Origin of the sequence: Halapricum desulfuricans, assembly GCF_017094465.1 — an archaeon.
GTDB lineage: Archaea > Halobacteriota > Halobacteria > Halobacteriales > Haloarculaceae > Halapricum.
Map to the genome: position 1 here is coordinate 168,052 of NZ_CP064791.1, position 227,520 is coordinate 395,571.

221 protein-coding genes, 7 tRNA genes, 1 other RNA gene and 1 pseudogene (2 of these 230 cut by a window edge) are annotated in these 227,520 nt (G+C 62.3%); 113 read left to right on the forward strand and 117 right to left on the reverse strand.

Going from position 1 to position 227,520, the window contains the following annotated elements; all coding sequences use genetic code 11:
* The 9 genes from HSEST_RS00850 to HSEST_RS00890 all read left to right on the forward strand — a co-directional run.
* On the forward strand, positions 1-2,370 hold the 3' portion of the coding sequence (locus HSEST_RS00850) for a DEAD/DEAH box helicase (RefSeq protein WP_229121680.1). It extends 2,334 nt beyond the left edge of the window; only the last 2,370 of its 4,704 coding nucleotides appear in the window; the start codon falls outside the window, past its left edge; the stop codon is at positions 2,368-2,370.
* Positions 2,371-2,469: 99 nt separating this feature from the next.
* On the forward strand, positions 2,470-3,351 hold the full coding sequence (locus tag HSEST_RS00855; RefSeq protein ID WP_229121681.1) for a hypothetical protein: 882 nt from the start codon (positions 2,470-2,472) through the stop codon (positions 3,349-3,351).
* The gene (locus HSEST_RS00860) at positions 3,348-4,196 is read left to right on the forward strand and encodes a hypothetical protein (protein WP_229121682.1); all 849 of its coding nucleotides are present in this window, start codon (positions 3,348-3,350) and stop codon (positions 4,194-4,196) included. The genes HSEST_RS00855 and HSEST_RS00860 overlap by 4 nt, the downstream gene beginning before the upstream one ends.
* Positions 4,193-7,078 carry an ATP-binding protein gene (locus tag HSEST_RS00865; protein WP_229121683.1) on the forward strand — a complete coding sequence of 962 codons (2,886 nt, stop codon included), beginning with the start codon at positions 4,193-4,195 and terminating at the stop codon, positions 7,076-7,078. The genes HSEST_RS00860 and HSEST_RS00865 overlap by 4 nt, the downstream gene beginning before the upstream one ends.
* Positions 7,068-7,757: a hypothetical protein gene (locus HSEST_RS00870; RefSeq protein ID WP_229121684.1), complete on the forward strand. Its 690-nt coding sequence runs from the start codon at positions 7,068-7,070 to the stop codon at positions 7,755-7,757. The genes HSEST_RS00865 and HSEST_RS00870 overlap by 11 nt, the downstream gene beginning before the upstream one ends.
* A gap of 88 nt (positions 7,758-7,845) precedes the next feature.
* Positions 7,846-9,048 (forward strand): hypothetical protein, encoded by a 1,203-nt coding sequence (locus tag HSEST_RS00875; protein WP_229121685.1) that lies wholly within the window; start codon positions 7,846-7,848, stop codon positions 9,046-9,048.
* Between the two features lie 3 nt (positions 9,049-9,051).
* On the forward strand, positions 9,052-9,750 hold the full coding sequence (locus HSEST_RS00880) for a hypothetical protein (protein WP_229121686.1): 699 nt from the start codon (positions 9,052-9,054) through the stop codon (positions 9,748-9,750).
* A 256-nt stretch (positions 9,751-10,006) separates the two neighbouring features.
* Entirely contained in the window at positions 10,007-11,806 is a 1,800-nt protein-coding gene (locus HSEST_RS00885; RefSeq protein WP_229121687.1) for a DUF262 domain-containing protein, read from the forward strand.
* A 58-nt stretch (positions 11,807-11,864) separates the two neighbouring features.
* Entirely contained in the window at positions 11,865-12,572 is a 708-nt protein-coding gene (locus HSEST_RS00890) for a GmrSD restriction endonuclease domain-containing protein (RefSeq protein ID WP_229121688.1), read from the forward strand.
* Positions 12,573-12,763: 191 nt separating this feature from the next.
* Here HSEST_RS00890 and HSEST_RS00895 read toward each other — a convergent pair whose 3' ends face one another.
* The 3 genes from HSEST_RS00895 to HSEST_RS00905 all read right to left on the reverse strand — a co-directional run bounded on the left by HSEST_RS00895 (position 12,764) and on the right by HSEST_RS00905 (position 20,592).
* The gene (locus HSEST_RS00895; protein ID WP_229121689.1) at positions 12,764-13,207 is read right to left on the reverse strand and encodes a phospholipase D-like domain-containing protein; all 444 of its coding nucleotides are present in this window, start codon (positions 13,205-13,207) and stop codon (positions 12,764-12,766) included.
* Complete coding sequence (locus tag HSEST_RS00900) at positions 13,179-17,315, reverse strand: DEAD/DEAH box helicase (protein ID WP_229121690.1); 4,137 nt, start codon at positions 17,313-17,315, stop codon at positions 13,179-13,181. The genes HSEST_RS00895 and HSEST_RS00900 overlap by 29 nt, the downstream gene beginning before the upstream one ends.
* 280 nt (positions 17,316-17,595) lie before the next feature.
* Positions 17,596-20,592 (reverse strand): DEAD/DEAH box helicase family protein, encoded by a 2,997-nt coding sequence (locus HSEST_RS00905; RefSeq protein ID WP_229121691.1) that lies wholly within the window; start codon positions 20,590-20,592, stop codon positions 17,596-17,598.
* Positions 20,593-20,886: 294 nt separating this feature from the next.
* On the opposite strand from HSEST_RS00905, the gene HSEST_RS00910 reads away from it, so the two are divergent.
* The 6 genes from HSEST_RS00910 to HSEST_RS00935 all read left to right on the forward strand — a co-directional run bounded on the left by HSEST_RS00910 (position 20,887) and on the right by HSEST_RS00935 (position 27,644).
* A complete protein-coding gene (locus tag HSEST_RS00910; RefSeq protein WP_229121692.1) occupies positions 20,887-22,299 on the forward strand; it encodes a DEAD/DEAH box helicase family protein in 1,413 nt (470 codons plus the stop codon).
* A gap of 91 nt (positions 22,300-22,390) precedes the next feature.
* Positions 22,391-22,549, forward strand: a complete 159-nt coding sequence (locus tag HSEST_RS00915) for a hypothetical protein (protein ID WP_229121693.1) — start codon at positions 22,391-22,393, stop codon at positions 22,547-22,549.
* Positions 22,549-24,579, forward strand: a complete 2,031-nt coding sequence (locus HSEST_RS00920; RefSeq protein ID WP_229121694.1) for an AAA family ATPase — start codon at positions 22,549-22,551, stop codon at positions 24,577-24,579. The genes HSEST_RS00915 and HSEST_RS00920 overlap by 1 nt, the downstream gene beginning before the upstream one ends.
* Positions 24,580-24,581: 2 nt before the next feature.
* Positions 24,582-25,064: a hypothetical protein gene (locus HSEST_RS00925; RefSeq protein ID WP_229121695.1), complete on the forward strand. Its 483-nt coding sequence runs from the start codon at positions 24,582-24,584 to the stop codon at positions 25,062-25,064.
* Positions 25,065-25,139: 75 nt separating this feature from the next.
* On the forward strand, positions 25,140-25,808 hold the full coding sequence (locus tag HSEST_RS00930) for a hypothetical protein (RefSeq protein WP_229121696.1): 669 nt from the start codon (positions 25,140-25,142) through the stop codon (positions 25,806-25,808).
* A gap of 150 nt (positions 25,809-25,958) precedes the next feature.
* A complete protein-coding gene (locus HSEST_RS00935) occupies positions 25,959-27,644 on the forward strand; it encodes a hypothetical protein (protein WP_229121697.1) in 1,686 nt (561 codons plus the stop codon).
* A 327-nt stretch (positions 27,645-27,971) separates the two neighbouring features.
* Here HSEST_RS00935 and HSEST_RS00940 read toward each other — a convergent pair.
* Together HSEST_RS00940 and HSEST_RS00945 are read right to left on the reverse strand one after the other, a co-directional pair.
* Positions 27,972-28,046, reverse strand: a tRNA-Ile gene (locus HSEST_RS00940).
* A 315-nt stretch (positions 28,047-28,361) separates the two neighbouring features.
* Positions 28,362-28,434: transfer RNA gene (locus HSEST_RS00945), tRNA-Asn, on the reverse strand.
* Between the two features lie 98 nt (positions 28,435-28,532).
* Between HSEST_RS00945 and cca the strand changes: the two genes are divergently transcribed.
* Positions 28,533-29,933, forward strand: a complete 1,401-nt coding sequence (cca, locus tag HSEST_RS00950) for a CCA tRNA nucleotidyltransferase (protein ID WP_229121698.1) — start codon at positions 28,533-28,535, stop codon at positions 29,931-29,933.
* Positions 29,934-29,944: 11 nt separating this feature from the next.
* On the opposite strand, the gene HSEST_RS00955 is transcribed toward cca, so the two are convergent.
* From HSEST_RS00955 to HSEST_RS00975, 5 genes are all read right to left on the reverse strand, one after another.
* A complete protein-coding gene (locus HSEST_RS00955; protein WP_229121699.1) occupies positions 29,945-30,970 on the reverse strand; it encodes a histone deacetylase family protein in 1,026 nt (341 codons plus the stop codon).
* Positions 30,967-31,404, reverse strand: a complete 438-nt coding sequence (locus tag HSEST_RS14570) for a histone family protein (RefSeq protein WP_229121700.1) — start codon at positions 31,402-31,404, stop codon at positions 30,967-30,969. Before HSEST_RS14570 ends, HSEST_RS00955 begins: the two co-directional genes overlap by 4 nt.
* Before the next feature lie 127 nt (positions 31,405-31,531).
* Complete coding sequence (locus tag HSEST_RS00965; protein ID WP_229121701.1) at positions 31,532-32,032, reverse strand: hypothetical protein; 501 nt, start codon at positions 32,030-32,032, stop codon at positions 31,532-31,534.
* Between the two features lie 4 nt (positions 32,033-32,036).
* A complete protein-coding gene (locus HSEST_RS00970) occupies positions 32,037-33,464 on the reverse strand; it encodes a single-stranded DNA binding protein (RefSeq protein ID WP_229121702.1) in 1,428 nt (475 codons plus the stop codon).
* A 73-nt stretch (positions 33,465-33,537) separates the two neighbouring features.
* The gene (locus tag HSEST_RS00975) at positions 33,538-33,996 is read right to left on the reverse strand and encodes a hypothetical protein (protein ID WP_229121703.1); all 459 of its coding nucleotides are present in this window, start codon (positions 33,994-33,996) and stop codon (positions 33,538-33,540) included.
* A gap of 136 nt (positions 33,997-34,132) precedes the next feature.
* Between HSEST_RS00975 and HSEST_RS00980 the strand changes: the two genes are divergently transcribed.
* Positions 34,133-34,205, forward strand: a tRNA-Arg gene (locus HSEST_RS00980).
* Positions 34,206-34,399: 194 nt separating this feature from the next.
* Complete coding sequence (locus HSEST_RS00985; protein WP_229121704.1) at positions 34,400-35,041, forward strand: DUF309 domain-containing protein; 642 nt, start codon at positions 34,400-34,402, stop codon at positions 35,039-35,041.
* Here HSEST_RS00985 and HSEST_RS00990 read toward each other — a convergent pair.
* From HSEST_RS00990 to HSEST_RS01010, 5 genes are all read right to left on the reverse strand, one after another.
* Complete coding sequence (locus tag HSEST_RS00990; protein WP_229121705.1) at positions 35,038-35,781, reverse strand: MBL fold metallo-hydrolase; 744 nt, start codon at positions 35,779-35,781, stop codon at positions 35,038-35,040. The two genes, HSEST_RS00985 and HSEST_RS00990, sit on opposite strands and share 4 nt — an antisense overlap.
* A 56-nt stretch (positions 35,782-35,837) precedes the next feature.
* Entirely contained in the window at positions 35,838-37,487 is a 1,650-nt protein-coding gene (gene ligA, locus HSEST_RS00995) for an ATP-dependent DNA ligase LigA (RefSeq protein WP_229121706.1), read from the reverse strand.
* A 57-nt stretch (positions 37,488-37,544) separates the two neighbouring features.
* Entirely contained in the window at positions 37,545-40,055 is a 2,511-nt protein-coding gene (locus HSEST_RS01000; RefSeq protein ID WP_229121707.1) for a type II secretion system F family protein, read from the reverse strand.
* A gap of 1 nt (position 40,056) precedes the next feature.
* Positions 40,057-41,688, reverse strand: coding sequence for a type II/IV secretion system ATPase subunit (locus HSEST_RS01005; protein WP_229121708.1), 1,632 nt, complete (start codon positions 41,686-41,688; stop codon positions 40,057-40,059).
* A 109-nt stretch (positions 41,689-41,797) separates the two neighbouring features.
* Entirely contained in the window at positions 41,798-42,373 is a 576-nt protein-coding gene (locus HSEST_RS01010; RefSeq protein WP_229121709.1) for a DUF7549 family protein, read from the reverse strand.
* A gap of 92 nt (positions 42,374-42,465) precedes the next feature.
* On the opposite strand from HSEST_RS01010, the gene HSEST_RS01015 reads away from it, so the two are divergent.
* On the forward strand, positions 42,466-42,885 hold the full coding sequence (locus HSEST_RS01015) for a DUF5793 family protein (RefSeq protein WP_229121710.1): 420 nt from the start codon (positions 42,466-42,468) through the stop codon (positions 42,883-42,885).
* Between the two features lie 19 nt (positions 42,886-42,904).
* On the opposite strand, the gene HSEST_RS01020 is transcribed toward HSEST_RS01015, so the two are convergent.
* Positions 42,905-43,657 carry an SIR2 family NAD-dependent protein deacylase gene (locus tag HSEST_RS01020; RefSeq protein WP_229121711.1) on the reverse strand — a complete coding sequence of 251 codons (753 nt, stop codon included), beginning with the start codon at positions 43,655-43,657 and terminating at the stop codon, positions 42,905-42,907.
* 142 nt (positions 43,658-43,799) lie between these two features.
* Here HSEST_RS01020 and sucC point away from each other — a divergent pair, with 142 nt between their 5' ends.
* From sucC to HSEST_RS01060, 8 genes are all read left to right on the forward strand, one after another.
* Entirely contained in the window at positions 43,800-44,993 is a 1,194-nt protein-coding gene (sucC, locus tag HSEST_RS01025; protein ID WP_229121712.1) for an ADP-forming succinate--CoA ligase subunit beta, read from the forward strand.
* Complete coding sequence (gene sucD, locus HSEST_RS01030) at positions 44,990-45,862, forward strand: succinate--CoA ligase subunit alpha (RefSeq protein ID WP_229121713.1); 873 nt, start codon at positions 44,990-44,992, stop codon at positions 45,860-45,862. The genes sucC and sucD overlap by 4 nt, the downstream gene beginning before the upstream one ends.
* A gap of 140 nt (positions 45,863-46,002) precedes the next feature.
* Positions 46,003-47,373, forward strand: coding sequence for a hybrid sensor histidine kinase/response regulator (locus tag HSEST_RS01035; RefSeq protein ID WP_229121714.1), 1,371 nt, complete (start codon positions 46,003-46,005; stop codon positions 47,371-47,373).
* 90 nt (positions 47,374-47,463) lie between these two features.
* Positions 47,464-48,381: an ABC transporter ATP-binding protein gene (locus HSEST_RS01040; RefSeq protein ID WP_229121715.1), complete on the forward strand. Its 918-nt coding sequence runs from the start codon at positions 47,464-47,466 to the stop codon at positions 48,379-48,381.
* 2 nt (positions 48,382-48,383) lie between these two features.
* Positions 48,384-50,279: an ABC transporter permease subunit gene (locus tag HSEST_RS01045; protein WP_229121716.1), complete on the forward strand. Its 1,896-nt coding sequence runs from the start codon at positions 48,384-48,386 to the stop codon at positions 50,277-50,279.
* Positions 50,272-51,321 (forward strand): ABC transporter permease, encoded by a 1,050-nt coding sequence (locus HSEST_RS01050; protein ID WP_229121717.1) that lies wholly within the window; start codon positions 50,272-50,274, stop codon positions 51,319-51,321. The genes HSEST_RS01045 and HSEST_RS01050 overlap by 8 nt, the downstream gene beginning before the upstream one ends.
* A gap of 115 nt (positions 51,322-51,436) precedes the next feature.
* Positions 51,437-51,592 carry a rubrerythrin-like domain-containing protein gene (locus HSEST_RS01055; RefSeq protein WP_229121718.1) on the forward strand — a complete coding sequence of 52 codons (156 nt, stop codon included), beginning with the start codon at positions 51,437-51,439 and terminating at the stop codon, positions 51,590-51,592.
* A gap of 42 nt (positions 51,593-51,634) precedes the next feature.
* Positions 51,635-52,612, forward strand: coding sequence for an aldo/keto reductase (locus tag HSEST_RS01060; RefSeq protein WP_229121719.1), 978 nt, complete (start codon positions 51,635-51,637; stop codon positions 52,610-52,612).
* Positions 52,613-52,617: 5 nt separating this feature from the next.
* Here HSEST_RS01060 and HSEST_RS01065 read toward each other — a convergent pair whose 3' ends face one another.
* Positions 52,618-53,448 carry an NAD+ synthase gene (locus HSEST_RS01065; RefSeq protein WP_229121720.1) on the reverse strand — a complete coding sequence of 277 codons (831 nt, stop codon included), beginning with the start codon at positions 53,446-53,448 and terminating at the stop codon, positions 52,618-52,620.
* Positions 53,449-53,687: 239 nt separating this feature from the next.
* Between HSEST_RS01065 and HSEST_RS01070 the strand changes: the two genes are divergently transcribed.
* Positions 53,688-53,758: transfer RNA gene (locus tag HSEST_RS01070), tRNA-Gly, on the forward strand.
* Between the two features lie 314 nt (positions 53,759-54,072).
* The gene (locus HSEST_RS01075; RefSeq protein WP_229121721.1) at positions 54,073-55,725 is read left to right on the forward strand and encodes a transcriptional regulator; all 1,653 of its coding nucleotides are present in this window, start codon (positions 54,073-54,075) and stop codon (positions 55,723-55,725) included.
* A gap of 507 nt (positions 55,726-56,232) precedes the next feature.
* Here the strand turns inward: HSEST_RS01075 and trpA are convergent.
* From trpA to trpC, 3 genes are read right to left on the reverse strand one after another with little or no spacing between them, the layout of a single operon-like run.
* Positions 56,233-57,063 carry a tryptophan synthase subunit alpha gene (gene trpA / locus HSEST_RS01080; RefSeq protein ID WP_229121722.1) on the reverse strand — a complete coding sequence of 277 codons (831 nt, stop codon included), beginning with the start codon at positions 57,061-57,063 and terminating at the stop codon, positions 56,233-56,235.
* Positions 57,060-58,343, reverse strand: a complete 1,284-nt coding sequence (gene trpB / locus HSEST_RS01085) for a tryptophan synthase subunit beta (RefSeq protein ID WP_229121723.1) — start codon at positions 58,341-58,343, stop codon at positions 57,060-57,062. The genes trpA and trpB overlap by 4 nt, the downstream gene beginning before the upstream one ends.
* A complete protein-coding gene (gene trpC, locus HSEST_RS01090) occupies positions 58,340-59,155 on the reverse strand; it encodes an indole-3-glycerol phosphate synthase (RefSeq protein ID WP_229121724.1) in 816 nt (271 codons plus the stop codon). Before trpC ends, trpB begins: the two co-directional genes overlap by 4 nt.
* 159 nt (positions 59,156-59,314) lie before the next feature.
* On the opposite strand from trpC, the gene HSEST_RS01095 reads away from it, so the two are divergent.
* On the forward strand, positions 59,315-59,635 hold the full coding sequence (locus HSEST_RS01095; protein ID WP_229121725.1) for a hypothetical protein: 321 nt from the start codon (positions 59,315-59,317) through the stop codon (positions 59,633-59,635).
* Positions 59,636-59,704: 69 nt separating this feature from the next.
* Here HSEST_RS01095 and HSEST_RS01100 read toward each other — a convergent pair whose 3' ends face one another.
* From HSEST_RS01100 to HSEST_RS01115, 4 genes are read right to left on the reverse strand one after another with little or no spacing between them, the layout of a single operon-like run.
* Positions 59,705-60,679 carry a deoxyhypusine synthase gene (locus HSEST_RS01100; protein ID WP_229121726.1) on the reverse strand — a complete coding sequence of 325 codons (975 nt, stop codon included), beginning with the start codon at positions 60,677-60,679 and terminating at the stop codon, positions 59,705-59,707.
* 60 nt (positions 60,680-60,739) lie between these two features.
* Positions 60,740-61,594, reverse strand: a complete 855-nt coding sequence (locus tag HSEST_RS01105; protein ID WP_229121727.1) for an ABC transporter ATP-binding protein — start codon at positions 61,592-61,594, stop codon at positions 60,740-60,742.
* 2 nt (positions 61,595-61,596) lie between these two features.
* Positions 61,597-62,718, reverse strand: coding sequence for a FecCD family ABC transporter permease (locus HSEST_RS01110; protein ID WP_229121728.1), 1,122 nt, complete (start codon positions 62,716-62,718; stop codon positions 61,597-61,599).
* A gap of 3 nt (positions 62,719-62,721) precedes the next feature.
* On the reverse strand, positions 62,722-63,831 hold the full coding sequence (locus HSEST_RS01115) for an ABC transporter substrate-binding protein (RefSeq protein WP_229121729.1): 1,110 nt from the start codon (positions 63,829-63,831) through the stop codon (positions 62,722-62,724).
* Positions 63,832-64,022: 191 nt separating this feature from the next.
* On the opposite strand from HSEST_RS01115, the gene hmgA reads away from it, so the two are divergent.
* On the forward strand, positions 64,023-65,234 hold the full coding sequence (hmgA, locus tag HSEST_RS01120) for a hydroxymethylglutaryl-CoA reductase (NADPH) (RefSeq protein WP_229121730.1): 1,212 nt from the start codon (positions 64,023-64,025) through the stop codon (positions 65,232-65,234).
* A 41-nt stretch (positions 65,235-65,275) separates the two neighbouring features.
* Here the strand turns inward: hmgA and HSEST_RS01125 are convergent, their stop codons facing one another.
* The 3 genes from HSEST_RS01125 to HSEST_RS01135 form a co-directional block, all read right to left on the reverse strand.
* Complete coding sequence (locus HSEST_RS01125; protein ID WP_229121731.1) at positions 65,276-65,500, reverse strand: hypothetical protein; 225 nt, start codon at positions 65,498-65,500, stop codon at positions 65,276-65,278.
* A gap of 127 nt (positions 65,501-65,627) precedes the next feature.
* Complete coding sequence (locus HSEST_RS01130) at positions 65,628-66,032, reverse strand: hypothetical protein (RefSeq protein WP_229121732.1); 405 nt, start codon at positions 66,030-66,032, stop codon at positions 65,628-65,630.
* Between the two features lie 110 nt (positions 66,033-66,142).
* On the reverse strand, positions 66,143-66,667 hold the full coding sequence (locus tag HSEST_RS01135; RefSeq protein ID WP_229121733.1) for a DUF5817 domain-containing protein: 525 nt from the start codon (positions 66,665-66,667) through the stop codon (positions 66,143-66,145).
* A gap of 264 nt (positions 66,668-66,931) precedes the next feature.
* Here HSEST_RS01135 and HSEST_RS01140 point away from each other — a divergent pair, with 264 nt between their 5' ends.
* Positions 66,932-68,083 carry an inorganic phosphate transporter gene (locus HSEST_RS01140; RefSeq protein ID WP_229122958.1) on the forward strand — a complete coding sequence of 384 codons (1,152 nt, stop codon included), beginning with the start codon at positions 66,932-66,934 and terminating at the stop codon, positions 68,081-68,083.
* A gap of 23 nt (positions 68,084-68,106) precedes the next feature.
* On the opposite strand, the gene HSEST_RS01145 is transcribed toward HSEST_RS01140, so the two are convergent.
* Genes HSEST_RS01145 through HSEST_RS01165 form a run of 5 tightly spaced genes read right to left on the reverse strand, consistent with a single transcriptional unit; the run spans position 68,107 to position 71,885 of the window.
* Complete coding sequence (locus HSEST_RS01145; RefSeq protein WP_229121734.1) at positions 68,107-68,535, reverse strand: universal stress protein; 429 nt, start codon at positions 68,533-68,535, stop codon at positions 68,107-68,109.
* Positions 68,536-68,560: 25 nt separating this feature from the next.
* Complete coding sequence (locus HSEST_RS01150; RefSeq protein ID WP_229121735.1) at positions 68,561-69,004, reverse strand: CBS domain-containing protein; 444 nt, start codon at positions 69,002-69,004, stop codon at positions 68,561-68,563.
* 31 nt (positions 69,005-69,035) lie between these two features.
* Positions 69,036-70,568 carry a PH domain-containing protein gene (locus HSEST_RS01155; RefSeq protein ID WP_229121736.1) on the reverse strand — a complete coding sequence of 511 codons (1,533 nt, stop codon included), beginning with the start codon at positions 70,566-70,568 and terminating at the stop codon, positions 69,036-69,038.
* A gap of 1 nt (position 70,569) precedes the next feature.
* Complete coding sequence (locus tag HSEST_RS01160; RefSeq protein ID WP_324254839.1) at positions 70,570-71,151, reverse strand: PH domain-containing protein; 582 nt, start codon at positions 71,149-71,151, stop codon at positions 70,570-70,572.
* A 26-nt stretch (positions 71,152-71,177) separates the two neighbouring features.
* On the reverse strand, positions 71,178-71,885 hold the full coding sequence (locus tag HSEST_RS01165) for a YqjF family protein (protein ID WP_229121737.1): 708 nt from the start codon (positions 71,883-71,885) through the stop codon (positions 71,178-71,180).
* 151 nt (positions 71,886-72,036) lie between these two features.
* Here HSEST_RS01165 and HSEST_RS01170 point away from each other — a divergent pair, with 151 nt between their 5' ends.
* The 6 genes from HSEST_RS01170 (at position 72,037) to queC (ending at position 75,582) form a co-directional block, all read left to right on the forward strand.
* Positions 72,037-72,696 (forward strand): DUF7114 family protein, encoded by a 660-nt coding sequence (locus HSEST_RS01170; RefSeq protein ID WP_229121738.1) that lies wholly within the window; start codon positions 72,037-72,039, stop codon positions 72,694-72,696.
* A 69-nt stretch (positions 72,697-72,765) separates the two neighbouring features.
* Positions 72,766-72,837: transfer RNA gene (locus HSEST_RS01175), tRNA-Thr, on the forward strand.
* Between the two features lie 160 nt (positions 72,838-72,997).
* Positions 72,998-73,462: a 6-pyruvoyl trahydropterin synthase family protein gene (locus tag HSEST_RS01180; protein WP_229121739.1), complete on the forward strand. Its 465-nt coding sequence runs from the start codon at positions 72,998-73,000 to the stop codon at positions 73,460-73,462.
* Positions 73,462-74,238 (forward strand): 7-carboxy-7-deazaguanine synthase QueE, encoded by a 777-nt coding sequence (locus HSEST_RS01185; protein WP_229121740.1) that lies wholly within the window; start codon positions 73,462-73,464, stop codon positions 74,236-74,238. Before HSEST_RS01180 ends, HSEST_RS01185 begins: the two co-directional genes overlap by 1 nt.
* Before the next feature lie 10 nt (positions 74,239-74,248).
* Positions 74,249-74,887 (forward strand): GTP cyclohydrolase I, encoded by a 639-nt coding sequence (gene folE, locus HSEST_RS01190; protein WP_229121741.1) that lies wholly within the window; start codon positions 74,249-74,251, stop codon positions 74,885-74,887.
* Positions 74,884-75,582, forward strand: a complete 699-nt coding sequence (queC, locus tag HSEST_RS01195) for a 7-cyano-7-deazaguanine synthase QueC (protein WP_229121742.1) — start codon at positions 74,884-74,886, stop codon at positions 75,580-75,582. Before folE ends, queC begins: the two co-directional genes overlap by 4 nt.
* 14 nt (positions 75,583-75,596) lie before the next feature.
* On the opposite strand, the gene HSEST_RS01200 is transcribed toward queC, so the two are convergent.
* Positions 75,597-76,256, reverse strand: a complete 660-nt coding sequence (locus HSEST_RS01200) for a metallophosphoesterase family protein (protein WP_229121743.1) — start codon at positions 76,254-76,256, stop codon at positions 75,597-75,599.
* Between the two features lie 208 nt (positions 76,257-76,464).
* On the opposite strand from HSEST_RS01200, the gene HSEST_RS01205 reads away from it, so the two are divergent.
* Positions 76,465-77,217: a TrmB family transcriptional regulator gene (locus HSEST_RS01205; RefSeq protein WP_229121744.1), complete on the forward strand. Its 753-nt coding sequence runs from the start codon at positions 76,465-76,467 to the stop codon at positions 77,215-77,217.
* Between the two features lie 13 nt (positions 77,218-77,230).
* On the opposite strand, the gene HSEST_RS01210 is transcribed toward HSEST_RS01205, so the two are convergent.
* The gene (locus HSEST_RS01210) at positions 77,231-77,878 is read right to left on the reverse strand and encodes a flavin reductase family protein (protein ID WP_229121745.1); all 648 of its coding nucleotides are present in this window, start codon (positions 77,876-77,878) and stop codon (positions 77,231-77,233) included.
* A 133-nt stretch (positions 77,879-78,011) separates the two neighbouring features.
* On the opposite strand from HSEST_RS01210, the gene HSEST_RS01215 reads away from it, so the two are divergent.
* The 4 genes from HSEST_RS01215 to HSEST_RS01230 all read left to right on the forward strand — a co-directional run bounded on the left by HSEST_RS01215 (position 78,012) and on the right by HSEST_RS01230 (position 82,763).
* Positions 78,012-78,932, forward strand: a complete 921-nt coding sequence (locus tag HSEST_RS01215; RefSeq protein WP_229121746.1) for a 2Fe-2S iron-sulfur cluster-binding protein — start codon at positions 78,012-78,014, stop codon at positions 78,930-78,932.
* Positions 78,933-79,176: 244 nt separating this feature from the next.
* On the forward strand, positions 79,177-80,199 hold the full coding sequence (gene nrfD / locus HSEST_RS01220; protein ID WP_229121747.1) for an NrfD/PsrC family molybdoenzyme membrane anchor subunit: 1,023 nt from the start codon (positions 79,177-79,179) through the stop codon (positions 80,197-80,199).
* A gap of 5 nt (positions 80,200-80,204) precedes the next feature.
* The gene (locus HSEST_RS01225) at positions 80,205-81,440 is read left to right on the forward strand and encodes a 4Fe-4S ferredoxin N-terminal domain-containing protein (RefSeq protein ID WP_229121748.1); all 1,236 of its coding nucleotides are present in this window, start codon (positions 80,205-80,207) and stop codon (positions 81,438-81,440) included.
* Between the two features lie 264 nt (positions 81,441-81,704).
* Positions 81,705-82,763 carry a hypothetical protein gene (locus HSEST_RS01230; protein WP_229121749.1) on the forward strand — a complete coding sequence of 353 codons (1,059 nt, stop codon included), beginning with the start codon at positions 81,705-81,707 and terminating at the stop codon, positions 82,761-82,763.
* Positions 82,764-82,855: 92 nt separating this feature from the next.
* Here HSEST_RS01230 and HSEST_RS01235 read toward each other — a convergent pair whose 3' ends face one another.
* The 9 genes from HSEST_RS01235 to HSEST_RS01275 all read right to left on the reverse strand — a co-directional run bounded on the left by HSEST_RS01235 (position 82,856) and on the right by HSEST_RS01275 (position 90,799).
* Positions 82,856-83,416: a CoxG family protein gene (locus HSEST_RS01235; protein WP_229121750.1), complete on the reverse strand. Its 561-nt coding sequence runs from the start codon at positions 83,414-83,416 to the stop codon at positions 82,856-82,858.
* Entirely contained in the window at positions 83,413-84,192 is a 780-nt protein-coding gene (locus tag HSEST_RS01240; RefSeq protein WP_229121751.1) for an ABC transporter permease, read from the reverse strand. Before HSEST_RS01240 ends, HSEST_RS01235 begins: the two co-directional genes overlap by 4 nt.
* A complete protein-coding gene (locus HSEST_RS01245; RefSeq protein ID WP_229121752.1) occupies positions 84,189-85,043 on the reverse strand; it encodes an ABC transporter ATP-binding protein in 855 nt (284 codons plus the stop codon). Before HSEST_RS01245 ends, HSEST_RS01240 begins: the two co-directional genes overlap by 4 nt.
* Before the next feature lie 38 nt (positions 85,044-85,081).
* The gene (locus HSEST_RS01250; RefSeq protein WP_229121753.1) at positions 85,082-86,269 is read right to left on the reverse strand and encodes an ABC transporter substrate-binding protein; all 1,188 of its coding nucleotides are present in this window, start codon (positions 86,267-86,269) and stop codon (positions 85,082-85,084) included.
* Between the two features lie 87 nt (positions 86,270-86,356).
* Complete coding sequence (locus HSEST_RS01255) at positions 86,357-87,127, reverse strand: ABC transporter permease (RefSeq protein ID WP_229121754.1); 771 nt, start codon at positions 87,125-87,127, stop codon at positions 86,357-86,359.
* Between the two features lie 26 nt (positions 87,128-87,153).
* Positions 87,154-88,587: a hypothetical protein gene (locus HSEST_RS01260; RefSeq protein ID WP_229121755.1), complete on the reverse strand. Its 1,434-nt coding sequence runs from the start codon at positions 88,585-88,587 to the stop codon at positions 87,154-87,156.
* Between the two features lie 83 nt (positions 88,588-88,670).
* Positions 88,671-89,042, reverse strand: a complete 372-nt coding sequence (locus HSEST_RS01265) for a helix-turn-helix domain-containing protein (RefSeq protein ID WP_229121756.1) — start codon at positions 89,040-89,042, stop codon at positions 88,671-88,673.
* A 208-nt stretch (positions 89,043-89,250) separates the two neighbouring features.
* Complete coding sequence (locus HSEST_RS01270) at positions 89,251-89,883, reverse strand: helix-turn-helix domain-containing protein (protein WP_229121757.1); 633 nt, start codon at positions 89,881-89,883, stop codon at positions 89,251-89,253.
* 223 nt (positions 89,884-90,106) lie between these two features.
* Positions 90,107-90,799, reverse strand: a complete 693-nt coding sequence (locus HSEST_RS01275) for an Sjogren's syndrome/scleroderma autoantigen 1 family protein (protein WP_229121758.1) — start codon at positions 90,797-90,799, stop codon at positions 90,107-90,109.
* 291 nt (positions 90,800-91,090) lie between these two features.
* Between HSEST_RS01275 and HSEST_RS01280 the strand changes: the two genes are divergently transcribed.
* Positions 91,091-92,629 (forward strand): uracil-xanthine permease family protein, encoded by a 1,539-nt coding sequence (locus tag HSEST_RS01280; protein ID WP_229121759.1) that lies wholly within the window; start codon positions 91,091-91,093, stop codon positions 92,627-92,629.
* A 100-nt stretch (positions 92,630-92,729) separates the two neighbouring features.
* A complete protein-coding gene (locus HSEST_RS01285) occupies positions 92,730-93,857 on the forward strand; it encodes an ORC1-type DNA replication protein (protein WP_229121760.1) in 1,128 nt (375 codons plus the stop codon).
* 153 nt (positions 93,858-94,010) lie between these two features.
* Here the strand turns inward: HSEST_RS01285 and HSEST_RS01290 are convergent, their stop codons facing one another.
* The gene (locus HSEST_RS01290) at positions 94,011-94,559 is read right to left on the reverse strand and encodes a hypothetical protein (protein ID WP_229121761.1); all 549 of its coding nucleotides are present in this window, start codon (positions 94,557-94,559) and stop codon (positions 94,011-94,013) included.
* A 255-nt stretch (positions 94,560-94,814) separates the two neighbouring features.
* Here HSEST_RS01290 and hjc point away from each other — a divergent pair, with 255 nt between their 5' ends.
* Positions 94,815-95,336 (forward strand): Holliday junction resolvase Hjc, encoded by a 522-nt coding sequence (gene hjc, locus HSEST_RS01295; RefSeq protein WP_229121762.1) that lies wholly within the window; start codon positions 94,815-94,817, stop codon positions 95,334-95,336.
* A gap of 10 nt (positions 95,337-95,346) precedes the next feature.
* On the opposite strand, the gene HSEST_RS01300 is transcribed toward hjc, so the two are convergent.
* The gene (locus HSEST_RS01300) at positions 95,347-95,973 is read right to left on the reverse strand and encodes an SWIM zinc finger family protein (protein ID WP_229121763.1); all 627 of its coding nucleotides are present in this window, start codon (positions 95,971-95,973) and stop codon (positions 95,347-95,349) included.
* A 155-nt stretch (positions 95,974-96,128) separates the two neighbouring features.
* Between HSEST_RS01300 and HSEST_RS01305 the strand changes: the two genes are divergently transcribed.
* Positions 96,129-96,668 carry a DUF7472 family protein gene (locus HSEST_RS01305; RefSeq protein WP_229121764.1) on the forward strand — a complete coding sequence of 180 codons (540 nt, stop codon included), beginning with the start codon at positions 96,129-96,131 and terminating at the stop codon, positions 96,666-96,668.
* On the opposite strand, the gene priL is transcribed toward HSEST_RS01305, so the two are convergent.
* The 10 genes from priL to HSEST_RS01350 form a co-directional block, all read right to left on the reverse strand.
* Positions 96,656-97,735 (reverse strand): DNA primase regulatory subunit PriL, encoded by a 1,080-nt coding sequence (gene priL / locus HSEST_RS01310; RefSeq protein ID WP_229121765.1) that lies wholly within the window; start codon positions 97,733-97,735, stop codon positions 96,656-96,658. The genes HSEST_RS01305 and priL overlap by 13 nt on opposite strands.
* A gap of 265 nt (positions 97,736-98,000) precedes the next feature.
* A complete protein-coding gene (locus tag HSEST_RS01315; protein WP_229121766.1) occupies positions 98,001-98,612 on the reverse strand; it encodes a DUF7139 domain-containing protein in 612 nt (203 codons plus the stop codon).
* Between the two features lie 79 nt (positions 98,613-98,691).
* Complete coding sequence (locus HSEST_RS01320; protein WP_229121767.1) at positions 98,692-99,309, reverse strand: HAD family hydrolase; 618 nt, start codon at positions 99,307-99,309, stop codon at positions 98,692-98,694.
* Complete coding sequence (locus HSEST_RS01325) at positions 99,306-99,728, reverse strand: RNA-binding domain-containing protein (protein WP_229121768.1); 423 nt, start codon at positions 99,726-99,728, stop codon at positions 99,306-99,308. Before HSEST_RS01325 ends, HSEST_RS01320 begins: the two co-directional genes overlap by 4 nt.
* Positions 99,725-100,294 (reverse strand): AAA family ATPase, encoded by a 570-nt coding sequence (locus tag HSEST_RS01330; RefSeq protein WP_229121769.1) that lies wholly within the window; start codon positions 100,292-100,294, stop codon positions 99,725-99,727. The genes HSEST_RS01325 and HSEST_RS01330 overlap by 4 nt, the downstream gene beginning before the upstream one ends.
* Positions 100,295-100,388: 94 nt before the next feature.
* Positions 100,389-100,934, reverse strand: a complete 546-nt coding sequence (locus HSEST_RS01335; RefSeq protein WP_229121770.1) for a hypothetical protein — start codon at positions 100,932-100,934, stop codon at positions 100,389-100,391.
* Between the two features lie 238 nt (positions 100,935-101,172).
* The gene (locus HSEST_RS01340) at positions 101,173-102,015 is read right to left on the reverse strand and encodes a polyprenyl synthetase family protein (RefSeq protein ID WP_229121771.1); all 843 of its coding nucleotides are present in this window, start codon (positions 102,013-102,015) and stop codon (positions 101,173-101,175) included.
* A 207-nt stretch (positions 102,016-102,222) separates the two neighbouring features.
* Positions 102,223-103,878, reverse strand: a complete 1,656-nt coding sequence (thsB, locus tag HSEST_RS01345; protein ID WP_229122960.1) for a thermosome subunit beta — start codon at positions 103,876-103,878, stop codon at positions 102,223-102,225.
* 280 nt (positions 103,879-104,158) lie between these two features.
* Positions 104,159-104,335 carry an HVO_0416 family zinc finger protein gene (locus HSEST_RS14575; protein ID WP_324254840.1) on the reverse strand — a complete coding sequence of 59 codons (177 nt, stop codon included), beginning with the start codon at positions 104,333-104,335 and terminating at the stop codon, positions 104,159-104,161.
* 428 nt (positions 104,336-104,763) lie between these two features.
* Positions 104,764-105,234, reverse strand: coding sequence for a GNAT family N-acetyltransferase (locus tag HSEST_RS01350; RefSeq protein ID WP_229121772.1), 471 nt, complete (start codon positions 105,232-105,234; stop codon positions 104,764-104,766).
* 189 nt (positions 105,235-105,423) lie between these two features.
* On the opposite strand from HSEST_RS01350, the gene serB reads away from it, so the two are divergent.
* On the forward strand, positions 105,424-106,056 hold the full coding sequence (gene serB, locus HSEST_RS01355; RefSeq protein WP_229121773.1) for a phosphoserine phosphatase SerB: 633 nt from the start codon (positions 105,424-105,426) through the stop codon (positions 106,054-106,056).
* A 138-nt stretch (positions 106,057-106,194) separates the two neighbouring features.
* Positions 106,195-107,874, forward strand: a complete 1,680-nt coding sequence (gene thsA, locus HSEST_RS01360) for a thermosome subunit alpha (RefSeq protein ID WP_229121774.1) — start codon at positions 106,195-106,197, stop codon at positions 107,872-107,874.
* Positions 107,875-107,984: 110 nt separating this feature from the next.
* Here thsA and HSEST_RS01365 read toward each other — a convergent pair whose 3' ends face one another.
* Positions 107,985-108,173, reverse strand: a complete 189-nt coding sequence (locus tag HSEST_RS01365) for a DUF7470 family protein (protein ID WP_229121775.1) — start codon at positions 108,171-108,173, stop codon at positions 107,985-107,987.
* Between the two features lie 60 nt (positions 108,174-108,233).
* On the reverse strand, positions 108,234-108,665 hold the full coding sequence (locus HSEST_RS01370) for an SCP2 sterol-binding domain-containing protein (RefSeq protein WP_229121776.1): 432 nt from the start codon (positions 108,663-108,665) through the stop codon (positions 108,234-108,236).
* Between the two features lie 135 nt (positions 108,666-108,800).
* Between HSEST_RS01370 and eif1A the strand changes: the two genes are divergently transcribed.
* The 5 genes from eif1A to HSEST_RS01395 all read left to right on the forward strand — a co-directional run bounded on the left by eif1A (position 108,801) and on the right by HSEST_RS01395 (position 112,226).
* Positions 108,801-109,088, forward strand: coding sequence for a translation initiation factor eIF-1A (gene eif1A / locus HSEST_RS01375; protein ID WP_229121777.1), 288 nt, complete (start codon positions 108,801-108,803; stop codon positions 109,086-109,088).
* A gap of 66 nt (positions 109,089-109,154) precedes the next feature.
* A complete protein-coding gene (htpX, locus tag HSEST_RS01380; protein ID WP_229121778.1) occupies positions 109,155-110,039 on the forward strand; it encodes a zinc metalloprotease HtpX in 885 nt (294 codons plus the stop codon).
* 60 nt (positions 110,040-110,099) lie between these two features.
* Positions 110,100-110,711, forward strand: coding sequence for a PspA-associated protein PspAB (pspAB, locus tag HSEST_RS01385; protein ID WP_229121779.1), 612 nt, complete (start codon positions 110,100-110,102; stop codon positions 110,709-110,711).
* Positions 110,712-110,842: 131 nt separating this feature from the next.
* Positions 110,843-111,892: a DNA repair and recombination protein RadA gene (gene radA / locus HSEST_RS01390; RefSeq protein WP_229121780.1), complete on the forward strand. Its 1,050-nt coding sequence runs from the start codon at positions 110,843-110,845 to the stop codon at positions 111,890-111,892.
* Between the two features lie 252 nt (positions 111,893-112,144).
* Positions 112,145-112,226: transfer RNA gene (locus HSEST_RS01395), tRNA-Ser, on the forward strand.
* A gap of 172 nt (positions 112,227-112,398) precedes the next feature.
* Here HSEST_RS01395 and HSEST_RS01400 read toward each other — a convergent pair.
* Positions 112,399-112,653, reverse strand: coding sequence for a DUF5789 family protein (locus HSEST_RS01400; RefSeq protein ID WP_229121781.1), 255 nt, complete (start codon positions 112,651-112,653; stop codon positions 112,399-112,401).
* Positions 112,654-112,808: 155 nt separating this feature from the next.
* Here HSEST_RS01400 and HSEST_RS01405 point away from each other — a divergent pair, with 155 nt between their 5' ends.
* The 4 genes from HSEST_RS01405 (at position 112,809) to HSEST_RS01420 (ending at position 115,984) form a co-directional block, all read left to right on the forward strand.
* Positions 112,809-114,011 (forward strand): inorganic phosphate transporter, encoded by a 1,203-nt coding sequence (locus HSEST_RS01405; RefSeq protein WP_229121782.1) that lies wholly within the window; start codon positions 112,809-112,811, stop codon positions 114,009-114,011.
* 82 nt (positions 114,012-114,093) lie between these two features.
* Positions 114,094-114,483: a ferredoxin Fer gene (fer, locus tag HSEST_RS01410; RefSeq protein ID WP_229121783.1), complete on the forward strand. Its 390-nt coding sequence runs from the start codon at positions 114,094-114,096 to the stop codon at positions 114,481-114,483.
* Between the two features lie 144 nt (positions 114,484-114,627).
* Entirely contained in the window at positions 114,628-114,828 is a 201-nt protein-coding gene (locus HSEST_RS01415; protein ID WP_229121784.1) for a cold-shock protein, read from the forward strand.
* A gap of 115 nt (positions 114,829-114,943) precedes the next feature.
* Positions 114,944-115,984, forward strand: coding sequence for an LEA type 2 family protein (locus tag HSEST_RS01420; RefSeq protein ID WP_229121785.1), 1,041 nt, complete (start codon positions 114,944-114,946; stop codon positions 115,982-115,984).
* Positions 115,985-116,000: 16 nt separating this feature from the next.
* Here HSEST_RS01420 and HSEST_RS01425 read toward each other — a convergent pair whose 3' ends face one another.
* Entirely contained in the window at positions 116,001-116,174 is a 174-nt protein-coding gene (locus HSEST_RS01425) for a hypothetical protein (RefSeq protein ID WP_229121786.1), read from the reverse strand.
* A gap of 117 nt (positions 116,175-116,291) precedes the next feature.
* On the opposite strand from HSEST_RS01425, the gene HSEST_RS01430 reads away from it, so the two are divergent.
* From HSEST_RS01430 to HSEST_RS01445, 4 genes are all read left to right on the forward strand, one after another.
* Positions 116,292-116,432 (forward strand): hypothetical protein, encoded by a 141-nt coding sequence (locus HSEST_RS01430; protein WP_229121787.1) that lies wholly within the window; start codon positions 116,292-116,294, stop codon positions 116,430-116,432.
* Positions 116,433-116,581: 149 nt separating this feature from the next.
* Complete coding sequence (locus HSEST_RS01435; RefSeq protein WP_229121788.1) at positions 116,582-117,850, forward strand: M48 family metallopeptidase; 1,269 nt, start codon at positions 116,582-116,584, stop codon at positions 117,848-117,850.
* Between the two features lie 41 nt (positions 117,851-117,891).
* Positions 117,892-119,724 (forward strand): LEA type 2 family protein, encoded by a 1,833-nt coding sequence (locus HSEST_RS01440; RefSeq protein ID WP_229121789.1) that lies wholly within the window; start codon positions 117,892-117,894, stop codon positions 119,722-119,724.
* A 51-nt stretch (positions 119,725-119,775) separates the two neighbouring features.
* A complete protein-coding gene (locus tag HSEST_RS01445; RefSeq protein WP_229121790.1) occupies positions 119,776-119,979 on the forward strand; it encodes a hypothetical protein in 204 nt (67 codons plus the stop codon).
* A gap of 275 nt (positions 119,980-120,254) precedes the next feature.
* Here the strand turns inward: HSEST_RS01445 and HSEST_RS01450 are convergent, their stop codons facing one another.
* Entirely contained in the window at positions 120,255-121,202 is a 948-nt protein-coding gene (locus HSEST_RS01450; protein ID WP_229121791.1) for a 1,4-dihydroxy-2-naphthoyl-CoA synthase, read from the reverse strand.
* Positions 121,203-121,295: 93 nt separating this feature from the next.
* On the opposite strand from HSEST_RS01450, the gene HSEST_RS01455 reads away from it, so the two are divergent.
* The gene (locus HSEST_RS01455) at positions 121,296-122,273 is read left to right on the forward strand and encodes a J domain-containing protein (protein WP_229121792.1); all 978 of its coding nucleotides are present in this window, start codon (positions 121,296-121,298) and stop codon (positions 122,271-122,273) included.
* Positions 122,274-122,298: 25 nt separating this feature from the next.
* Here HSEST_RS01455 and menD read toward each other — a convergent pair whose 3' ends face one another.
* The 4 genes from menD to HSEST_RS01475 all read right to left on the reverse strand — a co-directional run bounded on the left by menD (position 122,299) and on the right by HSEST_RS01475 (position 129,734).
* Positions 122,299-124,047, reverse strand: a complete 1,749-nt coding sequence (menD, locus tag HSEST_RS01460) for a 2-succinyl-5-enolpyruvyl-6-hydroxy-3-cyclohexene-1-carboxylic-acid synthase (RefSeq protein ID WP_229121793.1) — start codon at positions 124,045-124,047, stop codon at positions 122,299-122,301.
* 36 nt (positions 124,048-124,083) lie between these two features.
* Positions 124,084-125,430 carry an isochorismate synthase gene (locus HSEST_RS01465; RefSeq protein WP_229121794.1) on the reverse strand — a complete coding sequence of 449 codons (1,347 nt, stop codon included), beginning with the start codon at positions 125,428-125,430 and terminating at the stop codon, positions 124,084-124,086.
* Positions 125,431-125,492: 62 nt separating this feature from the next.
* Positions 125,493-126,701 carry an FG-GAP repeat protein gene (locus tag HSEST_RS01470; RefSeq protein WP_229121795.1) on the reverse strand — a complete coding sequence of 403 codons (1,209 nt, stop codon included), beginning with the start codon at positions 126,699-126,701 and terminating at the stop codon, positions 125,493-125,495.
* Between the two features lie 153 nt (positions 126,702-126,854).
* Complete coding sequence (locus tag HSEST_RS01475) at positions 126,855-129,734, reverse strand: DEAD/DEAH box helicase (protein WP_229121796.1); 2,880 nt, start codon at positions 129,732-129,734, stop codon at positions 126,855-126,857.
* 86 nt (positions 129,735-129,820) lie between these two features.
* Between HSEST_RS01475 and HSEST_RS01480 the strand changes: the two genes are divergently transcribed.
* Positions 129,821-131,536 carry a histidine kinase N-terminal 7TM domain-containing protein gene (locus tag HSEST_RS01480; RefSeq protein WP_229121797.1) on the forward strand — a complete coding sequence of 572 codons (1,716 nt, stop codon included), beginning with the start codon at positions 129,821-129,823 and terminating at the stop codon, positions 131,534-131,536.
* Positions 131,537-131,630: 94 nt separating this feature from the next.
* Here the strand turns inward: HSEST_RS01480 and HSEST_RS01485 are convergent, their stop codons facing one another.
* Complete coding sequence (locus tag HSEST_RS01485; protein ID WP_229121798.1) at positions 131,631-133,763, reverse strand: alpha-amylase family glycosyl hydrolase; 2,133 nt, start codon at positions 133,761-133,763, stop codon at positions 131,631-131,633.
* A 114-nt stretch (positions 133,764-133,877) separates the two neighbouring features.
* Between HSEST_RS01485 and HSEST_RS01490 the strand changes: the two genes are divergently transcribed.
* Positions 133,878-134,558 (forward strand): hypothetical protein, encoded by a 681-nt coding sequence (locus tag HSEST_RS01490; RefSeq protein WP_229121799.1) that lies wholly within the window; start codon positions 133,878-133,880, stop codon positions 134,556-134,558.
* Positions 134,559-134,571: 13 nt separating this feature from the next.
* On the opposite strand, the gene HSEST_RS01495 is transcribed toward HSEST_RS01490, so the two are convergent.
* Positions 134,572-135,432 (reverse strand): ZIP family metal transporter, encoded by an 861-nt coding sequence (locus HSEST_RS01495; RefSeq protein WP_229121800.1) that lies wholly within the window; start codon positions 135,430-135,432, stop codon positions 134,572-134,574.
* Positions 135,433-135,586: 154 nt separating this feature from the next.
* Between HSEST_RS01495 and HSEST_RS01500 the strand changes: the two genes are divergently transcribed.
* The 4 genes from HSEST_RS01500 (at position 135,587) to HSEST_RS01515 (ending at position 140,087) form a co-directional block, all read left to right on the forward strand.
* Positions 135,587-137,131 carry a phytoene desaturase family protein gene (locus tag HSEST_RS01500; RefSeq protein ID WP_229121801.1) on the forward strand — a complete coding sequence of 515 codons (1,545 nt, stop codon included), beginning with the start codon at positions 135,587-135,589 and terminating at the stop codon, positions 137,129-137,131.
* A gap of 8 nt (positions 137,132-137,139) precedes the next feature.
* Entirely contained in the window at positions 137,140-138,024 is an 885-nt protein-coding gene (locus HSEST_RS01505) for a prenyltransferase (RefSeq protein ID WP_229121802.1), read from the forward strand.
* Complete coding sequence (gene cruF / locus HSEST_RS01510) at positions 138,017-138,913, forward strand: bisanhydrobacterioruberin hydratase (RefSeq protein ID WP_229121803.1); 897 nt, start codon at positions 138,017-138,019, stop codon at positions 138,911-138,913. Before HSEST_RS01505 ends, cruF begins: the two co-directional genes overlap by 8 nt.
* 73 nt (positions 138,914-138,986) lie before the next feature.
* Positions 138,987-140,087 carry an NADH:flavin oxidoreductase/NADH oxidase gene (locus tag HSEST_RS01515; RefSeq protein ID WP_229121804.1) on the forward strand — a complete coding sequence of 367 codons (1,101 nt, stop codon included), beginning with the start codon at positions 138,987-138,989 and terminating at the stop codon, positions 140,085-140,087.
* A gap of 47 nt (positions 140,088-140,134) precedes the next feature.
* Here HSEST_RS01515 and HSEST_RS01520 read toward each other — a convergent pair whose 3' ends face one another.
* Positions 140,135-140,404, reverse strand: a complete 270-nt coding sequence (locus HSEST_RS01520) for a DUF7571 family protein (RefSeq protein WP_229121805.1) — start codon at positions 140,402-140,404, stop codon at positions 140,135-140,137.
* Between the two features lie 155 nt (positions 140,405-140,559).
* Here HSEST_RS01520 and HSEST_RS01525 point away from each other — a divergent pair, with 155 nt between their 5' ends.
* Both HSEST_RS01525 and HSEST_RS01530 read left to right on the forward strand, forming a co-directional pair.
* Positions 140,560-140,769: a cold-shock protein gene (locus HSEST_RS01525; protein ID WP_229121806.1), complete on the forward strand. Its 210-nt coding sequence runs from the start codon at positions 140,560-140,562 to the stop codon at positions 140,767-140,769.
* A 118-nt stretch (positions 140,770-140,887) separates the two neighbouring features.
* The gene (locus tag HSEST_RS01530) at positions 140,888-141,883 is read left to right on the forward strand and encodes a glycine cleavage T C-terminal barrel domain-containing protein (RefSeq protein WP_229121807.1); all 996 of its coding nucleotides are present in this window, start codon (positions 140,888-140,890) and stop codon (positions 141,881-141,883) included.
* 26 nt (positions 141,884-141,909) lie between these two features.
* On the opposite strand, the gene HSEST_RS01535 is transcribed toward HSEST_RS01530, so the two are convergent.
* The gene (locus HSEST_RS01535; RefSeq protein WP_229121808.1) at positions 141,910-142,995 is read right to left on the reverse strand and encodes a geranylgeranyl reductase family protein; all 1,086 of its coding nucleotides are present in this window, start codon (positions 142,993-142,995) and stop codon (positions 141,910-141,912) included.
* A gap of 250 nt (positions 142,996-143,245) precedes the next feature.
* Here HSEST_RS01535 and HSEST_RS01540 point away from each other — a divergent pair, with 250 nt between their 5' ends.
* Positions 143,246-145,456, forward strand: coding sequence for a hypothetical protein (locus tag HSEST_RS01540; RefSeq protein WP_229121809.1), 2,211 nt, complete (start codon positions 143,246-143,248; stop codon positions 145,454-145,456).
* 18 nt (positions 145,457-145,474) lie between these two features.
* Here HSEST_RS01540 and HSEST_RS01545 read toward each other — a convergent pair whose 3' ends face one another.
* The gene (locus HSEST_RS01545; protein ID WP_229121810.1) at positions 145,475-145,945 is read right to left on the reverse strand and encodes a DUF7384 family protein; all 471 of its coding nucleotides are present in this window, start codon (positions 145,943-145,945) and stop codon (positions 145,475-145,477) included.
* A gap of 393 nt (positions 145,946-146,338) precedes the next feature.
* Between HSEST_RS01545 and HSEST_RS01550 the strand changes: the two genes are divergently transcribed.
* The 4 genes from HSEST_RS01550 (at position 146,339) to HSEST_RS01565 (ending at position 150,274) form a co-directional block, all read left to right on the forward strand.
* Complete coding sequence (locus tag HSEST_RS01550; protein WP_229121811.1) at positions 146,339-147,325, forward strand: PLP-dependent cysteine synthase family protein; 987 nt, start codon at positions 146,339-146,341, stop codon at positions 147,323-147,325.
* Positions 147,322-148,503 (forward strand): cystathionine gamma-synthase, encoded by a 1,182-nt coding sequence (locus tag HSEST_RS01555; protein ID WP_229121812.1) that lies wholly within the window; start codon positions 147,322-147,324, stop codon positions 148,501-148,503. Before HSEST_RS01550 ends, HSEST_RS01555 begins: the two co-directional genes overlap by 4 nt.
* Before the next feature lie 81 nt (positions 148,504-148,584).
* A complete protein-coding gene (gene thiD, locus HSEST_RS01560; RefSeq protein ID WP_229121813.1) occupies positions 148,585-149,886 on the forward strand; it encodes a bifunctional hydroxymethylpyrimidine kinase/phosphomethylpyrimidine kinase in 1,302 nt (433 codons plus the stop codon).
* Positions 149,887-149,992: 106 nt separating this feature from the next.
* Entirely contained in the window at positions 149,993-150,274 is a 282-nt protein-coding gene (locus tag HSEST_RS01565; RefSeq protein ID WP_229121814.1) for a hypothetical protein, read from the forward strand.
* Between the two features lie 31 nt (positions 150,275-150,305).
* Here HSEST_RS01565 and HSEST_RS01570 read toward each other — a convergent pair whose 3' ends face one another.
* From HSEST_RS01570 to HSEST_RS01600, 8 genes and pseudogenes are all read right to left on the reverse strand, one after another.
* Positions 150,306-150,674, reverse strand: coding sequence for a ferredoxin (locus tag HSEST_RS01570; protein ID WP_229121815.1), 369 nt, complete (start codon positions 150,672-150,674; stop codon positions 150,306-150,308).
* Position 150,675: 1 nt separating this feature from the next.
* Entirely contained in the window at positions 150,676-151,731 is a 1,056-nt protein-coding gene (locus HSEST_RS01575) for an anthranilate phosphoribosyltransferase (RefSeq protein ID WP_229121816.1), read from the reverse strand.
* The gene (gene cobA, locus HSEST_RS01580) at positions 151,728-152,564 is read right to left on the reverse strand and encodes a uroporphyrinogen-III C-methyltransferase (RefSeq protein ID WP_229121817.1); all 837 of its coding nucleotides are present in this window, start codon (positions 152,562-152,564) and stop codon (positions 151,728-151,730) included. The genes HSEST_RS01575 and cobA overlap by 4 nt, the downstream gene beginning before the upstream one ends.
* Positions 152,564-152,995, reverse strand: a complete 432-nt coding sequence (locus HSEST_RS14625) for a hypothetical protein (RefSeq protein ID WP_418886536.1) — start codon at positions 152,993-152,995, stop codon at positions 152,564-152,566. The genes cobA and HSEST_RS14625 overlap by 1 nt, the downstream gene beginning before the upstream one ends.
* A pseudogene (locus HSEST_RS01585) lies at positions 152,978-154,102 on the reverse strand (CbiX/SirB N-terminal domain-containing protein); the annotation flags it as partial. The pseudogene HSEST_RS01585 and the gene HSEST_RS14625, both read right to left, overlap by 18 nt.
* Positions 154,099-154,431: a DUF6360 family protein gene (locus HSEST_RS01590; RefSeq protein ID WP_229121819.1), complete on the reverse strand. Its 333-nt coding sequence runs from the start codon at positions 154,429-154,431 to the stop codon at positions 154,099-154,101. The gene HSEST_RS01590 and the pseudogene HSEST_RS01585, both read right to left, overlap by 4 nt.
* A 1-nt stretch (position 154,432) precedes the next feature.
* Positions 154,433-156,208, reverse strand: coding sequence for a nitrite/sulfite reductase (locus HSEST_RS01595; RefSeq protein WP_229121820.1), 1,776 nt, complete (start codon positions 156,206-156,208; stop codon positions 154,433-154,435).
* A 99-nt stretch (positions 156,209-156,307) separates the two neighbouring features.
* Positions 156,308-156,637 (reverse strand): hypothetical protein, encoded by a 330-nt coding sequence (locus HSEST_RS01600; protein ID WP_229121821.1) that lies wholly within the window; start codon positions 156,635-156,637, stop codon positions 156,308-156,310.
* Between the two features lie 226 nt (positions 156,638-156,863).
* Here HSEST_RS01600 and HSEST_RS01605 point away from each other — a divergent pair, with 226 nt between their 5' ends.
* The 3 genes from HSEST_RS01605 to mutS all read left to right on the forward strand — a co-directional run bounded on the left by HSEST_RS01605 (position 156,864) and on the right by mutS (position 160,553).
* Complete coding sequence (locus tag HSEST_RS01605) at positions 156,864-157,019, forward strand: hypothetical protein (RefSeq protein WP_229121822.1); 156 nt, start codon at positions 156,864-156,866, stop codon at positions 157,017-157,019.
* A 16-nt stretch (positions 157,020-157,035) separates the two neighbouring features.
* Complete coding sequence (locus HSEST_RS01610; protein ID WP_229121823.1) at positions 157,036-157,713, forward strand: precorrin-2 dehydrogenase/sirohydrochlorin ferrochelatase family protein; 678 nt, start codon at positions 157,036-157,038, stop codon at positions 157,711-157,713.
* Between the two features lie 104 nt (positions 157,714-157,817).
* Positions 157,818-160,553: a DNA mismatch repair protein MutS gene (gene mutS / locus HSEST_RS01615; RefSeq protein ID WP_229121824.1), complete on the forward strand. Its 2,736-nt coding sequence runs from the start codon at positions 157,818-157,820 to the stop codon at positions 160,551-160,553.
* Between the two features lie 19 nt (positions 160,554-160,572).
* Here the strand turns inward: mutS and HSEST_RS01620 are convergent, their stop codons facing one another.
* Both HSEST_RS01620 and HSEST_RS01625 read right to left on the reverse strand, forming a co-directional pair.
* The gene (locus HSEST_RS01620) at positions 160,573-161,820 is read right to left on the reverse strand and encodes a hypothetical protein (protein ID WP_229121825.1); all 1,248 of its coding nucleotides are present in this window, start codon (positions 161,818-161,820) and stop codon (positions 160,573-160,575) included.
* A gap of 182 nt (positions 161,821-162,002) precedes the next feature.
* On the reverse strand, positions 162,003-162,839 hold the full coding sequence (locus HSEST_RS01625) for an aldo/keto reductase (RefSeq protein ID WP_229121826.1): 837 nt from the start codon (positions 162,837-162,839) through the stop codon (positions 162,003-162,005).
* 220 nt (positions 162,840-163,059) lie between these two features.
* Here HSEST_RS01625 and HSEST_RS01630 point away from each other — a divergent pair, with 220 nt between their 5' ends.
* Positions 163,060-163,218, forward strand: coding sequence for a DUF7559 family protein (locus tag HSEST_RS01630; RefSeq protein WP_229121827.1), 159 nt, complete (start codon positions 163,060-163,062; stop codon positions 163,216-163,218).
* 24 nt (positions 163,219-163,242) lie between these two features.
* Here HSEST_RS01630 and HSEST_RS01635 read toward each other — a convergent pair whose 3' ends face one another.
* Positions 163,243-163,758: a redoxin domain-containing protein gene (locus tag HSEST_RS01635; RefSeq protein ID WP_229121828.1), complete on the reverse strand. Its 516-nt coding sequence runs from the start codon at positions 163,756-163,758 to the stop codon at positions 163,243-163,245.
* A 3-nt stretch (positions 163,759-163,761) separates the two neighbouring features.
* Positions 163,762-164,034, reverse strand: a complete 273-nt coding sequence (locus tag HSEST_RS01640) for a glutaredoxin family protein (protein ID WP_229121829.1) — start codon at positions 164,032-164,034, stop codon at positions 163,762-163,764.
* A gap of 259 nt (positions 164,035-164,293) precedes the next feature.
* Between HSEST_RS01640 and HSEST_RS01645 the strand changes: the two genes are divergently transcribed.
* Positions 164,294-165,094: a hypothetical protein gene (locus tag HSEST_RS01645; RefSeq protein ID WP_229121830.1), complete on the forward strand. Its 801-nt coding sequence runs from the start codon at positions 164,294-164,296 to the stop codon at positions 165,092-165,094.
* Positions 165,095-165,256: 162 nt separating this feature from the next.
* On the opposite strand, the gene HSEST_RS01650 is transcribed toward HSEST_RS01645, so the two are convergent.
* Both HSEST_RS01650 and HSEST_RS01655 read right to left on the reverse strand, forming a co-directional pair.
* Positions 165,257-165,946, reverse strand: a complete 690-nt coding sequence (locus HSEST_RS01650; RefSeq protein WP_229121831.1) for a TVP38/TMEM64 family protein — start codon at positions 165,944-165,946, stop codon at positions 165,257-165,259.
* A 232-nt stretch (positions 165,947-166,178) separates the two neighbouring features.
* Complete coding sequence (locus HSEST_RS01655; RefSeq protein ID WP_229121832.1) at positions 166,179-166,907, reverse strand: DUF5518 domain-containing protein; 729 nt, start codon at positions 166,905-166,907, stop codon at positions 166,179-166,181.
* Positions 166,908-167,214: 307 nt separating this feature from the next.
* Between HSEST_RS01655 and HSEST_RS01660 the strand changes: the two genes are divergently transcribed.
* The 3 genes from HSEST_RS01660 (at position 167,215) to HSEST_RS01670 (ending at position 170,087) form a co-directional block, all read left to right on the forward strand.
* Positions 167,215-167,805, forward strand: coding sequence for a CPBP family intramembrane glutamic endopeptidase (locus HSEST_RS01660; RefSeq protein ID WP_229121833.1), 591 nt, complete (start codon positions 167,215-167,217; stop codon positions 167,803-167,805).
* A gap of 144 nt (positions 167,806-167,949) precedes the next feature.
* Complete coding sequence (locus tag HSEST_RS01665) at positions 167,950-169,206, forward strand: RNA-guided endonuclease InsQ/TnpB family protein (protein WP_229121834.1); 1,257 nt, start codon at positions 167,950-167,952, stop codon at positions 169,204-169,206.
* A gap of 344 nt (positions 169,207-169,550) precedes the next feature.
* Positions 169,551-170,087 (forward strand): hypothetical protein, encoded by a 537-nt coding sequence (locus HSEST_RS01670; RefSeq protein WP_229121835.1) that lies wholly within the window; start codon positions 169,551-169,553, stop codon positions 170,085-170,087.
* Between the two features lie 280 nt (positions 170,088-170,367).
* On the opposite strand, the gene HSEST_RS01675 is transcribed toward HSEST_RS01670, so the two are convergent.
* Entirely contained in the window at positions 170,368-171,120 is a 753-nt protein-coding gene (locus HSEST_RS01675) for a bacterio-opsin activator domain-containing protein (RefSeq protein WP_267491902.1), read from the reverse strand.
* Positions 171,121-171,221: 101 nt separating this feature from the next.
* Here HSEST_RS01675 and HSEST_RS01680 point away from each other — a divergent pair, with 101 nt between their 5' ends.
* On the forward strand, positions 171,222-171,491 hold the full coding sequence (locus tag HSEST_RS01680) for a HalOD1 output domain-containing protein (protein ID WP_229121837.1): 270 nt from the start codon (positions 171,222-171,224) through the stop codon (positions 171,489-171,491).
* 1,053 nt (positions 171,492-172,544) lie between these two features.
* Here the strand turns inward: HSEST_RS01680 and HSEST_RS01685 are convergent.
* Together HSEST_RS01685 and HSEST_RS01690 are read right to left on the reverse strand one after the other, a co-directional pair.
* Positions 172,545-173,489, reverse strand: coding sequence for a CPBP family intramembrane glutamic endopeptidase (locus tag HSEST_RS01685; protein ID WP_229121838.1), 945 nt, complete (start codon positions 173,487-173,489; stop codon positions 172,545-172,547).
* Between the two features lie 360 nt (positions 173,490-173,849).
* Positions 173,850-175,619, reverse strand: a complete 1,770-nt coding sequence (locus HSEST_RS01690; protein WP_229121839.1) for a transposase — start codon at positions 175,617-175,619, stop codon at positions 173,850-173,852.
* A 297-nt stretch (positions 175,620-175,916) separates the two neighbouring features.
* Here HSEST_RS01690 and HSEST_RS01695 point away from each other — a divergent pair, with 297 nt between their 5' ends.
* Positions 175,917-176,915 carry an Acg family FMN-binding oxidoreductase gene (locus tag HSEST_RS01695; RefSeq protein WP_229121840.1) on the forward strand — a complete coding sequence of 333 codons (999 nt, stop codon included), beginning with the start codon at positions 175,917-175,919 and terminating at the stop codon, positions 176,913-176,915.
* Between the two features lie 520 nt (positions 176,916-177,435).
* On the opposite strand, the gene HSEST_RS01700 is transcribed toward HSEST_RS01695, so the two are convergent.
* Positions 177,436-177,510: transfer RNA gene (locus HSEST_RS01700), tRNA-Arg, on the reverse strand.
* A 122-nt stretch (positions 177,511-177,632) separates the two neighbouring features.
* Between HSEST_RS01700 and HSEST_RS01705 the strand changes: the two genes are divergently transcribed.
* Positions 177,633-178,046 (forward strand): CoA-binding protein, encoded by a 414-nt coding sequence (locus HSEST_RS01705; RefSeq protein WP_229121841.1) that lies wholly within the window; start codon positions 177,633-177,635, stop codon positions 178,044-178,046.
* On the opposite strand, the gene HSEST_RS01710 is transcribed toward HSEST_RS01705, so the two are convergent.
* Entirely contained in the window at positions 178,043-178,390 is a 348-nt protein-coding gene (locus HSEST_RS01710) for a DUF5798 family protein (protein ID WP_229121842.1), read from the reverse strand. The genes HSEST_RS01705 and HSEST_RS01710 overlap by 4 nt on opposite strands.
* Before the next feature lie 86 nt (positions 178,391-178,476).
* Here HSEST_RS01710 and HSEST_RS01715 point away from each other — a divergent pair, with 86 nt between their 5' ends.
* Positions 178,477-178,902 (forward strand): DUF7548 family protein, encoded by a 426-nt coding sequence (locus tag HSEST_RS01715; protein ID WP_229121843.1) that lies wholly within the window; start codon positions 178,477-178,479, stop codon positions 178,900-178,902.
* A 19-nt stretch (positions 178,903-178,921) separates the two neighbouring features.
* An RNA gene (gene ffs / locus HSEST_RS01720) (signal recognition particle sRNA) lies at positions 178,922-179,230 on the forward strand.
* Between the two features lie 26 nt (positions 179,231-179,256).
* Here the strand turns inward: ffs and HSEST_RS01725 are convergent.
* The gene (locus tag HSEST_RS01725; protein WP_229121844.1) at positions 179,257-179,427 is read right to left on the reverse strand and encodes a hypothetical protein; all 171 of its coding nucleotides are present in this window, start codon (positions 179,425-179,427) and stop codon (positions 179,257-179,259) included.
* 81 nt (positions 179,428-179,508) lie between these two features.
* Between HSEST_RS01725 and HSEST_RS01730 the strand changes: the two genes are divergently transcribed.
* Positions 179,509-179,856: a DCC1-like thiol-disulfide oxidoreductase family protein gene (locus tag HSEST_RS01730; protein WP_229121845.1), complete on the forward strand. Its 348-nt coding sequence runs from the start codon at positions 179,509-179,511 to the stop codon at positions 179,854-179,856.
* Here HSEST_RS01730 and HSEST_RS01735 read toward each other — a convergent pair whose 3' ends face one another.
* The 4 genes from HSEST_RS01735 to HSEST_RS01750 form a co-directional block, all read right to left on the reverse strand.
* Positions 179,857-181,101: a sensor histidine kinase gene (locus tag HSEST_RS01735; protein ID WP_229121846.1), complete on the reverse strand. Its 1,245-nt coding sequence runs from the start codon at positions 181,099-181,101 to the stop codon at positions 179,857-179,859.
* A gap of 63 nt (positions 181,102-181,164) precedes the next feature.
* Complete coding sequence (locus HSEST_RS01740) at positions 181,165-182,046, reverse strand: mechanosensitive ion channel family protein (protein ID WP_229122961.1); 882 nt, start codon at positions 182,044-182,046, stop codon at positions 181,165-181,167.
* Positions 182,046-182,294 carry a YhbY family RNA-binding protein gene (locus HSEST_RS01745; RefSeq protein ID WP_229121847.1) on the reverse strand — a complete coding sequence of 83 codons (249 nt, stop codon included), beginning with the start codon at positions 182,292-182,294 and terminating at the stop codon, positions 182,046-182,048. Before HSEST_RS01745 ends, HSEST_RS01740 begins: the two co-directional genes overlap by 1 nt.
* 47 nt (positions 182,295-182,341) lie before the next feature.
* Complete coding sequence (locus HSEST_RS01750) at positions 182,342-182,629, reverse strand: ribonuclease P protein component 4 (RefSeq protein ID WP_229121848.1); 288 nt, start codon at positions 182,627-182,629, stop codon at positions 182,342-182,344.
* A 129-nt stretch (positions 182,630-182,758) separates the two neighbouring features.
* Here HSEST_RS01750 and HSEST_RS01755 point away from each other — a divergent pair, with 129 nt between their 5' ends.
* Positions 182,759-183,817, forward strand: a complete 1,059-nt coding sequence (locus HSEST_RS01755; RefSeq protein WP_229121849.1) for a glycosyltransferase family 4 protein — start codon at positions 182,759-182,761, stop codon at positions 183,815-183,817.
* A 26-nt stretch (positions 183,818-183,843) separates the two neighbouring features.
* Positions 183,844-184,977 (forward strand): glycosyltransferase, encoded by a 1,134-nt coding sequence (locus tag HSEST_RS01760; RefSeq protein WP_229121850.1) that lies wholly within the window; start codon positions 183,844-183,846, stop codon positions 184,975-184,977.
* 101 nt (positions 184,978-185,078) lie between these two features.
* On the opposite strand, the gene HSEST_RS01765 is transcribed toward HSEST_RS01760, so the two are convergent.
* Complete coding sequence (locus HSEST_RS01765) at positions 185,079-186,227, reverse strand: M48 family metallopeptidase (RefSeq protein ID WP_229121851.1); 1,149 nt, start codon at positions 186,225-186,227, stop codon at positions 185,079-185,081.
* Positions 186,228-186,380: 153 nt separating this feature from the next.
* Between HSEST_RS01765 and HSEST_RS01770 the strand changes: the two genes are divergently transcribed.
* Genes HSEST_RS01770 through HSEST_RS01785 form a run of 4 tightly spaced genes read left to right on the forward strand, consistent with a single transcriptional unit; the run spans position 186,381 to position 189,319 of the window.
* Positions 186,381-187,853 (forward strand): hypothetical protein, encoded by a 1,473-nt coding sequence (locus HSEST_RS01770; protein WP_229121852.1) that lies wholly within the window; start codon positions 186,381-186,383, stop codon positions 187,851-187,853.
* A 2-nt stretch (positions 187,854-187,855) separates the two neighbouring features.
* Positions 187,856-188,332 carry a hypothetical protein gene (locus HSEST_RS01775; protein ID WP_229121853.1) on the forward strand — a complete coding sequence of 159 codons (477 nt, stop codon included), beginning with the start codon at positions 187,856-187,858 and terminating at the stop codon, positions 188,330-188,332.
* Positions 188,333-188,350: 18 nt separating this feature from the next.
* Complete coding sequence (locus HSEST_RS01780; RefSeq protein ID WP_229121854.1) at positions 188,351-188,824, forward strand: hypothetical protein; 474 nt, start codon at positions 188,351-188,353, stop codon at positions 188,822-188,824.
* Between the two features lie 18 nt (positions 188,825-188,842).
* Entirely contained in the window at positions 188,843-189,319 is a 477-nt protein-coding gene (locus HSEST_RS01785) for a hypothetical protein (protein WP_229121855.1), read from the forward strand.
* Positions 189,320-189,335: 16 nt separating this feature from the next.
* Here the strand turns inward: HSEST_RS01785 and gatA are convergent, their stop codons facing one another.
* Positions 189,336-190,607 (reverse strand): Asp-tRNA(Asn)/Glu-tRNA(Gln) amidotransferase subunit GatA, encoded by a 1,272-nt coding sequence (gene gatA, locus HSEST_RS01790; RefSeq protein ID WP_229121856.1) that lies wholly within the window; start codon positions 190,605-190,607, stop codon positions 189,336-189,338.
* 1 nt (position 190,608) lies between these two features.
* On the reverse strand, positions 190,609-190,887 hold the full coding sequence (gene gatC, locus HSEST_RS01795; protein WP_229121857.1) for an Asp-tRNA(Asn)/Glu-tRNA(Gln) amidotransferase subunit GatC: 279 nt from the start codon (positions 190,885-190,887) through the stop codon (positions 190,609-190,611).
* A 267-nt stretch (positions 190,888-191,154) separates the two neighbouring features.
* On the opposite strand from gatC, the gene HSEST_RS01800 reads away from it, so the two are divergent.
* From HSEST_RS01800 to HSEST_RS01810, 3 genes are all read left to right on the forward strand, one after another.
* The gene (locus HSEST_RS01800) at positions 191,155-192,123 is read left to right on the forward strand and encodes a transcription initiation factor IIB (RefSeq protein ID WP_229121858.1); all 969 of its coding nucleotides are present in this window, start codon (positions 191,155-191,157) and stop codon (positions 192,121-192,123) included.
* 67 nt (positions 192,124-192,190) lie between these two features.
* Complete coding sequence (locus HSEST_RS01805; protein ID WP_229121859.1) at positions 192,191-192,670, forward strand: NUDIX hydrolase; 480 nt, start codon at positions 192,191-192,193, stop codon at positions 192,668-192,670.
* A 45-nt stretch (positions 192,671-192,715) separates the two neighbouring features.
* A complete protein-coding gene (locus HSEST_RS01810; RefSeq protein WP_229121860.1) occupies positions 192,716-194,902 on the forward strand; it encodes a PAS domain S-box protein in 2,187 nt (728 codons plus the stop codon).
* Between the two features lie 30 nt (positions 194,903-194,932).
* Here HSEST_RS01810 and HSEST_RS01815 read toward each other — a convergent pair whose 3' ends face one another.
* A complete protein-coding gene (locus HSEST_RS01815) occupies positions 194,933-195,112 on the reverse strand; it encodes a hypothetical protein (RefSeq protein WP_229121861.1) in 180 nt (59 codons plus the stop codon).
* Between the two features lie 315 nt (positions 195,113-195,427).
* Here HSEST_RS01815 and HSEST_RS01820 point away from each other — a divergent pair, with 315 nt between their 5' ends.
* Together HSEST_RS01820 and HSEST_RS01825 are read left to right on the forward strand one after the other, a co-directional pair.
* Positions 195,428-196,684 (forward strand): RNA-guided endonuclease InsQ/TnpB family protein, encoded by a 1,257-nt coding sequence (locus tag HSEST_RS01820; protein WP_229121862.1) that lies wholly within the window; start codon positions 195,428-195,430, stop codon positions 196,682-196,684.
* 157 nt (positions 196,685-196,841) lie between these two features.
* Positions 196,842-196,931: a PQQ-binding-like beta-propeller repeat protein gene (locus HSEST_RS01825; protein ID WP_229121863.1), complete on the forward strand. Its 90-nt coding sequence runs from the start codon at positions 196,842-196,844 to the stop codon at positions 196,929-196,931.
* Positions 196,932-197,172: 241 nt separating this feature from the next.
* Here HSEST_RS01825 and HSEST_RS01830 read toward each other — a convergent pair whose 3' ends face one another.
* The 9 genes from HSEST_RS01830 to HSEST_RS01870 form a co-directional block, all read right to left on the reverse strand.
* Entirely contained in the window at positions 197,173-197,637 is a 465-nt protein-coding gene (locus HSEST_RS01830) for a hypothetical protein (RefSeq protein ID WP_229121864.1), read from the reverse strand.
* A 587-nt stretch (positions 197,638-198,224) separates the two neighbouring features.
* Positions 198,225-199,289 (reverse strand): methionine synthase, encoded by a 1,065-nt coding sequence (locus HSEST_RS01835; RefSeq protein ID WP_229121865.1) that lies wholly within the window; start codon positions 199,287-199,289, stop codon positions 198,225-198,227.
* Positions 199,286-200,281: a 5-methyltetrahydropteroyltriglutamate--homocysteine methyltransferase gene (locus HSEST_RS01840; protein ID WP_229121866.1), complete on the reverse strand. Its 996-nt coding sequence runs from the start codon at positions 200,279-200,281 to the stop codon at positions 199,286-199,288. The genes HSEST_RS01835 and HSEST_RS01840 overlap by 4 nt, the downstream gene beginning before the upstream one ends.
* 59 nt (positions 200,282-200,340) lie before the next feature.
* On the reverse strand, positions 200,341-202,272 hold the full coding sequence (locus tag HSEST_RS01845; protein ID WP_229121867.1) for a restriction endonuclease: 1,932 nt from the start codon (positions 202,270-202,272) through the stop codon (positions 200,341-200,343).
* Between the two features lie 94 nt (positions 202,273-202,366).
* Positions 202,367-202,957 carry a HemK2/MTQ2 family protein methyltransferase gene (locus tag HSEST_RS01850; protein ID WP_229121868.1) on the reverse strand — a complete coding sequence of 197 codons (591 nt, stop codon included), beginning with the start codon at positions 202,955-202,957 and terminating at the stop codon, positions 202,367-202,369.
* Positions 202,954-204,114: a mechanosensitive ion channel family protein gene (locus HSEST_RS01855; protein WP_229121869.1), complete on the reverse strand. Its 1,161-nt coding sequence runs from the start codon at positions 204,112-204,114 to the stop codon at positions 202,954-202,956. Before HSEST_RS01855 ends, HSEST_RS01850 begins: the two co-directional genes overlap by 4 nt.
* Positions 204,111-204,956: a 16S ribosomal RNA methyltransferase A gene (locus HSEST_RS01860; protein WP_229121870.1), complete on the reverse strand. Its 846-nt coding sequence runs from the start codon at positions 204,954-204,956 to the stop codon at positions 204,111-204,113. Before HSEST_RS01860 ends, HSEST_RS01855 begins: the two co-directional genes overlap by 4 nt.
* 1 nt (position 204,957) lies before the next feature.
* Positions 204,958-205,527 (reverse strand): DUF655 domain-containing protein, encoded by a 570-nt coding sequence (locus HSEST_RS01865; RefSeq protein ID WP_229121871.1) that lies wholly within the window; start codon positions 205,525-205,527, stop codon positions 204,958-204,960.
* A gap of 49 nt (positions 205,528-205,576) precedes the next feature.
* Positions 205,577-206,584, reverse strand: a complete 1,008-nt coding sequence (locus HSEST_RS01870) for a succinylglutamate desuccinylase/aspartoacylase family protein (protein WP_229121872.1) — start codon at positions 206,582-206,584, stop codon at positions 205,577-205,579.
* A 157-nt stretch (positions 206,585-206,741) separates the two neighbouring features.
* Between HSEST_RS01870 and HSEST_RS01875 the strand changes: the two genes are divergently transcribed.
* Positions 206,742-208,082: a RimK/LysX family protein gene (locus HSEST_RS01875; RefSeq protein WP_229121873.1), complete on the forward strand. Its 1,341-nt coding sequence runs from the start codon at positions 206,742-206,744 to the stop codon at positions 208,080-208,082.
* Here HSEST_RS01875 and HSEST_RS01880 read toward each other — a convergent pair whose 3' ends face one another.
* The 4 genes from HSEST_RS01880 to HSEST_RS01895 all read right to left on the reverse strand — a co-directional run bounded on the left by HSEST_RS01880 (position 208,083) and on the right by HSEST_RS01895 (position 209,276).
* A complete protein-coding gene (locus HSEST_RS01880; protein ID WP_229121874.1) occupies positions 208,083-208,439 on the reverse strand; it encodes an RNA polymerase Rpb4 family protein in 357 nt (118 codons plus the stop codon). It lies immediately after the preceding gene.
* A gap of 3 nt (positions 208,440-208,442) precedes the next feature.
* Entirely contained in the window at positions 208,443-208,733 is a 291-nt protein-coding gene (locus HSEST_RS01885) for a 50S ribosomal protein L21e (RefSeq protein WP_229121875.1), read from the reverse strand.
* A gap of 94 nt (positions 208,734-208,827) precedes the next feature.
* On the reverse strand, positions 208,828-209,094 hold the full coding sequence (locus tag HSEST_RS01890) for an elongation factor 1-beta (protein ID WP_229121876.1): 267 nt from the start codon (positions 209,092-209,094) through the stop codon (positions 208,828-208,830).
* Between the two features lie 2 nt (positions 209,095-209,096).
* Positions 209,097-209,276 carry an HVO_2753 family zinc finger protein gene (locus HSEST_RS01895; RefSeq protein WP_229121877.1) on the reverse strand — a complete coding sequence of 60 codons (180 nt, stop codon included), beginning with the start codon at positions 209,274-209,276 and terminating at the stop codon, positions 209,097-209,099.
* A gap of 199 nt (positions 209,277-209,475) precedes the next feature.
* Here HSEST_RS01895 and HSEST_RS01900 point away from each other — a divergent pair, with 199 nt between their 5' ends.
* Together HSEST_RS01900 and HSEST_RS01905 are read left to right on the forward strand one after the other, a co-directional pair.
* Positions 209,476-209,919 carry a metal-dependent transcriptional regulator gene (locus HSEST_RS01900; RefSeq protein ID WP_229121878.1) on the forward strand — a complete coding sequence of 148 codons (444 nt, stop codon included), beginning with the start codon at positions 209,476-209,478 and terminating at the stop codon, positions 209,917-209,919.
* Between the two features lie 100 nt (positions 209,920-210,019).
* Entirely contained in the window at positions 210,020-210,439 is a 420-nt protein-coding gene (locus HSEST_RS01905; protein WP_229121879.1) for a hypothetical protein, read from the forward strand.
* 52 nt (positions 210,440-210,491) lie between these two features.
* On the opposite strand, the gene HSEST_RS01910 is transcribed toward HSEST_RS01905, so the two are convergent.
* Positions 210,492-211,832, reverse strand: a complete 1,341-nt coding sequence (locus tag HSEST_RS01910; RefSeq protein ID WP_229121880.1) for an RNA-guided endonuclease InsQ/TnpB family protein — start codon at positions 211,830-211,832, stop codon at positions 210,492-210,494.
* 42 nt (positions 211,833-211,874) lie between these two features.
* Between HSEST_RS01910 and HSEST_RS01915 the strand changes: the two genes are divergently transcribed.
* Positions 211,875-212,018 (forward strand): hypothetical protein, encoded by a 144-nt coding sequence (locus HSEST_RS01915; protein WP_229121881.1) that lies wholly within the window; start codon positions 211,875-211,877, stop codon positions 212,016-212,018.
* A gap of 235 nt (positions 212,019-212,253) precedes the next feature.
* A complete protein-coding gene (gene aroC, locus HSEST_RS01920) occupies positions 212,254-213,501 on the forward strand; it encodes a chorismate synthase (RefSeq protein ID WP_229121882.1) in 1,248 nt (415 codons plus the stop codon).
* On the opposite strand, the gene HSEST_RS01925 is transcribed toward aroC, so the two are convergent.
* Positions 213,498-214,529, reverse strand: coding sequence for a hypothetical protein (locus HSEST_RS01925; RefSeq protein ID WP_229121883.1), 1,032 nt, complete (start codon positions 214,527-214,529; stop codon positions 213,498-213,500). The two genes, aroC and HSEST_RS01925, sit on opposite strands and share 4 nt — an antisense overlap.
* Positions 214,530-214,623: 94 nt before the next feature.
* Complete coding sequence (locus HSEST_RS01930; protein WP_229121884.1) at positions 214,624-214,857, reverse strand: hypothetical protein; 234 nt, start codon at positions 214,855-214,857, stop codon at positions 214,624-214,626.
* Positions 214,858-214,948: 91 nt separating this feature from the next.
* Between HSEST_RS01930 and HSEST_RS01935 the strand changes: the two genes are divergently transcribed.
* The 3 genes from HSEST_RS01935 to HSEST_RS01945 all read left to right on the forward strand — a co-directional run bounded on the left by HSEST_RS01935 (position 214,949) and on the right by HSEST_RS01945 (position 219,318).
* Positions 214,949-215,578, forward strand: coding sequence for a uracil-DNA glycosylase (locus tag HSEST_RS01935; protein ID WP_229121885.1), 630 nt, complete (start codon positions 214,949-214,951; stop codon positions 215,576-215,578).
* A gap of 199 nt (positions 215,579-215,777) precedes the next feature.
* Positions 215,778-217,367: a phosphoglycerate dehydrogenase gene (serA, locus tag HSEST_RS01940; RefSeq protein WP_229121886.1), complete on the forward strand. Its 1,590-nt coding sequence runs from the start codon at positions 215,778-215,780 to the stop codon at positions 217,365-217,367.
* A gap of 106 nt (positions 217,368-217,473) precedes the next feature.
* Positions 217,474-219,318, forward strand: a complete 1,845-nt coding sequence (locus tag HSEST_RS01945; protein WP_229121887.1) for a PAS domain-containing sensor histidine kinase — start codon at positions 217,474-217,476, stop codon at positions 219,316-219,318.
* Here the strand turns inward: HSEST_RS01945 and HSEST_RS01950 are convergent.
* From HSEST_RS01950 to HSEST_RS01960, 3 genes are all read right to left on the reverse strand, one after another.
* Entirely contained in the window at positions 219,315-219,551 is a 237-nt protein-coding gene (locus HSEST_RS01950; protein WP_229121888.1) for a hypothetical protein, read from the reverse strand. The two genes, HSEST_RS01945 and HSEST_RS01950, sit on opposite strands and share 4 nt — an antisense overlap.
* 158 nt (positions 219,552-219,709) lie before the next feature.
* Entirely contained in the window at positions 219,710-220,975 is a 1,266-nt protein-coding gene (gene thrC, locus HSEST_RS01955; RefSeq protein ID WP_229121889.1) for a threonine synthase, read from the reverse strand.
* A gap of 66 nt (positions 220,976-221,041) precedes the next feature.
* The gene (locus tag HSEST_RS01960) at positions 221,042-222,274 is read right to left on the reverse strand and encodes a digeranylgeranylglycerophospholipid reductase (protein WP_229121890.1); all 1,233 of its coding nucleotides are present in this window, start codon (positions 222,272-222,274) and stop codon (positions 221,042-221,044) included.
* A gap of 129 nt (positions 222,275-222,403) precedes the next feature.
* Here HSEST_RS01960 and HSEST_RS01965 point away from each other — a divergent pair, with 129 nt between their 5' ends.
* The 4 genes from HSEST_RS01965 (at position 222,404) to HSEST_RS01980 (ending at position 226,682) form a co-directional block, all read left to right on the forward strand.
* Positions 222,404-223,393: an aldo/keto reductase gene (locus HSEST_RS01965; RefSeq protein WP_229121891.1), complete on the forward strand. Its 990-nt coding sequence runs from the start codon at positions 222,404-222,406 to the stop codon at positions 223,391-223,393.
* Positions 223,394-223,742: 349 nt separating this feature from the next.
* Entirely contained in the window at positions 223,743-224,540 is a 798-nt protein-coding gene (locus HSEST_RS01970) for a ParA family protein (RefSeq protein ID WP_229121892.1), read from the forward strand.
* Complete coding sequence (locus tag HSEST_RS01975) at positions 224,533-224,931, forward strand: hypothetical protein (protein ID WP_229121893.1); 399 nt, start codon at positions 224,533-224,535, stop codon at positions 224,929-224,931. The genes HSEST_RS01970 and HSEST_RS01975 overlap by 8 nt, the downstream gene beginning before the upstream one ends.
* A complete protein-coding gene (locus HSEST_RS01980; protein ID WP_229121894.1) occupies positions 224,928-226,682 on the forward strand; it encodes a histidine kinase N-terminal 7TM domain-containing protein in 1,755 nt (584 codons plus the stop codon). The genes HSEST_RS01975 and HSEST_RS01980 overlap by 4 nt, the downstream gene beginning before the upstream one ends.
* 100 nt (positions 226,683-226,782) lie before the next feature.
* On the opposite strand, the gene HSEST_RS01985 is transcribed toward HSEST_RS01980, so the two are convergent.
* Positions 226,783-227,520: the 3' portion of a UbiA family prenyltransferase gene (locus HSEST_RS01985; RefSeq protein ID WP_229121895.1), read on the reverse strand. Its footprint extends 150 nt past the window's final position; 738 of the gene's 888 nt are visible here — the last part of the coding sequence; the start codon falls outside the window, past its right edge; the stop codon is at positions 226,783-226,785.

A 227,520-nucleotide genomic window follows, 5' to 3' on the forward strand; every position in this document is an offset into this window, starting at 1 on the left:
ATCGGGAACCGTACGACGCTTTCGGAGTCTGCTATCGCCGACCATGTCGATGAATTCCTCCAGATTCTCCTGGATGACCGAGTAATAACGGAGCAATCTTGGGAGCGAATTCAGCAGGCAGTTTCTGAAGGCGATGTAGGTACAGAGCGTCAGGATAAGGTGTTCGACTACATCGAAGCTCAGCGAGCCCGCGTGAACGACTCTGGGGCGTTTACCAGATCATTCGATAGTGGCGTCTTTACTCGCATACCCAAGCAAGACGAGTCGTCACTCCGTCTCATTCCTCGTGTATCATACTGTACAGAGTGTTTCTCGACTCACCCGGTACCTGAGGGTCTGGAAGCCGATACGTGTCGGTCCTGTGGTGCAGCGGTGGAGACCTACGATCGGTACGAAATCAAGCCGGACGGCAGCTACGAAGGACAGGGATACGCGGATGTTGACTCCGACTGGCAGTGGCCAGTGGACCACTGGGCGTACGAACTCAACCGACCCCTCGAAGAAAGCGAGGATGGCACACCCGAGTTTGTCACTGTAGGGATCCACAAAGGGAACATCCCGCCGACGCTTCGTGGTGCGATTGAAGAGAGTTTCCGAAAAGACGATCCGGACGTCAATATCGTGAGTGCCACGCCAACGATGGAACTCGGTGTTGACATCGGAACTCTCGATACTGTCACGCAGGTCGGGATTCCTCCCAATCTGACCAACTACGTCCAGCGGAGCGGGCGAACGGGCCGAACACGCGGGAGTTCCTCACTCGTGATGACCGTCGTCCGTGGCGATCATCCCGTTGACAACCACTACTATGCGAACCTCGAGGGGTTCTTCCGGAACTTCGAGCCTGTTCGGGTCCCCGATCCCTTCGAGTTCGACGAGCTCCTGGCAGGCCACGTTATGACGACGGTGATCGCATATCTGGCCCGTAATCCCCACGAGTCGAATATCTTCAGTCAAATCTACGAGCTGGAGACGAAAAACACGGACCTGCAAAAGTACGTTAGCGAGGTTACCGAGCGTCTCAACATCCTTCGGGAATTCATTCTGGAGGAAAAACGATCGGAACTCACGAACTACATTCGCGAGGTATTCGGTGAAGAAGGTGTTCGTGTCTTCGAGCGGATATTCGTCGAAGACGGTAACTTGAGTCTCCAGCACCGTGCTGATTTCACCTTCCAGAAACTGACAGCGATGTCGGGTTCGACCGAGACGAACAAACGTCTCTCTGAGCGCCACAACCGGCTCGATTCGTGGCTCTCTCTGCTGGGCTATCTCGCAAATTACCGTGATTTCGGTCAGCAATTCCCGGTGAAGTTCTCCGGGAGACAGGATAGTATTGAATTCGAATCGAGCGGCCGCCTCTACGATATGTTCCCTGGCGAAGAGAACGCCCTAGGCTCTGTTCTCAGTCTTCACGGGACCCAGTACGTGGTCTCTGATGTTCATGGGACGACCACGCCGATCTCGGAAGTGGCAGTCTGCATCAACGAGGATTGTGACCGGCCGTTCCAGGCGTATCAGACCGATACTGAACACTGTCCTCACTGCGAGGAGCCCCTTGCAGAGACGAACATCCACGGTGTTGGATCAGTCGAATGTCGAACGACCCGCGGCGGTGAGGAAGGATATCACACTCGCGGGATCCTTTCGACGCACATTGCGCCAAGCGAAGGTGGTGACGAGGTCACCGTTGATGAACGTACGCTCTTCGGAGTCCAATGTCCCGTAGAGTACGGAGAATACGCCGTTACTGACTTCGTGTACGCGTTCGAGCGGGGACACTCCCGGAGCCCTGACCGGACTACGCTTCGCTCTGAGGCGCTCATCGAACGCGAGAAAGGCGGGTCGAGCGAAGGGCTCTCCTGGGAGGAGCGACTCGAAGACGTCTCGAAGGAGACCTACGCTCCGGTCGGCCAGCGATACCATACACAGGGCCTGAAGCTCAACCTGCCGCGGTCTGAGCTTGAGGAGCGTCTCTCTGAGGCTCTCCCAGACGAGACAGATTGGCCCCAGGCTATCGCGAGCTTCGAGCAGGCGCTCACGAAGGCCGTCGCGATCGTGGGCGAATTCGATCAGCAGGACTTCCGAATCAAAACAGTCCTGAAGCCCGAAACAGTGGAAGTCTATCTCGTCGATGGCCGGCAGGGTGGCAACGGCATTACCTGGCGCATTCGCCAGGAGCTGGAAGACGATCTACTTTCAGCCATTGCCGAGGTTGCTGCGTGTGAGCGGTGTGCTGACTTCTGCGAAGAATGTCTGCTTCTCTCGAGAACGCCGCCAGCGTATCTCGAGAACGACCTTCTGAACAAGTACACGCTTCGAGCATTCCTCGGTGATTCGACCATGGCTCTCACTGACGGAGGAGATTGATGATCACAGGATCTCATCTCGCCGAACGCATCAGTATGCCATCGGAGGCGAATTCGGAGCGAAGAGGGTGACATGAGTCTGGACTATCTTAGAACGCGAATGGACCAAAACGAGGTCGCGTTCATCTACGACGAGATCGGCGACCGTGGATTCGGGATGCTACGGTGTCTTCCGGTCATTCACTATCTCGGTGTTCACCACTTCACCTTCCCGAAGCGGTGGCGGCAACTCTCGTCACCCGCACAGTACGACTATCTTGATTACGAGTACGAACTCTTGGGTGAAATCGACCTTCGAGACGAGATGCTCTGTGCGATTACGAATCAGAACTACGAGACGCACACCGAGTTCACCATTCGCCCGCTGTTACACCGTTACGAATCGAGCGAGGCGACGTTCGTGGTCATTGCAGATCACCATGACTTCGATCCACAGGAGGGTCAGCGGATGCTCCGGATGCAGCCGTTCGTCTACGACATGGGATCGTATAGACAGGTATACAGTTATTTCGAGGATCACTACGAGGAGGTTGGTGTGGGATGCCCACTCATAGACACCGCGAACTTATTTATGCAAGATAACGCCAATCTTTATCGAATGGTGACAGGACAACAGCTCACTCGGACACGGGAGTTGTTCGAGGTTCTCCCTGACGCCCCGTACCTGCCGCTGTACGAAGCGTTCGTACAGATCTTTAGCCGGCGGCGTGAGCCGGGTGCCTCACCGCTTGATTCGTTTGCGGAGATCGAAGGGCTTGGTCGCTGGTTACGGCGTCGGCTGGAATGGGATCGTCAGAAAGCGCTGGAGGTAGCCCGGTCGCTCAACCGCCGGGTTGACGCTGATGAGAGTACGTTCGATAGCGCACAGCGCAGCCGTCATCCGATGATGGAAGAAGCAACGTCCGTAGCCAGGACCATCGACTCGACTGAAAGTGACGTGCACGAACGCTACATGCGGTGGCTAAGCAAGGTGGTACAATGAGTTCTTCAGAAGCTTACATCCTCAACGAAATTCAAAATCCGGCCGCGTTGCGGGTCGTTTTCGACTCGATCGCGGACGGGAATGAGACGAAAGAAGAGATTCAGGAAGACACGTGTCTCCCCGATGGATCGACCGAAGAAATTCTCGGTGGCCTCGTTCTTCTGCGACTAATCAGTCGTTCAGACTTCGGATACGAAGCGACTTCCTTGAGTTGGGACACTGGAGATCGCCACCGTGACTTCCAGCTGTCTGCACTGGAGAACCTCGCGAAGGAGGCAACCGCAGAGGACTGGGGGAAGCAAGCCGCGGTTCTCCTCAACTACGAATATCTAATTTCGCGCAACATCCAGGAGTTCGAGAACAACGAGAGAGCGCTCTACGAAGATATTGACTATTGGATCAAGAAAGAAACGGACTATCGACCGAAAGGTGACGGTGAGATCTACAAGCACAATGACGTCAAATTCGCGAACTGGACCCGTCTCGTGGAGTATCTCGGCCTCGTTCACAAGGTTTCTGGACGCCAGCACACGGTGTATCCAGACCCAGAACTGATCTTGGCGTCTATTCGACGTGCTACTGAAAACTATCCTGTACAAGGCGAGAAGGCAGATATCGAAGTTCGGGACTATCTCGAATGGCTGGATTCGAACCTGCTACGGATTGGCTACTCAACAGGAGGTACCGTTCCTGAGATCCTAACGCAGTGTCTGTTCTCGTTAGTTCGATCACGCCAGATCCGACTCGTCGAATACGGTGACGCAGGTTCCGTCACGTTCACACACCTGCCGAATCGTGCGCACTCCGGCATCGACCAAGAAGCGAACTCAATCAAACTACTATGAGCCAAGCGTTCACCTGTCCCCACCTAGATCATGTTGACGACGCAGAGTTTCAGCGACTGTTCAACAAAGTCGCCGCAGTACGAGCTGAAGATCCGGAGCTGTTCGATTTTACACATCGACAGATATCGGTATATCCCTCAGGTGCGGCAGATCAAGAGAATCCCCCTGTTATTACTGAGGACCAAATCCTTCAAAAGCTCAACACGCAGCGACACGGAAATCACGCTGTAATCATCGAGGGCGAAGTCGGCACTGGAAAGTCTGAGCTGTGTGCTTACCTCGTCCATCAACTTCGGGACCAGAATCGCCCAATCCTTCGAGTCGATAAAGACGACGACTTGATGACCATCCTTACGCAACGACTGCCTGACTTCCACGAGAAGCACTTTGGCGAGTCACTCCCACAAAAAGACAAATTCCAACAGCTCGAAGACAATATCGAAAATATCCCCCACGTGGTTGCGAGCCGGGCAACTTCGGGAGCAATGATACGCTTCACGAGCCAGGGGTTTGATGTCTCAGTCACGTCTGATGAAGAAGATGTAATCGTCGATATCGTTGAAGGTCGTCTTGAGAAACTCGTCAAGCGTGGGGAGTACGGCAAGCGGATGGACATCATATCAGAGCAACAATACGAACGTGAGGAATCCCTCGATGTCTTTGACGAATCACTCAGCACGACGGATGCCATCGATATCTGGAACGATGCTCTGTGGAATCAAATTCAGGACCTGTACGAGACACCCTCACTCTCGGAAATGCTGAAACTGGTCGGGCAACGTTTTGAAGATACGCGCCCGGTGGTAGTCTTCGAGGACTTCGGAATCGCATCCGTCGAAGCGAAGAAACTCAGGAATTACATTGAGCGGGATATCGATGAGGACAACTGGGACTTCATAATCGCCGGAACGCGGGATATCACCGAAGTCCTGCATACCCAGACTGCCGAGGATCGTTTCGAATTCTATCAGACGAACCGTCCTGACTCGAACAGCGTTCTGTTCTTGGATAAGGACTCAGCTGTTGATTTCATTCGACCCTATCTTGGCTACTTCAAACACTACGACGACAGCGTCAACTACGAACGCGACGAGGTAGGAAACCCTGTCCAGCTTCTGGACCCTGCGCCAAACAGCGAATGTTCCTCATGCAATCTCTGTTCAGACGAGTATCGCGACCTCTTCCCGTTCAACGAAACCTTCCTCAGGCGAATCTACGAGGGACTAGAAGAAAGCCAGCAATCTCCCCGGGAATACGTCTCAAAGGTCTTCGACATCCTCTACGAGTACTACGTCGGTGGGACTGCTGTTCCGTCGAGTTCGAATCAACTCGGTAGCGATGTCACCAATAGCGAAACCCCGGCAGATAAGGTATATGAGCATAAAGAAGAGTTTGCTGACTTTGCAAAGTGGTATGGTGAGAAGCAAAACGGCTATTATCAAATTGACTCTGCATTAGCCTTTGCGTTCGGTCTTATTCCAGAGAAGAAAATGGAAGCAGAGTATGATGCTGGTATTCAGGTCACACCTGAGATAATTAAAATACCCTCTGGAGATGGAAACGGAGGCACAACTCCCCCGAACCCTCCTGAAATAAAGACACGCGTAGAGCAAATCTTTGACGAGTGCCGAGGTGACGTTGATGACTGGATAGACGACCCGAAGAATAGTCGCTTCACGAAGACGAACAATTACATCCAAACCGCTGTGGAGGACCTCATCAGCCACATCACGGACGACTATACTATTTGGAATGATAGCGATCTAAGATACAATCTGAGCAGCCAGAAACCTCCATTCGTGTGGGAAAACTCGGTTGACGACCCACAACCGGATCAGATCGTGATAAATCCACGTGAATTCAGACGGTCGGAAATTAGGGACCTACTTCGCCACGGAATCGAAGCTGAAGAGAAGGCTGACACGTTCGATAGAGAGAAACAACTCGAAAACCATGGTAGCCAATTCACCGATTACGGTCAGCTATGGCGTAAAAACATTCGCTGGAACTTCATAGAGGACGACCCTCTGCTGTACAGGCAGTCGCATCAGGGTCGATACGACTTCGATGACTTCGTGATTGCTTCCTACGCATGGTTGGTCCTGCTCGATAACCCTTGGAAACCATTGACTCCGGATCGTATCAACGAGCGATATACGGACGAAGAAGAGTTATCCATCGACAATCATCTCGATTCACAGCTTGAATACTTCCTGAATCGGGACACGTACGTTGAAGTTACCGAGGTGTTCGACCACGTCGATGAACTCGAAGATCTGGTTGAGGCCCGCTTTGGGGTGACGACGAGTGCACTCGACGTTCGAAGCATTCGAGAGCGATTCAACCGTGCTACTCCATACGAGATTCTCGACGCATTGGCGAAGACCTACATCGACAAGGTCAACGGACGTGTTCGATTCGCGCCAAAGAATACGCTCCCAGATATCGCTAATGCTGTCTACAGTTGTTTCAACTCAGTGGACGACCTGGAAGAGGAAGATACAGCGCCTAACGTGAGTCGTCACGCTCTGCTGCGATTGCGCGAGACCGATATGGACCGAATCAACGAAATCGCCCGCGATCTGAAGACGTACAATACAGTCGAATCGAGCTTCAACACAGCACTTCAGCACTTCTCGGACCACGACCAGTCGGACATCCTCGAAGTCCGTAATGCGGCCAAATTCATGCGGAACGAACTCGAAGATGAGTTCGGCTCGCCGACTGACCAGAATCGCGTCCACGCTGAACTTGCAAATCTGAAACTCTTCGGCCATCCCGTATTCAGAGATCTCGATGCTCTCGAAGAAGAGTGGGCGACACCAGGTGAGAATGGGGCCGGGACACGATTCACGGAGGTGGCAGAGCACTATGTCCAGTAAACGTGATTTCTCTCCGATCCAGTCCGATCTCGAGCAGGTCTACGAACAGTACCAACAACAGCATCTCTACGAAGAACTCGACGATATTGCGGATCAGATGGAAGAGACGCTGCTCCAGTGTGTCATCGCCAACAATCTCTTCGAGCGCAGTCTATCGGTGAATCAGAAGGCCAAAGATACCGTAGAGGCAGCCCAGGCAGCTGTTCAGAATGACGATGTTCATCGGCTGGAGGACCTTCTTCCTGAGGTCGAAACTCGCGTTGACGAGGAAGAAACGCGCATCAACAACGAAATTCAGGAATCGCGGATCGAGATGCACGAGACGGTCAGAGCTATGCGGGGTCTGAACGAAGAGATCCAGGTGTATAACCAGGGGCGATTGAGAGGACTAGAAACGCTCCTTGACGACTGGAGTTGGAAGCAACACGTCTACACCGAGGAGAACAACTCGTATGAGGAGCGGTATAACGAGGCTGAAGAATTCGCAACCGATATGCGATCCGTATTCGACGACGCGAAGCAAGCAATCGGTGGCGAGTTCACCGGTCAAGAAATCGAATCGCTAGTAGATAATCTACTAAACGAGGGCGGCGTCTCGTTTACTGAGCTTTCGCCTGAACAAATACAGGCTCTCGCCGACTCCGAGATCAGCTCCTACCTCCATCTGTCACTTGGATAAGTCGGGTTACCTCTGTCGCACTAAGTTTATAAGGGATCAAGCCACCACTTACAATAAGACGACGCGACGTGGTCGCGTCACGGTTCCGATGGTATCGCTCACAAGTGAGGAAGAAGACGTTATTCAAGCAATAGCGGCGTGTCTGTCTATCGCGATCGCTGAGGATCCCGAACTCACTCCAGACGATCTCAATAAAACTCAAACGCAGAAACTGCTGTACTTGGCAATAGACGAGTTCGATCTCGACGTCACCTACAGCTGGTATTTAGCCGGCTCTCTCGTCGAGAGTAGCGCTGTTTCGCCGTCGAATCTGGAAACTCCAGACAGCCCCGCGACTCCCACAGAGCCGTCCGTTACCGATGACTCATCCTCCGAAGAGGATTCGACAGCGTCTTCTGTAGAGGCAGAGCCACCGGCGGAACCAGATGAAGAGGTCGCTCGTGAGTTCGATATCGAGAGAGAGGCAGATTCGTTCTTTCCGGAAGAGAGCACAGCCACCGAAACGGCAGATTCCGTTAGTCAACCTGACCCGGGGCCGTCGATCGAAGAGCCAGATCTCACGATGACATTCGACAGCGACGATATTGACCTTCCTGAGGAGGTCGAGGTCTCGGTATCCGACCTCGTTGCGTTTTTCAAAGAAACACTCTCGAACTATCCTCTTACGTCTACTGATCGCTTTTTACAACATTTCTACCACTACCACGCCCCAGCGAAATATCAGGAGCTGTACGAGAGCTGTCTCCATGTGCGCAGTTCTCTTCGAGGGGTCAGAGATTCTGTTCGCGACGTCGTCAAACAGGGCGGTGACGGGGCCAAGATCGACAAGTACAGCGACGAAGTTGGTTTACACCTCTCGGATCTGCATTTCGGATTATACGAGCGTGAGGAGCTCCGAGACACGCTGAACGCGGTCGTCCAGGGAACAGACATCATCGAAGACAGTCTAATGATGTTGGCCAGGATGGATCCGGACGAACTCCGTTCAGAACATATCGAAGCGATTGAAGAGTTACAGTCATTCTTCTACGAATGGGTCTGGAAGTATCCCGCGCTTCGTATTTCCCGAGAAACGGCTACGGGCCCTTCCGCAGAGAGGATCCGCGAGGCACGTGAAGCGACACTCGCCGAATTCGAATCGGGGTTTATGCAGAAGTCGGAGGAGGTACTCGCGAGATTAGATGATGTCGGACTCGTCCCCGAGTACGAAGACTATCCCGACTACAATCGCGACTCTCTCAATGAATCTATTTCAGACTTATATAGCGCCTACACGTTAGACTTCTCGTAACCAATGTCCCAGGGTCGAGCGGAAGATACTACTTCAGCAATCACCGCTGTCTTCTGCGATACGGGGATTTTCATCAATTACGTCAACCAGGAGTGGGAGCGCGACCATACAACCGAATTGCTCGAAAACCACTCTTGTGATATCGTCGTGAGCGAGACTGTGAAGGAAGAGTTCGAATCCGTAACTGATCGACGGGAAGACGTCTACATGGATCTGCTCGGTTTTATTCTGGAAGAGAAAGGCGATATCGAGGAATTTTCTCCGAGTACCACGCTCCAGGGCAACGATCATTCGCACATACAGGGCATCCAGTTTGAGCTCGCAAGTGAGGATCGTCGGGAGGTCGCTCGACGATTGCGACGATTCGGAAAGAAATTCTCCAAGCGTGCTGAGAAGGTTACTGACTCCCTGATTGATGAAGTGTTCTATGCTGCACCCCCTTTCATGCTCAGCTTCGATCTTCAGAAAGTCATCGAGAACGAGAACGATTCAGTCATCGTTGCGGAAGCAGCTGATTGGACAAATGAGGGCGGGTCTGGGTATTTTGCGACGCTAGATAAAGGCGATCTGCTCGAACTTTCGGACGCGATAAACGGGGTCATCCGTGAGGAATTCATTCCTGATGCAGTTCTCCACATTGTTTCTCCTGATATTATCAGCGGACCTTCGGCATCCGAATCGAAACCAGCAGATCAGAATTAAAGACTGGGATGAGGCCCCCATTATTTAAATATATTGAGATTATATCAGTATGATTGCAGAATCCATTGTAGCAACAGTATTTCGTTTGCTTTGTATGGGGTGCGAGAGGTTTGATAATAAATAAATCAATCGACGGCATTATCGAATTCTCACGATGTGATTTTCTGAATAAGAAATTAATTACCACCAGCAAATATAGTATGTGTTGAATATATTAGACTAAGCTATTTCACCACACCACTACGAAAGATGTCTTATGGATAACTCTAGTAATGTCCCGCTTTGTGGAGAGGAAATATTCATGTACCCTGGTGAGCCAGGGGGCATGGGGACGCTGGATTATACAGAAGATGACTACCGAGATGGTTACCCATCTCTGAAATTTGTCAGTCGTAAGCACCTACTAGATGCTCTTGAGGATGATTTAGAGACAAGAGACGTTGATCTGTTTGGAGAGCTTGAGGAAGCTCGGTTCAAAATCCCGGATTACCAACGACACTATTCATGGGATGGCGATGACCATCAACGGCTATGGTACAAACTCCTTCAGATTACACAACTAGAATATACTCCTGGTCCGAACCCGCCAGAGAACTTCTTCGGTACGATATATGTTGGTGAACTACAGGAACGGAAACGTTACGAAGTTATTGACGGTCAGCAGCGGTTAACCACCATCGCCATTGTTCTCGAATGTGTTCGACGCAAGCTCGAAGAAGTGATTCCAGATCTTTCGGGGGATATTGAGGAACTTTCAACACACATCAAAGAGGCATGGATTGAGAACCTCCTGCTTCGTCAACGTGGAATGAAAAAAGTACCGTTCCTTCAGGTGAGTAGTCATGACCGGGATTTCTTTGATCCCCTGTTCGGAGATCCTGAGTCGGGCTCTTCTAACGGAATTCATAAAGAACGTCTGGAAAAGGTATATAAACTGACGGGCTATGACGGGCGGAGAAAGTATGCCTCGACGCTTGAGGAGGTGATTGATACTCTAGAGATCCCCGACAGCGTCGTTGAGGACTTCGACAAAATCAGCGACGATGACGATCTCACTAACTCCTACATATATTTCGCTGAGTCACATCAACTCCTCGTAGACGCCTTCCAGTATTATGAAGAGTCCTTAGATGACTTCCTTGATAACGATGATCGATTCCCTACGAGTGAGCACGTAGCTCACGCACTCATCAACCTCACCTTGTTTGTTTTCAGATCTTTCCGTATCTCTGAAATCCTGTTCACGGGGGAGAACAAGGAATTGAGAGTCAACGTCTTTCAAGAGCTTAACGACGCTGGAAAGCCACTCACTACGAAGGATAAAATCAAAGCAAGAATTGTGAGTCTATTCCAACAGTCAGGCTCCTACTCTGTGGAAGACGAACTTGAAACATGGAGTGAAATCGTCGAACGGTTTGCCGACAAATCTGAGAGGGTGGAAGAATTCTTAGTTACATATGTACAAGCGACACGTAATCCGGACGGAGCGAAACATGCCCGTGACAATCTTCTGGACCTCTTTCGGCTCACTGATGTCGGTGGACATGAATTTACACCACAACTCACCTCGGATAGTGGGGGACATGAGTTCTTACAGGAACTTGACCGATATTCTAAGCGTTTTGTAGAGATCGAGGACCTCTCCCTGACAGGTGGGGCACACTCACTCGATGATGATATCCGTAAGAGGAGTGAAGAAATACTTCGACGCCTCACCAATCTGAATACTACTCAATGGATTCCGTTTGTTCTGTATTTATATGATGATGTTTCGTCGATACCGGGGAAGGGTGAATTCCTACAGAACGTGCTCGAGACGGTTGAATCGTTAATCTTCCGTGTCTCATTGAGCGAAGTTCGAACAACTGTTATTGAGTCAACATTTATGGAATCAGCAGCGGAATTCAGGGAAGCAAAAGAACGTGATGATATTGACGAACCGTATACCGCTGAAAGTGTTAGCAAGCTAGTCCTACGAAATGTCGAAGAGAATAGGAAACTCACTGGTGAGACTCTCGTCGATACGATTGTTCGGTCGAGAGGGTGGGGGGAATAAACGCACAAAGCAACTGTTCTTGAAACTCGTGGACGAGCATTTCAGTGGGGAAGACGGTATGACGCGTCGGGATATTGATGAGGATGTCTCTGTAGACATTGAACATGTTTTCCCTAGTGGATTCCTCAGAAGCGATTCGACCAACCCTTACGCATGGTTGTCAGACTTTTTCGCTGTCGATGGGAGTGAAATCTTGGGAACCGATTCGACAATCATCGATCAAATAGACACTCTTCAAGATTGCGATGCAGCAAGTATTTCTGAAGATGATGAAATCTATGACCGGATTCAACGGATCACCTCACACATTGAATCTGACTTCGTCAGAGATCTCGGAAATATGATTATCCTAGAAGGGGGTGTTAATCGGTCTATCCAGAATAGCCGATTCGCGATGAAACTCCGTGCGTATCACGAGAAGCATCCTGAAGATATCGAAAACGCCGTCAACGAGTTCTTCTCGACAGAGAATCCCGAACTCACTCAGCCTACTATTGATAATCTGCTTGACCTCGATATTCCATCGGGATACGATGACACTGATCCTACTCTGGATGATATTGAAGATGAATTCAACGGTTGGTGGAATCTTGATCGTATGGCGAGCCGCAAAGCCGAGATTGTTTCACTTATATTGATGTCTCTGACCTATGATATCGATGATCCGGAGTATCAAGATGAATTTAAAGAGGTGCTTGATCATCCGGAAACGCTAGAGGAAATGGTAGTTGACGATCTTCGGAAACGAACTGAGCAAGTTATGTGAATCATCCAAATACGATATATTCCGTGTAATCTTCCTCAAATGGCTCCAAAGTGTTAACTCTCCAGGATTTGGGAACAAGAAGTATACGCACACATATATAAAAATATTAATTATTTGATAGGTATGCAGTATAAGTCCTCTATCGATCACATCCACTCAAATCTATGCAACTGAAGGGTTCAATAACCCAATCACTGATAATCGAGTTCAACCTCTATGTACTGATCGACGTCGTCGTACTCGTTCTCGACGATTTGGCAGAGTTCCCTGTTCACGAACAAGCCACCGCGTGTGATGTTTGCCGAGCCGATATACACCGAATCTTCGCTCACGACCGCTTTGGCGTGTAAGTCAGGAACAGACCGGACGTCTACGCTCTCTGAGAGATGAGATTTGATGTAGTTATTGTGCTCTTGGTCCGATCGGATCAGTACCAGAACCTCTGTGTCTCCCTCCAAGGCTTCTATCGCCTTCGAGAGGTACATCTTCCGTTCGTCGAAGCGGTTGTTCACCGGGAGTACCACTTCGATATCACTGATCCAGGGTGAGACGAGTGCCACCCGATTACTGTGAAAGAGCGTGTACCCGATGTAGTAGTCGAGTGCTTCAGAAGGTAAGGAAAATGTTTGTGTCATTGAGTTCTGCTGCTGGTAATTGCTCGCGGTTGAATATTTGTTCTTTCGCTTCCGCTACTGGCGATTGTTCGATCAGGTGGTCGTACAGCCTTTCCAGAAGGACGTAGCTGAGTGAGTCTTCCTGGGCGTGCCCAGAGATACACTCCGAGAGATGGAGGTTTTCGACGCATCCGTCGATGTCTGGTGAGAAGAACAGCGACTTGATCGATTCAGCATGCGTATCGAGGTCGATGTCGAGCTCTTCTAACCTGTCTCTCGGGAGCTCCTCTTCACCTTCCATCTGGGCCGATGCGATTTCGTGTTTCACTCGATAGGGGACCAGGAGCGAGTCACTTCCGAGTGTCTGTCCAAGTTGATCGGCCCGATCAGCGGTTGACAGGAATTCCTGTGTAATCCGATCTTGGACATCACTATACGGAATATCTACGTGCTCGGAAACGATCGTACGAGCTTCGGATTCGTCTGGCGCTCGCTTTGGCGGGAGATCAGCCAGTACGTCGCTGTCTGCCCACAGGCGCTCGTTGATCACCTGTGGGTTGAATACCGTCCGATTCAGTGCTTCGAGGACGTTGCCGGGGTCAGCTTGCAGCTCTTCGTAGAAGAGATCGACAATACCCTGCCCGCCTTCCGTTCGCTCGAAGACGAACACTTCCTCTCGTACCGTGTCGATGCCGTAGAAGAGCATCGTCTGATTCACGCCGCTCACATCCGAGACGAGCTGCATCAGTAGGTGGGCTGCGGTGTGGTACCCGAGATATTCGAATTCCACCTCATCCAGATCCTTGTATTTCGAGATTTCGTTCCTCACATCTTCGTCAAGCGTTCGAAGGAACGACCCGACATCCAGCGAGACACCTCGGGTGTCGAGCGTGAAGCCGAGCGGACGTGACGGGCTCTCAATCTCGCGTTCGATCCGATCCTCGTCAGCCCACACGTAGCCAATTCCAGGACCCTTGTAGGTGGCAGGAGTGATATTCAGCGTGACTCCCTCTAGTAAGACATCTCCAGTCACGTTACAGAGGGAAAGTGCCCCTCTCTGGGATTCGACTTCTCGATCGCGTAGAACTGTCTTCACCTGCGGGTCTGAATGGATTTTCCCGTAAGCCCGGTCGTTGTGTTCGAGGCACGAATCGATATTTGAGATGATCTGCAAGCATTCCGGGCAGTAGCGAACGATATTGCTTGCCGTATCAGAGAGATCTGTGACCTCGTCCAGTGTGATCGACTCTGGCACAGCCATGTTTGGCTGGTCGTCGGTGGGCACACTGCTGAAGTCGAATTGTACCGTGGAATCAGAGTCCTCGGTACTGCTCTCTACGACCTCCGTATCGGGCATGAATAGCTGGCTCTTGCCCGTTTTCTGCTGATACTCGCTCCGATAGGGTGCATAGGAGTGGACGATGGAATCGATCGATTCTTCGCTTCCATCGAGGTCACTCTCGCCCCTGAAGACGGTCAGGTACTGACCGCTACTCTCGAAGTAGTTGGGCGGAACGTACCAGACCTCTCCAAGTGATCGGCCCTCTACGTTGAGGAAGCGCTCGAAGTAGTATGCCGCCCGAAGTAGGTTCTTGACGTACCAGACACTGAGGAACGGCTTGTTGTTGCGGTATTTCTCGTCAGAATCGAGATCCCGGTAGTCCTTGAGTTGCTCTACTGTCTGCTTGAGGTAGTACACCTGTCGTCGTTCCTGGCTCAACTGTTCGAGACGCTCGTCCCCGGCCAAGCCGGCAAGCATAGTGACCGCTTCCTGTAAATCGTCAATCTTCCCCAGTCCGACCTCCGATACGCCATCTTCGGCATGGCGGTCGGCAGATGCTCGCATACCCATCAAGTATGCTGCCTGCTGCGTGATGTCGGCAAGTATCTTGTTGTACCGCTCGACTCGCTCTTCTGCGGAGAGGCTTCGATAGTCGGTAACCTGCTCACGCGCTGCATCCAGCTCTTCTCGAACAATTTCGCGTTGTGAATGGTCATCGAGCTGGCCATGCTCTTCTAAGACTGTCTCATACTCCTCCAATTTCTCGAGGTACGTCTGGATTTGTTCGAGTACGCGCTCTTGGATATGAGACAGATACTCGTCGAACGCGTTCTCTCCACGAATTACTTCGTCACCTTGGATATCTACGTATTCCTCGATCTCCTCGAAATCCTCCGAGAGCGATCGATCCTTGGCGTCAAGCGCTGACTCGACAACTCGCACCGGTTCTTCCGAGAGGAGCGGCTGATCGAGGTGGCCCCCAATACCGAGTTCAGTAGAGAGGAACTCACCCGGTTCAGTAAGGAAGCGATAGAACTCCTCGCACTCCATTGCGTCGCGTACGAATTCTTCAAAGAAGGCGAGTTCCTCTTCTCGGGGCGATCGCATTCGGCGCTCTGCAATTCCGCTGGTGATCTGATAGAACTCCCCGAGCTGCTCGTGGATCCACTCTACTACTTTGTTGTCTGTTTTCAGTGGTGTACGGAGTTCGGAACCGAGGAACCGCTCCGCACGGTAGAACATATTGGCGTCGCCAGTGAAATTAGAGAGATAGACGAAGATATGAGAATCCATATCTTCTTCTCGAGCGGCTCGCCCCGTCCGCTGAATAAATGACGAGAGATCCTGTGGGGTCCGGTATTGTGACACGATGTTGATATCACCGACGTCGATCCCTACTTCGAGGAAAGACGTCGAAAGAAGGATGTCGCTTTGCCCAGCAGCTTCGGCATCGAAGCCGGCATCAGAATACACTGGCTCGAATCGAAGGTCGTTTTCGAGGAATTCATAGCCCATCTCATCGGCGACTACTTCCCAGTTTTCGTAGCCTTCGCCGGATCTGTGATATTCCCACAGCTTCCGCTTGTCGCTATGATCAGCATCCTCGAGCTGTGCGAGCTTCTGGTTTATCTGGCTGATACTGTCGATAAACGAGAGTATCTTTCCTCGTTTCCCGTCGCGCTGTTGGAGAAGAGAATGCCCAAGCATCATCGTCTGCTGAATCATCATCGGTGATGCTCCAGGGCCGTCGTCGGGCGAAATCATGAAATAATAGTGCTCCTGATCACCGTGCTCTTCTTTGTAGTCCGATTCCGGCGGCTCGATTGCCTCGATGCTATTTGCCGGGAGATCGAAGAGTTTCTTCGCAAAGCGAGACGGATTATCGATCGTCGCACTCGCGCCCAGCCACAGCAGTGGCTGCTCAGTGATTTCGTTGATATTCTCGATAATCTTCGCCGTGTGTGCTCCACGAAGGCCCGTATACAGGTGAACTTCGTCGAGCACGATCGAGTCAACCTCGTCGATTATATTGTAGTTGGGCTTGAGAGCAAACAGCTCGAGTGACTCAAGCGTAGTCAAGATGATGTCCGGCGTGTCCCGGGTAATCTCTTTTCGCGGTAGAACCAGCTCTCGGTCAGTGAAGCTGTGGTCCGGGTTATTTTCGCATTTGAGCGTATATTCTCGCGACGTCCCATAGAACTCGAACGAATGGATGTCCTCGTCGTCGCTGCACCAGCAGTTTGCGAGTTTGAATCTTGCAGTGCCGCCTGACCGGTCGAAGCAGGTCGAATTGTCCTCTACGTCCCCAATCTCGTAGGGCATTCCTCCGATGTAGACACCTACAGAGAGATTGGACGGTCCCTCTCCCCGCATCGTGTCGAGGTGCTGGAGGACACGCTGTAGCTGGTTCTGGAGCAACGCTCGCCGCGGATAGACAATTATCGTCGAGTCTTGTCTGTCGCTTCTGAGTAGTTGGTATAGCGGCCCGAGAAATGCTTCTGTCTTACCGAAACCGGTGGGAGCGGAGAATACACCCGCTTGCTGGTTCCCTGTCTGTCGCCGTTTCTGATCGAGCTGATCTACGGTTTTCCAACACTCGACCTGGAAATCAAGCGGATCGAAGCCGAAGATGTCGATAATATTCGAGACAAATTGGTTGTCACCGTCGTAAGGTGTTGTTTTCCGGCGATCTTGCTTGTCCGCCGTATATTTGATCGCTTCCGTGACGTACGGGCGATCGTCTGCGTCCTCATTGAATAGCTGCTTGTTTTCCAACAATCCCTTGACTACCGGCTCGACTGAATCGTCTATCCTCTCGGGGTTAGTGTTCCGATCAAAGAATTTCATTTATAGCACCGTGGGGGCCCAGGCGATGGATTATCTTGCTCTGGTCAGCCCTATCAATCTTGCTCTCATTATCGTCGTCTAACGGAATGGGGTCACAGACCAGTTCTATGATATGGTCGTTCTTTCTCAATCTCAAGATAGTCGCCCCTTCACCCGACAAACCGATGAAAACACCGGGGAGTCGGTACGATAATCCATTCGAAGAGTCAACTTCAGCTCCGTCTTGGGACGCATCAGAATGTTTGTCACCGGATAATAGGGTGTATCTTCGCTTCGGCGGTCATTCTGAACTCGACTCAGCTTGTTCATTGATCCGTGAAATCGCGCCTCTGGCTAATTTCTGTAACTCAGACTCGTTTATCACTTTGAGCCTCTCACTGTCCTCAGAGAGAGTCGTCTGATCCGCTGGTTGAGACTGCACGGTGACGACGATACATTTAGCGACCTGATCTTTTTCTTGCGAAGAGCTGAGTAGTTCGAGATCTACGTCATCAATTTCGTTCTGGTAGAAAACTTTGACTGGATGAACCAGGCCGGATTTTGTTGCCAGCATATCGAAATAGCTGGTTCCCGAGTCAGTTTGGAGATTTTCGTAGCCGAGCAAGTCGAAAATCTCCCGAACCAATCGTCGCAACACCTCATCCGATTCCCTATTCCGGAGGTACGATCGGAAATCCTTCTCCGAGTCGTGTACTTCTTCTCCGTAGAGTCTTGCTAAGGTCGGATACGTTTCCCTCGTACTTCGAGTCCGCGAGCGCTCTGAGACAGTGTCATCATCGGTTTCGGCTGTAGCATCGACACTATCTTTTCGTGACGAGCTCTTTGATTCTTGATCGACCGAACTGCGACTGCTGTTTGACGTAGTTTTGTTCTCACTCTCTTCCGGATCACTGTCACCGACATCGGCCTTGATGCGTGCTGCGAAAGATGGGCCAATGTCATCGATCGACGATAGCTCTGATTGAGTTGCGAAGCGTATGTCTTCGATAGTCTCATAGCCTGCTTCTCGAAGCGCAATTGCTCGTGACGAATTGACACCGCTAATCTCAGTGAGTTTCTCAGTATCAGCGTCTGTCCCTGAATTGGCGCTCGTTGGACTATCTAAGCTGTTCTCGCTCTTCGAATGCTCCCAGGCATACTCTTCCCACGAACCTAATATTTTGTCCGAGCCACGATTATCTGAGATTTCATCGTACAGTGCCCGCAAGTGATCGCTCTCGTTATCGTTTATTGTCCACTCGTATTGACCGGCCTCGTCAAGTTGTTCGATAAAGTCCGTACCCGTGTGTAACAGCTCATCGAACAACTTCTGGTCAACGGAGTCTGCTATCGAGAAGCCGGGTAACTTTTCGAATCGCGAGCCGAGTTCGCAGAACGAAGCTGCGTTCTCTATCAGCTTCTTTCCGTCTTCTCGGAATACCGCTGCATCTGGCGTTTTCGGTATTCCTACCACGTTGTAGAACATCGCGTGTTTTGGGTCATCAGAGCTTCGGAGAATCCGTCCGATTCGTTGGACGAGTTCCGGGTTGACACTCCCGGTCGCCATATTGATCGCGACTTCTGCGTTTTGCATATCGACTCCTTCTCCGAGAAGATCGCCGGTACCCAGAAGCACTGCCGATTCTCCCGGCTCATCGAATTGGTCAACTATATCCCGCTGTTCTGTACTCTCCTGCTTGCGTGAGACTACGTATATGTGCTCAGTATTCCCGAGTTTCTCCGTGAGTCGAGTCTCTAACTCTTTGACTTGTGCATTGCTATCTGCCAGGACGACGACCTTCTCAGTCTTTATGTGATCGAGAACGATGTCTACGATCGCATCAAGCGACGGGGAGAGGTTCCAGTACTTCGTGCGCCGAGAGAACAACCGCGTGGTCAGGTTCCGGAACGGCTCGTCTCGTTGCTTGAGCTCGTTCCCTTTGGTAGTATGTGAGAATGTCCTGAAATCCTGGTAGGTCTCCAGCCGGCGGTCTGTTTCGATATCCAATCCCCCTCTCTCTAACCGCCTCCGGATATCTTCGAAGGATTCCTCTGCCCGTTTGGAGGCCTTCTCTAAATCCGAACTATCTCCATCGAACGGCGCGTATCGAACTTCCCAGTCAAACGATGGGATAACCCCGTGCTCTCTGGCCTCAGTGATAGTATATCGCTTCAGCTGCGGACCGATTCCATTTGAGAGGCGATCCTGAATTTTCGAACTCTCGCTTCCGGCGTCATCGACCGACCCAGACATTGCGAGGACGTCGCAATCAAACGCTTCGAGTAGCGTCCCCCATTCACTTCCCGTCGCGTAGTGGTGAGCTTCATCGAGGAGGACAAGATCGTAATCTAACCACTCTTCGTTCACCAGAGATTGTGGTGTCCGGAAGTGAATTCGGCCCCAGGAGAGTTTAATATCGTCACTTCCGCTGGTCCGCTCTTCGGGGATATTCAGGTGGCGATCGAACTCTCTCCGCCACTGTTCCAGGATGAGGTCGTTGTGCGCTACGATAAGTACGTCTTCTCTGCCGCTGTTCGGCTCAAGGTTTGCTTCGATGAGGCCTCGATCAGACGGATGAAGGTCGCCATATTTGAGAGCGATCGCACCCAGCCCGAGGACCGTCTTCCCCGTTGCAGTGGCCATATCGACATACCCTCGGAAATCGTTCTGCTGCCAGGCCTGAAGTGCATCCTGTTGATGCTCCCAGAGCGTCGTCATCATCTGGGGCTCGTCCATCAGAGTGAGGAGCCCTTTACCAGCGTTCTGTTCGATATCCTCGAGTAACTGGTCGATGTTCGCTGCGATCGTTTCGTTTGCGAACATCCGCATCGTGATATCGGAGACGGTTCCGTTATCCTCGGGGAGGATTGACCGCACACTCTCTCCGACTTCTTTCGTCAGGAGTTTCTCGATGACTGCTACGATCGCTTGCTGGACGTTTTCCAGGCCTGCATCCTTGGTAACCTCGTAACCGAGTTCGTTCAACTGGTATGCAAACATTCCGAGCTGCTCATCGCTGATGTGCTCGCCGAGGATATCGGGTAAATCCGTGTATTCGCCAGTTGACTGCTCGAGTCCTCGCCGGTAATAGGATCCCACTTCTCGCCCGAAATTGTCCTTCGCCAGGCTGATATTGCTGATACTGATGTTCGCGCTGATATCCTTGGCCGTTTCGTCTATATAAGGCGCCCATTCGGTTTTCGGGCGCTTCATGAGAAAGTCGTCGTGAAACTCTTCACCTGGTGATTGAAGGTTCCGAGTCCGATCGTCGGCTAGTCTATCGATGTTGTTAGTCATCTTGAATGGGCGAACAGTGTACTATGTTACATAACCACACGACTTAGACCCTTCTGTGAGATTCAAATCGTGATAACGCAACATTTCTCGTTCCATGTGTGTAACATACTCCAATAAAAATGTGAATTGCCGCAGCAGGTCAATACCTCCAATGACTACTCTTCCGAACAAAGTAGTGACCGAGCGACCGTCGAACTCGTTTCTATCTGAAATTCACACACCCGTGATACCCGATAAGTCTCGACAAGAGCTACCGTACCTGCTTATTTGTGTTCAAATAATAGAGGTGACCACGTGACTGATTTCGAAATGCCAGATTGGATCGAAGCCCGTCCATATCAGCAAGAGGCGATCCAGCACTGGCTGGATGCGTCGGGTAACGGAATCTTACATATGGCGACGGGGACCGGCAAGACGATTACGTCGCTGATGGCTGCCACTCACGTTGCGTCTTCGCTGGACGGTGGATTCGTTCTCGTCGTCGCAGTACCGTATCAGCATCTCGTCGATCAGTGGGCGGATGATTTGTCCGAATTTGGGGCCAAGCCGATTCTCGCCTACGAGTCACGTCGGAACTGGCAGCCCCAACTGGAGCGCCAACTCTTGGAACTCAACCGAGGTCACCGGGAGACGTGTGTCGTCGTCACGACTCACCGCACCTTGTCCGGGGAGTCAGCGAGACGAACGCTTCGTCGCTCACGAGGCCAGATGATGCTGATCGCTGACGAAGTCCACCACTTAGGGTCTCCACAGCAACAGAAGGCGCTCATGGACGAGTTCGGCCTTCGTCTCGGTCTTTCTGCGACACCAGAACGCTGGTACGACGAAGAAGGAACAGAGGAACTCAACACCTATTTCGGAGGGCAAGTGTTCGATTACGGACTCCAGAAGGCGATCGAAGCCGGCGCTTTGTGCGAATATTACTACATCCCACATATCGTCGAACTCCAGGACGACGAGATGGAGGAGTACTTCCGTCTTACCGGAAAGATCGGTCGGCTCATGGCGAAGGAGGGTGGTGACCCAGACATTGCATTAGAAGGCAACGATGCATTACAGGCGGCCTTGTTCAAGCGGGCTCGACTCGTGGGCACAGCACGAGAGAAACTGGAACTGTTGGTTGACCTCCTCGAACAGGAGTCGGAACTGTCTCACACGCTCGTCTATTGCAGCGACGGATCGACTGGCGTCGATACAAAGCGGGAGCGCCACGTGGATGCTGTCACGGCTCGTCTTCGTTCTTCTTTCGACGTTCGAATCGAGCGGTTCACTGCCAGAGAAAATCAAGCCGAACGTGAAGAGCTACTGAATAGCTTTAAATCTGGAAAGATAGATATCCTGACTTCAATTCGGTGCTTGGACGAAGGAGTGGACGTCCCTGCGACGAAGCGGGCTCATATTCTCGCTAGTACGTCGAACCCACGCCAATACGTACAGCGCCGTGGTCGTATCCTCCGAAAGCACAAAGACAAGAAATACGCCGTTATTCACGACTATATTACCGTCCCTGACACCGAGATCCATCCGCAATCACTATCAGACGACCAATATCGTGCAGAGCGAACACTTATTCGGAAAGAACTGGAGCGGGTCTCTACATTCGCAGAAGCGGCCCGGAATCATCCTGACGCGGATGTAGATGGTGTTCCGACTACAGAGCGGTCACTACAGGAGATTAAACGTCGGTACGATCTCCTCACCGTCTGATCTGAAATCCTTACTCGGCTGTTCCATTCGAGAGCCGCTGTCACGTTGCGCCAAATCAACATATAAATAGATGCGGAAACCAGTACGAGTGATGACTGGTGTTTCGGACGAAGAGGTTTCCATTACGCGGGACAAGCTCGTCAAGGTCAGAGAACGCGTCCTTGAAGCCGAAAAGGAAAAACTGCATCTCGACCTTGCTCGGGGTATCAACGACGAAATTGAGCAGATAATCCGAGAAGAAATCAACTGATGCAACTCGATAGACTCGAGCTTGAGAACTTCCGGCAGTTCAGAGACGAGACGATCGCGTTTGCAACTGGAAGTGATCGGAACGTGACCGTCGTCCACGGGGCGAACGGGTCTGGAAAGACGACGCTTTTGAACGCATTTACGTGGTTGTTCTACGGAAACGTCGATTTCGACACGCGCCCTGACCGACTCGCCAGCGAAGGTGCGATGGCCAACGCTCAACCAGGCGACCGGATCACTGTGTCCGTTCAGCTGCAATTTGAACACGAGGGAGAAGCCTATATCGCTCAGCGCGAGGCCATCTACGAGAAGCGATCTGCGACTGACTTCGACGGTGAGATGATCGACAGTGAGGTGACTGTAAAGTACCGGAACAACGGGAGCTGGAAGCCCAGAAACAACCCCGAAAACACCCTTGATCAGATCATCCCTGAACGGCTGAGTGGGTTGTTTTTCTTCGACGGGGAGGATATCGACGAGCTAGCGGGTATCGACAACCAGGATCGGATTCAAGAGGCAATCCAGAACATCATGGGCCTCACCATCTTGGAGCGCGCAAATCGACATCTCGATACCGTCGCCGGGCGGTTTGAGGACGAAGTTGATGAATATGCCAGCGATGAACTCTCTGAACTCATCTCGGAAAAGCGGACTATCGAAGACGACATTGAGGAGTTCAAGCGGGACCGAGATGACACTCAGCGGCGGAAAGAGCGAATTGAGTCGGAGATTGAAGATCTCGAACAGAAACTCGAGCGGCTTGATGAGAGCGCAGCGTTGCAAGAGCGTCGAGAAGAATATCGTGAAGATCTCGCTGAAGTCGAAGACCGAATCGACTCGCTTGATGAAGATATAAAAACACAGATCAGCCAAAATGGCTTCGTCCCCTTGGCGATGCCCCTTCTCAAAGAAACAGCAACCGAGCTGGATCAGATGCGCGAAGAAGGAGTTATCCCATCTGAACTCAGTAATTCGTTCGTTGACTCGCTGCTCGACGCGGGGCAGTGTATCTGTGGGCGCCCGTTGGAGCCTGGAACCGACCACTACGACAAGGTCGCTTCGATGCGAGGTGATGCCGTTGCAGATGGCGTTGAGCAATCTGCAATCCGGATTATCGGGCACCTCAACGAGGTTTCTGACAAGGAGTCCGAATTCTTTGACTCGATTGACGAGATCATCGAACAACGAAAGGATCTTTACGACCGTCGAGACGAGCTGGAAGAACTCATAGACGAAGTCAGTTCGGAACTCCAGGGGATGAATCAGACTACCGAGTCTGGTCAGTCTATCGGCGAACTGGAAGCGAAGCGTGAACAAAAGGAGACAGAGCGTGAAGAGGCGATTAGCGAAATCGCCCGTATTGAAGAGCGGATTGAGCGCAAACAAGAGGAACTCGAATCACTCGAAGAACAAATAGATGAACAGCAGGACGAGCGGGAAGAGGCTCTCCTGGCTAAACGACGGCAGAAAGCCGCTGAACTGGTTCAAGACGAATTAGAAGGATCCTTCGAGGATCTCAAGGATCAAGTCCGGCAGTGGTCGAACAAAATGATCAAGCAGACGTTCGACGACATCGCGAGCAAAGATTTGACCGCTGAAATCACAGACGACTTCGAACTCAAAATCTGGCAGGACGTTGGTGACGAACGCGTCGAAGTAGACAAGTCAACTGGTGAGCGCCAGATTGCGAGTCTGGCATTCATCGGTAGCTTGGTCAATATCGCTCGTGAGAGATACGAGTCCGACTCTGATTCAGAGTACTTCACTGGCGGTATTTATCCGCTGGTAATGGACTCACCGTTCGGCGCCTTGGACAAGGATCATCGCCGGCAAGTGAGCAAGGTCATCCCCTCTCTCGCGAATCAGGTAGTCGTCTTTGCAACTGACTCCCAGTGGGAGGGCCCAGTCGAAGAAGAGATGCGCGACATCATTGGAGAACAGTATTGGCTTGACTTTGATTCTGGTGAAGGCGAAGGTGAATACCCACAGACTCGAATCGCGGCTGAACAGGCAAGCATACGAGGTGACTGATTATGGGACAGCCGATTATCCGTTACTGCAAGACTGAACTCTACGATCGCCTCGTTGACGAGCACGAGATCTTCGAGAACTACTACGACTTGCTCGTCTTCTTGGCCGTCGTAGGCTACCACGAGAACAAAATCAAGCGGAACAACTTCAAGGGGAGCTCGTCTGACGGTACGAAAGGCGAAGCAGGTCTTCGAAACGTCCACTCGAAGGAACTCTATCGGACTGTAATGGCGTGTCTCGCTTTTCACCACACCAGCGACCCCGAGGCGCTCGTTGATGCTGATACGCAAATGGAGACGCTTGCTAAGTATTCGGCCGGCGGTCTCGAAGTCATTGAACAGGAAATCAGTGACGTGGCTGGCGACCCTACGGACGCTATCCTGAACTATATCGAACGGAATCAGGGTGAGGATTCCGGGATCAGTGGTGAACTCGGGAAGATTGTCGAGAGCTTCGATGATCAGATGATGGGCTTTGAAGAATAGTCCTTCATTTTTCGGCGATCACATCCCGGGAACAACGATACACATTTAAACAATTTCGTCTCCCTCGTATAATCGATGGCAAGTGACCGCCCACCAGTACACGATGCTCTCACTGTCCTCGATAACAAGAACTTCTACCGAAACGAGGAGTGGTGGAAATCTGTCGTCCGATATCAGTACGAGGGTTCCGACCAATCAGAACTCGCAATCTATCTCTGGCACAAGGATGACGGTGAATGGACGCGGAAGAATAAGTACGTCATCAAGACACCGGACGCGTGGGCCACAGACAAAGCGATTGTCAACGCGATATTCTCGGAGTCACTGGCTGAGAGTGACGAAGAATTCCCCGTGAGTGACTACTATTCGGTGGGTACTGGCGAAACAGTATTCAAATCGGATGGGTGGTGGAAAGCGATCGTCTTGATCGACCAGAAGGGGTCATACGAAACGCAGGAGGTCATGGTCTATCTCTGGCAGGAAACTGATGACGGCTGGCGTCGCCGGCAAAAATATACGATCAAAGACGAAGACTCGTGGAAAGAAGAGGCGGGAGTCGTTGAATCGATGTTAGATATGGAAGCATCGTCTACCGATCGTGGTTCGGCATCGAAGGAGACTACCCAAGGAGCCAGCGGGTCGCAATCGAAGAGTCCTGGTACTACTACCTCTCTGCCAAAAGCGGATGAGTTCGAACAGCTTAGCCGGGAGATTGAAGATCATCTGAGCGTTCAGGGTAAGTAATCTGTATATATTCTACCCAATATTTGATGAATTAACTCTGGTGTCTTCTGTATCTTAGTTAACCTTTGATATACATTGAACGACCAACCAGTAGTAGAAGCCCAGCTGTGTCACGAAACGGTATTCCTGTTGTTGATGCTGTGATCCGATATGAATGAGGATAAAGCTGAAATCGACTTGATAGAGCCTCCTACCGTCGTTTCTGAAGTTGATAAGGATAAATTCCTGTTCTATCTCGCTGGTCAAGTACCAGTCGCAGTGAGTCAGTTTGCAGAGGACTGCACAGAAAGCGAGCCAGAAGTCAAAAACACTCTCAGCTCTCGCTTCCAGAACGAGATCAAGCTTGACCACACTGGTTTTCTCACGTTGACCGATGCAGCGAGGAGCAACATTCTGTCGTTCGCTAACCCACTCATCTCAGATGCTGTTGCTGCACAGAAGCGCGGGAAATCGATCGTAGAAGACGGGGACTACAAAGATGCGATAGAACACTACCGACATGCTGAATCACTATTTTCGGAAGCAGAAAGCCGTCTGGGAGCGGTTGGTGATGTTCCGGAGAAGTTGACTCGTCGCCTTGAGAGCGTCCGCGATACGCATGATAGTATCCAGAAGAAGGCAGTGAATGATGTTCTCACTCATCGGAAGTTCGTTGGTGAGCAACACGAAGAGAAAGGCGATGATGCGATGCACAACAATGAGTTTGCCGAAGCTGTGGATGAGTTCGAAGATGCCGTGGACGCCTTCAAGGAGGCGAAAGCAGCGGTTGAAAAATATCATTCGCAACTTCTCAGCCCTGATAGTTCGGGTCTTGATCAATCACCAATTGAGAGCCGGATCGACGGATTAAGGCGAAAACTCGAAGCGGCGAAAGACAGAGTTGAGATCGACCTGGATCCAGATACATCGTCGTCGCAGAAAGAGGACAAGGCACAATCAGAGAATACCGAATCGCAGTCGGGTACTGAAGAAGAGAGTACCGAACTTTCTAATGCCGAAGCCGTGGCTGATAACGATTCTGCGGTCCCTTCTGCCGACAATCAGTCCCGGGCTGAATTGATCTCAGAGTTGCAGGAGCTTGATCAAGAGTGGTCCAAGATAGACCGGAAATTGTTATACTCAATAAGTGATTATCACCCAGACGACTTCGAAGAAGAGTTCGGGAGTGTAGATGCAGCACTCATCGAAGCTGGAGTGATAGACGAGCCTGGTGAAGACAAAGAAAGCGATAATCACTCTGAAAGCACTTCGGCGGAGACAGACGATGAGTTCGAACAGGCTCTCGTTGATGCGGGAGTGATAGACGAGCCTGGTGAAGGTAAAGAGACCGAAACGACTTCACAGGAGTCGAATTCTACGGGTGATAGTCCCGATCCGGACGATTTCGCGGCAATTTCCGATATGCAGCCAAACAAGCGGTTCAGTGGGGAACTCGCAATTAAATTGGAAAGCGAATCGTATGCCGGCGCGAAGAAAGACGCAGCGTTTGAGGTAACCGACGCGTCCGGAGAAACTGTCCGGCTCGATTTCTGGTCGAAACACGGGCTGGACATTCCGGAGTCAACCGGAACGTGGTACGTGATGAAGGAGCTTCGATTGCAGCAATGGGAAAAAGACGGGGAAACGAATCGAAATCTCTCGAGCAGTCGTGATACGCAGTGGCGGCAGATTGGCAATGACGACTCAACGGGCTCCCGGAATAGCGAGGATGATCAAGCAAAAGCAACTGGGACGGCTTCACAGTCAGAATCAGCAACAGAAACTCAAGAAGCCTCTGATGAATCTGGTGGGATGCTTGGTTCGATCGTCTCCGAATTTGACGACGACCTCGTATAGCAGCCTACGTAGTGGTTCACGATATCTTAGATCTTGAGGCGCGCGCCAGATTCACTAGCTTCGAGAAGGGCCAACGATCGCCTGAAAATATAGCTTCCACTCACCTTGCTACACTCGTCATCTGTATTCAGCGTCCGTTTGTATGCTTCCTCGACATTTTCAACAGACCCGGCCATCACAGAAGGCACGACGACAGCGGCCCGCATCCATAGTATGGATGAACTCCAGAACCAACGAGTAATTCTGAACGCCCTCGAAATCAGAAAACAGCAGGTACAGACGCTGCGTGGCGCGAAACCGTTGGCTCATAATCGTGCATACTGTGGATGGGCCCTGCCGGATTTGAACCAGCGCTCAATCGGTTATGAGCCGATCGCTTTAACCGGACTAAGCTAAGGGCCCTCGCTCGCGTTTTCTCGATGGGGCGACTAAACTGTACCGTCTTCTGCCGTTGGCCCTTGGGAGTTCTGAACGAACACGCCGTCCCGAGATCTGTTCGCTGTGAGTTTGACCGAACGAGAAGCCCCGTCCCGAGAACTGCGAGCAGTTCTCGTGGGCCGAAAAATCGCTCCGCGATTTGACGCCGCCGCCAGGACTCGAACCGATGCAAGACGGTCCGGGTCGCTCGCTTACGCTCGCTTCCCGGACTGCGACTTCCGTGTCCGAGTCCTGCGAATCTCGTCCGCATCGCTCACCGTCTTGTTCGCGATAGAAGGACGCCGCCGCCAGGACTCGAACCTGGGACAACCACGTTAACAGCGTGGTGCTCTACCATCTGAGCTACGGCGGCCCGTTGTTACACTCTCAGGTAGTTGGAGTTATTTGATAGGGCTTTCGCTTCGCCAGTGCATCGACACGCTTTCACGTACTTGCCGGCATCCTTCTGCTATGAGCGACGAGTTCGACGCCGTCGTCTCGACGGTTCGCGAGCGGGTCGAGCCCGACCGCGAGGAACGCCGGCGACTCCGGGATGCCGTCGCGGAGCTGACCGACCGCATCGAAGCCGCAATCGAGGAACTGCCTGTCGAAGCGGACGTGATCCAGGTCGGCTCGACAGCCCGCGGGACCTGGATCGCCGGCGATCGCGACGTGGACCTGTTCGTGCGCTTCCCGCCGGATCTCCCTCGTGAACAGCTCGAGGAGTACGGACTCCAGGTTGGACACGAAGTCCTGCCCGGCGGTCGTGAGGAATACGCCGAACACCCGTACGTCGTCGGCGAGTTTGCGGGATTCGACGTCGATCTCGTCCCCTGCTACGACGTGTCCGGCGCGACCGCGATCCAGTCGGCGGTCGATCGCACGCCGTTTCACACCGAGTACCTGACCGAACGACTCGACGCCGATCTCGCCAGCGAGGTCCGGGTCTGCAAGCAGTTTCTCACTGGTATCGGCGTCTACGGTAGCGACCTGCGAACACGCGGGTTCTCGGGCTATCTGACCGAGCTGTTGATCCTCGAATACGGCGGTTTCCGGTCGTTCGTCGAGACTGCTGCGAACTGGCTCCCCCCTGTCGAGTTCGATCCCGAAGGTCACCGCGAGCGCGAGACGGCGTCGCCGTCCCGGGAGAGAGGCGGCGCTTCTGACCGCCCGTTCGACGATCCACTGGTGGTGATCGACCCAACCGATCCCGAGCGTAACGTGGCCGCGGTCTGCAGCGAAGAGAGTGTCGCCCGCCTCCAGCATTACGCCCGCGAACTGGTCGCCGACCCCCGAGTCGAGCTCTTTGAGCAGTCCGAGCCGGAACCTGTCGATCCCGACACCGTTCTCGACGCGTTCGAGCGGCGAGGGACCACGCCCGCGACAGTCGGCTTCGAAACCCCGGATCTCGTCGAGGACGACCTCTATCCGCAACTGGAGAAGACCAGGGGCGGTATCGTCGGGCTGCTCGAACGCCACGGGTTCGACATCCTCCGATCGACGACTATCGCTGACGAGGATCGAGCGGTCGTTCTCGCGGAGCTTGCGGTCGCCGAACGGCCGGCCATCCAGCGCCACGAGGGGCCACCGGTCCACGTCCGCGAACACGCCGAGAGCTTCTTCGAGCGATACGACGGGACGGCGGCTGCCGGACCGTTCCTCGATGGGGATCGCTACGTCGTCGAGCGCGAGCGCCAGTTCCGGACCGCCGCGGCGTTGCTCGAAAGCGACGAGCTCTTCGACGTGGGTCTCGGCACGACGATCGAGCGCCAGCTCCGGGAGTCGTATACCGTCCGCGTCGGCTCGGATGTCGCGGTGCTGGCCGAACGATTCGGCACCGAGCTGGCGCAGTATCTTGATCCGGCACCCTGACCACCCTCGAATCAGTCGTCGTCAGAATCGATCGACGGGAATCCCTGCTCTTTGAGGTTCGCGATGACCGAGCGCCCGTTGTCGTTGACCGACCACTCACGTGTGGGTGGTTCGTGACCGTCGAACACCTCGTGGACCATCTTGACGCCGTCCGAGAGTGTCTCCAGTCCGTAGCCCCCTTCGAGGACGAACCCCAGGCCTGCATCGATCTGCTCGGTCAGCTCCCACAGGAAGTCCGTCATCAGCCCGTACCCGTCTGTGGTGACGACCATGCGGGAGATCGGGTCGTGCTCGTGGGCGTCGAACCCGGCACTGACCAACAACAGATCGGGATCGAACGCTTCCAGCGACGGGCCGACTACTTCTTCGAGTGCGGCCATGTACTCGGCGTCGCCACAGCCGGCCGGGAACGGGGCGTTCAGCGTGGTCAACTCGGCGTCGCCCTCGCCGGTCTCGCCGATGCCGCCGGTGCCGGGGTACAGTCCCTCTTCGTGAAACGACACGTAGAACACGTCTTCGCGGTCGTAGAACATGTCTTGCGTGCCGTTACCGTGGTGGACGTCCCAGTCCAGGATCGCCACGCGATCGGCCAGATCCCGATCGATGACGTGCTGGGCGGCGACTGCGGCGTTGTTGATGAAGCAAAACCCCATCGCGTCGTCCTCGACGGCGTGGTGGCCCGGTGGTCGACCGAGCGCGAACGGCACTTCGTTGCCGCTGGTACTGTCGAGCGCCGCTTTCGCGGCCCACTGAGCCAGTCCCGCGCTCGCCATCACGGCGTCCCAGGTCGCCTCGACGGCGACGGTGTCGGCGTCCCAGTTGCCGCCTCCCTCCTCGCAGAACTCGTGTACGTCGCTGACGTAGTCGGCGTCGTGGACGGTCGACACGTCGGACTCGGTGGCCGAGTCGGGCGCGACGTATTCGACGTTGTCACACTCCGATAGCGTCTCTCGGATCGCCCGAAGGCGGTCGGGACTCTCCGGGTGGCGGGCGCCGGTGTCGTGTTCGAGGCAGATCTCGCGGTAGCCAAACCTCATTCAAAGTAGGGCCCGAGTTCGTCGTATAGTTCAATGTCCTCTCCCTTAACAGTACGCCGTCCGGCATGACGTGCCAGCATCGCCGCGGCCGCCGCGACGGTGTCGGCCTCCGCTTCGAGCAGGGACGCCAGTGCGATCCGCGCGTCCATCGACACGCGGTAGTCCTTGATGTCGAGCCGCGCGATCCGGTCGACGGGCGCGATCGGCAACTCCAGAGCGTCCGGGTCGGGGACGGTCTCGACGCCGAAGTCCTCCGGCATCAGGGTCTTTCGGCCGTCCCCCGTCGCGCGCTCGGCCGCCCCGACTGCACGCTCGGCACCCTGTTCCTGTATCCGGCGAGTTAGCGCTTCAGTCGCCTCGGAACTCACGCGCAGGTTCCCGGCGTTGCGACGGATGATCGTATCCACCGGGGCGAACGGTAGCTCGACGCTCATACGCCATGTCGGGGCCGATGCGGGCTTAAGGGTTTCCCGTCCGCGCTCCTCGCAGGTCGCCGACCCCTCTCTGCCGAGCGGTGCCACGCAGCCGTCCTATTGTCAACCCACCACAACGAACGAGTTGTCACGGTGACGTGACGTTGTCGAGAAACCACTCCGCCTGTCCTTCGGAATCGAATCTGTGGACGCGGACGCCGGAAACGGACGCCTCGTCGTACGGGCCGACGATATCGACCGTCGCTCCGATGTTCGTCGTTTCGACGTCGTCGAACGACCGTCGTTCCCAGCTGTCCCGGCCGGCCATCCGACCTTTGACAGTGAATTCGGCCGGATCGCTGTCCCACTCGCCGTAGATCAGTGCGCTGTTGATATCGTTCCATTCGAGGGCCTCGTCGCCTTCGTGACGGCTCCCGGCAACTTCGAAACCGGGCAGGCTGTACCTGTCGTCGTGGACGACCGTCCCGTTACGTTCGATCTGTATCTCCACGTCGGCGCTTCCCGGCCAGCCGTTGTTGGCGCGAACGAACCAGAGCCTGTGTTCTCGCCCCGTGATTCGGTCGATGCATCCCGAACCGCCGATCACTGCCGCCCCACCGACGGCTGTAAGAAACGAACGGCGGTTCATCGGTTTACAACAGTTCTTCAGCCTCGACCCGGTCGGCCCGGCGCTGGCCGCGCACGGTGACCTGCTGGCCGAGTTCGACGCGCTCGTCGGTCTCGACGCTGATCGTCTCCTCGCCGTCGTCGACGATCACCGGGTCGCCCGTCTGGACGACCGTCCCCGTCACTTCTATCTGCTCGCCGCCCGCGCTGTCGCTGTTGTCACCGCTGGCGCCCGCTGGCTCGCTTCCGTCGTCGTCCCCGCGGTCGTCCGCGAACGCGTCGAGGCCAGTCGACGATTCGCTGTTTGCACTCTCGCTGTCTCCGTTTCTCGCCGCTCCCGCACCGGACCCGTCCTCCAGTACGACCACCGTCGACCCCCATCCTGCCGAGGCCTCCAGATCGTCCTGCCAGCCGTCCTGGATCTCGGCGTCGGCGACGAACACCTCGTCGCCCGGCCCCAGGTCGGTGTCGGCTTTCTCGCCCCACAGCGCCACGCGGATGTCCCCGGTGTCGTCCTGGATCCGGACGTTTCGGACCTGCCCCTCGCTGCCGTCGTCCCGATCGAACGTCCGTTTCGGATCGACCGACCGGACGACTCCGCCCAGATCGACCGTCTGCTCGAGTTCGACGCCGTCGATCGGATCCGTCTCGGGACTGAAGTCGATGCTGTCGTCGACCTCCTCGACGGCGCCGCGGTCGCCGACGTGTAATTCGAGGCTCCCGTCGCGCTCGCGGACGTAGCCGTCGACGACCTCGACGGGCGTGCCGGCGTCCAACTGCTCGGCGCGGTCGGCCCGGTCGTCCCACAGCGTCACGCGGATTCGCCCGGACTCGTCGCCAAGCGTGAGGTTCGCGACCCGGCCCTCGCTGCCGTCGTCCCGATCGAACGTGCGGATCGATTCGGTCCCGAGGACGATCCCCTGGACGTTCACGTCTGATTGGCCCATCGACAGCGAGTCGATGTCGGTCCGCCCGTCGAGGTCGACGTCAATCTCGGCGTCGTCGTCCGGTTCGGCCTTCTCGACGCTGACCTCCAGCCCGTTGTAGCCGTCCTTCGGGCGGCCCTTGATCCGCAGGACCTGCCCCGCTTCGAGCGTGCCGTCGTCGATCGAGACGGCCTGTTCGTCCCAGAACGCCAGTCGCACCTGCCCCGTCTCGTCGGCGGCCTCGACGTTGATGACGTGGCCGTCCTCGTCCTCGCCATCGCGTTCGAACGTGCGCAGTTCCCCGATCGAGGTCACCTTCGCGAGGAACTTCACCTCGTCCATGCCGGTCTCGATGTCGGCGATGGCGTTGACCTCGTTCTCGCTGAGTTCGTGGGCGATCAGCATCGCGGCCGTCTCCTCGTCCGCGAGCCCCCCCATCTGTTCGACCTTCTCCTCGACGGCCTCCCGGAACTTTTCCTCGGAGACATCGGCTTCGAGATCCGCGTAGACGTCCTCGATCGCACCCATAGCTAGCCGTGATCACGGCTGGATCGCGTTTAAAGAATGCGGTCGCTACGTCCACCGGCTCCGAGAGTGTGTCTTAGCGATGGACGTCGGCGACGGTTTCCAGGTCGCCCTCGCCGTGCTCGACGACGATACGGTCCGGAAGCGTCCCCTCGAAACCGATGGTCGCCGTGTACTCGACACGTCCGAGACACTGCACACAAACGTCGCCCGTCGGTTTCGTCCCGACGGTTACCGTCACTGTACCCGTCCCGGTGGCGTCGTCCACAGCCGCGAGAGTCGCCTCCTGACAGGGGTTGGCGGCGCCGATCGCCCCGTCGACGGCGATCTCCGTTCTCTCCGTGTCGAAGGAGACGCTCGCCGTTTCGTCGGGCCCGCCACAGCCCGCCTCTGTCGTCGTGATCGATCGGGAGCCGACCGAGGCAGATTCCGTATCTGTCTCCGTCGGACCAGTGGCTCCGCTCGCACCGCCACAGCCGGCCAGGCCGATCGCCGCCGTGACCCCGAAGCTGGCCAGGAGCGTCCGTCTATCCATGGTTCGTGGTTCGTTGGCCACACAAAAACCCGTACCGGAGCGTCAAACGGTCCTTTGACTCTGTCGCTGGCACGCTGTGTCGTGGCGATGGTCGAACCGTAACCCCTTTAGTCGCCACCTGGGTATGAGTAGATGCGTCCGGGTAGGGTAGTGGACTATCCTCTTGGCTTGCGGAGCCAGGGACCGGAGTTCAAATCTCCGTCCGGACGTTTTCTATTCCACAAGACGACGAGCGACAGCGAGACGACCGCGTCGACGAAACTCCGCGAGGCGATCTGAGCAGACGAGAAAGACGCAGCGAAGCGGGTGTTTCTCGACGAGTTTAAATTCTCTTCCAAGCGTCTGCCACAAAACCGCGACCGGTCCACGAAAGCCCCATTGGCGTCGACATCGAACTCGGCGTATGGACGCACACCTCCGGGCGGGCATCGCGATCTACAACGCGGGCTACTATCACGCCGCCCACGACGCCTGGGAAGAGTACTGGATGGGGCTGTCAGAAGGCCCGGACAAGGACTTCCTGCAGGGGCTGATCCAGTTCACTGCGGCGGTCTATCACACGACCAACGACAACTGGCTCGGCGCGCGCAAACTCGCCGATACGTCCCAGGAGTATCTCGACGGCCTGGGCGATCGATATTGCGGCGTGGATCTCTCCACTGTCAGGTATCACCTCCGGGCGCTCGAACGCGACCCCGAACGCGTCGGCTCCGCACCGCCGCCGCAGGTCGAACACGACGGCCGCCCGGTCGGCCTCGACGACCTCGACTTCGAGGCGACCGGCGTCGCCGCGACGGTACTGGCCGAAGACCTCGAGTACGACGAGGGGGTCTTCGAACGCGGCGTCGAGTACGCCCGTCGCGATCTCGAGGACGGCAATCAGACGAGTCCGTTCGTGTCGCTCGTGTTGGATTTCGTCCGGGAGTCACAGGGCACCGGTGAGGGAGACTCGGATGTCGACCACCGGGACATCATCGCTCAGCGGCTCGGCGAACACGTCGATCGCCGCCGGAGTCGCGAGGCCGACGTCGATGGGCTGTTCTAGCTGTCCAGCGTCACCGCTATTTCGTCGTCCACCGCCGCGGCGAACGCCTCGGCGTCGGTCTCCAGCGCTTCGAAGGTATTGTAGTGGATCGGGACGACAAGCTCCGGCTTCAGTTCGTTCGCGAGCGCCGCAGCTTCCGTCCGATCCATCGTGAACGCCCCGCCGATCGGCGGCAGGAAGACGTCCACAGCAAGCGCGGCGTGGCCGTCGAGCACGTCCGTGTCGCCGGGCCAGCAGACCCGCGTTCCGTCGATCGCGAGCAGGTAGCCACAGCCACGCCCCTCCGGGTGGTACGGCGAGCCGTCGGGGCGGGTGTGTGGTCCGTTCGGTTCGTTGTACGCCGGCAGCGTCCAGATCGCGACGCCCGCGACGACGAGGTCGGATTCGTCGTCGACGGCCCGCAGCTCGTAGTCGAGATTGGCCAGTCGCGGAAGATCGCGTCGCGACCCCTGGAGATCCATTCCCTCGAAGGCGACGACCGTCGCGTCCTCGCTTGCGACCCGATCGATCCCGTCCGGATCGTAGTGGTGGGCGTGCGTGACACAGACGACGTCGCCGTCTTCCGGCCGGTAGTCCCGACTCGGCGGGTGGGCCACGCCGGGCGTGTCCGGCTCCCACTCGCCGGTGAGCACGCCGTAGCGGCCCGGATCGAGGTAGACGACCGTGCCGTCGGCCGCTTCGAGCCGCACCGTCGCGTATCCGAGCCACTCGATCGTGAGTCCGTCGTACGTGACTGTCATATTGTCCAGATCAGGCGGAATCGGCAAAAGTCCCGCGCCGGAGCCGCCCCGACACGCTACTGCTCGGCGGCCAGCCGTTCGACTCGTTCGAGGGTGTCTCCGTCCTCGGGTGTCTTGTCCTCGCGGACGCCCAGAAACCGGGGGAACCGCAGTGCGTAGCCTGATTCGTAGGTGCTGGATGTCTGCAACTCCTCGTAGCCGACCTCGAAGACGACCGCCGGGTCGAGATCGACCGCGACGCCGTCCTCGCTGCGGACGTGCGACTCGAGGCGCTCGGTCAGCGACTGGAGTTGCTCGTCGGTGATGCCGGTCGCGACGTTGCCGACCGGCGCGTAGCCGTCCGGCGTGCGCGCCGAGACCTCGAACGTCCCGAGCAGTTCGGCGCGCCGCCCCTCGCCCCACTCCGCACCTGTGACGACCAGATCCAGCGTCTCTACGTCGGGCTTGCGCTTGCGCCAGTGTTTACCGCGCCGACCCGGTGTGTACGCCGACTCGGGATCCTTGAGCATGATCCCCTCGTGGCCCGCCTCCAGCGTCTCGGCCTCGATCTCGGCGATCGCCTCGCCGTCCTCGGCGAGCCACCACTCCGAGACGCCCGTCGAAAGCAGCCGTTCGAGGCGCTCGCGACGCGCTTCGAGCGCGGCGTCCAGCAGGTCTTCCCCGTCCGCGTGCAGACAGTCGAACGCCCGCAGGCGTACTTCCACGTTCTCGCGGGCCTTCGCGACGTCGTGTTTCCGGCGAAAGCGCCGCAATACGTCCTGGAATGGAAGCATCTCGCCGTCCTCGTCGATCGCGACGACTTCCCCGTCGAGGATCGCCGGCGCGTCCAGTTCGCACTCGACGAAGGCGACGACCTCCGGCAGGGCGTCGGTCACCTCCTCCATGTTCCGCGAGAACAGCCGCGCCCGATCGCCGTCGTAATGGACCTGTACCCGCGCGCCGTCGTACTTGACTTCGACCGCGGCTTGCCCCCAGTCTTCGAGTGCGCCGGTGACCGTCCCGGTCTGGGCGAGCATCGCCTGGACCGGTCGCCCGATCTCGAGGTGTAACTCTTCGAGGCCGTCTTCGCCGTCCTCGCGTGCGACCGCCGCGACGAGCCCATAATCGTTGGTGACCTGCAGCGCGCGCTCGACCGCCTCGATCGGTGCGTCGAACGCTCCGGCGATGGCGTCTCTGACCGTCCCGCCCCCGACGCCGATCCGCATCTCCCCGAGGACGAGCCGGGCGAGATACCGCGCTTCCGTCGCGTTCGAACGGTTGAACAGCCCGAAGAGCAGGTCCGTCTTCGTGTCCTGGCTGCCGGCACCTTCGGCCGCGGCCAGCTCACGGAGGTCGCCGTCCACTTCGGCGACGGTCAGCCCGTCGTCGTCACCGCCGGTGAACGCGCCCAGCCCCTGCTGTCCGCCGAGGTCGTAACTGGCGGCGACGGTGCCGATCTCACCGCGGTCGGCGAGCCGGGCTTCCACGTCCGCCGCGGTGACGTTGTGCCCGGCCGCACGGGCGATCGCCTCGTAACATAGCGCGGGTCCGATGTCCAGCGTCCGGGAGTCGTGCGCGGGGAACACCCGTCCCTGTAGAAAACGGACGATACTCGGGAGGTCCGACCCGGCCACTGCGAGCAGGTTGCTGACCCGCTCGGTTATTTCGGTGTCGGCGCTCGCGGCCTCGATCTCGTGTGCCCGATCGGCGAACGCGGCGAAGTCCATCGCCCAACGGTTGCCCGCTCGCGACCCTAATACTGTCGTCCTGTCACGGCACGCGGATCAGCCGGTGGCTCCGACTGGGATGAGCGCTTCTGTCGTACCGCTCGTGTCGGTCCGGTTGTGGGTAACCGTCGCCTCCACGGCCACCTGGTAGCTGCCTGCCGGGTACGGCCGGTCAGTTTCGTTGCCCGCGTAGTCGAACTGGCGGTTGTCGTTCGTGTCCAGATGGGGGACGGCGACGATATCGAGTTCACTCCGATCGGGTGGGTTATCGAGCGTGACGACGACGTTGCGGTGGGTTCCCGGCGGCAGGTACTCCGTTCGGCCGATCACGTCGCCATCCCGGTCGTCGATGTGGACGACAACGAACCCGCCGTCGGACATCGAGACCGACTCGACGGTCATCTGCTCGCCGTCCGTCACGGGCTGGGTCCCGAAGTTGATCGACGCGACCGGCGACGACAGGAGCAGGAGGGCCACGTACGCGATGGCGAGCATCCCCGCCGCGTGTTTGGCGCCGTCTTTGAGCGTCCCCTCGCCGAGTTGCCCGGCGATGAACCCCGAGAACAGGGCCTGGACCAGTGCCGTGTGGAAGAAGACCAGCGCGTAGGCGGCCTTGTCGACCTCACCGAGGCGGGCGAACTGCTCGGCGTTGACTCCCAGCCGGTTGGGGCCCTCGGGCGTCTGGATCGATTCGGGCAGCGCGGGGATCAGCACCTCCTGGACGGCGATGATGATCACGAGAAAGACGAAAAACGAGATGTAGATGACGACCAGATAGGTAAACATCTGCTGGCGGCGCTGGCGTCGCATCCGCAGGTCCGACCGGGACTGGTCGGCGGCGATCCGCAGCACCGGTCCGAGCTTGCCACTGGCGTGCATTGCGTTGGTCAGCAGCGTCACGACCCGTGCGATCGAGGTCGTCCGGACGCGCCGCCCGAACCTGACCAGCGCGGCCTGCACGTTCGCGCCCATCTCCACGTCGCTCCAGATCCGGTCAACCTCGTCGCCGAGTGCGTCTAGGTCGCTGTCTCTGACCCGATCGAGGCTCTCGACGACGGACATTCCGGCCTCGTTGAGGCTCGCGAGCCGTTCGAGCAGATCGGGCGTCGCCGCCTCGATCCGGTCGATGCGCCGCTTGTACAGCTCGCGGACGACGGCGAAGGTCCCGAGGACGAACAGCCCGGCCTGGATGAGGATATCGTCGAGCACCCGCACGCTGATCCCGTCTCCGGCCAGCGCGGCGGGCACCCGGAGTCCGATCCAGACCAGCGCGATCGGGATAGTCAGATACAGCAACCGCGTCGGATGCCACATAATTGTCTGCAGCGGCGATCCGAACACCCCCTTGAGGCGACTGGCGCGGTCGTAGAGGCGCAGTTGTGCCAGATTCGACCGAACCGTCGGACTCACTCCTCCGTCAGCGCTCGCTGTCGGCGTCTCGGGGACGGTCTTGCTCCGGGACCGACTCGCGGTGTCCGGGGTACTCGTGCTCTCGTCGTCCGCCGCGAGCTGGGAGACGCCGCTCTCGCGGGCGATGCCGAGCTGTTCGAGTTTCTGCATCAGGAAGACCATGAACCCGGCGTTGGCCAGCGGGATGATCAGGTATCCGATCATCTTGATGAACAGTAGCGTGTCCGTCGTCGTGAGCCCGAACACGAGCAGGATCGTCACCAGAAAGAGCATCCCCGCGACCAGCACCGTCACGTACGCCTCGGCGATCGTCGCCAGCAACTCCAGGATCTCCTCTTGGCGCTCTTCTGCCTCTTCCTGGTAGCGTTCGTACTCTGACTGCAGGAAGCGAGGCAGGCTCCGGCCGCTCTGGAGGACGCTCGCGAGGTTCTCGGAGAAGGTCTTCCACTTCTCGCTGGGCGTCCGGTAGGCGATCCGCCGGATCGCCGAGATCACGTCCGTGTTGAACAGGTCCATCTGCCGGACGCCGACGTTGACCTCCGCGGCCGCGTCCCCGTAGATCCCCTGGTTCTCTCCGAGCGTGCGCATCACCGTCGGAAACGTCGTCCCGCCGCGGGAGAGGGCGTACATGAACGCGACTGTCCGCGGCAGCGCCTCGTTGATCCCGCGTCGGCGGACCTCGGCGTTGCTCTGTGGGATCTGCCAGCGGAAGACGTACGCGAGCGTCGCCGCGAGCGAGCCGACGGCGACCCCGCCGCCGACGTACAGCAGGCTCCGTGCGGTCGGCGAGAGCACGATCTCCAGGTTCGGGTCGCCGAACGCCTCGCCCATCACGGAGGGCAACTGTGCCAGCGTGGCCGCCACCGCCGGCAGCACCGCGAGTGTGCCGGCGACGAGATAGACGCCCAGCGTTCCGCCCGCTATCCCGGCGACGACGGTGTACAGGTACGTCCGCGTCGTGTAGATGCGGTATGTCTGATCGACGTGTGCGGCCTCCAGCGACCGCTTGCGCGCCGTCGAGTCGACGACGAACCGGTCGAACGCGAGCCGCGATATCCGGGAGACGAAGCCGCTCGCCCACGAACTGACGGTCACGAGCGAGAGAAGCCCCACGAGGACCGCGGCGATCCCGAGCGGGAGAAACTGGATCGGCTCCATATCACTCTGTCGTCGTGACCACGTCGCTCGCTTCGACTGTCTCCATGACGCGATCCTTGTCGGCGTAATACCGGTTGACCCACGAGGTGAACCGCCGGTAGTCGGTGATGCCCTCCTCCCAGAGATACGAGAGGACTGCCTTCCTGTCTTTGAGTTCGCTCAGCAACTCCGAACGAGTCCAGCCCCGATCCGCCTGGATCTCCTCGAGCAGATCGGAGTTGCGCTGGCGGAAGGCGTCCTCCTCGGCGTTCCAGGCGAAGGTGTTCGAGTAGTCCAGTTCGCCGGTCCGCTGGTCGATCCCCTCGATCTCCGCGAGGGTCTTGATCCGTCGGACGCGCTTGTCCTCGTGGCGGGTCAACACCTGTACACAGAGCAGGTCGAGACTGGCGACCATCGGCCGCGGGACGTTGATCGGCTCGTTCTCCAGCCGGTTGATCACCGTCTGGACGGAGTCGGCGTGCATCGTCGAGTAGGTCGTGTGGCCGGTGTTCATCGCCTGGAACAGCGTCACCGCCTCCTGGCCGCGGACCTCGCCGACGACGATGTACTCCGGTCGATGGCGCAGCGCCGACCGCAGCAGGTCGTACATCGTGATGTCGTCCTCGTCGAATCGCTCGCGGGTCACCGAAGAGAGCCAGTTGTCGTGATACAGCGACAGCTCCCGGGTGTCCTCGATCGTCAGCACCTTCGATCGCGGCGGGACGAACATCGAGACGGCGTTCATACTCGTTGTCTTGCCCGCGGCAGTCCCGCCCGCGAAGATCAGCGACTTGTTGGACTCGATGGCCAGCCACAGGAAGGCGAGCATGTCCAGATCGACCGTCCCGAACTCCAGCAGATCGACCGGCGTGAACGGCTCCTCGGCGTACTTTCGGATGGTGAAGGCCGACCCACGTGGCGTGACTTCCTCGCCCAGGGCGAGTTCGATCCGCGAGCCGTCCGGTAGCGTCGTCGAGACGACGGGATCCGAGACGGAGATGTGCCGTCCCGACCGCTGGGCGAGCTGGATCACGAAGTTCCGAAGTTCCTGCTCGCCGAAGGTGACGTTCGTCTCGATGTCGGTGTACGCCTCGTGATACGCGAAGATCGGCAGCCCGACGCCGTCACAGGAGATGTCCTCGATGTCCGGGTCGTGCATCAGCGGGTCGATCTTGCCGTAGCCCTGGAACTGCCGGTAGAGATAATAGAACAGCCGGTAGAACGACTCCGGCTCGATCACGACGCCGTATTCCTCCAGGCGCGCCTCTAGCTCCTCCAGCAGTGCCGTCTCGGGGTCGTCCTCGATGTTCTCGCGATACAGAAGGGGCGTCCGGATGTCTTCGAACAGCCGTTCGAGCAGATCAGTTTCGAGTTCGTCCAGGGTCGGCTCGACGACGTGATACCGGTGTTCGTTCTCCTCTGGATCGTGGTTGATCGAGACGAACGCGTAGGGGGCGTTGAGCCAGTAGCGTTCGATCTCGTCCATTCCCGCGAGCCCGTCGAACGTCACCAGCGGGTCGTGTTTGACGGGATCGTAATCCTCGACGTCGATCGACGAGCCCGTGATGACCCGCATCGAGCGGACCAGCCGCGCCTTCGCGCCGCTCAACAACCCGTCTGACTCGCCGGCCGGTTCGCGTTCGGAATCTGCCATAACTCGGGAACGTCGCCACCGTGGCGCTTCTTGCCGTGGATTTAGGTCCCACGTACTTAAATTCGACACCCCGACTATCGCTCCTCGAAACGTGCGCGGCGGGGTGTCCTCACCGTCGCTCCGCGCGGAGCAACGCGACCGCGAGCGCGCCCATGATGACGGTCCCGATCGGGACCGGCACGCCGCCGAGGTCCCAGTCGAGGAAGTACAACGCTGTTGCGACTCCCGTCGTGGTGGTCGCGGCCGCCAGCAGCCACCCGATCACGCTGGCCGGCGAGGCAGGGCTGCGGGCGGTGACGCCATCCTCGTCGCGATAGAGCGCGAGGCTGTACGCGAACGCTCCTGCCAACACGACCGCGGCCAGCGCCCAGGCGATGCTGCCCGCTCCCATCCACCCGTCGTAGTGGCCGACCGCTCCGATTGGGGTGGCGACGAACAGCCCGGACGCGAGTTGCGTCCCCGGATACTGGGCCGCGAGAGCGTTCTCCGCCGAGACGAGCTGGCTGCCTGCCTGGATAATCACCGGAATCCGGACCTGGAGCTCGATCACTGACAGCCGCACGAAGACGACGGTGCTGTCCAGTGCCGCGGCCGGCTGGTAGGCGATATTCCAGGGCAACACCATCGCGAGCCACGCCGAGAGGACCGCGAACTCGCTGGCGTACTCCGAGCGGACCCAGGCCATTGTAAGAGTGACCATAGTCCGGGAGCGTAAAGATGTCGTTCGCCGGTGGCGTTACGTTCTTCCCGATTCGTGCCGTACCTCGAAACGAGTCAATGCGGCGCGAAGAGTTCACGACCCACGTCGATACCGACGAACTGCCCCGGCTGACCGTCTCCTTTGCGGGGACGACCGACGTACTTCGGGAGCGATTAGCCGAGGATGGACAGTCGCCGGACGCGTCCGATATCGACGTCTCCTATCGACGGACACCGGCGGACGATCCCGGTGTCCTCGGCGTGGCCCACCGGCTCACCGGCGAGTTCGCCTTCGAGGCTCCCCTGGCGTCGTCCGACCTGCACTCGCTCGTCGACGCGACCAGCCGCCGTGAGGAGGGCGACCGTCGCTACCAGCTCCGGATCGAGCCCGGTGACGGCGACCCCGTCGTCTTCGAGAAGGAGGCGCTCTTAGTCTACGACGGCGACGGCAACCTCGACCGCGAGCACAGCCTCATCCCCGGCGGCGTCGAGTTGTAGGGATGGTTTCCTCCGCCGCTTATTCCAGCGCCTCGACCAGCGCCGGCAGCAGCTCGGTCACGTCCGCTCGAAGATCGTAGTCGGCCCGGTCGCTGAGCGGCGTCGCTTCGAGGTTGACGACCGCGAGCGTCGCACCTGACCGCTGGGCGCGAGCCGGGAGTCCTGCCGCAGGCTGGACCTGTAGCGACGAGCCGACCGCCAGAAAGAGATCGCTCCGCCCGGCCAGCTCGTGCGCCCGGATCGTCGGCTCGTCGGGCATCGACTCGCCGAACAGCACGACAGCCGGCTTCAGCACGCCGCCACACCCCTCACACCGGGGCGGCAGTTCGCCCTCGGCGGCCCGCTCGAACGCCGTCTCGGCCGGGAGTCTGCGGCCGCACTCGACGCATTCGGCCTCGCGGTTCGTCCCGTGCAGTTCGACGACCGTCTCCGAACCGGCGGCCGCGTGCAGGCCGTCGACGTTCTGTGTGACGACGGCCTCAAGGTACCCCTCTCGCTCCAGTTCGGCCAGCGCGTGATGGGCGCCGTTCGGTTCGACCTCGCTGTCCCCGTAGAAGGCGTCCCGGAGGTCGAGCCGATCGCGCCAGAACCCCCCGGGATCGGCGTTGAATCGCCGGTAGTGGAAGTCACGCTGGTCGAATTGCTCCCAGATGCCGCCCTCCCCGCGAAACGAGGGGATGCCCGACGCGGTCGAGACGCCCGCGCCGGTCAGCGCGACGACCCGCTCCGCGTCGGCGATCGCGCCGGCCAGTGACTCTATCGGATCGTCCATATACAGGCCTACGGGGGCGGATGGGTTGGCTCCTGTGGATCGATCCAGTGGAGGCCGACGGCACGTGGGGACAACACATCTGCCGGCCACACCTGCAGCAGGGCCGGGATTTAAGCGCGCGCCACTCCCCTGTGAGAGTGATATGCGATTGCACGAATATCAGGCCAAGGAGGTCTTCGCCGATGCCGGGATCCCGACACCGGACGCGCAACTGGCCGAGACCGTCGAAGCGGCCGTCGATGCGGCCGAGTCGATCGGCTATCCGGTCGCGATCAAGGCGCAGGTACACGTCGGGGGCCGCGGCAAGGCCGGCGGGATCAAACTCGCCGAGTCCGAGTCGGAGGCCCGTGCGGCCGCCGAGTCGATCCTCGGGATGGATCTGAAGGGGTATCGCGTCAGCCGCGTTCTCGTCGAAGAGGCCGTCGATTTCGTCGACGAACTGTACGTCGGCGTGACGATGGACCGCGGCGAGGGCCGTCCCGTCGCGATGGTCTCGACGAGAGGCGGCGTCAATATCGAGGAGGTCGCCCACGAGGACCCGGACGCCATCGCACGCGAGCACGTCGATCCCGCCTTCGGGATGCACCCCTTCCAGGCCCGGAAGGCCGTCTACGAGGCCGGGGTCGACCGCGACGTTGCGGGCGACGTCGCTTCTATCCTGCAGACACTCTACCAGCTCTGGGACGAGAGGGACGGATCGGACGCCGAGATCAACCCGCTGATGATAACGAGCGCGGAGCGTGACGCCGCGGGCAGTGCGGGCGACGACGTGCGGGCGGAGCGGGGCGTCATCGCCGCCGACGCCGTGTTCAACGTCGACGACGACGCGCTCTTTCGCCAGCCGGAACTCGCGGCGATGGAAGAAGCCGCCAGCGAGGGCGACGCACTCGAGGCCAAGGCCGACGAGTACGGCTTCGATTACGTTCGCCTGTCGGGCAACGTCGGTATCATCGGTAACGGTGCGGGGCTGGTGATGACGACGCTGGATCTCGTCGATCACTACGGCGGGTCGCCCGCGAACTTCCTGGACGTGGGCGGCGGCGCGAAGGCCCAGCGGATCGCCAACGCTCTGGACATGGTCTTCTCCGACGAGAACGTCGATTCGGTGGTGTTCAACATCTTCGGGGGGATCACCCGCGGCGACGAGGTCGCGAACGGCATCAACCAGGCCCTAGAGCAGTTCGACGAGATCCCCAAGGAGGTCGTCGTCCGGCTGGCGGGGACGAACGCCGAGGAGGGGATGGCGATCCTCAACGAGGATCTCGTCACGGTCGAGGATACCCTGGAGGACGCGGTCAAACGTGCGGTCGAATACGCACAGGAGGTCAACGCATGAGTGTTCTCGTCGACGAAGACACGCGCGTCGTGGTACAGGGAATTACCGGCGGAGAGGGGAAGTTCCACGCCGAACAGATGCTCGAATACGGCACGAACGTCGTCGCCGGTGCGGTCCCGGGCAAGGGTGGCCAGGCAGTCGCGGGCGTCCCGGTCTACGATACGGTCCAGGGCGCGGTCCGCGAGGAAGACGCCGACGCCTCGGTCGTGTTCGTCCCGCCGGCGTTCGCGGCGGACGCGATCTTCGAGGCGCTGGACGCCGACGGCCTCGATCTCGTCGTCGCGATCACCGAGGGAATCCCGACGCAGGACATGAGCCGCGTCTATCGCAAACTCGCGGAGACGGACACTCACCTCGTCGGGCCGAACTGCCCCGGCGTGATCACCCCGGGCGAGGCCAAACTCGGCATCCTGCCGGGGGACATCTTCAGCGATGGCAACGTCGGACTGGTCTCGCGGTCGGGAACGCTGACCTACCAGGTCGTGGACAACCTCACCCAGCGCGGGATCGGCCAGACGACCGCTATTGGCATCGGCGGCGATCCCATCATCGGGACGGACTTCGTCGACGCTCTGGAACTGTTCGAGGCCGATCCCGAGACGGAGGCCGTCGTCATGTGCGGGGAGATCGGCGGCGAAGACGAGGAGGAGGCCGCCCGCTACATCGGCGAGCGGATGGACACGCCCGTCGTGGGGTTCATCGCCGGCCGCACCGCGCCGCCGGGCAAGCGCATGGGCCACGCCGGCGCGATCGTCTCCGGCAGCGGTACCGGTACGGCCGAGTCGAAGATCGCCGCCCTGGAAGCGAACGGTGTGCCGGTCGGTGACACGCCCGAAGATGTCGCCGATCACGTCGCGGACCTCCTCTAGTCGTTTCCGGACAGCTAGCGCCACTGCGGCTCTGTCTGGCTGCCGTCGTCATGTTTCGGACGTACCCGCCGTGGGACGGATCCGAAGCGAGGCGATCGCGACACGAACTTTGATACTAGCGAGCACACAACGTTGGAACAATGACGGATTCCGAGCCGATCCGCGTGGTCCACGTCGACAGCGATCCCGATTTCCTGGAGGTCGTCGCCGAGCATCTCGAATCCGAGAACGAGGCACTGGCCGTCGAGGGAGAGACCGATCCACAAGCCGCGCTGGATCGACTCGATCGGACTTCGGTCGACTGTGTCCTCAGCGACCATCGCCCGGCCGGGATCGACGGGCTCGACTTCCTCGAACGCGTCCGCGAGCGCCACCCGGAGATGCCCTTCGTTCTCTATACCAGCCACGGGAGCGAGGAGATCGCCAGCGAGGCCATCTCGGCGGGTGTTACCGAGTATATGCAAAAGGAGACCGGCACCGACCAGTACGCCGTCCTCGCGAACACGATCACCAACGCAGTCGAGCACACGCGCACGGAGGCGGCGCTGCAGGAAAGTCAACAGCGCTATCGGACCGTCGTCGAGCAGAGTCACGACGGGATTTTCATCTACCGAGACGGCACGTTCGAGTTCGTCAACGAGCGGTTCTGTGCGATCACTGGCTACGAGGAAGACACGCTGATCGGTATGGACGTGTTCGAACTCATTCATCCGGACGACCGTGACCGGGTCCGGGAGATCAGCCGGCGACGACAGTCCGGGGAAGCCCCTCCACAGCAGTACGAGGCGCGGATCGTCACCGCCGACGGCGAGACGCGTGAGGCGTCGCTCAGCGTCCGGTCGACCACCTACGACGGCGAGCCCGCCGAGATCGGCTCGATCCGGGACGTGACTGATCGGTATCGCAGCGCGGAACGGCTCGACGAGTTCGCCAGCATCGTCTCCCACGATCTGCGCAACCCGCTGAACGTCCTGTCTGGCCGACTGGATCTCGCCCGCGAGACCGGCGACGAGACGCACTTCGATGCCCTCGAACGGTCGATCGACAAGATGGAAACCCTCTTGGAGGAGATGCGCGACCTCGCCAGAGCCGGGTTGCCGGTCCGGGAACCCGCCGTCGTCGACGTCGAGTCGACCGCCCGCGAGGCCGCGGAGACCACCGATCTGACGGTGACTACCGAGGCGGGTCTGCCGACGATCGAGGCCGACCGCGATCGACTCGAAGGCGCTCTCGTCGAGTGTTTCGAGAACGTCGCGGTCCACACCGACTGTGATTCGGTCCGGGTTCGACCGACCGAGGACGGCTTCGCTGTCGTCGACGACGGACCCGGAATCGAGGCGAGCGAGCGCGACCGCGTCTTCGAGGCGGGATACACGACCGACACCGACCGGACCGGCTTCGGGCTGGCGATCGTCGAGTGGATCGCCGACGCTCACGGCTGGTCGGTCGCGGCCGAGGCATCGTCGTCGGGCGGGACGCGGATCGTGATCTCGGACGTCGGTCGGACCTGATCCCGTCGACTGGTGGCTCCGCGAGTCCGTTTTCGTGACCGATACTCGGGGTGTAACCTATACGTGCGACCAGCCAATACGGATAGACGAATGATCGAGGCCCGCGACCTCCGCAAAGAGTACGGCGGCTTCTCGGCCGTCGAAGGGAGCACGTTTTCGGTCGATTCCGGGGAGGTGTTCGGCATCATCGGCCCGAACGGGGCCGGCAAGACGACGACGCTGAAGATGATCGCCGGGCTGATCGAACCCACGAGCGGCAGCGTCTCGGTCGCCGGCTACGAGGCCGGCGAAAGCGAGATGCGCCACCAGCTCGGCTTTCTCCCCGAGGAATCGCCGCTCTACGAGGAGATGACTCCCCGGACGTATCTACACTTCTTCGCCGATCTGTACGACGTCCCCGACGATGTCGCCGAACGGCGCATCCGCGAGACGCTGGACGAACTCGACTTGCAACACCGCGATCGCCAGATCGGGGACATGTCCAAGGGGATGAAACGGAAGGTCGCGATCGCCCGGTCACTGATCAACGACCCGGACGTGTTGATCTACGACGAACCGGCCAGCGGGCTGGACCCGCTGACGACGAACTACATCATCGAATTCACCAGCCAGCTCGCCGCGGAGGGCAAGACGATCGTCTTCAGCGCGCACAACCTCTTTCACGTCGAGTCGATCTGCGACCGCGTGGCGATCATGAACGACGGGGCGATCGTCGCCCGCGGCGGCCTCGAGGAACTGCAGGCCGAATACGGCGAGACGGTCTATCACGTCCACACGACCGTCGAAGTCCCCGACAGCGTCGCGACGAACGGCCGATACGTCCGAACCGTCGAGACGATGGCCGAGGTCGAGACCACCCGGGAGGCCGCCCAGGAGGCCGGCGGCTCGATCATCGACATCCGGACCGAAGAATCCAGCCTGGAGGAAGTCTTTCTTAATGTCGCTGACGGTCGTGACAGTCGCACACAGTCAAGCACGCCTGCGGCCGATTCGAGTCCGGAGGTCTGACCGTGCGACCGCGCAAGATCCTGCGGATCGCCCGCTGGGAGGTGACGAAAAACGCCGGCGGGATCGACCGCAAGACTGCCGCCGTCGTCGCCGTGACGTTGCTCGTGCTAGGTGCGGCTGCACCGCTCGTCGTCGCGCAGGGCGGTGTCACGCTTGATGAAGGCTTCTACCGCGTCGGCGTCGACGAAGAGAGTCCGCTGTACCCGGTCGTCGCGAGCGACTCGACGTTCGCGGTTCAGGATCCTGATGCGGAACTCGGTTCCGAGATCGACCTGCGGATTCGCGGCACACAGGTGGTCGCCAGCAACTCACAGAAGGGACAGGCGGCCCTGGCGGAGTTGCGCAGTAGCGTCGACTCGTATAACGACCGTGTCATGGCCGGGGAATCCAACCAGTCGGCCGCGTTCCCGGTCACGGTGACGCTCGAATACGCCGAACGGAATCTCACGACGACCGCCGAGACTGAAACGCTCGACGGCGGGACAGTCGACGATGGCACATCTCCCGACAGTACAACGCCCGACGATGGCGGAAACGGGTCCGATGGGCGGAGCAGTGGTGGCGGGTCCGACGGAGCGAACGGCGATGGTTCCGATGGAGCGACTGACGGCGACGGCTCCGACGGCACGGCCGATGACGGATCCACGGGCGACGGTTCGGGAGGGGACATCGGCGGTATCGCCCGCGGTCTCACGGGTAGCGATGCGATGACGGGCACGCCGTCGGACATCTCGCCGCCGTTTCCCTTCCAGTCGCTGATCCTGGCGTTCCTGTTCGTCGTCCCGCTGAACTTCGTCATCCAGGCGTACGGATCGACGATGCTCAGCGAACGGCTCAACCGGCGGGGTGAACTCATGCTGGTGGCACCGGTTTCTCGCGGGGACATCATCGCCGGCAAGACCCTGCCGTACTTCCTCGGTGCGTTGCTGTTCGAGGGGCTGATCGCGGGCGCCGTTCTCTACCTGCAGCCCGATTCCGGCAGCGGACTGTACGCGCTGGCCGCGGTCGTGCCGCTCATCCTGCTCTTTCTCTCCGCGACGTTCCTCGGTGCGATGTTCGCCCGCTCGTTCAAGGAACTCACCTTCGTCACCGTCTCGATCACGGTCGGGCTGACGACCTACGCGTTCGTCCCGGCGATCTTCACCGACGTGACGCCGATCGCGCTCATCTCGCCGCTGACAATCGTCGTCCGCGACATCCAGGGCGTCGGGATCGAGCCGCTATCGCTGTTGCTCTCGACGCTGCCACCGCTGTTCACTGCGGGATTGTTCTTCGTGCTCGGCGCGGGGCTGTACCGCGAGGAGGACATGTTCACCCAGCGGCCGATCCCGCTGAAGGTGCTCGATTCGCTCGCCGGCCGGATTCACCGCCGGCGCAGCGTCGCACTCGTCGTGATCTTGCTCATGCCGCTGGTCATCCTCTCGGAGCTGGTCGCCGTCGCCGCGGTCTACCCGATCTCGATGGGGTTGCCCCGGCCGATCTGGCTCGGGCTGATCCTGCTCTCGATCGTCGTGATCGAGGAACTCGCCAAGAGCCTGCCGATATATGCGGGATTCGTCCACAACCGCTATGACCGCTCGCTCCGCTCGGCGCTTGCCGTCGGGGCGATCGCTGGCTTCGGATTTTTCGTTGCCGAGAAGGGACTACTGCTCGTTCAGTTGCTTGGCGGGTTGCCAGAGGTCCAGCAGGCGGCGGTCGTCTCGGCCGGTCCGACAGCCGGCATCGGCCCGGCGGTTGGCCTGCTGTTGTTGCTCGCGCCGCTGGCACTGCACGTCGTCACGGCGGCGACCTCCGCAGTCGGGATGCGATCCGGCCGACAGGGCTACGCTATCGGGCTCACGGCCGCGATCGCGATTCACTTCGTCTACAACTTCTCGGTGGTGATGCTCGTTGTTTGACGACGTTCGGATCGCCATCGCGCGACGCGATATCGCGAGTCTCTCCCGGGAGAAGACGATCGTTCTCGCGCTGGCGATCCAGGTCTTCATCGCCGCGTTCTCGTCGTTTCTGGTCGTTGGGCTCACCTCGCTGTACGATCCCGGCAGCGTCGAGTCCGGCGAACTCACCTTCGGTGTCTCCGGTGACACCCGCGACGAACTCGACGAAGCGGCACGGGAGGCCGGCGTCGAGATCGAACAGTACCCGACACAAGCGGCCGCGATGGACGCCTTCCAGCGTGGGGAGGTAGTCGGCGTCCTCGCTGCTGATGCCTCTGGAGAGCGGATCGCAGTGACAGCGACGGTTCCAGACGGGAGTATCCAGTCGACGCTCGCGGTCGTCAAAGCCAGGGACGTGCTCGAAGCGCTCGAACGCAACGAACGCACGGCCCGGGCAGCCTACCTGGAAACCGATCCCGTCCCGCTTCCGCCCGAGGCGGACGCTAGCTCGTACTTCGGGTTCACGTACACGGTGCTCGTCCCGCTGTTGTTGTTCCTGCCGCCGTTCATCAGCGGATCGGTCACCGTGGACGTACTGACCGAGGAGATCGAACGCGGGACGCTGGAGTTGCTCCGGGTCGCACCGGTCTCGCTGACGGACATCTTCGACGGGAAGGCGCTCGGAATGGCGATACTGGCCCCGCTGCAGGCGCTGCTGTGGATCGCGCTGTTGGCCGTCAACGGGATCGCCATCGAAAACGCCCTCCCGCTCGTCGTGCTGGTCTCGGCGGTCGCGCTGCTGGTCGTCGTGCTCGGGGCGGTGCTCGGGCTGACGCTCGGCCAGCGCCGGCAGGCCCAGCTGCTGTACTCGATTATCGCGCTGGGGCTGTTCGGCGCGGCCGCGCTCCTGCCGGAACACCCCGCGACCGTCGCCGCCAAGCTCGCCGTCGGGAGCCAGACGACCGCCACCACCGCGACGGTCCTCGGGCTCTCGGTGCTCGCTGTCGTGTCGTACGCCGCCACGCGCCGGTACGTTGGCTCGATCGACCCCGAGCGGTACTAGCGTGGCTCCGGGCGCTCTTGCGCTCCCCCGCTCGTCAACGTCAGGTGTGTCCTGCTGGCGGCCATTGCATTTCCTCAACGATTAATGTATATGTTTGGGGCTACAACGTGCTAGTATGCCCCACGGACAAGACCTGGAAAACGCGAACGATCCGGAATCGCCGTCGGTGTACGAGTGCCTGGGCTGTGGCGCGATCGTCACCTCGAAGAGCCATCCGGGCACCTGTGAGTGCGGCGGCGAGTTCCACAACCGGGCGAAATCGATCGAATAATCGCCCGGGAGATTTTTCGTCTCGCCGGCCCGGCTATAGCGTATGGAATATACGACGCTGGGTTCGACTGGGATCGAAGTCAGTCGCATCGCGCTCGGCTGTATGAGTTTCGGGACGCCGGAGTGGCGCGAGTGGGTTCTTGATGACGAGGAGAGCCGCGAGATCATCGAGCGCGCGATCGAGTTAGGGATCAACTTCTTCGACACGGCCAACATGTACTCTCTCGGGGAGAGCGAGCGGATTCTCGGGGACGTCCTCGGGGAGTACGACCGCGACGAACAGGTCGTCGCCACCAAAGCGTACTTCGAGATGGACGAGGGCAACCCGAACTCACAGGGGCTGTCCCGCAAGACCATCGAGCAGGAGCTATCGAACTCGCTGGACCGGCTCGGGATGGATACTGTCGATCTCTACCAGATCCACCGGTGGGACGAAGCGACGCCCATCGAGCAGACGCTACGGGCCCTCGACGACGCCGTTCGTCGCGGACAGGTCCGCCATATCGGGGCCTCGTCGATGTGGGCCTACCAGTTCGCGGACGCCCTGCACACGAGCGAGCGGCTCGGCCTGGAGCGCTTCCAGACGATGCAGAACCACTACAACCTGCTGTATCGCGAGGAGGAACGCGAGATGCTGCCTCTGTCCGAGCGCGAGGGCGTCGGCGTCGTCCCCTGGAGTCCGCTGGCGCGTGGGTATCTCGCCCGTCCCCACGAGGAGTTCGACGTGACGACCCGGGGACAGACCGACGACTACGCGCGCGACCATCCCTACTTCGAGGGTGGCGGCCGCGAGATCAACGAACGCGTCGCCGAACTCGCCGCCGAGAAGGGTGTGACGATGGCCCAGATCGCGCTGGCCTGGCTCCTCCACCAGGACGCCGTCGACGCCCCGATCGTCGGCACGACCAGCGTCGAACACCTTGAAGACGCCGTCGAGGCCCTGGAGATCGACCTGACCGCCAGCGAGCAGGCCTATCTCGAAGAACCGTACGAGCCGGTCCCGGTGTCGGGCCACGACTGATTCGGTCAGTACGGCGTCTCGGGGCCCGGCGGGACCTGTCGTTTGTGCGCGCTGCGTTCGTACAGGTTTCGAACGCGTTCGACGACAGGTTCCTCGACACCGACCTCACGGGCGGTCGCGCTGGCTGGCACGTCGCCTTCGACGTGCAACGCCAGGATCGAGTCGAGCGTGTCGTACTCGATGCCGAGTTCTTCCTCGTCGGTCTGACCGACCCACATTCCCGCGGTCGGCGTGCGTGCCGCGACCGACTCCGGGACGCCGACGTGTCGAGCTAGCTGTCGCACCTGCTGTTTGTAGAGGTTGGCGATCGGGTGACAGTCGACCGCACCGTCGCCGTACTTGGTGAAGTAACCGATCAGTGCTTCGGTCCGATTGCCTGTCCCGACCACCAGGCCGTTCTCGGTGTTGGCGACGAGGTAGTTCAGGACTGCTCGCGTGCGGACGCGGACGTTCCCGGCCGCCATGCGGTGTTCCCCTCCCTCGGGATAGGCCTCGAGGAACGACTCGACGATCGGGCCAACCTCAATCACGTCGTGGGGGAGTTCGAACCGCTCGGCGACGCGGACGGCGTCGCTCATCGTCTCCTCGTCGTTGACCTCGCTGGGCATCACCAGTCCGTGGACCCGCTCGGGACCGAGCGCGTCGGCGGCCAGTCCGGCGATCAGACCACTGTCGACCCCGCCTGAGATTGCGACGACAGCTTTCTCGGCGCCTGCCGCGTCCAGCTGTTCCTGAATGAACCCGGTGATGTGCTCCCGTCTCGCTTCCAGTTCGTCATCGTTCAGCGTGAGATCGAGCGGGCTGTCCGCCTGTGCGATCGCTTCGTCGTCGGTCATGTGCGGGCTTTCGGCGTGATCGAGTAAATAGGCACGCGTGGCGTGAGCAGAACTGGACGCCTGTCGAATGGCGTGGAAACGCTACGTTAAAGTGCGCCGACGGTTCAGATGTGACCAAGCGCCGGTGGTGAGCAAATCCAGCGGATTTGCGAGCCTCGGCGCGCGAGCGAACGAAGTGTGCGATGTGTGCCGGTGTTGAGACGGACGCAGTCCGTCGATGCACGGCGTGATGTGAACGAGCGCCGGTGGTCTAGTGGTAGGACATGAGCTTCCCAAGCTCATAGCCCGGGTTCAATTCCCGGCCGGCGCAGTGAGCGAGCCTGCGAGCGAACGAGCAGGTCAGGAATTGAATCACCACGGTTTCAATCCCGCAGTTGATCCTTGATCTGCTTGATGAGGGCGGACCTTGCGAAGAAGTAGCTGAGAAACTGATCGACTCGTTCCACGGTGATGGAGAATAGTGAGGCAGTACTACGTCGACTAGGTCACAGAGCTTTCCGAACAGGAACTACAATCCGTGTTCGACGTTGCGGAACAGCTGGTCTGCCTGTTTGGAGTCGATCCGTCGTTTGGATTCTAACTATAGCAATATATTTATAAGTGTTATTGGTATAGTTGGAATATATGAGGCGTATCGAGATCGAGGTACTGCAGGAGCTACGGACGAAGCCCCACTCCATCTCAGAACTAGCGGAACGGTTAGACAAGAACCAGGGATGGATTTCAGAGGTTGTCTCAGAACTGGCGGACAAGCACCTCGTCGAGAAAGACGGGCAGATAGCATACGCAGACACGTTTACGGCAAGACTACAGAACAGCCTCTCCGAGCGGTACAATCTAAAAGAATTACTTGTGGGGAAGAAGGAGGGTATCCTTCGTGAACTACACAGAGAGTCGCAGACAGTATCTGAGCTTGAGAAGCAAGGATTTGCCTCCTCTACTGTGTATTCGGCACTGGATGATCTCCAAACACTGGGGGTAGTCACAAAGCAGGATGATGGCCGATACAGGGTCACCGATGAGACACTACAGCAGTATCTCACAGCGTCAAATACTGAAGGCACACACGGGGGAAAGTATGTGGCAGAAGAGGGGAAGATCGTGGTCGGCAGTAGAGGAGATGAGGCAGATGGTGAACCGACCGCTTTCTCCGCCTTCGAACGATACGGTGTTGAATACTATCCTGCTCAGGCGTATCGCTACCAGAACGATTCCAGCCCAGGTATTGAGGAGGTTCTGATCCACGCCGTCAAAACCGCGGAAAACCGTAAACAGGCCACGATGGCCGTTGTCTTCTATCTCAAGCATCGATCGATATTGGAGTCCTCGGAACTGTGGAAACTCGCAAATAAATGGGATTGTGTCGAGGAGTGGGCCGATACCCTGGCATATGCGGACCAACGCGACCCTAAGCACGGGGACCGGTTCCTTTCTTGGGATGAATTCACGTCGCTGGCTCAGGACTACGATGTCTTCCGCCGCGGATACCACCCGGAGGAACGCCTTCAGGAAGGGCTTGAACAGCTGGGTGAAGCGCTCGATACGGAAGTCGATGCATACCTGCTGGGGGGCGGAAACTTGATTCTCCGAGGTTTAAAGGATTCGACTAAGGACTTGGATATCGTCGTCGACGAAAGACAGTCGTTCCTGGAATTGGGTGAGGCACTCCGCGAGATAGGATACGAGGAGCGAACCGACTTGGAAGAAGCATACCAAGAACTCGACCCTGCAATCGTATTCGAGAAAGAAGGATCTCCGCGGTACGATATCTTCGTTGAAGCGGTGGCCGGCAAACTACAACTAACGAAGGAGATGATGGACAGGGTCGACCAATCTTTTGAATACGGGAATCTGCGTATGCATCTGCTCTCCCTCACCGATATCTTCCTGTTCAAGTCTATCACTGAACGAGAAGGCGACTTAGAGGACACAGCCCTGATCACACGTCAGGCCAGTTTAGACTGGAAAGCGATGCTCAAAGAGATCAAGAAGCAGGATAAAATTGCAGGCCAATACTTTTCGTTTGCTGTCCTCGACACCATCGATATCCTGAAACAGCGCGAGAACATCGACCCGCCTATACATCAGAAACTGGTTTCATACTGTCTGGAAAAAGCATTGCTTGTCTCACTGGAAGAACCGAAAACGATCAAGGATCTCCGAGATGAACTCGATTTTCCCGACCACCGGATCTACAACAAACTCCGGAAACTCGAAGAGGAAGGCCGGATCGAAGTAGACAGAGGAGGGACGCTCAACACGTATGCGATCAAGTAGGCAACTCTGAGAGAGATCTACAGGCAGAGTAGGGCGAGTGCCTCGGGGTCATCCGGAAATCAAAGATTTCCGTGATCACGAGAATCGAAGATTCTCGGACGACTTGACCCCGAGGGTGAAGCCCGTCACCCGTGCAGTAATCCAAACAATTAATATAACAGAGATACTACGTGGTTGTAACGGTCAGAGAACACCCTCTAAAGGCGGAGTTGAAGACCTCAATTCCGCGCTGGCCGTGTCGCAGATTCGGAAACGTGGCCCCTCTCAACACGGTCCATTGGGCGTGAGACGGGGGTTTCAACGGGTCGAGTGGAGCGACCGACCTCCACGGACACACGCGGTGTGTTCGGGTGTTACTTCCAGCCGACCCCTTCACTGGGGAAGGTCGGAGGGAATTAAATTCCCTTGCCGGGCGCCGTGCCGACCCTAAACAGGGAAGCCTCGGGGCTTGTCCCCGAGGTACTTCACTGGTTGAATCCTTGGTCCCAAAGGATTCGATAGCGCCGTTCACTCGCTTTCGACGGCCGCACCGACACCGCGCAACGCACCCGTCTTCAGCTCTCGCGCCTTCGCTTCGAGCTTCTCGGCGGTCTCGGCGACCGGTTCGTCGCGCTCGTGGCCCTCGGCGACGATGTCGACCAGCGCCGAGCCGACGATGACGCCGTCGGCACCGGCGCGAACGATCCGCTCGGCGTGCTCGCCGGTCTTGATCCCGAAGCCCACCGCCTTCGGGACGTCCCAGTCGCTGATACGCTCGAGCGTCTCGGCTGTCTGGTCGCTCACGTCCTCGCGAGCGCCCGTCACGCCCGTCCGGGCCTGGACGTAGACGTACCCGGAGACGCGCTCGCGCATGCTGTCGAGTCGGTCGTCGGTCGTCGTCGGCGCGACGATGAAGATCAGATCCAGGCCGAACTCGTCGCAGGCCTCTCTGAGCGGGTCGGCCTCCTCGGCGGGCAGATCGACGACGACGAACCCGGAGATTCCGACTTCAGCGGCGCGTTCGACGAACTTTCGGGGGCCGGCCTCGCTATCCCCGTACTGGAAGATGAGATTGTAGTAGGTCATACAGACGATCGGCACGTCCACGTCGACTTCCTCTACGAACTCGAAGTACCGCTCGGGCGTCATCCCCGCTTGCAGCGCCCGGACGATCGCGCTCTGGATGGTCGAGCCCTCGGCGATCGGCTCGGAGAAGGGCAGACCGAGTTCGATCACGTCAGCGCCGCCGCGTTCCAGCGCCCCGACGTACTCCAGCGAGGCCTCGTAGGAGGGATCGCCGGCGGCGAGATACGGGACGAAGGCCGGCTCCTCGGAGTCGAAGACCGCGTCGAGACTCATTCGCGGTCACCCCGACTGCCGAGGCGTCCGGCACCCACCTGCTCGAAGACGCTCATATCGGGTGCGACGTCCAGATCTCGTTTTGCAGTCTCTTCGATGACGGTTTCGAGGTCCTTGTCGCCCCGTCCGGAGACGTTGACGATCGTGAGATCCCCCACTCTTTCGGGGTGTTCTTCGAGGAACGCGAACGCATGGGCCGTTTCCAGCGCGGGGATGATCCCCTCGTCCTGGGAGAGCCTGTGGAACGCCTCCAGCGCGGCGTCGTCGTCGACGTTGACCGGCGTCACCCGACCTTCGTCGACCAGATGCGCCAGCTCGGGGCCGACGCCCGAGTAATCGAGTCCGGCTGACACCGAGTGCGATTCCATGATCTGGCCGTCGCCGTCCTGCAGGAGTTTCGTCCGCGCCCCGTGGAGGACACCCTCGTTTCCGGTGGACAGCGACGCCGAGTTCGGCGCGACGCCCTCCTCCTCGTCGACGGTCAGCGAGGACCCTCCCGCTTCCACTGCAAACAGGTCTACGTCCTCGTCGGAAACGAAGTGGTGGAACGCGCCCATCGTGTTCGAGCCGCCGCCCGCACACGCGACGACGGAGTCCGGGAGGCGGCCCGCTTTCGCCTGGATCTGCTCGCGGGCTTCCTCGGAGATGACCGACTGGAAGTCCCGGACCATCGACGGGAACGGGTGCGGACCGACGATCGAGCCGATCACGTAGTGGGTGTCCTCGACGTTGGTCGCCCAGTCGCGCATCGTCTCGGAGATCGCTTCCTTGAGCGTGCCGCGGCCGACGGTGACGGGATTGACCTCCGCGCCGTTGATCCGCATGCGGAAGACGTTGGGTCGCTGGCGGGCGATGTCGGTCTCGCCCATGTAGATCTCGCAGGGCATGTCCAGGTAGGCGGCGGCCATCGCCGTCGCGGTACCGTGCTGTCCCGCGCCGGTCTCGGCGATGATCCGGTCTTTGCCCATGTACTTGGCGAGCAGGACCTGTCCGAGCGCGTTGTTGAGCTTGTGTGCCCCGCCGTGTAGCAGGTCCTCGCGTTTGAGATAGACCTCCGTGTCGTAGCGTTCGCTGAGCCGGTCGGCCCGCTGCAGCGGGATGGGCCGACCGCCGAAGTCCGCCAGTCGCTCGCGGAACTCGTCCATAAACCCGTCCTCGTTGTCGAGAACGTATCGCCGGTAGGCGTCCGCCAGTTCCTCGATCGCCGGCATCAACACTTCGGGGACGTACTGGCCCCCGTACTGTCCGAAACTCCCGTCGGCTGGTTCGTCCGTACTCATAGATTCGTTAGTCGCTCCGTGTTCTTCTGCACGTCGCCGTCCATGATCGCGGATCCGATCAGCAGCGCGTCCGCCCCTGCCGAACGCATCCGCGCGGCGTCCTCGGGCGTTGCGATCCCGCTTTCGGCAATGAGCGTGACGCTCTCGGACCTTCGTCCTGCGTCCCCGCTCGACTGGCCGCCACGGACCAGCCGCCGCGCTTCCGGCGCGACCCGCTCGAACGTCGAGAGGTCGACCGCCAGTTTCGCCAGATCGCGGTTGTTGATCCCGACGATCTCCGCACCGGCCGCGAGCGCCGTCTCGACCTCCGTCTCGGTGTGGGTCTCGACGAGCACCTGAAACCCCCGGTCGTGGGCCGCCTCGATCAGGTCCGCGAGGTCATCGGTTCCCTCCTCTTGGAGAAAACGCGCGATCAACAGGACGGCGTCGGCTTCGACGACGTCCAGTTGCGCCTCGTAGAGCAGAAAGTCCTTCCGGAGGACGGGTACGTCGACGGCCGCCCGGACGCGTTCGAGCGTCTCCGGCGAGCCCCCGAAGTGCTCCGGCTCCGTGAGCACCGACAGCGCGGCCGCGCCGCCAGCGACCATCCGCTCGGCGAGCGCGACCGGGTCGTCCGTCCGCTCGCCGTCGGTCGTCGGACTCGTCGGTTTGACCTCGGCGATCACCGGCACCCGCCCGGCGGCCTCGGCGTCCGCGAACGCCGCCGGCAGCGACCGGGCCTCGACCGAGACTCGCCTGTCGGCCCCGCCTCTGTCGCGGGCCGCAGCCAGGATCGACTCGACTTCTGGGTCAATCTCTCCACTACTATCCATTATTGAACACTAATGGACACACTTGGGCATAAGACTTGCGTACTGCTTCTGGTCCAGCTGACTGGTCTACGGACTGCGACAATGCGGCTGGTCCAGTCGTGCACGGACTACCGACGGACGGAGATGTACGTTTTTAATCCGGGCGATCTATGCGTACGTATGGATTCGTCTGACTCGCGTGATCGTCTGATCCCGATCGTCATCGGGCTCGTGGTCCTTTTCGCACCCGTGTTGATCCTCGCGCTCACGCTCGAGGTCCTCATTCTCACCGGCGATCTCGTTCTCGGGGAGTTGACGCTGCTGGTGCTGCTCGAACTGTACCTCCTCGATCTCGTGGCGTTCGTCGTCCTCGCGTACGTCATCTACCGACTGACACTGTGGCTGGTCGAGCACCGCTCGCTCGACTCTCCTGACGAACTCCTGGAATCCGGACTCACTGGAAGCAACGACGATACCGACGACGAAGAAGACGATCGTTGACTTCCTCCCCGCGCTGAAGCGCGAGGCTTTCTCCTCGATTATCCGTAAACGGATCCGCAAAGTCAATCGTCACTTGAAGGCGCTCGCGACCAAAAGTGGGAAGACCAGCGTCGCCTCGGCCTCGACCAGCGTGTAGTTGGTTTCGTCTTCCTCTTTGATTTTGCCCCAGGAGACCGCCTCGCTGGGCGGTGCGCCGGACAGCGAACCGTCGCCTTCCATCCCGGTCGAGATGTAGACGACGTAATCCGCCCCGCCGCGGAAGAGGTTCGTCATGATCGCGTGGTGTTTCGGCAGCCCCGCGCCGACGGCGATCAGGCCGGTCGTGTCGGCCAGCAGGCCGTCCTCGATGAGCGAGTCGTAGTCGTCGAGAATCTCGATGCCGACCTCCGAATCGTAGGCCTGCCGATAGTAGTACAGGAAGTTGCCGACCTCGGCGTCGGTCAGCGCCGGGCAGTAGACGGGCACGTCGTTGTCCGCGGCCTGTTTGAGCACCGAGTCCTCGTCCTCTAAGGTCTCGCCCAGTTCGCGTGCGAACGCCGTCGGGGTCCGGATCTTCTCCTCGGCGAAGAAGTCATCGAAGAAGTCATAGAGGTACTCCTCAAGCCAGACGTATCGATCGGAGGGCACGAAGAGGTTGCCGAGGCGGTTGATCCCCTGCTCGCGCAGCTCGGCCTCGTCTGCCTCCCACTCGCCCATCTTGAACGGCTTGGCCGTCTTGATGACGTCCTCGGTCAGCGATCCGGAGGTCGTGATGACGACGTCGACGTACCCCTCGCGGATCAGGTACGCGACGGCCTCGCGCAGTCCCGAGGAGATGATATTGGAGGTGAACGTGAGATAGACCTTCGCATCCTGTTCCTGCATACGTTCGGCGATGTCGATCGCTTCGGCCAGCTGTGTCGCCTGAAAGCCCGTCGTCGCGTAGGAGTCCATCAGTTCCTCGAAGTCGAACTCCCCCCGAAAGTCGTAGCCACGAACGTCCGGGGTGTCGAGTTCCTCGTCGCTCCCGGGGACGACGTTGTCGCGTGTCTCGTCGGCGTCCATGCAAGCGTCTACTCCAGGGAGCGGTTTGAATACCTCGAAATCGATCCGACAGTCTACAACTCAATCGAGCGCGTGTCGGGGGACGATGTGAGGGTCGCCGTCGGGGTCGTGGCGGACGGAGGCGTCGACGTCGAAGACGTCCGCGAGCAACTGTTCGGTGACGACCTCCTCCGGCGGTCCCCAGTCGTAGACAGCTCCGTCCTCAAGAGCGACGAGATACTCCGCGAACCGCGTCGCCTGCTGGAGGTCGTGGAGCACGACACACACCGTCACGTCCCGCTCGTCGTTCAGCGTCCGGATGACCTCCATGACGCGAAGCTGGTGGTGGAGGTCCAGATACGTCGTCGGCTCGTCCAGCAGGAGAACGTCCGTGTCCTGTGCGAGCGCCATCGCGATGAACGCGAGTTGTTTTTGCCCGCCGGACAGCTCCGCGAGCGCGGTCTCCCGGAGGTGGTCGATGCCGGCGAGGTCGATCGCGCGGTCGATCGCCGCGTAGTCGTCTTCCGAGAGCGGATCGAGGAAGCCACGGTGTGGATAGCGGCCGTGGGTCACGAGGTCGGCAACCGTCAGCCCGCCCGGCGCGTCGTTCTCCTGGTCCAGCAGCCCGAGTTCGCGAGCGAGATCCGACACGGACCGCTCGTGGACGTCGCGGCCGTGCAACAGGACGGTCCCCGATTCCGGGCTCAGCTCGGCGGAGAGCCCCTTCAGGAGCGTCGACTTGCCGGAGCCGTTCGGCCCGACGAGCGCGGTGACTCTGCCGTCCGGGATGACGAGGTGTTCGCAGTCGACGACGATCTCGTCGCCGTAACCGAGTTCGATATCCGACGCCAGCAGGGCGGCGTCTTCGATCGGTTCGGGGTCAGTCTCGTCTGGCGTCTGTGCTTCGGCCGTCGAGAGGAGTGGAATGTCCGGCATGGTCAAAACTCCGTGAACGAGTCGGTCCGGCGCAACAACAGCAGGAAGTACGGGCCACCGAGCAGGCCGGTCACGACGCCGACCGGGACCTGGGTGCCGGGCAGTGCAAGCCGTGCGAAGACGTCGGCGACGACGACCAGGGCCGGGCCCGCGAACAGACACCCGGCCATCAGCTGGCGGTAGTCGCTGCCAACGAACGTGCGGACGACGTGTGGCACGACGAGGCCGACGAACCCGACCAGCCCGGCGACCGCGACGGCGGCCGACGCGGCGACGATGGCGAGTGCGGACAGTCCGAACCGCATGTGCTCGACGCGCATCCCGAGCGAGCGTGCGGCGCGTTCGCCCAGCAGGAGCACGTCGAGCTGGCGGGCGCTGACCAGCGCGGCGGGCACGATCAGTAGCGTCGGTACTGCCACGATCCGGGCCTCGGGCCAGCCGACGCCGGTCAGCGAGCCGGCGAGCCACGCCACGGCCGTGCGCATCACGCCGTTGCTGTCGATGAAGTAGAACAGCCCGGTCTGGAGGCTGTTGAAGATCGTCCCCACGACGACGCCGGCGAGGACCAGTCGGACCGGAGTTGTACCGCCGCGCCACGCCACGGCATAGACCAGCAGGAACGCGGCGGTTCCACCGATCACGGCGGCCAGCGGGAGCAGGTACGCACCGAGCGAGAACAGCAGTGTGAACACGACGGCGACGCCCGCCCCCGAAGAGACCCCCAGGATGTACGGACTCGCGAGTTCGTTCCTGGTGATCGCCTGGAAGACGGCACCGGACACCGCGAGGTTGAGCCCGACGAACGCGGCGACGAGGACGCGGGGCAGCCGGCTGGTCCAGACGATGATCGTCGGGTTCGACAGCACGCCGAGATCGGCCGATAGACCCAGCGTCGCTGCGCCGCGTTCCCCGAGGACGAGCGTCGCGAGTACGTCGGGATCAGTCCAGACGGCCCGATCGAGCAGCGCGCGGACGGCTGTCTCCAGCGGCATCTCGTACGCGCCATATCTGACCTGTACGAGGCCGGCGATGACCGTCAGCAGAATGCTCGTCCCGATGATGCCGGCGAGCGTGGCGTCGAGATCGGGCGCGAGCGCGTCGTGAACGCGGCGTCGTCGTGACATAGATCAGGCGTCGCCGGACGTGACGATCGAAGCCAGTTCCTCGCGGTCGAACAGTTCGCCCTCGAAGGCGTCGGGATAGAGTGCGGTCGCGAACCGCTCGGTCGTGAACAGGTGCTGGAGCGGTCCCATGTACAGCGGCCCGCCGCGGAACACGTCGCCGTTCTCGACGGCAGTGATTCGGCTGGCGGTTTCGTGATCCTGCATGAACGAGACGACCGTCTCCTCGAACTCCGAACGGGTCTTGTCCTCGTGGCCGCGCACGAACAGCACCTCGGGGTCGAGGTCGAACAACGTCTCGTAGTCGATCTTCGATCGGCTTCCGGTCGAGAGGGCGTCGACGTCGGAGTTCGCGATCGCGTCGCGGACGTTCAGATCGCGGAACGGCTTCTTGTTCGTCCCGTCTCCGCTGAGATAATACGGTGAGAACGACGTCGGCTGGTCGCCGCCGCCCCAGACGAGCGCGGCGCGTGGCCCTTCCGCGGACACGCCCGCTTCGATCTGCTCGACGAAGTCGTCGTGGAACGACCGGATCGCATCGTAGCGGTCCTGCCGTTGGACGACCTGCGCGACTTTCTCGAAGGCCTCGTACAGGGTGTAATACTCGTAGTCGTGCCAGGCGTCGGTACGCCGGAAGATCGTGTTGCCCAGAAACGGCCCGGCCCGATCGGTGACGAACTCGATATCCGAATCGTCCATCCCGAAGACGTTCGTCAGCCAGTTGGGGTCCATCAGGTGGAGATCGGCGCCGATCGAGAGGAACGTCTCGCGGGTGAGGCCGGCGTCGATGAGGTTCGTCAGTTCTGCGGTGTTCATCTCGACGCCGTCAAGCTCGTCGTAGTGGTCGGTGTGGTAGCGACCGGCGTTGCCGATGGCGGTGATGGCATCCCCGTGCCCGAGCGCGACCAGCATATCGGCGTATCCGGACATGTAGACGGCTATCTCCTCCGGAACAGTGTCGAACGTGACCTCGCCGACGGGCGCCATCGACACGCTATACGGCGCTGCTGTCCCCGTCGGCGACGTCTCGCCGCTATCGCCCGGACTGGCACAGCCCGCGACCGTACCTGTTAGCGCCACTATACTGCCCGATTTGAGGAATCTTCGTCGCTGCATACTCGATTAGGCTGGCCTAAAACATAAAAGCCCGTCGGTGTTTTCGGAAAGCCTAAAATCCTATCGAATAACCACGATAGACCACAGAGCGGAGGGTCCGGGCGTGCGCGGAAGCCGCGGCGCGACACGGGAACCGTCCGGTCGTTGTTTCGAGGACAACCGTTAGGTAACTCCCCGACAAGCAGAGGGATATGACCGACGCCGAGACGCTCGCCGAGCGCGTCAAAGCGGGCGACCTCCGACTGTACGCACTCGAAGACCACGCCGACGCCGACACGGCGGCCGCGGCCCGCCGGCACCTCCTCGCCGAGGAACTCGACGTCGATCTGGAGACGGTCGGGGACTACTCGTTTCCGGCCGACAGTGCCGAGTCCAACGTCGAGAACCTGATTGGGGCGGCCCAGATCCCGCTGGGCGTCGCCGGCCCGCTCCCCGTCGACGGCGAGGCCGCGGACGGTTCCGTCTATCTCCCGCTGGCCACGACAGAGGGAGCCCTGGTTGCGAGCGTCAACCGCGGTGCGGGTGCGATCCGGGCCGCGGGCGGCGCGAGCACGACTGTCCTCGAACGCGGGATGACCCGCGCGCCGGTGTTCGAGGTCGGCGACATCCACGAGGCTGCGGCGGTCGCCGACTGGGTGCGGGCCAGTCTCGACCGACTCGCAACGGCGGCCGAAACGACGACCAACCACGGCGAGTTGCGCGAGGCGACCCCCTACGTCGTCGGTGACAGCGTCTTCGTCCGGTTCGTCTACGACACCAAGGACGCGATGGGCATGAACATGGCCACGATCGCGACCCGCGAGGCCGCCGACGTGATCGAATCGGAAACGCCAGCGTCGCTGGTAGCGGTCTCTGGCAACCTCTGTACTGACAAGAAACCGGCCGGGATCAACGCTATCGAGGGACGGGGCCGGTCGGTTGCCGCCGACGTCTTCCTGCCCACCGAGGTTCTCGAGGACCGTCTCGGGACGACCGCCGGGGCCGTCGCCGAGGTCAACACGCGCAAGAACCTGATCGGTAGCGCCAGGGCCGCCAGCCTGGGGTTCAACGCCCACGCCGCTAACGTCGTCGGCGCGGCCTTTCTCGCGCTCGGCCAGGACGTCGCCCAGGTCGTCGAGGGCGCACACGCCATCACGAGCGTCGAAGCCCGTAAAGACGGCCTGTACGCCTCCGTCACTCTGCCGGCGCTGGCGGTCGGCACCGTCGGTGGCGGCACGGGTCTCCCCACTCAGTCCGAAGCGCTCGAAATCCTTGGACTCGCTGGCGGTGGCAATCCGCCGGGATCCAACGGTGACGCGCTCGCCGAAGTGCTCGCAGCGGGTGCGCTGGCGGGCGAACTGTCGCTACTCGGTGCGCTCGCCGGCCGCCATCTCGCGAGTGCGCACGCCGAACACGGTCGGTGATCCGTCTGTTTTGTTCGTCACTCGCGACTCCTGGACCCCGTTCACGCTTCGGACAGACCGAAACTCTCGGCCGCGAGGACCGCCCCGCCGAGCCCCAGCCCGATCACACCGGCCACGAACGGGACGATCGACGGCGTCACCAGAAAAGAGAGTCCGAAGACGATCGCTCCGGCACCGGCGACTACCTCCCCCAGGCCGCGGGTGCGCGCGCCGATCCGGAGATGGCCGACCCCGACTGCGCTGAAGCCCGCACCGAACAACCCCATCGCGACGACGCTCAGGTCGACGCCGGCGAGGGTGAGCGGTCCGAACCGCCCGGCCGTGACGATGAGGGCCCGGCCAGCACGCCGACGAGACTGCTCGCCAGATCGAGCCGGAGACGCGTTTGCTCCGTCATGAGTCGGATTCCTCGCCCGGCTGTTCGTCGGACTCGAAGGCGCCGGTCACGAGTGCGAGCTGATAGGTTCCGCTCACCAGCAGTGCGACTGCGGCTCCGGCGACGAAGGCAAGACTCGGACTCCCCCGCGGGGCCAGCAGCGCGAGCACGACCGCAGTCCCCGAGACGAGGTGTGCGACGCCGCGTTTCGGCATGCCGAGCGCGACGTTGTCGTACAGGCCGACGACGCCGAACGCGAGCGCGACGGTTGCGAGCGCGACGACCGTGAGCCCCTGTCCGAGCAGCTCGGTCCCGTCAGTCGCGGCCACGACGACCAGCACCAGCCCGAGGAGGAACCCGACCACGCCGGCACCGATCCCGAGGACGAAATCGCGTCCGTCTGCCGAAAGGGAAGCGGCCATTGTCGGCTGTTCACGCCCGATACATTTGAAGCTTGATGGACGACTTCGGTCCACACAGCGCACGCCGGGCCGGCTCACGGAGCGGTCCCTGCCCCGTTTGTGGTGCTCCGTCACAGCCGACGGTAGACGCCGTCCGATTCCGTGATCTCGCCCGCGCGACGGAGCTTCTCCAGCGCCTGTTCCGTGTACGACTCGGGGACGCCTCGCTCTCGCGCGTAGGCGGCGATGGCTTCGGCGGTCGGCTCCCCGAGTTCGGTCAGCGCGTCCGTGACGATCTCCTTCCGGCTGCGTGATCCCCCTTCCCCGCGCTCGGCGCGATCGCCAGCCTGTGCGGCCGCGTCCGGGTCGACCCCCGCGGCTTCGAGATACGTCTCGTCGTCGACGCCCGCTTCCTCGAGTCGCTCGCCCATACTCGCAAAATCCGCCAGCTCGGCGAACGCCTCGTCCATGTCCTGGCGCTTCGCCAGCATCGCCGCCCGCACCTGCTTGGCGTGATCGGGGTCCTCAGTCGTGACGAACTGCTTGAGCCGATCGAAGCGCCGCCGTGCGCCACACTGAGGACACTGTGTCGTCTCCGGCCGCCCCTCGAGGACCCACAGCGCGCTGCAATCGCTGCATCCGACGACCGCGTACATACCTGGGACTACGTGCCGGGCCACAAGAACGTGCCGTCCGGCGGCGAAGATTTTTGTCGGTCGACAGAGATATGCTTGCTGTGATCCGTTCAGGGCCGATCCACGATCGGTCAGTCCATCGCCGCCAGCTATCCGGCCTTTCGGGATCCCGGCACGGGCTCTCTGTCCACGACGGCAGCAGATACTCACGGCGACCGGGGTGGGTCTAGCGTGGCGGCCACCTTCTACGTGCTTGCGGTGCTGGCGACGCTGTCCGGGCTCGGCATGGCGTGGGCGCTCGGGGCCAACAGCAACTCACCGCCCTTCGCCCCCGCGATCGGTGCCAACGCCATCTCGACGATGCGGGCGGCGTTCGTCATCGGCATCCTCGCGGCGCTCGGGGCGGTCACGCAGGGTGGTGCGATCTCCGAGACCGTCGGGGCCGATTTGACCATTGGCGCACAAATCACCCCACTTGCCGCGACCGCCGGTCTATTGACCGCGGCAGGGTTTATGACCTTTGGCGTCTACACCGGCTATCCCGTGCCGGCGGCGTTCGCGACGACGGGCGCGATGGTCGGCGTTGGGCTGTCGCTCGGCGGCGATCCAGCGTTCGGGACTTACCGGCGGCTCGGACAGTTCTGGCTGCTCGTCCCGCCAGTCTCTGGGGGGATGGCCTACGGCACTGCGACGCTGCTGCGCCGGGACGACATCCCCGAGACGGTCGGGGTGCCGCTGCTGGCGGCGGTCGTGTTCGGCATCGTCGCGAACGTCCAGCTCGGCGTGATCCCGTCACCGCCCGGTACGGACCAGAACTCGCTGGCCGGGTTCGCCTCGATGCTCGTCGAGTTGCCGACCGTCGGTGGCGTCGGCCCGATGGAACTTCTCGTGACGGCCGCGTTCGCAGTCGGGGCCTTCCTGGTGATCCGCCGTCGGACCCAGCGGTCCGCCGAACGGGGGATCCGGACGTTCCTGGTCGTTCTTGGGGGCATCGTCGCCTTCTCCAGCGGCGGCAGTCAGGTCGGGCTCGCCACCGGGCCACTGCAGGCACTGTTCGTTGAGGACCTCGGTCTCGACGTGATCGTCCTGCTGTCCCTCGGTGCGGTCGGGATCCTCGCGGGCGCGTGGATGGGATCGCCACGACTCCTGCAGGCCACCTCCCGCGAGTACGCACAGCTCGGGGCCCGGCGGTCGATCGCGGCGCTGGTCCCCGGTTTCATCATCGCACAGGTCGCGATCGCGCTGGGGATCCCGATCTCGTTCAACAACATCATCATCTCGGGCGTGATCGGCGGCGGACTCGCCGCCGGCTCGGCGGGCGTCTCCCGGCGGAAGATCGGCGTGACCGTCGCTTTCTGGCTGATCACGCTCTCGATGTCGGTCGCGATCGGCTACGGACTCTACGCCGCCTTCTCGACAGCGCTCGGGATCGCCTGAGTCCGCTCGGTGCGTCCCGTCGGTCACCGCACGACCGTCACCGTCACCGGAGCCTCGCCGACGACCGCCGTCGTCACGGTCCCGAGCAGGCGTCGGGCGAGCCGGCCCCGATCGCCGCCGTGGCTCCCGATCACCACGTGATCGACGTCGTGTTCGTCGACGAACGAGAGGATCGCTTCGGCCGGGTCGCCGACCTCGACGACCGTTTCGACTGTTCGATCGTCGTCCTGGTCGGTGCTCACTCTCTCGACGATCTGTTCGGTGCGTTCGCGTGCACTCTGGCGACGCTCCTCGTCGGCTCCGACGATCCCGCCCTCGCTCATCGAACCGTCGATCGGCGTGACGACGTTCAGTACCGTGACCCGACACTCGAAGGTCTCCAGTGCGTGTGCCAGCGCGTCCTCGGCGAGCGGCGAGCCGTCGAGCGCGACCAGCACGTTGGACGGTGCCATACAGAACGGTCTTTCCCCAGACCCATTAGCTCCGGGGCTGGGACTTCGGCCCCCACTCCGATCCCATTTCGGCTATCTCGGCGGCTTCTGACCGAATATCCGAGAGGTGCCACACGATGTCGGTCAGCGTGATGATCCCCAGCAGCTCGACCCCGTCCATCACGGGCACTTTCTTGACGCCCTCCCTGGCCATTCGCCTGGAGACGTGCTGGATCGTCTCCTCTGGCGACGCGGTGATGACGGCTCCGTGTGAGAGTTCGCCTGCCCCGATCTCCGAGAGCGGCCGGTCGGTCCGATAGGCCGCCCGCAAGGCGTCGGTCTCCGTGATGATCCCCGTCGGATTTCCCTCCTCGCTGACGAGGATCACCGACCCGACGCCGTGTTCGAGTAACTTCCCAACCGCCGCCCGGAGCGTCCCGCTCTCGTCGCAGGTGACCACGTCGGTCGTCATCAGCTCCTCGACGAGCATGACAGAGTATAGCACGCTTCGGAACAAAAGACTACCCGTCCGTCGGCCCGACGCTCGAACCGCCGGCCATCTCGTCTGGATCCGTCGAGCCGTCCGCTATTGGGCCGCTGTGCTCGCGCCGGTGGCGGTATTCGACGATCGCTTCCTGCAGATCGTCGGCCAGCGCTCCCCGGAGCCGATCGGCCGCCCGCACGTCGATGTCGACGGCCTTCGCGTCGTCGCCGACGAGGCTGTAGGTGCCGGCGGTGTCGACGACCAGCGTCGCCAGGTCCCGGCGGCGCTGGAAGACCGTCTCGGCTGTGACGAGCGTCTGGATCCGGTAGATCGGGACGATCGTGATCCGGCGCGACCAGAACCCGTTTCGCGTGATGACGTAGTCCTCTTCGAGTCGGTAGCCGCGGTTGCGCCACTTGAGGTGTGCCGCCGGGGGGATGAGGACGACGCCTCCGAGCAACCAGTACCAGGGGGCGGACAGCGACGTGAGCTGGACGACCGCGTACGCGGCCGCGACCAGCACGGCCAGGACGATCCCGTAGCGGGCCGCGTAGCGCTCCCGGGCACGCTTTGGCGGTCGCTCGAAGTCGAGCCCCTCGAAGTCCTCGATCCGCCCGGCCAGCTCGATCGCGTGTGCCCGCTGTGCGATGGGAATCGCCGACTGGGAGCCGGATCCGCCCTGGCTGCCCCCGGCGTAGCCGGCCGTCTCGATCGAGAGGCTGGCGTAGCCGAGTCGACGCGCGATGACGTTCTCGGTGAGCGTGATCGTCTGCACCTTGTTCTTGGGGATCGAGCCGCTGAACCGCTGGAGCAGTCCCCGCTCGTAGCGGTACTCTTCGCCCTGATCGGTGAGGACGAACCCATAATACCGAGTCATGGCGATCGCGGCGCTGACCACCGCCGAAGCGACGACGAGCCCGACCAGCCCGACAACGAGGACGGCGACGCTCGCCGTCGCGGGTGCAAACTCCGTGAACACCGACGGGCCGACGATCGACGCCGGCACGGCGAGAATCGACAGCAATCGCAGGTCCATCGAGACGATTCCGAGGACGACCAGCTCGCGGCCGTCCAGCTCGAACAGCGTCTCACCCCTGTCTTCCGTGTCCCGTTCCGGCACCTCGCTCTCGCCGCGCTTGTGGCGGCTGACCTCTTCCTGGATGTGTTCTGCGTCCGTCCGGCCGACGTATCGCAGCCGCGCCTCGGTCTGGCCGCCGCCGGCGGTCTCTAGGCGGACCTCCGCGATATCCAGCGCGCGCTGGATCACGTTCTGGCGGATGTCGACGTTCTGGATCCGCCCGTAGGGGATCTCCCTGGCCCGTCGCGAGAGCACGCCGGAGTCGATATCGAAGGTGTCCGGAGTCAGTCGGTACTCGAAGCGCTGGTAGTACGCCAGCTGCCAGCCCAGCGAGAGCCCAATCCCGAGGAGCACGAGCACGCCGAACACGGCGACCCCTTTGACGCCACCGATCGATCCGGCCCCCGCAATGCCAAAGATCGCGATCCCGACGACCAGCTGTAGCCCGCCTTCGACTGCCCGGTACGGAACGGAGAGTGGATCGAGTTGCATGTTAGACGGCGTCCTCTCCCTCGGATTCGATCGCCAGTGCTTTCAGCCGCGTCTGGAGGTCGTCTGCTTCCAATGGTCTGATCCCCGGGATCGTCACGTCGGCCCCGCGCGAGCCGGCCGTGTAGACGACCAGCGACGAGAGCCCCATCGCCCGTTCGATCGGGCCGCGACTCGTGTCGATGTGCTGGACGCGAACGTAGGGGACGACCGTCCGAACGCGCGTGATCACGCCGCGATCGAGAAACAGCGAGTCCTCGCGGACCTCGTAGGACCAGGATCGATACAGCAACAGCGCGTGGGCGGTTCCGAGGGCAGTCGCCACCACGAACACGGCCGGACCGATCCACGGCTGCTCGGGCGCGAGTGCCCCTGCCACGGCGGCCGAGATTCCACCCAGCACGAGCGCGACGATGACTGCACGGCCGACCCACAGCCACCGCACCCGCGGATCTAGCGTCCGAGTGTCGGTCGTATACGCCTCGGGATCGGATCCGTTCCCCTCTTCCGACGGGTCTGTCCCCTCCGATGACTCTTCGTCAGTCAGTTCGTCTGCCCCCACTGACGTGTCGGCTGACTCGTCCATCGTCGGTTGATGCGTCCGTCTCCGGCTTATAGCCTGTGCTCGACCTGTCGGATTCGACCGGCCGTGACTGCCTCCCCGGGCGCGTAATGCACGAGCGGCTCGCCTGACGGACGGTCGAATCCCGAAGCCGAGAAGAGTGTGTTCTCCCGAATCGTCAGATTCGCCGGCGTGATCGCCCACGGATCGTGCGCGACCGTGCCCTCGAAGAGCGTCCCGTTCGCGACGAAAAACCGGTAGTTCTCGACTAGGAACGCCGCCGTCGACCCGGGCTCGGCCGGGCTGGCCGGCCCCCGTGGCTCGATTGTCGCGTCGAAGGCCGCTGGCTCGACGCCGTCGTGGGTCCGGTAGCTGCGAAAGCGAATCCCCTCCTCGCTCTCGGTGACCTGCATCTCCGCCCGGTAGTACGGCAGCCGGAAGAGCCGCCGGGCGATCGCGACGCTCAACGAGTCGTCGGCGTCGAGATTGTAGAAGTAGACACCGGAATCGTCGCCGTGGCGGACGTACGTCCGGAGGTTCAGCTCCGGGAACGACCGGCCGATCGGCGAGAATCGCGGCCGGATGTCCTCCATGACGAATCCGACGACGCTCAGCCAGGCCCGTCCGTCCGGACCGGTATCGACAGCGAGGGCGTCCGGCAGCGTCGGCGCGATCACGTCTGGATCGATCGGCCAGTGTGCGAAGACGGCATCCCGCCAGCGCATCGACAACAGGGCGGTGTGATCGGGATTCGGCATACTCCCCGTAGGGTCTCGACCGGCTTGTACGGTCGGATCAGGTACCGTTCGGCTCGCTCGGGGAGGGTCGTGAACTGCCAGGAAAGCGGCTGAAAGCGACGGGTGGGTCGCTTCCAAAGGTCTTTGCCTTTCCCGCCGCTAGGATGATCCGATGCAGGAAGCCGGGGCGATCCGGGCGGCCGCGCTTGAGGCCGTCGAGGATGTCGACCCACACGTCGTCTACGAGCGCATCGAGGCGCTACTCGATCAGGAGCCGATGGCTCCCGGTGTCTTCACGGTCGCGTGTGCGAGCGCGATCCTCGAACGATCCGGCAGGACGATCGACGACCTCGCCGCCGAGGACGCGCTCGCCGAACGGGCAGCCGGCGTGCAGCTCATCTATTCCGGGCTCAGCCGGACGCGCGCGCTCGCGTCCGATCCGCCGTGGACGCGCGGTGACGCCGAACGCGGCAATCTCGACGTGCTCGTCGCCGATATCCTCGTCGCCCGGGGATTCTATCTCCTGGCCCGGACCGAAGCCAGCGACGAGGCCGTCGCGGTCGTTCGGGCGTTCGGACGCGATCAGACGATCGCACACGAAACCGACGACGCGATCTCGCACGATCTCGAACGGGACGTCTTCGAGTTGGCCGCCGTCGCGGGTGCGACCGCCGCCGGAACGACCCCCTCCCCGCAGCTCCGGGAGTTCGCGACCGATCTCGGCCGCGACGGCGCCAGGACGCTCCCGGGGACGCTCGAGGAGCAGCTCACGGCCGTCATCAGCGTCGATTCCAGCGGGACCGACGGTGTCCGGACCTCCGCCGATCACTGATTGCCCACCGTTTTCGCTGCGGTCGAATCGAAACGCCTAAAGACAACTCGGGGTAACCAACAGGTGCGTGCCTGGGTAGCTTAGCGGTAAAGCGCGTCCTTGGTAAGGACGAGAGCCCGGGTTCAAATCCCGGCCTAGGCTTCATTTTCTTTCACGCTTCGCGGTCGTATTGCGCCCGCCACGCGATAACGGTGGATCTGTCCGCAAGACGCTGCAACTATTCAGCTAATCGTCCATCTCCGCCTGACGTACGACGGTGCTGTCTGGACAGATTTATGTGCTCCCTAGATAATACCATGGTATGCCTGAAGGAGTCTTATCCGAAGACGATACAGCACGCAACAGGGCAGCAACCGATACCGAGCGGACGCTCGTCGTCGGACAGGAGCGCCCGATCAGAATCAGCACCGGTCACCGGATTCGACATCACTCGGGGAAGTGCTCACGCCCCCACGGACACAACTACGAGTTCGTCGTCGAGGTCACCGGCGAACTCACCGAACAGGGCTGGGTCGTAGACAAAGGAGATATTACCACAGTATTATACGAGTGGGACCACCGTTTCCTGCTGGAACAGGGCGACCCGCTGATCGATGCCTTCGAACAGAGCGGCGACGGTGACGCTGTCGTCGTTCTGGAACAGCCACCGACAGCCGAGGTTATGAGCCTCAAGCTGGAGGAGAAGATGCTCGAAGCGTTCCCGGACACCGTCTCTGACGTCTCAGTACAGGTCTGTGAGACGAACGAGCTCTGTGCGTCCTACTGATGCCCGTCAACGCCGACAGCGACGCCTTCGAGGCTGATCGCCCCAGCGAGTCCGACACCGCGTTGCCGATCAACGAGCTGTTCTACTCTCTGCAGGGCGAAGGCAAGCTCTCGGGCGTCCCGACGGTGTTCGTCCGTACCAGCGGCTGCAACCTGCGCTGCTGGTTCTGCGATTCCTATCACACCTCCTGGGAACCCACCCACGCCTGGATGGACGTCGAGGACATCCTTGACGAAATCGCGAGCTATGACGCCGAACACGTCGTGCTGACCGGCGGCGAGCCGATGATCCACGACGAGGCCGTCGAGCTGTTGAACCGACTCGGCGACCGTGGCTACCACACGACCGTCGAGACCAACGGCACGATCTACCGCGACGCCCACATCGACCTCGCGAGTATCAGCCCGAAACTCCAGAGTAGCACCCCAACCGCCGACCGCGATCCCATGGGCGACGGCGACTGGGCCGATCGACACGAGCAACAGCGGATCGATATCGACGCGCTCGCGGCATTGGTCGACGGGTATCCGAGCCAGCTCAAGTTCGTCGTGACCGACCGCGAGGACATGACCGAGATCGAAACGCTCCTTTCGCGGATCCGTGGGGCAGCAACGGCCGCGGTCCCCGCTGAGGACGTGTTGCTGATGCCCGAAGGCACGACGCGAGACGAGCTGGATCGCACGCGAACCGCCGTCGCCGATCTGGCGATGGAGTACGGCTACCGCTACACCCCGCGGCTCCACGTCGATCTGTGGAACGACGCGCCCGGAACCTAACGAATCACCTATGAGTGACGACACCCAACTCGACGACCGTTCGACGGACGAATCGCTTCCCGTGCAGACCGATCCCACTTCCGGAATCGACCACGAGAAGGCCCAGCGCGGCGTCAAACTCGTCCTCGAAGCCATCGGCGAGGACCCGGATCGGCCCGGACTCACCGACACCTGGCAGCGCCGCATCCCCGAGATGCTCGCAACGCTGAGCGAAGGCGACCGGCAGGCGGCCAAACCCACGATGCGGACCTTCGAGGCGACCAGTCAGGATCTCGTCGTGAAAACCGGTATTCCTGTTTACAGCCTCTGTGAGCACCATATGCTGCCGTATCACGGGACCGCTCACATCGCCTACCGGCCGGACGGCGACGTGGTCGGCCTCTCGAAACTGATCCGATACGTGCGCTGGCAGTCCCGGCGCCTGACGATGCAAGAAGAGCTGACACAGGACATCGCTCACGGGCTGGCCGAGGAACTCGATGCGGAAGCCGTCCTGGTGGAGATATCGGCGACACATATGTGCGAGGCGATGCGCGGCATCGAGACGGAGACGACCACCACGACCCGGGCGACCATCGGCGAGCCGACCAGCGGCGAGCGACAGCGGTTCCAGGACGCGATCGCGCGGACGGACGGTGAGACGCGATGACCGAACACGACCGCGCCGTCGTCCTGGTCTCCGGCGGGATGGACAGCGCCACGGCCGTCTACGAGGCCATCGAGAGGGGCTACGACCCCTACTTCCTGCACACCTCCTACGGCCAAAACACCGAATCCACGGAACTAGCGTCTGCGAAGGCACTGGCCGAGGAGGTCGAAGCCGCCGACTTCCTGCATGTCGAGACGGAGCATCTCGCGGCGATCGGCGCCTCCAGCCTCACCGACGACGGGATGGACGTCGAAGACGCCGATCTCGACAGCGACGAGATCCCCAGTTCTTACGTCCCGTTCCGGAACGCTAACCTCCTCGCCATGGCCGTCTCGTATGCGGAGGCAAACGACTGTTCGGCCATTTTCATCGGCGCTCACAGCGAGGACTTCTCGGGGTATCCCGACTGCCGACCTGACTTCTTCGAGGCGTTTCAGCGAGTGATCGACGTCGGCACGAAACCCGGGACCAATATCGATCTCGTCGCGCCGTTCGTCGAGTGGTCGAAGACCGACATCGCCGAGCGGGGACTCGAGTTGGGCGTCCCATACGAGCACACCTGGAGCTGCTATCAGGACGAGTCGCCGGCGTGTGGTACCTGTGATGCGTGTGCGTTCCGACTGCAGGCGTTCCAGAACCTGGGCGAACGCGATCCGATCGAATACGCCGAGCGGCCGGACTACACCGACGCCTGAGAGTGGCCCGCCGGCTACCGCCCCTGGGTCAACCGGAACCCGATCTGCTGGGGCAGCCCGGCCTCGACGACCTCGTGGATCACGGCGTCGGTGTCGTACTCGACCCGCCGTTCGTCGACTGTCCGCTCGTCTAGGTCGACGATGCTGTAGGCGGCCCGGTGGTCGCGGTCGCGGGGCTGACCGACGCTCCCGGGGTTGAGGACGATCCCGTCGTCGTAGATCTCGTGGTGCTGGACGTGGGTGTGCCCCATGATCAGGACGTCCTCTCCGTCGAGCAGGTCGGGGCTGAACTCCGAGGGCCGCGTGTAGTGATCCGGGTCGTCCGGGTGGCCGTGGACGAGCTTCACGCGGCCGCCGAACAGCGTCCGCTCGGTTGGCAACGCCGCCAGCCACTCGATCTGCTCGTCGGTCAACTGCTCGCGGGCGTACTCGACGCCCGCGGCGGCCATGTCGTTGAATCCCGGATACTGGCCGGTGACGACTGCCCGGTCGTGGTTCCCTTCGATCGTCGGCGCGTCGGCGTCCCGAATGGTATCGACACATTCCCCCGGCCAGGGGTTGTATCCGACCACGTCGCCCGCACAGACGAGCTCGTCGACATCGGGCATGTCCTCCAGGACCGCGTCCAGGGCGACGATGTTTCCGTGTACGTCCGAGATGACCCCGATCTTCATGTCCCCGTCTCGTATCGGGTCGAACTTAGTACGCCCGTTCTCCCTGCGATCGCCGCTCCGAAGACGGCCGTCGCCACGCCGGCGCGCCCTCCGACTCCACGGACCGGCCCGACTGTCCGAACCGCATCGCTTTTCACAGTAGTGTTAGTATGCTTGTAACAACAGATGAATCGACAGTCGAGCACGCACGACAACGGGGTGTGATCCCATGGACGAAGAAGACGCCGTCGAGGCGCTCACACGGCTGGGATTGACGACGTACGAGGCGCGCGTATTTGTCGCGCTCCAGCAACTCGGGACGGGGTCCGCGAGCGATATCGCCGAGATCACGGCCGTTCCGCGTTCGCAGGTCTACGGCGCGGCCGAGGACCTGCAATCCCGTGGGTTGCTCGACGTCCAGCAGACGCGGCCGACGGTGTATCGGCCCGTCTCGCCCGAGGAGGCCGAGCGCCGGCTGCTCTCCCAGCTCGAGTCGGTCGGACAGGACGCTTTCGCGTATCTGGACGACGTCCGCGGCAGTGCTGACAACGACGAGGAGCGCAGCGAGGCGATCTGGACGGTTCGCGGCCAGCCCAACGTGCGCGACCGCGTGATCGATCTGATCGGCGACGCGGACGAGCGGGTCGTCTACGGGACCCCCGATCCCGAACTTCTCGAGGAGGAACTCCTGGCGGCGTTGCAGGCGGCCGCTGAAGACGGAATCGACGCGACGGTCGTCAGCGACGAGCCGGCGGTCTTCGACGCGGTCCCCGAATCGATCGAGACGGTCCGACAGCCGGCGGACGACCAGCCCGAGGCCAGCACGGCGCGCCTGTTACTCGTCGACTCCGACACGCTGTTAATGGGCGTCATCTCGGCTGATCTCGGTGACGACGGGGAGATCGCGTTCTGGAGTGCCGGCACGTCCTTCGCGACGGTCCTGTCCATCCTCTCCGAAGAGATGATCGAACTGGATGGGTAATGGGCCCGGTCGTTCACTCCCCGTCCGGCAGGTCGTCCTGCACGCGTTCGCCCGGATACCGCCGCAGGTCGTCGTCGCTCAACGACGCGTAGTAGCGTGACTTCGTCTCCTCGTCGCCGTCGGCCCAGTCGCTGCCCATGTACGCCAGCACGTCCGTGTCGGACAGGGACAGCACGCGTCCGTCGAGCCCGCCGCGGGTGACGTGGGCGGTCTCGACTTCGGCGAAGTAGTAGGTGCAGTTCTCGAAGGTGAACGAATCCAGTACCGAACACTCGATGTTGCCGACCGCATCCGCGAGCAGCGGCACGTCCACGTGTTTCCCGGGCACGGTTTCGACGTCGAGATAGTCGAGTTTGTCGACGTCGCGGCCGCTGACCTGTCCGGCGACCGCCAGGGCGTCGATCATCCCCGTCGACGGGGCCGCCAGCACGAACTCGCCGCTCTGCTCGATGATCTCGTGGGTGTAGGTCTTGTGACTGACCGCCAGCTGATATCGCAGCGGATCGTAGCCGGCCAGCATCCACCAGGACGCGGTCATGAGGTTCGGACCCGTCTCCGGGCTGTTGGTCACGACCAGCGAGACGACTTTCGGCTTGAACAGTGATTTCGAATCGTGTGCCGACACCTCTTCGAGTTCGGCTCGCGGTTCGGCTGCGGGCATATGTCGGCATACTCCCGGACGGATCTAATAGTATTGTTCCCGGCAGCTTCCGCTCGTGTTCCCCACACTGACCCGTCCGGGAGCGGGGGATATTTAAATAGCTGTATATTCAAACCCAATCCGGATCCGGGGGATGACCGTATCGACCAGTATGGACGGACGCCACGCGATCGACGACAGCGACGAGCAGCCAGAATCGACTGATGGTGGGTCATCGGAGACGACCGGGCTCGATAGCAGCACGCGCCGCCGGCTGCTCGCGAGCACGGCGAGCGTGAGCGCGCTCGCGACGGCCGGCTGTCTCGGCATTTTGGGTGACGGCAGCGAGACCGGGCCACGCCCGGGCGAGCCGACGCCGTACGACGGGACCGAAACTGACGCCGGCACGCCCAGCGGCGACGCGTTCGACATCGAGTTCCTCAAACAGGAGACGACGCTCAGCATCAGCAGCGACACGGCGATGCTCGACGCGGCTCTCGACGAGGATCTGGACGTGCCCTATCAGTGCCAGGTCGGCGTCTGTGGGCAGTGCACCTCGAAGGTCGAGGACGGCGACGCGACCGAGCTGGTCGAACACGACGGCAACCAGTACCTCAGCGACGCCCAGATCGAAGCCGGATACGTGCTGACCTGCGTGGGCTACCCGCGCGGCGACTTCTCGCTGACGACCGGCGTGCAAGACGAGGCCGACTCCGTCAGCGGCGGGACCGAAACGCCGTCCGAAGAGACTCCCACGCCTGGCGAGACCGAGAGCTACGCCATCGAGTTCCTCAAACAGGAGACGACGCTCGACATCAGCAGCGACACGGCGATGCTCGACGCGGCTCTCGACGAGGATCTGGACGTGCCCTATCAGTGCCAGGTCGGCGTCTGTGGGCAGTGCACCTCGAAGGTCGAGGGCGATGGCGATACGACTGATATGGTCGAACACGACGGCAATCAGTATCTCAGTGACGAGCAGATTCAAGAAGGATACGTACTGACCTGTGTCGGCTACCCGCGCTCGGACTTCTCGCTCGAAACTGGTCTGAAGGACGAAGCCGATCAGGTCTGATCCCTATCTCCGTGGCGTGTTCATCCTGCGCGCCCGGATTCACCTCTTCTACCGTTGCTGTTTGAGACACACGCCAGCCCCGTCTATCGCGGACACGACCGGGTATATAAAGGGCTGTAAAATGAATATACATCCGTATCGCTGTGACGGTCTGAGTAAGTCATATGAAGTGGTGCGTGAAACCAGTGCGTGCGGATATCGGCGTATCGTGGCGACAGACGCGTACGTGTAGGGGGGACCTGCGATGACCGCGGTCAGTCCGCTCCTGCCCAGCCAGTTCTGGAGTCTCTCGATCGGTGTGTACCTGTTCCTGGGTGGGCTCGCCGGCGGTGCGTACGTCACCGGCGCGGTCGCTGACTTCCTGAGCGTTCGGGATCCGTCCCGCCGGGAGGGCTATCTGGCGACGGCTCGCTGGGGGACGGTCCTCGGTGTCGTCGCGCTGGCGATCGGCGGCCCGATCCTGCTGTTTCACCTGGGCGAGCCCCTGCACGTCATCATGTTCTGGCTGTTCACGAACTTCGACTCGTGGATGACCATCGGCATCTGGGTCATCGTGCTGTTCATGGTGCTTTCGATCCTGCAGGCGCTGTGGCTCGGCTTCGGTGCCGACAGGGGCTTTTCGATCCCCGGTGACGTGCTGTCGCCGGTGACCGGGTTGATCGACACGGTCGCGGACACGACGCGACCGAGCGAGGGCGTTCGGCGCGGGCTCAACGCCTTTGGCGCACTTGTCGGCGTTCTGCTGATCGTCTACACGGCGCTGCTGCTCAGTGCCTCCTCGGAGGTCGTTCCGATGTGGGACGCGACGTGGCTCCCGCCGCTGTTTCTGGCGAGCGGGCTCTCGATGGGAATCGCCGCCGCCGTCGGCGCGACGACGCTCACGCGGGGCGTCAACGACACGGGCGTGACGATGTTCAGTATCGCCGACGACGTGATCATCGTCGCCGAAATGGTCGTTATCTATATGCTGCTTGCGACGCTGGTCAACGGCGGTCCGACCGCCGTCGAGACCCAGCGATACCTCCTGACGGAGGGGAACGTGATCTTCTGGGGTGGCGTCGTCGCCGCCGGCCTGCTGTTGCCGCTTGCGATCTCCGGCGGTCTGCTCGCTTTGGAGTGGCGCTACGATCTCCACGAGAACCCGCGACTTGAACGGCTGGCGACCGCCGGCTACGCGACGAAGTTCGGCTTCGTCATCTTCGGCGGGTTGATGCTTCGGCTGACGATCATCTACGCGGCGTTGAACGTGCCGCTGTTTGGAGTGTGATTACGATGAGTGACAAATCCAACTACGACGACATCGAGGACCGGGCCGAGGAACGACTCTCACACGTCGAGTTCGACACCGAACTCGGCAAGCAGATGGCACGCGATGCCCGCCGCGTCTCGAACGACGAGCTCTCGCGAGCGGCCTTCGAGGAGAAGTACGTCGACGACGTCCGCCAGGAGTTCGGTGTCGATCTGCGATCGGACAGCCAGGCGGACGCCGAAGCCACGCCGGGCGTCCCGCCGACCGAGAGCAAGGCCTCCCGACGGGACATGCTCAAGGCGACCGGCGCGCTCGCGACGGGCGCGGTGGCAGCCGGCGCGGGCAGTAGCGTGGCCGGGGAGTTCGTCTCCGGCAGTACCGGCGGCACGGCGGCCGCCCAGGAGGGCGGGGACGTCCAGATGGGGATGGTCATCGACACCACGACCTGTATCGAGTGTCTCCGATGTGTCCAGGGCTGTAAAGAGGAGAACAACACGCCCGAGGGGCACTTCTGGCAGGACGTCTTCCGCTTCCAGCGTGAGGACAAAGAGTACGACGCCGCGCCGAACACCCTTGAAGGGTCTGACCCGCTGCAGCGTCCCTGTATGCACTGTGACGACGCACCCTGTATCGAGGTGTGTCCGAACAACTCCCGGTTCAAGACCGAGAACGGTCGGGTCCTCTGTGACTACGACACCTGTCTGGGCTGTGCCTACTGTGAGGTCGCCTGCCCGTATCACGTCAACTCCTTCGTCCACGAGGGGCCGCCGGACTACCTCGCGAACCCCGAGGAGAACGAGGACTACGAACCGATCCTCGACGACGTCACCGCGGAGTTCGAAGACCAGAAACGCGACGAGGAAGGGCGCTGGGTCGCCGGAACGCCGCCGGACGGATCCTGTAGCAAGTGTACGTTCTGTGCTCACCGCGAGCTCGACGACGAACAGGACGGCTCGACGACCGCCTGCGAGGACGTCTGCCCGGTCGACGCGATCCAGTTCGGGGACCTCCACGACCCCGAGAGCGCACCCCGGCAGTACCTCCGGGAGACCGTCGGCGAACTCGACGACGCGGAGGCCGGTCCCAAACAGTACATCGAGGAGTACCCCGACGAGACGTTCACCCTCCGTGAGGACGCATCGGATCCGAACATCATCTACGTCGGCGACGACCTCTCGGATGTCGAGGTGACGGCCGTCCCCGGACCGACGACGAAGGATGACCGTGGACTCGAGGAGAAAGACCGAACGCTACACTGATCGCACCTCTTCGTGACTGGTGGAACTGTCTACCGGTGCGATCGGCCGGGCCACCAGCAATCACTCTCAGTCTGTCCCACTCCGTCTGCCTGTTCGTGTGATTTCTGATCGTCGAGTGGTGGTTGTTCACATAGATACACGGGATAACTGTATGATTAACCACTACATTCCGGCTTGTGGCACTAACTACCGGGCACTGCTTATATATCCCTGTACGTTTCCAGACTAGTCTTTATGGGGATGGGGCGGCATCGTAACTGTGTAATGACACCTGAGCCGTCAGATTCCGAATCAGACACAGGCGTTTCGCGACGGAAGTTCGTCGCCGGCGGTGCCGCCGGCTGGGCGTCCGTCGCGCTCGCCGGTTGTAACGCGCTGAGTCCCGGTGACGACACCGACACCGAAGAACCGACTGACACCGAGACCGAGACTGGCACGCCCGAGCCCCAGCCGGAGAACTACGTCGTGACCGACGACATTCTCGCCGGATCGGGCGGGTCCGCTCCCGCCGGTGCCGGTGGGTTCGCAGACTCCTGTTCCTGGACGCGGACGTTCACCCACGGGATGGAGCCGGTCTTCAAGGTCGGCGTCTACGACTCGAGCGGCGAGCAGCTCGGCAGCGACGAGATCTCCGTCGCGATCAACATCGACGGTGGTCCGACCGCCGATCTCGCCTGGAGCCAGGACGACGATCCCGAAGCCGACCCCGAGTGGAGTGGCCCAGTCTGGGAGCAGATTCCCGATGACTGGGAGACCGGCGAGACGACCTATACCGTCGAGATCTCCGACAGCGACGCCAACTTCAGCAACGTCGGCATCGCGTCGGGCATGTTCGAGGTCGTCGACTACAACGACCCCGGCAACAACTACGTCGTCACCGCCGAGACCTACCACACGAGTACGCTCGGCGACGCCGGCAGCGGCAGTCAGTTCATCAGTAGCTGCAACCCCGACTACACGTTCGACTCGACCGGCTCGGTCGGCTTCGACATCGGCATCTGGCACGCCGGCAGCGGCGAGATGGTGACTCCGAGCGACGAGATCGTCGACTCCGCCCAGATCACCTTCCCCAGCGACGAGATCGACACGACGCTCGAACTCGCGTGGGGCGCCGAGAACAATGATTCCTGGTCGGAGGGGAGCCACGCCTGGAACGCCGTCTGGAAGGCCGACTCCATCTCGGACGATCTCAACGGCGAGTACACCTACGAGGTGGAGATTTCGGGCTCCAACGAGAACCAGGAGTTCAACGACGTCGGCGTCTACCTGGGCTCGATCTACTTCGTGAACCCGAACGCTGACTCCGGCGGCGACGGTTCGTAAGCGACTCCGCTTTCGACGCCACCTGGCCGTTTTCTCTTTCGAACTGCGCCCTACTGAGCGGTCGGTTTGTCCCGGTGGAAAACAGTGGGCCGCTACTCCGACTCGACTTCGTCTTTGATGTTCTGGAAGTACGTCTCGATGTCGCCCTGGATGACCCGGCTCAGGAGCCGCGCGCCGAGCCGGGCGACGCCTCCGGTGTAGTACAGCTCCGCCGAGTAGGAGAGGTCGGTCCCGTTCTCGTGTTCGTCCATCTCCATCGCGGCGAGCACGTCGAAGTCGCTGCCGGTCGTCGAGTCGAACCCGTTGCCCTCCATGACGATCCAGTCCGGTTCGTTCATCTCGACGAGTTCGAACTCGCCGTCCAGCGAGACCGTCACGCGGCTGATCCCGCGCGTAATCTCGCAGGTGTAATGTCGCTCGGAGAGTCGTTCGACCGACTCCGCGCCGGGGATGCAGTCCGCGAGGTTCTCGGCCCGGGAGATAAACTCCCAGAGGTCGTCTTTGTTCGTCTCGATGGAGACCGTGTCCGCGAACTCCAGGCGCGCCTCCTCCTCGTCGAACGTCGACTCGCTTGCCATCTCCGAGGCGCTCGTCTCCGCCGTCTCTTGTTCGCTCGATACGTCCGTCTCCGGTTCGTTGATGTTGTCTGTCATGGTTGGTACGTTCCTTCCCAGGGTGTGAGTGCGTCACCGAGAATCTCCGTGCCGTGGACGAACAGCACGCCCAGCACGTTGATCGAGAAGACGGCGACGTACATCCGCGGAATCGTAAACAGCTGCCAGGAGTTCCAGATGACGTAGCCCAGCCCGGACTCGGCGGCCAGCATCTCGATGACCACCAGCAGCGCGAAGCCGACGCTGAAGCCCATGCTGAGCGAACTGAATATCTGCGGGCGCGCACCCGGCAGGATGACCTCCCGATACAGGTCGAACGTCCCGGCGCCGTTGTCAAGTGCTGCCTCCACGTGGACGTCCTCGATCGATCGGACGCCGCCCATCGTGTTGATCGCGACTAGCAGGAACACCGCCAGCGCCATGGTCAGGACCCGCACGGTCTCGGTGAGCCCGAACAGCGCGAACATCACCGGCAGCAGCGCGATCTTCGGGAGCGGGTACAGCACCGCCAGATGCGGGTTCACCAGTAGCCGCGCCCGGTGGGACCAGCCGGCGACGATCCCGACGGCGATCCCCGCGCTCGCGCCGATCGCGGTCGCGAGCACGATCCGCCGGACGCTCGCGGCGGCGTGTGTCAGGAAGTCGCCGTCGAGATACAGCTCGGCGGCCAGGGGTAGCGTCACTGACGGTGGCGGGAAAAACCGGGGATCGAGTAGCACGCCCGCGGCCAGCTCCCACACGAGCGCGAGCACGACGAACGGGCCCAGCAGCGACGGAAGCTGTCTGACGACTCTGGAGCCCGTGAGACGCGTCATTGTCTTTCGACTGTGCGCTGGACTTCGTCGCTCAATACGTCCCACACGCGGGTCTGCAGTTCTTCGAGGCGAGCGATGTCGAGGTTCTCGCGGGTGCGCGGCCGCTCGAGATCAACGTCGACGATCTCCTTGATGTGGCCTGGGCGCGCACCCATGACGCCGAGTCGATCGCCGAGCTGGATCGCCTCCTCGATGTCGTGAGTGACGTAGACGACGGTCTTCTTCGATTCGCTCCACAGCGACAGCAACTCCTCCTGAAGGTACCGTTTCGTCTGGGCGTCCAAGTCGCCGAAGGGCTCGTCCATCAACAGCACCTGCGGGTCGTTGGCGAACGCGCGAGCGATCCCGACCCGCTGGGCCATCCCGCCCGAGAGCTGGTGGGGGTATGCGTTCTCGAACTCCGAGAGGTTGACCTTCTCGATGTACTCGCGGGCGATCTCGTAGCGTCGCTGTTTGCCGACACCGCGCATCTTCAGGCCGAACGCGACGTTGTCCAGCACCGACTTCCAGGGGAAGATCCCCTTCTCCTGGAAGACCATGCTGGTGGACGGTCGATCGCCGTTGGATTCGGTCCGGATATCGATCTCGCCGGCGTCGGCGTCCAGTAGCCCGCTGACTAGTCGCAGGAACGTCGACTTGCCACAGCCGGAGGGGCCGAGCAGACAGAAGAACTCGCTGTCGTACACTTCCAGATCCAGCCCCGATAGTGCCTGTACGTCCCCGTCACGGCCGGTGTAGGCCTTTTCGATGCCCGACGCGCGGATCCGGACCGATCGCTCTCCGGTCCCGGTTGTAGGCCCTGACCGGGAATCAGCTGTCTCGTCGGCCGTCGAACGCTGTGGCGATTCCATACGTATGTCCTGCCCCGGTCCGCCCGCCGCCTGATCGCTCATTCACACAGCGAGTCGGCCGGGAATCCCTCGGGCTGATCGACGGTCTCCAGCTCCGAATAGGGCTTGGGTGAGTTCTGTCCCCACTCGTTTATAGTCTCGACGGACGGTTTGGGATCGTCGAGACGACCGACTTCATCGAGCGCATCCTCCAGTGGCGATTCGTCGACGATCGCCGACGCGTCGACCTCCTCCTCGACGGTGCCACGACAGTGGTGATAGGTCTGCTGGCTCATCAGGCTGTCCGTGTTGATGCGTCCGTTCTTGTGCGGCAACGAGGGGATCGACATCTTGATGAGGTTCTTCGGGAGACCGAACTCCTCGCTGACGATCGAGGCGACCTCGTCGCTGGGGAACCCGCCCATCTCGTAGTACTCGCGGACGCCCAGCAGATACGCCTCTAGCCACCGCCGCGCGACCTCGGGACGGTCGTTCATGAACGGTTCGCCGAACAGGTAGACGCCGATCTGCATCCGCGGTGCGAGCTCCGAGGCGTACAGCAGCCGTTCGGCGCCGGTTTGGTTGACCATGCTGAGGCCGAGCGGATCGGGAATGGCGGCGGCGTCGATCTCGCCGGCGGACATCGCGCCTGTCATGTTCGTATAGAGGATCTCCTTCGTCTGGACGTCATCCCAGGTCATTCCGTTGCGCTGGAGGAGCGAGCCCCAGATGTACGAGTCGACGTTCCCCTCGCCGTGCAGCGCGATCGTGAAGTCCCCGGAGACGTCCGAGAGCGTCATCCCTTCGGAGTACTTCTCCGGACGGATCAGGACCTTGTTCGAGGACGGCTGCCCGCGCCAGTACTGGGTCTGGTCGGCGACGACGCTGATCTCGACGCCCTGTGCGGCGGAGTTGAACAGGCTCGCGCCGACCGATCCGGTCGCCGTGTCGAGTTCGCCGCTGGCCAACTGCGGGGTCGCCTGGGGCGCGCTCTGGATGCGCTTGACTTCGAGCTCGATGTCTCGCTCCTCGAAGTAGCCGCGGTCTCTGGCGACCAACACCTCCGCCACGGCCGGGATCGTCAGCGTCCCGAAGCTCACGGTCGCCGGCCCGGTGTTCGATTCTGCACTCGAACCGAGCAATCCGGTACAGCCGGCGACTCCGGCTGTCGCTGCAGTGCCTGCGCCCGCCAGGAACCTGCGCCGTGAACTCGATGCCCGCCCGCCCTGCCGATCACTGTCCGCCATAGTTATTCGTTGTCCTCTTTCTGTGAAACCACTGTGCTTCATATTTTAGTTTGTTTTATACATCCGTCCCTGGCAAGTGTCGTCCGCTCACAGGACGACAGTCCGGTGGTTACCGGCGTGCCAGGGCACGAGTCGGTGTTCGATCGCGGCCAGTCCGTACGTGAACGTCATCCCCAGGACGCCGCTGACGACCAGCCCGGCGTACAGGTCGGTGATGTCGTAGGACATCCAGGCGACCCACAGGAAGCTCCCGAGGCCGCTGCCCCCGGCGACCAGCTCGACGGCCACGACGATCAGTAGCGAGGTGCTCAACCCGAGGCGTAGCCCCACGAGTACCAGCGGGAGCGATCCCGGGAGCAATACCTCTCTGAACAGCCGGTAGGTCGAGGTCGCGCCGTTGTCCCTGGCGACCTCGACGTGGACGTTCTCGATCCCGCTGGCGCCGTCCATGGCGTTCCACAGCACCACGAAGAACGTGCCGAGCCCCGCGGTGACGACCAGCGCGGTCTCGGTACTCCCCAGCAGGAGGATCACCAGCGGCAACAGCGCGATCATCGGCAGCGGGAAGATCGCCGCCGCCAGCGGCGAGAGAACGGCCTTTACCCGCGGGTTCCAGCCCATCGCCAGTCCGACGACCGTCCCCAGCGTCGACCCGCCGATCGAGGCCACGAGCGTCCGCTGGATCGTGACGAGTACGTCCGCACGAAAACTCGCCTGGGTCAGCAGCGCCGCCGTCGTTTCGACGATCGCCGCCGGCGGCGGCAACAGCGACGGATCGATAACCCCGAACACACCCGCGGCTAGCTGCCACACCACCAGCGGGACGGCGAGCGAACACGCCTGATAGAACCGATCCATTCGTGTGCTGTGGGGCGCTCAGGCGCCTACTCGGTGATCTTGAACGCCATGTGCAGTCCCGGCAGCGGCCGGACCGGGTGGTTGTCGAGATACGAGAGATGCGGGATCAACTCGAAGTTGGGCTCGTCTTCCTCGACGTCGAAGAGGCTGGGATAGACGTCGATGAAGTGCCAGCCGGGCTCGCCGGCCGCGCGCAGCACCGTCTCGTTGATCTTCGCTTCGAGTCCACAGATGTACCCCAGCGGCTTGTTGTCGTACATGAAGTAGTACGCGTTCTCGTAGATCGGCCAGCCGACTCCCGAGAGCGCGATCTCGATCTCCGTTCCCGAGGGGCCGCTGGTCGGCGTCATCTCCGTGATCTCCGGCTGGAGCATGAAGCCGGTGACGGCGACCGATTCGCCGTCGATCAGTGCCGTGATCGGTCTGGTCGCGCCGCGGTCTTTCGGGATCTCGAACTCGAGCTGGAACGTGCCGTCCTCGTCGGTCTCGACGGACGGCAGCACACCCGGAACCGGCTCGGGCGTGATCGGGATGTCCTTCACGCGATGGCCCTCGTGGGTGTGCCAGACCAGATCGACCCGCTGTTCCGGTGGGAAACCGCGGCCCTTGATGACCGTGTCGGTGCCGGGCTTGCCGCTCTGGGGCGTAATCTCCAGTTCGGCGTCAGTCTCCCGGTCGGGGTCGGGCATGTGAGCCGAAAGCGGCGCTTCGTCGAACGTCGACTCGACCCATGCAGTCTCGGGCTCGCTCTCGGGCTCGGTCACTTCGACCGACCAGGCGTACTGGCGCCCGCCCGCGACTTCGCCGAACGGCGACTGGGTGTTGTTCTGCAGGAAGGGCACGCCCCGGTAGTTGCGCCAGACCTGGATCTCGTGGGAACCGACCGGCCCGACCGCCCGGACCCGAGCCGTCGCCGTCCCACGGTTGATCACGCCGGTCATGAAGCCCATCGTTCCGTTGTCCCAGGCGATCTGGTAGTTGTTCTCCAGCACGTTGGGGCCGATGCCGTATCCCGTGATCGTGAAGAAGTCCCCGAGCGGAGCCTCGGTCCGATCGATCTCGAACCAGGGCGTGATCGCGATCGTCGTCGCCGCCAGCGGCGGACCGTCCTCGCCCGTCCGAACTTCGAGCGTGTGTTCCCCGCCGTAGTCCTCGGGAATTTCCCAGTCTTCCTCGAAGCGTCCGTCCTCGTCGGTCGTCGCCGAGAACGCCGTCGTCGTCCGGGGCCGATACTGTGGGCCGACGACCTGGTTTGCCTGCAGGACGCCCCACTGTCCCTCGACCGTCTTCCAGATCACGTCGACCTCCGTATTCGCGGGCAGGTTAAGCCCCCGCAGTGTGATCGTATCGCCGACGTACGCCTCCTCGTCGCTCGCGACGAGCGTGCCCGAGGCGGTCTGGTCCTCCCGCCGCTCCTGTAACCTGTCTTTGACTTCTGAGGACAGCCTATCGTCTGCCATACGTCTCTATATTGGCACTTCAGGTAAAGACGCTTGGCTGCAATATACAGCCGTTTAAATAGAGGAGGTTACGGCGGCCGCTGTCAGATCGGTTCGGTCTCCTGGATCCGCGTCGCACCGAGGATCGCGGACATGATCTTCCCCTCGGCTGCCCGTAGCCGCTGTGAAGCCGCTGATTTCGAGATGCCGAGATCGTTCGCGATGTCCGAGAGGTTCCCCCCGCGCTGTGTCGAGTAATGGCCCAACTCGTGGGCGACCTCCAGCGCTTCCCACTGTTTTTCGGTCACGTCGCTGACATCGATCGACAGGCAGTTGACGTCCTCCCGTGACGGGTCGACGATCGAGATCATCTTCACGTTCGACTCCAGTTGTGAGTACTGGCGGACGACGTGCTGGAGGACCGACCGGTCTTCGACCTTCAGCGTCACGAACAGCGGGTAATCCGAGTCAGTCATTGCCCCTCTCGGCGTCTTCGACCCCGTCCGGTCGCTGTTGGCCGTTCGTTGCACCCTCACTGTTTGCCCTTGGCCGACTGCAAACCGTATTCACGCTCATAGAGAGACATCTGTGTACCGACAGCGAGAAGATTCACCTTCATTTTACACTGTTTCAAGTACTGTCGACCCTCGATACCTGGAACGATTGATACGTTGGGCGACGAGATCAGTCCATCGACCAGTGGTCGACGAGCTTGTGAATGAGCTTCGATTCGATCGATTTGAGCCGCTGAGAGACCGCTGACTTCGAGATGTCGAGTCGATCGGCCAGGACTTCCAGATCCGCCTTGCGGGGCGTCTCGTAGTAGCCTTCTTCGACGGCGACTGTCAGCGCCTCCCGCTGTTTGTCGGTGATGTCCGTGAGATCCATGACGATCGACTCGCTGCTCTCGGCGTTCGACTGTGTAATCCCGTAGACGTCGACGCTCGAACCGACGTCGCGCAGCCGCTGGACGAGCTCCCGGAGCGTCTCTCGATCGGGCAACAGCACGGAGACGACGATTCGGTTGCCCTGGACGCGTTCGATCGACGGCACGCAGTCGACCTCGTGAAAGACCAGACAGAAACAGTCCGACTCGATATCCGACTGGACGTATCGATCGGAGAACACACCTTCGTCCTCTTCGACGACGTTCGTGTGACAGGTCCCGTCTTCGAGGCTGTTTCCACCGGCCGACCGCGAGAACGTCAGGTTGTGGTCCTGAATATCGATGTTGTTGGCTTCGCTTACGACGACACAGTCGGCCTCCGGCGGCGGCTCGACCGCCAGTGTCGCTGTGATCGGCGGTCCCTCGGGCATGGTCGTCCCATGTGATTCGTCCGATATACTCTCGGGGCCCATAGTTCTGGTAAAGAACACTTAGTAAGCTTCACATATACGTCCTTCCCTGTCGGTATTCACTACTGGTATCTATGACAAATCCGCGATTGGGTTTTACTTCACGAATTATCTTGTGCGGTGTCTGCACGATTGTCCGAATCGGCTCGTGCCGGGTTGCGGTCGAGCTGTCGGGATTGGGCTCTCACCGCAGTTCCGAGACCGAGACGAGCGCGTCGGCGGCCTCGCTCGCGGCTTCGAGGTGCTCGCGAGCGCGTCGCGGGTCCTCGGTCTGTTCGGCCGCCCGGGCGAACCGCAGCAGGCTTCGCCGGAGCGACGCGTCGGCCTGTTCCAGGTCGTCGCCGCCGACCGCTTCGCGTTCGAACTCCTCCTCGCGTTCGAATTCCTCACGGCGGGCCGGCGGGTCCGGGCGGCGCAACTCCTCTCCGGGGCTCCGATCGCGATCGGGGACCTCCGGCCGCTCGCGGCGCTCCGGCAGATCCGTCCGCTGCGACCGTTCGCGTTCGGACGTACTCTCCCGTTCCCGTCCTTCGCTCGGCTGTCCGTCCGTATCGTCCCGGTCCGTTTCGTCTGCCGGGTCGCGTTCGTCCTCCGCGTCTTCGGCCGCCGACTCGTCGGTCCCGTCGGTATCCGTCTCGGCGTCACCATCGTGTAGTTTCGTCCCGTCTTCCGCGACGGCCTCCTCACAGGTCGGGCAAAACAACTGTCCCTCGTATCGGAAGATCGGGTCGCCACACGTCTCGCAGTGGGCGTTCGTCATCGTCGCCCCCTTCAGGAGGAGTTCGCTCATCCGCTCGGTCGCCTCCCGCTTTTGCTCGTCGCGCTCGTACTGTTCGCGGAGCCGTTCTCGTTCGGCTTCCTCGTCGAAATCGCTCATGTGCGTTCTTTTTCGGCCGATACCGAAAAAAGACGCGGGCGAGCCCGGACGTCCGTTCTCATGACGGCCCCCGTCGTAACGTCTCCCGCCGTCAGGAGGAACAGCCATTCGACCGTCGATCGCCGGTCTCCTCGGGGACTGTCTCGTCCAGTAGCGACGCCCACTCCTCTATGTGTGAGTGTCGCTTTCGCATGGATTGAACGTCTATCCCATTCCTAATAGTCGTTTATATCGGGCAGCGAGGTCGCTTCGACGCTTTTTCGTACGGTAGGGACGACGCGGTGGACAGAGATGGGAGACAGCGATTCCAGCGCGCTCGTCGAGTACGGGATCGAGGACCGGCCGCCGCTCGGGCGGTCGATCCTGCTTGGAGCACAGCACTACCTGACGATGATCGGGGCGAACATCGCCGTTCCGCTCTTGCTGGCGAGCGCGATGGGAATGCCGACCGACGCCACCGCGAAGTTCATCGGGACCTTCTTCGTCGTCAGCGGACTCGCGACGCTCGCACAGACGACCTTCGGTAATCGCTATCCGATTGTCCAGGGCGCGCCGTTCTCGATGCTTGCCCCCGGGCTCGCCATCGTCACGACGGAGGTGGCCGTCGTCGGGCTCCCGACCTGGAACGCCAAACTCCTCTTCCTGCAGGGTGCGATTATCACCGCAGCGCTCGTCGAGGTCGCTATCGGATACTTCGGACTGGTCGGCAAACTCAGAGAATACCTCTCGCCGGTCGTGGTCGCGCCGGTCGTGACCCTGATCGGACTGTCGCTTTTCTCCGCGCCGCAGATCACTGCCGCCACGAACAACTGGTATCTGCTGTTGCTCACGCTCGGTCTGATCGTCCTCTTCTCGCAGTATCTTGACCGTCGGTCACCGATCTTCAACCTCTTTCCCGTCTTGCTCGGCATCGCCGGCGCGTGGATCGTCGCGGCGGTCGCCTCCGTCACGGGCGTCATTCCTGCTAGCGATCCCGGATTTATCGACTTCGGCCAGGTCACCAACGTCGAATCGGCTCTCTACATCCCGTATCCGCTCCAGTGGGGGATGCCCCAGTTCAAGGCCTCGTTCTTCGTCGGGATGTTCGCCGGCGTGCTGGCCTCGATCATCGAGTCGTTCGCTGACTATCACGCCGTCGCCCGTATCTCCGGTATCGGCGCGCCATCGAGCAAGCGGGTCAACCACGGTATCGGGATGGAAGGGATCGCGAACGTCTTCTCTGGGCTGATGGGCACCGGCGGCTCGACCTCCTATTCGGAGAACATCGGCGCGATCGGCCTGACCGGCGTTGCCTCCCGGTTCGTCGTCCAGATCGGCGCAGCCGTGATGCTCGTCGTCGGCGTCATCCCGGCGTTCGGACAGCTGATCGCAACTATCCCGAATCCGATCGTTGGCGGGCTCTACATTGCCATGTTCGGCCAGATCGTCGCTGTCGGACTCTCGAATCTGAAATACGTCGACCTGGACTCCTCGCGGAACCTCTTCATCGTCGGGATCGCGATCTTCGCCGGGATGGCGATTCCGCAGTATATCGGTGGCCTGGACGGGTATGCGGCCCTCCAGAGCGGGTTCGAGAACGTCCCGCTGTTCGGATCGATCCTCGGTGCGGAAGTGATCGCCCGGACGGTCTACATCGTCGGTGACGTCGAGATGGCCGTCGGTGGCTTCATCGCGCTCGTGCTCGACAACACGATCCCTGGCACGCGCGAGGAACGCGGTCTGACCGACTGGGCACAGATCGCCGAGGACGAGGGCGCCTTCGACTCCGCGCTCGACCGCGCCCGCGACCGCTGGTCGCGCGAATCGCCGCCGATGTCCGGCGACGACTGATCCCCTACTCGATTCCGATACCCGCCGTGAGACGCCTGTCAGACGCTCTTCTCCCAATCCTGGCCAAGAGTTAAGTGCTCCGGGAAGCTCGGTGAAAGTGATGAGCGACGACCCCGAAGAGGGGATGCTGTCCTGGGACGAGTCGGTGTTTCGCGACGAACACGTCTTCGAAATCGACTACGTCCCCGAAACCTTCCGCCATCGCGACAGCCAGATGGAGAGCCTGAAGTACGCGCTCCGACCTGCCGTCCGGGGGTCGCGGCCGCTGAACGTGATCGCTCGCGGCCCGCCCGGGACCGGCAAGACGACCGCGGTCCAGAAGCTGTTCTCAGAGTTGCGCGCCCAGACGGACGTCAACGTCGCCCGCGTCAACTGCCAGGTCGATTCGACTCGCTACTCGGTGTTCTCGCGGCTATTCGAGCACGTTTTCGAGTACGAACCGCCCGCCAGCGGCATCTCGTTCAAGAAGCTGTTCGGACAGATCACCGACAAACTCGTCGAAGAAGACGAGGTACTGGCGGTGGCGCTGGACGACATCAACTATCTCTTCTACGAGAACGAGGCCAGCGAGACACTGTACTCGCTGCTGCGCGCCCACGAGGCCCATAGCGGCGCGAAAGTCGGTGTCATTGTCATCTCCTCGGACCTGGATCTCGACGTAATCGAGGCACTCGACAGTCGCGTCCAGAGCGTCTTCCGCCCGGAAGAGGTCTACTTCAACAAGTACGGTGAGCGCGAGATCGTCGACATCCTCCAGGAGCGCGTCGAGCGTGGCTTTCACGAGGACGCCATTGGCCCGGCCGTGCTCGATCGGGTCGCTGAACTGACTGCCGAGCAGGGCGGCGACCTGCGCGTCGGCATCGACCTCCTCCGGCGGGCGGGCATGCACGCCGAGATGCGCGCCAGCCGAACCGTCGAACGCGAGGACGTCGAGGAGGCCTACGATAAATCCAAGTACGTCCATCTCTCCCGGCACCTCCGGGGCCTTTCCGATTCCGAGCAGGCGCTGGTCGAGGTCCTCGCCGAGGCGGACGGCGGTCGCGCCGGTGACGTCTTCGAAGCGTTTCACGACCGGTCGGATCTGGGCTACACCCGCTACTCGGAGATCATCAACAAGCTCGACCAGCTGGACATCATCGACGCCGAGTACACCAGTGTCGACGGCCGCGGCCGATCGCGGGAGCTGACGCTGAACTACGACGCCGGCGCTGTCTTAGAGCGGCTGTGATGCTGTCCGTCTCTCTATCTCCGAGCGGCTGTACTGCCCGCCGACTGGTCGTTCTGTGAACGAAAAATCGCTGACTGATCGGTTCTGTGAACGAGATATTAGCGTCGAGAAAAACCGCACTCCTGTCTGTCGGACGGGAGTGCCTACGAGTGCTTAGTCGTCTCCTTCTGTTTCGTCGTCATCATCGTCCTCGTCTCTCTCTTCGTCATCACCGTCGTCATCGTCGTCTTCCTCGTCCGCTTCGCGTTCGTCGTCCTTGCTCTCGTCGTCATCCGCCTTGTCCTCTTTTTCGTCTACTTCGTACTCGTACTCCTCTTCGAGGAGCGTGAGCGAGTTCTCCTCGACGGTGTACTCCAGTTCACCCTCCGCGCCGTCGGATTCGTACTCCACTTCTAGCTCGGTGAGCGACTCGTTGTCCTCCGTGAGCGCCGAGCGGTCGACTGTCGCGGTCCCGTCCGCGTCGGTGGTGACGGTAACCTCCTCTTCACCTTCGACGGTGATAGTTGCGTTCTCCACGGGGTCCTCGCCGTCAGTGGCGGTTACGGTGACGGTTTGGTTGGCAAGCGCCGCGTCCATATCCAGATCGGATACGGACGCTGTGGAGGTGCCGGTATCTGTCTGTGCGACGCCCGTTACTGCGATACCGCTCCCAGCAACGAGCAATACTGCGAGCACTGCCATCAGGATTTTCGAGGCTGTCATTGCAGTCGGTACGACGCCTGTGAAGTATATAACCCGGGAAGACCGTTACACCGAGTTTTACCGAGTTAATTCGGATTACAGCGGTAGCGAGGCGAAAGCCCATCGGCTTTAGCCGTGTGGAGGATGTCAGGCTGCAGTATCGGCAACACTACGCCAGGACCCCGATCTCCGAGCGGCTGTGATACACTCCAGGACCCTGATCGACAGCCGTGGCGTCCGAAAGCAGTAACACCGCCGCGACGCGACAGGATGGTAATGGTAGTCTCCAACGAGAAGGGTGACCGCCGCGAGCGCGAGCTCGTCAACGCCCTCGATTCGGCCGGCTTCGCGGTGATGCGTGCGCCGGCAAGCGGGAGCGCGACCGAGCGAGAACTCCCGGACGTGCTGGCGGGCGACGGCTCGACCTTCTACGCCATCGAGGCCAAATCCAGCAGCGGCGATCCGATCTATCTCTCCGGCGAGGAGATCGAGGCGCTGGTCTACTTCTCGCGCAACTTCGGCGCGAAACCGCGGGTCGGTGTCCGCTTCGACCGCGAGGACTGGTATTTCTTCCACCCGGGCGACCTCTACACGACCGACGGCGGCAACTACCGGGTCAAAAAGGAGACCGCGCTCGCGGAGGGGACGGACTTCGAGGAGTTCGTCGGCCACTCACAGAAAGTCACGCTGGACGACCTCGGCGAGGACGACGGCCCGGACCAGAACACCCTCGACGTGCTCGCGGCCTTCGACCGCGGCGACCTGGATATCGACGAGGCCGCGGCGATGTTAGAGTAACTGTCCGGGATCAGATATCCAGCAGTCGCTGATCGGTCGCTGCGAGCCGCGAGTGCGGGAACGCGTAGGTCCGGGGCTCGTCGCCGTCGCCGAGGTAGCTCACTTCGACAACCAGATCGCCGTCGGGATAGCCCGCGTTCGTCTCGTGGGCGGCGACGGTGCTGTCGGTCGCGTCGATCACGTATTCGTCGGCCCGACTGGTCGTGACACCGGCGACGATCAGCCGGTCGCCGGTCTCGCGGTCGAGGACGACGTCACCGGGCTCGAACCGGCAGGTCCCACAGAGCCACGGCCCCTCGCTGTCCTCCTCGACGAACGTTTCGACGCCACACTGGGCGCATCGAGCGCGTCGCTTGCCCGGCGGCGGGACGCGGTGGCTGGTCACTTCGATGGCGACGCGACGGATGTGCTTGCAGCGCTCGCCGCGGATCCGGTGATCGGGACAGGTACAGCGACTCTCGGGAAGGTCGACGACGTATGTCGCGCCGCTGTGGCTGTCGACGGCGTAGCGACCCCTGCCCAGTGGACGAACGGCCATCCGCTCGGTCCAGGCACGGGCCGCCCGCTCGTCCATCGTCCGGGGGTCGGGCGCGAGCGCAGTCTTTCGGGTCGTGTGACCCGGGAGTGGTTCGGTCATTGTCGGTCGGACACGGCTGGGTTCCCGTTGCGTCCACTAGGAATATAGGCGCTCTAACAGCCTAAATGAACCGGTAGTAGGGGTCAACGTCCGGACAGCGGCGCAATCATGCGCTTCGACACGCTTTTCCGGATTCGTATCGGATTCTCCCGGTAATGGAGCGTTCAGACGCTGTCGAGATTGGCGTTGCTATCGGATCTGTCGCGATATTCGTTGCCGCACTCGCCGTGGTGGGAACGCTCTACGGTGCCAGCGGCAGCACGTTCGACGGAACCATGACCGGTGATGCCGTCCTCGACGAGGGCGGAGTCACTGGCACGATCGACGGCGATCTGTCCGGTGACGTCAACGCGACTTCCGGTGGCCAGTTTAGCGGCACGTTCGAGGGGACGTTCAACGGCACGAACGGGGAGTCGGTCAACGGCACGCTCTCGGTGACGGTCACCGGGACGCTCGCCGGATCGGGCGGCGATACTCTCTCGGAGGCCGAGAACGCGACGCTCACCGGGACGTTCTCCGGGACACTCGACGACGAAAACGTTTCCGGGCAGATCAAGGACAGCACCGTGACCGGCACTGTCCAGGAGAACGATCACCTCTCCGGGGACGGCGCGCTTGCACTCGTCGGCGCACTACTGCTCTTTATTCTGGTCCTTACCGCCGTCGGGTTCTTCCTCGCGCGTCAGGATTCCTGACGCTCGCGCCAGTCGGTCACGTCGTCCTCGTCGGCCTCGTCGAGCGCGTCCTCGTAGTAGGCCATCGGATGTGAGATCCGCTCGCAGCGATCGTCCATGTTGACACAGTCCCCGTAGGACTGCATCGTCGCACACGACGGCGTCGAGTACTCTGTCGGGCTGGTTTCCCCGCGGATGTGGTCGGTCTGATAGCGCGTCATCTCCTCGCCGAATCCGGGATTGATCTCGTACAGCTCGACGATCTCGTCGGTACTCATTCCGATCGAGGTCAGAAACGAGGTGATCGCGAACCGCGAGTGGTGTTCGAGGTGCTCGCCGCTCTGGATCTGATCCAGCAACGCGCGCATACACGGCGGGAACAGATCCGGCACGACCGTATCGATGTCGCGGGTCAGATCTAACTCCGCGAGCGTCTCCCGCAACTGGGCGACCTCCGCATCGAGCGGGTCGGCAATAGCGTCCGGCACTGACAGCGGCAGGCCCGATTCGACGCGTTGCTGGACGGCCCGACGACACAGTACGAGCAGCTCGTCCCCCTCCAGCGGGACCTCGCCGTCGGTCAGCGGGCGGTTGACCAGCCGCCACTCCTCGCCCCACTGCCCGGCCGCAAGATCCAGATACGCCCCGACGTCGACCCAGTAGCGGTCGGCCTCCGCCAGTGAGCCACCATCGGGTCTGACGGCTTCGAGCAGGTCGAACTCCGCGAGCAAATCCCGTCGCGTCAGCGAATCCCCGCTGGTACTTTGCAACTGCGTGGTTGAGGCCAACTCGTCGGTGAACCGATCGTGCGCACTGGCCGCCTCCGCGCGGGCGTACGACCGGGTCAGGACCGCCTCGTCGACGATCGACACGAGCACGCGAGCGATCGGGTACGACAGCAACTCCACGCGTGACTGTCTGTGGGGCTCGCCGACGGTGCCGTCCTCGAGAGCCGCCTCGACGCGTTCGAGTCCGCGCTCGACGGCCGGCCCTCCGCGCTGGACCACGGTCGCCAGGTCGATCTCGGCCGCCTCAACGGCCTCTCTGGCTTCCCGCATGAACGGATACCGCGCGTGCAGCGGCTTCATTCGACCGTTGGTTGCGTGCGCGCCTGAATAAACTCGGCGGTCCCCGAGACCGTCTCCGAGAACCCTCGCTTCGCTCGGCGTCTCGCTGCTCGCGGTTCGTTTCACTCACCGTTCGACTCTTCGAAACTCCTCGATTCGCTCGGCGTCTCGCTGCTCGCGGCTTCGCCGTTCGCTATTCGTTGGCTCCCTACGGTCGCTATCGCTACTCGCGGGTCATCCTTCCCCGCTCGACTCTCCGAGACCCCTCGCTTCGCTCGGCGTCTCGCTACTCCCCAAACTCGGATTCGATCTCCCGAATCACGTCCGACTGCTCGCCGCCGTCGCCGCGGATCGTCTGCCGGTACTGCTGGTACTGCTCGCGGGACACGCGAACGGTCTTGGTCTCGCCCTCCCGGGTGACTTCCATCCGCACCGTCCCCTGTGGGTTGTTCCGGACCCGGTAGCTGGCGGCCGTGGAGAACACCGACCACAGCGCCAGACACACCCCGACGAAGTAGATCATGGTCGTCTCGAAGGCGTAGGCTGGCTCGGCGGGCGGCCACATCCACGGGTAGGCGTAGACGAACAGTCCCACACCGACGAGCGAGATCGCTGCCCCGGCGACGACGCCGATCCCCTGGCGACGACTCGACGGCAGGACGCCGACGACGCTGAGCAGTATCGCCGGCACGCCAAGTCCCGCCAGCACGCCGGCGGCCTTCCGCGCTTCGTATTGCCCGGTCAGGCCGAGCGCGTCCCCGAGTGGCGTCGCGACCAGCGCGATCGCGGCGACGATCGCCGCCACGCCCGACAGGAACGCACCGATTCCGGCGATCACCCGCTCCCGGTCTCGGTCGCCCCACTCCTGCTGGTCGTATGCCTCCCCGAGACTGGTCATACGCGCACACACGCCTGCGAGATACAAAACTGTCCGTCAGACAGAGGCAAGACGCCTCCGGCCGCGGTGTCCGTCCCGTCTAGACTAACGCTTGCAGCGTCGCCCAGAAGTCCGGTGCGCCGTCCTCCTCTTGGACGCGGACGGGGACAAACCCGGCGTTGCGCGCCCCTTCGATGTCCGAATCACTGTCCCCGACCATCACGTACTCCTCGGCCTCGATCCGCCGCCGGGCGTGCTCGAACGGTGCCGGATCGGGCTTGTGCGCCCCGGCGTCGTACGACGAGACGACCGTCTCGAAATACGGGAGCAGATCGTGGGCCGCGAGCTTCTCGCGTTGCCAGTCGCCGACACCGTTGGTGAGCACGCCCAATCGATTCGACTCACGTAGGGCGTCGAGACTCTCGTCGGTCCCCTCCGGGACCGTCGTGTGCTCGTGTTCGGCCGCCTGTAACGACGCGACCATCGCGTTTGGGTCGCCGTCTTCAGTCGCCTCTTTGAGAACGGCTTCCATCCCACGGCGGACAGGCTCCGGTTCGAGTGCCTCGAAGGCCGCGGTGAACGCCTCGTCGTAGACTCCCAGCAGCGAATCGGACGCATCCCCGAGTTCCGCCTCGAACACGCCACGCAAGAGGTCGGCATACGAGCGCTCGAAACGCACGAGTGTGCCGTCACAGTCGAAGAAGATCGCGGTCGTCATCGGTCGTCGGTCTCGACGGGCCGACCGTCCTGCGTCGGCGGTGCGATGTGATCGATAACCGTCTCGACGTCCGGTTCGATCACGCGCACCCGAACGTGGATCTCGCCGAGCTCGTCCGGATCGCCGACGGCGAAGTTGGCTACTTCCTGGAACGCCGCCTGCTTCTTGAGGTCGAAGCTGAACGTCTCACCCTGGCGGTTCTCGAAGAACGCACCCCGGGCGGTATCAAGGATCTCCCGGCGGTGCAGCAACTCCGAGAAGTGGCTCAGATCGTGGGTCTCGCCGACGATCTCGCCGTGCTTGTGGTCGAGTTCCGCTCCCGGGAAGACGTTCGTGATCGCGTCGGCTACCCGGTCGGGGACTTCGGTGTCGTAGACCGGCGCGGTGATCTGGACGTCCACGCTGTAGACCTCGCTCATCGGTCTCCCTCCACCGCGGCCAGCCCCTCGGTCAACAGCGTCCGGACCCGGTCGTGAAACGCCTCCAGGGAGTCGGTGTTTGCGATCGTGTAATCGGCCATCGCCATCGCCTCGCCCATCCCGAAGCCGAGTTCGCGCTCGTCGCGGTCCTCGAGGCTCTCGCCGCCCTCCTCGACGCTCGCGTCCCGCCCCCGCAGGTCCAGCCGTTCGGCTCGCACCTCCTGGGGTGCCTCAATACTAAGTAACTCGAAATCCTCGCCGAAGGCCTCGCGGAAGCGTTCGACCTCGACGTCCGAGCGGATGCCGTCGACGACGACCGTGTCGCCGTCCTCCAGTGCCTCCCGGATGATCGGCAGCGATCGCTCGGCGATGGCGGCCGGCCCGTTCTCCTCGCGCAGGGCTTTGGCGACCTCGCCGTGGTGGGTCGCGGGGTCCAGCCCCCGGTCGCGACACGCCTGGCGGATGACGTCGCCCATCGTGACCACTGGGATGTCGAGATCGCGGGCGACCGCGGCGGCCTCGCTCTTGCCGCTGCCCGGCAATCCGACGGTTCCGATAACTCTCATTGGGCCAGATTTGGCTACAGCGGGTGGTAAGGATTGCGTCTCGACGAGATGGCGCGATCAATGTGTGGTCGCCTGTCGGACGGGCGAGTTCGCTTCACTCGGCTGTCTCTGTCGCGGTATCTGCACTCAACGCCCCCAATCTGAAGTTGAAATCCATCTCAGTCGGCGGCTTGGCATCGTCGAGCAGTCGCCAGAGGATGAAGGAGTAATCGTAGGTGTATTCGGGGTCGTTGGGGTCATCGACCCCACCGACTGACGTTTCTGTCGCTTCTGCGTAGACGTGTATCGTCCGGTTCTCGATATGTGCATCGCGGTAGTCGCCCAGCCCGTAGCCGAACGGGAGCGCACCGACGAATACAGTCAAGAACGTTTCAGAGTTCAGATTGCCCTGGATCCGTCGTAAGCTCATTTTTCGTCCCCCCACGTGCTCCCATCGGACATTGTCGTTCATCCACTCCGGATCCGTCACGAGCCAGCCGTCAGCAGCAGGGGCGACTTCGAACGTGGGCTGTCCCTTGATATACCGCGACTGAGACCCTCCTCCATTGCTCGTTTGTACCCGTGCCTTCCGTCCTTCCAGTATACCGCTGATTGTAGCACAGCCTGCAAGCCCAGCGACGGCTGTCACCCCCATCGCCATAACTGCTCGTCTGGATTGCCCCATTTTATCCCTGTAGAAGCAACGACGGATATATGATTTAAAATATTTGTTAAATCTTTCTTCCGTTCATCCTCGCCGTTTCGAGGACTCACCCCGTTCGTCCTCGCTGCTCACGGCTTCGCCGTTCGCTCTTCGATAGCTCCCTACGGTCGCTATCGCTACTCGCGGTTCCTTCGTCACCGCTCGCTATTTCGAGGACTCGCTACGCTCGTCCTCGCTACCGCTCACGGACGACGACAAACTTCGCCAGATCCTCGAGATATGCAAGTGACTCTTCGGCCTCGGTATCGACCGTCGAGAGCGCCTCGAGGGCGGCGTCGGACTGCTTGCGAGCGCGCTCGTTGGCTTCCTCGGGCGTCAGTTGCGTCACCTCGACCAGCGAGGGTCGCTCCATAGCGGCGTCCTGACCGGCGGGCTTGCCCAGCTTCTCCGCGTCGGCGGTCGCGTCCAGCACGTCGTCGCGCATCTGGAAGGCCACGCCCACGCGCTCGGCGTAGTCGCCGACGGCCTCGACGGCGTAGGGATCGGCGTCGGCGGCGATCGCGCCCAACTCGGCGGCCGCTCGAAAGAGCGCGCCGGTCTTGCGCCGGGCCAGCCGCATGTACTCCTCCTCTGAGGTGGGCTGGGCGACCAGTTCCGAGGCCTCTCCCTCGCCGAGTTCGACCATCGCCTCGGAGACGGTCCGCATCGCCCGCTCGTCGCTGGAGAAGAGTTCGAACGCCTCGCCCAGAAGCCCGTCGCTGGCGATGATCGCGGACCCGTGTCCAAATGCCGCCCAGGCACTGTCAGATCCGCGCCGGAGATCGGACTCGTCGATGATGTCATCAATCACCAGCGAGGCGTTGTGCACGAGTTCGATCCCGACCGCGAAATCAAGGGCGTCCTCGGCGTCGCCGCCCAGCGTCTCACAGACCAGCACAGTCACGATCGGCCGAACGCGCTTGCCGCCGGCGAGCACGACGCTTTCGAGTTGCTCGCCGAGTGTGTCCGGCTCGACTCGCTCGACGACCGCCTCCAGGCGATCGGCGACCATCGACCGACGACGCTCCAGATACTCCATCGGACGCGCCCTTCGGACTGGAATGTAAAGTACGTGACGGTCAAAATCGAACGACGGAACCGAGCACAGGCGGCCGATGCGCCCGGAACGAGTCCGTAACCGACCGCCGGGAGACTATCCTCTTCCCGTAACGGATTCGCGCAAGAATAGGTCACCACGAGCCGACAGACTCGTGTGCGAGACCTGACGGCGAAACAGTGGCGGCTCCTACATCATGCCGCCCATGCCGCCGCCCATACCGCCCATGCCACCCATGCCGCCGGCACCGGGTCCGCCTTCCTCGTCGCCGCCGGACGTCGAAAGATCACCGGCAGCGATGATGTCGTCGATCTTCAGCACGAGGTTGGCGGCTTCGGCAGCCGAGGACAGCGCCTGGGACTTGGCGTGGGCCGTCTCGACGACGCCCGCCTCGTAGGTGTCCTCGATGTCGCCGGTGAAGACGTTCAGCCCGGCGTTCTCCTCGCCGTCCTCGTGAGCGGCGCGGACCTCGACGAGTGTGTCGATGGAATCGAGGCCGGCGTTCTCCGCGAGGACGCGCGGGATCAGTTCCAGGGAGTCCGCGAAGGCCTCGACGGCCAACTGCTCGCGACCGCTGACACCGTCGGCGTAATCGCGCAATCGGCGAGCGAGTTCGACCTCGACGGCACCGCCGCCGGCCAGGACGAGTCCGTCCGCGACAGCCGCGGAGACCACGTCCAGGGCGTCGTTGACGCCGCGTTCGAGCTCGTCGACGACGTGGTCGGTCGACCCGCGCAGCAGCAGCGTCACGCCGTGGGAGTTCTCGCCCTCGACGACGAACCACTCGTTGTCGGCCTCGTAGGTCACGTTACCGGTGCCGAGGTCCTCGGCGGTGGCGCTGTCGAGATCGGAGACGATCCGCGCACCGACGGTCTCACGCATGAACTCGATGTCGGATTTCTTGGCTCGCTTGACGGCCAGAATGCCCTCCTTGGCCAGCAGGTGCTGGACCATGTCGTCGATGTTCTTCTGACAGAAGACGACGTCGGCGCCGGTCGCCTTGATGTCCTCGACCATCTCCTTGAGCTGCTGTTCCTCCTGCTCGACGAACTGCTGGAGCTGGGCGGGATCGTCGACACTCAGCTGGGCGTCCGCGTTGGTTTCCTCGATCTCCAGGGCCGTGTCCATCAGCAGGATGTCGGCGTTCTCGAAGTCAGTCGGCATGTCCTCGTGGGCGGGGTCCTCCTTGAGGAGGACGCCCTCGACGAGCTCCGAATCGGCCGCGGTACCGCTGGCCTCGGTCGTGATGTTGAGGAACTCCAGATCGACGACCGAGGAACCGTCCTCGGCCTCGACGGTAACGTTCTCGACGGCGTCGACGATCAGCTGACCCAGCAGGTCCTTGTTCTGTTCGGCACCTTTCCCGGTCATCGCCGTCTCGGCGACCTGCTTGAGAATCTCCGTATCCTCGACGCTGACTTCCTCAGCGACGTCGTCGATCTGGCTGCGGGCTTCCTTGGCGGCCATGTCGAAGCCCTTGATGATCGTCGAGGGGTGGATGTCCTGTTCGAGCAACTCTTCGGCGTTTTTCAGTAGCTCACCCGAGATCGACACCGCAGAGGTCGTCCCGTCGCCGGCCTCGTCTTCCTGTGTCTCGGCGACCTCGACGATCATCTCCGCGGTCGGATTGTCGATGTCCATCTCCCGGAGGATGGTCACGCCATCGTTGGTGACCGTCACGTCTCCCATCGAGGAGACGAGCATCTTGTCCATCCCCTTCGGACCGAGCGTCGAACGTACTGACTCCGCGACAGCCCGAGCTGCGGAAATGTTGTGACTCTGTGCGTCTTTGTCCTGCATTCGCTGGGAATCCTCGCCCAGAATCACCATGGGCTGGCCCTGCATTCGCTGACTCATATTCGGTCGAGGATTGAATGTGATTCTATATAAATGTGTGGGTTCGCGATTGTTATCGTGGATTCCCCAGTGCCAGGAACACTCGGAGAATAGCGCCGATTACACGGCTATTTGCGGCATTTGTGTGTCATTTGATGACATGGGTGTCGGGGCACTGATCGACGATTGGCCACGATTTATATAGGCCATGGTCGGGCTGGGACGGCCCGTCAATTCGACGGCTGTCGCTGGATAGCAGTCAGCGATCGGGAGTAGTAGGGTGTGCGCGTCACCGAGCTGGCGACCAGCCACAGATTGTACACTCTACGGCGCCGGAATCGTGGAGCCCACCACATTCGGGGCACTGCTTTTTGTTGTAGCTGTCTTCCCAACTGGAAGCTTCCATGTCGTGGCCACGCTGCGACAGGAACTCATCGAACATGTCGTCGCTCGGTGCTGAGGCCATGCATGCTATGGTATACCACGACGGTATATATGCTTATTGGTTCGTCAATACATGACATAGACAATGCAGTCGTGAGTGGATTCGACGCTGGTCAGTCGAGAGCAACCCGACCAATAGCACCTAATATTGATATCTGTAATTCGATTTTCCCGGCCCAGGTCCTTGAGATATCCCGGACAACAGACTGTACGTCCACGTACGACCGCTCACCTCAATTCGCGAGTCGAAAAGCGAAACTCGACAGATGGGACTGCCGGGTTTGGTCTTCGAAAGTAGGTGGGGGGGGGGGGTGGGTGGGGGGAAAGGATCATGGCACCGGTGGGGCGGTGCCACTACAACCTTCTGGGGGAGCCTAAGTAAAAAATCTTGGGGGCAAATTATCGACTCTGATAATAGGCGAACTCTGAGGTACCGAATCAGGGCGACAATCAACTGGTAAGCTGCTTCGATAGTACGATGAACTCAAGCTCTATCCCATCTATTTCACGCGATCGTGTTTCAACACGCGTGTATCCATGCAATTCGTAAAATTCCGTTGCGTTCCGTGACGACACGACTGTCAGCGCCCGGCAACCGATCAGTAGCGCGCTCGATTCGAGCTGTCCGAGCAATCGCGTGCCGATACCGGACCGTGCCCGGTGTGGATGGACAAAGAGCGCTTCGATCCGATCCGATTCGGCGTTGAGCACCCCATAGCCCACCACCTGCTCGTCATCGCAGGCCACGAGGATCTGAAACCCATCGGTCTCCGTCGCGTTCCGATATTCGGTGAGTGCGTCGTCGTCCGGTGTCCAGGCCTCGATCTGTTGTCGTGTGTACGCGCTCGCGGACAGTTCGGCAATCGCGGCCTGTTTTACCGCCAGAATCGCCTCGGCGTCGCCCGGCCGCGCTGTCCGCACCGATACGTTCACCATCCGGGTGTTTGTTCCCTCTCCCTCATCTTGTGTATGGCCATCCCGGCAGGCGCGATGCTGGTGGCTGTGTATTTGCGACAATATTCGTCATCCCGTGTTGGCGCGTCACCCCGAACTGATACAGTCACAAGTCTGAACCGGGGACTTTGTCAACCCCGGCGTCGAAGCGCGAGTATGCTCGTAGCCTTTGATTTCGACGGCACGCTCTCGGACTCGGAGATGGTCGTTCTGCTGGGCGAACAGTGCGGCGTCGCCGGGGAGATCGACGAGATCACCGAACGCGCGATGAACGACGAGATCGAGTACGCCGAGAGCCTCCGCCAGCGTTGTGCGCTCCTGGAGGGGCTTGCTGACGAAGACGCACAGGCGGCCTTCCAGCAGGTCCGGCTCCGCGAGGGCGCTCCCGAAGTCATCGACGCGCTCAACAGCGCCGGCGTCCACACCGCCGTCCTCACGGGTGGGTTCGAACGGGGCGTCCAGGCGGCCCTTGCGTCCGCCGGCGTCGACGTCGACACCATCGTCGCCAATCGGCTGCCGGTCGATAGCGGGACTCTCACTGGTGAGGTCGAAGGTCCCCTGATCGAGGGCACGAAAGACACTGCTATGGAATCCACCGCGGCCGATCTGGGACTTGACGCTTCGGACACGGTCGCGGTCGGCGACGGTGCCAACGACTTGCCGATGCTCGAAGTCGCCGGTCTCGCGATCGGGTTCGATCCGAAGCCGGCCGTCGAGGACGCCTGCGATGTCGTCGTCTCCTCGATGTCCGAACTCCGGACCGTCCTCGAACAGCAGGGCGTCCTCTGATATCCGACTCGGTTTATAGACTAGCTCGGTAGCTATTCACATACCTTCGATCCCGGGCCCGGGAGTGTTGATCTCCATCTCCCAAAGAAAGCTTTATATAGAATCACATTCAATCCAAGCTTGACTATGGCTCAGCAGATGGGTAACCAGCCCCTCATCGTACTCTCGGAGGAGTCCCAGCGGACATCCGGGAAGGACGCACAGTCGATGAACATCACGGCCGGGAAGGCCGTCGCGGAATCCGTTCGGACCACACTCGGCCCGAAAGGGATGGACAAGATGCTCGTCTCGGACACGGGCGATGTCGTCGTCACCAACGACGGCGTCACCATCCTTGATGAGATGGACATCGAGCACCCCGCCGCGAACATGATGGTCGAGGTCGCCCAGACCCAGGAAGACGAAGTGGGCGACGGCACGACCACCTCCGTCGTCATCGGCGGTGAACTGCTGACGAAGGCCGAGGACCTGCTCGATCAGGACATCCACGCGACCGTCCTCGCACAGGGGTATCGCCAGGCGTCCGAGAAGGCCAAGGAGATTCTCGAGGACATGGCCATCGAAGTCGACGCCGACGACACCGACATCCTCGAATCCATCGCCGAAACCGCGATGACCGGCAAGGGTGCCGAATCCGCCAAGGATACCCTCGCGGAACTGCTCGTCAACGCGGTTCAGTCCGTGGCTGACGAGGAAGGCATCGACACGGACAACGTCGATGTCGAGACGGTCGTCGGCGGCTCCATCGAGGAGTCCGAACTCGTCGAGGGCGTCATCGTGGACAAGGAGCGCGTCCACGAGAACATGCCCTACAGCGTCGAGGACGCCAACGTGGCGCTGCTCGACACCGCGATCGAGGTCAAAGAGACCGAACTCGACACCGAGGTCAACGTCTCGGACCCGGACCAGCTGCAGGAGTTCCTCGACCAGGAGGAACAGCAGCTCCAGGAGATGGTCGACAAGCTCGCCGACGCCGGTGCCGACGTCGTCTTCTGTCAGAAGGGCATCGACGACATGGCCCAGCATTACCTCGCCCAGGAGGGCATCCTGGCCGTTCGCCGCGCCAAGAAGTCCGACATCAAGGCGCTCTCGCGCTCGACCGGTGCCCGGATCGTCTCGAACATCGACGACATCACCGCCGACGATCTCGGCTTCGCGGGCTCAGTCTCCCAGAAGGAGATCGCCGGCGACGAGCGCATCTTCGTCGAGGACGTCGAGGACGCCAAGGCCGTCACGCTGGTCCTGCGCGGCGGCACCGAGCACGTCGTCGACGAAGTCGAGCGCGCCGTCGAGGACGCGCTCGGCGTCGTCGCCGTCACGCTGGAGGACGGCAAGGTCGTCCCCGGTGGCGGCGCGCCCGAGGCCGAGCTCGCGCTCGGTCTGCGTGACTACGCCGACTCCGTCGGTGGCCGCGAACAGCTGGCCGTCGAGGCCTTCGCTGACGCCATCGACGTCATCCCGCGCACCCTCGCGGAAAACGCTGGCCTCGATCCGATCGACTCGCTGGTCGATCTCCGCAGCCAGCACGACGGCGGCGACACGACCGTCGGGCTGGACGCCTACACCGGCGACATCATCGACATGGAAGACAACGGCGTCGTCGAGCCGCTGCGCGTGAAGACGCAGGCCGTCGAGAGTGCGACTGAGGCCGCCGTGATGATCCTGCGCATCGACGACGTGATCGCCGCAGGCGACCTCAAGGGCGGCGCCGGTGACGACGACGAAGACGAAGGCGGACCCGGTGCCGGCGGCCCCGGCGGTATGGGCGGCGGCATGGGTGGCATGGGCGGCATGGGCGGTATGGGCGGCGCGATGTAAGTTCGGCCGAAGGCTGAACCCGTCGTCCGTTGACGCTCGCAAAACGAACCGATCGCAGTACGTTTCCGTTTTCGCTTTCGCCTTCGAGCCCTGCTTCTGTTCGTATTGAGTTAGACCATCGCGCCCATACCCAGCGAGGAGAGCGTGTTCTTGACGATTGCGAACACGCCGAGGCCGAGACCGAGCAATACGAGCAGCAGGCCGGCAGCGATCACTGGCGATTCGTAGGCGATGACTCCGAGTCCGCCTACTGTGACGAGAGCACCAGCAACGCCGACGATTCCGAGTTTCTCAAGCATATCTCACTGGGCGCTCGGATGCGGTAAAACGGTGCCGGAGTCGAGCGGGTAGCGACCCGGTCAATATCGGAAGTCGGTTTCGACCCGGGCCGCTGTTTCGCCCATTTCCACGAGCGCGTTCTGGTATCGCATCGCTTGCATTTTTGATCCGTCGACTTTGAGCGTCCCGTCCATGACACTCGAGACGATATCGGCCTCGCCCCGGATGATCCGCTTCCAGTCGCTGTAGGACCCTTTGAGGGTGTACCCGTGAGCGACTTCGTCGGGATCGTCCAGCACAGCGGTCTGCAGGCACTCGCCGTCCCGGAGTTCGAGATAGAGATACAGCGGCTCGCCGTCGTAGGTGTCGTCCGGCCCGATCTCGAGGACGAAATCGCCGTCGAAGCCGACGCCCCAGCCGTCGGCAGCCGCCGCGTAGGCATCGTTGTCGTTGAGACGGTCCCGGAACGACTCGACCCAGGCTTCGGCTTCCTCGGGCAGCTCGATCGCCATCGTGTACGTGGCTTCTCACCTCTTGCCCTTGGATGTATCGCCCGCGTCCTGCCAGTCTGTCCTGGCCCCCTCGTGTGTCTCCTCGATTCGCCTGCAACCGTCAGTCTGAAATCCTGTGCCGTTGAACCATCCTATATGGGCGACGACAGCGGGCGAAACGACCTCCGCATGCCCGACGACGACGAGGTGTTCGCCGTCGTCACGAACATGCTGGGGGCCAACCGCGTGAAGGTACGGTGCATGGACGGCAAAGAACGCACGGCGCGCATTCCGGGGAAGATGCAGAAACGCATCTGGATCCGTGAAGACGACGTCGTGCTCGTCGAGCCCTGGGACTGGCAAGACGAAAAGGCCGACATCGCCTGGCGGTACGACAAGCAGGAAGCCGATCAGTTGCGCGAAGAGGGTCACATTCAGGAATAACGTCTGTCTGTTCTCACGCCGACAAAGGGAAGTATATGAGTCTCAGACACCTACCGCAAGGTATCGATGCAATGGCAACCTGACTGGGGACTCCGCGGCCGGATGGGCCTGACGATGGTCCTGCTCGGGCTCCTGTACGTCGGCTTCATCGCTGTGCTGGCGGTCTCCGGGATCAGTCTCCTCGGTATGGTGCTGTTCCTGGGGCTGTTTAGCCTCGGGCAGTTCTTTTTCAGTGACAAACTCGCGCTCAGGAGCATGGGCGCGCGAACCGTCTCCGAGGAGGAGTACCCCGAACTTCACGCGACTGTCGGCCGACTCGCACAGCAGGCCGACGTGCCGAAACCGGACGTCGCGGTCGCCGACACGCAGATCCCGAACGCCTTCGCGACGGGACGCTCTCAGTCGAGTGCGACCGTCGCCGTGACGACGGGGATCATGGGGACGCTCGATCAGGACGAACTCGAAGGCGTTCTCGCCCACGAACTGGCCCACGTCAAGAACCGCGACGTGATGGTGATGACGATCGCGTCGTTCCTCTCGACGATCGCGTTTATGATCGTCCGCTGGGGCTGGTTGTTCTCGGGCGGTCGCGGCCAGGGTCGCGGCGGCAACCAGGCGCCGATCTGGGTCGCAATCGTGGTGTCGCTGGTCGTCTGGATCGTTTCGTTCCTGCTCATTCGGGCACTCAGCCGCTATCGGGAGTACGCGGCCGACCGCGGTGGCGCGATCATCACCGGCCAACCCTCGGCGCTCGCGAGTGCGCTGCTGAAGATCTCCGGCCGGATGGACCGGGTTCCCGAGGAGGACCTCCGCGATCAGGCCGAGATGAACGCGTTCTTCGTCATCCCAATCAGCAAGGGCTTTGTCGGCCGGGTGTTCAAGACCCATCCCGCGACGGAAAAGCGGGTCGAACGCCTGCGCGAGATGGAACGGGAAATCGAGACCGCGTGACTGGGTCGATTCTCCCCCAAGTTCACCGGGTGTAAATAGCGCCCGTCCGAACCCTCCGATATGGGACTGCTCGATGGGCTCAAGCAGGCGCTCGGACTCAAGGCCGAGGCCGACGCGACCCGGGACGCCGATCCCGACGACCTCTGGGGGATGAGTACCGCCTACGTGACGATGGAAGCGGATCTGGGGTACGCGCCGACCGGCAACGCCGCGCTGTGTTTCGCCGCCGTCGATAGCACGGATTTCACGGACGCCCTCGGCAACGTCGAAGCGATTCTGGAAGCCGGCGAGGCCGAGACCGGGACGACCGCGGAGTTCGTCGAGGATAGCCACGGCTATCACTGGATCGTCCTCGAAGACGACACCTTCGAGGACCTGGTGACGAGCGTGCACTTCGCCGCCGACGAACTCATCGAACAGGGCTACGGCTCGCGGCTGCTCGCGGCGCTGTTCGCCTTCGATCACCCCGCCGAGGATCGATCGGTCTACTGGGTGTACTCGTTCCGACGCGGGGCCTACTACCCGTTCGCGCCGTTGCCCGGCAAACGCGAGCGCGATTCGGGCCCGGAGTTCAAACTCCGGAGTGTCCTCGACGGCGAACTCGACCTCGAGGACGACGAGGCCTACTGGTATCCGCTCTGGCCCGAGGACGACGGCCACCCCTGGGAGTGACGACGCTCTCGGAACCTTTTCGCATCTAAACCCCGCGATGTACTGCCGATCCGTAGCAGCGCTGTCCTGCGCTTTCACTTTCACTATACTGTTAACGAGGGTTTATGACCCATCCGATACAAGCGAGGGGTATGGCAGCAACCGAAGACCTTGAAGACCTTCCGGGTGTCGGCCCGGCGACAGCCGAGAAGTTGCGCGATAACGGATACGAGTCCTATCAGGGGATCGCAGTCGCCTCGCCGGGCGAGTTATCGAACACGGCCGATGTCGGCGAATCGTCGGCGGCGGACATCATTCAGGCCGCCCGCGAGGCCGCCGATATCGGCGGGTTCGAGTCCGGCTCGACCGTTCTCGAACGGCGCGAACAGATCGGGAAGCTCTCCTGGGGCGTCGAGGAGATCGACGAGTTGCTCGGCGGCGGCGTCGAGACCCAGTCGATCACCGAAGTCTACGGCGAGTTCGGGGCCGGCAAGTCCCAGGTCACCCATCAGCTGTCCGTCACCGTCCAGCTCCCCAGCGAGTACGGCGGGCTGGAGGGAAGTGCGATCTTCATCGACAGCGAGGACACGTTCCGTCCCGAGCGGATCGATCAGATGGTCAACGGGCTGGACGACGAGGCCATCGAGGCGACGATGGTCCTGCACGGGATCGTCGAGGAGGAAGGTGACGCAGACGCCGGTGACGAGGCACTCGTTGAGGAACTCGTCGAGTCGATGCTCGACAAGATCCACGTCGCGAAGGCGTTCAACTCCAACCACCAGATTCTCCTGGCCGAGAAGGCCCAGGAGATCGCCAGCGAGTCCCAGGACGACGAGTTCCCGGTCCGCTTGCTGACGGTCGACTCGCTGACCGCCCACTTCCGCGCGGAGTACGTCGGTCGTGGCGAACTCGCCGAGCGCCAGCAGAAGCTGAACAAGCACCTCCACGACCTGATGCGGGTCGGCGACCTGAACAATACCGCCGTTGTCGTCACCAACCAGGTCGCTTCCAATCCCGATTCGTTCTTCGGCGATCCGACCCAGCCGATCGGTGGCAACATCCTCGGCCACACCTCGACGTTCCGGATGTACCTCCGCAAGTCCAAGGGCAACAAGCGGATCGTCAAACTCGTCGACGCGCCGAACTTGCCGGATGGTGAGGCAGTCATGCGCGTCGAGGAAGGCGGTCTTATGGCCGAGTAGCGCCGGTATCGCTGGTTTCCTTTTCAGCCCTCGTTTCGTGTCGAGGGCGCTCTGGCCCCTTCTCCGTATCCAGCCCCGGAGTGAAAGTGAACGAAATATGCTGGAATCGCAGTACGTGAGTCGGCTTCGATCCGAAAACAGGGGGTTGGGAACGACTCGCGTACGCTGGGGTGGTGGTCAGCCAGCACCGTCTCGGTCGCCCGACTCAGAACGAAAGTCCTTAACCGACCGATTGCAGATATAGCAATGCGAGCCAGGATGGCCGAACGGTAAGGCGCACGCCTGGAAAGCGTGTTCCCTTTCGGGATTCTGGGTTCAAATCCCAGTCCTGGCGTACTTTTGCCGCGAGCAATACCGCGAGCGGCAAATACGGAATAGACTGGGATTTGAGCAGAGAAGTCGCAGCCCGCGCAGGCCAGCGGCCGAGCAGGACCGTCTTCGCGAGTTCAAATCCCAGTCCTGGCGTACTTTTGCCGCGGGCAGCAAACTCGCGCTCAACTAGATTGTCATCCCTCGCCTTCGGATTGGAAAGGTTCCCCGACCGCCTCCCGCGGCAGGACGTTGTGGAGTTCGGTTTCGAGGTCACGGGGGGTGTCGAACGTCTCAGTGGTCGTCTGTGAGATCAATTTGCCTAGGTTTCTCTCTCCGTCAGCCAACTGCAAGGTGATTTCGGCGAACTCGTCCGCCGCGGTAGCCCGATCAACCGGATACTCTAGCTCGCTGAGGACCGACTGGCTTTCACTGAGCTTTACTCTATCCATTACGATTAATCCTTATGTATGGCGCGGTATTAACTGCCCTGTCTGTGAATCTGATACGTCAGGTCAGTTCACTTGCAGTTGCTCACCGCGCCGACTAGCACTTCTCAGCCCGAGGCGTCACAGTTTAGCCGCCGGTTGCCCTGTCATCGTATACGATGGACGGGGTACTGTTCGCAGTCGGAATCCTCGTCGCCGCCTTTGTCGGCTTCAACATCGGCGGGTCCTCGACGGGCGTAGCGTTCGGACCGGCGGTCGGGGCGGGGACGATTTCCAAGCTCGGCGCGGCGGCACTGATGACGGTGTTCGCGCTCGCCGGCGGGCTGACCGTCGGCCGGGAAGTCGTCGACACCCTTGGATCGGACATCGTCGTGACAGAGTTCACGATGGTCGTGAGCATCGTCGTGCTATTTTTCGTCGGCTTTGCGCTCTTTCTGTCGAACGTCGCGGGCGTGCCCGCGTCGACGTCGATGACGGCCGTCGGCGCGATCGCGGGGCTCGGGCTGGCCGAACACACGCTGCAGTGGCGCGTGATGGGCCAGATCGTCGCCTGGTGGCTGGTCGCGCCGGTCGTCGCCTTCTGGGTCAGCGGCGTGATCGGGCGGTATCTCTACCCGACGCTCGTGGAGTGGTTCGCGATCACCCAGTCGGAAGGCGTGCTGTTCGTCCTCGATCGGTCCGGCCCGCTTCCGCGGCCGCGACTGGGCGAGGAGACCACGCCCCGGGAGGTCTTCGGGACGGTCCTGGTCGTCGGGATCGGCTGTTACATGGCCTTCGCCGCGGGGGCGTCGAACGTCGCCAACGCCGTCGCGCCGCTGGTCGGCAACGGGGCGCTCGGCGAGACCGAGGGGATCCTGCTCGCCGGCGGGGCGATTGGCCTCGGCGCGTTCACGATCGCCCGCCGGACGATGGACACTGTCGGCAACGACCTGACTGATCTGCCGCTGCTCGCGGCGATCGTCGTCGCCGTCGTGAGTTCGACCGTCGTCACCGCGCTGTCGGCGATCGGCATCCCCGCGAGTTTCGTCGTCATCGCGACGATGAGCATCGTCGGCCTGGGCTGGGGTCGGGCGACCCGGACTGTGACGATCGAGGAGACCGTGCACGGAGCGGCCCCCGACGTCTCGGTCGGTGCGCTCACCGCCGACACGGAGGACGCGCCGACCGTCGGCGGGGAGATCGGCACACCGACCAACACCGAGACCCGAGCGATCGGCGAGGAGCGCAGCGAGGACATCCCGGCTGCCGACGAGCTGTTCGAGCCGAAAACGACTGCGAGGGTCGTCCTTATGCAGAATCTCGTCCCGTCTATCGCGACGATCGCGGCCTTCCTGATGTTTCGATTCACCCCGATCGCATAGGAATCTAGTGGCATGTTCTGTGGTATCATGGACCATTTCGAACAGCAAAGTCTAACCGTTAGGCGTCAGTACACCTCTGGTGATGCCTACAGTAGAGTACCTTAACTACGAAGTAGTGGACGACCAGGGCTGGGACATGTACGACGACGACCTCTTCGAGAAGGCCGATGAGGCCGGTCTCGATGAGAACGACTACGGCGAGCTCGAGGTCGCCGAAGGCGAGTACATCCTCGAGGCCGCCGAAGCCCAAGGGTACGACTGGCCGTTCTCGTGCCGTGCCGGTGCCTGTGCGAATTGTGCGTCGATCGTCCTCGATGGCGAAATCGAGATGGACATGCAGCAGATCCTCTCGGACGAAGAGGTCGAAGACAAGGGTGTCCGCCTGACCTGTGTCGGCACGCCCGGCAGCGACGAGGTCCAGATCGTCTACAACGCCAAACACCTCGATTACCTGCAGAACCGCGTCATCTAACGCGCGGCGCGCAGCGATCGATTTTTCGGGGCCATGCGGTTTGGCCCTGTTCGACTTCCCCAGCAGTCGAGGGTATCGTAGCTAACCAGTGTCCTGACGAACCTCGCAACGTTTATACGTCTCGATGGTGTCGATATACATGCAATGGCGAAAGGAACGGTTGATTTCTTCAACGACACTGGCGGTTACGGCTTCATCGAGACTGAGGACGCGGACGAGGACGTTTTCTTCCACATGGAAGACGTTGGCGGCCCGGACCTTGAGGAAGGCACAGAACTGGAATTCGACATCGAAGAGGCCCCCAAAGGCCCGCGCGCGACCAACGTCACACGCCTCGACGAATAGGCTCTGACTGCGGACGCGAGCACATAATTTTCGTTTCTTTTAGCCGGGGAGTGGCAAGACTGCTGTCGTAGTGCCTGGCCACCAGACATATACTCCCGTCCGTGTAGTACATCATATGATACTCTCACTGGCGAAGCGACTCCTCAAACTCGTCGGTGGGGTGTTCCTCGTCGTCGCAGTGTTGCTGGCATTCGGTCTCGTGACTGGGGCTATCGGGGTCCCGAGCGTCACTGTCGAGGATCCCGGCGAGTGGGGAACGACCACCGAAGAGACGACCGAAATCGAGACGACCCTGGCAGTCGAGAACCCGAATCCCCTCGGTGTGACCGTTTCCGATGGGTTCAGCGCGCGGTACTGGGTTGCGCTCAACGACGTCAGACTCGTTGAGGGGCAGCGCGAGTCGATATCGATCCCGAAGGGAACGAGCACGGTCACCCTCACGTCGACGATGGACAACGATCGGATCGTCCCGTGGTGGGTCGAATACGTCCGTGCCAACGAGACGATCAGGCTCCACGCGACGGGGGAGGCGACAGTCAACGTCTTCGGCCAGCGCCGGATATCGTTCCCCGAGCAGGAACGGACGTTACTGGCAGACCAGCGACCCGTTATCGACGCCTTTTCGGCGGCCGTCTCGACGATGGAAGGGGAGTACACGGCCGGAGCCGGTACCGCCGGCTACGAGATCCGTGACACGGACGCGGAGTGGGCTACGGTGACCGAGGAGACCTCGAATATGACGCTCACGATGGAGGTACACAATCCCGGGTCGGTCCCGGTACCGCTGGTGCCGGACGGGTTCCGGTTTGACGCCACTGCCAACGACGTAGCCCTGTTCACTGCGAGCGGAGACGCACTTACGCCCGAGAGTGTCGATCGAGATGCGATGCTCCGGGCCGGCGAGACCCGGACTGTCGAGTACACGGTGACGATGACGAACGACAACGTCGACGACTGGTTCCGTAGCCACATCGCAAACGGCGAACAGTCCGATCTCGTGATCGAGCCGCGTCTGGAGTTCGGCGTTCCGGAGGTCGGCGCCACGATCACGATTCCGGACCACGGCGGCTACGAGTGTGAGTTCCGGACGGCGATCCTCGAAGACCAGGAAAGCGGCTCGACCTGTGGCTCCGGCGGCTCGGTGACCGTCGAGTGATCGACTGCCTACCACCTCACCTGGTCACCTGATCGAGCGGCACGAGCCGGTGTTCCAGCATGGGCTTCGTGTACCCCGAGGACTCGTTCGTCACTCCGGCCGTGTAGACTTTTACTTTCTGCTGGAGGACGTGGGGCTCGCCTTTCTTGTTCTTGATCACGTCGACCGATCGCCAGGCCTCCTCCTCCATAGTTGTCGTCTTTCCCGACCGGAACTTCACTTTACCGGCCACGGCGGCTCGCTCGACAGTCGGCAACGACTACCGGGACGGGGAGAACTATGAATCTTCAATCATTAATAATAAAGTATGTCGTCTCAAAGCACGATTTACGCCTGCCCATCCTGTGGCAGCGATCGACGGGAGATCACCGCACGCGAATCGGTCCCCGGCGGCACGGACTGGCGACACTACGAGTGCGCGGACTGTGGGTTCGAGTGGCGGGTGTAGACTTCCCGGTCGCCTCGCCGCCTTCCGGTGGCTCCTCGAGGCTCGCGTATTCACTCCAATTTCCGGCATACGGACTGCTGTCGGTCTGTTCAGTCGTATCGCCGTCGCGGTCGTAGCTTTCTCGTAGGTCGGGCTCCGAGCGACGTGACATGCTCGAATTGCATGCGGTCTTTCTGACCGTGGTCGTGGGGACCGAGCTCTCCTTTGCAACACTGTCACTGCTCAATGTCAGGCACGGGGCCGCGACCGTTGCCGAACGGACGGAGTGGGTGACCGAGCGCCTCGGCGTCGATGACACCGAGCGACTGCTCGACTATCAGCGCGCCGGCACCGGGCTGTCGCTGTTGCGATCAGTTGTCGGGCTGGCCGTCGTCCTGCTCGTGCTGTACTCCGGGCTGTTCGGCGACGCCGTCGCCGCCATCGAGCGCATCGCGCTCCCGCCGGTCGCGCGCGGCGTGGTCTTTTTCGTCGGACTAGTCACAGCCGTGCGGATCGCCGGCGCTCCGTTCTCGCTGTACGAGACGTTCGTCGTCGAGGAGCAGTTCGGCTTCAACCAGCAGTCGCCACGGCTGTGGGTCCGGGATTTCCTCGTCGGACTCGGGGTCTCGATCGTTCTGACCGCGATCGTCGCTGGCGGCGTCCTGTTGACACTGTCGCTGTTGCCCGAGTGGTGGTGGATCGGTGCCTGGGGGCTGTTCGTCGCCTTCTCGCTCGCGATGCTGGTGATCTATCCGCGGGTGATCGCACCGCTGTTCTACGAGTTCGAGCCGATCGAGAGCGGCGATCTCCGGGACGCCGTCGATGACGTCTTCGAGCGAGCCGGCTTCGCCTGCGAGCAGGTGTATCAGATGGACGCCTCCAGTCGCTCCTCGCACTCGAACGCCTACTTCGTCGGCTTCGGCCGGACCAAGCGTGTCGTCCTGTTCGATACGCTGATCGAGCAGATGGATCACGGGGAGATCAAAAGCGTCCTCGCGCACGAACTCGCCCACTGGAAGAAGGGCCACATTTGGAAACAACTCGCCAGTTCAGCGCTGCGGATCGGGATCGTCCTGGGGGTCTTTGCGGTCCTGATCGAGCAGCCCTGGCTCTACGGAATGTTCGGCGTTCCGGAGACGGCCTACGCCGGACTCGCCCTCGGAGCGCTGTGGATCGAACCGTTGCTGCGTCTCAGCGCGCCCCTGGAGAACAAGCTCTCGCTGGCACACGAACGCGAGGCCGATAGTTTCGCCGTCGAGGTCATGGGCGGCGGTGTTGCGCTGGCGGATGCGCTGGCGAACCTGACGAGCGAGAACCTCGCAAACCCGTTCCCGCATCCCCTCTATGCCACGTTCCACTACACGCACCCGCCGATCCCCGAGCGCATCCGTTACATCGAGAGTGAGGGCGATGCCGCCTCCGATAGTGACCCCGGCTGACAGCGAGCCACATAAACCGATCGATCACATATGGCGATACAATGGATCTGCCCGATCCCGTTCGGTCAGTACTCGCGGCGCTGCCGTCGTTACGGACAGCCGTCGTCGGTATCGTCGTCACGCTGGGAGTTGTCGCATTGCTTGCTACTGCTCTCGTCGCAACTGGCGTCATCGCCCAACCGACCGTCGAGAGTATCGACAACGAGTGGGGCGAAGCCACGAACGAGACGACACAGATCGAGACCCAGGCCCGTGTCGACAATCCGAATCCGATCGGCATTCCCGGTCTCCTCTCCGTGGAGTACACGGCCTCGCTGAACGACGTCGTCCTCGTGGAGGGCAAGGAGTCGGGCGTCGGGCTCTCGCCCGGCGAGAACACGATCGCGTTCACCACCGCGATGGATAACGATCGGATCGCGGACTGGTGGGTGACACACGTCAACGGCGACGAACGCTCGACGCTGACGATCGAACCGTCGGTGAGCGGTCCGGGAGTCAGCAAGTCGCTCCCCGAACAGACCTCGACCGTCGAGACCGACCTCCTGTCGTCGTTCGAGAACGGGACCGAAGAGACGGTCTCCGTGGACGGCGAACCGTTACTCACGATCGGTGACCGGGACGCAGCGTGGGGTGAGGCGACAGCGGAGACGACGCCACTGACGCTGACGGCCGAACTATCGAACGACCACGACCGGCCGGTTTCCTTCTCGGGCGTCGAGTACGTCGTTACCATGAACAACGTCACGCTGGGTGCGGGTCAGACGAGCGACGGGATCGATCTCTCGTCCGGCGAGTCCGGGACGCTGACGGTCGATGCGGCCCTGGAGACGGCCGCGTTCGCCGACTGGTGGCCGACCCACGTCCGCAACGACGAGACCAGCCGGATGCGCGTCGAACTGTACGGGCTCGTCGACCGGGGCGGCACCCAGACACGGGTCCCGATACAGCTCTACCAGCAGCGATTACAGTTCCAGACGGATCTGCTCGGGGACGACGGCACGAGCGTCGAGTCGCTGTCGAGTACCCGCGACTCGGTCGCCGTGCCGACGATCGGTGAGATCGACCGTGACTGGGGGACGGTAACCGATGAGACGACCGAGGTGCACGCGGACACGACTGTCGACAATCCCAATACCGATCCAGCGGTCAACGACCTCGTCCGGTTGACGACGACCGCCGAGACATCGATCAACGACGTCTTCGTCGGATCGGGGTCACGCGAGACGACCCTGGAGTCCGGCACGAACGAGTTGCGCCTGACCAGCCAACTCGACAACACGAAGGTCCCAACCTGGTGGGCTCGCCACCTCAATCGCGGTGAGACCTCGGCCGTGTCGACGGTGACGACCACGACTGCGGACGTCGGGTTCACGACGATCGAAGTCCCGACCGACGACGTGAACTCGACAACCGAGACGAACCTGCTGGCCGATCTGAACACGGACAGCCAGCAGTCGATCGGTGGGGACGGACAGACGTATTTCGTCGCCGAGTCGACGGCAGCTGAATGGGGCGACGCGACTCCGCAGGTAGCGCCCCTCGACGCACAGAGTACCCTGCGAAACGAACAGCCTGTCCCGATCACGATCCAGGAGATCCAGTACACCGTCTCGATCGGTGGCGTCACGCTGGCAGATGGGAGCCAGTTGGACGGGACGACGATCGGATCGGGCGAACGCGGGACTGTCGATCTGCGTATCGACCTCGATAACTCTCGGATGGACGAGTGGTGGCTCACGCACGTTCGCAACGGCGAACAATCGACGCTCGCGGTCGACGTGACGGCGACGATCGCGGCCGGCGGTCAGGCCCGGACGATCCCGCTATCGATGTTCTCGACGAACGAGACCGTCGAGACGGACCTGCTCGGGTAGTGTCGCGGGAACCGTGCCGCAAGTACGTGTCCGCGGTCGCCTGGAGGCTGGATGAACCACGACTGGCCGGACAACGACTGGACGAGCGTGAATCGGCGGATCAACGAGGTCGACTTCGACACCGTCCAGGAGGGACAGGCCCTCCTCGCCCAGCCCAGGCGAGGTGACAAGGGGCAGATCATGGCCCTCCAACTGATCGCCACGGTTCTGAACTTCCAGTACCAGAGTTCTGACACTCAAAGACGCGCTCGATAACATCAACAATAACCGCCTCGGTCCCGAGGGAAGCGCTTGTCAAAACGATTAAAATGAGATCACGGCCGTCGGAGGCGGTCGAATCGGCTGGGGTGGCGTGTAGTGCCGTATCCGGGCAGTGGCAGAAGGTGTATCCAGCATACGGCGACCGCAGGTCGCCGTTTCACTCGACCGAACGGAGTGAAGTCGAGGTCGTTTTTCCCCAGTTTTTGCAAGGAGAGGTGCCCGCAGCGCGCCGAAGGCGCGCAAGAACACCCGACGCAGCAAAAAGTGGCTTAGTAGTGCCAGGGGAACTCCTCGAAGTCGGGTTCCCGGCCCTCGTTGAAGGCGTCCCGGCCTTCCTCGGCCTCGTCGGTCATGTACGCCAGGCGGGTCGCCTCGCCGGCGAAGACCTGCTGGCCGACCATCCCGTCGTCGGTAAGGTTGAACCCGTATTTGAGCATCCGCATCGCCGTCGGGGACTTGCCCGTCATCGTCTCGGCCCACTCCAGAGCGGTCTCCTCCAGTTGCTCGTGGGGGACGACCTCGTTGACCATGCCCATCTCGGCAGCCTCCTCGGCGGAGTAGGTCTTCCCGAGGAAGAACACCTCTCGGGCCTTCTTCTGGCCGATTTGCTTGGCGAGATACGCCGACCCGAAGCCGGAGTCGAAGCTCGCCACGTCGGGGTCGGTCTGCAGGAACTTGGCGTGCTCGGCGCTCGCAAGCGTCATGTCACAGACGACGTGCAGCGAGTGGCCGCCGCCGACAGCCCAGCCCGGCACCACCGCCACAACGGGCTTCGGGATGTGGCGAATCTGGCGCTGGACTTCGAGGATGTGCAGGCGGCCGACGTTCTCGGGCGCGTCGGGGTTGTCCGGACCCTCACTCGCTCGCGGGTCGGTCCCCGCTCCGCTCGCCGAGTCGCGTGGCGATTCGCTGTATTCATACCCGGAATCGCCACGGATCGACTGGTCGCCGCCGGCGCAGAACGCCCAACCGCCGTCCTTCGGCGAGGGGCCGTTGCCGGTCAGCAGGACGCATCCGACGTCGGTCTGGCGCTTGGCGTGATCGAGCGCGGTCGAGAGTTCGTCGACGGTTTCGGGTCGGAAGGCGTTGCGCACTTCGGGGCGGTCGAAGGCGATCCGGACCGCGCCGACCTCGCGAGCGCGGTGGTAGGTGATGTCCGAGAAGTCAAAGCGGTCGATCGACTCCCAGCGGTCGGGATCGAAGATTTCCGAGACCATGGCTGTGCTGGGGTCCGGAGGAGCAAAAAAGGTGCTCGCTCCGTCGGGGGATTTTTGCGCTGGGGGACGATAGCTAGGGGAAGATAGGTCCCCATGGCAGAGACGTTCTACGACGTGCTCGGCGTGAAAGCGGACGCCGAGGAACCAGCGATCGACGCGGCCTTCCGGAAGCGGATCAAGGAGGTGCATCCGGACGTCAACGACAGCCCCGAGGCCGAAGAGCGCTCCCGGCGGCTGATCGAGGCCAAGGAGGTGCTCACCGACGAGGCGGAACGTGCCCGCTACGACCGACTCGGCCACGACCAGTACGTCCGCCAGGCCGACACCGACGCGAGCTGGGCGACCGGTACGTCGACACGGTCACCGTCCGGGACGGCCACGGAGCGAGCGGCAGAGACCGACAGCGACGCGGCCGGAGCGGCCGACCCTACCTGGGCCGGGCGGGACGACTGGCGGCACAGACGACGGCGCAACCGCGGGAGTCGGCGCACACGGGACCGACGCGATACCGGGGACTCCCGAACCAAAAACGGCGACCGAGCGAGTTCGAGCGACGGCAGCGGGACTGATCGGACGGCCGAACGGAGCGACGACGCGACGGCGAACGCCGCCTCCGCGTCGGTCGATGAGACGCAGGCCTCGGCCGGGGTCGGCACGACGAGTAACGTCGGCGGATCGGTCGGGTGGGCGGCCGGCGGTAGTCACGCCGTCCGGAACGAGCCGGGCCAAGCCGGCGTCGGTCGGGGTCGACTGTTCCCGGCGACGCAGTCGGTCGTGTTGCTCGTCGCGACGTTTTTCTCGTATCCCGGCCTGGTGTTCAGCAGTGTCTATCCCGGGTTTTCGCCGCTGGTCAACGTCATCGTCGCGGCGTGTACGCTGGCGCTGATCGTCTATCTCGCCTCGATACCGGAGGTCGGTATCTACGTCTTCGGCGGCTGGACGGTGTTCGGGACGTTCGTCGTGCTCGCGAGCACAATCGAGCCGCTCTCACCGGTCGGCCTCCTCGTTCTCGGGGTGACGTGGCTGCCGCTCGGACTGACAGTGCTGACCTACTGGGCACTTCGGTGGTAGTAATCCGCCGAGCACGGCCCGAGGGTCAACGGACGGCCGACCGGATCCGTTCGGCGAGACGCTCGCGAGTCCGGTGGCTCTCGTCGGCGTCGAACCGGACCTCGATGACCTGCGTGCCGTCGCTTTCGACGGAGTCGGTGTAGGCCGTCTCGAAGTCCGCGAGGTCCTCGACGATGGCGTATTCCAGCCCGTAGAGATCACCGACAGGCTCGAAATCGATCCCGTGTGGCGTCTTGAAGTACTCCGTGAACGGCGGGTCGAAGTCCTCGATCGGGAGCATATGGAAGATCCCGCCGCCGTCGTTGTGCAGCAGGACGATCGTCGCGTCGACGCCGCAGCGCTCGACTGCCAGTAACCCGTTCATATCGTGATAGAACGCCAGATCACCGATGACGAGCACGAGCGGGTCGTCGGTGGCGCTACCGGCGCCGAGCGCGGTGCTTGTGACTCCGTCGATCCCGCTGGCACCGCGGTTGCCAAGCACAGTCAGATCGCCGTGCCGGGGCCGGCCGAACCGGTCGAGATCCCGGACTGGCATGCTATTCGAGACGACCAGCGTGGCCGGATCGGGCGCCTCACTGGCGACCGTCGAGAGGACCGCCCCCTCGAACTGTTCGGCCCCGACGGCGTCGGAGACGTTCTCCCAGTGGATCCGTTCGGCCCGACGAAATCGGTCGCGCCAGCCGCTGTCCGCCGAGCCGTCGATTCGGCCGGCCAGTCGCTCGCTCAGCCAGGTCGGGTCGGCCACGAGGAGATCCGTCGCAGTGAACTCCGCCTCCCGCCAGCCGCCCGCGGGATCGACGACAAGTTGGCGAGCAGCGTGGTCCCGCAGGTAGTGTCTGAGGACTTTCGAGGTGGGCGAGGCCCCGAACCGGACGACGACATCGGGGTCGGGCCACGCCCCGGCGGCGTCGAGATAGGCGTCGTAGCCGCCACAGACGAGCGGGCCGTCGTGCCCGAAGCGATGGCCCGAGAGCGGATCGGCCAGCACAGGAAAGCCGGTCGCTTCGGCCAGCGACGCGAGCGCGTCGCGTGCGGGAGTCGGCTCGTTCGCCGGACCGGCGACGAGTAGCCCCCGATCGACGGTGGCGAGCGAATCAGCCAGATCGGCGACGGCGCCGGTATCGAGCGTCTGTCGCCCCGTCGTCGTGCGGACGAACGGCCCGTCCCGGCCCGCGGCCCCCAGCGGCGCGCGGTCGGCCAGATCGTCGGGCACGTCGCCGGGTACGTCGGTCGGTTCCAGGGGTTTCGCTACGGGGACGTTCAGGTGTACTGGCCCGGGCGGTGTGGCCGTCGCCCGCTGGACGGCCCGATCGGCAGTCGTCCGCAGCGATCGTAGCGTTCGCGCCTCGGGGGTGGGTTCGGGCAGGGTCCGGTAGTACCGGACGGCGTCCCCGTAGAGCTTCTCCTGGTCGATCGTCTGGTTCGCGCCGCTGTCCTGTAGCTCGGGCGGCCGATCGGCCGTCAGGACCACCAGCGGGACGCGGGACTGGTTGGCCTCGATGACGGCCGGGTGAAAGTTCGCGGCCGCGGTGCCCGAAGTACAGACCAGCGCGGTCGGCTCGCCCAGCCGCCGGGAACGGCCCAGCGCGAAGAAGGCCGCCGAGCGCTCGTCCAGCTGTGAAAACGTCTCGATGTCGTCGTGGGCGGCAAAGGCAGTCGTCAGCGGTGTCGACCGGCTCCCGGGCGCGAGGACGACGCCGCTGACCCCTGCCGCGACCAGTTCCTCGACCAGCGTCTCGCCCCAGAGGGTGGCTCGGTTCGGTGCAGTCATCGGTGATCGTGTGTCACAGTCATCAGTTGTACACCGTCATGCGAGCGTATCCAGCATCGGGCGGTACTTCAACTGTACCTCGTCCCACTCGCGGTCGGGATCGCTGTCGGGTACGATCCCGGCTCCGGCGAACAGTGACGCCGTCCGGCCGCGAGCGAGCGCCGACCGGATCGCGACCGCGAAGGTGCCGTCGCCGGCGGCGTCGAACCAGCCCACCGGCGCGGCGTACCAGCCCCGATCGAAGGCTTCGGTTGCCTTGATCGTCTCCAGGGCAGCGTCCGGCGGCAGCCCGCCGACCGCCGGCGTCGGATGCAGCGCCTCGACGAGATCCAGAACGTGACTGTCGTCGTCGAGTTCCGCAGACACCGGCGTCCGGAGGTGCTGAACGGTCGCAAGCTGGCGGACGGTCCGCCCGCCGGTTCGAACGCTTTCGGCGACCGAGTCGAGTTGCTCGCGGATCGCCTCGACCACCAGGTCGTGCTCGTGGTTGTCCTTCTCGCTGCCCAGTAACTCCTCGGCCAGCCAGTCGTCCTCGTCGGGCGTCTCGCCGCGGCCGGTCGAACCGGCCAGCGCCTCGGTCTCGACGGTGCGACCCGACAGCGAGACGAGCGTCTCGGGGGTCGCACCCAGGAACGTCCGCTCGCGATGCTCCCCGGGGGCGATCGCGAACCGGTAGCAGTCGGGATAACGATCGTCGAGCCGCGCAAGGGCGTCAGGAATCGACAGCTCTACGGAAAGATCGGCCGACAGCGACTGCGCGAGGACGACTTTCCGGAGGTCGCCGGTCTCGATATCGGCGACGGCGTCCTCGATCTGTTCGCGCCACTCCGTCCGTGAAGGGGTCCGGGATTCGTCGACGATTCCCGGCGGATCCGTGCCAGCGTGTGCCGGCAGGTCGGCCAGGCGCTCGCGCCAGGTGTCGAGCCGTTCGCCGGCCGTGCGACCGGCGTCCGGCCCGGTCGCCGTCACTGTGAGCCACGTGCGGTCGCCCTCGCGGACGACTTGAGCGGCCGGCAGGACGAACCAGGCGTCGGGGAACCCGTCCCAGACGCTCGATCGCCTGTGTTCGGCTCCGTCGTGGAAGGCGAAGCCGCCGAACAGCCGCGGCCGGGCCGCCCGGGGCGTCGATTGGGATCGCAGCCGCTCGAACAGCGCTGTCGCGGTCTCGCGGACGGTTCCAAATCGGTCGGGGCCCGCGGCCGTGATCGTCGCGGTCGCGCCCGTCGTCGCGATCGCGCTGTCCTGTCCCCGCCAGACGACGCTCGGCCCCTCGATGCTTGCGACGAGGGCGTCGTGATCGAGCGCGTCGAGTTCGAGACTGCGCGCTGCGACGGTGAGCTCCGACGCCGTCCCGACGGCCTCGTCCCCGCGCAGTAATTTCATCTACCCGCGCTTAGGACTGCGGCGTTTTAGTCTCTGGCAAATCCGGGCTCTGTTCGGAGCGATTACCGTTCGTAGACGTAGACGAATCCATTCTCAGAATGCCTGCCTGCGACGATTGTCGTTCCGTTCGTGGTCGCTATCTGGGAACCGAACTGCTCGGACGTATCGGGCGCTGTGAAATATGTCCCTCGCGGGTCGGTTGTATTGGACGGTTGCTCCAGTTTGTATACTGCACCGACCGAGTCGCCGAACTGTGCGTGTGGTGCGCCGACCAGCAACGTATCGCCGTCCATCGCGACTGTGTCTCCGAAGTACTGATGGGAACCACTACCGGTTGCGGTGTACATCTGCTTGCGAGACCACTGTCCCGCTGATCGGTCGAACACGTACGCTGTATCGTTACCGTAATCGCCAATTACTGCCTTCCCATCACACACCGAAACCGACCAGCCGAATTCATCTGTCCCAGTCGCTCCGGAGAGGGTCGTCTGATGACTCCAGGTCCCGCTTGATCGCCGGAAGACGTGAACGACGCCCGATTTGGCGCGTCGACGCTTGGACCCTGACTTCGGTGGCGCCCCGACCAGTATCGTCTCGCCATCAACCGCGACTGATCCGACGGTCCGTCCGTCGTCGAACTCGTCAACGGATAGCGTCTGTCGCCGTCTCCACCCGCTCTCACGCTCGAAGACGTCGACGAGCCCGTCGCTGTCTGTCATCCGCAAGACGGCCGTAGCATCGTCTACTGCCATCGATCCGACGTAGACGCGCTCGCTTAGCTTCGTCGTCAGTTTCCAGCTGTCTCCGTTCGATCGCTCGAACACTGACACAGGAATTCGCGATGTTCCCGAGTAGTTGTACTCGTTGCCGACTAGCAGCGTCGAGTCGCTGGCTGCGATCCGTCCGCCGAAATAGTCGTGTTTCTGCTTTCGACCGGTCAGCGTCGCTGTCTGCTCCCATCCATTTCCCGATTGTGTAAAGACAGCCACGATTCCCGCTCTTTTGATGCCATCAGGCGCTGCCTGCGGCACGCCGACGAAGACAGTATCGCCCGTCGTAGCGACCGCCTGCCCGAACGATTCCGATCGATCGGAGCCGCCGAGTGTGGCTACCGGAGAGTGGGATTTGGCAACCGCAGTGAACGGGTTTGGCGAGATCGTCTCCCAGTTGGGCTCCTCCGAGAACACTTCCAGACAACCACTCATACCAGCGAGCGTTCCGCCCGCGAGCCCTCCCAAGATTGCCCGTCTCGTTCGCCAGTCAGTTGCCATAGTTTCCTTTTACGCCAACTATTATATAGTATTTTCACCAATCGATTTAACAGGGATATCCAATCGGGTCACGTACGAGAGTCACACCCTAGATCTTACACGCGAGACAGTAGGAACGGATCAGAGGCCACGACACCCGACTGATCCAGTCGCTCACTCCCAGAACGATTTCGTCCGGGCGTACTCGCGTTCCCGGGCGAGGATGTCCCGGTAGAAGTCGTCCTCGTCCTCCCGCAGTTTGTTGATGATCCGGGCGGCGTTGTGCGGCCCGACGCCGCGGGCCGCAAGCGCGATGATCGCCCGCTTGCCGTGACTCTGGACGAGACTCGCAGCACGGTAGGCCCGCTCGGTCTGTTTCTCCTGTTCGTCGTCCTTGTCGTCGGCCGTCACGGCCTGAACGACTTCGTCGGCCCAGGGATTCAGCGCGGCAATCTGGGTCGAGCCGCAGTGGGGACACTCCGGCTGGTCGGCGATGGAGTTGACCGTCCGCCTGGATTTCCAGTCCTGACAGTGCAGGCAGAACAGAATTACCCGGTCGTTCTGGATGCGCTCGCGCACGGTCTGGACGACGCTGGCGTCGGCGTTTTCGGGAGCCAGCAGTTCCTGGCCGCCCGACCGACCGCCCCGGCCGAGTGGGGTGCGCTCGCCGACGGTCTCGACGCTGATCTCGCCTGACTGGATCGCTTCGAGGATTTCACTGGCTTGCCCGACGGCCAGTTCCTCGTGCAGGACCGCCCGCAAGGCCTCGTCGTAGATCGGCGTGTCCTCCAGCGCCGCGAGGAGCCGATCCCGACCGAATCGGTTGCTCCCACTGCCCCGCCACCGCTTGAGTGCCCCGAACTTTGCGGCGACCTGGGCCAACCTGAACTTGAGCACGTCGGCGTTCTTGAGACTGAGTTCGATGATCGCCTCCAGATGGTCGGGATCAGTTTCATTGAGCACTTCGACGACATCCCGGGCAGCGACCCCACCGGGGACCTCCAGTTCGATCCGGTAGGGGTCGATCTCCATCCCGACCGAGGAGCCGGTCCGCTGGCCGAGCATCGACGAGACCAATCTGCCGAGCGTTTCGTTGACGGTGTGGCCGAAGGCGGCGTTGATGACCACCTCGCGGCCGCGAAACTCCACGAGGAGACGGTCGTCGGTCGGGATCGGGGCTTCGTGACGGTCCAGGGGTTCGAGGGCCTCGACGATCGTGTGCTCGTCGGCGGGGTAGCGTCGCTGCAGGTCCCGAGCGGTGGCCTCGGGGGTCGCGCCGCCGCGCAACTGCGTGCCCGCCACGTCCCGAATCTCCCCGACCTCCTGGGCGACCTCGTAGGGGACGGGAATCTCCTGACCGACCCAGGAAGGGACCTCGCCGCCGGGATCGGCGACGGGGCTGACCTGGACGAGTTCCTCCTCCTCGTCGATCTCGCTGATGCGCCACATCTCCCCGCGCTGGATGAATATCTCGCCGGGCTGGGCGAAGTTGACGACGAACCGCTCATCAAGGGTGCCGATCGTCTCGCCCGAGGCCATGTCCTCGACGGTGTAGGTGGCCTCGTCGGGGATCATCGAGAGGTTCTGATAGAAGTACTGCCAGGTTCCTCGCCGCTTTTCGAGCGTATCGCGATCCTCGTCCAGCCAGAGGATGTCGTTGCCCGCGAGTTCCCTGACGACCTGCTTGAACTCGTCTTCGCCAATCTCCGCGAAGGGGTAGGCGCGAGTGAGAATCTCGTAGGCCTCCATCGCCCGGATCTCGCCGAAGTCCATCACGAGGCCGGCGGTCTGGTTGGCGACGGTATCGAGACTGCCGTGGTGAATCGCGGCGGGCTCGACGTCGCCCTCGGCGGCGCGGCGGGCGATCGCGATTGCCTCGAGGGTGTCGTCGGGCCGGGTCGTGATCACCGTCCCCGAGGAGACGACGTCCCGGCGGTGGCCCGCCCGACCCACCCGCTGGAGCAAGCGCCGGACCTCCCGGGGGCTGTTGTACTGGACGACGTGATCGACGTGGCCCACGTCGATGCCCAGTTCCATCGAGGAGGTACACAGGAGGGCGTCGAGTTCACCCGACTTGAACCGGTCCTCGACGTCGATGCGGGCCTCCTTCGACAGGGAGCCGTGGTGGACGCCGATATCGGTGCCGAGTTTTTTGAACCGCGAACCCAGCGCCTCGGCCGTCTGTCTCGTGTTGACAAACACCAGCGTCGAGTCGTTCTCGTCGACGATCTCGTCGATCGCCCGCACGTGGCTCGCGACCTCGTCGTCAGTCATAAGTTCGCCCGCGAGTCGGCCGTCCTCGTCTGTAATCCGGGGTTCCCGGACCTCGATGTCCAGGCGGCTCCCCACGTCGACTTCGGCGATCGTACAGCCCCGGTCGCCGGTGAGGAACTTCCCGACCTCCTCGGGATCGCCGACGGTCGCCGAGAGGCCGATCCGCTGGAAATCGCCAGCGAGCTCCCGGAGTCGTTCCAGCCCGACGGTCAGCTGTGCGCCGCGCTTGGCGGCGGCCAGTTCGTGGACCTCGTCGACGACGACGTGTTCGACGTCCTCCAGGGCGCGCCGGAGTTTCTTCCCGGTGAGCATCGCCTGCAGCGTCTCCGGGGTGGTGACGAGCACGTCCGGCGGATCGTTGGCCTGCTTGCTGCGCTGGTAGTCGGTGGTGTCGCCGTGGCGGACGTCTACGTCGAGATCCAGTGTCTCGCCCCACCACTCCAGGCGCTCGCGCATGTCCCGATTGAGCGCGCGCAGCGGGGTGACGTACAGCGCGCCGATACCGAAGCGCGCGCCGTCGCTCGTCGTCCGAGGTTCCGTGGCGCTCCGGCCCTCGCTTCCCTCGCCTACCAGCGCGTCGAGCACCGGAAGCATCGCGGTCTCGGTCTTCCCGGTCCCGGTCGGGGCGATTACCAGCGCATGCTCCCCCTGCGCGATCGGGCCGATCGCGCGGCGCTGTGGCTCGGTGGGGGTCTGAAAGCCGCGTTCGGACAGCGCCTCGCGGACGGCCTCGCCGAGTGCGGCGAACGCCGCCGCGCCGTTGCCCGCTGACTCTGCCATCGGCGTCGATTGGGGCTTGAACCGATTAAGCGGCGCGGTGGCGACCGGCCAACTGGTTTTTGTGGATCGGCCCAAAGAGAGGGGTAGTGACATCGGTCGATCCGGCGGCAGCCGTGTTCGTTCTTGTCGGGGCTGGGACCGCCGGACTCGCCGTGCTAGCCTGGCGTCAGCGCCCGAACCCGGGCGCGGAGACGCTGGGCGTCCTGATGGGCTCGGTCGCCGTCTGGAACGGAGCGTTGCTGTGGGGCACCACGTCCGTGGGGTACACGTCGTCCTTTCTGGCGTCTATTTTCGTGGTCGTCGCGGCGGCCGTGACGGTGATCTCCTTTCTCGCGTTCACGCTGGAATATACGGGTCGCGAGGAACTCCTCGTCGGCCCGTACGTGTATCTGCTCGGGATCGAGCCGATCGCCGTCGCCGTGATCGGGCTGACCAACGAACTACACAACGCGCTCTGGAACGTCAAAGCGACGGCCGCGGGCTACGTTTTCGAGGCCGGGCCGCTGCTGTACGCACATCTCGCGTTCACGTACGTCATAATGGCGCTCGGGACCGTCCTGATCGTGTTCCGCCTCTATCGGTCGCGTTCGGTCCACAGGCGGCAAGCGTGGGCTATCCTCTTCGGAGTCATCCCGCCGTGGCTCGGAAACATCCTGTACATCGCTATCGATGTCGCTGCCTTTCAGGTCGCGGGATTCGTGGTAACCGGTGTCGTCGTCTACTGGGCGATCACGGAATACCAGCTCGTGGACCTGACGCCGGTCGCACGAAGCACCGTCATGGACGCCCTCGAAGTCGGCGTCGTAGTCGTCGACGGGGACGGTCGGATCACGGACCTCAATCAGTTCGCCGCGACACTGCTGGAGGTCGAAGATGTCGAGCCGAACATCGGGCGTCAAGCCCGGCATCTGTTTGCCGACGCACCCGAACTCGCCGAGCGGACCGACGACGCCGAGACGTTCGATATGACTGCGATCATGACTGTCGATGGCGAGGAACGGATCGTCTCGGCGTCGGCGACGTTGTTGACCGACGCGCTCGATCGGCCGGTCGGACGGCTGCTATTGCTCGAAGACATCACCGAGCGCGAGCGCCGCCGCGAGGAGATCGAGACACAGAACGAACGCCTCGAGGAGTTCGCGACGATGGTTTCACACGACCTCCGCAACCCGCTTGATGTCGCCAGCGGCCACGTCGAACTGATGCGCTCCAGCCGATCGGAAGCGCCGGATCAGTCGGGTGTCTATCTCGGAACCGACCGCCTCGATGAAGCCGCCGGCGCCCTCGAACGTATCGAAGCGATCGTCGAGGACGTGTTGACACTGTCCCGTGACGGTCGGGACGTCACCGACCCGGAGGCGATTTCGCTCCGGTCGGCCGCCCGATCGGCCTGGGAGCACGTCGACACCGCCGACGGTCGACTCGTCGTCGGCACCGACGACCGGATCACTGCCGATCGAGACCGTCTCGAACGGCTGTTCGAGAACCTCTTCCGGAACGCCGTGGAGCACGGCGGATCCGGAGTCACCGTTTCGGTCGGTATCATCCACGACGGCCACGAGCGGACCGGGTTCTACGTTGCGGACGACGGCGACGGGATCCCGGCGGAACTACGCGGGGAGATCTTCGAATCCGGAGTCAGCGGCGACAAGAACGGGACGGGGTTCGGGCTGGCGATCGTCGAGCAACTGGCGGACGTACACGGGTGGACGATCGACGCCACGGAATCCGACGAAGGCGGCGCACGGTTCGAGTTCACGAGCGTCGATCTCGCCACCGAAGCGTTCCCGGAGGCCGACTGATACTGCCGGCTGTGGGTTCGTGAAGAGATGCGACCCACCGGGTAGTCGAATTCGTTCGAAATGGTACAGCCGGCAGTATGACTGCCGGGACGGTTCAGAGATCCGCGTCGTCGGCCCGGAGTACGACGGCGTGTTCGACCTCGACGCCGTCAGCGCTGGCGACGGTTTCGTCGGTCAGCAGGTCGGTCGTCCCGACGCCGTCCGGCAGCGAGACGGTCGTGGGATCCCCGCTGAAGTTGAGCACGACTAACACCTGTCCGTCTGAGCCGCCGCGGGCGTACGCGACCACGCCGTCGGGTCGCTCGTCGAGTTCGACCGGCGTCGTCGGCGCGTCACTGGCGAGTTCCGACAGCGAGTCCCTGGCGTCGATCAGGTTCTCGTAGTAGGCCTGCAGGTCCTCGTCGACGCTGTCCCAGTTCATCGTCCCGCGCTGGGCGGAGACGCCCGTCTCCTGGCCGTAGTAGAGCATCGGCGCGCCGGGCAGTGTGAACGTCGCCGCGCCGGCCGCCATCTGTGAGTCGCGGTCACCGATCGAGACGTAGCGGCTCATGTCGTGGTTCTCGACGTAGTTGAAGAAGGTCGTGTGATCGGGATAGCCCATCGCCGCTCGGTCGTCGAGCACGTCGTTGACGGCCGTGGCGTTTTCCTCGCCGCGGCCGATCGCCCGGAGCGTCTCGTTGAACCCGTAATCGAAGTGGGCGTCGAACTGGTCCTCCGCGAAGTCGCTGTGCCACGGGACTGTCTCGTCCAGCAGGAGAAAGTCCTCGTCGCGGGCCTTCACGCGATCGCGAACGTTCTTCCAGAAGCTCCGCGGGACGCCCCAGGCCACGTCACACCGGAACCCGTCGACGATCCCCTGCCAGTGGTCGATGACGTCGAGCAGCCACGACCGCAGCGCCAGCGAGTCGTAATCGACGACGGGGATCCCTTGCCAGTAGGCGTAGGTCTTGGCCGTCGTGCCGTACTCCCACTCGTAGAGACCGCGGAAGAACTCCTGGTCGTCCCCGGAGACGTTCTCGAAGTAGCCCAGATCGCTTGCGGAGACCGTCTCGCCGTGCTTGGCGGCCCGGAAATAGGGGTGTTCGCGGGCCGTGTGGTTGATCACCAGATCGAAGATGACCTTGATGTCCCGGTCGTGGCAGGCCTCGACCAGCGCCTCGTAGTCTTCCGTGGTGCCCAGGGCGTCGGCCGTCCCGTAGTAGTCTTTGATATCGTAACCGTGCGGACCTCCCGGAACGCCCGGGTTGGCGTGGCTATGTGATTCCAGGATCGGCGTCAGCCAGAGCGCGTCCACACCGAGGTCCTCAAGGTAGTCGAGTCGGTTCTCGATCGTCTCGAAGGTCACCTCGTCGTCGAACCGGCGGACGAATATCTCGTAGATCGTGGCGTCCTCGACCCACTCTGGCGGGTCATTGGGGTGGGCCGTCGAACCGTCGGCCTCAAGCCGGACGAAATCGGCGACGCTGTGGCGATCACCGACGGCGACTGCGTGTACCCTGACGGTGTCCGTCACCGCGTCCGCGGGGACGGTCGCAGTGTGGCCGTCGACCGACAGGTCTCCGTCCAGCGCGGGGCGGTCGCGGTCGTCGACGTAGAACTCCACGTCTAGATCCTCGACGGTGTTGTCCCCCTCTGGACTGGGCCGGGCGTCGGCGTCGATCCGGAACTGCTCGCCCTCCTGCTCGGCCGAAAGCGTGACGCGGGGCTGGGGGTCGTCCTCGTTTTCCTCCGGAAACGCGCGGACAGTGAGTGCGTAACTGCCGTCCGGACCGGTCATCTCCAGGCGGTACTGGCCGGGGACGTCGGGCTCGAAGTGGACGACCGACGCATCGCCGAGTTGCGCCTCCGAGCCGTCCGGCGTCTCCGCGATCGACCACTCGTAGCTCGCCGCCCAGTCGGGATCGAACGGCGCGAGGTCGCCGTCGACGCCCGAGAGTTCGACGTCCAGTGGTGAGAGATTGGTCCGTTCGCCGGAGCCGTGCAGCAACTCGCCGAGCGGCTCCGCGTCGACGCTCGTGAACCGGGGCGGTCCGGGGTGGTACAGCTCTCCGCGCTCGCCCGGTGGGATGGGCGTCGACATCTCCATCGGTGTGTCCGTCGTCGTTCCCGTCGGCGTGCCCGACCCGTTGTCGTTCTGACAGCCGGCGAGTGCGCCGAGACCAGCTACGCCGGCGGCGGCCAGAAGCCGCCGCCGACTGAAGCGAGGGTCATCGGTACGTGGTGCCATACCTCCGACAGAGGACTGATCGCTGATAAGGATTAATATATTCTTTCATCAAACATTCACGCCGGTCGGGAGCGAACGGGAGCGTTGATACTGCTCGACGCCACAGGGTCACGTATGGACGAGGCGGACTACGAGGAGTACCGGAACACCCTCGACGAGATCGTCGACGGTGGGGGTTGTGTGGAGACGATGACCGCCGCAGACGGGCTTCGCCGCGGGGAGACCTCACGTCGGGACCTGCTCGGTAGTGACGCGCTCGCCGGATCAGTCACGGACGTGCTCGCGGAAGTCGACGCCGAGGACGTGCGTTCGACGCTCCGAGCGGGATACGACGACCTCGAGGACGTGCGCGAGACGTTCCGTGAGACCGTCGATCCGGCTCTGTTCGACGCGCTGGCTGCGGACGGCATCGACCTCGCGATGGACGCCCTGACACTCGATCCGGCAGTCTGCCTGAAGACGTTCAGTGGAGCCGACCTGCCGGAGGCGCTGACGCTCGTCCCGAACGTCGCCGAGGACGACGTCGTCGGGCGGATCGTCGTTCGAGAGACGGTCGGGGGCGAGCGCGTGACCGTTCACGTCGTCCCCGAGTGGGACCGGTCGTACGCCGTTCGCGACGGCGGTCGGATCGTGTTGCCCGACGGGACGGCCGAGGACTGTGCGAACCCGACGGAACGCGAGACGGGGGTCGATTGCGACCCCGAACAGGCCGGCCGGACCGAGTACGTCCAGACGACCTGTGCTATCGGCGGGGAGACGTACGTCATCGAGACGCGCTGCTCGCCGGTACAGTAACCCGACGCCGTCCTCACGCCGCGACACCGAGCCACGCGACGAACACGGCCAGCCCGCCGAGCGTCGTGCTCACGAGCGCGTGAGTTCGCATGCGATCGAGCGCCGCGTGTGTGTGATCGTCGTGATCGGACAACTGGTCGATCTCGCCGCCGACCTCGCAGGACGGGAGAAAGTCCATCGCGACGTGCAGGAACACGCCCGAGGCAAACCCGAAGACTGCAGCGTTGAATGTCGCGGACTCGGGCAACGCGACCAGCGCGATAGGGATCGAGGTCAGACCGACGCCGGCCGACGGCAGCAAGATCGGCAGCGCCGACTGGCCGGCGAGCGTCGATCGGCGGGCGGCGGCGTACCCGGCCGGTCCCTTATGCGAGACAATAGAGATACCCAGCAGCAGACCGAGTTCGGGCATCGCAGCGTAGATGATACCGATGATCAGCCCCGCCGAGAGAGCGTGTGCGGCCAGTTCCGTCGCCGTGGTGTCCATCGGCAGCTCCAGATGGGTCAGCCGGTGGCCGATCGTGTGGGCGTTGTATCCGACGAGGACGCCGGTGGCGATGCCGAACCCGCCGACCTGCGCGTGCTGGGAGATGGCCTGCGGAACCAGAAAGACCGCGGCGCTGGTGATCATCGCGCCGCTCGCCAGGCCGTACCCCCAGACGAGTCGGGTCGGGTTCCGATCGCTGACGCGTGCGCCGAGCAGTGCACCGCCGGCCATCGCGCCAAAGGCGATCCAGGCAATCGCGAGCAGTTTCCACCGCCCGGTGACGACCGCCAGCACCGAAACCGCGAGAAACGCCACGACCGAGGCGTAGCCCAGGATCGCCTCGCCGTCGGTCAGATATCCGCGCCGTGCTGCCGATGTTCCTTCCATTCGTAGTCCGCGCCGACTGTCCCCACGTCTGCCGGGTACGCTCAAAAGGACTTCGATGAAAAAGGCCGCTACTCTCGTCCGTACCGCCCGTGGATCGCGCGCCCCCAGCAGTTTGGCACGTGATTTATGCCGGTTGGCGGCGGTATGTCAGGTGATGCAATCGCTTTCGGACCAGCAGGTCGTGGTTGTCGGTGGCGGGATCGGGGGACTCTCCACTGCGTGTTATCTCGCCGACGCCGGCGCGGACGTGACGCTGCTGGAGAAAAACGGACAGCTGGGTGGCCGGGCGAGCCGACTCGAAAGAGAGGGGTTCGTCTTCGACATGGGGCCGTCGTGGTATCTCATGCCCGACGTCTTCGAGCGGTTTTTCGGCCACTTCGACCGCACTCCTGAGGAGTTCTACGAGCTGGAGCGACTCGATCCACACTACCGAATCTTCTTCAAGGACGGAGAAGCCTCGGACGATGGTGCCGAGACGGGCAGACGGAGTGACAAGGTCGATATCAGCCCCAATCGAGCGGAAAACCGCGAACTGTTCGAGTCGATCGAACCGGGCGCTGGCGAGGCCTTCGATTCGTATCTATCGACCAGCGAAACCCACTACGAGACCGCGATGGAGAAGTTCGTCTACGAGGACCGCTCGCGACTCCGGGATTGGATCGACCCAGACGTGATGCGAGCGGCGCCGATCGGCCTGCAACTGATCGGCTCGATGCAGAGCCACGTCTCGGACTATTTCCAGCATCCCCGGCTCCAGCAGATCATGCAGTACACGCTGGTCTTTTTGGGTGGTTCGCCGAAGAACACCCCCGCGCTGTACAACATGATGAGCCACGTCGATTTCAATCTCGGTGTCTACTACCCCGTTCCGAAAAACGGCGACGGACCCGGCGGGGTCGGCGTGGTCGTCGACGCCATCGTCGACCTGGCCGAACAGCTCGGCGTCACCTTTGAGACCAACAGCGAGGTCGGCGAGATCACCCGGCGCAAGGACGCCTTCCACGTCGAGACGGTCGACGGAGACGTCTACCGCCCGGACCGTGTGGTGGTCAACGCCGACTACCGCCACGCCGAACAGGAACTGATGCCCGAGCACGAGCGCCAGTACGACGAATCCTACTGGGCGGATCGGACCTACGCCCCCTCTGCGTTTCTGATGTATCTGGGCGTCGAGGGTGACGTCGAGGAGCTGGCCCATCACACGCTCGTCCTACCGGAAGACTGGGATCCGCACTTCGATCAGATCTTCGAGCGCCCGGCCTGGCCGGACGATCCCGCCTACTACCTCTGTGTCCCCTCCAAGACCGACGAGGCCGTCGCCCCCGAGGGCCACAGCAACCTCTTCGTGCTCGTCCCGATCGCTCCCGGGCTTCGTGACACCGACGCCCTCCGAGAGCGTTACCGCGAGCAGATACTCGAAGACGTCGCGACGAACACCGGCGTCGATCTCCGGGATCGAATCGTCGTCGAGGAGACCTTCGCAGTCGACGACTTCGTCGACCGGTACAACGCGACGGAGGGAACGGCCCTTGGACTGGCCCACACGCTCCGCCAGACCGCACTCCTGCGGCCGAACAACCGTTCGTCGGCGGTCGACGGCCTGTATTTCACGGGCTCGTTCACCACGCCCGGGATCGGCGTCCCGATGACGCTGATCAGCGGCCAGCACGCCGCCGAGGCTCTCGTCGACGACCTGTGAGTTGACGCATGCCGGATCTTAGCCTGGAGAAACGACTCGGTGGCGCGCTCCCGTCCGAGGAGTCCTCGCTGGGGTATCTGTTCTGGCTCTCCCGACCGCGCTTCTGGCTGTACCTGGCCGGCCCGGTGATCGTCGGGGTCGCCTACGCCGCCGACTCGCCCGCCGAGTTGTTCTCGCCGCTCGCCGTCGCGCTGTTCGCGTACTTCCTCGTCCCGGCGAACGTCTACCTCTACGGGATCAACGACGTCTTCGACGCCGATATCGACGAAGTCAATCCCAAGAAAGACGACAAGGAAGTCCGATACGAGGGCGGGCCGCTGGTGATCCTGTCGGTGTTCGCCGCCGGCGCTGTCGGACTCGTGTTGATTCCGTTCCTGGGCCCGGCGGCGCTAGTCCCGTTCGGGCTGTTTTACCTGCTGGCGACAGAATACAGCGCGCCGCCGTTGCGATTTAAAACGACGCCGATCCTCGATTCGATCTCGAACGGGCTGTACGCGCTGCCGGGGATCGCCGCCTACGCCGCGATCGCGGGGCAGTACCCGCCGATGGCAGCGATCGTGGGGGGTTGGCTGTGGACGATGGCGATGCACACCTTCAGCGCGATCCCCGATATCGAACCGGACCGGAACGCCGGAATCAGAACGACAGCGACGCTGTTGGGCAAAGAGTGGACCTACGCCTACTGTGGGGCCGTCTGGCTGGCCGCCGCCGTCGGGTTCGCGCTCGTACATCCGTTCCTCGGGGCCGTCCTCGGGGTCTACCCGCTGCTCGTGGTCGTGATCGCGCTCGCGGACGTCCCGGTCGATCGCGCGTACTGGTGGTATCCGGCGATCAACACGGTCGTCGGCGCGGTGTTGACGATGGCGGCGCTGTGGGTGATGCTGTATGCCTGAGTCGCCGTTCCCGCCGCTTGAACGCCGCGACCGGGCCGGCGTCGAGGCCTGGCTCGACCGACTGGTCGCGGAGAACCGCTTTACGATCGCGGTGGTCTTTCCGGTCGTCGGGGCAATATCGCTGTACGCCTCGGCGATGGGGTGGTATCCCGACCCGATCTCGTTTATGTCGTTCAACCCGTGGTTCATCCTGCTGGGCGTGATCGTCATGCGCCTGCCGCTGGTCGCCGGACTCGCGCCGCTGGTGGATCGGCGGGCCGCGATCGCGCTGGGGGCCGTGACGGCCTACGCGTTCGGGATCGAGATGCTCGGCGTCTCGACGGGCTGGCCCTACGGCGCCTTCGAGTACGGGATCGATCTCGGGCCGATGCTCGCGGGGCTCGTTCCGGTCGGTCTGCCCGTGTTCTTCTTCCCGCTGGTGCTCAACAGCTACCTGCTCGATCTGCTGTTGCTCGGGGAGAAAGCCCGTTCGGCGGCCGTCCGACTACCCGCGGTGATCGGGACGGTGCTTTTGATGGACCTCGTGTTGGACCCGGCGGCCGTCGGACTGGGCTTTTGGGCCTACGACGGTGGCGGGGCCTACTACGGTGTCCCGTGGTCGAACTACGCCGGCTGGGTGCTCTCGGCGACGGTCTCGGTCGTCCTGTTCGATCTCGCCTTCGACAGCGAGGCGTTGTCCGAGCGACTGCGGACCTGTCCGTTTATGCTTGATGACCTGGTCAGCTTCGTCATCCTCTGGGGGGCGATCAACGCCGCGTTCGGCAACTGGGTCCCCGTCGGGCTGGCAGCGCTGTTGGGCTCGGGTCTGCTCGTCACTGATCGGTTCGATTTCGACGTCCGGGATACGATTCCCGGAGCGGGCTGGGCGCGGCCGCGGAAGGGTGACTGATCGTACCGATATCAGGCACTGGTTCCGATGCAATATCGACACGCGTTTGTCGCGTCCGACCCAATTGCGAGCGATGACAGCGCTATTTTCTTCACTCAATCTCAGAGAGACGTCGATCCCCAATCGCGTGATGGTATCGCCGATGTGTCAGTACTCCTGTGAGCAACGGGACGGACTGGCCACCGAGTGGCACCGCACTCATCTCGGTTCGCGTGCGGTCGGTGGCGCCGGACTCGTGATGAGCGAGGCGACCGCTGTCGAGCCTCGTGGCCGCATCTCCCCCGAGGATCTGGGTATCTGGAGTGACGAGCACGCCGAGGCGCTCGAACCGATCACCGAGTTCATCCGCGAGCAGGGCTCGGTGCCGGGCATCCAGCTGGCGCACGCCGGCCGCAAGGCTTCGACGTCCCGACCCTGGGAGGACCACGGCCCGGTCGCTCCGGAGGACGGCGGCTGGACGGTCGTCGGTCCGACCGACGAACCGTGGCCCTACGACGACGAGGCGCCCTCGACCGAGCGGCTCACACCCGAAGACATCGAGTCGGTCGTCGGGTCGTTCCGCACGGCCGCCGAGCGCGCGCTCGCGGCCGGCTTCGAGGTCGCCGAGGTCCACGCCGCTCACGGCTACCTGATCCACGAGTTCCTCTCGCCGGTGACCAACACCCGCGGGGACGCCTACGGCGGTGGCTTCGAGGGCCGGACGCGTCTCGCGCGCGAGGTCACGGCGGCCGTTCGAGAGGTCTGGCCCGACGACAAGCCGGTCTTCGTTCGGATCTCCGCGACTGACTGGCTGCCCGACCGCGAATCTTGGACCGTCGCGGACTCAGTCCGGCTGGCTGACCGGCTCGCCGACCTCGGCGCTGACCTGATCGACGTCAGCGCCGGCGGCATCCATCCCGAGTCGAGCCCCGAGCGGGCCGGGCCGAACTATCAGGTCCGCTACGCCGAACGGGTCCGCGAAGAGACCGACCGGGAAGTCGCAGTCGGCGCTGTCGGCGGGATCACCACGCCCGAACAGGCCGAGGCGGTCGTCGCCAACGAACGGGCAGACATGGCGATCGTCGGCCGCGAACACCTGCGGGACCCCTACTTTACGCTACGGGCCGCCGAGGCGCTGGACGCGACCGACGAGATCGAGGGGCCGCCACAGTACCGGCGGGCGTTCGGGTTCTGATACTGCGAGCTAACCGTCCGAGACGAAAAGCCGGATTCGCATCGCCCTCACGTCGTGAGAGGGTCGCTCTGCCAGCCCGGATCCTCGCCGGTCCGTTCGAGGATGTCTGCCCGACACGCGGGGCAGTAATCGGGCGTCACTGATTCGCTCCGGGGAACGTACACCGCGCCGCCGCACTCCACGCATGCGTCCGTGACGATCGTCACACAGTCCGCACAGAGGTTGAAGTCGTCCACTGTGAGGTCGCGCAGGGGTTCGAGTTGTTTGTCCAAGGTGTACTCGTCGATGACCGCCTGACAGCGTTGGCACGGTTTCATAGCGATGCAACTTGTCCCATGTGACCAATACTCAAGTATCTACCCCCTTGAACAGCGGTGGTCGTGGTACCGTGACGCGCGGACGGAACAGCGGTGGTCGTGGTACCGCGACCCTCGGAAGTGTTATCCCCGGCAGACCCCTCTGTCTTCTCGTAATGGCAAACGGTACGGTTGACTTCTTCAACGACACAGGCGGCTACGGCTTCATTTCGACTGACAGCGACGAAGTGGACGATGACGAAGACGTGTTCTTCCACATGGAAGACGTCGGCGGTCCGGACCTCGAGGAGGGGCAGGACGTCGAGTTCGACATCGAATCATCCCCCAAGGGACCGCGCGCGACGAATCTCGTCCGCCAGGACTAACGACCGGTAGCCGTCGCTTGTCGCGATGGACACCGACGTCACTTCTCTCAGACCTCAGCTTGAATAGCCGAAGGTCCAACCCTGGGCTTTCTTTTCGACAGCGACCCACGTACCACCGATGAGTGTCATCGAGGACGTACACGACGATCACGGGGCGACGTTTCGCGAACTCGACGGTCGTCGCATCGTCGCCGAGTACGGCCGCCCCGAGCGGACCCACCGGGCGGTCCGGAACGTCGCCGGCGTGATCGAGATGGGATACGACATCCGCGTCGTGACCGGGGCCGATCGCGTCCCCGCGGTCGAGGCGGCACTCACAACTGCGGTACCCAACACAGATGGCGAGGGCTGTCGTGGGTTCGTCCTCGATGGCGGCACGATCGCCGCGGAAGCAGCCGTCTACAACGCCGGCGACCGACTGCTCGTCGTTCTCTCGGCCGGCCAGGGAGACGTACTAACTGACGCCGTTGCAGAACGGAGCGTGACAGTCTCAGACGCGACAGACGGGATGGCCGTCTTCGGCGTTCACGGCGGGCAGGCGACCGAGAAGATCGCCAGCGTCCTCTCGACCGGCGGCGGCGCGCCCGAGCCGGCCCACACCTTCACCCGCGGGTCGATGGGCGACGAAGGGGTGACCGTAATCGCGGGCGACGCCCCGACCGGCGAGGAAGGCTACGAGGTGGTCTGTGCGGCCGAGGACGCAAAGCGGGTGTTCGACACGCTGGTCAACCGCGGGCTGAACGCGACGCCCTTCGGCTACCGGACCTGGGAGTCGCTGACCCTGGAAGCCGGGACGCCGCTGTTCGAGTCGGAACTCGCCGACTGCGATCCGGCGATTCTCTCCAGGGGTGGTGCCGACGGCCGACGACTGATCGGCCTGACCTGCGAGCGAGTTCCCGAGGCCGGGGCCGCGGTCTACGACGACCACGACCGGCAAATCGGAACCGTCACTCGCGCGGTCGAGAGCCCGACACTGGGCGAGCCGATCGCCTTCGCTCTCGTGACGGACGACCCGGCAGGCGCCGAGACGCCGGAGGGGCGAGTCGACGCCGAACGTGCGAGGTTACCGTTCGTCGAGAGCGGTGCGCGGTCGGGACGGTTGCCGGAGCGGTAGGGCCGGAACGGTATCGAGGTGCCTGCCTACGACCGCGAGAGCATCGCCCGCAGTTGCTCTCGCGAGAAGAGCGTCGAGGGCTCGTCCATATGGACGCCGATCTCGCCGGCAAACAGCGACAGGCCCACCCGCTGGACGGTCTGGGGGAGCGAGTAGGCACGTCGGATCCACGCGCCGAGCCGGATCTCACGGCCGAGGTCCGACCGCCAGGCAGCCTCGTACGCCGAAAGCGTCCCCGGACGGCGGGGATCGACCGTCTCGGCGGCGTGGTCGGCCGCGACCATGCCGTAGCGGATCCCGCCGCCGGTGAAGGGCTTGGTCTGGGCGGCGGCGTCGCCCAGCAGGAACGCACGGCGGGAGGTCACGCTGTCGGGCGGGCCGATGGGGATCAGTCCCGAACAGCGGTTGGTCGTCGCCGCGCCGTAACTGTCAGTGAATGCGTCGAACCACTCGCCGACCTCGGCGCCCGGTTCGGCGGCCAGTCCGTACTCGACGCCTGCCGCTCCGCGGGGGATCCGCCAGGCGAAGAATCCGGGGACTGTCAGGTGTACGTCCACGAAGTCTTGATCGTCAGCCACCTCCTCGAAGCCGAGCACGCCGTGGAGCAACTCCCCGGGTTCGGGAAGCCCGACCTCCGAACGGACTTTCGACCGGGGGCCGTCGGCGCCGGCGACCATCCGCGCCCGGTGGGTCTCGACCCCGTCAGGTCCTCTGACTGTGACCGCGACGTGATCAGAGTGCTCCTCGACAGCAGTCACGGTATGGTGCTCGCGCAGGTCGGCCCCGACGTCCCGTGCCGCGTCCGCGAGCCACCGATCGAGCCCCACCCGATCGATGACGTTCGAGACGACTTCGTCCTTGTAGAACGGGTAGGGATCGCTCTCCGGACCACCGAGCCGAAAGCGCGCGCCGTAGATCTCGTTCTGGAGGAGGTCCTCGCGAGCGCCGTCGGGGGTAAACTCCCAGACGTCAGTGGAGACGTGGCCCGAGCACGCCAGGGGCTCGCCGACGGTTCCCTGCTCGAAGACGAGCACGTCCCACCCTGCCTCGGCGGCCCGGCGAGCAAAGCGGGAGCCGGCCGGCCCGGCTCCGACGACGAGGAAATCGTGCATAATCGTGTACACGTCGCTGGCGAGTAAATACCTTCCCGAATCCGTCGAATATCAGTTCTTGTACTCGGGGGCACACGCATATTTTCGTGCAGGCCAGACAGCGGGACATGCACGCCAATCCCGTCGAAGTGGCTGCTCCCGGACGGGACAGGCGTTCGGAGACGCCGCGGTCCGTTTCCGACGGCGACACCTGCCGCCCCGCGGGATCACTGGCCGCGGAACACACAGCCTCCAGAGGGTGCATTCGAGCATGAGACGGCGACTGCAGGCCACTCTCGGTGTAGTTGCGGTCCTGGTGGTGCTGTCGGGAGTCGTCCTCACCACGAACGTCGTCGCCCTGGACGGTGACGGTGTGCCGGCGGGGACGGAATTACTCGCGGGGACGGACCCGCTGGCGACCGACAGTGACGGCGACGGGCTCGCCGACGGGGTCGAACTCGACGGGCCGACCGATCCACTCGATCCGGACAGCGACGGCGACGGGGTCGACGACGGCCGGGAACGGGAACTCGGCACGGATCCACTGAACGCCGACACCGACGGTGACGGGCTCAACGACAGTCGCGAACTCGACCTGGAGACGGATCCGCGAAGTGCGGACACCGACGATGACGGGTTGAATGATAGCCGTGAACTCGGCCTGGAGACCGATCCGACGAACGCTGACACCGACGGCGACAGCCTCGAAGACGGACGGGAAGTGGAGCTGGGCACTGACCCGACGAGCGCCGACACCGACAGCGACGGTCTCAACGACAGTCGTGAACTCGGCCTGGAGACTGATCCGACGAGCGCCGACACCGACAGCGACGGACTCAACGATAGTCGCGAACTCGACCTGGAGACCGATCCAACGAGCGCCGACACCGACAGCGACGGCCTCGAAGACGGACAGGAAGTCGATTTAGGCACGGATCCGAGAGACGCGGACACCGACAGCGACGGACTCAACGATAGCCGCGAACTCGAACTGGAGACGGATCCGACGAACGCCGACACCGACGGCGACAGACTCGACGACAGTCGGGAGCTGGAGCTGGGCACGGATCCGACGAGCGCCGACACCGACAGCGACGGCCTCAACGACAGTCGCGAACTCGGCCTGGAGACCGATCCGACGAACGCCGACACCGACGGCGACGGGCTCGAAGACGGACGGGAGGCAGAACTGGGCACGGACCCGACGAGTGCCGACACCGACAGCGACGGACTCAACGACAGTCGCGAACTCGACCTGGAGACTGATCCGACGAACGCCGACACCGACGGAGACGGCCTCAACGACAGTCGCGAACTCGACCTGGAGACCGATCCGACGAGCGCCGACACCGACGGAGACGGACTCGAAGACGGCAGCGAGCTGACTACCGGGACCGATCCACTGATCGCCGACACCGACGGCGACGGGCTCGAAGACGGGCGGGAACTCGAACTGGGAGCCGACCCGCTGAGCCCGGACACTGACGGTGACGGGCTCGACGACGGTCGAGAAGCCGCGATCGGATCCGATCCCACGGTGGTCGACACGGACGGGGACGGACTCGACGACGGTCGCGAACTCGAACTGGGAACGGATCCGACAGCAGTCGATACAGACAGCGACGGGTTCGACGACGGGACCGAACTCGAGTTCGGGACCGACCCGACCGCCCCGACGTCCGACACGGACGACGACGGGCTCCCCGACGCATTCGAGCGGGAGCTGGGGACCGATCCCACGATCGCGGACACCGACGGCGACGACCTCGACGACCGCCGGGAGTACGAACTCGGGACCGACCCGCTCGATGCAGACACCGACGGTGACGGACTCGAAGACGGCGCGGAGGTCAGCGGTGAAACCGCGAGCGGAGCGACGATCACGGGTGCGGATCCGCTCCGGATGGACCTGTACGTCACGCTGCTGGAAAGTGCGAACGCCGACGGGCTCAGCAGTTCCGAGCGGGCCGGGCTCCGGCAGGCCTGGGCCGAGATGCCGATCGACAATCCCGACGGCTCGACGGGCATCTCGGTCCACATCTCGCGGACGCGGATCGACCAGTCGATCACGACCGACGGCAGTTCCACGGAGTTCAACGAACTGGCCGAGACGTACTACACCGAACAGTACGTCGGCGACAAGGTCGGCATAACGCGCGCGGCCATGATCGTGCCTATCGACTCGGATACGGTCGCCGGACGCGGCTACGTTCCGGGGTACTTCTCGATCACCGACGCGGCATCGAGCGGCACTGTCGGCGAGTACAGCGTCCGAACGCGGATCGTCGTCCACGAACTCCTACACAACGTCATGGGGGAACTCGACGATCGCAACAAGTGCACCTCGGAGTTCGACGGCGACTCGGCCGACTACCACTCCTGTGAGGGGTGGCTCAGCTACGACTTCGACGCCACGGCGAACTACCTGCCGGAGTCGCTGGCCGACGAAATCGAGCGCGACGGACTCTTGCCGTCGTCATGATCGACTGTACTGGCATCGTCACGCCCGGGGGTCTCGATCCGGGCCGGGATACTCACCACCGACAGCAACCGCATAAAGACTCGCGGGATCGAACAGCCGAGCGAAGGCGTCGGGCGGACGGACGCTCAGGTCCGCGTGGGGCTGAATCGACAGCCCCGCCGCCGGGGAGCGAAGCGAGTCGTCGTCGCTGAGCAGGTGTGCCGCGCCACCGTGATACGCGGTGGCCAGGGCCGGCTGATCACCCGCCGGGTGTTCGATCCGTTCGACCGTCGATTCGAGGCGCTCGCGGTGGGCCCCGGCCAGGTCCGGATCGCCGAGTTCGGCAACGATCGCTTCGGTGTCGGCGAGCAACTGATCGCTCGCAAGTAACGTTAGCCAGGAGTGGCGACGGACGTGATCCAGCGCCTCGCGTGCGACCCCACCGACCAACAGGTCCGCCGCGAGCACGTCGGCGTCGGCGACGATCCGGGACGGCGACGCCTCAGTCATCGTCGCCCTCGCGGCGCGCGGCGAGCGTCTCCCGGATCTCCACGACGGTCGTCTCGTACGCCTCTGCGCGGTCGAACAGTTCGGTCCACGTGTCCATACCTGTCCTGCAGGTCGGAGTCGGGAAAAAGACGCCTGTTGATGAATGAGAAACCACAAAAACCCCCAGTGCGCTACGTCTTCGTATGCATCGAGTCCGATCGGTTCCGGCCGGGGCCACCTCGTCGCCCCAGCCACGGGACCACGGCTCGCTGTCCCGCATCGAGCGGGTGACACAGGCGAATCGTCCGCGATCCTCGTTTTCTACCTGTCGTTGTTGCTGTCGCTGTCGGTGAGATAAGCCCTCGCCACCGACGGTATCGCTTGCACATTGTACGCCCGACAGAGACAACAGATATGACAGCACACGACACACCAGCCGCATCGGTTCTCGAAACTATCGGCGAGACGCCGCTCGTCGAACTCGACGCCGCGCCGCAGTCGGTCCCGGTCTACGCGAAAGTAGAGACGTTCAACCCCGGCGGCAGCGTCAAGGATCGCATCGGCAAACACATCCTCCAGCGATTGCTCGAACGGGGTGAGGTCTCCTCCGGCGGAACGGTCGTCGAGCCGACCGCGGGCAACACTGGCATCGGGATGGCGATCGCGGCCCGACAGCTCGACCTCCAGCCCGTGTTTGTCGTTCCCGACGGCTTCAGCGAGGAGAAAGAGCGACTGATGGCCGCTCTCGGAGCCGAGGTCGTCAACGTCCCGGGAGAGGGGGGAATGAGCGGGGCCACCGATCGCGCCCGGGAGATCGCCGAGCAGCGCGAAGACGCGGTCGTCCCACAGCAGTTCGCGACGCCGCTGAACGCCGAGGCCCACTACGAGACGACGGGCCAGGAGATCCTCGATACCCTCGGCGAGGAGATCGGCGCAGTCGTCGCCGGCGTCGGCTCCGGCGGGACGCTGATGGGGATCGCCCGGGCCGTCAGTGAGCGCGTCCCCGGTGTCCGCGTCGTTGCGGTTGAACCGGAAGGGTCGACGTTCGGGACGCTGCTCGGCGAGGCCCGCGAGGAGGCCGACTACAAGACCGAAGGGATCGGCACCCACGATCCCGACGTGGCCGAGTTGCTCGATCCCGACGCGATCGACGAGATCGTCGCCGTCAGCGACCGCGAGGCCCACGCCGAACTCAATCGGCTCGCGGCCGAAGAGGGGCACCTCGTCGGATCGAGTGCCGGCGCGGCCAGCGTCGCGGCCCGCGAGACTGCCGAGCGGATCGCCGAGGGCGACCTCGACGCGCCGGCCGAGACGGTCGCGACGGTCTTCCCCGACTCCGGAGAGCGATACCTCTCGAAGAACATCTACGGCTCCTTTGAAGCGTGGGAGGGGAAGGCATGAGCGACGACCCTCCGTCGAAAGACGACACCGAGTTCGCCACGCGTGCGATCCACGCCGGCCAGCGCCCCGACCCGGAGACGGGCGCGGTCATGACGCCCATCTACGCGTCCTCGACGTTCGCCCAGGACGGTCCCGGCGACCATCGCGGCTACGAGTACTCCCGGACGGGCAACCCGACGCGGACGGCACTGGAAGACAACCTCGCCAGCCTCGAGGGCGGCGAGTACGGCCGGGCCTTCGCCAGCGGGATGGCCGCGATCAACACCGTCCTCAACCTGCTCGAAGCCGGCGATCACGTCGTCGTCGGCGAGGACGTCTACGGCGGTACTCACCGGCTGTTCACCGAGGTCTACGCGGACTACGACCTCCGGTTTTCCTTCGTGGACACGACCGATCCCGACGCGGTCGCCGAGGCGGTCACGCCCGCGACGGAGTTGCTCTGGATCGAGACGCCGACCAACCCGCTGTTGCAGGTGATCGACCTCGATGCGATGGCCGAGGTGGCCGAGGCCGCCGACGCCCTGCTGGCGGTCGACAACACCTTCGCCACGCCGGCGCTGCAGCGACCCCTGGAGTACGGCGCGGATATCGTCGCCCACTCGCTGACGAAGTACCTCGGCGGTCACTCGGACGTGGTCGGCGGCGCACTGGTCACCGACGATCAAGAGCTGGACGAACGGCTGGGCTTCTACCAGAATAGCGTCGGCGCGACACCGGATCCGTTCGCCTGCTTTCTGGTCCTTCGCGGCACCAAGACCCTGCCGGTGCGGATGGAGCGCCACAGCGAGAACGCCCGGACGCTGGCGGCGTGGCTCGAAGACCACCCGGCGATCGAGCGGGTGTACTATCCCGGGCTCGAATCGCATCCGCAGCACGAACTGGCGGCCCGGCAGATGGACGCCTTCGGCGGGATGGTGAGTTTCGAACTCGACGGCTCGCTGGAAGCGACCGAGCGACTCGTCTCGGGCACCGAGGTGTTCACGCTCGCGGAGAGCCTCGGCGGCGTCGAGAGCCTGCTCGAACAGCCGGCGACGATGACCCACGCGGCCGTCCCGCGCGAGCAGCGCTTGGAGGCTGGCGTCACTGACGGACTAGTTCGGGTCAGCGTCGGCCTGGAAGCCATCGAGGACCTGCGGGCCGACCTGGCGGGGGCGATCGACGCCGCACTCGATCGCTGATACCCGGCGAGGTTCGGGGCGACTGCCCGCCTCAGAACCGGTTCCATCACCGCTTTGTATCAGCCCCGAATAGACGAAGGTATGGCTCGACAGGAAGCCCCCGTGTCGCCGCCGGTCGTGTTGACCATCGCGGGCAGCGACTCCGGCGGCGGGGCCGGCATCCAGGCCGACCTCAAGACGATCGAAGCCGGCGGCGCGTTCGGGACGAGCGCGATCACCAGCGTCACCGCCCAAAACACCCGCGGCGTCCACGGCTCACATCTGCTTCCGATCGAGGAGATCGAGGCGCAGATCGACGCCGTGCTCGAGGACTTCGACGTGGCCGCGGTCAAGACGGGCATGCTCGCGACCGAGGGCGTCATCGAGACCGTCCGCAAGTATGCCGACCGGCTGCCGAACCTCGTGGTCGATCCCGTGATGGTCGCCGCCTCCGGGGACCGGTTGCTCGAACCCGACGCGGAGGCCGCCTACGAGGAATTGATCGCCGAGTCCACGCTGGTCACGCCAAACGCAGACGAGGCCGCCGTCCTGACCGGGGTCGATCCCGACGACGAGGGCGAGGCCCGCGAGGTCGGTGAGCGACTCGTCGAGATGGGTGCCGACGCCGCGCTTGTCAAGGGCGGTCACATCCCGATCCCGGAGGTGACCGACGTACTGGTCACTGACGACGGGATCCGGACCATTCGCCATCCACGGGTCGACACGGAGGCCACCCACGGATCGGGCTGTACGCTCTCCAGCGCCATCGCGACGCGGCTAGCTCACGGGGACGACCTCCCGGCCGCGGTCGAATCGGGGATCGACCTGCTCTCCCGAGCGATCCGGTACAACCTCGACGTCGGCGACGGGCCTGGCGCGGTCCATCACATGGTCGAGACGCGCGACCGGGCCGCCCGCGAAGGGACCGCCGAGACCGTCGAGGGCGTCGTCCGGGCGCTGGTTGAGCGGGACGTCACGCCCGTCGTGGACGAGGCTGGCCTGGCCGTCGTCGGCGCGACCCCCTACGCCGAGGGCGAACACGACGTCGCCGCCGTGGAAGGTCGGATCGCCAAGACGCTCTCGGGGCTGCGGCCCAATCGTGGTGTCCGCTTCGGGGCGTCGAGCCGGGTCGCCGAGATGCTACTGGACGCCCGGGAGGAGCGCCCCGTCCTCTCGTTCGCCTGCCGGTGTCGATACGGATCCCGGGTCGCGGCCGCCCTGGACGAACTGGACTGGCCGACGCTCACGCTCGGTCACGATGCGGACCTGACGCGGGTCGAGGGTGCCTTCGGTACGAAGACGGTCGCGCTGGTCGACCTCCGAACGAACTCGACGGTCGTCTTCGCCGAACGAGCGGCGACGCTCCGGGAACGCGTCGTGACGCTGGCCGAGGCAGTCGAGTAGTCGCGCCGTCGACTCGCCGCACCCGGTGGCGATCACGACACCCGTCCGGTTGTCGCCGGCACAGCTGGCCGCTGGAGTCAAACGTGTGCGACACGTAGCACGGCCAGTGACGTCGACCACCTACCGCTGTTCGAGCTGTTTCGAGCAGACGCTCACCCGCGTGTACGACGTCTCACACCTTTCGATCCGGTGCCCGAACTGCGGCGAGTTCGCCCGGTTCGTCCACGAGGGCGTGCTCGAACAGTACGAGGCACTCGAGGAGTCGCCGCCCGAGGAGTTCGACTGGGAACGGCTCGACCGGATGGAGAAGTTCGTCGTCGCCGAGAAGCTCGTCCGGCAGGGCAACACGCTCGACGATTTCGAGGTCGAAGTACACGACGGAGAGTGACTGCCGAACGAGATCCAGCGACGAAGAGTGGTCACCAGTCGACGCTGAGTCGCCCGTCACCCTCGGGGTCGGGGGCGATCTCCTCGTCCGTCCGTCGATCGACCACGTGGATCACGCCGCGGCCGTTCTTGGCCGGACAGCTCTCAGCGGCGTCGATCTGATGGGCGAGGTCGTCCTCGCCGACGTAGTAGGTCGCTGGCTGGGCGAGACCGGTATCGAGGTCGAGATCCCAGTGCGGAGAGACGGCCGCACACTTGCCCGCCCCGATACACAGGTTGGCCTCGAAGACGATCTTGTATGGCTTCTCGTCGATCGGCGGCGCGTCCGTCCCGCCGATCTCGCTCGCTCGGATCGGGTCATTCTCGGGATTCCCGTGTCGAGCCGAATCGCCGTCGGCCATCTCAGAACCCCCGCAAGTCGTCGAGAACGGCCGCGGCCGAGCCGTCGTCGATGGCCTCGCGGGCGACATCGAGGCCGCCCTCGAGGGAGTCGGCGTCGCCGCCGGCGTAGATCCGGACCGCGGCGTTGAGCGCGACGGCGTCGCGCCAGTGGTCTGCCCGCCCGCCCGCGAGCACCTCCCGGGTGATCTGGGCGCTATCGGCGGCCACGTCCTCGGCTTCCAGGTCCTCGTTCTCGAAGTCCATACCGTATGTGGCGGTCTCGATCTCGTCGTCCGCGAGTCCGTCCTCGGGCATCCATTCGGCGAACTTCGTGTAGCCCGGGCGGATGTCGTCGTAGCCCTCCAGCCCCTGGAACATGATGACGCGATCGAACTCGCGTGCCCGGCTGTACTGGACGGTCTCGATCACCTTCTTCGCGAACGAAAGGTGGTAGAACGAGCCCAGATGGACGCTCGCGCCGGCGGGATTGGCCAGCGTCTCGACGGTGTTGAGGAACGTGCGGACGCCCATCCGATCCCGGCGATCGAACAGGGCGTCGACGGCGGGATTGAACGACGGCTGGTAGTAGAAGCCGAAGCCGGTCTCCTCGACCATCGCAGCGGACTCGCCAGGCTGAAGTTCGGTCCGGATCCCGAGCTCGTCGAGGACGTGCTTGTAAGCGTCGTCCTTCTGGCTCGGGACGCGGTCGCCGGAGTGGACGACCACGGGCGTACCCGCAGCCGCGGCGACGACACCCGCCGCGACGCCGAGGATGGCCGTTCGCGCCTTGCCGTCGTAGTTCGCGCCGCAGTCGACCGGCTCGACCTCGGGGACGGCGCGCTCGACGCGCTCGTCCATGACATCGACGAACGCGGCCAGTTCCGTCGGGGTGTTGTGCTTCCAGCGGTTAGCGAGCCAGAACGCGCCGAGCGTCGTCGGGTCCGGATCGTCCTCGAGGATTCGTGTCATCGCTTCGGCCGCCTGCTCGCGGGTCATGTCGTCGGCGGATTTGCTGCCTGAGCCGACCACCTCGGTCATGAGGCGTTTGAGCGGCCACTCGCCGCGTGCGTCGCTCATCGGTGGTTCACCCCTGCGAGTTCCTCGCCCCGCCCGACGGAGGGACGCTCGGCGGCCGAACCGTTCTCGCCGAGACAGTGCGCGACCGTCTCGCGGACGTCGACCACGTCGCCGACGACGGTCACGGCGGGCGGTTCGATCCCCGCCGCCTCTGCCCGGTCGACGATCGTGTCGATCGTCCCGGTAACGACCCGTTCGTCCGAAAGCGTCGCGCGCTCGACCATCGCTACGGGGGTATCGGGCCCGACGGCCCCCTCCCTGAGGGCGGCCACGTTGTCGGGCAGGCGGCCGACGCCCATCAGGATCACCAGCGTCCCGCCGGTGGCGACGATCCCGGAGAGGGCGTCCCAGTCGAGAGCTGTGTCGTCCTTGGTGGGGTCCTCGTGGCCCGTGACGACGACGAACGCCGAGGCGTGCTCCCGGTGGGTCGCCGGGATGCCGGCCACGCCGGGGCCCGCGACGGCGCTCGTGATCCCCGGGACGACCTCGAAATCGATCCCGTGGCGCGCGAGGTGTTCGGCCTCCTCGCCGCCGCGGGCGAAGACGGTCGGGTCGCCGCCCTTCAGTCGGACCACGTCCCGGCCCGCCGAGGCCTCGCAGACGAGCCGTTCGTTGATCGCCGCCTGGGGCGTGCGCTCGCCGTCGGCGCGCTTGCCGACGTGCTCGACGCGCACGTGGTCGGGGATCGATGCGACGACGCCGTCGCCCACCAGCGAATCGTGGAGGACGACGTCAGCCTCGTCGAGCAGGCGCCGGGCTCGAACCGTCAGGAGTTCGGGATCGCCCGGGCCGGCGCCGACGAGATAGACCGTTCCGTTCGTTGTCGTAGCCATCAGTGTCGGGTAGATTCGGTGCCGCGTGCCCGCCGGTAGCGGACCCGGTATCGGTTGTCCGGGTCGGTTAGATCCCCCGGCGGCACGTCGGCGTCGGGGTGGTCAGAGCGCTGTTCGCCTGCGTGGTCGGTCTCAAGGATCTCCCGCGCCGCGGCGATCAAAAACGAACACGGTTCGCGACAGGGGGGTTCGGTCCCGTCGCTCGCCGGGGATTCGTCAACACCGCGATCGGCCACGGAGTCCGGATCGCCGTTCTCGGTCCACTTGCGGCGCCTGGCGCAGTTGCCACACACCGCGGTCGTGAGGTCGTCGAGCGCTCCGTCGGAGAGGTCGGAAACGCCGGCGTAGATCCCGGTCTGGCGCGCGGCCACCTCGCGGAAGGGGACGGGGTCGGGATCGTCGGCCCAGGTCTCGATCGCGCCGGGATACACCGCCGCGATCGCGGCCAGCAGATTCTCGGGACCCAGGTCCGGCAGCACCCACCCCGTCGGAAGCGAGCGCTCGCCGCCAAAGGGCCGGAAGCGGCCGTCGTCGTCGCTGCGGACGAACCGCCCGAACGTGTCGGGGTCGCGCTCGGTCAGTGCCCCGCGGTCGGCGTCGCGATCGGCACGGTGGCGCAGTTCGTAGGTGTCGCCGTCGCCAGTCACGAGTAGGTCGCCCCATTCCTGGCCTCGGGTGTCGCCCTCGGCGAGGGAGCGATCGATCCACGAGCGGAAGGCCTCAGCGGCGTCGGGCCGGACCGCCGTCTCCCCAGCATCGCGGTCCAGGTCGGCACCGGCCTCGGCCGCCCGCTCGAGGATCACCTCGGGCACGAGCGAGTCGGTGCCGACGGCCGAGGCGTACCAGATCCGCCGGCCGTCGCGTTCGCCGGGAACTGGGTAGCCCGACCGCGGGTCGTCGGCAATCCCCAGGAGTTCGGGGATCTCGTCGCGAGTGTGAAAGCCGTCGGCGACAAACAGCGGGACGACGGCGACGTCGTCGGCCGCGAAGCGATCGAGGACCGCCGAGACGTACGGGGACTCGTCCATGAACAGCGCGCCGACCTCCGCGAAGTCGGTCCGCGCCTCCAGCGCGTCGACGTGATCGTAGACGGCCTCGGCGCTGTTGGGGTTTCGCTCGGTCCCGTGGCCGACGACCGCGAGCGCGGCGTCCGATTCGGGTACGTCGTCCAGCCGGCGGCGGGCCCGCGCCGCGATCACGTCGGTCATCTCGGGGTGGGTCCCGACCGGGTCGGTGTAGATCAGTTCGGGCTCGGTCGGTTCGCCAGTTACGTCGGCGACCCCGAGGCCGAATTCCCGCGGCAGCACCTGATCGACGAAGTACCCCTCGCTGACGAACAGCGGGACGACGTAGGCCCGCTCGGCGTCGACCGTCCGCACGACCGACCGGAAGCTTGGCGCTTCCTTCCAGAACGCCGTCCGGACCTGATCGAAGCAGCCGCGTTCGCGGATCGCGTCGGCGTGGTCGAGGGTGGGGATAGCGGAGTCGGCGTTGCGATGGGAGCCGTGGGCCGCGACGATCAGCGCCTGTTCGGTCACGGCTCTCCTCCTCCCGGGTCGGCACCGTCGGCCGTCTCCCCCTCTACCGTGTCGCTCGCCGCGTCCACGCGGTCGGCGGCCGCCCGGAGTTCTGTCGCGAGGGTCCGGGCCTCGGAGGACGAGAGCGTCACGCGGTCGGCGTGGGCCGGCATCGACTCGAGGTCGACGTTGTCCAGTTCGAGTTCGAGCGTGACCTCGTCTGGGTCGCGACGGGCAGTCCGGACGTTGAGCACGGCGGGCGCGTCCTCGGCGAAGCCGTGGCCCTCGACGCTCCCTTCGAGGAGATCGAACGTCGTAAAGGCGTTTGCCTTCAGGATGCGATCGGCCATCTCAATCGTCGGTCGGAAGCGGTTCGTCGTTCGGGCCCGTCGGCGAGGGCGAGGCGCTCATCGAATCGTCCTCCGCGTAGGGGTACCACGTCATCTTCGTGTTCGCGAGGTAGGGGTCCTCGTAGCTCGTCGCCTCGGGTTCGGCGAGGTCGGCGAGTTCGTCCTCGTCGCGGTCGGCGACGAACGACCGGAAGGACTCGCTGTCCTCGCGTTCGGCCTCGTAGGTCCCAAGCAGATTGGCGATGTATCCCGGCACCTCGTCGGCGGGTACACGCATTTCGATCCAGTCGGCGAACCGCGGGTTCTCGCCGAGGCCGCCACCCAGGCCGACGTCGAAGGCCTCGACTGCGTCGCCGTCCTTGCGGGTCTTCATCCCGCGCAGGCTGATGTCGGCGATCTGGGGCTGCGCACACGAGGCGGTACAGCCCGAGAGGTGGATGTGGAAGTCCTCGACGCCCTCTGGGACGGGGACGTTGTCCCGCAGCCAGCGAGCGTACCGAACCATCCGGTTTTTCGTCTCGACGATCGACAGCGAGCAGTACTCGGTGCCGGTACAGGCGATCGATCCCCGCATGAACGGGTGGGGATCGGGCGAGTACTCCTCGAGCAGCGGCTCCTCGAGGAACTCGTCGAGGTCGTCGCCGGCGACGTCCCCGACGATGACGTTCTGGCGCTGGGTCAGGCCGATCATCGAAGAGTCGTAGGCGTCGGCCAGATCGGCGAGTTCGATCACGTCCTCGGCGGCCATCCGCCCGACCAGCACGGAGAGGCCGACGAAGTGCTGGCCGTCGCGCTGCTCGTAGACGCCGACGTAATCGCCCGGCGCGTCCGCGCGGCCGGCGTTGTAGTCGTATCCCTCTCTGAGGTCCTCGCCGGCAGTCAGCAACTCGTCGTCGACGTACTCCGCCTGGAGGACCGACCGGACCTTCTCGGGGCCCCACTCGTCGACGAGGAACTTCATCCGGGCGTTGAACCGGTCCTCGCGGTCGCCGTAGTCCCGGAACAGTCCCGAGAGGCCGGCCGCGACCGCTGGGACGTTCTCGGGGCGGCAGAACACGTCGATGTCCCGGGCGAAGCGCGGCTCCTTGCGAGCGAGGCCGCCGCCGACGCGGACGTTGAACCCCTCGACGGACTCCCCATCGCGTTCCTTGACAGCGGGTTCGAACGCCAGGTCGTTGATGTCGCCCTGGCCCGCGCCGCGGTAGTCGCCGGTGACCGCGACTTTCCACTTCCGGGGCAGGTTCGTGTAGAGGTCGTTGCCCTTGAACCGGTCGTGCAGATCCCGGACGATCGGCCAGACGTCGACGTGCTCGTCGGCGTCACGGCCGGCGACCGGCGAGCCGACGATGTTGCGCCAGGAGTCACCGCAGGCCTGCATCGTCGAGAGGCCCACCGACTCGAGTTCCTCGAAGATGTCGGGCACGTCCTCGATGTCGATCCAGTGAAGCTGGATCGACTGGCGGGTCGTGAAGTCGGCGTAGGCCGCGCCGAACTCGGGATTGTCGACGGGGCCGGTGGCGTACTCGCGGGCCACCTCGCCGACGGTCCGGAGCTGCTCCGGCGTCATCCGGCCCATCGGTGTCCCGATACGCAGCATGAAGTAGCTCTCCTGGCCCTTGCGCTGGTGGTACAGTCCCCACCATTTGAAGCGCTCGAACCACGCGTCGCGTTCGTCTTCCGGGATGGACTGGAACCCCTCGGACGCGAACCGCTCGAGGTGGTCGCGTATCTCCGTCCCGTAGGCTTCGTCCTTCCAGCGTTCGACCTTGGTCGGCATGTGCGTCGGGACGTGAGCCGCACGTATAACCGCGGCCGCCCCGTCAACCTTGCCCGTCTCTCCGGCACTGGCACAAGCATTGCCGCTATGTCCGAGCCGTCAGTCCGATCCCGGTGAGGCGCGGTTCGAACGGCGGATCGCGCCCGGAGCGACCGGGTAGAAGGTGTCTGTGTCGGGATCGACGCGACCCAGCGTCAGCCAGCCGGTCACGCCGCTGGCCCCACACCGGATACACTGCCCGGCGACGCGAGCCTCGACGCGCGGGCCGTCAGCGGCGACCTCGACGAACCCCTCGGAGAGAAAGTCGGTCAGCCGGCACGAGCAAAACTCGTCGGTAGCGAGCCGCCAGAGGTCGCTGACGGTCACTTCGCGGGTGTCGTTGACGCTGATCCAGGCGCCGTCGTCGAGCTGGTGAACCGCCGTGGGCATGGACACGTTTCGGCCGCTCCGGAAGTAAGCCCGTCGGCAGCCGCGACGATTGCCGCGCGTCATCGACACCTGAGCGCCGCATCGGGAGCGAATCGCCAGACTGCACCGGGACAGTTCCCGAATAGTCTGCCCGCAAGAGGCGGAAAGAGCTGCCGGTTCTCGCAAGAACTGGTAGCGATTACGCCTGAACGCGGCCTTATGGGATCGGACCGAGTACGGACAGTCGATGACTGAACACGGCCAGACTTCGAGCACGGTGGAACGTGAGAGAGACGAAGACGACACGGATCGAGCGCACGTCTCCGACGTCGAGGTCGGCGCTGGCTGCACGGAGATCTGGGAGCACCTGAGCGAGCAGCGGTCCGAAGCCAGTGACGACTGACAGAAGGTGTCGTCCGATGATTCCGCTCCTCCACGACTTCTCCGGCGCCCGGATTCTCGTGTTCGGTGGTGGGCCGGTCGGGGCTCGAAAGGCCCGACGGTTCGCCCGTGAGGCCGAGGTTGTCGTCGTGTCGCCGACGTTCGCCGACAGGGGGTTCGGCGACGCGACGCTGAAACAGGCAGCCCCCGGTCCGTCGGACGTGCCCGACTGGATCGACCGGATCGAGCCGGCGCTGGTCGTCGCCGCGACGGACGACTTCGAAGTGAACGCGGCCGTCGAAGACGCCGCCCGGAACCGGGCCCTGCTCGTCAATCGGGCGGACCACTCCGGAGCGCGCGACCCCGGAAGCGTCGTCGTGCCGGCGACCGTCCGCGCCGATCCCGTCGTCGCGGCGGTCTCGACGCAGGGCCGCGCGCCGGCCGTGAGCGCGACCCTCCGGGACGAAATCTCCGAGCGATTCGACGGGGCAGGCGAGCTGGCGACCCTCGTCGGGGATCTCCGCGGAGAACTCGCTGACAGCGATATCGAGGGGCATCGTCGGCGCGACGCGATCCGGACAGTGGCGGCGTCGGACCCCGTCCGGGAACTCCTCGCTGACGGCGACACCGAACGGGCCCACGAGGTCGCGAGGGAACTGTTCGCTGACGCCAGGGACGACGGGCCGCCGACGGGAGACGCAACCGACAGATCGTAGAGCAGTCCGTCGACGAGGCGACCAGACCACTAGCGGCCGAGGCTCTCGCGGTCACGTTCCGGCAACCCGCAGTGTTTTAACCGATACCGCTCTCACCCGAGAGTATGACCGAGGCGACCGGCATCGTCGGCGAGTTCTTCGATCTGAAAGCCGAGACCGACGCCGACGTACTGGCGATGCAGGTGGGCGACTTCTACGAGTTTTTCGATTCCGACGCCGAACTGGTCGCCGACGAGCTCGATCTGAAGGTGAGCCAGAAATCCAGCCACGGCTCCTCGTATCCGATGGCCGGTGTTCCGGTTGAGGAGCTGACGCCGTATCTCAAGTCACTCGTCGAACGGGGCTATCGCGTCGCCGTCGCCGACCAGCATGAGGCGGGCGACGGCCACGAACGCGAGATTACCCGCGTCGTCTCACCCGGGACCCTGCTTGCGGTGACCGACGCGGACGCGCGGTATCTGCTGACGGTCGTCCACGACGAGGACTACGGCCTGGCGTTCGCGGACGTAACGACCGGCCGGTTCCACGTCACGACCGCCGCCGACGCCGACGAGCTGCTGACGACGATCTACCGGTTCGATCCCGTCGAGATCCTGCCGGGGCCCGACGTGCGAAACGACGATGACCTGCTGGAACGCCTTCGGGGACGGACCGACGCCGCCCTGACGCTGCACACGGCCGAGGCCTTCGCTCCCGGGCGGGCGCGCCACCGCGTCCGCGAGCAGTTCGGCGAGGGCGCACTCGACAGCGTCGGGATCGAAACCGACGCGGCCGTTCGTGCGGCCGGTGCGGTGTTGAACTACGTCGAGGAGACCGGCCAGGGCGTGCTGGCCTCGATGACGCGCCTGCAGGCCCACGGCGACGGCGATCACGTCGAACTCGACGCGACGACCCAGCGCAACCTCGAACTCACAGAAACGATGCAGGGCGATCGGTCGGGATCGCTGTTCGCGACGATCGATCACACCGTCACCAGCGCCGGCGGGCGCCTGCTGCAAAGCTGGCTCCAGCGACCGCGTCGTGACCGCGCGGAGCTACAGCGCCGCCAGTCCGCAGTGGCCGCACTGACCGAGGCCGCGCTCGCTCGCGACCGACTGCGGGAGGTACTCGGTGACGCCTACGATCTCGAACGGCTGGCGAGCAGGGCCGCCTCCGGGAGTGCGGACGCGCGAGATCTGGTCGCCGCCCGCGAGACGCTTGCCCTGCTCCCGACGGCCCGGGAGATCGTCGCCGATACCGATCGACTGGCCGACTCACCACTCGCTGCGGTGCTCGAACGGGCCGATCTCGACCGCGCTCGCGAGCTCCGGGAGACCCTCGAGGCCGCACTCGTCGAGGACCCGCCGGGGACGATCACTCAGGGCGGACTGGTTCGCAAGGGATTCGACGAGCAACTGGACGAGTTGATCGAGCGCAACGAAGCGATCGAGGAGTGGCTCGACGAACTCCCGAAACGCGAGAAGCGGCGCCACGGGATCACTCATCTCTCGGTCGATCGCAACAAGACCGACGGCTACTACATCCAGGTCGGGAAAAGCGAGACCGACGCCGTCCCCGACAGCTACGAGCAGATCAAGACGCTGAAGAACTCCGAGCGGTACACAATCGACGAACTCGAGGAGAAAGAGCGGGAGCTGCTCCGGATCGAGGAGCAGCGTCACGACCTCGAACGCCAGCTGTTCGATGAGCTCCGCGAGAAGGTGGCGACACGCGCCGAACTCTTACAGGACGTGGGGCGGACGCTCGCTGAGGTCGACGCTCTCGCGGGACTGGCGACCCACGCTGTCCGGGCCGACTGGACTCGCCCCGAGTTGACCGACGGGGACGAGATCTCGATCGAGGCCGGTCGCCACCCCGTCGTCGAGCGGACGACCGAGTTCGTCCCCAACGACGTCCGGATGGACCGCGATCGGCGGTTCCTCGTCGTGACCGGGCCGAATATGAGCGGAAAGTCGACGTATATGCGCCAGACGGCACTGATCACGCTGCTCGCACAGGTCGGGAGTTTCGTGCCCGCCCGACAGGCGCGGATCGGCCTCGTCGACGGCATCTACACTCGCGTCGGTGCGCTGGACGAACTCGCGCAGGGCCGCTCGACGTTTATGGTCGAGATGCAGGAACTCTCGAACATCCTGCACTCCGCGAGCGACGACTCGCTGGTCATTCTCGATGAGGTCGGGCGCGGGACGGCGACCTTCGACGGCATCTCGATCGCCTGGGCCGCCACGGAGTACCTGGTCAACGAGGTCGGCGCGAAGACGCTGTTTGCGACCCACTACCACGAACTGACGGAGCTGGGTGAGCGACTCGACCCCGTCCAGAACGTCCACGTGGCGGTTGACGGCGATCCGGATTCGGACCGCGACGGCGAAGAGGTGACGTTCCTGCGGACCGTCCGCGAGGGACCGGCCGACCGCTCCTACGGCGTTCACGTCGCCGACCTCGCGGGCGTACCCGAACCGGTCGTCGACCGCTCGCGGCAGGTGCTCGATCGGCTCCGAAACGACGAGGCGATCGACGTCCGTGGCGGCGATGGCGGGACGACACAGGCCGTCTTCGATCTCTCCTCGGGGCAGTTCGTCGACGGCCCAGCGAGTGCGGACGGTGGCGAAGCGAGTAGTGGGGAGCAGGCCCAGAACGAGTCGACGGCCGGGAGCCACGCCGCCGACGAATCAGCTCCCAGTGCAGAGGAAAAGCAACAGCGGGACGAACTCGTCGAACGGTTCGGCGACGACGCTGAGGACGTGCTACAGGCGCTGGCCGATCTCGACATTGCGGAGACGCCGCCGGTGGAGTTGCTATCGGAGGTACAGCAGTGGCAAGGAAAACTTGAGGAGTGACTGGCCAGGCGGAAAACGGTCAACGGCCTCTGGAAAGGGGCTCACAGAGCGCCCACTCGTCGGCCCGCGGATCGAGATTCGCGGGCTCGCTGCCGCGTTCGGTGAGGATACCGGCGTGGAACAGCATCGCTTTCAACTGGAAGACCGTCGGCGAGTGGTAGCTCGCTCCCTCTTCGAGCACCGGCGTGCGAAGCCGGCCGTCGTCGGTCAGCGCACGCTCGCGCACGTCCGTCTCGCCCCGCAGGAACAACTCGACGGTGAATGTCGGATGCTGCCCGTGGAGCCATTCGACGAGTTCGACCAGCGACGGACTGGCGAGACCGTCGTCGTGCATCGTCTGGAGTTCCGTGACGAGCAACTCCGTCGCCGGATACGCGAAGACGACCCGCCGGGCGAGTTGTCCCCAGCGCGGCGCGACGTCGAGAAAGCGCTTGCGCGAGCGCTGCCACTGCTCGAAGGCGGCCAGCGCAGCGTCCAGGTCGGGGTGCTCCCGGAGCCCGAACCGGACGACCTCCTCGCCGAGGGAGGTGAGTCGGTAGTCCGGGCCGCGTTCCTCGATCAGCCCCAGAAACGCCGCGCCGTCGATCGCACCGTCGACCGCGCCGACGACGTGTGTCTCGATCAACTCGCGGTGATCGCGGTCGTGAGCGATCGAAAGCGGGACCGCGAGGTAGTTTTTCGGGTGGTTGAGACTGAAGTTGCGGTCGACGACGCCCTGTGCGCTGGCCTGAAACCGGATCGCAGTGGCCTCTTTGGCCGTCCGGTTGCCGACCACGCGCGGCCGTTCGAGCACCGTGATCGAACCACCCTCGTCAACGCCGAGCACGCCGACGTTGAGTTGGCGGGCAAGCGTCCGATCGGTCGCGCTGATCGCCCCGGCCGGTGCGCTCACGAACGCGACGTTAGCCTCGCCGAGTCGGTCGTAGGCCTGGATCACGCCCCGCTCGACGTCGACGCCCCCACTACCGCGGCCCTTCGCCTCGATGACGACCAGCGGCGGCTCCTCGCCGAGTCGCTCGACCGCCAGATACTCCGCCTCCAGTTTCCGGACGCCGACCAGGTCGGGATACCCTGAGCCGACCCGGACGTGGTTGAACGGCGCGAGTCGTGATTTGACTCCGGCGGCGATCCGGCGGTCCTCAATCCACCGGTCCTGGGCGAACTGCGTATCTGCGACGACGTAGCTCTCGCTGTCGTCGTCGGGAAACAGGTGGCTCTTCGTGTGGGCCAGCACGTGCGGTTCGGTCAGCGACGCCGCGGCGGCCATAACGCTGGCTTCGATCGGCCAGCTCAAGAGCGTTCCGCCGCGGGCAACCGCCGCCCGGATGTGAAGCGAACGGGACAGCGAAGAGTGGATGCTACAACGGGACAGCGAAGCGCCGGCGCTAGAAAAGCAGCCACCCCAGAAGGCTCACTATCAGCCATTGCGACGAGAAGTACTTAAAAGAACTACTCCGCGATGCCCCAGACGTCGTCCTCCCAGCTTTTGGCCCGGTCGTCGTAGACGGGCTCGTCGCGATCGAGATCGTCGATGCGCCGGCGATCCTCGAGGTTGAGTTCCCAGCCGAACAGTTCGAAGTTCTGCTCGATGTGCGTCTCCGAAGTCGACCGGGGCAGGACGACCACGTCCTTCTCGATCGCCCACTGGAGCACGACCTGCGCGGGCGTGCGATCGTGTTTCTGGGCGATGTCCTCGACCACGGGATCGTCGAGCACCTCGGTGCGGGCCAGCGGTGCGGCGGCCTCGACGACGACGTCGTTGTCCTGGCAGTACTCGACCAGTTCGGGTCGCTGGAGGTAGGGGTGGAACTCGATCTGGTTGACCGCGATCGGGACGTCCGAGACGTGCAGCGCCGCCGAGAGCTGATATCGGCTGAAGTTCGAGACGCCGACGTTGCGAACGAGCCCGCGGTCGTGCAGCGTCGCCATCGCGTTCAGCGTCTCCCGCAGCGAGATCGCCGGGTTCGGCCAGTGGATCAGGTACAGATCCAGGTAGTCCGTGCCCAGCCGTTCCAGCGAGGACTCACAGGCGTCGATCACCGACTCGTAATCGAGGTTCTTCGGCAGTACCTTCGAGGTCAGGAAGAGGTTCTCGCGGTCGTGTTCGGCGAGTACGTCGCCGATTTCGCCTTCGTTGTGGTAGCCCTCGGCGGTGTCGAGGTGCGTGTAGCCGGTGTCGAGCGCCGCCGAGACGGCCGTCCTGGCCGTGTCGCCGTCGAGCCGGTAGGTCCCTTTGCCGACGACGGGCAGTTCGCCGTTCGGAAGCGTAGCTGTCGGTACAGACATCGGCCGATAGTTCGGTGGCGACGCGGTAAGGTTCTTCGCCTCCGCGGAACGAATGCTCGGGCCGGTCGCCGATCCGGAATGGGTGGTGTCCGTGCTGTTCGTGTTCCCTCCCGGTACTCTACGGCGTCTGGGTACAGGCGCGGCCGGGTACCTGACGGGCTCCCCCAGGGGGTGATATCGGACCCGCCGACTTATCCGACGGCCGCTATTACAGGCTGGTATGCCCGCAACACTCGAGGTCTCCTGTGAGAACGACGATTGCGAACTCGACATGGCCGAACTGCACTACACCTACGACATGCCGGACGACGTCACAGTCGAGGACTTCCAGTGTCCGTACTGTGGTCGGTCAGAGACGCTGCGAAAAATCGACGTGTAGGTCGCAGGTCACACCAACAGACGATCAAAGCCGGTCGAGTGCATTCTCAATCTCGTCGTAGTCCGGGAACTCCGGCCACTCCCGCGCGGCCCAGGCGTACCGGACCGTCCGATCCCCGTCGATGAGGAACACTGCCGGCCGGGATTCGCTGACGCCCGCGAACCCGCCGAGATCGTTGACGACGCCGTACATCTCGGCGACGCCGTTCTGGGGGTCGCTGAACAGCCGGTACGGGAGATTGCGATCCGCGATGAAGGTCTTGTGCTCGTACGGCGTCGAGATCGAGAGGCCGACGATCGTCACGTCGTACTGCTCGTCGAAGGCCCGATCGGCCAGCTCCTTCCAGATGTACGTCGCCGGAAATGCCCCGTCCATCGAATGGAACACGAGGAGGACGGGCCCGTCGGCGGTGAGTTCCGACAGGGCGACGTCCTCCCAGTATTCGTCGTTGACCAGCGGGCGGACGAACTCCGGAGCGGACGCCCCTTCCTCGGGGTAGTCCGGTTCGTCGAGTTCGACGACATCGAAACCGAGGTCCATCCGTTATGCCCCCGTTCCGTAGGTCGTCTCGATGTATTCGACGATATTCTCACTCTCGGACATCGTCACGCCCGTCGTCTCGTCGACGATAGCTGGAACGGATCGTTGCCCGGTGAGGCGCTTGACGGCGTTGCGCTTGGAGTGGAGCGGTTCGACGAACCGCGACTGGTAGTCGAGATCGTGCTCCTCAAGCGTCCGGACGACCCGCTCGCAGAACGGACAGGCTTGCAGTCGATACAGTGTGATGGGAGGGTCCTCGGGGGTTGACTCACTCATTGGTTCGTGTTCCCGATACGACCGACAAACGGGTAACTGTTTGTACTCCTGCAAGAGCTAAATCGCTGGTCCGTCAAGTACCCGGACCGTGACGGAGACACCAGTGAGTCGCTTTTCGTGTGGGGCGTGGTAACGTGGCGAGCGTTCGCGCACGGCTCGAACGTGTGTTTTTCGCCGCTCGGGTCGCCGGCCTCGCCGACAATTCCACCATCTATTATACCGTTCACGACGAACCAGTCACGCGACCAGCCCAACAGCTATGAGTCAGTTTCCACTCCTCGATCGATTGCGTCGCCCCGAGTACACCGGCGAGAACCGCTGTCGACCGTGTACCGCCGTCAATCTCGGCATCATCGCGGTCGTCGGTGCCGTGATCGCAGTCTGGAGCGCGGTCGCGGCCGTCCTCGCCGTTGCCGTCGGGCTCGCTGTGCTCGCGCTTCGCGGGTACGTCGTCCCAGGCACGCCGCGGTTCGCTCCGCGGCTCGTCGAACCGCTCCCGCTGGATTTCGGCCATAGCGAGCCACCACGCGAAACCGACGCCCTCTCGGACGTGGGCGACGGAACGGACGGCCCGGATCCCGGAGCCATCCTCGAATCGCTCGTCGCCGCGGGGGTCATCCAGGACGACGGCGAACAGCTGTTTCTGAACGACGCGTTCCGCGAGGCCTGGACCGACCGTATGGCGACGTTGCGATCCGCCGACGAGTCCGAATTGCTCACCCGCGTCGAGGACGCGTCGCCGGTGGACGTCGAGGCACAACTCCACGACGACCACGTACTTCTGGCGGGAGGTCAAGACGTCTGGTTGCGCCGCGCTGTCGCAATCGCCGAGACGGCTGCGGTCGAAGCGCTCGAAGACTGGGAGCTGTCCCCGGACGTTCGAGCGCTCGCCGCACGGCCGTTGCGCAATTTCCTTCGAACGTGTCCGGTCTGTGGCGGCCCAGTACGGGAATCGACGCGAAAGAACTGCTGTGGCGGCACAAGTTCAGTATACGAAAACCCGGAACAGCCAGTCCTCGCGTGTGAGGACTGTGAAACGGTCGTGATCGAACTGGATTGAGTCCCCGCCCTGAAGTGCGCGACTTTCTTCGCGCTTCTGCGAAACAACCCCAGAGACGGGCGCTGGAAGGAACGGTATCTCCATGATCAACTCGCCTCTCGGCACATGCGTATCACAGAGAAGGCTCCTGCACCACCGCTGACAGACGTATGGCCAACAGTATCAGGCACGCTCCCGGCGGAGCACGGTGATCAGCGTATCGCGATAGTACAGGGCCACGGCGCTGACTACGAGCAGAGCGACGAGGAGGGTCACGGCGCTGATGATCCGGTCGTCAGCCACCTGTGCGCCCACGAGATTGAACAGCAGGATCGACGGGAACCGGCCGATTGCGGCGAGGACGATGAGATACGGCATAGAGATCTTGGTGATGCCGGCGACAAAACAGATCACGTCGTCGGGTAGACCCGGAATGAGGAAGAAGCCGAAGATGAGCGGCGCCCCCCTGTCAGCGGAGTTCGTGTCGAACCTGTCGATCCACTCGGGGGCGACGAACCGCTCGACATACGGGCGGCCGTACCGCCTAGCGATCACAAACACGATGGTAGTGCCGATGAGGGTCCCGACCATACTGTAGAGGGTGCCGTACCAGACGCCGAAGACGTAGCCGCTCGCGACGCCAATGACCTGCCCCGGGATTGGAGCGACCACGACCTGCAGCGTCTGGACGGCGACGAACATCACGGGTGCCCACAGGCCAAATCCAAGTAGCCACGCACGGAACTGCTCGGCCGACCGCAGAAAGGGGAGATACTGCCGAGCGAGGAGATACGACCCCACCAGTACGGTCGCGACCACCGCGACGTGGACGGCGACGCGTCGCCGGTTCGCGGCCGACGTGAACAGGCCCATTCCGTCGGCTGTTTCTCGCGCTAATATAAAAAGACTACTCGGAGGAGGGCCGCGCTCTCGGCAGTTTGAAAATACGGCCTGTGTCGACAGTTCCTGACAGATTACTATCACACGAAAGTGAGCGGAAGTCCGGATGGAATCAGACCCTTGCTAATGGTTCTATGACATCCTGACTACTATAGTATGTCTACCTGAATAGTCATCCCACCACATCCGAGCGAGTCTCCTATGTTCACCTGCTATCGGCCAGACGGCCCCCCGCGAAGCCGCCGAGCGCACCGAGCCCGGCTCCGTAGGCAGCAAGCACCAGCAATCCGAAGAACATCCCCGCGACAACCACGAAACCAAGTCCGGTCTCTTGTACGGTAGCGAGTCCCGAATACAGGCCAACAGTGACGAATCCCACAAGGGTCAGTGCCGGGGCCATCGCCAAAAATCCGGAGAGTGCACCGACACTTACTGGCCGCCCCGTCACTGGCTGTTCGAGATAGCCTGCGAGGCCACCGCCAAGGATTGGCGAAAGAGGGACGAACGAAAGAATCGTCGTCGCGACCGCGCCGAGAATCGCCGACGATCGGTACGTGTCGACGTCTCCCCCCTCCCTGACGTTGTGATAGGCGCGATGGCGGAACACGACGTATCCGATAGCAAACAGAACGAGTCCGATACCCGTTACGAGGAGGCCGATCCCGGTCCAGTTTACGACCTCCAATGTGAACTCGAGCATCTCAGCCTCTGTGAGATCCCGTTCCAAGATGACAACCGTGATCTGACCAGCTTCGATATCTTCGGCAATCAAGTCCCGATCGACGACGAAAGTTACGGCAGTTCCACCGACGGTCAGTGCCATTCCACCGAGTGCAATAGCCACTGCGACGAGCCAATCGACGTACTCGGGTAACGGCTGAGTAAACACGAGATCGTCTCGTTCACTACTGGCCGTATTGTCTGCTGTTTCCATATGTTGAGGATACAACGCGGTTCACCTTAACTGTGGTCTAGAATACACTTCTGGAATGATGGAGTGCACTGGTGGCGAATGAGGGCAGTCTCACTCAAGAGGTGGATCCGCGCTGATCGTCTGCTGTTGGTCACCGGAACAAGAACACGACGACAGTCAGCTATTAACGGCTGTCAGTATACATTTATCAGATGACACTCCGTATCTGACCGCGGTCCTGACGGTCTGGCTGGCCACGCGGTATCTCGATCATCGACCGTTCCGCTCGCTTGGGCTTCGGTTCAGCAGGACTTGGTGGCGTGAGTTTGTGGTCAGTATCGGGTTCGGGTTGTTCCTGACCGGCGGTGTGTTCGTGATCTACTTCGCGGCTGGGTGGGCGACTGTCGAAGGGTGGTTCGTTGCTGAAGAGCGGACGTTCCTCAATGCCTTCGGGGTGAGCGTGGCGATCTATGCGGCCGTGGCGTTCCTCGAAGAACTCCTATTTCGAGGGTACTTCATCACGAACGCGACCGAGGGAGTCCCGTCACGATTCGTCAGCCGTTTCGATGGTATCCTCCCGGGACGCTGGCTCGGCGCGGTTCCAGTCGCAGTCGCCGTGTTCGTCTCCTCGCTTGTGTTCGCACACTTTCACGGCGACGTGCTGACCGCCATGCAGTATCTCCACTTCAGGCTGGCAGGCGTGTTGCTGGCGCTTCCATACGTCCTGACCGGGCGGCTCGGTGCCTCGATCGGGCTCCACTGGGCGTTCAACGTCGGTGTGACGAGTCTGTTCAACGTCGAAGGCCCTTCCGGCCTTCGTCCGACTCGAGTTCGATGGCCCGCCGCTGTGGGTCGGCGAAACCGCACTGACCGAAACCGGCATGATTGTGGTAACGATCGGAATTGTGTTATACGCTGAACAGGCGCAATACCACGGCCTTCAGGCCGTGGATACGCGCCGTCACTCAGTGACACCTTCCACAGACTCAACAAGACTGGATATTCCACTCCAAACACAACCATTAATATACTCTATTTCATAACTAGTTATGAACACAGTACGATGCTGGAGACAACCCGCACCTACGTCGCACGCATCACGAACCACAGTCAGGTTCGTGACGGCCTCGACCAGTGCGGGTTCTCCGCGTCGAAACTGTGGAACGTCGGACGCTACTACATCCAACAACGGTGGGACGAAGACGGTGAGATACCCGACGAAGCCGAGCTGAAGTCGGAGTTGAAAGACCACGAACGCTATAGTGACCTGCATTCTCAGTCAAGTCAGCGAGTTCTCGAAGAACTTGCTGAGGCGTTCAACGGATGGTACAACTCCGACGACGGCAACAACCCACCGGGCTACCGGAAACGTGGCGACCGACACCCTCGCTCCACCGTCATATGGAAGAAACGAGCCATCAAGCACGACGACAAGCACGGCCAACTTCGCCTCTCGAAAGGCTTCAACCTGAAAGAGGGTCGGTCTGACTTCATCCTCGCGGAGTACGAAACTCGCCCTGACGTAGAAGTCGAGAACATCCAGCAAGTGCGTGCCGTCTGGAACGGCGACGAGTGGGAACTCCACCTCGTCTGCAAGAAACAGATTCCTGTCGAAGACGCACCCGGTGACAACACGGCGGGTATCGACCTCGGAATCAGCAACTACCTCGCCATCGACTACGAGGACGGCCCCTCAGAGTTGTATCCGGGGAACACGCTGAAAGAGGACAAACACTACTTCACCCGCGAGGAGTACCAGACCGAAGGCGAGAACGGCCCGTCGAAGCGAGCGCAGAAGGCTCGGCAGAAACTCTCCCGACGCAAAGACCACTTCCTTCACACCCTCAGCAAGCACATCGTTGAGCGGTGTGTCGAAGAAGGTGTGGCGAAAATCGCGGTTGGCGACCTCAGTGACATCCGCGAGGATGAGAACGGTGACTCGCGGAATTGGGGTGCGTCGGGGAACAAGAAGCTGCACGGTTGGGAGTTCGACCGATTCGCCCGTCTCCTTGAATACAAGGCCGAGGAACACGGCATCCTTGTTGACCGTGTAGACGAGGAGAACACGAGCAAGACGTGTTCGTGTTGCGGGCAGATTCGGGATAGCAACCGTGTGGAGCGCGGTCTGTACGTCTGTTCGTCGTGCGAGACGACGATGAACGCAGACGTGAACGGTGCGGTGAACATCAGGAGAAAGATAACTCAGAGTCCCCCGACGGGGGATATGAGTAACGGCTGGTTGGCACAGCCCGGAGTCTTCCTGTTCGACCGTGAGAGCGGACGGTTCACACCGAGAGAGCGGGGAGACTGCAAACCCTAATATCCCAACGCTCGGGATTCCTCCGCCTTCAGGCGGAGGAGGATGTCAATGTGGGCGCGCTGGCGGGACCTGACAGGGTTTGACGAGTCCTTCCGCCGGGACGCCGTGAATCCGGACCGGCCGACACCCTCCAGGGATTGACTGGTGTTCTTGGAGCCGATTTGCTAGAGGACTGTGCGTGACGAAGCGCCGGTGGAGTTACGGTCACGGATCACAGACTCTGATCTATACGAAATGCAGAAGAAAACCCGCGGTTCAGCCGTGGGTAGCTCAACTCAGCCACTCATCAATGACGGGCACGGAGTTGGGGAAACTTTCTATAATACGCTGTAGTACACTAAAACATGGACTTCGATATTTTGCCGTGGCTTTTTCACTGGCCGCCTAGCCGGCGGATGATTGCGGCATTTCTCGTTGTCACCACAGCGTCTGTTGGGACGATTGTTGTACTCGGTGGAGTAACCGACACGCAGCCCGACGGAAATATTACGGTTTCCGACGCCGATCTCTCGATTCGTCTCAACGAGGAGACTGAGTTCCCGGACACAAATGGCACGGTCGAAACCTGTCTCGGGAGTGGCACACCGGGGGACCATCTCAGTATACTCGGCGATATCACAGTTCATATTCCCCCGACGCATAATGACAACACCCAATCAGTCGTTCTAGAGTTGAACCATACCTGGAATCGAACGGTGGGGGCAATTGAGGATCGGGGGAGTGTCACAAAGGACGTGTTCTGGTTAGTAGAAGACGATGAAACGCTCTCAGTGGGAGACACAACAACTGTGGAAGTACATGTTCAAGAGCAAGGTACAGCAGTAGCGTCGAGAACGCTCTCGTTGCCCATCAGGAACGGTTCACGATCGTACGACTGCTAGATTCCGGCTCTGTATCGGTCAAGTTGCTTCTGACGGAGGGGGGACAGGTCAATAGCGCCTGTAGAAGATGGAGGGCCCGAATCGGTCATTTGACAGTCGCCATCTTACGAGAGAACGAAATGTCTCGTCGAACTGGTAAGGCTTGGACGTCAATACGCACACCTATCGTGCAGAACAGATCTCCAAATGCCACTCCATTGATTCACATCCAATTTTTAATTGACGGACGAGCGGTAGGTGAAGTGTGGTAACCTTGTTCCGGAGCCGGTCTTCCACCCTACTACTGTTTGCTTTGAAACGAACTGCTGTTCTCTTGGCTCAGGAGCGAGATGAGTTTGCGCTCGGCAGCGTGGAGATGTTGTGAAAGCGTCGCGGGACTAATACCGAACTCGTCAGCGATCTCTTCGCCAGTTGTTTCGCGTGATCGTTCGTAATAGCCAGCATCATACGCGGCCAGAAGGAGTTCTCTCTGTCGCTCGGTGAGCCGGTCGTCCATGACCTGTTGAAGCTCTTCAGTCGTAAACAGTGGTGTTGAGCGTTCTTTCGTCTCTTTGGCAGTCGTAGTCGCCGAGGGATGGTCGTCGAGGAACTCCTCGACGATGCTGGATACATCTTCAGTCGGTGGTATTTCGACAGCGATGTGCCCCTTCCCGCTCTCACCTACCACCTCTTGCGGAATAGCCCCGAGCTCGGCCAGATCCCGCGCGGGACAGAACCCCTCAACGACGAACTCGAAGAGGCCACCGTCTTCAAACCTCGCAACGAGTCGGGGTTCAACGAAGTCGTTTGCCTGGGCAAGGTCGAGGATACGCTCCGGATCGGCACCCATGATGGTGAAAAACTCCGCAAACTTGCCCGATCCCCGCGGTATCATCTTTTCGAGTTCAACCCGACAATCCGCTTCTTGAGTAACCCCGACAAACGGATACGTCGGGTCGGACACCGCGAACCTGACCGCAACGACGCCCTGTGTGTTTAGAGGAAGATTCAGAATCGTCCATAAAACAACATATGGCGAATGGATTAATAACACTATCGACCATTATATTTGCCAGATTAGAAGAACACTACTATGAGAGTCAAAGTAATAAGCCACGACGACTAATCGCGTAGAGTTACAACTCCAAGATGACTATGAACAATTCCTCGGACAAAATCATCCACCGAAAATTAGTAGCCAATCAACAGAACCCAGCCGTGCAAATTGCGAAAGTAGTGGCTGATCTCGAAGGGAAACAACCTGAAGAACTGACGCCCACATACGAACACCTTGGCAATACCATCGACTACATATTTTCGAATCCTCCAGCCCCTGGAGCACGGGTCGAAATCAAGTTTAGTTATGAAGGCTATCGTATCACGATCGAGCAGGATGGTAGCGCACAGTTCGTCAAAACAGCGTGAGCTGTCTTCCCGTCCGGAATAACGAGGCTAGTGATCCAAGGTGTCTTTGATCAATACACGCTCTCTACTTTAGCAAGTATTCGCCGATATCGAAGTGGTTAAAATACTACCATTGTAATAAATACACACTCTAAGTCTTGCACGCGGATTTTGGCAGAATATGACGCTGTTATGTCAATCGGCGATTGATGTTCTCTGTTGGGACCAGTGTGGCTGGACGCGAACTCCCGTGGCCACCACTCGCCCGGTTGCGCATCGAACGAAAGCAAACACATCCCAACAGTAGAACGCGAAACGCCGAATTCAGAACCTGTCGGCCGTGATTTCGGGAAGAATCTCGGCTATGGGCGCTGGAGGCGCTTGTCCGACGGTAGAATGAATCCCCTTTCCAGGCGTGAGGCGTCCGAATTCCGGAAGCTCAGAAACAGCGATTTATCAATTGAAAGATCGTTTGCGGCGACAGTAAAAGAGATAGAGCGCGCGTATGCAGCACCGAAGGAATTCGTGAGATGTACTCGACAATCAAAGTACGCATTCGTGTATGACACTGGGGAAGAATTAACACACTATCGTTAGAAGTACCTGTATGGACATCCGACGGAACCTCTACGTCGCTGCATTCGTTGGTGCATCGTTGTCGTACATTTTCAACGTGCTTGCGTTCACTGGCACCTTCGATGTGTTCCGTTGGTTCGTGTTCGCTGTCATCTTTCTCGGTTTTACTTTTGGGTTTGAGAGGTTCATCGGGTGGCAGACTGGATAGCAAGAGTCTCGATTGGGGCGAGTTGTCATTCAGTGCTGCAAATATGTTATTTATCGATCATGGCTGTTCCGATAGAGACTGGATAGGTCAATTCAGTCGTGCAAGATGGAGTGCGCGTACCGGTCACGAAGGATGGGCCAAGAATTCTCCACCGAATCCTACAATATAGAGCGTGGAGCAGTGCCCCATCAATCTACACCGGAACAAGCGAGAGGACGACCCCCACTGAGAAGCTATGAGGTGGATTCCATTATACACTCCCAGTATCTGCTTAACCGAACACGGCAGTTTCACGCTTTAGTACGGGGCCAGGGGCTCAGAGGTTCACCTGTCATTATTTGCTCATCAGCAAGCAGTCGATCGTGTACCGCACATGCTGCAATGCCAAACAGCGCGGCCACGATTCCGACGACTCCAAAGGAGGAAATCACGAGTTCGCCCCCGTTTGCCAGGAACACCGACGTGAATACACCCAAGATGAATGAGCCATGAAAAAACGTCGCGGCGAGCACCGACTGAGCCCGGACAGTCAGGTAGGTGTATATCGGCGACAAAGCTACGGTTGCAACAGTCATCGTGAATATCCCGACGACTGGCTCATTCGGGAACTGGAGTCCGAGAAGGATGAGCGGGGTATGCCAGATACCCCAGACCAAACCCGTCCATAGCGACAATTTCCAAAATCCGAGTGGTGCCAGCTCCGTGAGCAACAGCCCCCTCCAGCCGAGTTCTTCGCCGAGGGCGGCGAGCGCGAAGAGCGTTGCCCCGAGGACGAGTCCCAGTCCGGTCAGGAGGACGACTACCGGAACGCCGGTCTGTTCCAGTTCGGCAATCGTGTCAACGGCTTCCGCCTCTGTGAAACCGAGTTCAAGCAAGAACGCCGCATATTCTGTCGTAAACGTCGTGCCTGGAAGCGCAAGACCGACACCAATCATCGTGGCAGTAAGCCCAACCGGCGCTATCCATGCGAGGATAATCCACTGAATGCGCCCTCGGTAAAGACCTAACCCCCTCCGAATGGATGCTCGGCGAAACCGGAGGAGTGTAATCGCCGCGATGGCAGGGGCCCCCATGAAGATAATAGTGCCAATGCCCTGCCCGGCGCTACTTCCGAGATCGACATCGGCGAAATAGAGCACAGTCACACCACCCCAAGAGATGGCAAACGTGAGGACAAGGAACTCAGAAATCCTTCGAATGTCTGCTGGGGTTTGTCGCACCGTTCTTTCTATCACGTAGACTTGTTTGTTCTATATAATCATAACACTAGGGTCGAAGATTGATACGCACGCCCACTGATTTGGCGGTTCGCGACCTCAACGGTGAAAGTTTATCCAGTAGAACAGTTCCATGATACCTACGAACGTCATCAGGTCCGGGGAGAAGATTTACCGGCAACTATGCCAAGAACATCCGACGAAACCGGAACGAACAGAACACGAGGAGCCCGTGTTGCATCCAGCCTCTGACGGCACCATAGAAAGGGGTGTTCTGACGAGAACACCCCGACCCGATCACCAGTGACTATCTCATCAGAACGGAGCCGTCACCACAGAAGGACCGGCTGACTGCGACAAAACACACTTCTTGCCCGGCTATCCTGCCGATTTCTCTTGCTTCGCCTCCGATTCCAGGAATCCGGAGGCTCGCTTCAGGTTTCTCCCCATTGCTTTCGCTATCGAGGCGTTCTTCACCTTGATTTTCCCCGTGAACTTCGTTTTCTCACCGTCCTTGTGATACATCTCGTTCATCAACGATTCCACTCCGGCACGTAAGTTCAGGAACTCCTGTTCCGCTGGATCATCTAACCGCTTCCGTCGCTGAGCAACTTCCACCCGCCGTTCCCTGAATCCGTAGCTGTAGTGTTCCTGCTGCTCATTGACGAAACAGTTCTCTTGGTGCTGGCAGCCATCACAGAACTGCTTCTCCATCTTTCCCGAGATACGGCCGGTCTCGTAATGGTTCTGCTCGAATGGTTCGTGTCCGGCAGGACACGCAACCATTCTCGTCCCATCCCACTCTGGAGCGGCAAGCGACATCTTCTCTGCTGCAGGACGCTGACCTGTGATTCCTGTGAAGTGCTGCGTGATCCCCTGATCACGGCAGCACTTCTCTACTTCCTTGTGCGTGTACCCGCCATCTACGAGCAGCTCACGTAATCCCGTTTCCTCGGCAAGATTCCTCGCGTCCTCACCCAAGAGGTCTCCATCATCCGTGTTGTTCGTATCGACTCGAACCGCTGTAATCAAGCGGAATGGATTTTCACCATTGCATGTCTCAGCGATATTCGACTTGTAGCCGAAGTAATCCTCCGCGTTCTTGGAGCGATACGTCGCTTCGTCGTCGTGAGGGTTTTGCAGTGATTCACTGCCGATCTCGTCGGACTCTTCCAGTCCGACGTGATCGTGTTTCTCTTCGGCGTCTCTGTCTACCGATTCGGAGTCGGGTCCATCTCCAGCAGTCGCCGTGGATTCACTTGGAGAGGTGTACGTTTGGAGTGGCTGCCAGCCCGGTGACTCGTCACCGGGATGGCCTTGATCATCTGGCTCCGGATTATCGTCTTCGAACTCAGGAATGCGATAGCATTGTTCATCGAGGACACGCTGTAGATGCGCGAAACTTTCCAACTCGGCGTATTCAGCCTCACCTCTGAACCGCTCAACAAGCCACGCGATATGCTCGGCAAGCGTTTCCATCTCGGCAGGAATTTCGTCCGGTTCAAGATGATAGGACAGCTCTAAGTTCTCGGTGTCGGCGAACTCGTCCATTCCAGCAGGAAGTTCCTGTACGATCTCCTCCGGGAGATCGCACAGGAAATTGTGAAGCACTTTAGCGAGGAGATCGACACGAGACAGTTGCTTGATGTTGGCCTCAATGAACGTCGAATCCATTCGTTGCGTACTCGCATCAATCTCAAATTCGCGCTGAAAGTAGGTGCGGTGATCCTCAAAAACCTCGTGTAGCAGATCCTGACCGGTCTCTTCCTCGTATTTCATCAACCGACGGCGGAAGTTGGTGAGCGTCTTCTCACAGATGTTGTCTCCAAGCGTCTCTTTCCCTAATGCGTTCCTGACGCGGAAGTCGAAGACGTAGGCATGTTCGAGCTCTTTGTCGGACATGCCGAGCAGGTGCTTGATAATCTCCAAGGAGACAAGCTCGTTGACTGGCTTGTTCGGTCGGCTATACCCGTCGTGGTATAGCCGTCCGAACTTCGTTTCATCAATTTGGGTGAAAACATGTTCGTAGAAGTGAGTAGACCAGTGGTTCTGTAGTTTCTTTCTTACCCGGCCTGAAAGATCTTTCAAAGGCGAAAACAGCATCTCTTGCTCATGTTCAGTATTTTCTCTAAACACGTTATTGCCCAAGTTATTGACTTTTCGAAACTCTGACCTAAATAACTTACGAGGATTATATTAAATACCTCAATAGAAGCTACATAGAGAACTCAAATAACTCATCACTGTACCTTTCTACGGTGCCGTCAGCCTCTAAGTTGGTCACAGTGATTTTGACAGAGAATAGGGAGATCAATAGCGCCTGTGCAAGATGGAGGGCGCGAGTCTTGCACTGGAAACTGTCGATCGATAACTGGCTTCGAGGACTTATAATCCCATAGATGGGTATAACGGTAGCTTGATTGGTCGGGTACGCGAATATATATCATGGTGGGTCACGACTTATCATCCGACGTTTGGGGGATCGATGCTGACAAGTTTCCGACCGAGGCGTCTCTCACACAGCGTGCACGATTCCTTCTCCAGTATGCGGTTCTTGCCCCATCCAGCCACAACTCTCAACCGTGGGAGTTCGTCGTTGAAGATGGCAAAATCGAGGTCCACGCCGACGAGGCGCGGTGGCTGGACGCGGCTGACCAGGACAAACGGGAGTTACACATCAGTCTTGGATGTGCTGTCGAAAATCTCTGTATTGCCGCCGAACGGTTCGGAATCGGATTCGAAATAGCGTATCACGACGACTCACCGCCAGTCATCGTCACGCTTCACCCCGATAGGAACAGTCCATCCGGTTCTCACCCGGAATTGTTCGACCAAATCATCGAACGATCCACGAATCACCACCTCTTCGGAAACGAGCCACTCGGTGGTTCCATCCAAGAGAAATTACGAAATTGCGTCGCCGAGGATGGCGTCACATTTCACTTGATTGAGGATCCCGGGCGGAAAGAATCGATCGCCGAACTACAGGCCGAAGCTGATCGACTCCAGATGGATGACCCAGAGTATCGCAAAGAGTTGGGAAACTGGATCGGGATAGGCGCGCTCGGAGATCCCTGGCTCAAAGCACGGATTGGGCAGGCGGTCGTCACCTACCTCGATATTGGAGACCGCGAAGCGAAGAAGAACTCGAAATTAATCCAGAGTGCGCCCGCCGTCGGCGTACTCACGACCGAGTCGGATGCCCCGCCGGCACGGGTCAAGACCGGTCAGATCTTCGAGCGCATGGCTCTCACTGCGACCGCCGAGGGGATCGCCGTTCATCCGATGAGTCAGATTCTGGAACGCCCCGCGATGCGCGAGGAACTGGCGTCCCTGATTGATGGAGACGACAAAGTACCGCTACACCTGTTCCGCCTTGGATACTCCCAAGAAGAGCAAGACCACACCCCCCGATGGCCGCTGGAGGCATTCCTCGTCGAATAGATGTAGCGTCAGTAAATCGTTCTCCCTCATATAATATTTCAGATACGTGATCCAAGTACTGCTGCATCCAGCCTCTAAGTCTTGCACGCGGATTCTGACAGAATATGAAACAGTAGTGTCTATCAGCGTTGATGTTCTCCGTAGCGACCAGTGTGGATGGACGCGAACTCCCATGGCCACCACTCGCCCGGTCGCGCATCGAACGAAAGCTAACACATCCCAACAGTAGAACGCGAAACGCCGGAATCAGATGGTGTTTGACGTGATTTCGGCGAAAATCGCAGCGATGGGCGCTGGAGGATTGTGAACCAAAGCCAGACGTGCTCACTTCGTTGCGCGCGACTGGCTGGGTTCAAATCTCCAGATGGCGAATCTGCTGCTCGCGGTTTGCTCGCAGCAAAATTCTATGGGCGCTGGAGGATTGTGAACCACGTCGTCGGCCTCACTACGTTCGGCCGCCGTCTGGTTCAAATCCTCGCGATGCATTGCTGTCGCTCATGAATTTACTCGCGACAGCAAGTGGGCGCTGGAGGATTTGAACCCCCGACAACTTGGTCCGAAGCCAAGCACTCTGTCCAAACTGAGCTAAGCGCCCTCGCTCGTGTGTTTCTCGTGTTTCGGTTTAAACCACTCGGTTCGATCGCGTCGACGGTCCCCGTCCAGGCGAGTATGACCGATAGGCGCGGATCTTTCCACTGCGACGGTGAAGATAGTCGTATGCCAGTTACGGACGACGAAACGATCGAGACGATCCTCGACAGCGAAACGATCGCGGTCGTCGGCTGCTCGACGACTCCGGGAAAGGCCGCTCACGACGTCCCGAAGTACCTGCTGGAGCACGGATACGACGTGATCCCGGTCAACCCCTTCGCCGAGGAGGTCTTCGACCGGCCCGCGTACGATTCGCTATCCGATGTGCCCGACGAGATCGACGTCGTCGACGTGTTCCGACCCAGCGGGGAGGTTCCGGAGATCGTCACGAGCGTGCTGGAACGCGACGATATCGATACCGTCTGGCTCCAGCAGGGGATCACCGATGAGGCGTCCGGCCGACGGGTCGAATCAAGCGACCGTCAGTTCGTCCAGGATCGGTGTCTGAAAGTCGAACACCGGCGTCTGCGGACTGATTAGGTCGGTCGATTCCCGGCGTCGTTCGACGGCGTCGCGTCCGCGCCGCCGGCAGTCGCGTCGCCATCGGGTGCAGCGTGACTACCGTCGGGTTCGGCATCGACATCCTCGATGTTTGCGTCGGCGATGATTGTCTCGACGTCGAGGCCCTGTTTTTCCGCCAGCGCTTCGAGCAGCGCGCGCTGCTCGGCCAGGTCGTGTTCCATCCGATCGACCTGCTGGCTGGTCGATTCGACCTCGTTTCGGAGCTGGACGAGCTGTTCGCGGAGCTCGTTCATCCGGTTGTAACTCTCCTCGGCGAGGGAGGTGACTTTCTGCAGTTTCTTTGCGGTGTCTCCGAATCCCATATCGGAGTGTACGAGAGGGGCTGTTGTGGGCGTTGTGGTGTCAGTTTGCCGCTGCAATTAAGACCCGTGGCCACGCACGCCCACGTATGGTCGACGCGCGTCGTAGCGCTCCCCTCGTCGGGATCGCCGCCTGTCTGCTGGTCATCGTCGTGCTCGCGACGCCGTACGTGCTGACCGAGTCGCAGACGGCCGGACTATACTACGAATCGGGGGTTGTCAACCCATTGCTCGCGGGCCTGCTCGTGGTGCCAGCAGTCGTCGTGTTCGCGGCCGGCCGACAAGGCCGGACCGACCGTGCGCTCGCTGCGGGCGTGACGCTCACGCTGGGGATATTCATCGTCACAATCACGATAGCGTGGGCCTCGACGGTCCAGTTCGGTATCGTGGATATGTCTCTCGCGTCCCATCGCTGGGCACTGGTCACCGTCGCGATGGGAGTTCCACTGGCGGGGACGTGGTATGCACACGCGCTGGGGCTGTTGCTGGGAGCGGAGGATGCGAAAGGCCCTTAAGTCACAGCGGGGTAGTTTCAGACGGACTAGGCCGGGCGGTTAGGCCCCGCCCGTATACCCGCGCTATGGTCTTTAGCGGGGGCCGAACACCGGGTGCGTCCGGTCGACGGACGCGGACCTCGCAAGCTAACGTGGAAGCCTCGTCCGACGGGGGTAGCGGTCCACGGGAGTTCGCCTGCAGGGGCGATCGACCGTGGTTGACCGCGGGCACCCCGCCAGGCGCGGAAGCGAGCAGCGGACCCGCGGACACCTGCCGCTCGTCGGGTCGCGGGGTGGAGGAGGCGCGCGAGACTATCCGCGTTCGAACGCCGGGCAATCCCGCCCGTCCACCATTCATACCGTATATTTCGACCGTCAGCGATGCAGCCGTTGCCAGCCACCGACCAGCAACGCTCCCAGCCCGTGCAGTGCGATCCAGAGCCCGAACAGCCAGGAGAGCGAATCGGCCGCGGACGTAACGAGCAGCCACAGCCCCATCGACGAGAAGATGAGGCCAGCGAGGAGCCACAGCGCGGTTCGAGACACGTGTTCCCCCAGGGAACGACGACACCTCACTGTGGCGGTGGTGGGCACAACGGTTAGTGCCGTCCAGCGCCTAGTCGAGGTATGTCGGATGCAATCCTCGTCTACGACGACGACTGTACGTTCTGTACGGAAGCGGCCGAGTTCGTCGCCGACCGATCGGCGGTCGAACTAGTCGGCTTCTCGGAGTTGACCGCGGACCTGCGTGATCGGCTGCCGGCCGACTACGAGAGCTGTGCACACCTGCTAGTCGGTGATGCGGTCTACTCCTGTGGCGCGGCGATGGAGCGGGCGTTCGTCCACACCGACATAGGCGAAGACCTGCAACCGGCAGTCAAGTTCCTCAGTCAGTTCGAGGATTACACCCGCGTCCGAGAGCGGGTGTATCGGGAGATCGCCGATCGCCGCGGAACACTCGGAAAACTGTTCTGATCAGCGACCCTGATGGGGTTGGGCCGCCGTATCAGTCTCCGAGAGGGACACCCCGGTCACCTCGAAGCGGGCGCCACCGTCTGTACTGTCGGAGACGTCTAGCTCCCAGCCGTGGGCGTCGACGATCCGGTCGACGATCGCGAGACCGATCCCACCGGAAGCGTCGGTGTCGTCGAAGAGGGTCGCACGTTGCTCCGGAGAGATACCCGGACCATCGTCCGCAACATAAAATCCCTGTTCGGTCGTCCCGACTCGGACAGCGACCGTCGAGTCAGCGTATTCGATAGTATCGTCGGACTGGGTCCGACTGCCCGAGGGACTTTGTCCCTCGCTGTCTCCAGGAGCGTGCGACCGGGGGCTCGTGGAGCCGTGTTCCGCGGCGTCCTCGGGAGCTTGCGACCGAGGGCTCGTGGAGCCGTGTTCCACGGCGTTACGAAACAGGTTTTCGAACAGGTGCCGGAGTCGGTCGGGATCGGCTTCGATCACGGCTGAGCTCTCGATTGTCAGTGTCGCGTCGGCGGTCGGAACGCCGGCCCAGCAATCGGTCACGAAGGGGGCGAGTTCGACAGCTTCGGGTTCGTCGATCACCTGTCCGCTCCGTGCCAGCGTGAGTGTCCGCTCGACGATCGAGTCCATCCGGTCGAGCGCCGCGTCGATCTGCTCGTGGTGTGAAGACTCAGTCTCCTGGCGGGCGAGATCGAGGTGGCTCGAAGCGACCTGCAACGGGTTGCGAAGGTCGTGAGCGACGACGGCCGCGAACGCCTCGAGACGCTCGTTTCGTCGCTCGACGGCTTCGCGCCCGAGGCGTTCGCGTTCGGCCTGGACGGCCCGAGTGATCGATCGGGCTTCCAGCGTGCCGGCGACGACACCGCCCGCCCCGCCGATGGCAGCGGCCCACACGGCCCAGCTCAGGTCCCAGCTCAACGGCGCCTCCGACCAGATCGCGATCATCCCCAGATTCAGGAGCAAAAACCCGCCGAGGCTGGCGGCGAACCAGCCGCCGATCCGCAGATATTGCTTGGCCGGCACCGGAGAGCGGTCGAGCCAGAGAGACCCGGCGACGATCGTACCTGCGAACGGAACGATCGACAGCAGCGTCATCGCGAAATAGATGCTGAACAGATCAGCCGGCGTCGCTCCGACGAACGTCATGTAGATACTGACGTGGGCAACAAACAGGACGACGCCGACGGCCCGGATGAAATGGGGAATCAGGCGCGCATACCGGGTGTCTGTGCTGGCCACGACTGACAGGAGCGTCCAGGCAGGAATAAAAGTACGGATAGTCGGTTTAAGAGCGCTGAACGGTTACTCGTCGGCGTTTGCGACGGCCTCGAATCCGTCGAGGTCGAGCGAGCCGCCGATGGTCCGGTTGGGGTAGGGGATGTTGATGCCCTCCTCGTCGAAGCGTTCCTTGACGGCCTTGACGTATTCGCCCTTGGTCTTGACGAAGTCACCGCGACCAGGCTCATCGATCCACACGCGCGATTTGAGCCCGACCGAGGAATCGCCCAGTTCCGTCAGCCGGACCGAGGGCGCGGGATCGTCGAGGATCTCGTCGTGCTTTTCGGCCTCATCGATGATGATCTCCGTGGCCTTGTCGATGTCGTCGTCGTAGCCGATGCCGAAGAGGAACTGCAGGCGAAGCTGCTCCTTGGCGACGGGGTTTTTGATGACGCCGTCGGTGAGGTTGGAGTTGGGCACCGTCAGCAGTTCGTTGTCGAAGGTGCGCACGCGGGTGACGCGCAGGCTGATGTCCTCGACGACGCCGGCGTTGCCGTCCCACTCGATCCAGTCGCCGATGCGGAACGGTTTGTCCGTGTAGATGAACACGCCGGCGACGAAGTTAGCGATGACGTCCTGCAGGGCGAACCCGATCGCCAGCGTCGCCGCGGCGGCGATCGTCGCCAGCGACGTCAGGAAGTTGCCGTAGCCAGCCATCCCGAACGCGACGGCGATCGCGGCGAAGAGGACCAGAACCGCGACCATCTTCCGGATCGGCGTCCGGGCGTGTTCGTCCAACCCTCGCTTGCGGAGGACGCGGCTGACCATCGGCAATACGACCGATTTTCCGCCCCAGTACAGGATGGCGAACACGAGGAGAAACGTGATCAGCGATCCCAGTGGACTGGCGATCGCCTCCCCGAGACCGGCGTCGATCAGGAAGTCGGCGACGAACTGCAGCGGAATCACCGCTGGAACACTCCCGTGTGGCCCCGGGTCTGGACGACTTCGGCATTCGTGCGTTCGGCGAGCGCTTCGGCCAGTTCCTCGCTGGTCGTCCCACCGCGGGCTGACCGCAGGAACTTGACTTTCACGAGATCAGTCGATTCGAGTTGTGAGTCGAGTTCGTCGACGACGGAGTCGACGCCGCCTTTCCCGACTCGAAGTGTTGCATCCAGCTCGTGGATGCGACGCTGTCGGTCTGTATCCGGCATATCCCTCCCCTAGTGACGGGAACCGTTTTAAACTTCGGTCCGGGATGTCAGTCGTATCTATATCTCGCCTGACTGCCACAATCACACGTGACGACGACGTGCCCGTCCCTGGTTCGAACCCGAGCGTTACGGCTCGGGATCAAATACGCGTCACAGGCGTCGCAGGTGAACCGATCGAAATCCGCCGGCAGCGAGAGCCGGTTGCGTTCGGCGATCCGGCGAGCGCGGCGGACGTGCTGGCGGGCGCGCTCCTGGTCGTCCACGCGAGCAGCCGCTTCGGCCTGCTCGTGCAGGATCGCGATCCGCTCGCGGGCGAGTTCCCGATCGGTTCCCATCTATGTGAGGCTAGGGGAACCCGCCCGTTAGGTGTATCGTTCCGCTCCGGGAGCACGTCGCCCGGCCTGGGACCCAACGCTCCGAGCGGAGTCGGCAACGTTATTGATACCCCCGAACTGCTGTCGGGTGTGCGCGTCCTGAATTACCTCGAGTTCGAGGACCGACTCGATCGTAGCGGGATCAGCACCTCCGTCGCTCACCAGCGGGCCGCCCTCTCCCGGACGGATGCTGACGTGACTTATCTCACGACGCCGTGGTACGGTGGCGACATGGTGCTGGCGGGGCTGAACCGGCTCGTCAACGGACAGGGACTGGCCGAGTTCGATCTCGTGCACGCTAACATGATCGGGCCGGGAACCGCCTTCGTGGTCCGGCGGGCAAAGCGAAAGGACATTCCCGTGGTGTTGCACGCACACGTGACCAGCGAGGACTTCGCCGAGAGTTTCCGTGGATCGAATCTTCTCGCGACGCCGCTCCGGCGGTATCTCAAGTGGTTCTACTCGCAGGCCGATCTGGTGCTCTGCCCGAGCGAGTACACCCGCCGGACCCTCCAGGAGTACCCGATCGACGTGCCGATCCGATCGATCACCAACGGGATCGACCTCGATTCGATGGCCGGTCACGAGCAGTTCCGCGAGGAGTACCGCGATCGGTACGACCTCGAGGGGATGGTCGTGTTCGCGGTCGGCAGCGTCTTCGAACGCAAGGGCCTGACGACCTTCTGTGAAGTCGCCCAGCACACCGACTACGATTTCGCCTGGTTCGGCGAGTACGACGGGAGTCTGCTCGGCTCCCGAACGGTGCGCAAGTGGACGAAACACCCGCCGGAGAACGTCACCTTCACCGGCTGGATCGAGGACAAGCGCGGCGCCTTCGCCGCCGGGGACGTGTTCCTGTTTCCTTCGAAGGTCGAAAACCAGGGACTGGTCGTACTCGAGGCGATGGCCGCCGGCAAGGCGGTCGTGCTGCGGGACATCCCCGTCTTCAGAGAGTACTACGAGGACGGCCACGACTGCCTGCTCTGTTCGACCCGCGAGGAGTTCGAAGACGCGCTCGAACGACTCGAAGCGAACCCGGACCTCCGCGAGCGACTGGGCGAAAACGCCAAAGAGACCGCACAGCAACACAGCCTCGATCGCGTCGCCGAAGGGCTGGCCGACGCCTACCGGGAAGTCACAACACATTAACCGCCGGTGGTTCAATCACTGAACGAATGGCCACCCCGACTGTCGCCGCGTTCACCGACACGTACCTCCCGACGGTGAACGGCGTCACCTACACCGTCAAGTCCTGGCGCGAAGCCTGGGAGTCACGGGGGCATACGATGGACCTGGTCTACCCGAAGGCCAGCGACTACGATCCCGGTTCCGGGGAATATCCGGTCCGAAGCGTTCGGTTTCCGTTCTACGAGGGGTATCGGCTCGGCGCGCCACAGGTTCCCGAGGGTGTCGCAGACGCCGACATCGTACACGCACATACGCCGTTCGGCGTCGGACTGAGCGGGCTTCGGCTCGCACGGTCGAACGACCTGCCGCTGGTAGCGTCCTATCACACGCCGACCGGCGAGTACGCGGAGTACATCTCGTTCAACGGGAGGGTCGAGCGGACGGTTCGGCGGTGGGCCCGGTCCTACGAGCGGTGGTTTTTCGGCCGCGCTGACCTGGTTATCGCACCCAGCGAACGGGCACGTGAGCACATCCTGAACGACATCGGCATCGACACGGACGTCGCCGTCGTCGCCAACGGGGTCGACACCGACCAGTTCAGACCGGTCGACACCGACGCCTTCCGGGAGCGCTACGACATCGGCGACGGACCGGTCATCGGATACACCGGTCGGCACGGCTACGAGAAGTGCCTGTCCGACATCCTCGCTGCGGCAGACGGAATGGACGTGACGGTACTGTTCGGCGGTGACGGGCCGGCACGGGAGGACCTGCAGGCCCGCGCGGAAACACTCGATCTCGACGTGCGGTTTCTGGGCTTTCTGGATCGCGAGGAGCTGCCAGCCTTTTACTCGACGCTTGATGTGTTCGCGTTCCCCAGCCCCGTCGAGACACAGGGGCTTGTCGCGCTCGAAGCCAACGCCTGTGGAACGCCGGTCGTGGGCGTCGACAGCGGCGCGCTCTCGGACACGATCGTCGACGACGGGACCGGCTATCGGTATCCGCAGGGGGACATCGAAGCGTTCAGAGAGCAGCTCGAACGCGCGCTAGCGGAGCGCGAGCGGCTCAGCCAGAGCTGTCTCGACCGGCGCGAGCGCCTCAGCGTCGATCACTCCGTCGACCGCCTCGAAGAACTCTACGAATCGGTGCAGGCCGACACCGAAGCGATACCGATCACGTAAACTCCGGCAGCGATAGCGCGGCCGTCGGCCGGGATCGCTGTCTCCGCGGGTCGAAAACGAGCGCGCTGGCACCCAGGTCGGCGACGCCTCTTTCGGCCGGATCACCGCTCGAGTCCGGCCTGTCGATCGCGAAGCGCAGCGATGCGGTCCTCGGGGTCGGGATGTGAGCCGGGTAGCACTCGCTCGGAGACGGTCTCACACCGCTGGCGGAGCCGTCCCAGCCTGTCGTCGGGTGTCTCCTCGTCCGTCCCGCTCATCGCGTAGGGGAGTACACACAGCTCGCGGACACCCGTCTCGGCCATCCGGAGGTCAGTCTCCGGCCGACGGTCCGCGGTCAGCGTTTCGAGTGCGCTGGCCAGCGCGGCCGGCGACCCGCTGATCGCCACCCCGCCGGCGTCGGCGGCGTACTCGCGGATCCGCGAGAGCAGTCGGTAGGTGGCCGTGCTGGCGAGATACAGCGGGCCGACGGTGAGGACCGCGACCGGCGTGAACAGCAGGAGGGGGATCTCGAGATTGCTCAGGTTCGCGTTCTGCTCTCCGTCGAGACCGAGCAGTTTGCGCGCGATCCACGAGTGCCGCAGCCCAGCGGCGAGACCGTCGAGAAAGCGGCCGCTGACTGTCGGCAGGAACGCAGCGGCGGTCATCACGAACGCGTCGCCGTTGCTGAGATGGGCGAGTTCGTGGGCGATCACCGCGTCGAGTTCGTCGTCGGAGAGCGCCTCCAGCAGGCCAACCGTGAGAAACAGCGTCCGCTCGCCCGGTCGACTGGCGACGTAGCTGTTCGGCGTCTCGACGTCGATCACTCGCACGTCGGGCATGGTCACGTCGGCCGTCTGAGCGAGTCGGGCCACGCGGTCCTCCAGCGTTGGCGCGGCGACGACCGTCTCCTCGGGTTCGTCGTCCGCCTCGTCAGCGCTACGGTCGGCGAGGAGGACGTTCTTCAACTCCTTGTCCGGGCCGATGTCGTACTCGCGGGCTTCACGCAGCGTGAGTCGATAGCCGAACACCGACTGGACGAGCAACACCAGCGGGGTCCCGACGAGCAACACCGGCTCCAGCGGCACGATATCGAACGAGAGCGCCCAGGTAAGCACCTCGAACTGGTAGGTGACCAGCGGCAACAGCGCCAGCGCGACGTGTGCAAGGACGTACACGGCAGCCACGAACGCCACGTCAAAGGCCAGCAGCACGGCCACGAGCGCCACGATCCGGAGGTGCGTTCGCAGTCCGGAGGGCTGGCGGAGTGACATCGTATTGTCGTTTTCGCGCTGAAAGCAAAAGCGTACCGGATACGGAGTTCTCGGTTAATATATCCACACCGAGTTAGTTTTGGGATTTTATGTTGATATTGTATTCAAAGTAATTATATAGGTGGCGTGTAACCGATATCGATGTGGGGAGCAATGAACGGGGACGCTTCTGAAAAGAAGACGCGACGATCGATTCTCAAATCGGGCACAGTCCTTGCATCGTTTGCTGGGGCCAGTGGCGTGGCATCTGCCGGGCGCGCGAAAAGAGGCAAAGACCGAGCGACGCCACGTCCAAGCAACGATCACGGTTCAGCAGTGCCGCCGAAGATCATCATCGGGGACGAGTTGAAGAAACTCGACTGGGTCACACTCATCGGTAGTGAACGTGACTCGATGGCCAAATCGTTGCTTCGACATATCGACAACGCCAACGTCCACAGCGAGACGCGGCGGCGAGCTCGTGAGACGCTGAAGGACCTCTGGTCGGCGGTGCAAATTCGAACCGAACACAAGGGGCCGAGGGAAGTCGAGCGAGACCACCCCGGAATGGCACGGAAGATGGCGCATGGGTACGGGAAGACGGAACATCCCGTCTTTTCGCGATCAGCGGATCGCACGACGGAGGTGTACACGCTCGATTCGGATCCGGGTCGGGCACAGGAAATTGCAAAGGAAACGGAGCAGCAATTGCGCCAAGAGAGTCGCGAAGTGACAGCAACGACAGCCGACTTGAAAACGGTACCGACTCTTGCGGAAGTCATCAATTCGGGTATCGGGGCGCAGACACAGGACAATGATGTCGGACTAATGTGGATGCCAGAGCAAGGACACAACGCCATATCCTACTGGGCGGGTCAGAATATGAATATTGACTCAGATCTGTGTAGCATATTGAAAGAAGAATCACCGAAACCCGATAGACGGAACTATGATTTCCCAGACCTGTCCAAATATGTATATACAGTAGGTGAGGTTCAGGAATGGCTAGATGGATTTCCAGAAAAGGTAACGCACGCATATGCACATGCCTACACTCCGGGTATTGCAGTGCCACTAGGTGTCGGTTCTATTAACGTTCCTTTAGGACATGCAGATCACTGGGTGGGGGACGAAATGCAAGACGCATTGGAACATCGTCCAAGAAGTGATAATCGGTACGTCCAAGTCGGGCATGCGATGCACTTCCTTGAAGATCTGGGGAATCCGATGCACACCGGCGAGTTCAAAACACAAGCTGTCCATCAACAAGTTCATTCTCAATATGAAGTGGCAGTAGCAGACTATATGGATCTGAACTACAAGCCAAACTGCTTGCCCGAACGCTGGTGGAAACCATGTAGTCCTGAACCGAAGGACTACATTATGGATAGTATTCGTGGCCTGTCAAGCTTTGTTCCTGTTGAAGAACCCGATCTATTTGAAGGGAACAAGTGGGAGAACCACGCGACCAATTTAGCCGCGTTCTCAAGCCAGTATAGTACAGATGTGATCACTGCGACTATGGAAAATCCAGTATCTCCACTGCAGTCATCGCCGTGGTTGCTAGAGGACACCTGTAAAGTACTGGAGCAGGCAACGAGATACGCTATGGGACTCATCGGTGAGATTCACCCGATGTACAACTAACTATGACACCTATCAAAAATATCATCGTCGCGGTCGTTGTCGTCTCGGCGTTCGCAGTTGCCGGTTGCTCCGATGTCGAGATGACGGCTGACGAATCACCGGGCTCAGAAACGCCGGAAAACTACGATGTCGACATCAAAGAACCCACGAACGGAACTGTCTTCGATAACCTCTACGTATATGGGATGATCGGCCATCATTTCCAAGTATTGTTACTACTCGAAAACCGATCCTCTCTTGAATTTGAGAAGATAAAAGAAATACAATATGAGAAAATAAATGCGAACAAGAAGACTGCCATCAACGAGAGAAGCAACCGTACAGCCGGATATGGAAGCGGTATTTATCTTATGGTCCCGCATCAAGATTACGTCTCAGAGCGGAACTACCGTCTGGAAGCACTCAATGAGACGGGCTATGTCGTCGATGCAGTGAACGTCACGATCACGCAGACCGGCAGCGATTCAGGGTGGTTTTGACGTTTCATCGAGTGAACAATGCACAGTCTCAAGCACATCATCGTCGCGCTCGTCGTCGTCTCGGCGTTCGCAATCACGGGCTGCTCCGATGTCGAGATGACGGCCGATACCTCACCGGGCTCAGAAACGCCGGAAAACTACGATGTCGACATCAAAGAACCCACGAACGGAACCATCTTCGATAATCTCTACGTATATAGGATGTGCGGGCACCATTCCTATGTCAAATTGAGTATAAGAAATCAAAGTAGATTAGATTATAGTAAAGTAGAAATTATAAAATATGAAAATGTAGATCTAGGAAATAAGACTGTTAACAAGTCCCAGAGTACTGAGAGGGTTGGGCATGAGGAGAGAATTTATCTTACGGTCCCGTATCAAGATTACGTCTCGGAGCGGAACTACCGTCTGGAAGCATACAGGACGGGACACGTCGTCGATGCAGTGAACGTCACGATCACGCAGACCGGCAGCGATTCAGGGTGGTTGTGACGCTTCATCGAGTGAACAATGCACGGTCTCAAGCACATCATCGTCGCGCTCGTCGTCGTCTCGGCGTTCGCAGTTGCCGGTTGCTCCGATGTCGAGATGACGGCTGACGAATCACCGGGCTCAGAAACGCCAGCAAACTACGATGTCGACATCAAGGAACCGATGACTGGTGCTGTTTTCGACAATCTGTATGTATGGGGTATGTTCGGACATCACTTCCAAGTGAGATTGCTACTCGAAAACCGATCCTCTCTTGAATTTGAAAAGATAAACGAAATACAGTATGAGGAAATAAATGGGAACAAGGAGGCCGTCATCGACGACAGAAGCAACCGTACGAGCGAGTATGGATCTGGAATCAATCTTATGGTCCCGCATCAAGATTACGTCTCAGAGCGGAACTACCGTCTGGAGGCACTCAATGAGACGGGCCATGTCATCGATGCAGTGAACGTCACGATTACGCAGACCGGCAGCGACTCAGGGTGGTTCTGACGCGTCGCTCGCAGCCCTACGCCAGCGCACTGCCGGCCCGGATAATCTCCGTCTCGCCGAAGGCCGGCCCGATCAACTGCAACCCGACCGGCAGGCCGTCGCTCGTCTCGCCCGCCGGAACGGAGATCGCGGGGAGGTTCGCGAGGTTCACCGGCGTCGTGTTCGCGTCGGCCAGGTACATCGTCAGGGGGTCGTCCAGGCTCTCGCCGCGCTCCATCGGCGGGATCGGCATCGTCGGCGAGGCGAGCACGTCCGCCGCCTCAAGTGCCGAATCGAAGTCCTGCTTGACCCACGCGCGGGCGTCCTGGGCCTGCTTGTAGTACTTGTCGTGATACCCCGCCGAGAGCGCGTAGGTCCCCAGCAGGATCCGGCGTTTGACCTCCTCGCCAAAGCCCTCCTCGCGGACCGCCGCGAACTCCTCGTTCCAGTTGCCCTCGTACTCCGGTGTGGGGCCGTACCGGACGCCGTCGAACCGCGCCAGGTTTGAGGAGGCCTCGCTCATCGCGATCACGTAGTAGGCCTCGACGGCGTGCTCCAGTGACTCCATGGAAACCTCGTGGTAGCTCGCGCCCTGGGCTTCCAGCTCGTCGATGGCGTCCCAGAAGGTCTCGACGACCTCCTCGTCGGCCCCGTCGAGCAGTTCAGTCGGGACCCCGATCTCCAGGCCCTCGACGTCGCCGTCGGCCGCTGCGGCGTACTCTCCGCTACCGGGCGCTTCCCGCGTGGTCGCGTCGTGTTCGTCCGGCCCGGCGATCACCTCCAGCAGTTCGGCGGCCTCCTCGACGGAGGGGGCGATCGGTCCGATCTGCTCCAGGGAGTTGGCGTAGGCGATCAGCCCGTACCGCGAGACCAGCCCGTAGGTGGGCTTGATCCCGACCGTCCCGGTAAACGCGGCGGGACAGCGCACCGAGCCGCCGGTGTCGGTCCCGAGCGCGAGGTCGGCCTCGCCGGCGGCCACGGCGGCCGCCGAGCCACCCGAGGAGCCACCGGGGACCCGTCCCTCGGCGGCGGGGTTGTCCGTCGGGCCGAACGCCGACGTTTCGGTCGTCGTCCCCATCCCGAACTCGTCCATATTGGTCTTGCCGGGGATGGTCGCGCCCGCCTCCTGCAGGCGCTCGACGACCGTCGCGTTGTAGGGCGGGACGTACTCCTCGAGCATCGCCGACCCGCAGGTCGTCCGGACGCCCGCCGTCGAGATGTTGTCCTTGACTGCGACAGCCTTGTCGGCGAGGGGTCCTTCCTCGTCGCTCTCGATCGTCTCCCGGGTGATGAAGGCGTTGTAGCTCATCTCACGACACCTTCGGACCCTTGAAAAAGCCCTCCTCGTCTTCGGGGGCGTTCTGCAGTGCGTGCTCCTGGTCGAGTGACTCCTGCACCTCGTCAGGGCGCATCACGTTGACGAGATCGGCCTCGCGTTCGACCTCGGGTACCTCCTCGAGCGTCTCGAATGCGTCGAGGATCTCGCCGAACTGCTCGGCGAACCGCTCGAGTTCCGCCTCGGCGAGGTCGACCCGGGCGAGATCGGCGACGTGGCGGACCTCGTCTGGATCGACGACAGAATCGCTCATATCACACCGGAGGACAGGGCTGGCGGTAAGGATTTCGATGCGGAACCGTCGCCACGCCGTTGTCGTGTCCGGTCACCACAAGACGTTCCGAAAGTCGCGGTGTTCGTCCCGAAAACGGGCACAGGACTAAGTGATAGCACAGGTGATTTTTCGATCGGAGAAACAGATTTTTCGGCTAGCCAAAGATTTAAGACGTTTGCACTACAACAGGATATTGAAGTCAGGTAGTTCTGTGGGCGTTTGCCCGAGACGTATTCATCCCAACCAATGACAGACACGACCATCAGGCGCCACGAGCACGCGAGTCAGCGAGAGACGTCAGAGGAAGCGACAGACGAAGATCTCGTCTGTCCGGAGTGTAGTGGAACGCTCGTACATGATTCCGAGCGCGGGGAGACCGTCTGCGAGGAGTGTGGGCTAGTCGTCGAAGAGGACGAGATCGACCCCGGGCCGGAGTGGCGCGCGTTCGACTCCAAGGAGAAAGACGAGAAGAGCCGCGTGGGTGCCCCCACCACGAACATGATGCACGACAAGGGGCTCTCAACCAACATCGGCTGGCAGGACAAGGACGCCTACGGCAACTCCCTGTCCAGCCGCCAGCGCGAGAAGATGCAGCGCCTTCGCACCTGGAACGAGCGGTTCCGGACCCGGGACTCCAAAGAGCGCAACCTCAAGCAGGCACTGGGCGAGATCGACCGGATGGCCTCCGCGCTTGGCCTGCCCGAGAACGTCCGCGAGACCGCTTCAGTGATCTACCGCCGTGCACTCGACGAGGATCTACTGCCCGGGCGCTCCATCGAGGGCGTCGCGACCGCGTCGCTGTACGCCGCCGCACGCCAGGCCGGCACGCCGCGTAGCCTCGACGAGATCAACGCCGTCTCTCGAGTCGAGAAAGACGAGATCGCCCGCACGTATCGGTACGTCGTCCGCGAACTCGGGCTGGAAGTCAAGCCCGCCGACCCCGAGAGCTACGTCCCCCGGTTTGCGAGCGACCTCGACCTCTCCGAGGAAGTCGAACGCCGTGCCCGCCAGCTTCTCAGCACGGCCAAATCCAAGGGCGTCCACTCCGGGAAATCGCCCGTTGGACTGGCCGCTGCGGCGGTCTACGCCGCCTCGTTGCTCTCCAACGAGAAAGTCACCCAGAACGAGGTCTCGGAAGTCGCCAACATTTCCGAGGTCACGATCCGCAACCGCTACCACGAGCTGCTGGAAGCCGAAGAGAATATCCCCACATAGCGACCGAACAAGACACTCCCACGCATCGAACCGCAGGTTCTTGGGTTGGGAACTCCGAACGGATCGCATGGAGACGACGCGTCATTTTGTCGCGACCGTCTACGTCGTCAACGACGGTGCCGTCGCGTTACACGACCACGACAAGCTCGGGATGTGGCTCCCGCCAGGCGGTCACATCGACCGGGACGAACTCCCCCACGAGGCCGCCAGACGCGAGGTCCGCGAGGAGATCGGTCGCGAGATCGACCTGATCGCTCCACGGGAGGGAATCGCCTCGCCCACAGTCGAGTCGATTCCCCAGCCACAGCACTTTCTGCTGGAGGACATCGACGTCCACAGCGGCGACGTGGGACACCAGCACATCGATTTCGTCTTCTACGGGCAGGTCGACAGCCGCGAGATCGACCCCGATCCCGGAGAAGCCGGACCGAAAGCCTGGGAGTGGTTCGATACGGCGGCCCTGCAGGCCGCACGCGACCGCCTCGAACCGGACGTGATCGAAATCGGTCAGCGGGCGATCGAAGCCGTTGAGCGCGATTCGGGGTGAAAAATACCCCCAAGTATAGTAGATATCGCACCTATTTGTCAATTCATGGGAACAGCGGGGTCGGTACGGGCCCTCTACGTCGGTGACGATCCGCACTTCGGAACGCTGGTGGGGACGTTCTTAGAGCGGGAGGCGGACCGCCTCCGGGTACAAGCGACCACGGGTACCGACGAAGCGCGGCCGATACTCGCGGAGCGCGACTTCGACTGTGTCGTCTCCGCTTACGATCTGCCTGATCGAACCGGCATCGAGTTCTTCGAGACCATCCGGGAAGACCATCCACGCCTTCCGTTCGTCTTATTCTTCGACCAGGCGGACGAGGAGGGAGTGCGCGAGGCGATCGACGCCGGCGTCACCGATTACGTGAGGAGCGGTTCCGATCAGTACGCAGTACTGGCGGATCGGATCGTGAACGCAGTGTATCGAAGCCGCGCGACACGCCGACTTCGAGAGGAGGAGAAGGAGTATCGGTCGCTGTTCGCCGAGATGAACAAGGGCGTCGCGTTGCACGAACTCGTCACCGACGACGCGGGCGAGCCGGTCGATTTCCGGATCCTCGAAGTCAACGACCAGTACGCATCCACTCTCGATCTGGATCGGGAGGACATCGTGGGACGGCTGGCATCAGAGATCTACGGAACGGTCGCTTCGGACTATCTGGATCGGTACGCGGAGGTCGTCCGGATGGGGGAATCGACCGAGTTCGAAACGTACTATCCACCGCTGGAGAAACACGTCCGGGTCTCGGCGTTCGCACTGACCGACGATCAGTTCGGGACGGTGCTTTCCGACGTCACCAAGCAGAGGCGGACCGAGACAAAGCTCCAGCAGTCCCAGCGAACATACGAGAATCTCTTCGAGGGCATCAGCGACATCGCGTTCGTCCACGAGGCGCACGGGGAGATCATCGCAGTCAACGAGGCGGCGTGTGAGCGCCTCGGCTACGACGAGGAGTCGCTGATCGGGATGTCGCCGCTTGACGGTGACATCCTCGGCATCTCGGACGCGAAGCTGCGCGAGCAGCTAGAGACAATCCGAGAAAAAGGTCGCGTGACGTTCGAGACCGCCTTCGTCACGAAGGACCGTGAGCACGTGCCCGTCGAGATATCGTCAAGTCGGATCGAGTACTTCGGTATGCCGGCGATTCTGAGTGTCGCCCGCGATATCACAGAACGGAACGAGCGGGAGCGACAGCTGCAGACGCTCAACGAACGGTTCGAACTGGCACTGGAGGCCGGCCAGTTCGGGATCTGGGACTGGGATGTCGAGACCGACGAAGTCACGTTCAGCGAGCGCTGGGCGGGGATGCTGGGGCACTCGCTCGAGGAGATCGAACCACATCTGAATGCGTGGGAGAAGCGAGTCCATCCCGAAGACCTCCCGGACGCGCGAGACGCGCTGGAAGCACACTTCGGGGGCGAGACGGACTACTACGAATGCGACCATCGGATGCGGACGAAATCGGGCGACTGGATCTGGATCCGGGACGTCGGCAAAGTGTTCGAGTGGGGCGAGGACGGTGACCCGGTTCGGATGGTCGGGATCCACCAGGACATCACCGAGCGCAAGCAGCGACAGAAGGAACTCCGGCGCCAGAACGAGCGCCTGGAGGAGTTCGCCAGCGTCGTCAGCCACGACCTGCGGAACCCGCTACAGGTGGCCTCGGGCCGGCTAAAACTTGCCAGGGAGGACTGCGACAGCGAACACCTGGATCGGATCGATGACGCGCTCGACCGGAGCCAGGCGCTGATCGACGATCTGCTGACACTCGCACAGAAGGGTGAGCGGGTGGCCGAGACCGAAATCGTCGGGCTGTCAGCACCGGTCGAAGGGGGCTGGCACAACGTCGAGACCGACGGGGCGACGCTGTCGGTCGAAGCCGACGTATCGGTCCGGGCAGACGAAGGGCGTCTCCAGCAACTGTTCGAGAACCTCTTTCGCAACGCCGTGGAACACGGAGGGAGTGATCCGACCGTCCGGATCGGGCCGCTCGACGAGCGAGACGGATTCTACGTCGCCGACGACGGGGACGGAATCCCCCCTGACGAACGTGCTGACGTCTTCGAGAGCGGGTACTCGACCGCCGAGGACGGTACCGGATTCGGACTCGCGATCGTCGAGGAGATCACACACGCACACGGCTGGGATATCGACGTGACGGACAGCGAGCACGGCGGGGCGCGCTTCGAGATCAGTGACATCGACGTCGTTGCAGGACACAGCGAAAGTTGATCGGCGTGGGAACGGGGTAGCCGTCGGGTATCAGCTCTCGATGACGAGCAGCCGGCCGAAGATGGCCGCGCTCGCCAGAAAAACCACGCTAAAGACCACATAGAGGAGGACCTTCACGGCCAGCGGCAACGGCACCAGAAACGTACCGAAGACGATGCCGAGGGCTATGACGCCGACGCCCGCACCGGCCAGCACGATTCGCGGGACCATCTAGCCACGAGTGGACGGGCCGGGACAATGAATCTATACGATCGGTCCGGCATCGCCCCGACCGATGGACGAGTGAACCGCCGGCTGCTTCGACGGACCCAGGAAATCCGATATCGGCAGAAGGAACAACTATCAATAGCTATCTTTAAACAGCGAGAGAATCGCGCCGTCTGCCCGTGGCGTCTTCGACGCCACGCTGTTTACGGCGGGCATGAATCGCGTACGCTCCACCAATCAACCTCCGTTCTACCTCCCCAACCGGATATTCGACGCCAACCGCAGCCATTAAGGTAAAACAGATAACATAGGCTATGTGTGGCGGAACTACTCACGACGCGCACCATCACGGCCTCGCTGAGTAATGACCGTGAGGGCGTCGTCAGTGATCTCGATTCACTTGCAGACTCCGCCAGCAAACTGTGGAACGTCGCCCGGTGGACAATAGACCGCATCTGGAACGCAACCGGGGAAATCCCCGACGAATCCACACTCAAAGCCTACCTCAAAACCAAACCCGTCTGGAAAGACCTGAACGCCCAATCCAGTCAGGCAATCGTCGAAGAATTGTCTGGCGCTTTCCAGTCGTGGTTCGAGCAAAACGACCCGGATGCGAACCCACCGGGCTACCGGAAATACGGCGACCACCGCCCTCACAGCACGGTCACGTTCAAAGAAGACGGATTCAAACTCGATACAGACCACCAGCAGGTGCGCCTCTCGAAAGGCGAGAACCTGAAGGATGGTTGGGCCGACTTCATCCTCTGCGAATACGAGACCGGCCCGGAAACCGACCTCACCGACGTAGAACGCGTGCAGCAAGTCCGTTCCGTCTGGAACGACGATCACTGGGAACTACACTTCGTTTGCAAAGTCGAGATCGACGCAACCGATACCACTGGTGAGAAGACAGCGGGAATCGACCTCGGGATCAGCAACACCGCCGCCGTCTCGTTCGGTGACGAGACGCTGTTGTATCCCGGGAACGCACTGAAGGAGGACGCCCACTACTTCCGCCACGTCGAATACGAGACGGAGGGTGAAGACGGCCCCAGCAATCATGCGGAGTGGGCGCGACAGAAGAAATCGCGCCGCCAAAAACACTTCCTCCACGCCTTGTCGAAAGACATCGTCGAACAGTGCTCTCGTCGTGAGGTGGGGACGATCGCTGTTGGGCATCCGAAGCACATCCGCGATGATCAAGACTGGGGTCGGCACGGGAACAAGAGGTTGCACGACTGGGCGTTCGAAACGCTCATCGCACACATCGAGTACAAAGCAGAGGAGCGTGGCATTAGCGTCGAACGGGTTGATGAGGCCGAGTTGAAAACATCGAAGACATGTTGTCAGTGCGGAGTAGAAGATGATTCGAACCGTGTTGAACGTGGATTGTACGTGTGCGATGAGTGTGAACTGGTCGCTAATAGTGATTTGAATGCGGCGGAGAATATGCGAGCTGCGGTAACTCCGAGTCCCTCGCAGGATAGGAGTAACGGCTGTCTGGCACAGCCTTCGGTGCGCCTGTTCGAGAAATCCACGGGCCGGGTGGCCCGCCGAGAACAGGTCGTATCGTAAACCGGTAAATATCCCAACGCTGAGCAAATCGGAGATTTGCGAGGTACGCGAATCTTCGATTCGCTTGACTCGGGAAGCCGCGCCGTCGTCGGGCTACGCCCGACTGCCTGAGGGATCTTCGATCCCTCTCCGTTCACGGCGCGGAGGATGTCACGACGTGGGCTACGCGGTCGAAGGCTCCCCGGCTGTCGGCGACGGGTACGTCGTCGTCGGGACGACCAGAGGCGTCGTCCACGCGCTCAAATGACATCCTCCGCGCCGTGAGATTCCCGCTTCACTCAGCGCGCGTGTCCGCGTCAGCTTCGCAACGATCGCCACACAGGTTTTGCAACGATCCGACCGACGAGATACGTGCCGCCGATAATCAACGGAGCGGCAACGGCAACGCTAGTACCGTCGTTATTCCCAAGCGCTATCCAAACACCGAGGATAGTTAGCTGGATTCCAGTAGCAACGAATTTTTCTTCTTTATCCAAGATAGATCACCTCTATGTAGTTTGGTCAATCTCACCAGGCTCAACAGCGATCTCATCCTCCCAGAGAACTGTGCAAGAGTCCAGATTCATTGTTATCCCAATCGGCCCGATACCAGCTGTAGCCTCAGCCTTAAATGGCCAAGGCAAGTCAACTGCGGCCCAAGTATGCTTATACTCCGCTTTGACAGGAATCCCGTCATTACCGGAGTCAACTTGCTTCAGGTCTGTCTGTAGCGTGACAGACGTTTCCCCATCAAGGAGATACGGAAGGTCAACGTCATACGCTAGCCCCTTTTCCGGAGCGAAGTCTTGGTACTCTAAGGAGACGGAACCATCTGCCGCTGTACGTGAATGCGTTTTCACACCGCTTTCAGTCGGTTCAGGTGCGCTCCACTCACTACTATCGTAGACGATTCCGAATCCGTCATCCACAATACTGGCATCCCTGGCTGAAAGTTTTCTATCCTGCAGGGACATAGTGGCAGTAACTATCCACCGATCGTCGTACGACTCGACGACAGACGTCACCAATTCCGAATCGCTATCGTCGTAGTGTCCGAGTGTTGAAATTCCAGTGTTCGCCGTCAAGTCTCTTTGAGAAGCCCCAGGAATGCATTCCCGCTGGAAGCCATACCGGACGTTATGCTTCTCCAGCAACTCCTGTGCTTCCTGAACCCGTGCCTCAAGTAACAGATCCGCTACACGATCGTGAATACCCGCTTCAGCAGCGGAAACACTATCGTCAGCAGTAGCAGACCCGATAAAGGCTGAAGCACTTGCTCCCAATGCCCCCAGAGACGTGAGGTATTGTCTCCGTCTCATTCCATAAGAAAAGTCAGACCAGTATTACATAAGTACTTTGGTTCTGTATTCGTATTATAGAATTATATTAGTCACAGCCGATTCTGACGCTCGTCCCCTCGAAAGACAACGCACGATCGAAGACCGTCGTACTCCCGAACAGCAGAGAACACGCGGTCCACACCAGACGAGGAGACACAGTCTATACAGCGAGTATGGGGAAGACCTGCTGGCTCACGACTTCGCCAGCAGTCGGTGTCCGATCAGTCCTCAGCCGCCGCGTGATCGACCAGATCAATCTCGCCGGCGTCGAGTTCTTCCTCGACCTCGCGAGCTGCCTCGACCATATTCGCCATCTTCTGGTAGGCGACCTCGCGGGGCAGCAGCTTCACACCACAGTCCGGCGAAACCGTCAACTGCTCGGGCGGGACGACCTCCAGCCCGCGCTTGATGTTCTCCTTGATCTCCGCGACGGACTCGACCTCGGCGTCGTGGACGTCGACGACACCCATCGCGAAGTCCTTGGTGAACTCGTGCTCTTTGAAGACCTCGACCTGCTCGAAGTCGCCGTTGGCCAGTTCGAGGTCGTACTCCTCGACCGGGTAGTCCAGAATCTCGGGGTAGATCCGCGAGTAATCGCCGTAACAGACGTGCAGTCCCAGGCGGACATCCTCAGGCACATCGTCGACGATTCGTTCCAGCGCCTCGCCGACGATGGCGTGGTCGTCCGGCGTGGTGGCGAGGGCAGGCTCGTCGATCTGGATGTATCGCGCGCCGGCCTCGACCAGCGCCTCGATCTCCTGGTTGACCAGATCCGCAAGCGCGTAGGTCAGCTGCTCCTCGTCGTCGTAGACCTCGTTGAAACTCCAGGACGCGAGCGTGTAGGGTCCGGTGATCGGGACCTTCACCGGCGCGCCGGCTACGTCGTCAGTGAACTCGAACTCCTCGACGAGCCACTGCTGGTCGTACTCGACCTCCTCAACCACCGAGGGCTTGTCGAAGTAGTTGTGTCCCCACACCTTCACGCGGCCGTTGAACTCGTAGCCGTCGATCCGGTGGGCGAAGTACTCGACCATCTCGTTGCGCCGCATCTCGCCGTCAGTGACGACGTCGATGCCGGCCCGCTCGTGTTCTTCGGTGATCAGGCGGGCGGCGTCGTCTTTCGATTCCTCCCAGTCCTCGACGTCGAAGTCGGAATCGGGGTCCTCGAACAGTTCTCGGGCCGTGTCGTGCCACTCCGGCTTGGGATAGGAGCCGACGACGGTCGTCAGCAGGAAGTGGTCGTTGGGGTGATCCGCCGGTCGGAACTGCTCGCGTGTATCCGTCATAGTTGCACCTCCGCTCCGTCAGCGGCTTCGGAAAGCGCCTGGAGTTTCGCCTCGAACTTGTTGGTCGGCAAGTAGAACAGCTCGGTGTTCGCGGTCGCGTAGACCGTCTCGAAGTCGTTAGCGGTCTGGTCGGCGACCCACTCGATGCGCTCGCGGATCTCCTCGGGCGTCTCGACCAGCGTGTTCTGGCCGTCCACCAGTCCTAGCGCGATCGAATCTTTCGTGCCGTACTCGTTGATATTGTAGAGGTTCCGCTCGTGGTCAGTCACGAAGTCATAGCCGACGGCGTCGATGTCCGCGTCCAGCAGGTGGGCGTGGACTTTCTCCTCGAGTGCGCCCCAGTAGGTCTGGACGACGACCTCCGCGTCGGCAGCACTCGCGACGGCGTCGATGGCCTCGCTGGCACGCTCGTCCTCGCCCTCGTCGGGTGCGTCGGTGACCAGCGACGGTTCGAGCAACAGCAGCGTCTCGGCGTCGAACGCCTCGGCCTCGCCCGCGAGAAAGTCCGCGACGCCGTCGAGGAACGCCGCGTCGTCGCCGTAGTACTCGTCGGTGGCCAGCTCCGAGAGCGAGTAGGGACCCGGCAGGACGGCCTGCAGATCCTCGCCGTCGGTAAGGGCATCGGCCGCGTCGAGCTCGTCGGGTACGTCGCCGTCGGTGGTCAACTCACCGGTGACGACCGGTTCCCGGTAGAAGTTGTTGTTGTCGTAGTAGCGGACGATCCCGTGGGTCTCGACGTTGTCGTGGACCGCCAGCGGATGGGCGAGCATATCGTCCCACCGCAACTGTCCCTCGACAATCCGATCGAGTCCGGCCGCCCGCTGAGACTCGATCACATCGGCACGGGCCTCTTCGTAAACAGAGCTGATCTCCGCACCCTCGTCGCCGCTGATCAGATCGCCCTTCTGATGGCCTTTCAGTCGAGATAAGTCGTCTTTCGCCCAGTCCGGTAACGGGTACAATCCCGGTGTCGTCGATACGATCTCCGTCATTACAGCGGCATACGAAATGACGAGCTTTAATATTTACTACTTCGATGAATTACCATCAGTTATTCCGCGTCTAGGACGAGGTCGGCGAGTCGTTCGTCTTCGACCAGATCCAGAAGCTCGTCACGATCGAGGAGTTTGATATCGTGGTCCGCCGCGCGTTGGCGAACTGGCTCGGGGACGTCAGCGGTCGTGACCAGTGCGGCGGCGTCTGCCCGCTCGGTGTCGTCGCGGTCGGTGACACAGCGGTCCACGACGGAGGCTTCGAGATCCTGACCGGGAGTGTGGACCGTCCAAATCAGGACTCGAAGGTCGATCGCCCGCCGTCGGATCGCCATGATGTCGTATTTGGCGCTCGAGTGGGCAAAGATGGTCGTTTCCCAGCCCAGTTCGCGCCAGCACGCCGCGATGAACTCGGTGAAACGCGATTCGTCCATCGCTTGGATCTCCGTGTCCAGTGTCGCTCGGTGGTCGGCAGCACTGTCTCGACTGTCGTCGGGATCATCGGTGATCGAAACCCAACTGGAGGTGTCGGTCGGATCGAGGTCTGACCCGGACGATTCAGCGCTGTCGGGATCCCGCGCAGTGATGCCTGCAACGATCGTTTCCTCGTGGTCGGATCGGTCGTCCCCGGCCGAAGTCCTCCCAGACGTGACGTGGTCGTCCCGCTCGATGCTGTGTTCGGAGCCATCGCGGCTGACATCGTACTCGATCAGTGCGCGCCGGTGATCGGTCGCGATACGCCACTGCACCACGGTCGGTTCCCGATCTGGGGCCAGTTCGGCCACGACCTCGCGAGCCGCCGCGAGCCGATCGTCGGCTTCGTCACACGCCGCCAGAGCCTGTTCGGTCCGGCCGTTCGCGTGAAGTCGCTCGGCGGCTGCGAGCAGCCGCTCGATCACGGATGTGTGGGCCCCAACGAGCGCGTCGACGATCTCCAGGACCCGCTCCCGGATCGTCTCGGGATCGCCCGCGAACGGGGCATCCGGGCCCCAGCAGAGGCCCAGCCAGTCGCGATGTGCCGACAGCGCGTCGGCCAGCCGTCGGGCCCGCTGTTGTGGATCATCGATCGATTCAGCTTCCCGCAGCGCCGTCGTCGCCGTCTCGCGGGGCTGGTCTTCGAGCCGCGCCAGGTCACGTTCGACCGACTGCAGTCGCCCTTCGATTTCCCCGTCCGGCGGCTGATCGGCGTCGATCGAACGAGCCTGCGCCGCGGCGTCACGCGCGTCCCGGAGCGCTGCGTGGGCTGGCCGGAGCCGTCCTGCAGCCTCGTAACGATCGGCCCGCTCGACGTGGTCGTCAGCTAGCGTCGCAAGCGCGCGGCGTTGCAACGCTCGGACTGCTTCGCGGTAGGAGTCGAGATCCGCGTGCGCGAGGACTCGTTCGCCGATGTCGAACGTCCCCACCTGCTCGCGGCCCGCCGCGATCACCGACAGTACCTCCTCGGCGGCCTGGCGTGCAGCGTCGGGCTCGCCGTCGTCGAGGCGGTCCTGGGCAGTCGCGAGCTGTTCGTCGATACGTACGGCGAAACGGTTCACCTGCGACCACGCTGCCGTGCACTCTTCGAGATAGGAGACGATCGCCTGGAGGTCGCCGCCGCCCGGCAGCGACCACTGCTCGCCGGCCTCTGTGTGGACGAGCAGTCGCTTCCGTAACAGCCCGCTTTCGGTGTCGATCCGCGTGACAGACGAAAACGGGATCGGGATGACCCGATCGCCGCCAGCGTCCGCCCCGCCGATCGCGATCACCAGGCGGAGATCGGTGATCGCGACGAGCGTTCTGTGTCCCCGCGTCGGTTTGTACGTCTCGCTGTCCCCGTCGCCTTCGACTGTCACCCCACCTCGTTTGGCATGGATCACGAACGCGACCCGCTCGGTGTCGCCGAGATACGACGATAGCGGCCCGTCGGCGAGATAGTCCTCACCCAGTCGATCGTCTATTCCCGCGGTCGAGCTCGAGCCGTCCGTCCCTTCTAGTTCGATGACCTCGACCATCGCAGGCTCTCGTCTGTACTAACCGGGCGACGTATTATCTAATAATTGTAATATTTTGTATATTTGGGCCGAGGAATATACCCGAAGACAGCTCTCAGGGGTCGTCCGGGCGGAGTTCGAGGACGACGAGCCGCTCGAAGGGATGTGACTCCTCGGCGACCTCGCGGGTGGTCAGTCCTCCGGCGGCCGCGCTCGCACGCACGGCATCGATGTCCGTGAGCGAACTGACGAGCAGCAGCACCACGCCGTCGTCGACGAGGACGCGGCGGACAGTGGCGAGGAACGGATCGATCACGGCGCGACCGTCTTCGCCGCCGGAGAGGGCACGCTCCATCCAGTCGTCGAACTCGTGGTCGGGGTCGGTCGGCAGGTACGGCGGGTTGAAGGCGACGACGTCGAAGCAGTGATCCCGGAACGGTTCGACGAGATTCGCCCGGACGGTCGACAGGCCGGCCTCGTAGGCCTCGCGGCAAGCCATCGGATTGACGTCCGTCGCGACGACCTCGGCCCCGGTCGTGGCGAGCGCGGTCGCGACGTATGCCGATCCCGTACCCACCTCCAGGACCAGGTCGTCCGTGCCGACGTACTCACGTGCTGTCTCGGCGAGTAGATGTGAGTCTTCTGCCGGTTCGTACACCTGATCGAGATCGCGCTGGCTGGCCAGCTCGATCCGGTCGTCTTTCATCTCTCGTCGGGTTCGTCGTCCGTCGTCCTCGGCGTTTCGCTTTGGATCGCCAGTCCATCGGGTGGTCGTCCCCCCAGCGTGCGCTGGGGGAGCGGGATCGTGATCCCCTCCCGTTCGAAGGCATTCTTGACCGCGGCGACGACAGCGGTCTGTGCGATCCAGCGCCGCCGCGCGGTCGGGTCGTCGATCCAGAAGCGCAACTCGAGCACCACCGCGGAGTCGCCAAAGCCCGTCAGGACAGTCCGCGGGCTCGGGTTCGAGCGGATCTCCTCACGGTCGAGGTCACGCATCGTCTCGGTGGCTAGTTCGCGAGCGCGCTCGACGTCGTCGTCGTAATCGACGCCGACCTCAACGTCGACGCGCAGTCGGCCTTGCCGGGAGCGGTTGACCAGCCCCGTCGCCGTCACCACGTCGTTCGGGATCGTGACGGACTCGTCGTTGAACGTGCGGATCTCGGTATTGAATACGGAGACGTCGGTGACGATCCCTTCCTGGTCGTCGATCGCGACCCAGTCGCCGATATCGAAGGGGCGGCCGAACAGCAGCACGAATCCCGCGAGCACCGACGACAGCGTCTGCCGGGCCGCCAGGCCGAGCACCACACTCAGGAACCCGGCGCCGAGCAGGATGTCGGAGGGGTCGATCCCCCAGACGGCGAGGACGACGACGATCGCCAACGAGTACAGCACGAGCTGGAGAACGTGATAGGTCACCTCGTGTTGATGGCGCGAGAAGGCGTCGTGTTCCTCGAAGACGAGGCCGGCGATCCGCTTGACGAACACTGTTGAGCCCCAGGCACCGACCAGCAGGAACAGCGAGACCAGCGCGCGAACGACCGTCGTCGGATCCGGATCGAGGACGTCCGAGATGGCCGTCGCCTGCGCGCTTGCGTCCCAGATGGCGAGGACGGCGGCGGTCGCCCCGACCGAAATAGCGACGATCAGTGCCGCCTGCGCGGCCTCGAGCAGACTGCCGCGCGGGTCGTACTGCACCCGGAGCCAGCGACCGACCTGTCGGATCGCCCAGCTCCCCGCTATCACGGCGACGAGCAGAACGAGCGTCCCGAGCCACCGCTCGGTCGGCGTCGCGAACAACTGGCCGACGATCGGGAACTCGATCGCCAGCACGCCCCAGTCGACAGCGACCAGCGCGGTCACGGATCGCCCACCTCGACCGCGAGCTGCGCGAGCTTCGCGAACTCCGCCGGGGTCACGTCCCCGGCTCGCTTGCTCATGAGATCCTCGGCAGCGGCGTCGACGACCGCGTCAGGATCGTCGAGGCCCGAGATGTGGCCGGTGTTGCGGATCGCGTTACGCATCGTCTTGCGGCGCTGGGTGAAGATGGCTTTCACGAGGTCCATGAATACCTCGTCGCTCGGGACTTCGTACGCCGGCTCGCGCGGGGTCGTCCGGACGATCGCGCTCTCGACGGCCGGCGGCGGCCTGAATGCCGCCTCCGGCACGGGTTCGACCACCTCGATATCGGCGTAATGGCCCGCCGTCACCGACAGTCGACCGTACTCCTCGGTCCCCGGATCGGCGGCCATCCGCTCGGCGAACTCCCGCTGGAACATCAGGACGAGCGGCACACCGTGCGGGAGGAGCCGGAACGTGATCTCGCTGGAGATCCCGTAGGGGAGATTCGAGATCGATGCCGTGAACTCGGGCAACTCGACCGCCAGAGCGTCCCCTTCCAGTACGGTCAACCGTCCGGCGTCGATCTCGGCGGCGAACTCCTCGCGGAGAAACGCCGCCAGATCCGGGTCGCGCTCGACAGCCGTGACGTGCCCGGCGACGGCGAGCAGCCGATCGGTGAGCGCGCCGGTCCCGGCCCCGATTTCGAGAACGTGACCCAGGTCGGCGTCGATCTCGGTCGCGTAGGTGGGTACCCGATCGAGCACGCGATCGTCGACCAGGAAGTGCTGATCGCGGTCGGGGTTTCCTCCGACGCCGGCACGGGCTAACAGCGCGTCGGGATCGCGAAAGTCGGTGTCGTCCATCTTATTCGCTGTCACGGCGGGCGAAGATCCGGTATTTCAGGTCCGTTTCTTCGATCTCTTCGAGAATGCGTTCGACGAGCACGTCCTTCGGATCGTGGAGACCGCTGACTCGCGCCTCGATGTCCTCGAAATTCTGGAAGGGGCGGCGTTTGCGTGCTTCGAGGACGTTGTTGCGCAATTTCTTGCCGATCCCCGGCAGGAGGTTCAGCGCGTGCAGTCGAGTCGTGATCGGCTGGGCGTCGTTGTAGAAATCGACGAACCGCTCGGTATCCGCGTCGACGGTGTCTTCGATTGCGTACACCAGTTCGGACTGGGCGCCCCCAGAGAGATCCGCGTAGTCGATCTCGTGGGCGCGCTCGACGTCGTCGCCGCGCTCGACAGGGATCCGATCGCCGATCGAGATGTCGGCGTCATCGGCGAGCACGAGTTCGAACAGTCGAAAGTCGTCGACTGAGACGGCATACGCTAGCGGCTCTTTCTCGTACTGTGGCCGCTCGTCGTCCGAGCGTCCGTGCGGTAGGTAGTCGAGGACGACGGCTGTCGGTGTGTCGTCGGTGTCCCCGTTGGGCATGCTCGAACGCTACGACGAGAATATACTTAAAGACCCGCAGGTCGACCTATCACCATCCGCGGTTGCGTTCGATCGCGCGCCGGGTCCGTGCACCGACGTTCACCAGATGGCAGAGCGGGTTGCCCGGGTAGACGACCGGGTTCTCGAGGACGCCGACCAGCAGTCCGTCGAACGGCGCGCGGACTTTCGTGGTCTCGGTCTTGAACGGGTTGGCGATCACGCAGATGACGGCCCCCTCCTCGACGAACGCGCCGCGAGAGACGCGCATGTCGACCAGGCCACCGGTGTCGGCCCGCAGCCAGGTCTTGTCCTCGGCGCCGTCGACGATCGTCTGCCAGCCCGGCCAGTGGACCACTTCAGCCGAGAGCAGGCCGTACTCGGCGAAGACGCTCGCGACCCCCGACAGCGCGCGGTCGATGAGCGCCCGCTCGAAGCGGTGGGCCTCCCCCATCTCGACGGTGATCGTCGGCACGCCCGCGTCGCTGGCCTCCCGGCGGAGCGTCCCCGAGGCGCCTTCGGTGTCGATGATGACGTTCGAGGCGAAGGCGTGTGCCAGCCGGGAGACCGCCTCGTCGTCCATGTCCGCCCGGACGTGAGGCATATTCGAGCGCCCGCGCGTAGACGTGTGAAAGTCCACGCACAGATCACACGGCTCGACGAAGTTGCTGAAGATGCGCCGTGCCATCCGTTTGGCGCTGGTGCCGCCGGCCTCGCCCGGAAACGCGCGGTTGAGGTCCCGGTCGTAGATCGGGAGGTACCGCTGCTGGGCGATGAAGCCCGGGACGTTCAGTACCGGCAGACAGACCAGCGTCCCGCGCAGATCCGAGAGGTCCCACTCGTGGGCGACCTCGCGAACGACCTCGATCCCGTTGAGTTCGTCGCCGTGGACCGCCGCAGTGAGCACGACCGTTGGCCCCGCCCGCTCGCCGTTGACGATCGTCACCGGCATCCTGACCGAGTCGCCCAGATACGTCTCGCTGACCGTGTACCGAAGGTTCTGGCTCTCCCCGGGATCGACCCGCCCACCGTCGTAAGTGAACGGTTCGGCGTCGTCCATAGCTTCTCTGACGTGTGGCGTGGTGAAACGTGTGACGGGTAGCGCGCCCGAACGGCCCGCCTACCCGCTGACCGATCACGGTAGGCCACGGATATCGCAGGCGCAGCCGTCGGGACGATCCCGCACCTCTTTGTCAGTCCCTCCCAAGTTCCCGGCCATGAACGACGACTCGACCGTCACCGTCGGGGTCCTGAGTCTCCACAACAGCAAGGAGACCAAAGCGATCTGCAACGCCATCGAGGCGCTCGGCCACGACCCGGAGTGGCTCCGTCGCGAGAATCTGGTCGTCGACATCTCGGACGGTCGTGTCCGACTCGAACCCGCGGTCGATGTCGTCATCAACAGACTCCTGCTCTCGAAGTCGGGCGTCCCCTGTGAGGAACTCGGGCTGGCGAACACGCTCGCGCACGTTCGGCCGATGCTGAACGAACCCGCCGACACCCTTCGAGCGCTCCACAAGGTGACGACGGCGGTGATCCTCTCGCGCGCCGGCATCCGCGTCCCGGACGCGTTGCTGGCCCTAGACTCGGAGCGGCTCAACCGGGCGCTGGCCGAGGGCGGCGAGGAGGCGGTGTACAAGACCGCGATCGGGACCAACGGCGGCGGGACCTGGAAGGTCGGCCCGAACGATCAGGTCAACGCCCGCGTGGGAAATCGCTACGCCTTCCTCCAGTCGTTGATCGAGTCACCCGAGGACGAGCACACCCGCGACCTCCGCGTCTACGTCGTCGACGACGCGGTCGTCGGGTCGATGTTCCGGTACGCCCCCGAGAACGACTGGCGGACCAACGTCGCGCTGGGCGGCCGCGTCGAGGACGCGACGGGCGTCACCCCCGAGGCGGTCCTAGAGACAGCCATCGAGGCCACCGCGGCGGTCGGGCTGGACTTCGCCGGGGTCGACCTCGTCGAGGACGACGGCGAGTGGTCGGTCCTGGAGGTCAACCCCACAGCCGGATTCAGAGGGCTCTTCGAAGCGACCGGCCGCTCGCCCGCGCCGCACATCGCGCGCCTGGGGATCGAACGCGCCGGCGGGCGCGTCGACGCCGACCGGATCGACTCGCTGGCGACCGTCTTCGACGACTCGACGCCTACCTGCAAACCCGAGGCGATCCGACCCGACGCCCGCGAGACCCAGACCATCGGCTACATCGAGGAGGTCATGGTCAGCGGGACCAGCGGGTCGAAGACCGTCCGAGCGAAATCAGACACCGGCGCGACCCGGACGAGCATCGACACGGCGCTGGCGGCCGACATCGGTGCCGGGCCGATCAAGTCCATCACGAAAGTCAGGTCGGGCAGTCGAAAAGCCAGCAAGAGCCGGCCGGTCGTCGACCTCGTGGTCGCCGTCGGGGGGAGCCGCCACACCGTTACCGCCAGCGTCGAGGACCGCAGTCACATGACGTATCCCCTGTTGCTCGGGCGCGACATCCTCCGGAACTACCAGGTGGACGTCAGCCGACAGGTCGACGCCGAAGCCGAAGACGACGAAGAAGAGTGATCACACGTACTTCGCGACGACGTTGAGAATGTCGTCGAGTTCCTCGCCCGACAGCGAGTATCGCTCCTGGGCGAAGACCGAGCGCAGTTCGTCCCGGTCCTCGGGCAGCAGGTTGGCGATCTTGTAGGCGGTCGCCTCGTCGACCTTCTCCAGGTCCCGGAGTTCGGCGACGAACTCCTCGGACTCTTCGACATCGAGAGTCGCGAAGCGGTTGACGTGCTCGACAGCACGGGTGAGTTCGTAGCGCATCTCCCGGTCCTCGTCGAGGGCGCGCTCGCGCTCGATATCTTCGAGGACTTCCTTGGCCTCGGCGAGGGTGAGATACTCCTCTTCGAGCTTTTCCTTGAAGATCGTCATCGCTTACTCCTGTCGTCGGAGGTGCGCGGCCTTGACGATCAGCGTCTTCTCGACGCCGTCGTCTCTGATCTGGACCTGGTAGGCTTTCCCCTGCGTGCCGACGACCGTCCCGGTGTGGCCGTTGAAGCGCGGGTGGAACCGGCCCTCAGCGACGCTGGGATCGATCGCGAGGTGGACGACGTCGCCGTCCTCGAACTGCTCGACGGCGCGCTGTGGCGGCGATGTCCCCCGATCGCGGGGGTCGTTTTTGAGCTTGTTCCGCGTTCCCTCGAGTGGACCGTTCGAACTGGGCATTCTTGCCGTCCGGTAGTCCGGTCGGGCATATAAAACGTGCGTTCCGCTACCGTTGTGGTCCGTCGTGACACGCGAGCCGCGGCGCAAAAACAGCCTACACTCGGCCGACGTTCTCGACGGAGACGCTCTCGACGTCCTCGACCTCGCCGAAGGCTTCCTCGACGGATTCGGTACCGCCGGACTCGTCGGGGACGATCACGGTCGGCAACAGCGCGACCAGGCCGAAGGCGACCTCGTCACGCTCGAAGCCGTTGATCTTCGCACCCTCGGGGAGGGACTGTTCGAGACGCTCCTGGAGGGCGTCCAGGTCGACGTCCGGGCTGTTCGGCATGACCTTGATTTTGGCAGCGACTTTTCCCATGGTTATGGTCCCGTGAACCCGCAGTCGGGGCACTCATAGAGGTTGCTCTGCTTGCGGCACTTCGCACAGCGGTAGATCTGGTGTCCGCATTCGGGACACGTGAACGCGGCGGCGTTCGTGCCGGTGACGTTGATCCCGCACGAAATGCACTTTTGCCGGCGCTTTTGCTGGCTCTCGCTCATCCGTACACGTTCTTTCACATCGCGGCTTTTAACGGTTGCTAATACTGGTTGCGATACGTTCGGACAGATATTCGGCACGCTGTCGTGCCGCATCATTTCGAAATGGTATCGCCACCAGTATACGCGCGATGCGGCCCACCGAGGTCGACGCCGTCAGGTCAGCGCTAGGCTTTTGCTCGCCGCGCGGTGAGATTCGACAATGAGCCACAGTCACGGCGACGGGATCAGCGAGAGCGTCCAGATGTACCTCAAGGAGATCTACCTGCTCTCTCGTGGAGGCGACTACGCCAAGACCGGCGAGTTAGCCCAGCGGCTGGACGTCTCGCCGCCGAGCGTCACCGAGATGTTCGGCCGGCTAGAGGAGAACGGGCTGCTGGAATACGAGAAACGGCGCGGCGCGGTCCTGACCGACGAGGGCGAATCTCGCGCGCGACGGCTCCTGCGCAAACACTGCCGCATCGAACGCTTTCTCGTCGAACATCTCGGCGTCGAGGAGGGATTCCACGAGGAGGCGTGCCGACTCGAACACGTCATGAGCGACGAGGTCGCGAACCGACTCGACCGTTACGTCGAACTTGAAGACGACTGTCCGGACTGTTACGACCCCGAGCGCCAGCACTGCTCGAAACTCGACGTGGCCTGATCGGGGCTGGGCCGCCAGCAAAAGACGTCCCGTCGGACCTATCAGTCCGAAATTCATTGTCTGACGGTACTTTATCTCCCTGCGACACGAGAACGGACACATGAGCAGCGAGTCCCAAGAGCCGAATCCGAACGCCGAAGCCGAGGAAACGCCCGACTCCGGCGGCGATCCAGCCGCCGAAGACGCGAGGAGCCCCCCCGCGTTGACGATCGCACTGCCGGACGGGAGCGAGAGCGTCTCCGACGCGATCGTCACCAACAGGGAGATGCTCCGAGAGCCACAGGAACACGGACTGGCGACCGATCAGGATATCACGCATCTCTCCAAGGCGATGGAGGGGCTCTCCTCGAGCGTCGAGGAAGTCAAGCACGAACACGACAAAAGCGAGTCCGAGATCGACGAGTTGCGGGCGGTCGTGGAGCGACAGCGGCGACAGATCGACGAACTGCAGTCGATGGTCACCTCGCTCGCGGACATCCTGGGGACCGAAGCCGAGTGGGAAACGTTCGAAGACGAATGACATCCTCCCCGGCGTGAACGTCGGGGTTTCCTCCGTGGGAGTCTCAACCGGTCTACGACTCGCCGGAGGCAACATTCCCGTCACGGTGGACGGTACTCGGGTCTGTGCGCTGTTCTTTGGGACGGTGAGAGCGTGGTGACTCCGACCAGTCGTGGTCGTCCCACTCAAACCGCACGGGCCGTGCCATCGGCCTGACCGCTTCCTCTGTGTGCCGCTCTAGGAATGTTTCCGACGCTGTAAGGTCGGCGTGCCCCTCGAACCCACACGGACAGGTGAGTGTGTCCTGATGCCGTGTCGTTCGGTCTGTCGAACCACACTGCGGGCATTCCTGACTGGTCCACGCCTCTGACTGGACTTCGACCGTGATACCGTATTCTTCGGCAGTACAGACCAGTCGCTCGGTGAATTGCTTGAATGCCCAGAAGTTATGGGTCTTGGCGTTTGTCTCGACCGACCAATGCGTGTCCAGTACGTCGGTCAACCCGCCGATATACAGTGTGTCCACGCCTTCGGCGTACAGTCGTTCCAACAGGTCACGACACAACGCTTCCTGAGCGTGGTCCCGGCGACGAGTCCGTTTCTGGTACAGTCGCCGGATACGCTTGCTACTGTATCGGCCTTCTTCGAGTTTCGACTGTAACCGGGCGATTTCTCGCGTCGTGTCGCGGAATCGCTGGAACAACTCGCGGCCTTCGTACAGGTATTGCTCGCCGGTCGTGGTGGTACAGGCGACGAGATTGTTTGCACCAATGTCCAGAGCGGCCTTTTCATCGGCCAGTGGAGTATCCCGTGTCTCGTCAGAAACAGTCACGGGTTGCGAAGCCCTGAACGTGCTATCAGTCTCGTCGTACCACAGGTCTAACCGACCCTGTTTCTCGTACTCGGGCCAGTTCGGGTCGCCAGTGATTTCCAGACGGAGACGCCCAGTGTGGTCGTATCGGTCTTTCAATTCACTCCCGACCAGTATTTCGAGTCGGGAGCGTTCGCCCCATTCGACGGTGTACGACGTGTTGCGGATGACGGTATGGAGTTTGCGGCCCTCGTCTTTGTTGCCCCAGAATCCCGGTGGTTCCGGGTATTCAGTGACGGACGTATCCGAATCGTCGTGATACGCTTTCTTGTTCTCGAAGAATCCGCGCCATGCTTCGGAGTTCTTCCGTATCACCTGTTGGGCGGTGGACGCACCGAGGACGCCTTTGTATTTGCCTTCGAGTCGGCCTGTATCGGCGTCCCACACGTCTTCGTTTTCGTATCCGCCTTCGTCGTTGTACCGCATGAGGCGTTCGTAGTTGACTTCGTTCCAGAGAGCGGCGGAAGCGTCCAACAGGTCGCGTAGCAGTTGCTCTCCGGTATCGGAGAGCGGTCGCACGGCGAACGTGTTGGTACGCTTCACGACGACAGATTATTATACTTTTAGTCTTAAAGTCTTTTCGTCATGCGTCCCAACATCGATATTTCACACACGCTCGGTGGCCGAGTCAAAGACTACGCAGAAGCGAACGATTTGGACCTCTCGGAAGGCTATGCAGAGGTGTTAAAAGCAGGTCTGGAAGCGTTGGAGACTCAGAACCAGCAGTAACACGACGGTTTCCCACCGGAGCTTACGCGATTCACGCCCGCCGTGAACAGCGTGGCGTCGAAGACGCCACGGGCAGTCGGCCGTAGGCCGACGACGGCGGGACTCTCTCGCTGTTGAAAGGTAGGGACTGCCGCTAGGACCTCGTGCGGTCGATTCGGGACGTGCGTCCCGCAGTCCGTATGCAGTCACTCGCAGAGTGGTGCTTTCAAATGGCCCCGTCCCCCAGAGAGTGATAATGAACGGCAACAGTTTCGGTCGTCTCTTCCAGGTGACGACCTTCGGGGAGAGCCACGGCGAAGCGATGGGCTGCACGGTCTCGGGGGTTCCGGCGGGCGTGGAACTCGACGAGGCGGACATCCAGACGGATCTCGACCGGCGCAAACCCGGCCAGTCGATGATCACGACCTCCCGCGGCGAGCCGGACAAGGTCTCGATCAAATCCGGCCTGCAGGACGGGTACACGACGGGGACGCCGATTGGGATGGTCATCCAGAACAAGGACGCCCGCTCGGGCAAGTACGAGCCGTTCGTCACCGCGCCACGGCCCAGCCACGGCGACTTCACCTACTCGGCGAAGTTCGGCACGCGCAACTGGGGCGGTGGCGGCCGCTCCTCCGCCCGGGAGACCGTCAACTGGGTCGCTGCCGGCGCGATCGCGAAACAGGTCCTCGAACAGAGTGACTACGACATCCGTATCAAAGCCCACGTCTGCCAGCTGGGCGACATCGAGGCCCCCGACGTGAGCTTCGAGCAGATCCTCGAACACTCAGAGGAGAACGAAGTCCGGTGTGCCGACCCCGAGACCGCCGAACGGATGCGCGAACTCGCCGACGAGTATCAGAAAGCCGGCGATTCCATCGGCGGCGCGATCTACTTCGAGATGCAGGGGGTGCCTCGGGGACTCGGCGCGCCGCGGTTCGACAGTTTCCCCTCGCGGATGGCCCAGCTTATGTACTCGATTCCCGCGGTCAACGACTTCGAGTACGGCATCGGCCGGGAAGCCCGAACGACGGCCGGCAGCGAGTACAACGAGGACTGGAAATTTGAGGGGGAGTCGCGAAGCGACTCGGAACCGTCGAGCGGCGACGAGCCGCGAGACAGAGGCGACCCGACGCCCGTCGGCAACGACCACGGCGGTATCCAGGGCGGGATCACGACCGGCGATCCGATATACGGCGAGGTGACCTGGCATCCGCCGGTCTCGATCCCGAAAAAGCAGGAGACCGTCGACTGGGAGACCGGCGAACGCAAGGAGATCCAGGTCGTCGGCCGCCACGACCCGACGCTGCCCCCACGGGCGGTCCCGGTCGTCGAGGCGCTGTTGTACAGCACGGTGCTTGACTTCATGCTGCTCGACGGGCGGATCAACCCCGACCGGCTGGACGATCAGCCCGGCGAGTACGACACCGAGTATCACCCCTCGAGTCCGGTCAACGATCCCGAGGACGCCGACACGCACGCCGAAAGCGTCGACGAAGACTAGTCGCGCCGATCGATTGTCGCCCGATACGCCCGCTCGAGGTACCTGAACCGTCGTCGTTTGTCGTCGTTCTCGTATCCGACGACCGACTCGACACCGTGTTTGTCAGTTCGGAGGATCACCCGCTTGATACCGTCTTCGAAAAACGGGAGCGTGTTTCGGAAGCCACGCGTAGTCGCCGCCTGTTCGCGGATGACTCGCTCGTCCGCTCGATCGATCGGTTCGACGGTGAGCGTCTCCGGCTCGGGATGCTTGTCGTCAGTCCACTCGGGCATTGTGACTGTCACCGTCTCGCCCTCGTGGCTCACCTGGACATCGTCATCAGGCGTGAGTTCAATCGGTGGTGCGTCGATGTCGAACAGCGCGCCGTGGTTGATCCCGTCGACCCAGTCTCCGGTGAACGCATAGCGCCCCCCGCCGAGTCGAGGGACGAACGGCGATTCAGGGTCGTCTTCAGAGTCGTCAGCCCATCCGCGGGAGAGATCGAGTGACCACGACCACGACCAGTCAGTCCGCTGGCTCGGTGGTAGGTTCATAGCGAACGGGTACCAGATCCCGCTGACGATGTACCACGTTCCGTCGACAAGTTTGTACACGCTCCACGAGCCACCAGCACCCGAGACCGTCGTCTCGCTCAGGTTATAGAAGGTGAAGTCGATCGTTGCCGGGAGTCCGACCTGCTCTGTTGAGGGTTTGATGAATGTCGGCGTCTCGGAATTGGCCTCGTGATACCAGACGGTTCGTTCTTCGTCCGGTAATGGGGGTGGTGACGCACTCTTAAATCGCGTCTCCATTGCCGGCCCGTCAAGATTCGGATCCCGTTGTTCGGGTTTCGAGACGTCGTCCGGAACCACGGCGTCCGACTCCTCTGCTGTCGTCGTTTCGGTCGGCGAGTCGGTTTGGGTGGGTGTCGTGGACTGAGTGCCCACCGGTGTCTTCGAAGATGTCGTACTGTTCTCATTGGAGGTCAAGCAGCCGGTTAGCCCGACTGTCGCGCCAGCGAGGGCCGAAAGCAGGCGTCGTCGTCGCATAGCCGGTGCTCCGTCGAACACCCATATATGCTTTCTTCTTCTTTCCGACACCCTAAATACAAGCAGCCACTAACGGAAGCGCCAGTCGAGCCGATCAATCAGCGTCCTGCGAGGCGAATTCAGCCTTCACGGTCCGCCAGCGTCGTCGGGCACAGACGATCGCATCGAAGAAGACGACGACGAGGCCGGCGATGGCGATCCACTTCAGCGGCGGGAACTGTTCGAACGCCGGCGTGGAGTTCGCGACGAGCACGAACAGGATGATGTATCCGAACCGGGCGATCCGGCGGGCCGTCAGGAGGTTGGACCCGTTCAGCGAGTCGGCCATACCCGTCGTTAGAAATCGACTGACAAGAACCTGTGGGGGAAGAGAGTACCGCGACCGGGTCGGTTTTGCCCGTCCGGCCGGACACGGACGTATGGACGCAAACCAGGAGTCACCGTACAACCCGTTCGGGATGGACGAGTCGTGTCAGAACTGTCCCGAACTGGCCGAGAGCCGGACGCAGGTCGTCCACGGCTACGGCGACGTGAGCGCGGAGTTCGCGTTCGTCGGCGGCTACCCCGACAGCGGGGCCGACGAAATCGGGATTCCCTTTATGGGTGCGGGCCGGGAGACGATGCTCGAAATCCTGCGGGCGACCGGATTCACCGAGTCGCCGCTGGAGACGACCGAACCCGAACTGGACAACGCCGTGCTGACCTACGCCGCGCGGTGTCACCACCCCGACCGGGAGCCGACAGAAAAGGAGTTCAGCGCGTGTGAGTTGTATCTCACCAGCGAACTCCGGATGATCAACCCCGAGATCATCGTCGGCGTCGGCCAGCACGCCCTGGAGGCGCTGGCCTGGGAGTACACCACCCGCGACGCCGAGGAGTTCGACGTTGAGGCTGAGCACGCCACGACCGTCCACGGACGCGGGTTCGACATCGTGCCGATGATCGAGCCGCCCGAACAGACCGACGCCCAGACCGACGCGCTGATCGAGCACATGCTCGACGTGCTGGGCCGGGACTACCGACAGACGAAGGGGCGCCGTGGTCGCTGATACTGGTGGCTATACCATTTCGAACTGATCCGACACGACGGTGTGTCGGATGTCTGTACGAACGCATAGCCACCAGTATGAGAGGCCGCCAGGTTCGGTGCGACCGCTGGCAGCGTGGGGGCTGTGATCGCCGATGGACGCGGGGAGTCGCGAGCGCCGTTTGGCAAGCGTTATGCCGGGCGGGGAAGTCACGTCAGGTATGAACGTCGTAGTCACGGATGCTGTCGACGACGCGGGCCTGGCCCGGTTGCGTCAGGCGGGTCACGACGTCGAACTGGCCACGGACGCCGACCGCGAGGAGTTGCTCGAAGCGGTCGCAGACGCCCACGCACTGATCGTCCGATCGGGGACGACCGTCGACGAGGAACTGCTCGATGCCGCGCCCGAACTCGTCATCGTCGGGCGCGCGGGAATCGGTATCGACAACATCGACGTCGAGGCCGCGACCGACCGCGGGGTCGTCGTCGCGAACGCACCGGACAGCAACGTCCGGGCGACGGCCGAACACGCGGTTGCCCTCTCCTTTGCGGCCGCCCGGAAGATCCCGCAGGGGCACATGCAGCTGAAAGACGGCTACTGGGCGAAAGGGGACATCCTCGGCTCGGAGTTCAACGGCAAGACGCTGGGGGTCGTCGGACTGGGCCGGATCGGCCAGGAGGTCGCGAAACGGCTCGGCAACCTGGAGATGGACCTGGTGGCGTACGATCCGTATCTCAGCGAAGAGCGGGCCCGACAGCTGGGCGTCGAGCTGGTCGAGGACATCGAGACCTGCTTCCAGAAGGCCGATTTCGTCACGCTACACACGCCCAAGACGGCCGAGACGGACAACTTCGTCGACGAGGAGCTGCTGGCCGAACTGGAAGACGGCTATCTGATCAACTGTGCCCGGGGCGGACTGGTCGACGAGCAAGCGCTGGCGGAGGCCGTCGAGGACGAGATCCTCTACGGGGCGGCCGTCGACGTCTTCGACGAGGAGCCGGTCGATCCGGACAACCCGTTGCTGGCGGCCGAAAACGTGATCGTGACCCCCCACATCGCCGCCAACACCGAATCGGCGAAACAGAACGTCTCGATCAGCATCGCCGATCAGATCATCGCGGCCTTCGACGACGAGATCGTCACGAACGCCGTCAACGCGCCCTCGTCGGGGGAAGACATCTACCCGACGATCCGGCCGTACGTCCGGATCGCCGAGACGGCGGGCAAGATCGCGATGCAGTTGCTGGGCGGACACATCGAGTCGGTCGAGATCACGTACGCCGGCGAGATCGCCGAGGAGACCGTCGACGTCGTGACCGCCAGTGCGCTCCAGGGCGTGTTCGCACCGCTGGAGTGGCAGGCCAACGCGATCAACGCCGAACGGATCGCCGAGGAGCGCGGCGTCGAGGTCACCGAGTCGAAGACCCGACAGATCGAGGACTTCAACAACCTCGTGACCGTCGAGGTCAGCGACGGCGACCACACCGTCACCGTCGAGGGGACCCAGTTCGCGGGCGACGACCCGCGCATCGTCCGCATCCAGGGCTACCGCGTCGAGGCGATCCCCCACGGCCACATGCTCGTCGTCCGCAACCGTGACGAGCCCGGCGTCATCGGGTATATCGGCTCGATTATGGGGGAGTACGACGTCAATATCGCGGGGATGTTCAACAACCGCGAATCGCGCGGCGGCGAAGCGCTCACAGTCTACAACCTCGACAGCGCGCCCAGCGAGGAGCTGCTCGCGGAGCTTCGAGGGGACGACCGCATCGTCGAGACGACGCACATCTCCCTGGACAACGGCGAGTAGGCAGGTTCGCCCGGGTACGGGTCGACTCGAGCGGGACTCCGATTCTCTCGAATGATTCTGGCTCGGTGGTGTTTTTTATATATGGGTCGAAACACAAAGACAGACAATGGGTGGTCCACCGGCAGTCGAGACGCTGCACGCGCTGTTTGTCGATCCGGACGGGCGGATCACGCCCGTGCTGGATCACCTGGAGGAGTGTTCAGTACCTGTCGAGACCCAGTCAGTGCCATCGGTGTCAGCGGCCGTCGAGGCAGTCCGAAACGAGCACGTGGACCTACTGGTCGTGCTCGGGGCTCGGGAGACCGACGCCGAGCCGGCGGTCGACGGGATCGACGCGTACGACCGGGCACGCGAGGCGGTGGACGTACCGATCGCCGTCTACGATTACAACTGGGACAACAAACAGCTGAAAGCAGCGCTCGAACGCAATATCCACACGATCAAAGGCGTCCCCGAGGCGCCGAAGCTCGTCTGTCGACAGTTGCGAAGCGCCGCGGGAATGGAAGTCGACCCACGAACGGACAGCGAACTGCTCGAATCGCTGCTCGAGTACTACCCCCATCAGTTGTTTTTGAAGGACGACGTTGGCCGGTTCGAGGGGGCAAGCGCGAAGACGGCCGAGGAGTTCGGCCTCACTCGGTCGGAAATCGTCGGTCTGACCGACTACGACATTCTGGACCCGGAGACCGCGAGGGCGACCTATCGGGAGGAGCAGGCACTGCTCGAAAGCGGTGACCCGGACATCGAGCGCATCGAACACTACGTCGACGACCAGGGCCGGGATCGGTGGGTGTCGATCACGAAAGCGCCACGGTACGACGAGGCCGGCGAGCCGATCGGGATCGTCGGTTCGAGCCGGGACGTGACCGAGGAAAAGCGCAAGGAGTACATGGTCAGAGAGGTCCACGCCGCCACGGAGCGGCTCGTCCGCATGGAGTCGAAAGCCGACATCGGAAAGACAGCGATGGAGCTGACAGCGGACATTCCCGTCGTCTCGCGGATACAGGTCGTGCTGAGCGACGCGACGAACGACCCGGAACCACTCGCGATCGACGGTGGCGACTCGCTGTACGAGAGCTACCACGAGCAGTTCGAGCGCGTGATAGAGACTGACCAGCCGCAGTATCTGACGACGGACGGACGGACTGCGGACGTATACTCCGACGAGCGGGACGTCTCGATCGCGATCCTGCCGCTCGACGAGCACGGGGCGCTCGGATTCGCCGCGGACGGAGAGACGTTCACCGAGTTCGGCATCGACCTGGCGAATATTCTGGCATCGAGCCTGGAGGCGGCACTCGACCGGGCCGAGCGCGAGCGCGAACTCGCCGGCCAGAACGAGCGCCTCGAGGAGTTCGCCAGCATCGTCAGCCACGATCTGCGAAACCCGCTGAACGTCGCCAGCGCCTCGACCGAGTTGCTCGCCGAGGAGACGGATTCCGAGCATATCGACCGAATCGACAGCGCGCTCGAACGGATGGAGCACCTCATCGAAGCGCTGCTGACACTCGCCCGCCGGGGACAGATCGTCGGCGAGACCCAGCCCGTCTCGCTCGACGCTGTCGCGAACGACGCCTGGAAGGTCGTCGAAACGCCAGACGCGACGTTGGTCGTCGAGGACTCGATGACCGTCATGGCCGACCGGGACCGACTGATCGAGATGCTGGAAAACCTCTTTCGCAACGCTATCGAACACGGCCGCCGGGACGCGACGGTCCGGGTCGGTACCCACGGCGAGGGATTCTACGTCGCCGACGACGGTGACGGGGTCGACCCGGACGTCCGGCAGAAGGTCTTCGAGATGGGGTACTCACAGGCCCCGGACGGAACCGGCTACGGGCTGTACATCGTCTCGACGATCGCACAGGCCCACGGCTGGGATGTGACAGTTACCGACTCCGCTGACGGCGGCGCACGCTTCGAATTCGGGGGCGTGTCAGTCCGGAACTAGTCCCGGCCGGCTGTGATTCCGTCGTCTTCGGCCGTCCAGACGAACGTCTCGTCCGGTCGGGTCGCGCGACGTAACCGATCCCGCATCGCGTCGATCCAGCGTGTATCGGTGGACTCGCGAGTTTCGTCCGTCGTGTCGTCGCTCCCAGTAGGTCCGGATTCGTCGCTGGCGTGGGTGTCCGAAAGTGTGATCCCGGCCGTTCGGTCTTCGGCGGAGCCCTCCTGTGCCGCCATATGGAGTGGTGTGTTATACAGTAGCATAAAACGCCGTCAGACGCACGTCAGCGGCGGGTAGAGTCACGGGTTCCGTGGACACGCTGGTGACGGGATGGCTCGGTTCCGGCACGCCAGCGACGGGGAGGATCGAAGCCGGCCCGCCAGCGTCGACGTCACTACTCGGCGAGATGATCGAGTACGGCGTCGGTCTCGTCGGGGACGGGTTCGGGTTCGCTGCCGGCTGCCGCCGCGGCGTCGGGGTCCTTCAACAGGTGACCGGTCGTGAGACAGACGACCTGTTCGTCAGCCTCGATGACGCCCTCGTGACGGAGCTTGCGCAGGCCGGCGACCGAGGCTGCCGAGGCGGGTTCGACGCCGACGCCTTCGCCAGCCAGGTCGCGCTGTGCGGCCGTGATCTCCTCGTCGGAGACCGCGACGGCGGTCCCACCCGTCTCGCGGATCCCCGGGAGCGCCTTCGGCGCGTTGACCGGGTTGCCGATCCGTATCGCCGTCGCGATCGTCTCGACGTCTTCCCAGCGTTCGATGCCCTCCCAGCCTTCCTCGATCGCCTCGACCATCGGCGCCGAGCCCGCGGCCTGGACGCCGGTCAGTTTCGGTACGTCAGACTCGTCGAGTGCGCCGCTCTCGACCAGTTCACGGAAGGCCTTGTACAGCGCTGCGGTGTTGCCCGCGTTGCCGACAGGCAGGACGATCCGATCGGGGTAGGCCCCCTCCTCGGCGTGGAACTGCTCCAGGATTTCGAGGCCGATCGTCTTCTGACCCTCCAGGCGGAAGGGGTTCAGCGAGTTCAGCAGGTACGCCTCCCCGCGATCCGCGAGGTCCTGGACGATGTCCAGACAGCGATCGAAGTTGCCGTCGACCTCGAGGATGCGTGCGCCGTGGAGACTCGCCTGAGCGATCTTGCCCGCGGCGACCTTACCGGCCGGGAGGAGCACCAGCGTTTCGAGGTCGGCACGTGCGCCGTAGGCCGACAGCGCCGCCGAGGTGTTGCCCGTCGACGCACAGGCGAGTCGGTCGACGCCGACTTTCTCGGCGACGCGAACGCCGACGGTCATCCCGCGGTCCTTGAACGAACCGGTCGGGTTCATCCCTTCGTGTTTGATGCGGAGTCGCTCGACGCCGAGGTCGTCTTCCAGGCGGGGCACGTCGTGCAGTGGCGTCCCGCCTTCGGGCAGCGAGACGCCCTCCTCGAAGGGGAGCGCGGCGTCGTACCGCCAGACGCCGTCGGCGATCGCGGCCGAATCGAAATCCTCGAAGGTCGGCAGATCGGCGTAGCGCACTTCGAGCAGTCCGCCACACGAATCGCAGGTATAGCGGATCCCCTCGAACGGCGCGAACGTCTCACCACACTCGATGCAGGTCAGCCAGACGCCGTCGTCGGCGACTTCGGGTTCGGGCTCGTCGAGTTGCAGGTCAGCCATTACCGGAGAGACGTGCCGCTGGAGAAAAAGGGGCAGGATTTGCGGCCGGGGCCGGACGCCTCGGAGTCAGGTGCGCAGGTAGTTGACTGCGAACTTCGCCAGGAGGGGTGCGTCGCCGGGATGGAGCAGTTTCGAGATCGCACGCCAGCTCCCCTCGTTGGCCCGTCGCATCGTCTGGAGATCGAGCTGGTCGAGGTCGCGCATGAACTGATCGTAGCGGTCGTTCGGCGCGAAATACATCAGCTCGGTCATGAACAGCCGCGAGTCCATCTTCGGGGCGACCGTCTCGTGCCAGAGATCGTCGTAGACGGAGATGTTCTCGGCGGACGTATCGGGGTCGTCGGGCGTCAGGCAGTGATCGACCGTGATCGCGGCGGCGCGAGCGGATTGCATGCCCTTGTTGATCCCCTCACCCCATAGCGGGTCGATCGTCGGCACGGTGTCACCGATCGCCATGAAGTTGTCCGTGCTCAGGCCGGTCGGCGACTGGATGTGCGCCGACCCGCGGTGTTGCTTGCCCTCGATTGGTTCGGCGTCTTCGAACCGCGGATCGGTTTCGAGCCAGTGTTGCAGGTAGCCGTCGATAGTCCGGTCGGCACTGGCGTGTTGCCGGTACTGATCGTTCTGAATGTAGCAGACTCCGACCTTGGCGGTGTCCTCGCCGGTGTGGAAGATCCAGGCGTAGCCGCCGGGCGCGTACTCGTGGTCGAGCCGGAGCATCATCGCGTCGTTGAGGTCGGCGTGCTCGGGATGATCGAGGTCGACGCCCTCGAACTCCTGTTCGATCCCGATCGCCTGCTTCTCGCGCTGCAAGTCGCTGACGCCGAGCGCCTTGGCGAGCGGGGCCGCCGGCCCGGTCGCGTCGATCACCACGTCGCCGTAGACCTCCTGATCGCCGTTGTACTCGACGCCGACGATCTCTCCGTCGTCCATGACGGGACCGGACACGCGGGCGTCGAAGCGGTATTCGGCACCGTTCTCTCGGCTGGCCTCGACGAGGAACTGCTTGAAGTCGGCGAACTCCAGGACTGCGCCGGCCTGCGGCTGTTCGAAGTGGTGGTTCGGCGATTCGAGGACGACGCTGTCGGTGAACTGCATCACGACGTCGTCGGGGACGTTGAACGCGGTGAGCATCGACGGGAACGTCCCCCCGGTCGATTTGTTGCTCTGGCGCGGGAACTGCGACTCCGGTTCGGTCTCCAGCACGACGACGTCGTACCCCCTCGCGGCGATGTCGCGTGCGGATTGGGCGCCGGCCGGACCGGCCCCGGCGACAACCACGTCGAAGCGGTCGGACATGAATTAGTTAACACGGAGAGCAATTCATAACCCTTTCCACTTCCGGAGGGCGGTTCCCACGAATCCCATAGTCGGGGGTTGCCGGAACCGGACGGTAACTTCAAGCGTCTCCCGACCACCGTTTCGGACATGGAACTGGGATACGTCCCGCTGGGACGCACGGGCCTACAGGTGAGCGAGCTCGCGTTCGGGACCTGGCGGTTCGGCCGCAAGACCGACCAGGATTCGATCGAGATCCCCGAAGAACGGGCCTACGAGCTACTGGATGCCTACGAGGAGGCGGGCGGGCGGTTCATCGACACCGCCGACATCTACGGCGACGGCGACAGCGAGCGCTGGATCGGCAACTGGCTCGCCCAGCGCGACCGCAGCGAGTACGTCATCGCCTCGAAGGTCTACTGGCCGACACGGGAGGACAACCCCAACTTCAGCGGCCTCTCGCGGACCCACGTCCGCCGGCAGGTCGATGCGATTCTCGACCGCCTCGGGACGGACTACCTCGATGTCCTGTACATCCACCGCTGGGACGACGCCACGCCGGCCGAGCAGCTGATGCGCACGCTCAACGGTGTCGTCGAGGACGGGAAAGTCAACTTCCTCGGAGCCTCGACGCACGTCCCCGACGCCTGGCATATCGCCAAGGCCAACGAAATCGCCGAGCGCTACGGTTTCGAGCCGTTCACCGTCTCTCAGCCGCGCTATAATCTCGTCAACCGCGAGGTCGAGGACACCTATCTGGACATGTGCGCCGACTACGGGATCGAACTCGTCCCGTGGAGCCCGCTTGGGCAGGGCGTTCTGACGGGGAAATACAGCCGTGAGGACATGCCGGAGGACTCGACGGCCTCGGAAGACGAAGGCTGGGAAGAGTACTACCTGACCGAGGAGAACTTCCAGGTGGTCGACGAGGTCCGGGCGGTCGCCGAGGAAGTCGACGCCACGCCCGCCCAGGTCAGCCTGGCCTGGCTGATGCACCACCAGAGCGTCGCGGCACCGATCGTCGGCGCACGAACCGTCGACCAACTCGAGGAAAACCTCGGCGCGGCCACCGTCGAGTTGAGCGGCGAGCAGTTCGAGCGACTGGCCGAGGCGAAAGCGTCGCCGCTCGAGGGGATCTGATCGGTACTTCTCAAGCAAGGTCGCTGATCGGTTGGAGGAGCACGAGCCGTGCCGGCACTGTCCGTACTGCTCCGAACGCGTTCGGACGTCTTTGAGAGCCAAACCATAAAATAGCACTGTCAGCCCGCGTGCCGTCGAACGGGATATAGGGGTAGCACGGGAACTGGACACCGCGGTCCCGAGACGGGGCTCCGCTATCGCCCTCTTCTGCAAGCACGCTGTAATTCTTGTAGGTCAAAACTCACTAAATCGTGATGATCTAGTTACTAATTCATGTAATATAACACATCAGATATTGACAATAGTCTGACGTAACACTAAGTGTCACATCCACATTTGTACAGTTTGTATGGCAGATCCGGTCCGAATTGCCGTGAGCAATCAAAAAGGGGGTGTGGGAAAGACCGCCGTCGCGATTAACGTCGCCGGAGCGCTGAACGACAGGGGACACGATGTCCTATTCGTCGATCTGGATCCACAGGGGAACGCGACGGAGAATCTCGGAATGCGGGAGGTCTACGACGAGGGCCCGCCATCGCTGTTCGATGTCTTGAGCGACGCCGAGAACCGACATCACATGGCTGATCTGGTGAGAGAACACGAGGAAATGGATGTCGTTCCATCGAACATCGATATGACGGCAGTCGAACCGGAACTCACACTTTCGCGACGGTCGGGTCAACAGCTGTCGCTGGCGCTCGAACACGTCGAGGATAGGTATGACTACGTCATCATCGACTGTCCACCGTTCCTGGGGAACCTCATGGACAACGCACTGTACGCAGCACAGAATACGCTCATCCCCGCGCTGGCGGAAACCACGAGCAAACGGGCCTTCGAACTGCTGTTCGATCACATCTCGGCGCTGGAGAAAGACTACAACATCCAGATCCGGGATCGAGGGGTCGTGATCAACCGGATCGACGTACGGAAGAACCAGGCACGTGAGATGGTGTCCTGGATAGAGGACGCATTCGACGATACGCCGGTCTGGAAAGTCAGGGAGCGCGCGTCGGTGCAGCGTGCCATGACCAACGGTGGTTCGCTGTTCGTTGAGGCTCCGCAGTGTGATCAGCTAGCTGCGTTTCGAGATATCGCGCGCGGTCTGGACAGCCAGTTCCAACGACGGAAGGTGAGCCATGACTGACGACCGATCCGAGCGACTGCGCAAGCGACGCAAGCGGTCGACGGAAGCCGTCGAACGGCAGCACGATGGATCGGCCGATCGGGGAGATTCGTCCCAGCCGGATCGAAAGCGGTCGTATTCGTCAGGAAATGACGACGCCGATACCTCGGCGTCGGACGATGGAGGGGCAATCAAAGAAGAACAGGTTGGGACATATATGTATCTGCCCGAGACGCAAACGAAAGAATTGCGTCGCCTCTACAACGTCTTAAAGGCGGAATACGAGTTTAAATACGACGACGACTTCGAAAAGAACCGGCATTTCTACCCGCTGGTGGTTCAATACGGCCTGGAGCAACTGGATGAGCTGAGTGCTTCGGAAATACGAACCCGCCTCGAAGAGATACCATGAGTCTCAGCCCCGGTATGATAGCAGGGGACGGCTCGATTTTGACCGGCATGAAGCTGATACTGCTCGTCTCCATTGCGGTGGGGATCTCGGCTGCGGCCCTTGCCTACCGCGAACGGCCGGAGCCGGGTTCCACTCCCTTGATATTTCTCCTCGCTGGCCAGTCATGGTGGTCGATCACGATATTGTTCCGAATCAGCACCGTCGATCCGGGGAGGGAACTCTTTTGGCTCAAACTCTCGTGGATCGGAACGGTCGTAATTCCAGTCGCGTGGCTATTTTTCTGTCTAGAGTATACCGGCCACCACCGGTACGTCCGGGCTCGATATATCGCTCTCGCATCGGTGATACCGGCGCTCACTGCGGTGATCAGTCTCACAAACGGCTACCATCAGTTGTTGTATCTGGACACGAACACGATAGAGCACGGTTCGGTTCTTGTGGGAACGCCCGGCGTCTGGTACTGGGTGATTGCGGGCTATACGTACCTTCTGGGGGTGTCAGGAGCGATACCGCTGTTGGAGGTTATCACAGACGAACCCGATATGTTCCGGGGTCAGAGTCTCACCCTCTTGCTCGGATTAAGTGTCCCGTGGGCGACTAATCTCCTCTATTTATTCGGGGCGTTTCCGACCGCCGGCATCGATCCGACGCCTGCGGCATTCGCTGTCTCCGGCGTTGCATATCTCGGCGCAATAACTCGATTTCAGCTCTTCGAAGCGAATCCGGCACCGATCAGAGAAGCGCGTTTCACGGTCTTCGAACGGATGCAAAACGGTGCGATCGTCGTCGACAGCCGAAAGAACATCGTGAAAATGAACGCGCAGGCTGAACAGATACTCAACAGGCGTTCGAGTGAGATACTCGGTACTCATATCGGAGAGTTCATTCCACATATCAATACCATTCTCGGGAAGCAGTCTAGCCGATTGATATTCCGACCCGAGGATACGATTGCGGCCTACGACATCTCGGTGAATAAACTCACCAATTTCCGTGATCAGACGACCGGCTGGATAATCACGCTCCATGATATAAGCGAGCATATCCAACAGCAGCAGCGGCTGGAGGTTCTCAATCGGGTGTTTCGACACAATGTTCGTACGAATACACAGGTGATTATCGGGAAATCGGAGTTTCTGGCCAAACATAACAGTAAGGCTGCGGCGAAAACCATTCAGGAAAACGCCCTGGAGATCGAGGACATAAGCCAGAAGGCTCGGACGATTCTCGAGATGTTCGAACATAGTAGAGACAGGATGCAAGGTATGTCGCTTGAGAGATGCCTGAACAGTTGCGTCTCAACGATACGAGACCAATATCCGGACGTGACGATCGAGACTGATCTACACAGAGAGCCAATCTACGTTAGTAGCGTCCTGGAGAATGTATTCATCAACCTCCTCGAGAACGCCGCCGAGCACAATACGAACTCCGATCCTCGCATCTGGATCGACACCCACACGACGGAAGAACAGGCGCGGATTACCGTTGCGGATAACGGTCCCGGAATCGACGACCAAGAACTCGCGCTACTCAAAGAAGGCAAAGAAACGCCGCTCGAGCACGGGACTGGCTTCGGACTTGCGATCATCATCTGGGGGACGGCAATCGCCGACGGGGAGATTACGTTCGAAAACAACAACCCAACAGGATTGATTGTCACTGTCGAAGTTCCACGATATCACGAGCCCGATAAGACGGAAGGCTCTCCGCCCCTGCAGGAGGGTACGCGCCCGACGGATGGGGAGTAGCGTGGCAGTCCAGTGATTCCGTAAGTGAGCACCGAGATCGCCCAGGATGAGCCGTGATGACGGGATACCGTCGGCGAGGTGTGCTTTTAGCTCGGTTCGGCTACAGCACGTACGAGGCGAGAATCAGTCCTCCTAATACGGGCATCCGAGTGAATTCACCAGCGACGGACAAGAATCGCTCGTTCTCGACCCGGCCCAAGAGCGCGATGATTCCGACCAGACTGAGCAGTCCGGTGGAGAGAAAAACTGCCGAGGCGATGGTCAGGTGTCCACTACTCGTGGCCAGCCCGATCATCGCCGCAATGAGGGAAGCGATGCCATAGAGCACGTGCCTGGTCCGGGCGACCCCAACAGCGACCGGGAGCGTCGAAACGCCGCTCTCGAGGTCACTTTCGATATCCCGAACGTTCGAAATTTCGCTACAGATGAACGTTCCAAGGGTTAAATAGCCGAATACGATCCACGCAGTCGGGGTAATCGCTGCGCCTGCGAACGCGATCGGGAGGAAGACGATCGTTAGCGACCATGCGACCGCGATGGTCGCTGAACTGACGACGAGAACGTCCTTCAATCTCCTGAACGGTGTCTCGACGACGGGGACCCGACCGAGGGCGTACGACACCCAAGCGACTCCCGGGACGAGGCTGATCGCGAGCGCAATGGGGCCGCCCAGGACGGACAGTGCGACAGCGCCACCGTAGGCAATGGCTGCGAATACGTACAGCACGCCGTGGTACTGTCGGACGAACGCAGTCCGCTGTGGGTTCGACGCTGCATCGGTACTGAGGTCCGCCAACCGATCGCTTGCGTAGATGGCAAAAGTTAGTAACCCGACAAC

Coding starts and splice junctions, on each gene's coding strand:
- HSEST_RS01490 (WP_229121799.1), top strand. CDS start 133,878: ATGGACGAGGCGGACTACGAGGAGTACCGGAACACCCTCGACGAGATC.
- HSEST_RS01630 (WP_229121827.1), top strand. CDS start 163,060: ATGCCCGCAACACTCGAGGTCTCCTGTGAGAACGACGATTGCGAACTC.
- HSEST_RS00970 (WP_229121702.1), bottom strand. CDS start 33,464: ATGGGTGCGATCGAGGACGTCTACGCGGATCTCGAAGCCGATGTCTCC.
- thiD (WP_229121813.1), top strand. CDS start 148,585: ATGGCTCGACAGGAAGCCCCCGTGTCGCCGCCGGTCGTGTTGACCATC.
- HSEST_RS01815 (WP_229121861.1), bottom strand. CDS start 195,112: ATGGTCCCGCGAATCGTGCTGGCCGGTGCGGGCGTCGGCGTCATAGCC.
- HSEST_RS01100 (WP_229121726.1), bottom strand. CDS start 60,679: ATGGACGCCGACGAGACACGCGACAACGTCGTCCCCGGGAGCGACGAG.
- HSEST_RS01150 (WP_229121735.1), bottom strand. CDS start 69,004: ATGCTCGTCGAGGAGCTGATGACGACCGACGTGGTCACCTGCGACGAG.
- HSEST_RS01505 (WP_229121802.1), top strand. CDS start 137,140: ATGCCGGATCTTAGCCTGGAGAAACGACTCGGTGGCGCGCTCCCGTCC.
- HSEST_RS01315 (WP_229121766.1), bottom strand. CDS start 98,612: ATGACCAGTCTCGGGGAGGCATACGACCAGCAGGAGTGGGGCGACCGA.
- HSEST_RS00885 (WP_229121687.1), top strand. CDS start 10,007: ATGGATAACTCTAGTAATGTCCCGCTTTGTGGAGAGGAAATATTCATG.
- HSEST_RS01075 (WP_229121721.1), top strand. CDS start 54,073: ATGAGGCGTATCGAGATCGAGGTACTGCAGGAGCTACGGACGAAGCCC.
- HSEST_RS00920 (WP_229121694.1), top strand. CDS start 22,549: ATGCAACTCGATAGACTCGAGCTTGAGAACTTCCGGCAGTTCAGAGAC.
- HSEST_RS01465 (WP_229121794.1), bottom strand. CDS start 125,430: ATGAAATTACTGCGCGGGGACGAGGCCGTCGGGACGGCGTCGGAGCTC.
- HSEST_RS01530 (WP_229121807.1), top strand. CDS start 140,888: ATGAGTGTCATCGAGGACGTACACGACGATCACGGGGCGACGTTTCGC.
- HSEST_RS01785 (WP_229121855.1), top strand. CDS start 188,843: ATGCACGGTCTCAAGCACATCATCGTCGCGCTCGTCGTCGTCTCGGCG.
- HSEST_RS01290 (WP_229121761.1), bottom strand. CDS start 94,559: ATGACAGCCTCGAAAATCCTGATGGCAGTGCTCGCAGTATTGCTCGTT.
- HSEST_RS01860 (WP_229121870.1), bottom strand. CDS start 204,956: ATGGACGACACCGACTTTCGCGATCCCGACGCGCTGTTAGCCCGTGCC.
- HSEST_RS00930 (WP_229121696.1), top strand. CDS start 25,140: ATGGCAAGTGACCGCCCACCAGTACACGATGCTCTCACTGTCCTCGAT.
- HSEST_RS01245 (WP_229121752.1), bottom strand. CDS start 85,043: ATGGAATCGCCACAGCGTTCGACGGCCGACGAGACAGCTGATTCCCGG.
- HSEST_RS01225 (WP_229121748.1), top strand. CDS start 80,205: ATGAGTGACAAATCCAACTACGACGACATCGAGGACCGGGCCGAGGAA.
- HSEST_RS01925 (WP_229121883.1), bottom strand. CDS start 214,529: ATGCGACGACGACGCCTGCTTTCGGCCCTCGCTGGCGCGACAGTCGGG.
- HSEST_RS01250 (WP_229121753.1), bottom strand. CDS start 86,269: ATGGCGGACAGTGATCGGCAGGGCGGGCGGGCATCGAGTTCACGGCGC.
- HSEST_RS01420 (WP_229121785.1), top strand. CDS start 114,944: ATGATACTCTCACTGGCGAAGCGACTCCTCAAACTCGTCGGTGGGGTG.
- HSEST_RS01445 (WP_229121790.1), top strand. CDS start 119,776: ATGAACCACGACTGGCCGGACAACGACTGGACGAGCGTGAATCGGCGG.
- HSEST_RS01115 (WP_229121729.1), bottom strand. CDS start 63,831: ATGCAGCGACGAAGATTCCTCAAATCGGGCAGTATAGTGGCGCTAACA.
- HSEST_RS01870 (WP_229121872.1), bottom strand. CDS start 206,584: ATGGACGACGCCGAACCGTTCACTTACGACGGTGGGCGGGTCGATCCC.
- HSEST_RS00985 (WP_229121704.1), top strand. CDS start 34,400: ATGGACGCACACCTCCGGGCGGGCATCGCGATCTACAACGCGGGCTAC.
- HSEST_RS01240 (WP_229121751.1), bottom strand. CDS start 84,192: ATGACGCGTCTCACGGGCTCCAGAGTCGTCAGACAGCTTCCGTCGCTG.
- HSEST_RS01705 (WP_229121841.1), top strand. CDS start 177,633: ATGCCAGTTACGGACGACGAAACGATCGAGACGATCCTCGACAGCGAA.
- HSEST_RS01765 (WP_229121851.1), bottom strand. CDS start 186,227: ATGTCACTCCGCCAGCCCTCCGGACTGCGAACGCACCTCCGGATCGTG.
- HSEST_RS00975 (WP_229121703.1), bottom strand. CDS start 33,996: ATGGATAGACGGACGCTCCTGGCCAGCTTCGGGGTCACGGCGGCGATC.
- HSEST_RS01260 (WP_229121755.1), bottom strand. CDS start 88,587: ATGGCAGACGATAGGCTGTCCTCAGAAGTCAAAGACAGGTTACAGGAG.
- HSEST_RS01930 (WP_229121884.1), bottom strand. CDS start 214,857: ATGGCCGACTCGCTGAACGGGTCCAACCTCCTGACGGCCCGCCGGATC.
- HSEST_RS00880 (WP_229121686.1), top strand. CDS start 9,052: ATGTCCCAGGGTCGAGCGGAAGATACTACTTCAGCAATCACCGCTGTC.
- HSEST_RS01205 (WP_229121744.1), top strand. CDS start 76,465: ATGGACGAAGAAGACGCCGTCGAGGCGCTCACACGGCTGGGATTGACG.
- HSEST_RS01810 (WP_229121860.1), top strand. CDS start 192,716: ATGGGAACAGCGGGGTCGGTACGGGCCCTCTACGTCGGTGACGATCCG.
- HSEST_RS01715 (WP_229121843.1), top strand. CDS start 178,477: ATGGTCGACGCGCGTCGTAGCGCTCCCCTCGTCGGGATCGCCGCCTGT.
- HSEST_RS00900 (WP_229121690.1), bottom strand. CDS start 17,315: ATGAAATTCTTTGATCGGAACACTAACCCCGAGAGGATAGACGATTCA.
- HSEST_RS01805 (WP_229121859.1), top strand. CDS start 192,191: ATGGAGACGACGCGTCATTTTGTCGCGACCGTCTACGTCGTCAACGAC.
- HSEST_RS01680 (WP_229121837.1), top strand. CDS start 171,222: ATGAACAATTCCTCGGACAAAATCATCCACCGAAAATTAGTAGCCAAT.
- HSEST_RS01255 (WP_229121754.1), bottom strand. CDS start 87,127: ATGGATCGGTTCTATCAGGCGTGTTCGCTCGCCGTCCCGCTGGTGGTG.
- HSEST_RS01140 (WP_229122958.1), top strand. CDS start 66,932: ATGGCGTGGGCGCTCGGGGCCAACAGCAACTCACCGCCCTTCGCCCCC.
- serA (WP_229121886.1), top strand. CDS start 215,778: ATGAACGTCGTAGTCACGGATGCTGTCGACGACGCGGGCCTGGCCCGG.
- sucD (WP_229121713.1), top strand. CDS start 44,990: ATGAGTGTTCTCGTCGACGAAGACACGCGCGTCGTGGTACAGGGAATT.
- aroC (WP_229121882.1), top strand. CDS start 212,254: ATGAACGGCAACAGTTTCGGTCGTCTCTTCCAGGTGACGACCTTCGGG.
- HSEST_RS01645 (WP_229121830.1), top strand. CDS start 164,294: ATGAGTCAGTTTCCACTCCTCGATCGATTGCGTCGCCCCGAGTACACC.
- HSEST_RS01590 (WP_229121819.1), bottom strand. CDS start 154,431: ATGGCCGATCGCATCCTGAAGGCAAACGCCTTTACGACGTTCGATCTC.
- HSEST_RS01975 (WP_229121893.1), top strand. CDS start 224,533: ATGACTGACGACCGATCCGAGCGACTGCGCAAGCGACGCAAGCGGTCG.
- gatC (WP_229121857.1), bottom strand. CDS start 190,887: ATGAGCGATTCTGTCGTCGATCCAGACGAGGTCCGCCACGTCGCCGAT.
- HSEST_RS01900 (WP_229121878.1), top strand. CDS start 209,476: ATGAGCCACAGTCACGGCGACGGGATCAGCGAGAGCGTCCAGATGTAC.
- HSEST_RS01040 (WP_229121715.1), top strand. CDS start 47,464: ATGATCGAGGCCCGCGACCTCCGCAAAGAGTACGGCGGCTTCTCGGCC.
- HSEST_RS01595 (WP_229121820.1), bottom strand. CDS start 156,208: ATGCCGACCAAGGTCGAACGCTGGAAGGACGAAGCCTACGGGACGGAG.
- HSEST_RS01400 (WP_229121781.1), bottom strand. CDS start 112,653: ATGGATAGAGTAAAGCTCAGTGAAAGCCAGTCGGTCCTCAGCGAGCTA.
- HSEST_RS01210 (WP_229121745.1), bottom strand. CDS start 77,878: ATGCCCGCAGCCGAACCGCGAGCCGAACTCGAAGAGGTGTCGGCACAC.
- HSEST_RS01800 (WP_229121858.1), top strand. CDS start 191,155: ATGACAGACACGACCATCAGGCGCCACGAGCACGCGAGTCAGCGAGAG.
- HSEST_RS01970 (WP_229121892.1), top strand. CDS start 223,743: ATGGCAGATCCGGTCCGAATTGCCGTGAGCAATCAAAAAGGGGGTGTG.
- radA (WP_229121780.1), top strand. CDS start 110,843: ATGGCAGCAACCGAAGACCTTGAAGACCTTCCGGGTGTCGGCCCGGCG.
- HSEST_RS01570 (WP_229121815.1), bottom strand. CDS start 150,674: ATGGCCGACGGCGATTCGGCTCGACACGGGAATCCCGAGAATGACCCG.
- HSEST_RS01300 (WP_229121763.1), bottom strand. CDS start 95,973: ATGACCGAACCACTCCCGGGTCACACGACCCGAAAGACTGCGCTCGCG.
- HSEST_RS01665 (WP_229121834.1), top strand. CDS start 167,950: ATGCTGGAGACAACCCGCACCTACGTCGCACGCATCACGAACCACAGT.
- HSEST_RS01550 (WP_229121811.1), top strand. CDS start 146,339: ATGACAGCACACGACACACCAGCCGCATCGGTTCTCGAAACTATCGGC.
- HSEST_RS01575 (WP_229121816.1), bottom strand. CDS start 151,731: ATGAGCGACGCACGCGGCGAGTGGCCGCTCAAACGCCTCATGACCGAG.
- HSEST_RS00925 (WP_229121695.1), top strand. CDS start 24,582: ATGGGACAGCCGATTATCCGTTACTGCAAGACTGAACTCTACGATCGC.
- HSEST_RS01655 (WP_229121832.1), bottom strand. CDS start 166,907: ATGGAAACAGCAGACAATACGGCCAGTAGTGAACGAGACGATCTCGTG.
- HSEST_RS01320 (WP_229121767.1), bottom strand. CDS start 99,309: ATGACGACCGCGATCTTCTTCGACTGTGACGGCACACTCGTGCGTTTC.
- HSEST_RS01365 (WP_229121775.1), bottom strand. CDS start 108,173: ATGCTTGAGAAACTCGGAATCGTCGGCGTTGCTGGTGCTCTCGTCACA.
- HSEST_RS00935 (WP_229121697.1), top strand. CDS start 25,959: ATGAATGAGGATAAAGCTGAAATCGACTTGATAGAGCCTCCTACCGTC.
- HSEST_RS14575 (WP_324254840.1), bottom strand. CDS start 104,335: ATGGCCTCAGCACCGAGCGACGACATGTTCGATGAGTTCCTGTCGCAG.
- HSEST_RS01745 (WP_229121847.1), bottom strand. CDS start 182,294: ATGCCGGATACAGACCGACAGCGTCGCATCCACGAGCTGGATGCAACA.
- HSEST_RS01340 (WP_229121771.1), bottom strand. CDS start 102,015: ATGGAGTATCTGGAGCGTCGTCGGTCGATGGTCGCCGATCGCCTGGAG.
- HSEST_RS01180 (WP_229121739.1), top strand. CDS start 72,998: ATGCCTGAAGGAGTCTTATCCGAAGACGATACAGCACGCAACAGGGCA.
- HSEST_RS01980 (WP_229121894.1), top strand. CDS start 224,928: ATGAGTCTCAGCCCCGGTATGATAGCAGGGGACGGCTCGATTTTGACC.
- nrfD (WP_229121747.1), top strand. CDS start 79,177: ATGACCGCGGTCAGTCCGCTCCTGCCCAGCCAGTTCTGGAGTCTCTCG.
- HSEST_RS01145 (WP_229121734.1), bottom strand. CDS start 68,535: ATGGCACCGTCCAACGTGCTGGTCGCGCTCGACGGCTCGCCGCTCGCC.
- HSEST_RS01620 (WP_229121825.1), bottom strand. CDS start 161,820: ATGGCCGCCGCGGCGTCGCTGACCGAACCGCACGTGCTGGCCCACACG.
- HSEST_RS00865 (WP_229121683.1), top strand. CDS start 4,193: ATGAGCCAAGCGTTCACCTGTCCCCACCTAGATCATGTTGACGACGCA.
- HSEST_RS01885 (WP_229121875.1), bottom strand. CDS start 208,733: ATGCCCAGTTCGAACGGTCCACTCGAGGGAACGCGGAACAAGCTCAAA.
- HSEST_RS01890 (WP_229121876.1), bottom strand. CDS start 209,094: ATGGGAAAAGTCGCTGCCAAAATCAAGGTCATGCCGAACAGCCCGGAC.
- HSEST_RS01525 (WP_229121806.1), top strand. CDS start 140,560: ATGGCAAACGGTACGGTTGACTTCTTCAACGACACAGGCGGCTACGGC.
- trpB (WP_229121723.1), bottom strand. CDS start 58,343: ATGAGTACGGACGAACCAGCCGACGGGAGTTTCGGACAGTACGGGGGC.
- HSEST_RS01285 (WP_229121760.1), top strand. CDS start 92,730: ATGAGCGACGACCCCGAAGAGGGGATGCTGTCCTGGGACGAGTCGGTG.
- HSEST_RS01160 (WP_324254839.1), bottom strand. CDS start 71,151: ATGGACGAGTCAGCCGACACGTCAGTGGGGGCAGACGAACTGACTGAC.
- HSEST_RS01605 (WP_229121822.1), top strand. CDS start 156,864: ATGACTGAACACGGCCAGACTTCGAGCACGGTGGAACGTGAGAGAGAC.
- hjc (WP_229121762.1), top strand. CDS start 94,815: ATGGTAGTCTCCAACGAGAAGGGTGACCGCCGCGAGCGCGAGCTCGTC.
- HSEST_RS01865 (WP_229121871.1), bottom strand. CDS start 205,527: ATGCCCAACGGGGACACCGACGACACACCGACAGCCGTCGTCCTCGAC.
- HSEST_RS01330 (WP_229121769.1), bottom strand. CDS start 100,294: ATGAGAGTTATCGGAACCGTCGGATTGCCGGGCAGCGGCAAGAGCGAG.
- HSEST_RS01435 (WP_229121788.1), top strand. CDS start 116,582: ATGCTCGAATTGCATGCGGTCTTTCTGACCGTGGTCGTGGGGACCGAG.
- HSEST_RS01760 (WP_229121850.1), top strand. CDS start 183,844: ATGGCCACCCCGACTGTCGCCGCGTTCACCGACACGTACCTCCCGACG.
- HSEST_RS01305 (WP_229121764.1), top strand. CDS start 96,129: ATGGAGCGTTCAGACGCTGTCGAGATTGGCGTTGCTATCGGATCTGTC.
- HSEST_RS00890 (WP_229121688.1), top strand. CDS start 11,865: ATGACGCGTCGGGATATTGATGAGGATGTCTCTGTAGACATTGAACAT.
- HSEST_RS01875 (WP_229121873.1), top strand. CDS start 206,742: ATGAACGACGACTCGACCGTCACCGTCGGGGTCCTGAGTCTCCACAAC.
- cobA (WP_229121817.1), bottom strand. CDS start 152,564: ATGGCTACGACAACGAACGGAACGGTCTATCTCGTCGGCGCCGGCCCG.
- HSEST_RS01835 (WP_229121865.1), bottom strand. CDS start 199,289: ATGACGGATACACGCGAGCAGTTCCGACCGGCGGATCACCCCAACGAC.
- menD (WP_229121793.1), bottom strand. CDS start 124,047: ATGACTGCACCGAACCGAGCCACCCTCTGGGGCGAGACGCTGGTCGAG.
- serB (WP_229121773.1), top strand. CDS start 105,424: ATGCTCGTAGCCTTTGATTTCGACGGCACGCTCTCGGACTCGGAGATG.
- HSEST_RS01500 (WP_229121801.1), top strand. CDS start 135,587: ATGCAATCGCTTTCGGACCAGCAGGTCGTGGTTGTCGGTGGCGGGATC.
- HSEST_RS01170 (WP_229121738.1), top strand. CDS start 72,037: ATGCAGGAAGCCGGGGCGATCCGGGCGGCCGCGCTTGAGGCCGTCGAG.
- HSEST_RS01035 (WP_229121714.1), top strand. CDS start 46,003: ATGACGGATTCCGAGCCGATCCGCGTGGTCCACGTCGACAGCGATCCC.
- HSEST_RS00860 (WP_229121682.1), top strand. CDS start 3,348: ATGAGTTCTTCAGAAGCTTACATCCTCAACGAAATTCAAAATCCGGCC.
- HSEST_RS01055 (WP_229121718.1), top strand. CDS start 51,437: ATGCCCCACGGACAAGACCTGGAAAACGCGAACGATCCGGAATCGCCG.
- gatA (WP_229121856.1), bottom strand. CDS start 190,607: ATGAGCTACAACGCCTTCATCACCCGGGAGACGATCGAGAGCGACGAG.
- HSEST_RS01650 (WP_229121831.1), bottom strand. CDS start 165,946: ATGGGCCTGTTCACGTCGGCCGCGAACCGGCGACGCGTCGCCGTCCAC.
- HSEST_RS01105 (WP_229121727.1), bottom strand. CDS start 61,594: ATGCCGGACATTCCACTCCTCTCGACGGCCGAAGCACAGACGCCAGAC.
- HSEST_RS00870 (WP_229121684.1), top strand. CDS start 7,068: ATGTCCAGTAAACGTGATTTCTCTCCGATCCAGTCCGATCTCGAGCAG.
- HSEST_RS01830 (WP_229121864.1), bottom strand. CDS start 197,637: ATGTCCCTGCAGGATAGAAAACTTTCAGCCAGGGATGCCAGTATTGTG.
- HSEST_RS01215 (WP_229121746.1), top strand. CDS start 78,012: ATGACCGTATCGACCAGTATGGACGGACGCCACGCGATCGACGACAGC.
- priL (WP_229121765.1), bottom strand. CDS start 97,735: ATGAAGCCGCTGCACGCGCGGTATCCGTTCATGCGGGAAGCCAGAGAG.
- HSEST_RS01600 (WP_229121821.1), bottom strand. CDS start 156,637: ATGCCCACGGCGGTTCACCAGCTCGACGACGGCGCCTGGATCAGCGTC.
- HSEST_RS01235 (WP_229121750.1), bottom strand. CDS start 83,416: ATGACAGACAACATCAACGAACCGGAGACGGACGTATCGAGCGAACAA.
- HSEST_RS00905 (WP_229121691.1), bottom strand. CDS start 20,592: ATGACTAACAACATCGATAGACTAGCCGACGATCGGACTCGGAACCTT.
- trpC (WP_229121724.1), bottom strand. CDS start 59,155: ATGGATAGTAGTGGAGAGATTGACCCAGAAGTCGAGTCGATCCTGGCT.
- HSEST_RS00875 (WP_229121685.1), top strand. CDS start 7,846: ATGGTATCGCTCACAAGTGAGGAAGAAGACGTTATTCAAGCAATAGCG.
- HSEST_RS01415 (WP_229121784.1), top strand. CDS start 114,628: ATGGCGAAAGGAACGGTTGATTTCTTCAACGACACTGGCGGTTACGGC.
- HSEST_RS01135 (WP_229121733.1), bottom strand. CDS start 66,667: ATGTACGCGGTCGTCGGATGCAGCGATTGCAGCGCGCTGTGGGTCCTC.
- HSEST_RS01155 (WP_229121736.1), bottom strand. CDS start 70,568: ATGCAACTCGATCCACTCTCCGTTCCGTACCGGGCAGTCGAAGGCGGG.
- HSEST_RS01880 (WP_229121874.1), bottom strand. CDS start 208,439: ATGACGATCTTCAAGGAAAAGCTCGAAGAGGAGTATCTCACCCTCGCC.
- pspAB (WP_229121779.1), top strand. CDS start 110,100: ATGGGACTGCTCGATGGGCTCAAGCAGGCGCTCGGACTCAAGGCCGAG.
- sucC (WP_229121712.1), top strand. CDS start 43,800: ATGCGATTGCACGAATATCAGGCCAAGGAGGTCTTCGCCGATGCCGGG.
- eif1A (WP_229121777.1), top strand. CDS start 108,801: ATGGGCGACGACAGCGGGCGAAACGACCTCCGCATGCCCGACGACGAC.
- HSEST_RS01185 (WP_229121740.1), top strand. CDS start 73,462: ATGCCCGTCAACGCCGACAGCGACGCCTTCGAGGCTGATCGCCCCAGC.
- HSEST_RS00895 (WP_229121689.1), bottom strand. CDS start 13,207: ATGACACAAACATTTTCCTTACCTTCTGAAGCACTCGACTACTACATC.
- HSEST_RS01515 (WP_229121804.1), top strand. CDS start 138,987: ATGACAGCGCTATTTTCTTCACTCAATCTCAGAGAGACGTCGATCCCC.
- HSEST_RS01935 (WP_229121885.1), top strand. CDS start 214,949: ATGGACGCAAACCAGGAGTCACCGTACAACCCGTTCGGGATGGACGAG.
- HSEST_RS01625 (WP_229121826.1), bottom strand. CDS start 162,839: ATGTCTGTACCGACAGCTACGCTTCCGAACGGCGAACTGCCCGTCGTC.
- thsB (WP_229122960.1), bottom strand. CDS start 103,878: ATGCAGGGCCAGCCCATGGTGATTCTGGGCGAGGATTCCCAGCGAATG.
- ligA (WP_229121706.1), bottom strand. CDS start 37,487: ATGGACTTCGCCGCGTTCGCCGATCGGGCACACGAGATCGAGGCCGCG.
- HSEST_RS01640 (WP_229121829.1), bottom strand. CDS start 164,034: ATGAGTGAGTCAACCCCCGAGGACCCTCCCATCACACTGTATCGACTG.
- hmgA (WP_229121730.1), top strand. CDS start 64,023: ATGACCGACGCCGAGACGCTCGCCGAGCGCGTCAAAGCGGGCGACCTC.
- HSEST_RS01425 (WP_229121786.1), bottom strand. CDS start 116,174: ATGGAGGAGGAGGCCTGGCGATCGGTCGACGTGATCAAGAACAAGAAA.
- HSEST_RS01015 (WP_229121710.1), top strand. CDS start 42,466: ATGCGGCGCGAAGAGTTCACGACCCACGTCGATACCGACGAACTGCCC.
- HSEST_RS01730 (WP_229121845.1), top strand. CDS start 179,509: ATGTCGGATGCAATCCTCGTCTACGACGACGACTGTACGTTCTGTACG.
- HSEST_RS01095 (WP_229121725.1), top strand. CDS start 59,315: ATGGATTCGTCTGACTCGCGTGATCGTCTGATCCCGATCGTCATCGGG.
- HSEST_RS01775 (WP_229121853.1), top strand. CDS start 187,856: ATGACACCTATCAAAAATATCATCGTCGCGGTCGTTGTCGTCTCGGCG.
- HSEST_RS01200 (WP_229121743.1), bottom strand. CDS start 76,256: ATGAAGATCGGGGTCATCTCGGACGTACACGGAAACATCGTCGCCCTG.
- HSEST_RS01005 (WP_229121708.1), bottom strand. CDS start 41,688: ATGGCAGATTCCGAACGCGAACCGGCCGGCGAGTCAGACGGGTTGTTG.
- HSEST_RS01060 (WP_229121719.1), top strand. CDS start 51,635: ATGGAATATACGACGCTGGGTTCGACTGGGATCGAAGTCAGTCGCATC.
- HSEST_RS00990 (WP_229121705.1), bottom strand. CDS start 35,781: ATGACAGTCACGTACGACGGACTCACGATCGAGTGGCTCGGATACGCG.
- HSEST_RS01495 (WP_229121800.1), bottom strand. CDS start 135,432: ATGGAAGGAACATCGGCAGCACGGCGCGGATATCTGACCGACGGCGAG.
- HSEST_RS01470 (WP_229121795.1), bottom strand. CDS start 126,701: ATGGCAACTGACTGGCGAACGAGACGGGCAATCTTGGGAGGGCTCGCG.
- HSEST_RS01475 (WP_229121796.1), bottom strand. CDS start 129,734: ATGGCAGAGTCAGCGGGCAACGGCGCGGCGGCGTTCGCCGCACTCGGC.
- HSEST_RS01430 (WP_229121787.1), top strand. CDS start 116,292: ATGTCGTCTCAAAGCACGATTTACGCCTGCCCATCCTGTGGCAGCGAT.
- HSEST_RS01555 (WP_229121812.1), top strand. CDS start 147,322: ATGAGCGACGACCCTCCGTCGAAAGACGACACCGAGTTCGCCACGCGT.
- HSEST_RS01275 (WP_229121758.1), bottom strand. CDS start 90,799: ATGAGCGATTTCGACGAGGAAGCCGAACGAGAACGGCTCCGCGAACAG.
- HSEST_RS01635 (WP_229121828.1), bottom strand. CDS start 163,758: ATGGACCTCGGTTTCGATGTCGTCGAACTCGACGAACCGGACTACCCC.
- cca (WP_229121698.1), top strand. CDS start 28,533: ATGAGCGACGAGTTCGACGCCGTCGTCTCGACGGTTCGCGAGCGGGTC.
- HSEST_RS01270 (WP_229121757.1), bottom strand. CDS start 89,883: ATGCCCGAGGGACCGCCGATCACAGCGACACTGGCGGTCGAGCCGCCG.
- HSEST_RS00855 (WP_229121681.1), top strand. CDS start 2,470: ATGGACCAAAACGAGGTCGCGTTCATCTACGACGAGATCGGCGACCGT.
- HSEST_RS01945 (WP_229121887.1), top strand. CDS start 217,474: ATGGGTGGTCCACCGGCAGTCGAGACGCTGCACGCGCTGTTTGTCGAT.
- HSEST_RS01000 (WP_229121707.1), bottom strand. CDS start 40,055: ATGGAGCCGATCCAGTTTCTCCCGCTCGGGATCGCCGCGGTCCTCGTG.
- HSEST_RS14570 (WP_229121700.1), bottom strand. CDS start 31,404: ATGAGCGTCGAGCTACCGTTCGCCCCGGTGGATACGATCATCCGTCGC.
- HSEST_RS01535 (WP_229121808.1), bottom strand. CDS start 142,995: ATGCACGATTTCCTCGTCGTCGGAGCCGGGCCGGCCGGCTCCCGCTTT.
- thrC (WP_229121889.1), bottom strand. CDS start 220,975: ATGGCTGACCTGCAACTCGACGAGCCCGAACCCGAAGTCGCCGACGAC.
- htpX (WP_229121778.1), top strand. CDS start 109,155: ATGCAATGGCAACCTGACTGGGGACTCCGCGGCCGGATGGGCCTGACG.
- HSEST_RS01845 (WP_229121867.1), bottom strand. CDS start 202,272: ATGGTCGAGGTCATCGAACTAGAAGGGACGGACGGCTCGAGCTCGACC.
- HSEST_RS01065 (WP_229121720.1), bottom strand. CDS start 53,448: ATGACCGACGACGAAGCGATCGCACAGGCGGACAGCCCGCTCGATCTC.
- HSEST_RS01840 (WP_229121866.1), bottom strand. CDS start 200,281: ATGACGGAGATCGTATCGACGACACCGGGATTGTACCCGTTACCGGAC.
- HSEST_RS01965 (WP_229121891.1), top strand. CDS start 222,404: ATGGAACTGGGATACGTCCCGCTGGGACGCACGGGCCTACAGGTGAGC.
- HSEST_RS00965 (WP_229121701.1), bottom strand. CDS start 32,032: ATGAACCGCCGTTCGTTTCTTACAGCCGTCGGTGGGGCGGCAGTGATC.
- HSEST_RS01010 (WP_229121709.1), bottom strand. CDS start 42,373: ATGGCCTGGGTCCGCTCGGAGTACGCCAGCGAGTTCGCGGTCCTCTCG.
- HSEST_RS01455 (WP_229121792.1), top strand. CDS start 121,296: ATGGCAGAGACGTTCTACGACGTGCTCGGCGTGAAAGCGGACGCCGAG.
- HSEST_RS01280 (WP_229121759.1), top strand. CDS start 91,091: ATGGGAGACAGCGATTCCAGCGCGCTCGTCGAGTACGGGATCGAGGAC.
- HSEST_RS01695 (WP_229121840.1), top strand. CDS start 175,917: ATGGTGGGTCACGACTTATCATCCGACGTTTGGGGGATCGATGCTGAC.
- HSEST_RS01540 (WP_229121809.1), top strand. CDS start 143,246: ATGAGACGGCGACTGCAGGCCACTCTCGGTGTAGTTGCGGTCCTGGTG.
- HSEST_RS00955 (WP_229121699.1), bottom strand. CDS start 30,970: ATGAGGTTTGGCTACCGCGAGATCTGCCTCGAACACGACACCGGCGCC.
- HSEST_RS01770 (WP_229121852.1), top strand. CDS start 186,381: ATGAACGGGGACGCTTCTGAAAAGAAGACGCGACGATCGATTCTCAAA.
- HSEST_RS01710 (WP_229121842.1), bottom strand. CDS start 178,390: ATGGGATTCGGAGACACCGCAAAGAAACTGCAGAAAGTCACCTCCCTC.
- HSEST_RS01610 (WP_229121823.1), top strand. CDS start 157,036: ATGATTCCGCTCCTCCACGACTTCTCCGGCGCCCGGATTCTCGTGTTC.
- HSEST_RS01905 (WP_229121879.1), top strand. CDS start 210,020: ATGAGCAGCGAGTCCCAAGAGCCGAATCCGAACGCCGAAGCCGAGGAA.
- HSEST_RS01895 (WP_229121877.1), bottom strand. CDS start 209,276: ATGAGCGAGAGCCAGCAAAAGCGCCGGCAAAAGTGCATTTCGTGCGGG.
- HSEST_RS01450 (WP_229121791.1), bottom strand. CDS start 121,202: ATGGTCTCGGAAATCTTCGATCCCGACCGCTGGGAGTCGATCGACCGC.
- HSEST_RS01020 (WP_229121711.1), bottom strand. CDS start 43,657: ATGGACGATCCGATAGAGTCACTGGCCGGCGCGATCGCCGACGCGGAG.
- HSEST_RS01130 (WP_229121732.1), bottom strand. CDS start 66,032: ATGGCCGCTTCCCTTTCGGCAGACGGACGCGATTTCGTCCTCGGGATC.
- HSEST_RS01440 (WP_229121789.1), top strand. CDS start 117,892: ATGGATCTGCCCGATCCCGTTCGGTCAGTACTCGCGGCGCTGCCGTCG.
- HSEST_RS01325 (WP_229121768.1), bottom strand. CDS start 99,728: ATGAGCGAGGTCTACAGCGTGGACGTCCAGATCACCGCGCCGGTCTAC.
- HSEST_RS01960 (WP_229121890.1), bottom strand. CDS start 222,274: ATGTCCGACCGCTTCGACGTGGTTGTCGCCGGGGCCGGTCCGGCCGGC.
- HSEST_RS01230 (WP_229121749.1), top strand. CDS start 81,705: ATGACACCTGAGCCGTCAGATTCCGAATCAGACACAGGCGTTTCGCGA.
- cruF (WP_229121803.1), top strand. CDS start 138,017: ATGCCTGAGTCGCCGTTCCCGCCGCTTGAACGCCGCGACCGGGCCGGC.
- fer (WP_229121783.1), top strand. CDS start 114,094: ATGCCTACAGTAGAGTACCTTAACTACGAAGTAGTGGACGACCAGGGC.
- HSEST_RS01485 (WP_229121798.1), bottom strand. CDS start 133,763: ATGGCACCACGTACCGATGACCCTCGCTTCAGTCGGCGGCGGCTTCTG.
- HSEST_RS01750 (WP_229121848.1), bottom strand. CDS start 182,629: ATGGGAACCGATCGGGAACTCGCCCGCGAGCGGATCGCGATCCTGCAC.
- HSEST_RS01405 (WP_229121782.1), top strand. CDS start 112,809: ATGGACGGGGTACTGTTCGCAGTCGGAATCCTCGTCGCCGCCTTTGTC.
- HSEST_RS01335 (WP_229121770.1), bottom strand. CDS start 100,934: ATGGCGATGGGGGTGACAGCCGTCGCTGGGCTTGCAGGCTGTGCTACA.
- HSEST_RS01125 (WP_229121731.1), bottom strand. CDS start 65,500: ATGGGGTTGTTCGGTGCGGGCTTCAGCGCAGTCGGGGTCGGCCATCTC.
- HSEST_RS01520 (WP_229121805.1), bottom strand. CDS start 140,404: ATGAAACCGTGCCAACGCTGTCAGGCGGTCATCGACGAGTACACCTTG.
- HSEST_RS01265 (WP_229121756.1), bottom strand. CDS start 89,042: ATGACTGACTCGGATTACCCGCTGTTCGTGACGCTGAAGGTCGAAGAC.
- thsA (WP_229121774.1), top strand. CDS start 106,195: ATGGGTAACCAGCCCCTCATCGTACTCTCGGAGGAGTCCCAGCGGACA.
- HSEST_RS01780 (WP_229121854.1), top strand. CDS start 188,351: ATGCACAGTCTCAAGCACATCATCGTCGCGCTCGTCGTCGTCTCGGCG.
- mutS (WP_229121824.1), top strand. CDS start 157,818: ATGACCGAGGCGACCGGCATCGTCGGCGAGTTCTTCGATCTGAAAGCC.
- HSEST_RS01915 (WP_229121881.1), top strand. CDS start 211,875: ATGCGTCCCAACATCGATATTTCACACACGCTCGGTGGCCGAGTCAAA.
- HSEST_RS01545 (WP_229121810.1), bottom strand. CDS start 145,945: ATGACTGAGGCGTCGCCGTCCCGGATCGTCGCCGACGCCGACGTGCTC.
- HSEST_RS01670 (WP_229121835.1), top strand. CDS start 169,551: ATGGACTTCGATATTTTGCCGTGGCTTTTTCACTGGCCGCCTAGCCGG.
- HSEST_RS00915 (WP_229121693.1), top strand. CDS start 22,391: ATGACTGGTGTTTCGGACGAAGAGGTTTCCATTACGCGGGACAAGCTC.
- HSEST_RS01165 (WP_229121737.1), bottom strand. CDS start 71,885: ATGCCGAATCCCGATCACACCGCCCTGTTGTCGATGCGCTGGCGGGAT.
- folE (WP_229121741.1), top strand. CDS start 74,249: ATGAGTGACGACACCCAACTCGACGACCGTTCGACGGACGAATCGCTT.
- queC (WP_229121742.1), top strand. CDS start 74,884: ATGACCGAACACGACCGCGCCGTCGTCCTGGTCTCCGGCGGGATGGAC.
- HSEST_RS01110 (WP_229121728.1), bottom strand. CDS start 62,718: ATGTCACGACGACGCCGCGTTCACGACGCGCTCGCGCCCGATCTCGAC.
- trpA (WP_229121722.1), bottom strand. CDS start 57,063: ATGAGTCTCGACGCGGTCTTCGACTCCGAGGAGCCGGCCTTCGTCCCG.
- HSEST_RS01950 (WP_229121888.1), bottom strand. CDS start 219,551: ATGGCGGCACAGGAGGGCTCCGCCGAAGACCGAACGGCCGGGATCACA.
- HSEST_RS01850 (WP_229121868.1), bottom strand. CDS start 202,957: ATGAAAGACGACCGGATCGAGCTGGCCAGCCAGCGCGATCTCGATCAG.
- HSEST_RS01370 (WP_229121776.1), bottom strand. CDS start 108,665: ATGGCGATCGAGCTGCCCGAGGAAGCCGAAGCCTGGGTCGAGTCGTTC.